The organism is Sphingobium phenoxybenzoativorans (genome assembly GCF_018286635.1).
In the GTDB taxonomy this organism is placed as follows: domain Bacteria; phylum Pseudomonadota; class Alphaproteobacteria; order Sphingomonadales; family Sphingomonadaceae; genus Sphingobium; species Sphingobium phenoxybenzoativorans.
In genome coordinates this window covers 4266792-4494636 of the sequence record NZ_CP073910.1, presented here as the reverse complement: position 1 = coordinate 4494636, position 227845 = coordinate 4266792, and the positions used below count along the sequence as shown (strand labels likewise).

At 60.2% G+C, this 227845-nt stretch carries 226 protein-coding genes, 2 tRNA genes and 6 pseudogenes (2 of these 234 only partly in view); 116 read left to right on the top strand and 118 right to left on the bottom strand.

Annotation, left to right across the window (positions count from 1 at the left end; translation table 11 throughout):
• From KFK14_RS22345 to KFK14_RS22325, 5 genes are all read left to right on the top strand, one after another.
• Window positions 1–713: the 3' portion of a lipopolysaccharide biosynthesis protein gene (locus KFK14_RS22345; RefSeq protein WP_212609182.1), read on the top strand. The gene continues 664 nt to the left of window position 1, outside the view; only the last 713 of its 1377 coding nucleotides appear in the window; its start codon lies beyond the left edge, outside the window; its stop codon occupies window positions 711–713.
• Window positions 714–989: 276 nt separating this feature from the next.
• Window positions 990–2372, top strand: coding sequence for a GNVR domain-containing protein (locus KFK14_RS22340; RefSeq protein ID WP_212609181.1), 1383 nt, complete (start codon window positions 990–992; stop codon window positions 2370–2372).
• Between the two features lie 9 nt (window positions 2373–2381).
• Entirely contained in the window at window positions 2382–3218 is an 837-nt protein-coding gene (locus KFK14_RS22335) for a P-loop NTPase (protein WP_212609180.1), read from the top strand.
• Window positions 3215–4102 (top strand): exosortase/archaeosortase family protein, encoded by an 888-nt coding sequence (locus tag KFK14_RS22330; RefSeq protein ID WP_212609179.1) that lies wholly within the window; start codon window positions 3215–3217, stop codon window positions 4100–4102. The genes KFK14_RS22335 and KFK14_RS22330 overlap by 4 nt, the downstream gene beginning before the upstream one ends.
• Complete coding sequence (locus KFK14_RS22325; RefSeq protein WP_212609178.1) at window positions 4099–4800, top strand: exosortase C-terminal domain/associated protein EpsI; 702 nt, start codon at window positions 4099–4101, stop codon at window positions 4798–4800. The genes KFK14_RS22330 and KFK14_RS22325 overlap by 4 nt, the downstream gene beginning before the upstream one ends.
• 29 nt (window positions 4801–4829) lie before the next feature.
• On the opposite strand, the gene KFK14_RS22320 is transcribed toward KFK14_RS22325, so the two are convergent.
• From KFK14_RS22320 to xrt, 5 genes are all read right to left on the bottom strand, one after another.
• Complete coding sequence (locus tag KFK14_RS22320) at window positions 4830–5672, bottom strand: peptidyl-prolyl cis-trans isomerase (RefSeq protein WP_212609177.1); 843 nt, start codon at window positions 5670–5672, stop codon at window positions 4830–4832.
• 97 nt (window positions 5673–5769) lie between these two features.
• On the bottom strand, window positions 5770–6285 hold the full coding sequence (locus KFK14_RS22315; RefSeq protein ID WP_212609176.1) for a hypothetical protein: 516 nt from the start codon (window positions 6283–6285) through the stop codon (window positions 5770–5772).
• A gap of 442 nt (window positions 6286–6727) precedes the next feature.
• Entirely contained in the window at window positions 6728–7447 is a 720-nt protein-coding gene (locus KFK14_RS22310; protein ID WP_212609175.1) for a peptidylprolyl isomerase, read from the bottom strand.
• Between the two features lie 83 nt (window positions 7448–7530).
• Window positions 7531–8202 carry an exosortase C-terminal domain/associated protein EpsI gene (locus tag KFK14_RS22305; protein ID WP_212609174.1) on the bottom strand — a complete coding sequence of 224 codons (672 nt, stop codon included), beginning with the start codon at window positions 8200–8202 and terminating at the stop codon, window positions 7531–7533.
• A gap of 32 nt (window positions 8203–8234) precedes the next feature.
• Window positions 8235–9107, bottom strand: coding sequence for an exosortase (xrt, locus tag KFK14_RS22300; protein ID WP_212609173.1), 873 nt, complete (start codon window positions 9105–9107; stop codon window positions 8235–8237).
• Window positions 9108–9270: 163 nt separating this feature from the next.
• Between xrt and KFK14_RS22295 the strand changes: the two genes are divergently transcribed.
• The gene (locus tag KFK14_RS22295; RefSeq protein ID WP_212609172.1) at window positions 9271–10200 is read left to right on the top strand and encodes a hypothetical protein; all 930 of its coding nucleotides are present in this window, start codon (window positions 9271–9273) and stop codon (window positions 10198–10200) included.
• Between the two features lie 70 nt (window positions 10201–10270).
• Window positions 10271–10807, top strand: coding sequence for a retropepsin-like aspartic protease family protein (locus KFK14_RS22290; RefSeq protein ID WP_212609171.1), 537 nt, complete (start codon window positions 10271–10273; stop codon window positions 10805–10807).
• Between the two features lie 7 nt (window positions 10808–10814).
• Here KFK14_RS22290 and KFK14_RS22285 read toward each other — a convergent pair whose 3' ends face one another.
• Window positions 10815–11474 carry a PEPxxWA-CTERM sorting domain-containing protein gene (locus KFK14_RS22285; RefSeq protein ID WP_212609170.1) on the bottom strand — a complete coding sequence of 220 codons (660 nt, stop codon included), beginning with the start codon at window positions 11472–11474 and terminating at the stop codon, window positions 10815–10817.
• Between the two features lie 229 nt (window positions 11475–11703).
• Here KFK14_RS22285 and KFK14_RS22280 point away from each other — a divergent pair, with 229 nt between their 5' ends.
• Entirely contained in the window at window positions 11704–12279 is a 576-nt protein-coding gene (locus KFK14_RS22280) for a hypothetical protein (protein ID WP_212609169.1), read from the top strand.
• A gap of 95 nt (window positions 12280–12374) precedes the next feature.
• On the opposite strand, the gene KFK14_RS22275 is transcribed toward KFK14_RS22280, so the two are convergent.
• Window positions 12375–13232 (bottom strand): glycoside hydrolase family 16 protein, encoded by an 858-nt coding sequence (locus KFK14_RS22275; RefSeq protein ID WP_212609168.1) that lies wholly within the window; start codon window positions 13230–13232, stop codon window positions 12375–12377.
• A gap of 442 nt (window positions 13233–13674) precedes the next feature.
• On the opposite strand from KFK14_RS22275, the gene KFK14_RS22270 reads away from it, so the two are divergent.
• Window positions 13675–14880 carry a glycoside hydrolase family 16 protein gene (locus tag KFK14_RS22270; RefSeq protein WP_212609167.1) on the top strand — a complete coding sequence of 402 codons (1206 nt, stop codon included), beginning with the start codon at window positions 13675–13677 and terminating at the stop codon, window positions 14878–14880.
• 178 nt (window positions 14881–15058) lie between these two features.
• Here the strand turns inward: KFK14_RS22270 and KFK14_RS22265 are convergent, their stop codons facing one another.
• A complete protein-coding gene (locus KFK14_RS22265; protein ID WP_212609166.1) occupies window positions 15059–15232 on the bottom strand; it encodes a hypothetical protein in 174 nt (57 codons plus the stop codon).
• Window positions 15233–15919: 687 nt separating this feature from the next.
• On the opposite strand from KFK14_RS22265, the gene KFK14_RS22260 reads away from it, so the two are divergent.
• The 6 genes from KFK14_RS22260 (at window position 15920) to KFK14_RS22235 (ending at window position 22163) form a co-directional block, all read left to right on the top strand.
• Window positions 15920–16612 carry an ArdC family protein gene (locus tag KFK14_RS22260; RefSeq protein WP_212609165.1) on the top strand — a complete coding sequence of 231 codons (693 nt, stop codon included), beginning with the start codon at window positions 15920–15922 and terminating at the stop codon, window positions 16610–16612.
• Between the two features lie 59 nt (window positions 16613–16671).
• The gene (locus KFK14_RS22255) at window positions 16672–17883 is read left to right on the top strand and encodes a tyrosine-type recombinase/integrase (RefSeq protein ID WP_212608829.1); all 1212 of its coding nucleotides are present in this window, start codon (window positions 16672–16674) and stop codon (window positions 17881–17883) included.
• A complete protein-coding gene (locus KFK14_RS22250) occupies window positions 17880–18782 on the top strand; it encodes a tyrosine-type recombinase/integrase (RefSeq protein ID WP_212609164.1) in 903 nt (300 codons plus the stop codon). The genes KFK14_RS22255 and KFK14_RS22250 overlap by 4 nt, the downstream gene beginning before the upstream one ends.
• Window positions 18783–18881: 99 nt before the next feature.
• A complete protein-coding gene (gene istA, locus KFK14_RS22245; protein WP_127692189.1) occupies window positions 18882–20144 on the top strand; it encodes an IS21 family transposase in 1263 nt (420 codons plus the stop codon).
• Entirely contained in the window at window positions 20141–21001 is an 861-nt protein-coding gene (gene istB, locus KFK14_RS22240) for an IS21-like element helper ATPase IstB (protein WP_212608798.1), read from the top strand. The genes istA (KFK14_RS22245) and istB (KFK14_RS22240) overlap by 4 nt, the downstream gene beginning before the upstream one ends.
• 169 nt (window positions 21002–21170) lie before the next feature.
• The gene (locus KFK14_RS22235) at window positions 21171–22163 is read left to right on the top strand and encodes a tyrosine-type recombinase/integrase (protein ID WP_212608827.1); all 993 of its coding nucleotides are present in this window, start codon (window positions 21171–21173) and stop codon (window positions 22161–22163) included.
• An 82-nt stretch (window positions 22164–22245) separates the two neighbouring features.
• On the opposite strand, the pseudogene KFK14_RS22230 reads toward KFK14_RS22235, so the two are convergent.
• Window positions 22246–22920, bottom strand: a pseudogene (locus tag KFK14_RS22230) (ArdC family protein); the annotation flags it as partial.
• 568 nt (window positions 22921–23488) lie between these two features.
• On the opposite strand from KFK14_RS22230, the gene KFK14_RS22225 reads away from it, so the two are divergent.
• Window positions 23489–23725, top strand: a complete 237-nt coding sequence (locus tag KFK14_RS22225) for a helix-turn-helix transcriptional regulator (RefSeq protein ID WP_212609163.1) — start codon at window positions 23489–23491, stop codon at window positions 23723–23725.
• A 20-nt stretch (window positions 23726–23745) separates the two neighbouring features.
• Here the strand turns inward: KFK14_RS22225 and KFK14_RS22220 are convergent, their stop codons facing one another.
• The 7 genes from KFK14_RS22220 to KFK14_RS22190 form a co-directional block, all read right to left on the bottom strand.
• Window positions 23746–24507: a DNA -binding domain-containing protein gene (locus KFK14_RS22220; protein ID WP_212609162.1), complete on the bottom strand. Its 762-nt coding sequence runs from the start codon at window positions 24505–24507 to the stop codon at window positions 23746–23748.
• A gap of 15 nt (window positions 24508–24522) precedes the next feature.
• Window positions 24523–25404: a phytanoyl-CoA dioxygenase family protein gene (locus KFK14_RS22215; RefSeq protein ID WP_212609161.1), complete on the bottom strand. Its 882-nt coding sequence runs from the start codon at window positions 25402–25404 to the stop codon at window positions 24523–24525.
• An 8-nt stretch (window positions 25405–25412) separates the two neighbouring features.
• The gene (locus KFK14_RS22210; RefSeq protein ID WP_246524739.1) at window positions 25413–26027 is read right to left on the bottom strand and encodes an acyl-homoserine-lactone synthase; all 615 of its coding nucleotides are present in this window, start codon (window positions 26025–26027) and stop codon (window positions 25413–25415) included.
• Between the two features lie 65 nt (window positions 26028–26092).
• Window positions 26093–26833, bottom strand: a complete 741-nt coding sequence (locus tag KFK14_RS22205) for a helix-turn-helix transcriptional regulator (protein WP_212609160.1) — start codon at window positions 26831–26833, stop codon at window positions 26093–26095.
• 221 nt (window positions 26834–27054) lie between these two features.
• The gene (locus tag KFK14_RS24155) at window positions 27055–27318 is read right to left on the bottom strand and encodes an Lrp/AsnC ligand binding domain-containing protein (RefSeq protein ID WP_246524738.1); all 264 of its coding nucleotides are present in this window, start codon (window positions 27316–27318) and stop codon (window positions 27055–27057) included.
• On the bottom strand, window positions 27315–28988 hold the full coding sequence (locus KFK14_RS22195; protein WP_281417167.1) for an AMP-binding protein: 1674 nt from the start codon (window positions 28986–28988) through the stop codon (window positions 27315–27317). Before KFK14_RS22195 ends, KFK14_RS24155 begins: the two co-directional genes overlap by 4 nt.
• A complete protein-coding gene (locus KFK14_RS22190) occupies window positions 28988–30166 on the bottom strand; it encodes a thiolase family protein (RefSeq protein WP_212609158.1) in 1179 nt (392 codons plus the stop codon). Before KFK14_RS22190 ends, KFK14_RS22195 begins: the two co-directional genes overlap by 1 nt.
• 306 nt (window positions 30167–30472) lie before the next feature.
• Here KFK14_RS22190 and KFK14_RS22185 point away from each other — a divergent pair, with 306 nt between their 5' ends.
• Genes KFK14_RS22185 through meaB form a run of 4 tightly spaced genes read left to right on the top strand, consistent with a single transcriptional unit; the run spans window position 30473 to window position 34190 of the window.
• On the top strand, window positions 30473–31057 hold the full coding sequence (locus KFK14_RS22185; RefSeq protein WP_212609157.1) for a TetR/AcrR family transcriptional regulator: 585 nt from the start codon (window positions 30473–30475) through the stop codon (window positions 31055–31057).
• A 20-nt stretch (window positions 31058–31077) separates the two neighbouring features.
• Entirely contained in the window at window positions 31078–31521 is a 444-nt protein-coding gene (locus KFK14_RS22180) for a cobalamin B12-binding domain-containing protein (RefSeq protein WP_212609156.1), read from the top strand.
• Window positions 31521–33194, top strand: a complete 1674-nt coding sequence (locus KFK14_RS22175; protein WP_212609155.1) for an acyl-CoA mutase large subunit family protein — start codon at window positions 31521–31523, stop codon at window positions 33192–33194. Before KFK14_RS22180 ends, KFK14_RS22175 begins: the two co-directional genes overlap by 1 nt.
• Window positions 33195–33212: 18 nt before the next feature.
• Entirely contained in the window at window positions 33213–34190 is a 978-nt protein-coding gene (gene meaB, locus KFK14_RS22170; protein WP_212609154.1) for a methylmalonyl Co-A mutase-associated GTPase MeaB, read from the top strand.
• A 30-nt stretch (window positions 34191–34220) separates the two neighbouring features.
• On the opposite strand, the gene KFK14_RS22165 is transcribed toward meaB, so the two are convergent.
• The 5 genes from KFK14_RS22165 to KFK14_RS22145 all read right to left on the bottom strand — a co-directional run bounded on the left by KFK14_RS22165 (window position 34221) and on the right by KFK14_RS22145 (window position 39481).
• Window positions 34221–34937 carry a GntR family transcriptional regulator gene (locus tag KFK14_RS22165; RefSeq protein ID WP_212609153.1) on the bottom strand — a complete coding sequence of 239 codons (717 nt, stop codon included), beginning with the start codon at window positions 34935–34937 and terminating at the stop codon, window positions 34221–34223.
• Window positions 34938–35033: 96 nt separating this feature from the next.
• A complete protein-coding gene (locus KFK14_RS22160) occupies window positions 35034–36338 on the bottom strand; it encodes an MFS transporter (RefSeq protein WP_212609152.1) in 1305 nt (434 codons plus the stop codon).
• On the bottom strand, window positions 36335–37921 hold the full coding sequence (locus KFK14_RS22155) for an FAD-dependent monooxygenase (protein WP_212609151.1): 1587 nt from the start codon (window positions 37919–37921) through the stop codon (window positions 36335–36337). Before KFK14_RS22155 ends, KFK14_RS22160 begins: the two co-directional genes overlap by 4 nt.
• A 17-nt stretch (window positions 37922–37938) precedes the next feature.
• Window positions 37939–38871, bottom strand: a complete 933-nt coding sequence (locus tag KFK14_RS22150; RefSeq protein WP_212609150.1) for a VOC family protein — start codon at window positions 38869–38871, stop codon at window positions 37939–37941.
• Window positions 38872–38890: 19 nt separating this feature from the next.
• On the bottom strand, window positions 38891–39481 hold the full coding sequence (locus KFK14_RS22145) for a fumarylacetoacetate hydrolase family protein (protein ID WP_246524737.1): 591 nt from the start codon (window positions 39479–39481) through the stop codon (window positions 38891–38893).
• Between the two features lie 85 nt (window positions 39482–39566).
• Here KFK14_RS22145 and istA (KFK14_RS22140) point away from each other — a divergent pair, with 85 nt between their 5' ends.
• Window positions 39567–41078, top strand: a complete 1512-nt coding sequence (gene istA, locus KFK14_RS22140; RefSeq protein ID WP_212608569.1) for an IS21 family transposase — start codon at window positions 39567–39569, stop codon at window positions 41076–41078.
• Entirely contained in the window at window positions 41078–41809 is a 732-nt protein-coding gene (gene istB, locus KFK14_RS22135) for an IS21-like element helper ATPase IstB (RefSeq protein ID WP_281417191.1), read from the top strand. Before istA (KFK14_RS22140) ends, istB (KFK14_RS22135) begins: the two co-directional genes overlap by 1 nt.
• Before the next feature lie 54 nt (window positions 41810–41863).
• On the opposite strand, the gene KFK14_RS22130 is transcribed toward istB (KFK14_RS22135), so the two are convergent.
• Window positions 41864–42268 carry a DUF2437 domain-containing protein gene (locus KFK14_RS22130; RefSeq protein WP_212609148.1) on the bottom strand — a complete coding sequence of 135 codons (405 nt, stop codon included), beginning with the start codon at window positions 42266–42268 and terminating at the stop codon, window positions 41864–41866.
• Window positions 42269–42700: 432 nt separating this feature from the next.
• Between KFK14_RS22130 and KFK14_RS22125 the strand changes: the two genes are divergently transcribed.
• The 3 genes and pseudogenes from KFK14_RS22125 (at window position 42701) to KFK14_RS22115 (ending at window position 44968) form a co-directional block, all read left to right on the top strand.
• The gene (locus tag KFK14_RS22125) at window positions 42701–43066 is read left to right on the top strand and encodes a TonB-dependent receptor (protein WP_212609147.1); all 366 of its coding nucleotides are present in this window, start codon (window positions 42701–42703) and stop codon (window positions 43064–43066) included.
• Window positions 43067–43072: 6 nt separating this feature from the next.
• Window positions 43073–43192 (top strand): annotated as a pseudogene (locus tag KFK14_RS24405) (TonB-dependent receptor plug domain-containing protein); the annotation flags it as partial.
• A gap of 60 nt (window positions 43193–43252) precedes the next feature.
• Window positions 43253–44968, top strand: a complete 1716-nt coding sequence (locus KFK14_RS22115) for a TonB-dependent receptor (protein WP_212609146.1) — start codon at window positions 43253–43255, stop codon at window positions 44966–44968.
• 156 nt (window positions 44969–45124) lie between these two features.
• Here KFK14_RS22115 and KFK14_RS22110 read toward each other — a convergent pair whose 3' ends face one another.
• The 7 genes and pseudogenes from KFK14_RS22110 to KFK14_RS22080 form a co-directional block, all read right to left on the bottom strand.
• Window positions 45125–45358, bottom strand: coding sequence for a hypothetical protein (locus tag KFK14_RS22110; protein ID WP_212609145.1), 234 nt, complete (start codon window positions 45356–45358; stop codon window positions 45125–45127).
• Between the two features lie 19 nt (window positions 45359–45377).
• Complete coding sequence (locus tag KFK14_RS22105; RefSeq protein WP_212609144.1) at window positions 45378–45971, bottom strand: tyrosine-type recombinase/integrase; 594 nt, start codon at window positions 45969–45971, stop codon at window positions 45378–45380.
• A gap of 40 nt (window positions 45972–46011) precedes the next feature.
• Window positions 46012–46872 carry an IS21-like element helper ATPase IstB gene (istB, locus tag KFK14_RS22100; RefSeq protein WP_212608798.1) on the bottom strand — a complete coding sequence of 287 codons (861 nt, stop codon included), beginning with the start codon at window positions 46870–46872 and terminating at the stop codon, window positions 46012–46014.
• Window positions 46869–48130: pseudogene (istA, locus tag KFK14_RS22095) on the bottom strand (IS21 family transposase). Before istA (KFK14_RS22095) ends, istB (KFK14_RS22100) begins: the two are co-directional and overlap by 4 nt.
• 150 nt (window positions 48131–48280) lie before the next feature.
• Window positions 48281–48547: pseudogene (locus tag KFK14_RS22090) on the bottom strand (helix-turn-helix domain-containing protein); the annotation flags it as partial.
• A gap of 115 nt (window positions 48548–48662) precedes the next feature.
• Entirely contained in the window at window positions 48663–48902 is a 240-nt protein-coding gene (locus KFK14_RS22085) for a hypothetical protein (protein ID WP_212609143.1), read from the bottom strand.
• A gap of 227 nt (window positions 48903–49129) precedes the next feature.
• Window positions 49130–49942 carry a metallophosphoesterase family protein gene (locus KFK14_RS22080; protein WP_212609142.1) on the bottom strand — a complete coding sequence of 271 codons (813 nt, stop codon included), beginning with the start codon at window positions 49940–49942 and terminating at the stop codon, window positions 49130–49132.
• Between the two features lie 204 nt (window positions 49943–50146).
• On the opposite strand from KFK14_RS22080, the gene queC reads away from it, so the two are divergent.
• The 4 genes from queC to KFK14_RS22065 all read left to right on the top strand — a co-directional run bounded on the left by queC (window position 50147) and on the right by KFK14_RS22065 (window position 53198).
• Window positions 50147–50836, top strand: coding sequence for a 7-cyano-7-deazaguanine synthase QueC (gene queC, locus KFK14_RS22075; protein WP_425516640.1), 690 nt, complete (start codon window positions 50147–50149; stop codon window positions 50834–50836).
• A 10-nt stretch (window positions 50837–50846) separates the two neighbouring features.
• The gene (queE, locus tag KFK14_RS22070; RefSeq protein ID WP_212609141.1) at window positions 50847–51479 is read left to right on the top strand and encodes a 7-carboxy-7-deazaguanine synthase; all 633 of its coding nucleotides are present in this window, start codon (window positions 50847–50849) and stop codon (window positions 51477–51479) included.
• 289 nt (window positions 51480–51768) lie between these two features.
• Entirely contained in the window at window positions 51769–52041 is a 273-nt protein-coding gene (locus tag KFK14_RS24150) for a protease-associated domain-containing protein (RefSeq protein WP_246524736.1), read from the top strand.
• Complete coding sequence (locus KFK14_RS22065; protein WP_246524735.1) at window positions 52029–53198, top strand: M28 family peptidase; 1170 nt, start codon at window positions 52029–52031, stop codon at window positions 53196–53198. Before KFK14_RS24150 ends, KFK14_RS22065 begins: the two co-directional genes overlap by 13 nt.
• A 248-nt stretch (window positions 53199–53446) precedes the next feature.
• Here KFK14_RS22065 and KFK14_RS22060 read toward each other — a convergent pair whose 3' ends face one another.
• Window positions 53447–54232 carry a Ros/MucR family transcriptional regulator gene (locus KFK14_RS22060; RefSeq protein ID WP_212609140.1) on the bottom strand — a complete coding sequence of 262 codons (786 nt, stop codon included), beginning with the start codon at window positions 54230–54232 and terminating at the stop codon, window positions 53447–53449.
• A 365-nt stretch (window positions 54233–54597) separates the two neighbouring features.
• Here KFK14_RS22060 and KFK14_RS22055 point away from each other — a divergent pair, with 365 nt between their 5' ends.
• From KFK14_RS22055 to KFK14_RS22030, 6 genes are all read left to right on the top strand, one after another.
• The gene (locus tag KFK14_RS22055; RefSeq protein ID WP_212609139.1) at window positions 54598–54741 is read left to right on the top strand and encodes a hypothetical protein; all 144 of its coding nucleotides are present in this window, start codon (window positions 54598–54600) and stop codon (window positions 54739–54741) included.
• A 56-nt stretch (window positions 54742–54797) separates the two neighbouring features.
• Complete coding sequence (locus KFK14_RS22050; RefSeq protein ID WP_212609138.1) at window positions 54798–55460, top strand: lasso peptide biosynthesis B2 protein; 663 nt, start codon at window positions 54798–54800, stop codon at window positions 55458–55460.
• Window positions 55460–55669 carry a hypothetical protein gene (locus KFK14_RS22045; protein ID WP_212609137.1) on the top strand — a complete coding sequence of 70 codons (210 nt, stop codon included), beginning with the start codon at window positions 55460–55462 and terminating at the stop codon, window positions 55667–55669. Before KFK14_RS22050 ends, KFK14_RS22045 begins: the two co-directional genes overlap by 1 nt.
• A gap of 120 nt (window positions 55670–55789) precedes the next feature.
• Window positions 55790–57280, top strand: a complete 1491-nt coding sequence (istA, locus tag KFK14_RS22040; RefSeq protein ID WP_081261070.1) for an IS21 family transposase — start codon at window positions 55790–55792, stop codon at window positions 57278–57280.
• Entirely contained in the window at window positions 57277–58044 is a 768-nt protein-coding gene (gene istB, locus KFK14_RS22035) for an IS21-like element helper ATPase IstB (protein WP_212609136.1), read from the top strand. The genes istA (KFK14_RS22040) and istB (KFK14_RS22035) overlap by 4 nt, the downstream gene beginning before the upstream one ends.
• 98 nt (window positions 58045–58142) lie before the next feature.
• The gene (locus KFK14_RS22030) at window positions 58143–59783 is read left to right on the top strand and encodes an asparagine synthase-related protein (RefSeq protein ID WP_212609135.1); all 1641 of its coding nucleotides are present in this window, start codon (window positions 58143–58145) and stop codon (window positions 59781–59783) included.
• Here the strand turns inward: KFK14_RS22030 and KFK14_RS22025 are convergent.
• The 5 genes from KFK14_RS22025 to rpoZ form a co-directional block, all read right to left on the bottom strand.
• Window positions 59720–61849 (bottom strand): Atxe2 family lasso peptide isopeptidase, encoded by a 2130-nt coding sequence (locus KFK14_RS22025; RefSeq protein WP_212609134.1) that lies wholly within the window; start codon window positions 61847–61849, stop codon window positions 59720–59722. The genes KFK14_RS22030 and KFK14_RS22025 overlap by 64 nt on opposite strands.
• A gap of 35 nt (window positions 61850–61884) precedes the next feature.
• Window positions 61885–64473: a TonB-dependent receptor domain-containing protein gene (locus KFK14_RS22020; protein WP_212609133.1), complete on the bottom strand. Its 2589-nt coding sequence runs from the start codon at window positions 64471–64473 to the stop codon at window positions 61885–61887.
• Between the two features lie 260 nt (window positions 64474–64733).
• A complete protein-coding gene (locus tag KFK14_RS22015) occupies window positions 64734–65780 on the bottom strand; it encodes a FecR family protein (protein WP_212609132.1) in 1047 nt (348 codons plus the stop codon).
• Window positions 65777–66325, bottom strand: coding sequence for an RNA polymerase sigma factor (locus tag KFK14_RS22010; protein WP_212609131.1), 549 nt, complete (start codon window positions 66323–66325; stop codon window positions 65777–65779). The genes KFK14_RS22015 and KFK14_RS22010 overlap by 4 nt, the downstream gene beginning before the upstream one ends.
• 512 nt (window positions 66326–66837) lie before the next feature.
• Window positions 66838–67182 carry a DNA-directed RNA polymerase subunit omega gene (gene rpoZ, locus KFK14_RS22005; RefSeq protein WP_070156559.1) on the bottom strand — a complete coding sequence of 115 codons (345 nt, stop codon included), beginning with the start codon at window positions 67180–67182 and terminating at the stop codon, window positions 66838–66840.
• A 136-nt stretch (window positions 67183–67318) separates the two neighbouring features.
• Between rpoZ and KFK14_RS22000 the strand changes: the two genes are divergently transcribed.
• The gene (locus KFK14_RS22000; RefSeq protein ID WP_212609130.1) at window positions 67319–68524 is read left to right on the top strand and encodes a phospholipase D-like domain-containing protein; all 1206 of its coding nucleotides are present in this window, start codon (window positions 67319–67321) and stop codon (window positions 68522–68524) included.
• A 17-nt stretch (window positions 68525–68541) separates the two neighbouring features.
• Here KFK14_RS22000 and KFK14_RS21995 read toward each other — a convergent pair whose 3' ends face one another.
• Together KFK14_RS21995 and KFK14_RS21990 are read right to left on the bottom strand one after the other, a co-directional pair.
• Entirely contained in the window at window positions 68542–69189 is a 648-nt protein-coding gene (locus KFK14_RS21995) for a class I SAM-dependent methyltransferase (protein ID WP_212609129.1), read from the bottom strand.
• A 128-nt stretch (window positions 69190–69317) separates the two neighbouring features.
• Window positions 69318–71615, bottom strand: a complete 2298-nt coding sequence (locus KFK14_RS21990) for a CDC48 family AAA ATPase (protein ID WP_212609128.1) — start codon at window positions 71613–71615, stop codon at window positions 69318–69320.
• A gap of 365 nt (window positions 71616–71980) precedes the next feature.
• On the opposite strand from KFK14_RS21990, the gene KFK14_RS21985 reads away from it, so the two are divergent.
• On the top strand, window positions 71981–72859 hold the full coding sequence (locus KFK14_RS21985; RefSeq protein WP_070156556.1) for a LysR substrate-binding domain-containing protein: 879 nt from the start codon (window positions 71981–71983) through the stop codon (window positions 72857–72859).
• Between the two features lie 54 nt (window positions 72860–72913).
• Window positions 72914–74074, top strand: coding sequence for a GGDEF domain-containing protein (locus tag KFK14_RS21980; RefSeq protein ID WP_425516639.1), 1161 nt, complete (start codon window positions 72914–72916; stop codon window positions 74072–74074).
• Between the two features lie 6 nt (window positions 74075–74080).
• On the opposite strand, the gene KFK14_RS21975 is transcribed toward KFK14_RS21980, so the two are convergent.
• The 4 genes from KFK14_RS21975 to KFK14_RS21960 form a co-directional block, all read right to left on the bottom strand.
• Window positions 74081–74752 (bottom strand): glutathione S-transferase family protein, encoded by a 672-nt coding sequence (locus KFK14_RS21975; protein ID WP_212609127.1) that lies wholly within the window; start codon window positions 74750–74752, stop codon window positions 74081–74083.
• Window positions 74753–74850: 98 nt separating this feature from the next.
• Window positions 74851–77958 (bottom strand): efflux RND transporter permease subunit, encoded by a 3108-nt coding sequence (locus KFK14_RS21970; protein WP_212609126.1) that lies wholly within the window; start codon window positions 77956–77958, stop codon window positions 74851–74853.
• Window positions 77955–79043 (bottom strand): efflux RND transporter periplasmic adaptor subunit, encoded by a 1089-nt coding sequence (locus KFK14_RS21965; protein WP_212609125.1) that lies wholly within the window; start codon window positions 79041–79043, stop codon window positions 77955–77957. Before KFK14_RS21965 ends, KFK14_RS21970 begins: the two co-directional genes overlap by 4 nt.
• Before the next feature lie 78 nt (window positions 79044–79121).
• Window positions 79122–79739 (bottom strand): TetR/AcrR family transcriptional regulator, encoded by a 618-nt coding sequence (locus tag KFK14_RS21960; RefSeq protein ID WP_212609124.1) that lies wholly within the window; start codon window positions 79737–79739, stop codon window positions 79122–79124.
• An 83-nt stretch (window positions 79740–79822) separates the two neighbouring features.
• Here KFK14_RS21960 and KFK14_RS21955 point away from each other — a divergent pair, with 83 nt between their 5' ends.
• The 3 genes from KFK14_RS21955 (at window position 79823) to KFK14_RS21945 (ending at window position 83374) form a co-directional block, all read left to right on the top strand.
• A complete protein-coding gene (locus KFK14_RS21955; protein WP_212609123.1) occupies window positions 79823–81262 on the top strand; it encodes an efflux transporter outer membrane subunit in 1440 nt (479 codons plus the stop codon).
• A 744-nt stretch (window positions 81263–82006) separates the two neighbouring features.
• A complete protein-coding gene (locus KFK14_RS21950; protein WP_212609122.1) occupies window positions 82007–82690 on the top strand; it encodes a GntR family transcriptional regulator in 684 nt (227 codons plus the stop codon).
• Between the two features lie 249 nt (window positions 82691–82939).
• Entirely contained in the window at window positions 82940–83374 is a 435-nt protein-coding gene (locus KFK14_RS21945; protein ID WP_212609121.1) for a TonB-dependent receptor plug domain-containing protein, read from the top strand.
• 36 nt (window positions 83375–83410) lie between these two features.
• Here KFK14_RS21945 and istB (KFK14_RS21940) read toward each other — a convergent pair whose 3' ends face one another.
• Window positions 83411–84271 carry an IS21-like element helper ATPase IstB gene (gene istB, locus KFK14_RS21940; RefSeq protein ID WP_212608198.1) on the bottom strand — a complete coding sequence of 287 codons (861 nt, stop codon included), beginning with the start codon at window positions 84269–84271 and terminating at the stop codon, window positions 83411–83413.
• Window positions 84268–85530, bottom strand: coding sequence for an IS21 family transposase (istA, locus tag KFK14_RS21935; RefSeq protein WP_212608199.1), 1263 nt, complete (start codon window positions 85528–85530; stop codon window positions 84268–84270). The genes istB (KFK14_RS21940) and istA (KFK14_RS21935) overlap by 4 nt, the downstream gene beginning before the upstream one ends.
• 157 nt (window positions 85531–85687) lie before the next feature.
• Between istA (KFK14_RS21935) and KFK14_RS21930 the strand changes: the two genes are divergently transcribed.
• Window positions 85688–86575 (top strand): TonB-dependent receptor, encoded by an 888-nt coding sequence (locus KFK14_RS21930; protein WP_212609120.1) that lies wholly within the window; start codon window positions 85688–85690, stop codon window positions 86573–86575.
• A gap of 52 nt (window positions 86576–86627) precedes the next feature.
• Window positions 86628–87979 (top strand): IS3 family transposase gene (locus KFK14_RS21925; RefSeq protein ID WP_212609119.1). Its coding sequence is split into 2 segments (ribosomal slippage): window positions 86628–86963 and window positions 86966–87979, totalling 1350 coding nucleotides; the frame shifts between segments, so codons are not numbered across the junction.
• Window positions 87980–88014: 35 nt separating this feature from the next.
• Here KFK14_RS21925 and KFK14_RS21920 read toward each other — a convergent pair.
• The 4 genes from KFK14_RS21920 to KFK14_RS21905 all read right to left on the bottom strand — a co-directional run bounded on the left by KFK14_RS21920 (window position 88015) and on the right by KFK14_RS21905 (window position 92016).
• A complete protein-coding gene (locus tag KFK14_RS21920) occupies window positions 88015–89208 on the bottom strand; it encodes a TonB-dependent receptor (RefSeq protein ID WP_212609118.1) in 1194 nt (397 codons plus the stop codon).
• A gap of 68 nt (window positions 89209–89276) precedes the next feature.
• The gene (locus KFK14_RS21915) at window positions 89277–89855 is read right to left on the bottom strand and encodes an aromatic-ring-hydroxylating dioxygenase subunit beta (RefSeq protein WP_246524734.1); all 579 of its coding nucleotides are present in this window, start codon (window positions 89853–89855) and stop codon (window positions 89277–89279) included.
• Window positions 89848–91212: an aromatic ring-hydroxylating oxygenase subunit alpha gene (locus tag KFK14_RS21910; RefSeq protein ID WP_212609117.1), complete on the bottom strand. Its 1365-nt coding sequence runs from the start codon at window positions 91210–91212 to the stop codon at window positions 89848–89850. The genes KFK14_RS21915 and KFK14_RS21910 overlap by 8 nt, the downstream gene beginning before the upstream one ends.
• 9 nt (window positions 91213–91221) lie before the next feature.
• Window positions 91222–92016 carry an NAD(P)-dependent oxidoreductase gene (locus KFK14_RS21905; RefSeq protein WP_212609116.1) on the bottom strand — a complete coding sequence of 265 codons (795 nt, stop codon included), beginning with the start codon at window positions 92014–92016 and terminating at the stop codon, window positions 91222–91224.
• 269 nt (window positions 92017–92285) lie between these two features.
• Between KFK14_RS21905 and KFK14_RS21900 the strand changes: the two genes are divergently transcribed.
• Both KFK14_RS21900 and KFK14_RS21895 read left to right on the top strand, forming a co-directional pair.
• Window positions 92286–93326, top strand: coding sequence for an aromatic ring-hydroxylating oxygenase subunit alpha (locus KFK14_RS21900; protein WP_212609115.1), 1041 nt, complete (start codon window positions 92286–92288; stop codon window positions 93324–93326).
• A gap of 157 nt (window positions 93327–93483) precedes the next feature.
• Complete coding sequence (locus KFK14_RS21895) at window positions 93484–94071, top strand: TetR/AcrR family transcriptional regulator (protein WP_212609114.1); 588 nt, start codon at window positions 93484–93486, stop codon at window positions 94069–94071.
• Between the two features lie 79 nt (window positions 94072–94150).
• Here the strand turns inward: KFK14_RS21895 and KFK14_RS21890 are convergent, their stop codons facing one another.
• A complete protein-coding gene (locus KFK14_RS21890) occupies window positions 94151–95374 on the bottom strand; it encodes an IS256 family transposase (RefSeq protein ID WP_066768497.1) in 1224 nt (407 codons plus the stop codon).
• 21 nt (window positions 95375–95395) lie between these two features.
• Window positions 95396–96163, bottom strand: coding sequence for a TetR/AcrR family transcriptional regulator (locus tag KFK14_RS21885; protein WP_212609113.1), 768 nt, complete (start codon window positions 96161–96163; stop codon window positions 95396–95398).
• A 172-nt stretch (window positions 96164–96335) separates the two neighbouring features.
• On the opposite strand from KFK14_RS21885, the gene KFK14_RS21880 reads away from it, so the two are divergent.
• The 4 genes from KFK14_RS21880 (at window position 96336) to KFK14_RS21865 (ending at window position 99673) form a co-directional block, all read left to right on the top strand.
• A complete protein-coding gene (locus KFK14_RS21880; RefSeq protein ID WP_212609112.1) occupies window positions 96336–97187 on the top strand; it encodes a fumarylacetoacetate hydrolase family protein in 852 nt (283 codons plus the stop codon).
• Window positions 97188–97266: 79 nt separating this feature from the next.
• Window positions 97267–98493, top strand: a complete 1227-nt coding sequence (locus tag KFK14_RS21875; protein ID WP_212609111.1) for an NAD(P)/FAD-dependent oxidoreductase — start codon at window positions 97267–97269, stop codon at window positions 98491–98493.
• Window positions 98494–98686: 193 nt separating this feature from the next.
• Window positions 98687–99301: a VOC family protein gene (locus KFK14_RS21870; protein WP_212609110.1), complete on the top strand. Its 615-nt coding sequence runs from the start codon at window positions 98687–98689 to the stop codon at window positions 99299–99301.
• 111 nt (window positions 99302–99412) lie between these two features.
• On the top strand, window positions 99413–99673 hold the full coding sequence (locus KFK14_RS21865; RefSeq protein WP_212609109.1) for a hypothetical protein: 261 nt from the start codon (window positions 99413–99415) through the stop codon (window positions 99671–99673).
• A 337-nt stretch (window positions 99674–100010) separates the two neighbouring features.
• On the opposite strand, the gene KFK14_RS21860 is transcribed toward KFK14_RS21865, so the two are convergent.
• Window positions 100011–100463 (bottom strand): Lrp/AsnC family transcriptional regulator, encoded by a 453-nt coding sequence (locus KFK14_RS21860; protein WP_246524733.1) that lies wholly within the window; start codon window positions 100461–100463, stop codon window positions 100011–100013.
• A 142-nt stretch (window positions 100464–100605) separates the two neighbouring features.
• On the opposite strand from KFK14_RS21860, the gene KFK14_RS21855 reads away from it, so the two are divergent.
• The 16 genes and pseudogenes from KFK14_RS21855 to KFK14_RS21780 all read left to right on the top strand — a co-directional run bounded on the left by KFK14_RS21855 (window position 100606) and on the right by KFK14_RS21780 (window position 117410).
• Window positions 100606–102948 carry a transketolase gene (locus KFK14_RS21855; RefSeq protein ID WP_212609107.1) on the top strand — a complete coding sequence of 781 codons (2343 nt, stop codon included), beginning with the start codon at window positions 100606–100608 and terminating at the stop codon, window positions 102946–102948.
• Between the two features lies 1 nt (window position 102949).
• Window positions 102950–104254, top strand: a complete 1305-nt coding sequence (locus tag KFK14_RS21850; protein ID WP_212609106.1) for a pyruvate dehydrogenase complex dihydrolipoamide acetyltransferase — start codon at window positions 102950–102952, stop codon at window positions 104252–104254.
• 198 nt (window positions 104255–104452) lie between these two features.
• Window positions 104453–104713, top strand: a pseudogene (locus KFK14_RS24145) (transposase); the annotation flags it as partial.
• Window positions 104714–105327: 614 nt separating this feature from the next.
• Window positions 105328–107370: a conjugal transfer protein TraG gene (locus KFK14_RS21840; protein ID WP_212609104.1), complete on the top strand. Its 2043-nt coding sequence runs from the start codon at window positions 105328–105330 to the stop codon at window positions 107368–107370.
• A gap of 3 nt (window positions 107371–107373) precedes the next feature.
• Window positions 107374–107790 (top strand): CopG family transcriptional regulator, encoded by a 417-nt coding sequence (locus KFK14_RS21835; protein ID WP_212609103.1) that lies wholly within the window; start codon window positions 107374–107376, stop codon window positions 107788–107790.
• Window positions 107787–108773, top strand: coding sequence for a P-type conjugative transfer ATPase TrbB (gene trbB / locus KFK14_RS21830; RefSeq protein WP_212609102.1), 987 nt, complete (start codon window positions 107787–107789; stop codon window positions 108771–108773). The genes KFK14_RS21835 and trbB (KFK14_RS21830) overlap by 4 nt, the downstream gene beginning before the upstream one ends.
• A 3-nt stretch (window positions 108774–108776) precedes the next feature.
• Window positions 108777–109115, top strand: a complete 339-nt coding sequence (locus KFK14_RS21825) for a TrbC/VirB2 family type IV secretion system protein (protein ID WP_212609101.1) — start codon at window positions 108777–108779, stop codon at window positions 109113–109115.
• On the top strand, window positions 109112–109384 hold the full coding sequence (locus KFK14_RS21820) for a VirB3 family type IV secretion system protein (RefSeq protein WP_212609100.1): 273 nt from the start codon (window positions 109112–109114) through the stop codon (window positions 109382–109384). The genes KFK14_RS21825 and KFK14_RS21820 overlap by 4 nt, the downstream gene beginning before the upstream one ends.
• Window positions 109378–111837, top strand: coding sequence for a conjugal transfer protein TrbE (trbE, locus tag KFK14_RS21815; protein ID WP_212609099.1), 2460 nt, complete (start codon window positions 109378–109380; stop codon window positions 111835–111837). The genes KFK14_RS21820 and trbE (KFK14_RS21815) overlap by 7 nt, the downstream gene beginning before the upstream one ends.
• A complete protein-coding gene (trbJ, locus tag KFK14_RS21810) occupies window positions 111837–112592 on the top strand; it encodes a P-type conjugative transfer protein TrbJ (protein ID WP_212611260.1) in 756 nt (251 codons plus the stop codon). Before trbE (KFK14_RS21815) ends, trbJ (KFK14_RS21810) begins: the two co-directional genes overlap by 1 nt.
• A gap of 137 nt (window positions 112593–112729) precedes the next feature.
• Window positions 112730–114040: a P-type conjugative transfer protein TrbL gene (trbL, locus tag KFK14_RS21805; RefSeq protein WP_212609098.1), complete on the top strand. Its 1311-nt coding sequence runs from the start codon at window positions 112730–112732 to the stop codon at window positions 114038–114040.
• A 3-nt stretch (window positions 114041–114043) separates the two neighbouring features.
• Window positions 114044–114865, top strand: a complete 822-nt coding sequence (gene trbF / locus KFK14_RS21800; protein ID WP_212609097.1) for a conjugal transfer protein TrbF — start codon at window positions 114044–114046, stop codon at window positions 114863–114865.
• Complete coding sequence (gene trbG, locus KFK14_RS21795) at window positions 114862–115698, top strand: P-type conjugative transfer protein TrbG (protein ID WP_212609096.1); 837 nt, start codon at window positions 114862–114864, stop codon at window positions 115696–115698. Before trbF (KFK14_RS21800) ends, trbG (KFK14_RS21795) begins: the two co-directional genes overlap by 4 nt.
• A complete protein-coding gene (locus KFK14_RS21790) occupies window positions 115695–116894 on the top strand; it encodes a TraB/TrbI/VirB10 family type IV secretion system protein (protein ID WP_212609095.1) in 1200 nt (399 codons plus the stop codon). Before trbG (KFK14_RS21795) ends, KFK14_RS21790 begins: the two co-directional genes overlap by 4 nt.
• Before the next feature lies 1 nt (window position 116895).
• Window positions 116896–117114: a DUF2274 domain-containing protein gene (locus KFK14_RS21785; protein ID WP_212609094.1), complete on the top strand. Its 219-nt coding sequence runs from the start codon at window positions 116896–116898 to the stop codon at window positions 117112–117114.
• Window positions 117111–117410 (top strand): helix-turn-helix domain-containing protein, encoded by a 300-nt coding sequence (locus KFK14_RS21780; RefSeq protein WP_212609093.1) that lies wholly within the window; start codon window positions 117111–117113, stop codon window positions 117408–117410. Before KFK14_RS21785 ends, KFK14_RS21780 begins: the two co-directional genes overlap by 4 nt.
• A gap of 6 nt (window positions 117411–117416) precedes the next feature.
• Here KFK14_RS21780 and KFK14_RS21775 read toward each other — a convergent pair whose 3' ends face one another.
• The 8 genes from KFK14_RS21775 to KFK14_RS21740 all read right to left on the bottom strand — a co-directional run bounded on the left by KFK14_RS21775 (window position 117417) and on the right by KFK14_RS21740 (window position 128877).
• The gene (locus tag KFK14_RS21775) at window positions 117417–120500 is read right to left on the bottom strand and encodes a sacsin N-terminal ATP-binding-like domain-containing protein (RefSeq protein WP_212609092.1); all 3084 of its coding nucleotides are present in this window, start codon (window positions 120498–120500) and stop codon (window positions 117417–117419) included.
• Window positions 120501–120502: 2 nt separating this feature from the next.
• Entirely contained in the window at window positions 120503–123715 is a 3213-nt protein-coding gene (locus KFK14_RS21770) for a DEAD/DEAH box helicase (RefSeq protein ID WP_212609091.1), read from the bottom strand.
• Entirely contained in the window at window positions 123712–124242 is a 531-nt protein-coding gene (locus KFK14_RS21765) for a DUF3435 domain-containing protein (RefSeq protein ID WP_212609090.1), read from the bottom strand. Before KFK14_RS21765 ends, KFK14_RS21770 begins: the two co-directional genes overlap by 4 nt.
• A gap of 121 nt (window positions 124243–124363) precedes the next feature.
• Window positions 124364–126157, bottom strand: a complete 1794-nt coding sequence (locus KFK14_RS21760; RefSeq protein WP_212609089.1) for a DUF2326 domain-containing protein — start codon at window positions 126155–126157, stop codon at window positions 124364–124366.
• Window positions 126144–126392, bottom strand: a complete 249-nt coding sequence (locus KFK14_RS21755; RefSeq protein WP_212609088.1) for an ABC-three component system middle component 8 — start codon at window positions 126390–126392, stop codon at window positions 126144–126146. Before KFK14_RS21755 ends, KFK14_RS21760 begins: the two co-directional genes overlap by 14 nt.
• A complete protein-coding gene (locus tag KFK14_RS21750; RefSeq protein WP_212609087.1) occupies window positions 126379–127341 on the bottom strand; it encodes an ABC-three component system protein in 963 nt (320 codons plus the stop codon). The genes KFK14_RS21755 and KFK14_RS21750 overlap by 14 nt, the downstream gene beginning before the upstream one ends.
• The gene (locus KFK14_RS21745) at window positions 127338–128600 is read right to left on the bottom strand and encodes a tyrosine-type recombinase/integrase (RefSeq protein ID WP_212609086.1); all 1263 of its coding nucleotides are present in this window, start codon (window positions 128598–128600) and stop codon (window positions 127338–127340) included. The genes KFK14_RS21750 and KFK14_RS21745 overlap by 4 nt, the downstream gene beginning before the upstream one ends.
• Before the next feature lie 186 nt (window positions 128601–128786).
• A tRNA-Ser gene (locus KFK14_RS21740) sits at window positions 128787–128877 on the bottom strand.
• A gap of 93 nt (window positions 128878–128970) precedes the next feature.
• Between KFK14_RS21740 and KFK14_RS21735 the strand changes: the two genes are divergently transcribed.
• From KFK14_RS21735 to KFK14_RS21720, 4 genes are all read left to right on the top strand, one after another.
• Entirely contained in the window at window positions 128971–129849 is an 879-nt protein-coding gene (locus KFK14_RS21735; protein ID WP_212609085.1) for a peptidylprolyl isomerase, read from the top strand.
• A gap of 118 nt (window positions 129850–129967) precedes the next feature.
• The gene (locus KFK14_RS21730) at window positions 129968–130111 is read left to right on the top strand and encodes a DUF1328 domain-containing protein (protein ID WP_139139273.1); all 144 of its coding nucleotides are present in this window, start codon (window positions 129968–129970) and stop codon (window positions 130109–130111) included.
• A 14-nt stretch (window positions 130112–130125) separates the two neighbouring features.
• The gene (locus tag KFK14_RS21725; RefSeq protein ID WP_212609084.1) at window positions 130126–130329 is read left to right on the top strand and encodes a DUF5818 domain-containing protein; all 204 of its coding nucleotides are present in this window, start codon (window positions 130126–130128) and stop codon (window positions 130327–130329) included.
• A 52-nt stretch (window positions 130330–130381) separates the two neighbouring features.
• Window positions 130382–131590: an FAD-dependent monooxygenase gene (locus KFK14_RS21720; protein WP_212609083.1), complete on the top strand. Its 1209-nt coding sequence runs from the start codon at window positions 130382–130384 to the stop codon at window positions 131588–131590.
• On the opposite strand, the gene KFK14_RS21715 is transcribed toward KFK14_RS21720, so the two are convergent.
• From KFK14_RS21715 to KFK14_RS21705, 3 genes are read right to left on the bottom strand one after another with little or no spacing between them, the layout of a single operon-like run.
• Window positions 131587–131748, bottom strand: coding sequence for a Trm112 family protein (locus KFK14_RS21715; RefSeq protein ID WP_425516637.1), 162 nt, complete (start codon window positions 131746–131748; stop codon window positions 131587–131589). The genes KFK14_RS21720 and KFK14_RS21715 overlap by 4 nt on opposite strands.
• Before the next feature lie 29 nt (window positions 131749–131777).
• On the bottom strand, window positions 131778–132392 hold the full coding sequence (locus KFK14_RS21710; RefSeq protein ID WP_212609081.1) for an LON peptidase substrate-binding domain-containing protein: 615 nt from the start codon (window positions 132390–132392) through the stop codon (window positions 131778–131780).
• Window positions 132393–132403: 11 nt separating this feature from the next.
• Window positions 132404–133315 carry a tetratricopeptide repeat protein gene (locus KFK14_RS21705; RefSeq protein WP_212609080.1) on the bottom strand — a complete coding sequence of 304 codons (912 nt, stop codon included), beginning with the start codon at window positions 133313–133315 and terminating at the stop codon, window positions 132404–132406.
• Between the two features lie 177 nt (window positions 133316–133492).
• Between KFK14_RS21705 and KFK14_RS21700 the strand changes: the two genes are divergently transcribed.
• Window positions 133493–133567: transfer RNA gene (locus KFK14_RS21700), tRNA-Gly, on the top strand.
• A gap of 125 nt (window positions 133568–133692) precedes the next feature.
• Here KFK14_RS21700 and KFK14_RS21695 read toward each other — a convergent pair.
• Window positions 133693–134067, bottom strand: coding sequence for a winged helix-turn-helix transcriptional regulator (locus KFK14_RS21695; RefSeq protein WP_212609079.1), 375 nt, complete (start codon window positions 134065–134067; stop codon window positions 133693–133695).
• Window positions 134068–134323: 256 nt separating this feature from the next.
• Here KFK14_RS21695 and KFK14_RS21690 point away from each other — a divergent pair, with 256 nt between their 5' ends.
• Entirely contained in the window at window positions 134324–135070 is a 747-nt protein-coding gene (locus KFK14_RS21690; RefSeq protein ID WP_212609078.1) for a pirin family protein, read from the top strand.
• Between the two features lie 374 nt (window positions 135071–135444).
• Window positions 135445–137811: a TonB-dependent receptor gene (locus tag KFK14_RS21685; RefSeq protein WP_212609077.1), complete on the top strand. Its 2367-nt coding sequence runs from the start codon at window positions 135445–135447 to the stop codon at window positions 137809–137811.
• A 6-nt stretch (window positions 137812–137817) separates the two neighbouring features.
• Here the strand turns inward: KFK14_RS21685 and KFK14_RS21680 are convergent, their stop codons facing one another.
• The 4 genes from KFK14_RS21680 to KFK14_RS21665 form a co-directional block, all read right to left on the bottom strand.
• Window positions 137818–139428: an amidohydrolase gene (locus KFK14_RS21680; protein WP_212609076.1), complete on the bottom strand. Its 1611-nt coding sequence runs from the start codon at window positions 139426–139428 to the stop codon at window positions 137818–137820.
• 32 nt (window positions 139429–139460) lie between these two features.
• Window positions 139461–141023 (bottom strand): amidohydrolase, encoded by a 1563-nt coding sequence (locus tag KFK14_RS21675; RefSeq protein WP_425516693.1) that lies wholly within the window; start codon window positions 141021–141023, stop codon window positions 139461–139463.
• A gap of 44 nt (window positions 141024–141067) precedes the next feature.
• On the bottom strand, window positions 141068–143878 hold the full coding sequence (locus KFK14_RS21670) for a TonB-dependent receptor domain-containing protein (protein WP_425516692.1): 2811 nt from the start codon (window positions 143876–143878) through the stop codon (window positions 141068–141070).
• Between the two features lie 466 nt (window positions 143879–144344).
• Window positions 144345–144836 carry an Lrp/AsnC family transcriptional regulator gene (locus KFK14_RS21665; protein ID WP_070155816.1) on the bottom strand — a complete coding sequence of 164 codons (492 nt, stop codon included), beginning with the start codon at window positions 144834–144836 and terminating at the stop codon, window positions 144345–144347.
• A gap of 136 nt (window positions 144837–144972) precedes the next feature.
• Here KFK14_RS21665 and KFK14_RS21660 point away from each other — a divergent pair, with 136 nt between their 5' ends.
• The 9 genes from KFK14_RS21660 (at window position 144973) to KFK14_RS21620 (ending at window position 155358) form a co-directional block, all read left to right on the top strand.
• Complete coding sequence (locus tag KFK14_RS21660; protein WP_212609073.1) at window positions 144973–147429, top strand: zinc-dependent metalloprotease; 2457 nt, start codon at window positions 144973–144975, stop codon at window positions 147427–147429.
• Window positions 147430–147628: 199 nt separating this feature from the next.
• Window positions 147629–147889 (top strand): hypothetical protein, encoded by a 261-nt coding sequence (locus tag KFK14_RS21655; RefSeq protein WP_212609072.1) that lies wholly within the window; start codon window positions 147629–147631, stop codon window positions 147887–147889.
• Between the two features lie 74 nt (window positions 147890–147963).
• A complete protein-coding gene (locus tag KFK14_RS21650; protein ID WP_212609071.1) occupies window positions 147964–148212 on the top strand; it encodes a hypothetical protein in 249 nt (82 codons plus the stop codon).
• 114 nt (window positions 148213–148326) lie between these two features.
• Window positions 148327–149430 carry a calcium:cation antiporter gene (locus tag KFK14_RS21645; RefSeq protein WP_212609070.1) on the top strand — a complete coding sequence of 368 codons (1104 nt, stop codon included), beginning with the start codon at window positions 148327–148329 and terminating at the stop codon, window positions 149428–149430.
• Between the two features lie 162 nt (window positions 149431–149592).
• A complete protein-coding gene (locus tag KFK14_RS21640) occupies window positions 149593–150309 on the top strand; it encodes a TetR/AcrR family transcriptional regulator (RefSeq protein WP_171905829.1) in 717 nt (238 codons plus the stop codon).
• Between the two features lie 145 nt (window positions 150310–150454).
• Complete coding sequence (locus KFK14_RS21635; protein WP_212609069.1) at window positions 150455–152686, top strand: TonB-dependent receptor; 2232 nt, start codon at window positions 150455–150457, stop codon at window positions 152684–152686.
• A gap of 79 nt (window positions 152687–152765) precedes the next feature.
• Window positions 152766–153206, top strand: a complete 441-nt coding sequence (locus tag KFK14_RS21630; protein ID WP_070155801.1) for a nuclear transport factor 2 family protein — start codon at window positions 152766–152768, stop codon at window positions 153204–153206.
• Between the two features lie 27 nt (window positions 153207–153233).
• Complete coding sequence (locus KFK14_RS21625) at window positions 153234–154571, top strand: aromatic ring-hydroxylating oxygenase subunit alpha (protein WP_212609068.1); 1338 nt, start codon at window positions 153234–153236, stop codon at window positions 154569–154571.
• A 40-nt stretch (window positions 154572–154611) separates the two neighbouring features.
• Window positions 154612–155358 (top strand): SDR family oxidoreductase, encoded by a 747-nt coding sequence (locus KFK14_RS21620; protein ID WP_212609067.1) that lies wholly within the window; start codon window positions 154612–154614, stop codon window positions 155356–155358.
• Window positions 155359–155449: 91 nt separating this feature from the next.
• Here KFK14_RS21620 and KFK14_RS21615 read toward each other — a convergent pair whose 3' ends face one another.
• The 5 genes from KFK14_RS21615 to KFK14_RS21595 form a co-directional block, all read right to left on the bottom strand.
• Window positions 155450–156220 (bottom strand): HvfC/BufC N-terminal domain-containing protein, encoded by a 771-nt coding sequence (locus KFK14_RS21615; RefSeq protein WP_212609066.1) that lies wholly within the window; start codon window positions 156218–156220, stop codon window positions 155450–155452.
• The gene (bufB, locus tag KFK14_RS21610) at window positions 156217–157044 is read right to left on the bottom strand and encodes an MNIO family bufferin maturase (RefSeq protein ID WP_212609065.1); all 828 of its coding nucleotides are present in this window, start codon (window positions 157042–157044) and stop codon (window positions 156217–156219) included. Before bufB ends, KFK14_RS21615 begins: the two co-directional genes overlap by 4 nt.
• A gap of 54 nt (window positions 157045–157098) precedes the next feature.
• On the bottom strand, window positions 157099–157365 hold the full coding sequence (gene bufA2, locus KFK14_RS21605; protein ID WP_212609064.1) for a BufA2 family periplasmic bufferin-type metallophore: 267 nt from the start codon (window positions 157363–157365) through the stop codon (window positions 157099–157101).
• Window positions 157366–157449: 84 nt separating this feature from the next.
• Window positions 157450–158091, bottom strand: coding sequence for a DUF1109 domain-containing protein (locus KFK14_RS21600; protein WP_212609063.1), 642 nt, complete (start codon window positions 158089–158091; stop codon window positions 157450–157452).
• A complete protein-coding gene (locus tag KFK14_RS21595) occupies window positions 158091–158627 on the bottom strand; it encodes a sigma-70 family RNA polymerase sigma factor (protein WP_212609062.1) in 537 nt (178 codons plus the stop codon). The genes KFK14_RS21600 and KFK14_RS21595 overlap by 1 nt, the downstream gene beginning before the upstream one ends.
• A gap of 202 nt (window positions 158628–158829) precedes the next feature.
• On the opposite strand from KFK14_RS21595, the gene KFK14_RS21590 reads away from it, so the two are divergent.
• Together KFK14_RS21590 and KFK14_RS21585 are read left to right on the top strand one after the other, a co-directional pair.
• Window positions 158830–159102: a BufA1 family periplasmic bufferin-type metallophore gene (locus tag KFK14_RS21590; RefSeq protein WP_070155783.1), complete on the top strand. Its 273-nt coding sequence runs from the start codon at window positions 158830–158832 to the stop codon at window positions 159100–159102.
• 68 nt (window positions 159103–159170) lie between these two features.
• Complete coding sequence (locus KFK14_RS21585; RefSeq protein ID WP_070155781.1) at window positions 159171–159650, top strand: DoxX family protein; 480 nt, start codon at window positions 159171–159173, stop codon at window positions 159648–159650.
• Window positions 159651–159714: 64 nt separating this feature from the next.
• Here KFK14_RS21585 and KFK14_RS21580 read toward each other — a convergent pair whose 3' ends face one another.
• Entirely contained in the window at window positions 159715–160635 is a 921-nt protein-coding gene (locus KFK14_RS21580) for an MBL fold metallo-hydrolase (RefSeq protein WP_425516636.1), read from the bottom strand.
• Between the two features lie 431 nt (window positions 160636–161066).
• Window positions 161067–161858 (bottom strand): DNA polymerase, encoded by a 792-nt coding sequence (locus tag KFK14_RS21575; RefSeq protein ID WP_212609061.1) that lies wholly within the window; start codon window positions 161856–161858, stop codon window positions 161067–161069.
• Between the two features lie 177 nt (window positions 161859–162035).
• On the opposite strand from KFK14_RS21575, the gene KFK14_RS21570 reads away from it, so the two are divergent.
• Together KFK14_RS21570 and KFK14_RS21565 are read left to right on the top strand one after the other, a co-directional pair.
• Window positions 162036–162689 (top strand): TetR/AcrR family transcriptional regulator, encoded by a 654-nt coding sequence (locus tag KFK14_RS21570; RefSeq protein WP_081659724.1) that lies wholly within the window; start codon window positions 162036–162038, stop codon window positions 162687–162689.
• Window positions 162690–162809: 120 nt separating this feature from the next.
• Window positions 162810–163564, top strand: a protein-coding gene (locus tag KFK14_RS21565) for an IS5 family transposase (RefSeq protein WP_425516635.1) whose coding sequence is annotated in 2 segments (ribosomal slippage) — window positions 162810–163151 and window positions 163154–163564 — 753 coding nt in all. Because the reading frame shifts where the segments join, the coding sequence is not laid out codon by codon here.
• Window positions 163565–163856: 292 nt separating this feature from the next.
• On the opposite strand, the gene KFK14_RS21560 is transcribed toward KFK14_RS21565, so the two are convergent.
• The 5 genes and pseudogenes from KFK14_RS21560 to KFK14_RS21540 all read right to left on the bottom strand — a co-directional run bounded on the left by KFK14_RS21560 (window position 163857) and on the right by KFK14_RS21540 (window position 166069).
• Window positions 163857–163997 carry a transposase domain-containing protein gene (locus KFK14_RS21560; RefSeq protein ID WP_212611288.1) on the bottom strand — a complete coding sequence of 47 codons (141 nt, stop codon included), beginning with the start codon at window positions 163995–163997 and terminating at the stop codon, window positions 163857–163859.
• Window positions 163998–164092: 95 nt separating this feature from the next.
• Window positions 164093–164740, bottom strand: a pseudogene (locus KFK14_RS21555) (transposase domain-containing protein); the annotation flags it as partial.
• A 31-nt stretch (window positions 164741–164771) separates the two neighbouring features.
• A complete protein-coding gene (gene tnpB, locus KFK14_RS21550) occupies window positions 164772–165128 on the bottom strand; it encodes an IS66 family insertion sequence element accessory protein TnpB (protein ID WP_212609059.1) in 357 nt (118 codons plus the stop codon).
• On the bottom strand, window positions 165125–165574 hold the full coding sequence (gene tnpA / locus KFK14_RS21545; RefSeq protein ID WP_246525074.1) for an IS66-like element accessory protein TnpA: 450 nt from the start codon (window positions 165572–165574) through the stop codon (window positions 165125–165127). The genes tnpB and tnpA overlap by 4 nt, the downstream gene beginning before the upstream one ends.
• Window positions 165575–165631: 57 nt before the next feature.
• Window positions 165632–166069 carry a nuclear transport factor 2 family protein gene (locus KFK14_RS21540; RefSeq protein ID WP_212609057.1) on the bottom strand — a complete coding sequence of 146 codons (438 nt, stop codon included), beginning with the start codon at window positions 166067–166069 and terminating at the stop codon, window positions 165632–165634.
• A gap of 513 nt (window positions 166070–166582) precedes the next feature.
• Between KFK14_RS21540 and KFK14_RS21535 the strand changes: the two genes are divergently transcribed.
• The 8 genes from KFK14_RS21535 (at window position 166583) to KFK14_RS21500 (ending at window position 174824) form a co-directional block, all read left to right on the top strand.
• The gene (locus KFK14_RS21535) at window positions 166583–168898 is read left to right on the top strand and encodes a TonB-dependent receptor (RefSeq protein ID WP_212609056.1); all 2316 of its coding nucleotides are present in this window, start codon (window positions 166583–166585) and stop codon (window positions 168896–168898) included.
• A 112-nt stretch (window positions 168899–169010) separates the two neighbouring features.
• On the top strand, window positions 169011–170189 hold the full coding sequence (locus KFK14_RS21530) for an acyl-CoA dehydrogenase family protein (protein WP_246524731.1): 1179 nt from the start codon (window positions 169011–169013) through the stop codon (window positions 170187–170189).
• A gap of 25 nt (window positions 170190–170214) precedes the next feature.
• Window positions 170215–170997: an SDR family NAD(P)-dependent oxidoreductase gene (locus tag KFK14_RS21525; protein WP_212609055.1), complete on the top strand. Its 783-nt coding sequence runs from the start codon at window positions 170215–170217 to the stop codon at window positions 170995–170997.
• A 25-nt stretch (window positions 170998–171022) separates the two neighbouring features.
• Window positions 171023–172228 (top strand): acetyl-CoA C-acetyltransferase, encoded by a 1206-nt coding sequence (locus KFK14_RS21520; protein WP_212609054.1) that lies wholly within the window; start codon window positions 171023–171025, stop codon window positions 172226–172228.
• Window positions 172229–172236: 8 nt separating this feature from the next.
• Window positions 172237–173196 (top strand): enoyl-CoA hydratase-related protein, encoded by a 960-nt coding sequence (locus KFK14_RS21515; RefSeq protein WP_212609053.1) that lies wholly within the window; start codon window positions 172237–172239, stop codon window positions 173194–173196.
• Window positions 173193–173510 (top strand): 2Fe-2S iron-sulfur cluster-binding protein, encoded by a 318-nt coding sequence (locus tag KFK14_RS21510; RefSeq protein WP_212609052.1) that lies wholly within the window; start codon window positions 173193–173195, stop codon window positions 173508–173510. The genes KFK14_RS21515 and KFK14_RS21510 overlap by 4 nt, the downstream gene beginning before the upstream one ends.
• Window positions 173511–173567: 57 nt before the next feature.
• Entirely contained in the window at window positions 173568–174248 is a 681-nt protein-coding gene (locus KFK14_RS21505) for a PaaI family thioesterase (protein WP_212609051.1), read from the top strand.
• 102 nt (window positions 174249–174350) lie between these two features.
• On the top strand, window positions 174351–174824 hold the full coding sequence (locus tag KFK14_RS21500) for a flavin reductase family protein (protein ID WP_246524730.1): 474 nt from the start codon (window positions 174351–174353) through the stop codon (window positions 174822–174824).
• A 171-nt stretch (window positions 174825–174995) separates the two neighbouring features.
• Here the strand turns inward: KFK14_RS21500 and KFK14_RS21495 are convergent, their stop codons facing one another.
• The 4 genes from KFK14_RS21495 to KFK14_RS21480 form a co-directional block, all read right to left on the bottom strand.
• Complete coding sequence (locus KFK14_RS21495) at window positions 174996–175736, bottom strand: dienelactone hydrolase family protein (protein WP_246524729.1); 741 nt, start codon at window positions 175734–175736, stop codon at window positions 174996–174998.
• A 71-nt stretch (window positions 175737–175807) separates the two neighbouring features.
• Window positions 175808–176545, bottom strand: a complete 738-nt coding sequence (locus tag KFK14_RS21490; protein WP_212609049.1) for an SDR family NAD(P)-dependent oxidoreductase — start codon at window positions 176543–176545, stop codon at window positions 175808–175810.
• A 12-nt stretch (window positions 176546–176557) separates the two neighbouring features.
• Window positions 176558–178183 (bottom strand): thiolase C-terminal domain-containing protein, encoded by a 1626-nt coding sequence (locus KFK14_RS21485; protein WP_212609048.1) that lies wholly within the window; start codon window positions 178181–178183, stop codon window positions 176558–176560.
• Between the two features lie 20 nt (window positions 178184–178203).
• On the bottom strand, window positions 178204–179442 hold the full coding sequence (locus tag KFK14_RS21480; protein WP_212609047.1) for a cytochrome P450: 1239 nt from the start codon (window positions 179440–179442) through the stop codon (window positions 178204–178206).
• Window positions 179443–179635: 193 nt separating this feature from the next.
• On the opposite strand from KFK14_RS21480, the gene KFK14_RS21475 reads away from it, so the two are divergent.
• The 9 genes from KFK14_RS21475 (at window position 179636) to KFK14_RS21435 (ending at window position 188823) form a co-directional block, all read left to right on the top strand.
• A complete protein-coding gene (locus KFK14_RS21475; protein ID WP_343227774.1) occupies window positions 179636–181174 on the top strand; it encodes a class I adenylate-forming enzyme family protein in 1539 nt (512 codons plus the stop codon).
• Between the two features lie 30 nt (window positions 181175–181204).
• Entirely contained in the window at window positions 181205–182269 is a 1065-nt protein-coding gene (locus tag KFK14_RS21470) for an LLM class flavin-dependent oxidoreductase (protein WP_212609046.1), read from the top strand.
• Window positions 182167–183465 carry an Rv3169 family protein gene (locus tag KFK14_RS21465; protein WP_485115525.1) on the top strand — a complete coding sequence of 433 codons (1299 nt, stop codon included), beginning with the start codon at window positions 182167–182169 and terminating at the stop codon, window positions 183463–183465. Before KFK14_RS21470 ends, KFK14_RS21465 begins: the two co-directional genes overlap by 103 nt.
• Window positions 183466–183563: 98 nt before the next feature.
• Window positions 183564–184496: a phosphotransferase family protein gene (locus KFK14_RS21460; protein ID WP_212609044.1), complete on the top strand. Its 933-nt coding sequence runs from the start codon at window positions 183564–183566 to the stop codon at window positions 184494–184496.
• Window positions 184493–185035, top strand: coding sequence for a hypothetical protein (locus KFK14_RS21455; RefSeq protein WP_212609043.1), 543 nt, complete (start codon window positions 184493–184495; stop codon window positions 185033–185035). Before KFK14_RS21460 ends, KFK14_RS21455 begins: the two co-directional genes overlap by 4 nt.
• Complete coding sequence (locus tag KFK14_RS21450) at window positions 185032–186477, top strand: aldehyde dehydrogenase family protein (protein WP_212609042.1); 1446 nt, start codon at window positions 185032–185034, stop codon at window positions 186475–186477. Before KFK14_RS21455 ends, KFK14_RS21450 begins: the two co-directional genes overlap by 4 nt.
• Before the next feature lie 42 nt (window positions 186478–186519).
• Window positions 186520–187386, top strand: a complete 867-nt coding sequence (locus KFK14_RS21445; protein WP_212609041.1) for an SMP-30/gluconolactonase/LRE family protein — start codon at window positions 186520–186522, stop codon at window positions 187384–187386.
• A 127-nt stretch (window positions 187387–187513) separates the two neighbouring features.
• The gene (locus tag KFK14_RS21440; protein ID WP_212609040.1) at window positions 187514–188425 is read left to right on the top strand and encodes a LysR family transcriptional regulator; all 912 of its coding nucleotides are present in this window, start codon (window positions 187514–187516) and stop codon (window positions 188423–188425) included.
• 89 nt (window positions 188426–188514) lie between these two features.
• On the top strand, window positions 188515–188823 hold the full coding sequence (locus KFK14_RS21435; protein ID WP_212609039.1) for a hypothetical protein: 309 nt from the start codon (window positions 188515–188517) through the stop codon (window positions 188821–188823).
• 19 nt (window positions 188824–188842) lie between these two features.
• Here KFK14_RS21435 and KFK14_RS21430 read toward each other — a convergent pair whose 3' ends face one another.
• The 31 genes from KFK14_RS21430 to KFK14_RS21280 all read right to left on the bottom strand — a co-directional run bounded on the left by KFK14_RS21430 (window position 188843) and on the right by KFK14_RS21280 (window position 215064).
• Window positions 188843–189064 (bottom strand): DUF2274 domain-containing protein, encoded by a 222-nt coding sequence (locus KFK14_RS21430; protein ID WP_212609038.1) that lies wholly within the window; start codon window positions 189062–189064, stop codon window positions 188843–188845.
• The gene (locus KFK14_RS21425; protein ID WP_212609037.1) at window positions 189061–190305 is read right to left on the bottom strand and encodes a TraB/TrbI/VirB10 family type IV secretion system protein; all 1245 of its coding nucleotides are present in this window, start codon (window positions 190303–190305) and stop codon (window positions 189061–189063) included. The genes KFK14_RS21430 and KFK14_RS21425 overlap by 4 nt, the downstream gene beginning before the upstream one ends.
• Window positions 190302–191294 carry a P-type conjugative transfer protein TrbG gene (gene trbG / locus KFK14_RS21420; RefSeq protein WP_212609036.1) on the bottom strand — a complete coding sequence of 331 codons (993 nt, stop codon included), beginning with the start codon at window positions 191292–191294 and terminating at the stop codon, window positions 190302–190304. Before trbG (KFK14_RS21420) ends, KFK14_RS21425 begins: the two co-directional genes overlap by 4 nt.
• Entirely contained in the window at window positions 191291–191974 is a 684-nt protein-coding gene (gene trbF, locus KFK14_RS21415; RefSeq protein ID WP_212609035.1) for a conjugal transfer protein TrbF, read from the bottom strand. The genes trbG (KFK14_RS21420) and trbF (KFK14_RS21415) overlap by 4 nt, the downstream gene beginning before the upstream one ends.
• A 7-nt stretch (window positions 191975–191981) precedes the next feature.
• Window positions 191982–193328: a P-type conjugative transfer protein TrbL gene (trbL, locus tag KFK14_RS21410; RefSeq protein WP_212609034.1), complete on the bottom strand. Its 1347-nt coding sequence runs from the start codon at window positions 193326–193328 to the stop codon at window positions 191982–191984.
• Complete coding sequence (gene trbK-alt, locus KFK14_RS21405) at window positions 193325–193720, bottom strand: putative entry exclusion protein TrbK-alt (protein ID WP_212609033.1); 396 nt, start codon at window positions 193718–193720, stop codon at window positions 193325–193327. The genes trbL (KFK14_RS21410) and trbK-alt overlap by 4 nt, the downstream gene beginning before the upstream one ends.
• 14 nt (window positions 193721–193734) lie before the next feature.
• Window positions 193735–194454 (bottom strand): P-type conjugative transfer protein TrbJ, encoded by a 720-nt coding sequence (gene trbJ / locus KFK14_RS21400; protein WP_212609032.1) that lies wholly within the window; start codon window positions 194452–194454, stop codon window positions 193735–193737.
• Window positions 194451–196919 (bottom strand): conjugal transfer protein TrbE, encoded by a 2469-nt coding sequence (gene trbE / locus KFK14_RS21395; RefSeq protein WP_212609031.1) that lies wholly within the window; start codon window positions 196917–196919, stop codon window positions 194451–194453. The genes trbJ (KFK14_RS21400) and trbE (KFK14_RS21395) overlap by 4 nt, the downstream gene beginning before the upstream one ends.
• On the bottom strand, window positions 196916–197182 hold the full coding sequence (locus KFK14_RS21390; protein WP_212609030.1) for a VirB3 family type IV secretion system protein: 267 nt from the start codon (window positions 197180–197182) through the stop codon (window positions 196916–196918). The genes trbE (KFK14_RS21395) and KFK14_RS21390 overlap by 4 nt, the downstream gene beginning before the upstream one ends.
• A complete protein-coding gene (locus tag KFK14_RS21385) occupies window positions 197182–197526 on the bottom strand; it encodes a TrbC/VirB2 family type IV secretion system protein (protein WP_212609029.1) in 345 nt (114 codons plus the stop codon). The genes KFK14_RS21390 and KFK14_RS21385 overlap by 1 nt, the downstream gene beginning before the upstream one ends.
• Window positions 197523–198521 carry a P-type conjugative transfer ATPase TrbB gene (gene trbB, locus KFK14_RS21380; protein WP_212609028.1) on the bottom strand — a complete coding sequence of 333 codons (999 nt, stop codon included), beginning with the start codon at window positions 198519–198521 and terminating at the stop codon, window positions 197523–197525. The genes KFK14_RS21385 and trbB (KFK14_RS21380) overlap by 4 nt, the downstream gene beginning before the upstream one ends.
• A 229-nt stretch (window positions 198522–198750) precedes the next feature.
• Entirely contained in the window at window positions 198751–199179 is a 429-nt protein-coding gene (locus KFK14_RS21375; protein WP_212609027.1) for a ribbon-helix-helix domain-containing protein, read from the bottom strand.
• Window positions 199180–199188: 9 nt separating this feature from the next.
• Window positions 199189–201174, bottom strand: a complete 1986-nt coding sequence (locus KFK14_RS21370; protein ID WP_212609026.1) for a conjugal transfer protein TraG — start codon at window positions 201172–201174, stop codon at window positions 199189–199191.
• A gap of 15 nt (window positions 201175–201189) precedes the next feature.
• Window positions 201190–202953 (bottom strand): relaxase/mobilization nuclease domain-containing protein, encoded by a 1764-nt coding sequence (locus tag KFK14_RS21365; RefSeq protein WP_212609025.1) that lies wholly within the window; start codon window positions 202951–202953, stop codon window positions 201190–201192.
• Window positions 202950–203771 carry a hypothetical protein gene (locus KFK14_RS21360; RefSeq protein ID WP_212609024.1) on the bottom strand — a complete coding sequence of 274 codons (822 nt, stop codon included), beginning with the start codon at window positions 203769–203771 and terminating at the stop codon, window positions 202950–202952. Before KFK14_RS21360 ends, KFK14_RS21365 begins: the two co-directional genes overlap by 4 nt.
• Window positions 203768–204445 carry a lytic transglycosylase domain-containing protein gene (locus KFK14_RS21355; RefSeq protein WP_212611256.1) on the bottom strand — a complete coding sequence of 226 codons (678 nt, stop codon included), beginning with the start codon at window positions 204443–204445 and terminating at the stop codon, window positions 203768–203770. The genes KFK14_RS21360 and KFK14_RS21355 overlap by 4 nt, the downstream gene beginning before the upstream one ends.
• A gap of 192 nt (window positions 204446–204637) precedes the next feature.
• Complete coding sequence (locus KFK14_RS21350; protein WP_212609023.1) at window positions 204638–204970, bottom strand: DUF736 domain-containing protein; 333 nt, start codon at window positions 204968–204970, stop codon at window positions 204638–204640.
• Window positions 204951–205529, bottom strand: a complete 579-nt coding sequence (locus tag KFK14_RS21345) for a S26 family signal peptidase (protein ID WP_212609022.1) — start codon at window positions 205527–205529, stop codon at window positions 204951–204953. Before KFK14_RS21345 ends, KFK14_RS21350 begins: the two co-directional genes overlap by 20 nt.
• Window positions 205526–206113, bottom strand: a complete 588-nt coding sequence (locus KFK14_RS21340) for a DUF2840 domain-containing protein (protein ID WP_212609021.1) — start codon at window positions 206111–206113, stop codon at window positions 205526–205528. Before KFK14_RS21340 ends, KFK14_RS21345 begins: the two co-directional genes overlap by 4 nt.
• Window positions 206110–207558: a DNA cytosine methyltransferase gene (locus KFK14_RS21335; RefSeq protein WP_212609020.1), complete on the bottom strand. Its 1449-nt coding sequence runs from the start codon at window positions 207556–207558 to the stop codon at window positions 206110–206112. Before KFK14_RS21335 ends, KFK14_RS21340 begins: the two co-directional genes overlap by 4 nt.
• On the bottom strand, window positions 207555–208703 hold the full coding sequence (locus tag KFK14_RS21330) for a phosphoadenosine phosphosulfate reductase domain-containing protein (protein ID WP_212609019.1): 1149 nt from the start codon (window positions 208701–208703) through the stop codon (window positions 207555–207557). Before KFK14_RS21330 ends, KFK14_RS21335 begins: the two co-directional genes overlap by 4 nt.
• Window positions 208700–209341: a hypothetical protein gene (locus tag KFK14_RS21325; RefSeq protein WP_212609018.1), complete on the bottom strand. Its 642-nt coding sequence runs from the start codon at window positions 209339–209341 to the stop codon at window positions 208700–208702. The genes KFK14_RS21330 and KFK14_RS21325 overlap by 4 nt, the downstream gene beginning before the upstream one ends.
• Before the next feature lie 325 nt (window positions 209342–209666).
• On the bottom strand, window positions 209667–210548 hold the full coding sequence (locus tag KFK14_RS21320; RefSeq protein WP_212609017.1) for a replication initiator protein A: 882 nt from the start codon (window positions 210546–210548) through the stop codon (window positions 209667–209669).
• Window positions 210545–210811 (bottom strand): helix-turn-helix transcriptional regulator, encoded by a 267-nt coding sequence (locus KFK14_RS21315; RefSeq protein WP_212609016.1) that lies wholly within the window; start codon window positions 210809–210811, stop codon window positions 210545–210547. The genes KFK14_RS21320 and KFK14_RS21315 overlap by 4 nt, the downstream gene beginning before the upstream one ends.
• Window positions 210812–210940: 129 nt before the next feature.
• The gene (locus KFK14_RS21310) at window positions 210941–211561 is read right to left on the bottom strand and encodes a DUF2285 domain-containing protein (RefSeq protein ID WP_212609015.1); all 621 of its coding nucleotides are present in this window, start codon (window positions 211559–211561) and stop codon (window positions 210941–210943) included.
• Window positions 211503–211706, bottom strand: coding sequence for a transcriptional regulator domain-containing protein (locus tag KFK14_RS21305; RefSeq protein ID WP_212609014.1), 204 nt, complete (start codon window positions 211704–211706; stop codon window positions 211503–211505). The genes KFK14_RS21310 and KFK14_RS21305 overlap by 59 nt, the downstream gene beginning before the upstream one ends.
• A gap of 156 nt (window positions 211707–211862) precedes the next feature.
• A complete protein-coding gene (locus KFK14_RS21300) occupies window positions 211863–212129 on the bottom strand; it encodes a DNA -binding domain-containing protein (RefSeq protein WP_212609013.1) in 267 nt (88 codons plus the stop codon).
• Between the two features lie 475 nt (window positions 212130–212604).
• Window positions 212605–212910, bottom strand: coding sequence for a hypothetical protein (locus tag KFK14_RS21295; protein ID WP_212609012.1), 306 nt, complete (start codon window positions 212908–212910; stop codon window positions 212605–212607).
• 68 nt (window positions 212911–212978) lie between these two features.
• Window positions 212979–213650, bottom strand: a complete 672-nt coding sequence (locus KFK14_RS21290) for a DNA methyltransferase (RefSeq protein WP_212609011.1) — start codon at window positions 213648–213650, stop codon at window positions 212979–212981.
• 477 nt (window positions 213651–214127) lie between these two features.
• Window positions 214128–214655 carry a DUF736 domain-containing protein gene (locus KFK14_RS24135; protein ID WP_246524728.1) on the bottom strand — a complete coding sequence of 176 codons (528 nt, stop codon included), beginning with the start codon at window positions 214653–214655 and terminating at the stop codon, window positions 214128–214130.
• 133 nt (window positions 214656–214788) lie between these two features.
• Window positions 214789–215064, bottom strand: coding sequence for a DUF6429 family protein (locus tag KFK14_RS21280; RefSeq protein ID WP_246524727.1), 276 nt, complete (start codon window positions 215062–215064; stop codon window positions 214789–214791).
• A gap of 162 nt (window positions 215065–215226) precedes the next feature.
• Between KFK14_RS21280 and KFK14_RS21275 the strand changes: the two genes are divergently transcribed.
• From KFK14_RS21275 to arsH, 9 genes are all read left to right on the top strand, one after another.
• A complete protein-coding gene (locus tag KFK14_RS21275; RefSeq protein WP_212609010.1) occupies window positions 215227–215469 on the top strand; it encodes a hypothetical protein in 243 nt (80 codons plus the stop codon).
• A gap of 24 nt (window positions 215470–215493) precedes the next feature.
• Window positions 215494–215856: a type II toxin-antitoxin system TacA family antitoxin gene (locus KFK14_RS21270; RefSeq protein ID WP_246524726.1), complete on the top strand. Its 363-nt coding sequence runs from the start codon at window positions 215494–215496 to the stop codon at window positions 215854–215856.
• Between the two features lie 17 nt (window positions 215857–215873).
• Window positions 215874–216374 carry a GNAT family N-acetyltransferase gene (locus KFK14_RS21265; RefSeq protein ID WP_246524725.1) on the top strand — a complete coding sequence of 167 codons (501 nt, stop codon included), beginning with the start codon at window positions 215874–215876 and terminating at the stop codon, window positions 216372–216374.
• Complete coding sequence (locus tag KFK14_RS21260; RefSeq protein WP_212609009.1) at window positions 216371–218215, top strand: recombinase family protein; 1845 nt, start codon at window positions 216371–216373, stop codon at window positions 218213–218215. The genes KFK14_RS21265 and KFK14_RS21260 overlap by 4 nt, the downstream gene beginning before the upstream one ends.
• Window positions 218216–218383: 168 nt before the next feature.
• Window positions 218384–218734, top strand: a complete 351-nt coding sequence (locus KFK14_RS21255) for an ArsR/SmtB family transcription factor (RefSeq protein ID WP_212609008.1) — start codon at window positions 218384–218386, stop codon at window positions 218732–218734.
• 10 nt (window positions 218735–218744) lie between these two features.
• Window positions 218745–219266, top strand: a complete 522-nt coding sequence (locus tag KFK14_RS21250) for an arsenate reductase ArsC (protein WP_212609007.1) — start codon at window positions 218745–218747, stop codon at window positions 219264–219266.
• Window positions 219263–219694: an arsenate reductase (glutaredoxin) gene (gene arsC, locus KFK14_RS21245; RefSeq protein WP_212609006.1), complete on the top strand. Its 432-nt coding sequence runs from the start codon at window positions 219263–219265 to the stop codon at window positions 219692–219694. Before KFK14_RS21250 ends, arsC begins: the two co-directional genes overlap by 4 nt.
• A 15-nt stretch (window positions 219695–219709) precedes the next feature.
• Window positions 219710–220777 carry an ACR3 family arsenite efflux transporter gene (gene arsB / locus KFK14_RS21240; protein ID WP_212609005.1) on the top strand — a complete coding sequence of 356 codons (1068 nt, stop codon included), beginning with the start codon at window positions 219710–219712 and terminating at the stop codon, window positions 220775–220777.
• A gap of 2 nt (window positions 220778–220779) precedes the next feature.
• Window positions 220780–221538: an arsenical resistance protein ArsH gene (arsH, locus tag KFK14_RS21235; protein WP_212609004.1), complete on the top strand. Its 759-nt coding sequence runs from the start codon at window positions 220780–220782 to the stop codon at window positions 221536–221538.
• A 144-nt stretch (window positions 221539–221682) separates the two neighbouring features.
• On the opposite strand, the gene KFK14_RS21230 is transcribed toward arsH, so the two are convergent.
• A complete protein-coding gene (locus KFK14_RS21230) occupies window positions 221683–222732 on the bottom strand; it encodes an IS110 family RNA-guided transposase (RefSeq protein ID WP_212609002.1) in 1050 nt (349 codons plus the stop codon).
• Between the two features lie 172 nt (window positions 222733–222904).
• On the opposite strand from KFK14_RS21230, the gene KFK14_RS21225 reads away from it, so the two are divergent.
• Window positions 222905–223528, top strand: coding sequence for a S24 family peptidase (locus KFK14_RS21225; RefSeq protein WP_212609001.1), 624 nt, complete (start codon window positions 222905–222907; stop codon window positions 223526–223528).
• 51 nt (window positions 223529–223579) lie between these two features.
• On the opposite strand, the gene KFK14_RS21220 is transcribed toward KFK14_RS21225, so the two are convergent.
• From KFK14_RS21220 to KFK14_RS21205, 4 genes are all read right to left on the bottom strand, one after another.
• Window positions 223580–224677, bottom strand: a complete 1098-nt coding sequence (locus KFK14_RS21220) for a HigA family addiction module antitoxin (RefSeq protein ID WP_212609000.1) — start codon at window positions 224675–224677, stop codon at window positions 223580–223582.
• A 14-nt stretch (window positions 224678–224691) separates the two neighbouring features.
• Entirely contained in the window at window positions 224692–225027 is a 336-nt protein-coding gene (locus KFK14_RS21215) for a type II toxin-antitoxin system RelE/ParE family toxin (RefSeq protein WP_212608999.1), read from the bottom strand.
• Between the two features lie 129 nt (window positions 225028–225156).
• Window positions 225157–225372: a helix-turn-helix transcriptional regulator gene (locus KFK14_RS21210; protein ID WP_212608998.1), complete on the bottom strand. Its 216-nt coding sequence runs from the start codon at window positions 225370–225372 to the stop codon at window positions 225157–225159.
• Entirely contained in the window at window positions 225365–226048 is a 684-nt protein-coding gene (locus tag KFK14_RS21205) for a hypothetical protein (RefSeq protein WP_246524724.1), read from the bottom strand. Before KFK14_RS21205 ends, KFK14_RS21210 begins: the two co-directional genes overlap by 8 nt.
• A 177-nt stretch (window positions 226049–226225) precedes the next feature.
• Between KFK14_RS21205 and KFK14_RS21200 the strand changes: the two genes are divergently transcribed.
• The 4 genes in view from KFK14_RS21200 to KFK14_RS21185 are tightly spaced (at most 34 nt apart) and all read left to right on the top strand, a layout consistent with a single transcriptional unit that may run on beyond the window.
• Complete coding sequence (locus tag KFK14_RS21200; RefSeq protein ID WP_070157785.1) at window positions 226226–226540, top strand: hypothetical protein; 315 nt, start codon at window positions 226226–226228, stop codon at window positions 226538–226540.
• A 34-nt stretch (window positions 226541–226574) separates the two neighbouring features.
• On the top strand, window positions 226575–226862 hold the full coding sequence (gene traL / locus KFK14_RS21195; RefSeq protein ID WP_070157786.1) for a type IV conjugative transfer system protein TraL: 288 nt from the start codon (window positions 226575–226577) through the stop codon (window positions 226860–226862).
• A 12-nt stretch (window positions 226863–226874) separates the two neighbouring features.
• Complete coding sequence (locus tag KFK14_RS21190) at window positions 226875–227438, top strand: type IV conjugative transfer system protein TraE (RefSeq protein WP_030538243.1); 564 nt, start codon at window positions 226875–226877, stop codon at window positions 227436–227438.
• An 8-nt stretch (window positions 227439–227446) separates the two neighbouring features.
• Window positions 227447–227845: the beginning of a type-F conjugative transfer system secretin TraK gene (locus KFK14_RS21185; protein WP_212608997.1), read on the top strand. 408 nt of this gene lie beyond the right edge of the window; only the first 399 of its 807 coding nucleotides appear in the window; it begins with the start codon at window positions 227447–227449; the stop codon falls past the right edge of the window.

Genomic DNA, 227845 nt, shown 5'->3' with positions numbered 1-227845 from the left:
CCAACGGATTGAGCGTTCAATATCTCGGGCCGCTGACCAAATATTCATTGCCGCTGGTCGTTCATCGATCAATGGGTGAGCTTAACGGGATGTCGGGGCGCTGGATTGTGGCATTCATGTTCGGCATGGGGGCCGCAGGCATATACACTTTTCTCAGTCGCATCGGAGATATTCTGAAAATAGCCTTGATGCCGGTTCAGAAAGCTTGGCTCCCCGCTCTTTTCAAGTCCGCACGACAGGGGAAAGATCGCTCTACCGGGCAAATGGCAATTATATATATGCTGCTGTCGACTGGTGCCTATTTCGCGATGCTATTAATTTACAGCTATATAGCAAACATTATCGATAAGAATAATACATATTCGGCAAGCTATCATCTTATTCCTATCATGCTTATGACTGGTTGGTTAACGTCTTTCTATTCCATATTCGGAGTGGGTTTTTTCGTTGCTAAAAAGTCATCTATGATAATACCGATAACGACCATAACAACTTTAATAACAATAGTGATCAGTGTGGTGTTGGGTAAGATAGGTGGACTTTCCGCTATGCCTTATGGCGCTGCGCTGGGAAGCATATTCTTTGTAGTTTCGACTCAATATTTCGCGCGGAGATATTACACCATAAGATATCGGCCTACATGGCTCGTTGCAGGTCTCTGCCTCCTGACAGGAGTGACTGCGTCGGTATTAATCACGGAAGTCTTTAATTAAGACATTTCGTATCGCTGTCCTTCATCCTGCCCATTGACAATGGTCGTTCCGCATGCGTTCATCCGAGCGGAATATTCATATTCAACTGTCTGATGGCTCGGCATTTTTCGCCTTGTTATGACGCGACGAATCGATGGCCAGAATCGGTTGGATGACGGAGAATGATGGTGCGCCGCAGCAAGAATTGTTTTATGCTTCCTTCGGGGTTCAGGACGAGAATCATGGTTGGCTTGTGCGCTGAATCATATTGCGTGCGCAGTGGCAGCGGGGAATAGAGTGACGATTTCCAATATATTACGATTGCTCCTCGCACGAAGACTCCTGATTACGGGGTTGGCAATTTTCGGCGTTTTGCTTGCGGCACTGTATCTTTATCTGACGGTTCCGATTTTCCAGTCCACAGCTACTGTGGTTCTGGATGTTCGCGCTCCTGAGACGGTAGGCCAGCAGTCGGTAGTGGACCAGCTGTCATCGGACTATTTGCTTACGCAGGAAGATATTCTCAAAAGCAAGCGCGTCGCCCGTCAGGTGGTCGATGAGAAGGGGCTAGCGCAATCGCCGGGCCTCGCGCAGGCCTATGGCTGGACACCCAAAGATGGCTCGGTGGCGGAGTATCTGGCGGATAATCTGCAATACCAGCTGGAGGTAGGCTCTGGCGTAGTGAACTCACGGGTTATTTCGATATCCTTTTCGAGCAGTGACTCGGAGTTCGCCGCGAGCATGGCCAACGCGTTCGCTGATGCTTATGCGGATGTAACGCTACAGCTTCAGGATCAACCGGCGAGAAAAACTGTCGATTCTTACACGAAGCAGATGCAGGCATTGTCGGCGCAACTCGAGGCCTCCCAGGCTAAGCTCGCAGCCAAGGAAAAATCCTTGGCCATCGTAGCGTCGAAGGGCGAGAGCGATGCAGATACCGTTAGGCTGGATGCGTTGTCGTCTCAACTGGCAGTTGTACAGGCGCAAAATGCAATGGCACAATCTCGGACAGGGGGGCAGTCTCTGCCTGATACACTGGCCAATCCCGTGGTCGCCGGGTTGCAGTCGCAGATCGCGCAACTTGAGGGTCAGCGGTTGCAAATGGCGCAGGCGAATGGTCCCAATCATCCGGCATATCTCCAGCTGACCAATCAGATTAATGGTCTGCGCACAGAGCTCGCTAAGCAGGAAGGCATTATTCGCCGCAGTACTGCCGCGTCTTCGGCACAGGCTGGTGCGACGGTTGCGCAGCTTCGCAGCGCCGTCGCCGCGCAGAGAGGTGTCGTTATCGAGTCACGCGCCGCGAAGAATGAGGTCGCTGTGCTGGAACAAGACGTCAACAATCTGAAAATGCTTTATGACCAAATGGCAGCACGAAAGGCACAGCTCAAGGTGTTGGGGGATACGGCTCAGACGAATGTCTCCATTCTGTCCCGCGCAGTTCCATCGGCCAAACCGGTTTCGCCCCGTCGTACATTGTCGATTGTCCTCGGCCTTATCGGCGGCCTGACACTTGGCATCATCATTGCGGTGTTACTCGAGCTGATGGACAGGCGTCTGCGTCAAAGCGAGGATCTTGAACGCTGGCTTGGTATCCGCGACCTCGGCAGCATTAGTCACGGCGGAGGCAAAAGGATGCAGCTTCCACGCCCAATCGCGGGCCTGCTTCCTGGCTCCTAGGATTGATATATGATTGAAGAAAAAGCTGGATCGTTCAACAATAACAAAATGCGCATTGGCGAAGTGCTGGTCGCGGATGGTAAGTTGACGCGTGAAGAGGCCGCGCAGGCTGCGCAGCTCAGCACCGAAAGGAAGATGCTTTTCGGGCAGGCTGCGGTATTGCTTGGTTTTGTAACTCGTGAAGATGTGAGTAGCGCTTTTGCACGTCATAAGGAATTCCGGCATCGCACCGCAGCTGCGCAGGTTAGTGATGACGTGTTTTTTTTAAAGGATCCGCATTCAGATCAGTCCAAGGATATCCTTCTTCTTGCTAAAACGCTTGCCCTGAGATGGTTCAAGGGTAAACCGAATAACAAGGTGCTCTCGATCATTAGCGCTGAGAGGCATGAAGGGCGTTCGACCATCGCCGCCAATCTTGCATGTGTGTTTGCTAATGCCGGTGCAAGAACATTGCTGATCGACGCGGACCTTCACAACCCGAATATTCACAATATGTTCGGACTTGGAAAAACCTCCGAAATGCTGGCGGCGCAGTATAAGATTGAGGGGGTCGACAATTTGTCGATCATGCCAGCTGGAGAGCTGTTTGAGATCGTCTACGACGGCTTCATGCGTTCAACTTTCACTGCGTTGATGGAAGAGAAACGCCGTGAATATGATGCTATCTTCATCGATACTCCCGCAGCATCGGTTTCCAATGACTTTCAGATTGTTGGATCGGTAGCAGGCGGGGCATTGGCAGTTACGCGCCAAGGCCAGACAAGAACGCGCCCAACGATCAAAATGCTGAATACCTGCGATGACGAGGGTATTGAGGTTGTAGGCGGAACCATGCTCCGATCGTGACCTCAATTGTGAAAGAGTATCGAGAGATTTTAGGCGGCATGAAGCTGTCGCCGGCAAGTTGGGCGGTGATAGCGCCTCGGCTGTTGGTAGTGGGCGGTCTTCTGGCGCTTTATGTCCCGATGGCCGTCGACTTTGGTCAGCGTTTTTGGTGGAATGAGGCTGACAGTCATTCGGGAATGTTGCTCATCTGCGTCATTTGGGCGTACTGGCATGAGCGAACGAACCTTACCGGGACTGCCAGCCGCACCGAGCTAATTGCGGGAGCGATAGCGACAGGCATTGCTCTGACTATCTATTTCCTGGGCCGCACCACATTCTTTTTTCAGTTACAGGGCATTTCGCTCCCGCTCATGGTCTTTGGCCTTACGCTCGCTTCCCATGGTTCAAAGGTGGCGAGGAAGTTTGCTCTTCTAAACCTCCTTCTTGTCTTCACCATACCAGTCCTTGGTCCATTGGCGGACTCATTCCTGGTGCCTCTCCGGCTCGCAGTGACGTCAGCAGCCGCGCATTTTATCAGCCTGTTCGGTTTCCCGGCCACATCGACTGGTGTCATAATCACGATCGGTTTTGTGGAGGTGAACATTGCGGGAGCGTGTGTCGGCTTGCAATCTATGGTGTCGCTGACTGCGATAGGATTGTTGTTTTTACATTTCTATCCTCCACGATCGCTGGCGGTGGGCATTGCGTTCGTTCTGCTGTTGCCGATTGTCGCATTGGGCGTGAACTTTCTCAGAATATGCCTGCTCATTCTTGTGGCCGGGATGTATGGCGCTTCTGCCGAAGCTCAAATTCATGACTTGGTTGCTTATGCTGAAGTCGTGGCTGCGATCGGCATTTTCCTGGTCGTGTCCAGGATATTTGAGCGGGCAGGATTGGTTCGGTGATCAAAAGACGCGAGATACTTGCGGCAGGCCTATTTGCTACCACCGCCGCTGCCGTGTCTGGGGCAGCCGCTTTTATTGGTGCGAACAAGCGTGAGATGCCGGCAAAAAGGGGCCAACTGCTCGAGAGAATTCCGCTCGCCATCAATCACTGGCAATTCGAGCCGTCGCGGGAAGACATGATCGATCCGGTGGTGGTGGATGGCGCATTTGCAGAGGCGCTTCGTCGTTATGACTTGATCGTAGCGCGAGACTATGTGGATGCCGTGCGGCAGCGCATAATGCTCAATGCCTGCTACATGCACGCGATCCAGCAGGAAACGCGATTTCATCAGCCCGAATCCTGTTACTCGACGCAAGGATTTCAGGTTCAATCTCTGGAACCTCAGGTCGTAGATCTGGGCTTCAAGCAGCTTACGCTGACCCGCTTCTTGGCCACCAGGCAGGAACGGAGGGAAGTCGCCTGTTACTGGATGCGGATTGGCAAATCGACGCCTGAAACGGCGCGAGATGTCAGAATGGCAATATTCAGGAACAGTCTGGGGATGGCTCTCCCCGATGGGGTGATGGTACGGACTTCGATAATCTGTCCACCAGAGATGGAGATTGGGCAAGCGAGCGCCATCATCGCGGATTTCGTAGTCAACCTGAGCGCAGCCAGCGCGCTGGAGCTAAGACCATTTCTGTGGGGCGACACATAAGGGCAGTCTTTTGGAGACCGCCCTCAAAACTAGCGCGCCTGGACTTTCAAATCCTTGTTCACAATCTCGATGTGCCGACTTTTGCGTAGTTCCTGAACCGCGGCTGCGACTGTTTGCTCTCGTCTTTCGCTCTTGATTGCCTCGGATATCTCAAATTTGGCTTCTTCGAACGATTGTGGATCAATTTCGATAGTTTGCACGCGGCCGAGATGCACCTGTCCAGGTGTAGCATAGGATATGTCTGAACCTGGCTTGAGGGAGGATAGGATCTTTGCCGCTGTTGGGGGTAATTCACTGCTCAGCCGCGACGATGCAAGTTGCTTGGTATCAGGAGAATCCGCGGCCATTTTTGTGGACAAGGCGTCAAAGCCTTCTTTATCCAGAAGGGCAGCATATTCGTTGATATTAGGGAAACCCTGCGGAACAGAATATTCTACTATATTCAGCTTCAGACGACGCGAGAATTTTTCGGGATGGTCGTCATAATATTTGCGAATTGCGGCCTCTGACGGAGCATCATCCTCTCCGACCAGTTTACGAGCATAGGCCTGCGCGAGAATTGACCGCTTGGCCGCTTCGATGGCCTGAACAACCTGGACCTGTTTATCCAGTCCAGCTTCTTCGCCAGCCTCTGCGAGTAGTTTTTGGCTAATCAGTGTATCCAGGATCGCGCGCCGGGCGGGAGCAACCTGCTCTTTTTGCACTGGGGGAGCGGCTCGGAGAATTTGATCGAGTTCAGTTAGCGTGATCTCGAAGTTGTCACCGGTCACGATAGTCTGATCAGGCACTTTTTTTGAGCCACAGCTCGCAAGGAAGCAGGCGGCTATGATGCAGCCCGACTGCATAGCGCGCGACCTGATCAACTTACCCATATCCCATCCTCTCCCAATCAACAAAAAACCGTCCACCGCCAGCAAAGCTGTAACGGTGGACGGCCTTTTAAACTCTAAATCAGTATAAGTAGGGCTATTAGGCCGCTTCTACCGCCTTCTTGCGACGGCGGCGACCAAGAAGTGCCGCAAGGCCAGCACCGACCACAAGGACGCCAGCAGGCCCAGGAACGGGCGCAGCACTACCCGAGCCGAGAAGGGTCAGCGTGTAGGAACCGCCGCCGGTACCGACTGCGTTGCCGGTAACCGTGGCATAATAATTGCCGGCAGCCAGATTAGCGAATGTCGCGCTAACAGTGTCGCCAACGGCGCCAATAAGGGTGCCACCACCAGAGTAGAATGTCGCGGAGAGGCCAGTAATGTTATACGACTTGCCGAAGAGCGAGCCATTGAACTGATTCAAATAAGTACCAAGATCAGTGGTTCCGCCGAGCTCAAACTTGATGATGTCATTAACAGCGCCTGGTGCGGTGGCAGCAGCTTTTGCTGTAGGTGTGCCGTTAGTCAACAGTCCCAAATCATAGGTAGCTGCAAACGCGGGCGCGGAAACCGAAAGCGCCAGAACGGATATGCCAAGTGCGAGCGTCTTAATCATAAATCCCCTGTCTCGTTCTGACCTCAAAAACATCCGTCTGAAGCCTGGGTTCCTTATATTTCGAACAAATCCTTACCGCAGGTGCGAGGATATCGCAATGCTTCGGGACCTATTTGCGAGGCGATCTTTCGGCCGAACTGGACCTATTGTCTGGATATTGAATGTGCGACGTGGAAAAGATGTTGATAAAACAATATGTTATCGAAATATTCGATATGGAAGGCAGCGTTTTATGAATATCCCGAATTGCGACAGAACGTTGCTGGCAGTGGCTATTTCGTCCCCTATCGAAACAAAAATTCAGCTTAAATATTAAGAAATATGGTTAATTTTGAAAAATTACGGCTGAGTCAACGTCGGTGCAGCAAGATTTGTTTCGTCATGACAACGATGTCGTTGTGGTAAGGTTAACGTGCGGCCGGTCTGCGTCTTTGCGCGCTGCTCACAGCTGTGGGCTGTAGGAGGGTTGATATTCAATCTTTGCGGAGGATCGCAAGGAATTGACCTTTGATCGTACACTTGTCGCAAGTTGTTCTGTCTGGATCGCGATTTGCGCCTCAGCAGCAGCCGCGTTTCCGGTGATCGGCGCTTCCTCGAATGAGCGGACATGCACCAATCGCAGTCGATCTCCGCTGGTGACTACGCCAGCCGCGCTGGCAGGGAGGCTTGCCAACATGGCTGCTTCGGCGGGAGTCATGTTTTTAGTGTCCGCCGCAATATCTGATCTGATTACCTGGTCCGGGCCAAGAGAAGCCGTCAACTTCTCAAGTTCCGAAAGCGGTACCTTGATACCGGTCGATGCTGACGGATATGCATCTGCTGGCATCTCGATCTGCTGGAGCACATAAAGGCGCCGGGAGGCAAATCTGTGCGGATTGGCCTGAATGTAGGCTTTCAGTTGCCTTCGCGTGGTTTGAGGAGATGGCGTGACATTTCTGGAATATCGATCAGCAAGCAGCTGCTCCCGCATGAGCCGGAGTGTGGCGAGATAATCCGGATCTTTCCTAAGCCCTTCAGCGGTTGCCCGCTGCGCCAGCAGTTTCCGATTTATAATCTGATCGAGGAGCGCTTGCTGGTGCAGTTCGAGATCCTGCGGCCGAAGACCAGGCGTCGACCGCAATTCCAATACAAGGTCCCGTTTGGTTATTTCCTCGCCATTCACCCTCGCGACAACCTGTCCCGATGGGGCGGGGGGTGTGCAGGCGTTTGCGAATAGGAGAAGCGAAATGAAAAATGACCTGGCTCTCATGCCGCATTCATGCCGAGCAAAAGAGCTTTCCCTGTAGTAGGCAAATTTGAGAGCAGTGCGCGATTGAACAGGATGAGCTGGCGTTGGGCTTCCAGAGACTCCGTTGAAAGAACGGACATACGGACAAGTATACCAGCGGGCTTCTCTCCTTTCATATTGGCCCTCAAAATATCCAGTTTCTCGTCACGCATATTCGTAGGAAACGCATCTCCTATTCTGGACCAATAGTAGATTTTTTCAGTTTTTCCCCATCTTGTCGCCGAAAGGAAGCAGGCCGCTTCAGGTCGCTCCAATCCAGAAAGCGGCAGTATTTGCGTCGGGCTCAATGCATATCCGGCAGATGCATAGCATATTTCCGGGCGATGAATGGAGAGATCTCCATCCTGCGCACCGCTATATGCTATCACCAACATAATCGGGAAAAGGCCATCGGCCATGTAAAGCCTGGTCAGCACCTGGTCATACAGTTTCCTGCTCAATTCATTTTCCGGAACGGAAATCAGAGAGCGCGCATCGGTTTGGCGATAAAACCCAATCTTCCTCGGGACCGAACCATCTATGGCCGATCTCGATAGAGCCGTTTGGTCTTTACGCGGTTGAAAGATGAATGCTGCCCCTGACGCAGCTATCAAGGCGCTGCCTGTCAGGAATTGCCGGCGATCAGGCATATAAGGCAGTACTGATTGAGGGAGCGATCTCATCACGAGCGTAGCGCTCGTCTGAAGGGTGTCAGAAGCGCATCCACGCCAATCATTGCAATAAATGCTGCCACAAACATTGTCAGACCTGCTATTTCATGAGCAGGCCCCTGTGCCACGCCGTCGCCAAAATAATGCGTCAGCAACAAAAGTATGGCCACACGCACCATGTTCGCGCCGATTGCGATTGGAATGATGAGTAATGCCAGAAGGGCGCAATAGCGCCAGTCTGCCCTGTGTGCCGCGTAGATATAGAAAGATCCGATAGCGAGAAGGCTAAAGAGGGAATTCAGGCCAGCGCACGCGTCGGCCAATTGCACCTCATATTGATCGATATAGAGCATGGTGCCGCTTCCAGCCACCTCAAACCCAGATAACGATAAGGAGGTCAGGGTGGCGCTTGCTATCCACAGCTTGAGCGACTGCGTAAGGGGGGATGTCACGACGTCGGGTGGCGGGATTACAAAGATCAAATAGGAAAGCGGAAACCAGAGTCGCTGCAGAGGTGAAGCGCCCACATACCCATAAACTACGGCAATGAGCGCGGTGTAGGTCGCCAACCATGTAAGCCAGATGAGGCCTGTGACCATGGAAAAAACATACGCCACAAGGGACGGCGTAAGGATCATCAGAAAGGTTGTCACCCGCGGGTTGCTGCGCGTCAGGCCTTTTGCATCGCGCGCTATAAGCCAGAAAGCGCTGGCGAGAATAAAAGGTGTTTGGATGCTCTGATCACGTAACCATGTGCCATAGGCCATCGAATATATGGCCGGCAGAGTGAACAGGCAGACAGCAGCAATGAGAAACCAGTAATTTCGTACAACTGATATTATTCCGCCTTCGTACTGTTTTCCGAACAGGTTGCGGCTGCCCATTCTATATGAATGATTGTCTGTCACAACGTCACCGGGACTGGCTGACATTCTATACAAAATGAAGGCCTTCCTGACGCTACCAAAATTTTCGATGAAAAATTAGTGACGTTAACCATATACTGGGGCAAAAGGCTGGGGCAACGAGAAAAGGGGTGCGCTATCTATGAAACCGTCACCGGCCGGGTTGAGGTTGGAGCTGCCGAGTGACCAAAGGCGTAGACAGCGTCAGACATCCATCATTCGAATGATTTGCGGCCTGTGGATATGCATTGTCGCATGTTATTTCGCCTGGGAAGTTATTTCATATCGCAATCTTTATGCATTGCTGGCGGAGTGGCAATTTGATCAGCTTGGGCATTATTGGCCGATACTGACTCTTAGTCTTCTTCTCGCGCTCTTTGCCGGCCCTGCCTTATTTCTGCTCAGCAGAGTAGGGTTGCGTGATCGACATCCGTCCGGTGTCAGGCCTATAATGGCCGGCAACAGGCTATTTCAAAAAATACTTTTCACATTGTCGGCGCTTTTTGCCGCCGCTGCGATGGTGACCTGGATGTTCAGCTGGACATTGCCCCGTTTCGCTGATCCTTCCCAACATATCGTCGCAGGTGCGACAAGCGAGCAGGTGATCAAATCCGGGGCTGCGACGGTCAGCGGCTATGTAGTATATTCCCGGACCTCAGCTTTTGCCCAGAATCTGTTGTTCAAGCGTCATGGCGCGCGCTTTGCTCCGGCAATTTCCCCCATTGCCAAGGATGGCACGATAAAACTGTTCGTGGAACTTGAGCCATCAGAGGTTTTCCCATCTGATATCGCGCGGCCGGTGACGACGCGTAATGGGGTGCTCCTTGCCAACGGTCTGCCCGGCTCAATTGTCAGGCTTTACCGTTATGCGGGCTACACGGTCGAGAATCCCTATTATGTCTTGTTCAGTTCCGAGCTGACGATGAAGCTGCCCTATTATATCGCCGCGGTTCAGTTGCTGGTCATTGCACTTATGCTGTTGATGGCGGCGTTGCTCCAGCGCCATCATGTTCACCGCACTTGGGCCAAACTGGCTCAACAAAAGCGGCGCCCAGTTAGACTTGGGTCGTAAAATTCTAGTAAATCCCGCGTTAAGCGAATAGTCGAAGAAAAAATTGAAACGCGGCTGCGATATAGCCGCAATGATCACAACGCAAAAATCAGTAATCGGGTTGGTCGCTTTCGGGTTATTGTCCGCAAGCGCGCTGCTTGCGGCAAGGGTGAACAGGGATTTTCTGACGCCAGAGGCAATAGCTGTTCCCACAGCCAATGCTGCACTTGTAAAAACTGTGAATCCTCAAATTCCAGCTGTTCCTTCTGAACTAAAAGCTCTGCGTGAATCTGACGGGCTGTTTTACGTTACTGCGCATGTTAACGGACAGCCGCTGCGATTTCTTGTCGACACAGGGGCCAGCGTTGTCGTGCTTACCGGAGCCGATGCGAGAGCAATCGGCCTCAACCTTAACGACAAGCACTATAATTCAAGCGTACAGACTGTCGGCGGCAACACTGACATGGCCTGGACGACGCTTGATCACGTCAAGATTGCGGGCAGAGATGTCCAGAATCTCAAGGCGGCGGTGGTAAAAACCGGCCTTGGAGTTTCGCTGCTCGGTCAGAATGCGCTGGTACAGCTTGGATCAGTCACCATTGAAGGTGATCATATCAGAATGCGCTGATCACCGATCAGTTCGGCATCAATGCTTCCTGCCTGCGTTTCCTCCATAGCGCTATTCCGACGCATCCCAAACCCAGGATAATCATTGCCCAGGTTTCCGGCTCAGGGACCGGACTGGCAGGATCCGGAAAAACATTCCCGATACCCGGGCTCGGGCCGCCAATTCCTGGGTTGAATGGCGGATTCTGAGATCCGTTCGGCGGAAAAGGTGAAAGCCCTCCGGGATCGAAGGGGCCAAGTCCTGTCGGCTCCAATGGGCTGAATCCTGTCGGAGTTACTGGATCCAGCCCTCCCATCGGATAAGTCGGCGGCGCAGGGAAACCTGGTGGGTTTGGAACACGAACACCAAAAGCAACAGGCGGCTGATCCGGTGTGCCCGGGGGCGGCACCCGAACGCCAAAAGCAACAGGCGGTTGCGAAGGCACTTTCGGTTTGCCGTAGGTTTTATAGGTAAATGCCGCAAACGCTGTTGCCGTCTGACCCTTGTCTACAGGCAGGAATAAAGCACGCTCGTTGTTGATCAGCGCAGTCGACAGGATTGTTAAAACAGCCAAGGTCGAGGCGATGACAAACCGCCGCCGCTGTTCGCTTTCGAATGTCAGCTCATTTCTAAACCCGTCATTTTGCAGATTATGCTGCTTGAAGAGTCTTTTGAGGGCAGAGAGCATTCGGTTTTCCGGCGCTGTTGCGGCTTAATTGCTTGAATCATAAAGATTTGCGAAGAAGGATGCAATATCTTAAAAGAAGTGGTTAATGGACGATAGTGGTAGAGCGGGGCACGGCATGATTTACCAATATGGGCCGAGTCGAACCGGGGGCAGTCGTTCATTCAGATATTGGGTTTTGACTGCTGCAGCGCTCACTGCACTGGTAAACTGCGGCCCCTCCACGCGTGAGATGACGACTGATGAAAAAATAGTGGGAGCTGTGCTCACCTTATTGACTTCGGACAAGCGCAATATCTGTGTTGATGATGCCACGTCCCAGCATTCCTTGGCCATATTCAGGGAGATGGCCCGTGCTCCACGCGCTTCGCGTCAGCAATTATACTGGTATCTGCCTCAAGGACTCTGGCCGCAGCCAGCCAAGGTAATCAACTCTTTTTCTCAGATGAAGGCTGAAGGCAGGGACGTTCGTCTGGCCGAGCCCAGGACAAAAGAGAATGCTTTACCTGGCCTCGATCAGATGATGCTCAATGGCGCCGCTCTCCGGCTTTCCCAGTCCCTTTCGCCTGCCGAAAGATCAGTGGACATCCGATCTGCCTGGCTGCCGGCAGGGTCTTCAGCGCGCTGGTGGCCACTGAACCGTGTTAATGCGTCATGCGTACCAAGATTTCGGATCAGCAATCCCGTGCGCAATTCCGAGATCGCATTTGTCGCCGTACAGGCCGAGCATTGGGGAACGCTATACGCTTTGGAGCCAGTCAATGGAAACTGGCGGCCCTTTGCGGAGTGGAGCCGCTGGCTCTATTAGCTAGTCAGCCTGTGGGGCTGAGATAGTCGGTAATCATATTTGGCCGTTGGTAGCCGGTTACTCACAATGTCGTCTGAACCGGCTATTAGCAGTGTTTATTTGTAAACCCGGACCCAGTCGATCAACATCGCCTGCGGCAAGGTCCATTTTTTGTCATTGGGATTAACCGCCAGAGTAAAATTATAATAAAATGGCGTTGTGAAAAAATCCTGATCGACCGGATATCGCGATATCTCTTTGCCATCGAAAAACAATACGATTGCTGGTTTGCCGTCGACAGTGGCTTTCCCGCGCAGGTCGGCACCATAGGTATGCCAGTTGCGATCGCCCAAGGCATCTATTCCGATGTAGTTGCTGTTCGCCTTATGCCCGCCATTTGCGGCGGTCTCCCAGCGATGCCAGGCATGGTGATGGCCGCGGCGATCTCCAAAACCATAATATTCGATGACATCCACTTCGAGATGGCCCCGTTTTGCCGGGTTGTCCGGGGATAGCAGCCAGAATCCTCCCCATGTTCCATATGCGTCGTTTGGAAATCTTACCCGCGCTTCCCAGTAGCATCCGGTACATGTGTAACCATTGATTCCAGGATTTATGGGATAGCCGGATCCTGATTGATTAATCGTGACAGACTGAACATGGCCGCTACGAATGACACCAAGATTATCCTTATAAGCCCGAAGCTTGAGATATCCGCCCTCCTGCACATAGGCGGCTGTATCCGAGGATTTCGAGAATTTGCTCAGACCGTAATCAGCGCGTTGCTTGGCCCATAGGGTCATGCCCTCAAGTGAAAGAGGCGAGTTGGTATTAAATTCCTGCTGATGTACAGGCACACCCCAGACATCCAGCGCCCGACCTTTTAATGTTTCAACCCAAGACCCGGCTGTTGTTGTCAGCGGGAATATAGCTGCTCCAAGCGCAGCTGCGTACGCAAATAATCGAGATACCACCTAAACCCCCCGGTTTATGACAGGCCAAATCTCAGTCGCTGTCGCCACAAAGACGAATGCGTCCCCGAGATTTGAAAAGGAATAGGCTGCGTTCATTGAATTTATGGAAAGTATCTCAGTTAATTACACCTTGCGCGATCACTTCTATTCCGAAGTGATTCTTCAGGATGAGTTGCACCAGTGCTGCGGCTATTGCAGGGGTAAAACAGTCCCATCGGTCATGTTCGCTTGTGACAGATGAGAACGGTCCGTTCCGGAGCATGGTAAACTGGAAAATAACGATAAAAATGAGGGTAGCGGTTCTGTTCAGATGACAGGACCTACGCTCCCCATATTCTCTCAGTTGCCTGGGCGGCGTCTGGTTTTGTGCCGATGATGTCGGAAACGTATTGATTAGACGGTGGCGTCGGACGCTGCCTTTTGACACTGTCAGATGTGGTGAATGTCAGACCTTTGTGGGCTTCGCCTCAATAACGGTCTTTTAAGCTCGCTGCCTCATAAAGCGGGCATGCAAAAATCAAAAATTCTAGTCGCAATCAGTGGATTGGCCATGTTGTGTGCCTGTGGTGGCGGGGATGCTGCCGGTGGAGCCACGCAGATCCCAACGCAGACTTCAGCCGCCACCGTCACAATTCCGGAAAACGCGGAAGCAGGCGATGCGGCCGGCGCGACTCCCGTGAACAGGGGGCAGGGTGACGTGCAACTGCCATCGGCTAGTGTGGGAACGCCGGTCAACATTCCAGCAGGCTCGAACGGGCAAGGCGGCAACAGCGCGGTTCCTGCGGCCGGACAAGATCCATGCACCTATCAACCAGGTGCAGTGTGGCCCGGGCAAGTCTCTGATAGCCTTGCTCCGCGTCCGGGAAGCAAGGGGTGGGATGAGCGTTATCGAGGAAAGTCGCAGAATCTGGACGGCGCCGAGCTGATCCACTGCGAAACATTTGCAACGCAACTCAGTCTGCAAGGACCTACCTTATGGGCCAAAAACCGGGCGGATTTTGGAGCGTCGAAATTTGACGCTGCCGGAGGCAGGGCTTATTCAATAAATGATGGCGTGCTGTCGATAACCGCCTATCAGGACGGTGCTGTCATGCGCAGCGGCCTTGTACAATCCTTGAGTTCTGCACAGGCGTATAACGGCGCGACCATTCTGTCAGGCACGCAAGGATTTATCTGCACCGGATGTTTCTGGGAAGCGCGTATCCGATTTCCTAAATCCTGGGGGACATGGGGAGCATTCTGGCTGCTGTCGCCGGATGCTCCGGGTAACCGCGGCCACCTGGAAGTCGATGGTATAGAATATTATGGGGAAGGCGATGCGCGCGGTCATCACCATGGTGTCCATCGCTGGAAAAACGGTACCGCGAGCGGAAGCTATGGCGACTACACCGGGATGGATGAGATTGCCGATGGGGGCTGGCATACGTATGGCATAGACCTCCGGGGCCTCTCAACATTGGACGGCAAGCCTGCGCTTGTGATGTATTTTGACGGCCGCGAGGTAGGACGTCTTGCCGCTGATGCCGACTATTTCTCGACGCCTTTCTACTATCTCCTGAATCTCGCCATCAACGGCAAGAGCCCGCAGAAGACGTTCCCGCAGACGATGGACGTCGATTATGTGCGGGTGTTTCAACGCAAAAGCTGATTGGGGCGACTGCCCTGCCGGAGCTTCTGCCGCATCACGCCTGAAGATCGATGGCTCTTCGGGCGTGATGCGTCGCTTCCGGATGCTGGCGGGAGCAGATCCCGCTCAGGAGCGCGCCGCGGTGTGACGCTGATGTTCGCGCGTGCCTGAAATCCGGCAAGTCCGGCATGTCTGTTCGTCAGCCTTGGCCGCGCAGGGCGAGGGAGATGGCATCAAGTAGCCGCCCAATGGGTGCTCTCAGAAAAATTCCGATGACCAGGACCACGAGCGGCCAACGCGAAAGATCGAAGATATGGGTGGCAAACTGTCTCCAGCCAATGTCGGTCTCGGTGGCAGTCTTTACTTTCTCCATGTCAGACCCTTCCATGCGCTGATGATATCATATTAACCATGTTCGACACCCAATAGGGTGGGAAGGGCGGTGGTTGCAAATCCTTATATTGCAGGATGTGTTCGATAACCGGCTTGCCGCTAATAGATTTTCGGTCCGGATTTCCGGCCCCGCCAGCGGATTGCCGCCATAGGTAGAACCACGCGTGCCAAATCTCATCGCAAGCGCCCAAAACGGACAGAAATACGGCAGTTTCGTCTGTCAAATGCGCCAATTGCCCGATTACAGGCAAATCCACGATTTCTGGGCAAAGATATTCCTCTCAGATGGGTCGCCGTCCCGTCCCCTGCGGGGCCGGCCGCGCTCTACCTCCCTTTGGTCGGCCGAGCCCCGCCTGGCGGGTCTCGTCGCTGCCCGTGACGATCACTGACGGTGGCGCAGGCCTGACGGCCTGGCGCTGGCGGTCGCGCTTTGCGCGGCGTTTGGGGATCGCGGCCACCTGAGGGCCGGGAGGTGGGCGTCGCTCGCCTCTGGACCCATCGCGACGGGGCGCAACCCCTCGCTGCGCTCAGGGTCCTCCACATGCGTTCCGGCCACAGGTGCCCCCCGCCTCATGCGCTGTGTCCGCTCATCGCTCTCCTTGCCGCCCACCCCCGCCCCTCCGGCGGGCCGGTGCTGTGAAAGGCAGGAAGGTTAGACCGTAAGGACATGGACAAGCAGCCACGTGGCTCCAGAGCGAGCCTCCACGACGAAGTGACCGCCACCATCATTGCCCAGCTGGAAGAAGGATGCCTCCCCTGGGTACAGCCCTGGCAGACCGACGATGCCGCTTTTGGACTGCCCAGGAACGCAGTGACCGGACGGCCCTATAGCGGGATCAATATCCTCATCCTGTGGAACGCGCTGTTCGGATCAGGCTATGCGACACAGAAGTGGCTGACCTATCGTCAGGCCATGGCGCTGGGCGGCAGCGTCCGGAAGGGCGAGAGCGGTGTTGGCATCTGCTATGCCGACACCTTCGTGCCCAAAGGCGCGGACGGCCAGGCGGAGGTCGGGGCCGATGGCGGTCCCAGGCACATCCCCTTCCTCAAGCGCTTCACCGTCTTCAACATCGACCAGTGCGTCGATCTGCCCGAAGATCTCTATGGCGAAGATACAGGCGCTGACCCTGCCATCATCGTCCCCCATGCCGAGACGCTGATCAAGGCAAGCGGGGCGGATATCCGCATTGGCGGGAGCCTTGCCTATTATGCCCCCGGCGAGGACCGGATTCATGTGCCGCGGCGGCAACTGTTCGGCGCCCCTATCGATTATTACCGCACGGTCCTTCATGAGCTGGGCCATAATGCCGCGATCCGGATTATGCCGCATGTCGCTGAATTAGCGCGGCTGGCGGCATGATTACGTGCGGGCCATTCGGCATAATCTTCGTCGCTCCGACAACATGGAGCACGAAGATCATGTCCGAAAATCTGAAAACCTGCGTTGAGCCGTATCTGGCGGCGTTCGAGCAGACCTATGCCGCAGAGAACTACAAAGCTCGGACGATCATCGCTTATCGGTGTCTGGCGAGGAAGTTCGGCGCGGTTCTGGACGAAGCGGGTATCGCACCCCCGTCCGTAACGCTCGACTGCGTCGAGCCGCTGACGCGCGACCTTCCAAGGGAGCGGAAGAATACAATACGCCTCGACACCATCGCGCGCCGGTTCGTCCAGCACTTGGTCGATATCGGCGTGGCGCAGCCGGTGCCGCTGACAGACAATGAGATCGCGCGTGCGACTTTGCTGGCGGACTTCGAGACCTATCTCATCAAACAGCGCGGCCTCAGTCCGCGCAGTATCCCGCACTCGGTGGGTTTTGCGCGCCGCTTTCTCGACTATCGGTTTGGCAAGGCATTGCCCGATCCGGGGCGCCTGTGCCCCGCCGATGTAATCGGCTTCATGGAGCATGTGCTGGCCAGCGCGCGTCGCGACAAGACGGTGGCGACCCACGTCCGTATCTTCCTTCAATACCTGTTCGCGTGCGGCGCGACCGCGACCAATCTGGCGCTGAGCGTTCCAAAAACGGCGAAACGCTGGGCTGCACGACTGCCGCGCCACTTGTCGCCCGATGGTGTCGAGGCCGTGCTTGCGTCCGTTCGCGACAATCACCGGCATGGTGCGCGGGATTATGCGATGCTGTTGGTTATGGCCCGGCTCGGGCTGCGTGCGGCCGAGGTCGTCGCGATCCAACTCGACGATATCGACTGGCGCGCGGGCGAACTGATGGTGCGCGGCAAGGGCAAGCTGCACGACCGTCTGCCGCTCACCGCGGAGGTCGGCGACGCGCTGAGCCGGTATCTTCGTGAGGAGCGAGGACCGGCGACCTGTCGCACGCTGTTCGTCGCGCATCGCGCGCCACATCGGCCGTTCAAGGATGGGACGATCGTCAACGCCATCCTCAAAGATGCCTTGAAAGCGACCGGCCAAAAGCCGGTGACGCCTTATGTGGGATCGCACCTGCTGCGTCATAGCCTTGCCACCCAACTGGTGAACACGGGTGCATCGCTCGACGAGGTGGGCGACATGTTGCGACACCGATCGCGGTCATCGACGATGATATATGCGCGGCTCGACATCGACGGGCTGCGGTCGATCGCGCAGCCCTGGCCGGTTGCGGGAGGCACGCTATGAGCCTCACCGACCAGCTCGACCGCTATCTGAGCGTCCGGCGCGGCCTCGGCTACGATCTTGGCACCAGCGAGCGCATCCTCCGCCGCTTTACCCGGTTCGCTGACGGCGAGGGTGCCGCTTATATCGACACGCCGCTGTTCCTGCGCTGGCATGCCACGCTGGCGGAGGCCCAGACCTCGACTCGAGGGGCGAGGCTCAGCGCTGTCCGTCTGTTCGCGCAGTGGTTGAGCAGCTTCGATCCGGCACATGAAGTACTGCCGCGAGGTCTGCTGCCGAGCGCCATCGCACGGTCTCGACCGCACATCTACAGCGATGCCGAGATCGGAGCGATCATCATGGCGGCCAAGATGCTGCCGTCCATTTATGGTCTGCGCGGACTGACCTGCTCGACGTTGTTCGGACTCATCGCCGTCACGGGCCTGAGAATCAGCGAGGCGCTGGCACTCGATGGTGAAGACCTCGAGATCAATCATGGCGTGCTGCGCGTTCGACAGGGTAAGCTCGGCAAAGAGCGGCTGCTGCCACTCGACCCGAGCGTCGTCACCCGGATGATCGACTATCGTGTCGAGCGTGACCGGCTGATCGGCCATCCGGTTACGCCGATGTTCGTCACCGACAAAGCCACCCGCCTCACCGACTGTGCCGCCCGATACAACTTCGCGCACGCGTGCCAGCAGATCGGGCTCCGGACTCCTCAGCCATACTGCAAGCATGGCAGAGGACCGCGCATCCATGATCTTCGCCACAGCTTCGCGGTGAGGACGATGATCGACTGGTATCGCACCGGCAAAGACCCGGCGCGCGAAATGATCCGGCTCACGACCTATCTGGGCCATAGCGATCCCTCCTGTCATCGGTCGTGCAATTCTCCGCAAAAGTGGGCTTTGAAAATTCCCTAGTTGGTGGCCCCTTCATCTCATTCTGCCGGGGCTAGCCCCGGCAGAATGAGATGAGCCGACATTGTCCTCATCTCCTTTGCAGACGCGGAGACGGGGCCGATGATCCGACTTGGAGAATTGATGATGATCCTCGAACTACATCGGCAGGGTGTATCGATATCCGCCATTGCCCGACGCACTGGTCGCGATCCCAAGACCATCCGAAAATATATCGAACGGGGCATCGAGGCCCCGGTTTACGGCCCTCGCATGCTGGGTCGACCGAACAAACTGGCACCCTATCTGGAATTTTTGCGTGAGCGAGTGACGGCCTTTCCCGATCTGACTGCGGCGCGCCTGACGCGGGAAATCCGTGAGCTGGGATATATGGGCGCCTATACCGCGGTAAAGCGGTTCCTGGCAGCGATCCGGCCGGAAAACGGGCCTAAGCCCTTTGAGGTTCGGTTCGAGACGCCGCCTGGCGTGCAGGCACAGGTCGACTTTGCCCGGTTCGTCGTCGAATTTACCGATGAGCCCGGCGTCAGCCGGATCGTCTGGCTGTTCAGCCTGGTGCTGGGACATTCGCGCTTCCTGTTTGCGCGCTACGTCATGCATCAGGATCTCCAAAGCCTGTTGCGCTGTCATATGCAGGCCTTTGAAGCGCTCGGCGGCGTCCCGATCGAGATCCTCTACGATCGCATGAAAACCGCTGTGACCGGGGAAGATGATCAGGGCCACATCATCTACAATCGATCATTGCTGGCTCTGGCCGGGCATTATCGCTTCGTGCCGCGCGCCTGCCGTCCCTATCGGGCCAAGACCAAGGGAAAGGTCGAGCGGCCATTCAGCTATATCCGCAAGGACTTCTTCCTGGGCCGGAGCTTCCGCAATCTGGACGATCTCAATGTCCAGCTGATCGACTGGCTCGATACCGTCGCCAACGTCCGTGTCCACGGCACGACGCAGCGGATTATTGCTGAAGCCTTCGCCGCCGAGCAGCCTGAGTTGCAGCTGCTCCCGGCGGGCCGCTTTGACGCTGTTCTGAAGCTGGAGCGCCGCGTCAGCCACGATGGGATGGTCTCGGTCGGCGGCAATTACTACAGCGTTCCCGATCGCACCCGGCGCGTCGTCGAAATCCAGCAGTTGCCCGACAAGATCCGGATCGTAGACCTGGGCCAGGTCATTGCCGAGCACCCGGTTCTTGAGGGGCGCCGGCAGTACAGGATCGATCCTGCGCACCGGACAGGCAGCAGCGGCGCCAAGCGCCGTATCCATGGCAAAGAGGTAATCGCCATCGGTCGTGTAGGCGAGCATGTCACCGTGCGCTCCCTGGCCATCTATCAAGCGATCGGCAGCCAACTGGCGCGGGGAGAACGGCCATGAACCATGGGGGTGCCGCATCCCGCGTCGATAATATCCGCCGCAGCCTGGTCCATCTCAAAATGCCACGCGCCCTGGAGATGCTCGACGCCACCCTGCGCGGCATAGAGCAGGGCAAAATCGATGGCATCGAGGCCATCGACATATTGCTGAACGAAGAACTGTCGCTCCGGGAGAACCGCAGGATCAAGGCAGCCCTGCGCATGGCAAGGCTGCCGATCATCAAGACGCTGGACGGATATGACTTCTCCTTCCAGCCATCGCTCGACCGGAACCGCATCCTGGCGCTCGCTGGCCTGGACTTCATCAACCGGGCCGAGGTGGTGCATCTGCTGGGCCCGCCCGGTACCGGGAAAAGCCATATCGCCACGGCCCTTGCCGTCGAGGCCGTGAAGGCGGGCAAGAGCGTCTACTTCATCCCGCTCGCCGATCTGATCGCTTCACTGACCAAGGCTGAACGCGAGGGCACGTTGCGCGAGAAGATCCGCTTCCTATGCCGATCCTCCCTGCTCGTCGTCGACGAGATCGGGTATCTTCCCGTCACGCCCGGCGGCGGCAATCTCTTCTTCCAGCTCGTCAACGCCCGATACGAAAAGGGTGCCATGATCCTGACATCCAACCGCGGCTTCGCCGAATGGGGTGATGTCTTTGGCGATCCGGTGGTGGCCACCGCGCTGCTCGACCGCCTTCTTCACCACGCTGTGGTCGTCCAGATCGAGGGCTCCAGCTATCGCATGCGACAGCACGCCGACCTGCTGCCCGAGCATGCGCGCATGGCACCGTCCATCAACCCACCGCCCTTGCCGAAACGGCGCGGCCGCCCGCCAGCAAAGGAAAAGCCCGATCTCCATCACGGCTGATCACCGACACCAACCCTCCCGCCAAACTAGGGAATTTTAGATGCCCACTTTTGCGGAATCTTCGGTGCCCGTTGACACCCTCCAACACGTACTGGTATCTGGAAGCGGTTCCGGAACTGCTCGATCTGGCGATGGCGCGGGCCACCGCCGATGGCCGGGAGGCTGTGCAATGAGCGCCGCCGCCTTGCCCGCGCTGATCCAGCGCTTCTTCACCGATCGGTTGTGCGTCCAAATGGAAGCGAGCCCACACACCGTCGCGGGCTATCGCGACACGTTCCGCCTGCTGTTGCGGTACGCAGGCGCTCGATGCGGGAAGCCGCCGGTCAAGCTCACCGTCGAGGATATCGACGCCGATCTGGTCGCCGACTTCCTCGCCCATACCGAGACAGCGAGAGGTAACAGCGCGCGCAGCCGCAACACACGGCTTGCCGCGATCCGATCGTTCTTCCGCTACGTCGCGATGAGCGATCCGACCTGGCTGCTGCAATGCCAGCGCATCCTCGCCATGCCCAACAAGCGCTATGTGAAGCGCACGGTGACGTTCCTCGACGCCGACGAGATGGCGGCGTTGCTCGCAGCGCCGGACCGCACAACATGGGCGGGGCGGCGCGATCATGCGCTGCTCCTGCTCGCGATCCAGACCGGCCTGCGGGCATCCGAACTGGTCGGCCTCACGCTCGGTGATGTTGTGCTCGGGAACGGCGCGCACATCCGCTGCATGGGCAAGGGCCGGAAGGAGCGTGCGACCCCGCTTCGCCGCGAGACGGCCAGGCTGCTGGGGGCGTGGATAGGCAACGACAAGGATGAGAACAGACCGCTGTTCCCGTCGATCCGGGGAGAACGACTGAGCCGCGACGCTCTCGAGCATCTGGTCCGCAAGCACTGCCTCACGGCATCGCGCACGTGCCCGAGCATCGGCACCAAGCGGGTCACACCGCATACGCTTCGCCACAGCACGGCAATGGACCTGCTCCACCACGGCGTCGATCCAGCGGTGATCGCGCTCTGGCTTGGTCACGAGAATGTCGAGACCACCCAGATCTACATCCACGCCGACATGCGGATGAAGGAAAAGGCGCTCGCTCGCGTCGCCCCTCCAGCCACCCCGTCAGGCCGGTTCCGCCCCGACGACAAGCTCCTCGCGTTCTTGGAAGGCCTCTGATTATGCCGAACCGCCGCATGGCCGATGCCCGGAAAACCAGCCTCCAACAGACGCCATGCGGCATAATCCGGATCGCGGCATTATGGGTGAGTTCGTGCAGACAGGTCCGATAATAATTGATCTGTTCGAAGAAGGCGGGCTGCGGCGGCACCTGCACGAAATCGAGGCTCGGCACATAAAACGCCTTGTCGCCGCCGATGCGGAAATCGACGCCGCTCGCCGCGATCAGGCTTTCCGCGACGGGGAGGATCTCGCGCTCGGGAAGCGGTGCGGGATCGGACGCCAGCCCCTCGCGCAGACCTTCGCACTGCGCGACGTTGAACACGGTGAAGCGCTTGAGGAACGGGACCGCCTTGGCTTCATCCCCGGTCTGGCGGGCGCGTTCCTTTTCGGCCTCGGGGGTGAACCGATCGGCATAGACCACGGTCGTGCCGCGCTCGCCCTTGATCACGCATCCGCCGGCGTCGCGCGCCTGCTTGAAGGTCAGCCAGCTTTGCGAGGGATAGCCATGCTCGATCACCGCTCCCCACAGGATCAGGACATTGACGCCGCTGTAGTTCCGCGCGGTCAGCGCGTTGCGCGGCAGGCCGGGGCCAGTCCCGCTGCTGCGGCCCCAAGGCTGGACCCAAGGCACGCGGCCCGCCTCCAGTTCGGCGACGATCCGGCTGGTCACCTCGTCATAAAGATTGGCGCGGTCGGCGCGGGGTTGATCGTCACCGCGTTCGCGGCGGGCACTGCGGCGGGAAGATGGGCGCATCGGAAAGCCTCCTGCTGCCACCCAAAAACCACATGGCCTCCCCCGGACGTGGGGGTGGGCGGCACCGAGCGACCAGAAAGGCCCGTTGGAGCGGGCGGCGGCACCTCCCGGGGTCCCCGTCGCGCCCGCGCGACGGGGTGGATCAGAGGGCGCAATGCAATGGAGCACCCCGACAGAGGGAGGGGTTGCCGCCGGTCGCGGCGGGCCTAGCCGGGAGCGCCGCCCACTCCCGCGTCCACCGGGAGAGGCCTCGAACGACGCCGCCGCGCGGTCCCGCGCGGCGTCCATAGCCGGAGCCGATCGGCTCCGGACCGCGCCATGCGATCGTCACCGAAGGCCGGTTCCGCCAAGGACCGGCGGAGCTGGGCGAGCGTGAGCGAAGCCCAGCGGAGTAGAGCGCGGTCGCGCCGTAGGCGCGAGGCGCCGAGAAGCTGTCGAGGATGCAAGCGGGGCGGCATCGCCGTTCGCCGCCGCTCGACACAAATTCATTACTGTTGAATATACTCAATTCAGGCTTGTTGAATATATTCTATGGAGTCGACCCACTCGACGCAGTCCGTAGGCGCGCATGAAGAGCGACGCGCGCCGTCTGATAGCAAGAAATGTCCGCGCGCTGCGCGTCGCCAAGGGCATGACCCAGGAGGATCTTGCCGGCGCGGCCGAGATCGATCGTTCTTACGTCAGCCTGATCGAAAATGCGCATTTCTCGATATCGGTCGATCAGGTCGAGAAGCTTGCGACGGTGTTCGGAGTCGCGATCTTCGAGATGTTTCATCCCGACACCGCCGCCAAACTCGAACAATAAGGTCGGCCTCGACCGGTATCTCACGGAAAGCTGCCGTCGAGCCAATGACGCGGGTCGGTCCGCGCGGCGGTCCGCGCCGCCGTCACCAGCCGCCTGACCCGGTCCCGATCGGCCGAAGCGGCGACCCGCCAATGATCGACGTCGTGCAGGCCGAACAATGCCTCGGCGACATGGCGCTGGGTGGCACCGGCGGCCAGGGCGTCGTGGGTGCGCAGCACCAGTGCCCAGCGGGCGGCGCGAGGCTCGGGCGCAAACAGCGAGCGCACGAGCCGCCCGGTACGATGCAGCGCGAGGAGTCGCGCGAGGGTCGCGGCCAGCGGCTCTGCAGACCGCACGCCGGCGATGCGATAATCGAGCCGCACGGGGCCATTCACAAGCGACTGTCCCACGATGTCCAGGCGGATCTGACGGATGCCGTCGGACCACAGCCAATGTTCGGAGCCATCGCCGGTGACGACGCACGAGTCCAGCGATCTGAACGCTGAAACATCGAAGGCGTCACGCGGATCGCGCGCCGGGGCGGCGATCGCGGTCAGGACATGCGGATCGGCCTCGCCACGCCAGACTGGTCGCGCGTCGAGCGCGCTCTGGCCGACGGGTTCGAGACGATGCAGTCCAAAGAACGATGCCCGCTCCGGACACAGACTCCCGCGTGTCACCGCCGCGCGATAGGCCGGCGACCGCCGCAGCCATTCCCAGGCGAAGCCATGTCGGCCGCACGCGGCGAGACCGGCATAGGGCGCGGTGGTGCGCCAGTCGACCAACGGCCGACCGGCGTCCACCGCTACGCTCCCGCCTCAGCCGCCGATCAGTCCGGCGCGCGCGGCTTCCTGGGTCGCGACATAGTCGCGCAGCGCCGCGGCCTGGTCGGGCCTGAGCGCATCGATCGCGGCGAGATTGTCGAGACTGGGGTCGCGCAGCAGGATTGACGGACATTGCCCTTCGACATTGCCGAGATTGGGGAGATGCTGCGCATAGCCGACGAGCGCGGCAAGATCGGGATCGAAGGTGCGCGCGATGTCGGGCGGATAGACGAGATATTGATTCTCGAAGGAGCGCAGCCAGCCAAGCGTGTAGCCGACGATCACCGCGCGCCTGACGGTGTCGGTCAGGTTGGCGCCGCCGCCGTGCAAGGTCGAGCCGAGCCAGACGAGCGCCGATCCCGGTGGCATTATAACAGCAATTCCGGGGTCTCCGCCGGGATCGGCCGGCGCGCCGATCCGGTGGCTGCCGGGCCAGACCCGGGTCGCGCCATTTGCGGCGGTGAACGGCGTCAGCGGCCAGAGGACATTGACCTGATATTCGATCTCGCCCTTGGGTCCGCCGTAAAGATCCTCGTCTCGGTGGGGGATCTGGGCGAGTGCGCCCGGATGCAGTTCGACCGCCTGGGTCAGGTTGAGGGCGACCCGCTGGCAATAGGGCGAGAGCGCCGCCTCGACGATGTCGAGGATCAGGCGGTGCCGGACCAAGGCGGCGACATGCGACGAGCGTCGCAGCAGCGCGCCGAAGCGTTTGGTGCGCGCGCCATAGAAATCGCCTTCGCAGAAAGGGGTTGCGGCGAAGCGCGAGGAAACATCGCGATCGAGCGCGGCGATGGCCTCCTGCGTCACCGCAATGGGGACGATGCAATAGCCGTCGGCGAACAGCCGGGCGGTGAGGAGCGCGGCATCCTGGGCCATGACCGACCTCAGGCCGCCGCGCGCGCGGACGGCGGGGGCGTAGTGTCGGGGACATAGATGCCGGTCGCGGCGAGCCGGAGGGCCGTGTCAGCATCGAGATCGATGCGAAAGGCACCCAGCCGCGCCCCGCCGATGATCGTCGGCTCGCCAAGCGCGGTGCAGCGCCAGCCCATGCGCCGGACCTGCTCGAGGAAATCCCACGCGACGACGGCGGTCAGCGCGGAGATGCCGGCGCTGAGCGCATGATCGACCATCGCCGAGATCAACCGGTTGCGGACCGCGAGGCGGCCGGCCGCGCCGAGCCGGGTCGGCAGGCACAGACGGGTTATTTCCCAGGTGTCGTCGCCGATCGGCACGCCGTCGCGACACAGCGCCGGGAAAAGCGAACCGAGGATGTGTGGCCTCGAGCTTGGCAGTAGCCGCAGCGATCCGAGATGATCGCCCCGCTCGTCATGGTCGACGAGATAGGTGGCGGCGGGACCGTCGAACGCGTCGATTTCATAGCAATCGTCGCTGACGGGCAGATCCCAGCACAGCGTGTCGACGAACAGGCGTTTACGGTCCTCGAACATCCCGGCCGCCAACGTGTCGGCCAGTGAGAAATCCTGGGTGATCCTGATCATGATGCGCTCCCGGTTGGTGATCGCACCAAGGGAGCAGCGCCGCGCCGGGCGCGGTATCCTCAGGATTATGGTATTGCGTCGCCGTAGCTAACGAGACCGAATCGCAATGCCTCGGCGGTGAGCTGGGTCCGGCTGTAGACGTCGAAATCCAGCCGCAACTGGGCCATGTAGCTGCGCACCGTCGAGTCCTGGAGCCCGAGGATGATCGCGATTTCGGGATCGGTCTTGCCGATCGCGAGTAGCTCAAGGCAATCGAACTTGCGGTCGCTCAACTGGGGAAGCTGTTTGGCGCGGGCCGGATAACCGTGCAGTCGCCGCGCCTCGCGAAAGGCGTCGGCGCCGATCAGCGCGGCGGCGCGACAATACCAGCGCGATGGCAGCTCGGTGCCGTCGCGGGCGAACGAGCAGCAGCCGTGCGGCTCGCCCATCACGCCGATCGGCAGGGTGAACCCGGTCGAGAGGCCGTGGCGCTGGGCTTCGCCGAGGATCAGATGTTGACGGTGTGTGAGGTGCAACAATCGCGGCATTTCGGTCCAGGCGAACGCCGTGTTGGTCCGCTGGCAGGCGAGCAGCGCGGGATCGTCGCGATAATATTTGCGCTCGACGAAGATGTCGGCCCACTCGCCGAAATTGTCGAGGCGGATGAGACGGCGATCGGGGCGGCGAAACGAGAGCCCATGGACCATGGCGAGGCGCGGAAACTTGATTTCGCGGGCGGCCGCTTCGGTCAGCGCGAAAAGCTCGGCCGGGGTCGCGCAGTCCCGGCAGCGCCTGCTATAGTCCTCGACGAGGCGGTGGAGGCTCATCGCTGCCTCCAGCGTCGTCGGACAAAGATCTGATCGACCGAAGCCATCGAAGCTGCGGGCGGGTCTCGCGTGTCCGACGAAGATCGAAAAGTCGTTTCAGCAGTGTAGTTTAATATATTCCACAGGTGGATGTGCCATTGATCGCTGTGTGACGAAGATGCTTCGAATTGCCTTAGACAGCACACGCCCGGTGGGACTGCTGCGCATGCAGCATTACGACCCTACGCATACAGCGCGCCGTCGTGGCCGAGGTCGCTGGCCGGCCACCCGCCAAGCGCATAGGCAGCCGCCCAGATCGATAAGAGGATAGCTCTGCATAATCGATCAAATCGGCAAGTCGGTGGCACTTTGACGCTTTTCAGCGCGAAGCTCGAATTGACCGAGGCGAGACCGAGCAGATGAACGACCACCTTCTTCAGAAAATGCTCATAGTCGTCGATGGTTGGCACGACGACGCGCAGGACATAATCGCTGTCGCCGCTCATCGGAGCACCGCCCTAATAGCGTTGCTTTTACGCTTACTCTTCAAGTGGCGCTTGTCGTGCACGTTTACTGCTTCGGGATTGAAGTTCACCAAAAGCTCATCTTTGCGCACCTTTTGTGTAGCCGTTAGCGGAATCTGGCTGATGAACTGGATCCAGCCTGGCAGCTTGTGGGAAGCGAGGCGCCCACGACATATCTCAATGATGATGTCGGCTGTGTTTTCGTCCGCAGGCACGCCGGGTGCAGCGATAACGCACGCCAACACTTCCTCCCCCCGAAGATCGTCCGCAACGGCCAGCACTACGACTCCCGCGACGCTTGGGTGATCGATTATTGCTTCCTCGACTTCCGCGGCGGCTATGTTTTCGCCACTCCGACGAATGATGTTTTTTCTTCGCTCGACAAAGTAAAGCATACCGTCCGGCCCCCGCCGTACGATGTCTCCAGTGTGAAACCACCCTCCTGCCCAAGCCAACTCTGTTGCCTCGTCGTCATTGACGTAGCCGGAAAAGAAGCCGTCGCGCGGGTCTGACCCTGCGCAACGGACCAGCATTTCACCTGCCTCGTCCACATTCGCCGGGTTTCCATACTCGTCGGCGACAAGCACCTCCCAAGGCGCTACGGGCCGTCCGAAGGCTCGAGTATCGAGATAGCGCGGTTCATGAGCATTCGCGATTATGCGCGACGTTTCGGTCATTCCCCACACTTCCACGAGTGGAAAACCGAAGCGCTTTTCAAATGCTTCGTGCAGACTCGGGTCGACACCCGCGCCAAGCCCAAACTTAACTGTGGGCGCACCCTCGCTGGCGCTCGGCGGTGCTTTTAAAAGAACTGGTGGAATGAGTCCCAGATAGTGAACGCCGGTTGCCTGACTATCTCTGACTTCCTGCCACCATGTACTTGCGCGAAATCGGTCCGTGCTGATCAGGCAACCACGTTGCAAAAGCATTGCGTTGAAAGCCAGGACGGTAGCGTTCATGTGAAAGGTAGGGAGAGGAACGTAAAGCCGTTCTCGTTCCGGTGCCAGAGTTAGCAGTCCGCCAATGCCGACGTAGCTCCGCCCGGCCTCCAGGCACGACCAGTTACTTATCAAGCATCCTTTCGGACGGCTGGTCGTGCCCGAAGTGTAAATGATCAGCGCTATCCTGTCCGAAACGAAAGCCTCGTCAGGTCCACAGGGCGGTGCGGGCGGGAACTGCCCCCCTTCCTCGTCCAGATCGATTAATGGAATTGGCGATGAACATCCGGTGTTGGCAGCGCGAACGGTGCACGTAGACTCTCCAGCGACTATGACAAGACACACATCCGCTTGGCGCAGCGCGTACGAAAATTCGTGAGCCAAGTAATCGGGATTAAGCGGCACTGCGCAGGCACCCAGGGAATTGAGCGCAAGGAAATGCCAAAAATATTCCGGACGATTACCGAGAACGAGCGCGACGCGATGCCCTGGACCGTATCCTGCTTCTCGCAGGGACGTGGCGATCTTTGTGACCTCGGTCATGGCGAATGAATAGGAGTATTCCGCGCCATCCGGCAGATAGCTCCTCTCGGAGCATTTAGGGACACAGAGGAAGGAGCAACCGCCAGATATTCTCGCCGCAGTTACGAACAAATCATATACGCTGCGGGGTTCTGCGCGCGTATTGGCGCCGCGATCTTGGGCGATACTCATCAGATGCGCTCGATCAGGGACGCCATTCCCTGACCGCCTCCCACACACATGCTGACGATGGCGAAGCGTCCGCCAGTCTCAGCGAGATGATCGATTGCTGTGAGGGTCATCCGAATCCCGGTTGCGCCTGGGGGATGACCAATTGACATGCCGCCCCCATACAAATTGGTCTTCTCAGGCGACACTCCAAGCTGTCGCTCAACGTGAATATTGACGGCAGCAAACGCCTCGTTGATTTCCCAATAATCGATGTCGTCGACTTGCAGCCCCTGCCGTTCCAGAAGCTTCGTGATTGCAGGAACCGGGCCAGCACCCATGATCTCCGGAGGTACTCCAGCCGTTGCCACGGCAACCAATCGCGCCGCTGGCTCAATGCCTGATTTCTCTGCCGCCCGGCGATCCGCGACCACTATGGCAGCAGCGCCGTCCGTTACGCCGCTCGCGTTTCCCGCCGTGACTTTTCCATCTTTCCGGAACGCTGACCGCAATTTAGCGAGACGCTCACGAGACGTATCAAGGCGAACATATTCGTCTACCGCAAACAAGCGATCCTCGCCCTTCTCCTTGACGGTGATGGGCACAATCTGCTTCGCGAGAAAGCCGTTCTCGATTGCGTGACGGGCGCGGATCTGGCTGCGAAGAGCCCACTCATCCATCTCACTGCGTTGATACCCAAAACGCTCGGCAAGAAGTTCCGCGGTCTCGCCCATATATGCGCCGCTAAAGGCGCAGCGATAGACACTGTCTAAGCCATCCTCGAGCAAAAGGGGGCCTCGCTTCGTCGCCCAGCGGGATGAACGAAGCACGTAGGGAGCCCGGCTGAAATTCTCTCCGCCTGCGGCGAGGCCGATCGCGGAATCGCCTGCCAATATCAATCGCGCAGCAGCCGCAATGGCTTCTGATCCAGACGCACAGGCGCGATTAACACCAAGAGCACTCGATTCAACAGCAAGCCCCGCACCAAGAGCAACCCGACGCGATATAAAATGGCCATCGCCGTCGACGGGCAGCACATTACCGAACACGAGATGATCGATCTTTCCCGGGTTCAGTCCTGCCCGGTCTATTGCCGCCCTCGCTGCATGCACACCGAGTTCCGTTAAAGAGGTGTCACGCAGCGACTTGCCGAAGTCTCCAAACGGAGTGCGCACGCCCCGAGCCAGTATAATTTCGGTCATTGAGCGCTCCTTGTTGGCAGGCCTGCCTCATTTGGCAGCCATCCGATTCCGCATGCGACTAAGTTTGCCCCTCGATTCGGCTTGCGCGCTCGCCAGCACACCACCAAGCTAACTTAACGATCACTTAGCTCTGCGAAAAGTCGGCGTCAAGGTAGGGCTTTCGCCGGCGCAGGATATAGCATAAATCAGCACTATACCTTCATCATACGGTCCGGTTTTGACGAACGCGGTAGGGCGCGACGAACTACCACTTGCACATTCTGCGGAGTTAGCTAAATGAGCGTTTAGATAGCTATGAGGTTCGATATGGCGGCGACTGCTGCAAAGCTCCAGGCCAATCGGTGGCCCACCTTGTTGGATTCGGCCGCTGTACGCTTCGCTGACCGCGGCTATCACGACACAAGTCTTCGGGACGTGGCCGAGGCGGCCGGCGTCACGCCGGCCGCCGTATACTTCCATGTGCCCAACAAACAGGCGCTGCTCGTCGCCGTGTACGCTGAGGGCGTTGATCGCATCATCGGCAATCTCGAAGCCGCGCTCAGTTACGAAACGGATCCGGCCGCACGCTTTCGGCGTGCTATTCGGGCGCATCTCACCTCGATACTGGATGCGAGCGCTTTTGCACGTGTCATTGTGCGCGTCCTTCCGGACGACGTGCCTGAAGCCGCCGCCGAATTACGGGCACATCGCGATCGTTACGAGAAACGCTTCCATGCTGTCGTCGAACGGCTCGATCTTCCCAAAGATCGCTCCCCCACCCTGCACCGCATCCTACTCCTAGGCGCGCTGAACGCGACACCGATATGGTACCGCCCTTCGCGACAGGGACTGGACAAGATTGTCGATGAGTTCGTCGCAATTTTCGGCGCTGAGAAACCCTCAAACAATTAACTGCTCGCGGATAATCACTTATGGCTAATATTGATACGCGGCCGCTCCGCGTTCTTGTGTCAAAAATTGGCCTTGATGGTCATGACCGAGGCAGCCGCATTGTTGCGGCCTATCTTCGCGATGCCGGAATGGAGGTGATCTACACCCCGCCGTGGCAAGCCATCTCCGGCGTCGTCAAACTAGCCACCGAGGAAGATGTGGACGTCATAGGGATAAGCTCCCTGGCAACGGACCACCTCATTGTTCCGAAATTGATGGGCGCTCTGCGCGAGGCCGGGCTCGTCTATGTTCGCGTTGTCTTAGGCGGGATTGTGCCGGACGAAGAGAAGGAAGCGCTGCTCACCGCAGGCGTTAGCCGCATTTTCGGGCCGGGCTCCGCGCGCGACGAAATTGTCGAATATGTCACAATGGCGGGCGAGCAATCGCGCCTTGATCGATCCCACATATATTCGGAGACAAGGTGATGACGCTCACCGAGCTGCAATCTGAGCCAAAAAAGCAGCCGCAGGAGCAGTGGCATACGGACTATTCGCGCCAGATTGGCGACGAGGCGCCTATTCGCAACCGATCGGGGATCGAGATAAAGCCACTCTACACTCCAAGTGACTGGTCGGGCGATCGCTATCTTGCAGATCTTGGCTACCCAGGGCAGTTCCCTCTTACGCGAGGGATTTATCCCACGATGCATCGCGGAAGGACTTGGACGCAGCGACAACTCATCGGTCTGGGAACACCTGAAGATTACAACAAGCGCGTTCGCAGCATCTTGGATGCCGGATCTTCGGCGATAAGCCTCCTGCCCTGCTGCTCTGGCTTTCGCGGCATCGACTGTGACGAGGTAGAACCGGTTCTGCTCGGCACCTGTGGAACGGTGATCAATACCACCGATCATATGGATCGAGCGCTCGACGGCGTCCCCATCGACCAGATTTCAACCGCGATGAATGACCCATCACCGTTCACCCTGCTTGCCTTCACGCTCGGCGTCGCCCGTCGGCGCGGTATCGCATGGAGCAAGGTGACAGGGACGTCCAACCAGAGCGACTACCTTTCTCATTTTATCGCCAACCACCAGTTCTATCGGCTGTCCCTTCCAGGATCGCGGCGCGTGCTGCTCGACCATATCGAATTCTGTCGTCGTCATGTACCCAACTGGAACCCGATGTCAGTGGTGGGTCAGCACATGCAACAAGCTGGGGCGACTCCAGCAGAAACTATGGGTTTCACGTTGTCGACAGCAATTCAGTACGCGGAGGACTGTGTTCATCGCGGGATGGATATCGATGACGTATTACGCCGCTTCACTTTCTTTTTTGATATATCTATTTCGTTCTTCGAAGAGGTCGCAAAGTTTCGGGCTGCCCGAAGGATTTGGGCGAGAGTTGCACGCGATCGACTGGGAGCCAGGGATCCTGCTAGCTGGCGGTTCAAGTTTCATGGTCAGACTTCGGGTGTCGATCTCACGCAGCAGCAGCCTCTCAACAATATTGCGCGAGTCTCGGTTCAGGCGATCGCGGGAATTTTGAGCGGCCTGCAATCGCTGCATACCGATGCGTACGACGAGGCCATCGCGTGCCCGAGCGAGGAAACCGCACGGGTTGCAGTCGCTACGCAGAATATCCTCCGCGAAGAAGCGCGGCTTTGTGACGTTATCGATCCCTTGGGAGGCTCTTATTATGTGGAGCGTCTGACGGACGACATGGAAGAGCAGATCGAAAAGGTCATCTCAAGGATAGACGCGGTAGGAGGGATGTATAACGCCGCAGAATCTGGCCTGGTGCAGACAATGATCGGTGAATCGGCCTTGGCATTCCAGGAGCAGATTGATTCCGGTCAACGCAAAATCGTCGGCGTAAATTGTTATCAGGCTGATGAATATCTAGCAGCACCTCCGACTGAGCGTCCTGACCCAGATGCCATGAATCGCCACATCGAACAGTTCAAGGCGTTCAAGCAAGAGCGCAGTCAACATCAAGTTTCACAAGCGCTAGATGCTCTGGCTCGCGCTGCCAATAGCACCGATCAAAACACCTTTGAAAAAGTCGTCGAGGCGGTCGACGTCGGGGTGACGCATGGCGAAGTGATTGCATGTCTCCGACGAGAGCTTGGCTTCGGTCACCCGCTGGTCATTGCTTGAAGACGTGAGGGTTGCGACATGCAGGGGATGCTCGAGAAAATCAGAGCCGGCGATACAAGGGCTATCGCCCGCGCGATTACGATCATGGAAATGGGTGGAACAGCGGCAGCGGACCTGCACCGGGTTCTGCTGCCTCTGACCGGCACTGCGCTCACCATTGGATTTACTGGTCCGCCCGGTGCTGGCAAATCGACCCTGATTGACGCCTTCATCACCGAGCTGCGGCAGAGTGGCCGAACCGTGGCGGTGGCGGCTGTCGATCCTTCCAGTCCTTTTTCTGGCGGCGCGGTTCTAGGAGATCGCATAAGGATGGGGCGGCATACAGAGGACCCGGGAGTCTTCATCCGCTCCATCGCCTCTCGTGGTCACAGTGGCGGCCTCAACAAGAGTATTCAGGCCATAGTCGACGTTCTCGACGTTTCCGGTCGCGATGTTGTTGTAATCGAGACCGTTGGAGCGGGGCAATCGGAAGTCGAGGTCGCCGAGGTCGCCGATATCAAAATTGTGGTTAACGCTCCTGGTCTTGGCGACGACATCCAGGCGATCAAAGCCGGGATTCTAGAAATTGCCAGCATTCTCGTTGTGAACAAAGCAGATCTGCCTTTAGCTGCACGGACGGTTCGGCAGCTAAGAAGCATGCTCGCTCTGCGCCGTGAGAACCGGCAGAACGTACCGGTACTTCAGACTGTCGCCAGCTCGGGCAAAGGCGTCGCTGAGCTATTGGAAACTGTTTTGGAGTTGTCGCCGCCGACATCGACCGAGCACCGTGCGCGACGAAGCGAGCGAGTTCGTCGACTTGTTGCCGAAGCGGCAGCAGCAAACACCAAACGACATGTCCTCGCGCTACGCGATAAGCCCTCGAGGGCGATGCTTGCGCAAGTCGAGAGGGGCGAAGTGTCGATCGAGGGAGCAGCACAGTCGCTGGCCGCCCATAAACCGGGGGCCGCAAAAACGTCCTCGTACAGGTGGAGACAAAGGTCGACGACGTATAAGTAGCGTGCCGCGCAGCGCTGCCGAAGCTTGGCGTCAGGCCGGACCTACAGTTGAATCCTTTGCCTTCACTGCCTGAACGATCGACCGAGTTGTCGCGCGCATGTGCGAAAGCGTTGCATCCACCAGCCCCTCAGAATCGCGTGCCAGTGCCATATCCACGATTCTTTGGTGTTCGTGATCAATGTCGCGTCCGGTTTCGTAATGAGCGGCAAGACCGCGATAACGCTCCGATTGTTCATAAAGCTGAGCGTGTAAAGCGATAAGCCGGCGACTTCCGCATCCCGCAACAAGCGCGGTGTGAAACGTCGCATGAGCCTTTACCCAGCTGGGATTGACGAGAAGTTCCCCTTCACCTTTCATTAGTTGGGTGACGCGCAGGCGATGCGCAGAAGCCAGGATCCCGACTTCCCAGTTTACATCGCCATATGCGACCGATCGCCGGAGACATATCGTCTCGATCTCACAGCGCAGGTCTGTCAAATCCTCGAGATCACCGATCGAAAGTGGGGCGACCGAAAAACCTCGTTGATCACGAGATACGACCAGTTGCTCTGGAACAAGCCGAGATAAGGCTTCACGGACTGCGCCAGGGCTCACGGCGAGTTCATTCGCTAGATCCTGAATCTTCAATTTTTTATCTGGGGCATGACGTCCTGAAACGATGCCGCCGCGAATTGCCTCGTAAGCGTCACTCGCCTGGCTCCGCGAAATCTGCGGTCCACTGTCCTCGACGCGGATAGCACGCTCCATAATATACTTTTTCACCTCGAATCTATAATTGCGCCCTCGCATAACCGGCGGGATTTTTCCATCTATTGTCGCGAGTGAACTCTCAAGCGCAGATGCCTATCGCGAGGCGACGCCGCTGAACCGCTGCCAGCCGAACAGACAGACGATGCCCCCAACGACCGACAGAGCGCCGTAAAACAGACAGACCTGCATCCGACTAAAGCCGCCGGCGAATAGAAGGCCGGCTAGGGACGGAGCGATTGCACTGACGACCCGCCCCACCCCGATCACAAAACCGCTTCCGGCTGCCCGTGCCTCGTCGGTGAAACTACTGGCGAGCGTGATGTAGACGCCCGAGGCGCAAGCGAAGATGCAAAAGCCGCAGATGCCCGCCGCTATAACGAGTAACACGACCGAGGGCGGGGTTGCGCCGAAGTTTATAGTCGCAAGGCCGAGGGCGATCAGGCCGCCGGCGGTAAGCCTCCGCAGCCCACCACGCTGTGCAAGCCATCCGAACAAGAGCCCACCGACTACGCCCATAAAGCTCGAAACTGACGCTACAAGGCTTGCTGTCGAGGGAGGAAAGCCGGCATCAGCTATCATTTGCGGCATCCAGCTCATGATGTAGTAGACCGTCGCGACCATGAGTCCGTTGACGGCCGTTATCCACAGCGTCCTTGAAAGCTGCCCAGATGAAAATACAGCCGCGTAACTGCGGTGAGTCAGGGCTCGCTCGGGAAGCCGTTCAATCAAAGGCTGCTCGCACCTCCGGAGCACTGCATTAATCCGCTCGAGGCGGTTCTTGCCGCGACATGCAAATAGATAGCTGACCGACTCGGGCATCTGCCATGCGACGAGAGGGAGAAGTGCGACAGCTGCAAGGAAGCCGGAGAAAAAGACGGACGGCCAACCATGCTGCCGAAGAAGATAGGTAGCGAGCAGCGCTCCCACCAATCCGCCCAACGGATAGCCGACCGCAGTTAGCGCGATGGCCAGGGGCCGTCTCCGCCTGTTGGAGAATTCAGCTGCAATTGGATTAATCACGGCGACGCAAGTGCCGATGCCTAGCCCGGTAATAACGCGCCACGCGACTAACGCCTCAACAGACGTTGCGTATGTGCACAGAAGCATGCCGGTGGCCATCAGGCACAAAGCGATGAGCACCATAAGCTTGCGGCCGAACACGTCGGCCAGAGGCGCGATTATAAAAGATCCGGCCGCCATCCCTGCCAATCCGGCAGATAGAACGATGCCTAATGCCGTCCTACCGACCCCCCAATCCTGAGCGATGGCGGGCGCTGCGAACGTCACCGAGAGCACATCGTATCCGTCGAGCCCAGAAAGCGTGATTGTCAAAGCAATGATGATCAATTGCGCCCGGCTCATCGGTGCATTTTCGAACGGGGCTTTTATGTTCGTCATGCGAGTGCCAGTTCGTGACCAGCCGCCGGCGCCAGTGCATCCTCCCAATGATTACCTCTCCAGGCGACATGCTGATCGGGGCGGATCAAGACAAGCGACGCACCATAGAGTTCGGCGATGCTTATGGACGGAACATCCAAAATTTTTAGAGGAATGCCGAGCGCCTTTGCGTTTTCAAAAGCCTTGCCGACTTCACACCGATTAGCACCGGCAGCGACCAAAAGCGTGAAGTCTGGCCCGAACAAATCGTATAGGGAGCTTCCGTCATCTAGCCACGCATGTGGTGCGAGACAGCCTGAGTGGCCGGAGGGTTTGTATACTTCGCTAATGTGCTCTGGGCAGGGTTCGCTCTCTTTGGCAATCAAGGGCGACTGGTAGCAAAGACCCAGAACAGTTCCCAGTGTTGCGAATTCACGCCCCTTTGAGGCCTGGATGGCGGCACCCAATTTTGTGCGAGCTGCCTCGCCTGCAGCCGTGTCATCCTCGATCTCCACAGGTGGCGGCTCAACAAAGATTGCGTAGTTGGCCATCGCTTCGTCAATGACGACCTGGTGGACCTGCCGTCGCTCAATCTCATAACTGTTCAGCAACGCGGGGCCACCCCAACCGTTGAGTGTCGCTGCGAGCTTCCACCCAAGGTCTACACTATCGCCGACCCCCATATTCATGCCGTAACCACCCGCAGGGGGGTGGAGGTGACATGCATCGCCCGCTAGAAAAATACGGCCAGCGCGATAGCGGTCTGCGAGCAATTCGTTCGCAGTCCAATTATCAGCACTCAGAACTTCAACAGGCAGATCTATGCCGCAGCGCTGCCGGATCAAGGCGGCCGCTTCCTCCTTCGAAAGGCTGTCGCCAGGCTTTGCGCCCCCCGGCATGAAATACCAAAGGTCTCCCTGGTCCATTGGGCCGATCACACTGAGGCCATCTGTGCCGATCTGCCAATATATTGCGGCAGGGCCGTGTCGATGCGCTCCCGCCCAACCGGGCGCGCGAAATATAATATTGTAGTGGTGAGAGAGGCCAGCTCGGCCAACCATCCTGGCGCCAATTAGCTCGCGGACCCGACTACGCGCGCCATCGGCTCCCACCAGATATTCGGAAACAATCTCGCGCTCGCGACCATCGATATCCACAACACGTGAAAGCACGCGATTGTTGTCCTGTTCCGACTCCGTCAGCGTCACCCCAAACAGAATATCTACGCCCGGCAGCGTCCGCGCATGTTCGAGCATCACTCGTTCTAGCGTGTATTGCGGGACCCATTGGGCGTGTTCCGGGTAGCGATTATCTCGAGCTGGCGCGGCATTGAACGCGTCGGTAAAGCGGGCAAGCTCGGGACCGGCCAGCCTAGTGACAAACACCATGTTGTTAGGATAGTCTACACCGAAGGGCGACGCTGCTGCGAGCTTGTCAGCTATCCCCCAGCGACGTAAATGTGTCCGCGTCCTCACGTTGGTCGTCTTGGCGCGGGGCGCACTCCCGCCACGATCGTTGCGCTCAATCAGGGTGACGCGGACGCCGCGGCTACCCAATTCGATGGCAAGAGCGAGGCCAACCGGTCCTGCGCCAACTACCAACACATCGGTCCGAGCATCCCTCACGCGGACTCACTTTCGACTTCGTAGTTGCGGATGAAGTCGTCGGGCACTTGTGGCGCCCAGTTGGCCATGCCGTCGGATGGTCCATAATTTGTTGGCGTCCATTGCGCATGATCGTCGATATAATCCATGTCGGAATAGTATTCGATCCAGCTGCCCCAAGGATCCTGCACGTAATAAAAGTAGTTCGATCCCACCGTGTGACGGCCAAAGCCCCAGCCTCCGCGCCCGGCTTTTGAGAGGAGTTCGTTACCGCCGCGGCCAACTTCGTCGGGATCGTGCAACTGAAAGCTTGCGTGATGAAATCCGATGCCAGGAGACTTAGCGAACGCCACTACATGGTGATCGCTATTTTTAACTGCGCAGGTAAAAGCGACAAAATCCTGAGCATGGTCGGCAAGTCCCATGCCGAGGGCCTCGACCACGAAGCGAACGCTTGTCATCACGTCAGGCGTGAACAGGACAACGTGACCAAGCTTCTCTGGTCGAACTGGCGCATATGTGTGGGCCGGCAGAACCGCCGGACGACGCGTGCGAACTATTCGGCCCGGAGCGTTGATCGCAAAAGGCGAGCGAGCTTCTGCTTCGTTGTCCGCCGGCAAGTCGACAAGGTTATAAACAATGCCAAATGGGTCTTCGACCCAAAGCCCCCGCTCTTCAAATCCAGCGGGCGACGGGATGACCTTACCGCCTGCGGCTGGTACATGGGCAGCTATCACGTCCAGTTCAGACGCGCGGAGCGCAAGGTGGTGAAATGTTTTTCGCCTGCCGCTTTCGATCAGGACAATTGAATCTCGCTGCTGGGAGCCACAGCGAAATTTCGCAATTTTTGTTTCCCTAACGACCTGGAGACCGGCGTCTGTGTAAAACCGGACCCCCTCATCAAGGGAAGGCACTTCAAGGGTGAATGATAGCGGACCGAGAACCGGCATGACCCTGCCTCCCCAATTTTTAGATTGTTGGCTCGGCGACTATGTTTTCGATGAAGCCGATCTGCTCTACTTCGCAACGAACGACGTCGCCGGGTTTGAGAAACACGGGGGGAGTACGTGCGATACCGACGCCCTCAGGAGTGCCGGTGGCGATAAGGTCACCCGGCTCCAACGTGAAAGCGGTCGAGAGGTACGCGATTTGCTGCCAGATATTATAAATTAGCTGACTCGTATCGCTATTTTGCCGCAGTTCACCGTTTACGAGGCAACGCAAAAATAGCTTGTGCGGTTCGGCGATCTCATCGGCCGTAACAATCCACGGACCGATAGGACCGTGAGTATCGAACGATTTCCCTATGGTAAAACTTGGAGAGTGGAACTGCCAATCCCTGGCGGTCACATCATTCACGACGGTATAGCCGAATACGTGATTCCGGGCGTCGGCCTCGCTCACGCGCTTAGCCGTCCGGCCAATGACGACACCTAATTCCACCTCGTAATCAAGCTGTTCGGTTACGCCGGGATCTATGTCGTCATATGGCCCCGATAAGCAGGTGGTCTGCTTGTTGAACCAGAACTGCTTGTGTTTCGGCGTGCAAGTGGTGCCCACCTGACTCGGTGATCGGCGCCTAATCGGGGACCACCCCCGGGTCATCTATTGTCGCTCGCGATTGAGGCAGGCGACGAGGCGGAGGATGACGACGGTGGAGACGATTGGACGGATCAGGCGTGCGTATTTCGTACAGCGGCAGTCGGTGCGAGAGATTGCGCGGCGGCTGCATGTTTCGAGGAAGACGGTCAGGAAGGCGATCGAGGCCGAGGACTGCAAGTTCAGCTACGATCGGGCGGTTCAGCCGATGCCCAAGCTCGGTGCCCACATTGCCGAGCTCGAGCGGTTACTGGCGGAGAACGAGCGCAAGCCGCGGCGCGAACGGCTGACGCTGATCCGGTTGTTCGAGGCGCTGCGGGCGCAAGGATATGAGGGCGGCTACGATACGGTTCGCCGCCATGCCCGCCGCTGGCAGCGCGAGGAAGTGGGCCGGACGGCGACCGCGTTCGTGCCGCTGAGCTTCGAGCCCGGCGAGGCTTGCCAGTTCGACTGGAGCCACGAGGTCGTGGTGCTGGCGGGTGTGACGACGACGGTGAAGGTCGCCCATATGCGGCTGTGCCATAGCCGGATGTTCTTCGTGCGAGCCTATCCCCGCGAGACGCAGGAGATGGTGTTCGACGCCCATGCCCGAGCGTTCGCTTTCTTCGGCGGTGTCTGCACGCGCGGGATTTACGACAACATGACCACCGCGGTGGATGCGGTCTTCCTGGGTAAGGAGCGCAAGTTCAACCGCCGCTTCCTGCAGATGTGCAACCATTACCTGGTCGAGCCGACCGCATGCACGCCGGCGGCGGGGTGGGAGAAGGGGCAGGTTGAGAACCAGGTTGGCGTTGTGCGCGAACGATTCTTCACGCCCCGGCTGCGCTTCGCCAGCTACGCGGAGCTGAACGCCTGGCTGCTCGATCGTTGCCTGGAACACGCCAACGCCCATCGGCATCCTGAGCTTCGGGACCGCACCATCGCTGATGTGTTCGAGGACGAGAAGCTCGCGCTGATGCGCATGCCGAACGCCCCGTTCGACGGCTTCCACGCTGTCGCGGCGTCGGTATCCAAGACGTTGCTCGTGCGGTTCGACTACAACAAGTACTCGGTGGCAGCCCGCGCCCTCGGGCGTCCCGTTGAGGTCCACGGCTATGCCGACCGCATCGTCATCCGTCAGGGCGACGATATCGTTGCCGAGCACGATCGCCGCTTCGGTCGCGAGCAGACCGTCTATGATCCCTGGCATTACGTGCCGGTTCTGGCGAAGAAGCCGGGGGCGCTGAGGAACGGGGCGCCGTTCAAGCAACTGGCCTTGCCACCAGCGCTGGAACGTCTTCGCGGCAAGCTGAAGGGCAGCGATGATGGCGACCGGCAGATGGTCAAGATTCTGACTGCAGCTACGGTCGATGGCCTCGATGCGCTGGAAGCGGCTGCCTCCGAAGCGTTGGCCCAGGGAGTCACGAGCGCCGATGTCGTGCTCAATATCCTGGCCCGGTCCCGATCGGCGCCGATGGAGCCCAGCATCGCCACACCCGAGCATCTACAACTCAAGATCGAGCCCGTCGCCGATGCGGGCCGATATGATCGGCTACTGCCCGTGCGGAGGGCCGCATGATGATGGAGCGCCATGAGATTATCGGCCTGATGGCCGAGTTGAAGCTTGCCGGCATGCGTCATGCCTATGACGAGGTCATCGCCGATGCCCTCAAGCGCCAGCATCCCGTCCAGCACGTCGTCGGCGACCTGCTGAAGGCCGAAGTTGCGGAGAAGCACGCCCGTTCCATCAAGTACCAGATGACGGCCTCCAAGCTGCCGCTCGCCCGAGAGTTGGACGGCTTCGAGTTTACCGGCACGCCGATCAACGAAGGGCTGGTTCGCGACCTTGCCGCCGGCGACTTCCTCGCCAGCCAGCGCAACGTCGTGCTGGTCGGCGGTACGGGATCGGGAAAGACCCATCTCAGCATCGCCATCGCCCGCAACTGCATCCGTAGCGGCGCCCGCGTCCGGTTCTACAACACCACCGACTTGGTGAACCTGCTCGAACTGGAGACCCACCAGGGCCGGACCGGCAAACTAGCCGAACATCTCTCCCGGCTCGACCTGTTGATCCTCGATGAGCTGGGCTATCTTCCCTTCGCCCGAACCGGTGGCCAGTTGCTGTTCCACCTCGTCAGCCGCCTTTATGAGCGCACCTCGATCATCGTCACCACCAACCTTGCCTTCGGCGAATGGCCCACCGTGTTCGGCGACGCCAAGATGACCACGGCACTGCTCGACCGCCTTACGCACCACTGCGACATCATCGAGACCGGCAACGACAGCTGGCGCTTCAAAAACCGCAGCTGAACCCCGCCTGCTTGGGAAAGAAGACGATTTACGCCGTGCCGGAACGCCTCCGGGCTACGCCCTCCGCCATTCCGGCACGGCGTAAGCGCGCATCAAACCCCGGTCCCCTATTGAACGCCGATCCCGGTCCCCGTTTGCGCGCCGATTGACAAACTGCTGCTTTGGCTTTTCAAAACCTAAAGCCGCACCTTCTTCAGCATGTTTGCGGAAATTCATCCCGATGGCGAGAAACTTTCCTGGCCTCTCGACCGGAGCAAGCAATCTGGCAGAGTTGAGCGGTACGCGGTCGTCCGTTTCCTGTGCGCATACACGTGCCTTCGCCAGTGCGGCATCGCCCTCCGCAATCAGAGACAACATGGTAGGAAATTCATCTTTAAGTTTCTCGAGTGGCACCACGTCGCTGCCATCGACGACACCGAGCTGCGCCGCTCCCCCACGCTCAAATCGTACCAATTTCATATGTACCCCTCCATGCGGAAAGATTTCCACTTCTCCGCCTAACATCACTGCGTTGGCACATTATATTTTTTTTCTCAATATATATAATTTGTAGGGCGTGAACTCGCTTATGCCACTCCGCATACTAGTGAACCAAACTCTCTTTGAGCCAGTGTGGTCTCAGATTGTACAGAGCCCTTTTTGGAGCTTTTTAGGTAGGTTTCACGAAATGGATAGGGGCGTGTACCTCCCACTTGTCGGACCACAGCGGCGCATATCACCATTGTTGGAACGGCCAATTTAAAAATGTATTGACTCGATAAATATATTTTTTATGAGTGGTGGGGTCCGTTACGGACGCACAGCTTGAACATGAAACGGCGGAACTGAGTGCGAGGCGCTCCGCGAGCAGTCGGGCATAATTCCGTACTCGCGCACCGACCGAAAAGGGGGATGGATATGGTAACCAAAGCTGCATTGAGGGGCTCGGCCGGCCTCTTGCTTTCAACGGTTTTGATGTGCAATAGTGCACACGCAGAGGCCCAGGAGACGCCGCGCTCAGTTGAAGCGCCGCCCATTTTATCGACACCAGACGGCGTCGATGAAATCGTCGTTACTGCAAACCGGCGCGCTGAAAATCAGCAAGAGGTTCCAATCAGCATTGCCGCCTTCAGCGGCGAGACACTGAAAAGCCAAGGCGTGGTGAACGTCGTTGACCTGCCTCAGCTTACACCTGGGCTTGGCTTCACGCGCACTTTGGTCGGCACCAATGCCTTCCTGCGTGGTGTAGGTACAACGAGCGCCGGCTACAGTACTTAGGCTCCCATCGCCACCTATATCGACGGCCTCTACCTGCCGAATTCAGCAGCATCGTCATTTTCGTTCAACAACGTCGAACGGATCGAGGTTCTCAAAGGGCCACAAGGGACATTGTATGGCCGCAACACGACCGGCGGCCTCATACACGTTATTACCAAAGAGCCTGGCGACGTCGCGGCAATCGACATGTCGGCGAGTTATGCAAATTATGACACGGTGCAGGCGAATTTCTACGGCTCAACTCCGTTGACTGACACAGTCGCGGTCAATTTCGCGGCCCTTTACATCAACCAGGGAGACGGCTGGGGACGCAATCTTTTTACCGGGCAAGAGGCGTTCCGGTTCAAGGACATTGGCTTTCAGGGGAAGCTGCAGTGGAAGCCCGGCCCCGAAACCAAGATCACGCTACGCGGCTTTTACGACAGGGTGAAAACGGACCAAAGCAACGCGGTCGCAATGTACCCGGGATCTGTAGGCACCGATGGCTCCGTTTATAGGGGCGAGTATCTGATCAACACCCGCCTGACGCCATTTACGCGGCAGCGGCAGTATAATTTGTCCCTTAAGGGCGAGCACCGGTTTGACCTTGCTACTTTGACGACCGTTACGGGGTACATCAACAACCGGTCCCCCAGCCTCCAGACTCAAAGCCCTGTTCTGGGCCAACCTGCCGCGGGGCAGGGGGCCATCAATCTCGGCTTGTTTCAGACTGCCAAAACCTTTAGTCAGGAACTTCAGCTGACGTCGAATGCCGAGGGTCCTTTCCGCTGGATCACTGGCCTCTTCTATTACAGCGACAAGACCATGATCCAGACGCAGGTTTATGGAACTTGTGTTGGTACCGCCTGCACAACGCCAGTTCCTACTCAAACAAATGGTTTTCAAGACACAAAGTCCTACTCTGCCTATGCAGAAGGCACCTACGATCTCACGGAATCAACGCACCTCACCTTGGGCATTCGATATACGAGCGATCACAAGACGCTTGATGGGACGTCCAGGCCGCTGCCGGGGTTCCCGAACTCGCCGTCTGTACCGCCGGGTACGGTACTGTCGACGCCGAATACGATCGATACTAGCGTCACCTTCAACAAGCTGACCTACAAAGCTGTGCTGGCGCAGGACATCACCGACGACATTCACGCGTATGCCTCGCTCAACCGAGGCTTCAAATCGGGCGGTTATAACCCAACAGGTTTTACTAACCCTGCATCGCGCCCAGAAGTCTTGGACGCGTATGAACTGGGACTGAAATCCGAGCTTTTCGGGCGCGCGCTGCGTTTGAACGCTTCAGCATTTTATTATGATTACAAAGATATCCAGCTACGCACGACGGCGCCGCCAGCGCCTCCGGGCGGCACGATCCTCTTCAACGCTGCAGCGGCTCACATCAAGGGCATCGACGTTGACTTTGTAATTGTGCCGACGCGCGGACTGACCTTCACTGGAGGGTTCGAGATCCTTGATGCGCAGTACACGCGGTTCCCCGCGGGTATATGTACGACCCCTCGCCCGATCGGTGGGGCGGTGCTGGGTGGTACTGCAAGTGCAACTTGTAATTTGTCTGGGTACCGACTGCCGCAGGCGCCGAAGTTCTCGTTTTCGCTTGGTTTGACCTACCATGTCGAGACGCCGCTGGGCGGATTCGAATTCAGCGCGAGCGACGGGTATAAATCCAAATTTGCGTGGGAATCAGACAACAGGTTACAGCAAAAATCATATCACCTTATCAATGCGTCGTTGACCTGGCTGCCGACGGACTCTCAGTTCAGTTTGCAGGTTTTCGGGCGCAATCTGGGGAGCAAATACTATTTTGTCAGCGCTTCAAACGCGGGCGGAAACGACGGTCACATTCCAGGGGCGCCGCGAACTTATGGCGTGAGGGCGCGGTACAACTTCTAACCGCTTACAATCGGTCTGGTCGTTGCTGGCAGTGTCATTCGGGAGGCGATCCCATCGCTTAACTACGATGCGCACTGCCAGCTGCCTCTGAAATCGGCGGTATGAAAAGCGAGCTCGCCCGGATGGAGCTTAAGATCGGCAAGCTAGTCGATGCGATCAGCGAAGGCGGATCGGCCCGCGCGCTTGCGGGCAGAACTTCAGCGCCTCGAAGCGCGGCAGACCGAACTCGAGAGCGTTATCAGCCAAGCCGCCCCGCCGCCGCCGGTACTGATCCATCAGGCCCTTCTGCAACTCTACCGACAAAAGGTCTTGACCTGCGTGAGGGCTTACCGATCCGTCGCGCAATGCAGAAAGCGCTGCGCTCGTCCGTTCGCTGATCGAGGCGATCATCCTGATGCCTAGGGCTCTGTTACATATCATTGGCAGCTATCATCTCAGGCGCGCTAACCGGAACAAATTGTCCGCTGATGGCCGCAGCCACGCGCTTGGCTACCCGTTCGGAGGCTCGTCGCATTGGCTCCAGCTGAACATGCGCATAGATCGCTGTTGAGCGAGCATTAGCATGGCCGAGCAGTGACCCGGTCATCACCAAATTCTCGCCATGTGATACGGCCAGAGAACCGATTGTGTGTCGCAATGTGTGTGGCGTGATGTCATCCAGTCCCGACAGCTTCTTGACGTCCGGCCATATTTTGGTGGTGCCCTGGAAGAAGCCCTCGCCGTCTTCAGCGGGAAAGACATAATCGCTTTCGGGGCTCTGCTGGACCTTGTTCAGCAACAGGCGCGCACTCCACGGAAGTGGACGTATCGACTTCCCCGTCTTAGTGTCCTCGAACCGGAAAACGCCGTTTTCGAAGTCGACTTCCGACCATTTCAAGCCGGCAATTTCATTGCGGCGACACCCGGTTAGAGCCCAAAGCTTACAAATGACGATTGCCTTGGGATTGGCGCCGTTCTTTGCGATCCTGTCAACGGGCACCGAAGATTCCGCAAAAGTGGGCATCTAAAATTCCCTAGTTTGGCGGGAGGGTTGGTGTCGGTGATCAGCCGTGATGGAGATCGGGCTTTTCCTTTGCTGGCGGGCGGCCGCGCCGTTTCGGCAAGGGCGGTGGGTTGATGGACGGTGCCATGCGCGCATGCTCGGGCAGCAGGTCGGCGTGCTGTCGCATGCGATAGCTGGAGCCCTCGATCTGGACGACCACAGCGTGGTGAAGAAGGCGGTCGAGCAGCGCGGTGGCCACCACCGGATCGCCAAAGACATCACCCCATTCGGCGAAGCCGCGGTTGGATGTCAGGATCATGGCACCCTTTTCGTATCGGGCGTTGACGAGCTGGAAGAAGAGATTGCCGCCGCCGGGCGTGACGGGAAGATACCCGATCTCGTCGACGACGAGCAGGGAGGATCGGCATAGGAAGCGGATCTTCTCGCGCAACGTGCCCTCGCGTTCAGCCTTGGTCAGTGAAGCGATCAGATCGGCGAGCGGGATGAAGTAGACGCTCTTGCCCGCCTTCACGGCCTCGACGGCAAGGGCCGTGGCGATATGGCTTTTCCCGGTACCGGGCGGGCCCAGCAGATGCACCACCTCGGCCCGGTTGATGAAGTCCAGGCCAGCGAGCGCCAGGATGCGGTTCCGGTCGAGCGATGGCTGGAAGGAGAAGTCATATCCGTCCAGCGTCTTGATGATCGGCAGCCTTGCCATGCGCAGGGCTGCCTTGATCCTGCGGTTCTCCCGGAGCGACAGTTCTTCGTTCAGCAATATGTCGATGGCCTCGATGCCATCGATTTTGCCCTGCTCTATGCCGCGCAGGGTGGCGTCGAGCATCTCCAGGGCGCGTGGCATTTTGAGATGGACCAGGCTGCGGCGGATATTATCGACGCGGGATGCGGCACCCCCATGGTTCATGGCCGTTCTCCCCGCGCCAGTTGGCTGCCGATCGCTTGATAGATGGCCAGGGAGCGCACGGTGACATGCTCGCCTACACGACCGATGGCGATTACCTCTTTGCCATGGATACGGCGCTTGGCGCCGCTGCTGCCTGTCCGGTGCGCAGGATCGATCCTGTACTGCCGGCGCCCCCAAGAACCGGGTGCTCGGCAATGACCTGGCCCAGGTCTACGATCCGGATCTTGTCGGGCAACTGCTGGATTTCGACGACGCGCCGGGTGCGATCGGGAACGCTGTAGTAATTGCCGCCGACCGAGACCATCCCATCGTGGCTGACGCGGCGCTCCAGCTTCAGAACAGCGTCAAAGCGGCCCGCCGGGAGCAGCTGCAACTCAGGCTGCTCGGCGGCGAAGGCTTCAGCAATAATCCGCTGCGTCGTGCCGTGGACACGGACGTTGGCGACGGTATCGAGCCAGTCGATCAGCTGGACATTGAGATCGTCCAGATTGCGGAAGCTCCGGCCCAGGAAGAAGTCCTTGCGGATATAGCTGAATGGCCGCTCGACCTTTCCCTTGGTCTTGGCCCGATAGGGACGGCAGGCGCGCGGCACGAAGCGATAATGCCCGGCCAGAGCCAGCAATGATCGATTGTAGATGATGTGGCCCTGATCATCTTCCCCGGTCACAGCGGTTTTCATGCGATCGTAGAGGATCTCGATCGGGACGCCGCCGAGCGCTTCAAAGGCCTGCATATGACAGCGCAACAGGCTTTGGAGATCCTGATGCATGACGTAGCGCGCAAACAGGAAGCGCGAATGTCCCAGCACCAGGCTGAACAGCCAGACGATCCGGCTGACGCCGGGCTCATCGGTAAATTCGACGACGAACCGGGCAAAGTCGACCTGTGCCTGCACGCCAGGCGGCGTCTCGAACCGAACCTCAAAGGGCTTAGGCCCGTTTTCCGGCCGGATCGCTGCCAGGAACCGCTTTACCGCGGTATAGGCGCCCATATATCCCAGCTCACGGATTTCCCGCGTCAGGCGCGCCGCAGTCAGATCGGGAAAGGCCGTCACTCGCTCACGCAAAAATTCCAGATAGGGTGCCAGTTTGTTCGGTCGACCCAGCATGCGAGGGCCGTAAACCGGGGCCTCGATGCCCCGTTCGATATATTTTCGGATGGTCTTGGGATCGCGACCAGTGCGTCGGGCAATGGCGGATATCGATACACCCTGCCGATGTAGTTCGAGGATCATCATCAATTCTCCAAGTCGGATCATCGGCCCCGTCTCCGCGTCTGCAAAGGAGATGAGGACAATGTCGGCTCATCTCATTCTGCCGGGGCTAGCCCCGGCAGAATGAGATGAAGGGGCCACCAACTAGGGAATTTTCAAAGCCCACTTTTGCGGAGAATTGCACGACCGATGACATGGCCTGCCGGGTCGGGCCTCGTCCAGCAGCCCTTCAATACGGTCCTTGAGGAAGCGCCGACGCCATTTTCCAACCGTGTGTTCGTGCACGCCAAGCTCGGCAGCAACGACCTTGCTTCGGATCCCGTCGGCGCAGCGCAGGATGATGCGACATCGCTCTGACATCGAGCGCGCTATCCGCCGCCGACGGACCTGACGCTCCAGATATTCTCGTTCCTCGGCCTCCAAAACCAGAGGCGCCGTCGGTCGACCACCCGCGTTTGCCATGCTGCGCTCCCCATCCGAGAGCACAGCATACAATGAGGCTTACTTCAGTTCCAGATGACTAGACTGAGATCGCATTCGTGGAGGCTGCAGAATCTGGCTGGCGATGAAAAACGTGCTAGAGACTGTGTACCAGTTTCAGATCATCGTCGCGGCCTTCGATGCGGATCATGTCGGACGAGAGATGGGCAGCTTTTCGCTTGCTGCCGCGGGGAGCAGCGATGACTTTCGGCTTCGCTGCGAGTATGTCGGCGCCTATGATCCTAAGCACGGTGGCCCGGGCGCTGTCGATGGAGTTGAGCTCAATATCTGCGGGCGTGGCCCGGGATTTGAACGATGGATCGAATGCTGCGTACATATGATCCAGCTAAATAATTTTGGTTATTTTTTGATTAATGGGCATCGACATATTGCCGCAAAATCCGGACAATAGGCCAAGATTAACTTGGCTATCAGCCGGATCGAAGTGCGCAGCGCCAAAACGGAAACCCACAGCAGGTCGGTTTTTATCCGCATCTGTTTATAATCTGACGCACTATATCCGGATTGTCTCTAAAATGAGCGCACAAAGCTCACGGCCAGCGTTCAAGCTACCGCATGCTTGGCAGGTGATCCAATCGGTAACGCATCAATGGCAAGAGGCAACTCGCTCGTTTCAATTTTCCATTGTTGATCGCTCTCGAGACCCAATGCTGTGAGGCACCCGGTCCGATAAGCAGCCGTATCAATACCGATGCGGTTTGCAGAAAAAGTAGCCAGCGTCGTTTCACTGTGTCCGTGGACGATTACGGCTTCATGACGGCGCAGGCTGCTCAGGAAAGGCTCCCGAATCCACAAAAGATCCTCCGCTTTCTGCGCGTTCAGTGAGACCCCAGGCCGGATACCGGCATGAACAAAGAAATAGTCTCCATCACGATGGGTCAAAGGAAGTTTCGACAGCCATTCGATCATTCCGGCAGGAATCACATCGTGCATGGCGGCAATGAGTTCATGCTGATTTTCGCCCAGGCTTGCCGATCTAATTAGAATAGGATCTAATCCCCAACTCTCCAGCGTCGCACAGCCACCGAATTCCAGCCAGAAACGGAGTGCCCGGAGATCGCCGCTAAGCGATTCGAGCATGGCTTCCTCATGATTGCCTTTGAGGCAAATGATGCCCTCATAGTCCCGAAGGCTGTACAATAGATCGCACACCTCCGCAGACTTGGGCCCACGGTCGATGAAATCGCCCAATATGATAATCTTGGTTTTGGCGGTATTTCGCTTTTTCGAATCTTCCTCGATCCGCTTAAAAAGCTCAGCTAAGAGGTCGAAGCAGCCATGAACATCGCCAATCGCGTAAATGCGATGACCGTCGCTAATTTGCGTCGTTTTCTTGGTGATTCGAAAATAACCCATAATCTTCCAATTAACACGAGATTGTTATGGTACAAAGCAGCCGCAGCATAAGTTCGTTCCCAATCCGACACAATTCCGATGGTTGCACCCTGGTGTCGGTTGAAATGCGCATATCCAGCTTCGCATTCACGGAAGCGAGCGTTTTTGGGATTGGTTTCGCTAGGTGCCCTTGCACTTGGATGGTCCGGGCGTTAGCCCGAAATTATGAAATCAGACCCTAAATTTGCTGTTGTGCTCCTTTCGGGCGGGCTTGATTCGATGGTGGCAGCTGCGATTGCGCGCGAGGCAGGATATCGGCTTTTTGCATTAACAATCGACTACAATCAGCGCCATCGCGTGGAAATCCGAGCTGCAACCGCGATCGCGAAGGCGGTCAACGCAATTTCTCATATTGTTTTACCCCTCGATCTTACCGCTTTTGGCGGTTCGGCGCTCACGGCTGATATTGCCGTCCCGAAAGCAGGCGTGGGCTCGGATATTCCAATTACATATGTTCCAGCACGCAACACCATTTTCCTCGCTTTAACCCTCGGTCTGGCCGAGACATCGGGTGCTTCGGACATCTTCATTGGGGTGAATGCCCTTGACTATTCGGGGTACCCCGATTGCCGGCCTGAATTTATTGCTGCGTTTCAGAATTTGGCTTCACTCGCTACCAAAGCGGGGATTGAGGGAAGATCACCGCATATCAACGCACCGCTGCAGCATATGTCGAAAGCAGATATTGTCCGCGAAGCTTATCGACTTGGAATCGATCCTGGTCTTAGCTGGTCATGCTATGATCCCACACCCGCTGGTGAGCATTGCGGACTGTGCGATAGCTGTCGTCTGCGGTCGAAAGGATTTGCTGAGGCGGGATTGCCTGATCCCACTCGCTACGCGACGAATCCATGAGCGCGGACCAATGACATATGCAGTCAAAGAGATGTTTCTGACCCTACAGGGCGAAGGCGTTAGGGCAGGCCGACGCGCTGTGTTCATCCGTTTTGCCGGCTGCAATCTCTGGAGCGGCCGTGAAAAGGATCGCATGACGGCCGTCTGTCAGTTTTGCGATACCGATTTTGTGGGCACCGATGGCGACGGGGGAGGCAAGTTTATCGACGCGGCAGCGCTAGCATGTGCCGTTGCGGAAAAATGGGGCGAGGGCGCGCGCGATCGCTACACCGTTCTCACCGGCGGAGAACCGATGCTCCAGATTGATGACGCCTTGATCGACGCACTGCATATGCTGGGCTTTGAGATCGCAATCGAAAGCAACGGAACCCTGCCAGTACATCCAGGAGTTGATTGGATCTGCATCAGCCCGAAAGCGGGGAGCGCCGTTGTGCAACGATCCGGCGATGAACTCAAACTCGTTTGGCCCCAGCCAGGGAGCGATGTAGCCGACATGGAAACATGGCAGTTCGACAATTGGCTTGTGCAGCCACTCGACGACTCCAATAGGGTTGCCAATACGCAGGCGGCAGTGGATTTCGTTATGGAACGGCCACGCTGGCGATTGACACTTCAGGGACATAAATATCTGGGGTTACGTTAAGGCTAGGCCACCAATTGTCTTAGAAGCGTTCTCAGCCCGATCTGCTTGTGATATTCATCGGGAAGGCTACCCATGTTCAAATCTCCCATTGCCGCTTTTGCGGCTATTCTATTGGCGCCTGGTGTAGGCATTGCGCAGACCGTGCCGGCTTTTGATGTCGCTAGAGTCAGCAAGGATGTCAAAATCTTGTCGAGCGATGCCTATGAAGGCCGGAGCCCTGCCACCGCTGCTGAAACAAAGACGGTCGCCTACATCATATCTAGGATGAAGGCCGCTGGGCTACGGACCGTTGGAAGGGAATAGCCGCAGTTGGACTCAGGATGTACCACTGCTGAAATCTGAAATTATCGGAGCGCCGAAGCTATCACTCAACATCGGCGGCGTGCCGCGCACACTGACTCAAGGCGAGGATATTGCCGTTCGTGCCGCAATGACCGGCCAGCCAACTGTAGAGATTGCTGCCGCTCCCTTGATTTTTGTCGGCTATGGCGTTCATGCGCCGGAGCGCGAATGGGATGATTTCAAAGGCGTCGACCTCAAGGGCAAATCATGGTCGTATTAGTCAACGATCCTGATTTCGAGGGAGGCGACGGAGATTTCGGCGGTAAGATCATGACCTATTATGGTCGCTGGATTTACAAATATGAAGAAGCTGCGCGGCGGGGCGCAGCCGGAGTACTGGTTATTCACGAATATGCGCCCGCATCCTACGGTTGGACTACGGTCAAGAACAGTAACATCAACACCATGTTTGATATTGTTCGTGTCGATCCAAGCGCAGTGCACACGCCGATGGAGGCATGGATCCAGCGCAGCCTGGCCTTAGATCTGTTCAAGGCGGCGGGCATGGACTTTGATACGATGAAGGCTGCTGCGCGCAATAAGGCATTTAGGCCCATCCCTCTTAATTCAACGCTGACCGCCAATTACGAGGTAAAAGCAGAATCGATTATATCCAAGAATGTGGTTGGCCGCCTCGAGGGTAAAATACATCCTGAGGAAACGATCATCTATTCCGCCCACTGGGACCATCTCGGCGTCGGCCAGCCCGATGAAAAGGGTGATCGAATCTATAACGGCGCGCGGGACAATGCTTCTGGCGTTGCCACCCTGCTAGAATTGGCTCGCGCATTTGCAAAAGCCCCACCTACTGAATGTTCTCTTGTATTTCTTGCTGTGACCGCCGAAGAAAAGGGCCTGCTTGGATCCGAATATTATGCTGCTAATCCAATCTATCCGCTGGGTACGACCGCAGGAGTCATCAACATGGATGGCACGATCGGCCAAAGTGAGGCGAAAGACTTCACCATTTCGGGCGTCGCCAAACTGGGCCTGCTTGATTTGCTTGTGGAGCAGGGTGCGAAACTCAATCGTGCTTACACTCCAGATCCTAGGACAGAAGCAGGTAGCTTTTATCGTTCGGATCATTTCCCGATGGCGAAACAGGGGGTGCCTGCTATCTCCTTTGGACCAGGCCGCGATTTGCGGATTGGCGGAAAGGATCGAGGCAAAGCATTGTCCGATGCTTATACAAAAGACCGCTATCACCAGCCTGCGGATGAATGGAGCGCGGATTGGGATATGAGTGCGGTTAAGCCCGACCTGATCCTACTCTACAATACTGGGCGCGCCCTTGCAGAGAGCCGGATTTGGCCAGACTGGAGCCCGGATTCCGAATTTCACGCAACGCATGAGAAGAGTGTGAGCGAACGACCATAGAAAGATTGATCAACCCCTCCCTTTTCCAGAGGCGTCGGTAATTGTGCGATCCGCCAGGGGCGTAATCAGGTAATGTCTCCAATGGCGCAATTGCCCCGACGACATGGTGTAGTACCGTAGATCGCCTATATTTGCGTGGGGTATTCGAGGAAAAGGCTTTTCAGACAGAGGAACTGTTGGCCGAAGACATGCTAGCGGCCAACATGTATCGAATGACTTAGCGGCTTTTTTAGTCGCGGGACGAGCGGCTAATGCTTCTTGACAATTGGATTCACGGATGGGGCAGTAGGGTGGACAATCTTTTGTTTTCTCGCTCTCTTTGTCTTGACCTCTGTGGCGGTATTGGAAGCGCTGGTTTCCCTCTTTCTGCGTCCAGCCTTGGCTGACGTTGTGATAGCTTCCTTTGCCGGTTTTGCTGGATCGGCCTTGTCCAGGTTTAGCTTTAGCTTTGGCTTTCTCGCAGTTGGTGAGGCGCTGGCAGCTGCCGATGTGGCGGGTTCTGATGTGTTTGTCTCGCGGGATTTGACCGGTGCTTTGGCGACCTTCGCAGTGGTTGTCTTTCTTCGTGCGGTAGAAGCGGGCTTCGCCACTGGTGCCGTCGGCGCCTCCACCGGTTCCAATTGAATCTTGGCTCGGTTCCGACCCAGGCCCATGCGTGCGGCGACAGCGCGGCGCTTTTTAGAATAGTTGGACGCCACGAGTGGATAATCGGCAGGAAGATTGTAGCGTTCCCGATAGTCCTGAGGCGTTAGTCCATGTGTTCCCAGATGCCGCTTCAAGGTCTTGTATGATTTTCCATCGATCATGCTGATGATGCAATCTTGGGACGCGAGGCTCTCCTGCACGGTCACTGCCGGTGTGTAACCTGCCGCAGCTGATGTGCCTGGCTCAATCGAGGTGTCTTGCGCTAACGCTCTCCGGGTGGACAGGATAAGTCCTGCCAAGTCCTCACTAGCGACACTATTGTTCGATACATAGGCGCTCAACAATTGGACGACCAGATTGGTAAACGTGGGTTGATCGGTATCGGCCATTGCACCTCTCCTATTTGAGTTACCAAGCTGTTCACCCATACGGATGTACATGTCAAACTATTGCATACCGAATTGGCGGATATGACCGGTCTACGCTATCGTAATGATATGTCCTGATCGGATACCGGCTTCAGTTGTCCTTGGCATCAGTATCATTCTTATCGCCGAAACCCGAAAAAACATCAATATTATGGCGTATTGGCACATCTGGGAGAAAGCAGAAATCGCACTGCTTGAAAATCAGGGGATGATTGGTGATGATTATAATATAATTTAGAAATATAATTCATTATAAGCTCCAATATATAAGATTGTCATTTTATCTTTTTTTGGCCGCCATTTCTGCGGTCGAAAGGAGAAATATCATGACACGTACCAAGAAAATCGCGAGTGATGTGCTCATTCCGCTAGGCTCGGTTACGAGCCTGACAAAGGGCAATGGCTCAAGTCTAACTGCAGACGATAATAATCAGGGTCGCAAACAGGCGATGGGGCTTTCCCGCGATTAAAACATTGTGAAGCGCGCCGTCATCGCGGTGCGCTTCACCCTTGCGGAGGCTTCCAGATGTACAGACTTGGTGAAGGATTTGCCTATTGCTGCGCAGGCAGCCACGCGATTTTTCTCGATTTGACCCGCAACCATTATCTATGCCTAAAACCGCCGCTACAGGCCGCTTTTTCAAAGCTCGTTGAGCGGAAAGAATTGAACCAAGAAGATCACAATCAGCTGAATAATTTGCTGAATGTGGGGATCCTGACGCAGGACATAGTTGCCTCCCCTCTCACGCCGCCTTTCGTGATACCAGCGATGTCAACGGTTCGTGCCAGTAAGGTCTCCAGTTTTTCTCGGCCAGTTTTGAAAGCGCTTCTACAACGTATGAGTGCGAGCGCATCATTGCGGCTGCATGGGTTGGATCAGACTGTTAAAGCCCTGAAAAGACTTAAGGAAGAAATCCGGTTTCAAGGAGAAATCTACGCGCCAGAAGCGGAAGCGCAAGCTGCCTCCGCTTTCGAGGCGACGCATCTCCTTTTTTCCGCGAATGATCGGTGCCTTCCCCAAGCTATCGCACTGTTCCGTTCTCTCTTAGCAGCGCGACACTTGCCGCTGCTGATTTTTGGTGTGCGCATGAATCCTTTCAGTGCGCATTGTTGGGTGCAAAGCGGAGAGCGAGTATTTTGCGATTCAGCCGCTTATACACGGCAGTTCACGCCGATCCTGATAATCTAATGGCCGCGCGTTTCATCGCATACGCTTTTCGCGATCGTCAGGATGCCGCGATGATCGAGGCCTATAGACAAGCTCCTGAGACGCTACATCTCCTCTTTTGCTCTTCAAGACTTATGGTCTTTGGCAACATTGAATGCGCACCGGCGATCCTCACAAACAACGGCATTGTCATTGGTGATATTTTCGCCAAGCCGCATTTCGCCAAGTGAGAACGGCGGTGCAAAATTAGACCACGGTAGCGGCGGCGAAGTGCTGCTGCGGGCGGCGTAAAAGTCGTCCACTTTTTCCCTTTTCGCGATGCTGGCGAGGAGGGATGAGGGATTTACACCGTGGAACTTTACCTGAAGGTTCGTCTTGCCTGCGCGGGCGGCATGAGCGCCCGGGCGGCAGCGAAGCATTTCAACATATCGCGCGACACGGTCCGCAAGATGCTGTCGTATTCCGAGCCGCCCGGTTACCGTCGCAGCGCCCCGGTGCGGCGACCGAAGCTGGAAGCGTTCATACCGATCATCGACGGCTGGCTGGATGGGGACCGGTCGGTCCCGCGCAAGCAGCGCCATACGGCGAAGCGTGTGTTCGATCGCCTTCGCGAAGAGCATGGCTTCACCGGAGGCTACACGATCATCAAGGATTACATCCGGGATCGGGATCAGCGCAGCCGGGAGATGTTCGTGCCGCTGGCACACGCACCCGGCCATGGGCAGGCAGATTTTGGAGAAGCTCTGGTCGAGATCGGCGGGGTGGAGCAGAAGGCGCACTTCTTCGTGCTCGATCTGCCGCACAGCGACGCCTGCTACGTACGCGCCTATCCGGCTGCCGTTGCCGAGGCCTGGATGGACGGCCATGTCCACGCCTTTGCGTTCTTCGGCGCGGTGCCGCTGTCGATCGTCTACGACAACGACCGCTGCCTGGTCTCGAAGATCCTGCCTGACGGGACGCGGCTGCGCGCGAGGCTGTTCAGCGCCTTCCTGTCGCACTACCTGATCCGTGATCGTTACGGCCGCCCCGGCAAGGGTAACGATAAGGGCGGCGTTGAAGGTCTTGTCGGCTATTGCCGGCGCAACTTCATGGTGCCGATCCCCCGGTTCCCGACATGGGAGGCGTTCAACCTGTGGCTCGAGGAGCAATGCCGCAAACGGCAGAACGACCGGCTGCGGGGCGAGAGTGAGACGATTGGCGAGAGGCTGCGGCGCGATCTGGCGGCGATGCAGGAACTGCCGGCTTCCCCCTTCGAGGCCTGTGACCAGACCAGCGGCCAGGTCTCATCGCAGGCGCTGGTGCGTTACCGGACCAACGATTACTCGGTGCCGGTGCGCTTCGGCCACCAGGAGGTGTGGATCAGGGGCTATGTCGACGAGGTGGTGATCGGTTGCCGGGGCGAGATCATTGCCCGCCATGTGCGCAGCTACGAGCGCGAGGATGTGATCTTCGATCCGATCCATTACCTTCCCCTGATCGAACAGAAGATCAATGCCCTCGATCAGGCCGCACCATTGCAGGGCTGGGACCTGCCCGAGGTATTTACAACGCTGCGCCGGCTGATGGAGACGCGCATGGGCAAGCATGGCCGGCGCGAATATGTGCAGGTACTGCGCCTGCTGGAGAGCTTCGCTCTGGCCGATCTGCATGGCGCGGTGAAGCAGGCCCTTGATATGGGCGCGATCGGCTTCGATGCGGTGAAGCATCTCCTGTTATGCCGGGTGGAGCGCCGCCCGCCCCGACTGGACATGGCGATCTATCCCTACCTGCCCAGGGCCAGAGTGGAGACAACATCGGCGCGCTCGTACATGCGGCTGTTGACCGGCGGAGCAGCGGCATGAGCAGCCAAGCTCCCGAACTGCTGCTCGCCAGCCACCTCAAGGCGCTCAAGCTGCCAACCTTCCTGCGCGAGCATGACAAGCTGGCCCGGCAATGCGCAGCAGAGGGCGTAGATCATGTCCGCTACCTTGCTCGGCTTGTCGAACTGGAACTGATCGACCGGGAACGCCGGATGGTCGAGCGCCGGATCAAGGCCGCGCGGTTCCCGGCCGCCAAGAGCCTCGACAGCTTCGACTTTGCCGCCATTCCGAAGCTCAACAAGATGCAGGTGCTCGAACTGGCGCGTTGTGACTGGATTACCCGTCGCGAGAACGTCATCGCCCTTGGCCCGTCGGGGACCGGCAAGACCCATGTCGCGATCGGTCTTGGCCTGGCGGCCTGCCAGAAGGGCCTGACGGTCGGGTTCATCACTGCTTCCGCGCTGGTCAGCGAGATGATGGAGGCACGCGACGAACGCCGCCTACTGCGCTTACACAAGCAGATGACCGGCTATAAGCTTCTCATCATCGATGAGCTGGGGTTCGTGCCCCTCTCCAAAACCGGCGCGGAACTGCTGTTCGAGCTGATCTCACAGCGCTACGAACGCGGCTCGACGCTGATCACCAGCAACCTGCCGTTCGACGAATGGACCGAGACGTTCGGTTCCGAGCGCCTGACAGGCGCGCTCCTCGACCGGCTCACCCACCACGTCAGCATCCTCGAGATGAACGGCGAGAGCTATCGCCTGGCCCAGAGCCAGGCACGCAAAGCACGTCCCAACCCCTGACAGAAACGGCAATCCGGGTGTTGGCGACCCCCGCTCGGGCTACGCCCTCCCGGCGCTCGCCAACACCCGGATCAAGTGGCCTGGTTTTGCTCCGCCCAATGGACGACTTTTACGCCGCCGTTGACATTTTCGCCAAGCCGCATTTCGCCAAGCCTGCGCGAGAAGAAGCGCAGTGGTTTACGAAAGTCTATACGCAAAAGGGCTTTCCTGGCCTGCTCCGATCATGCTGGGGCGCCTATGTCGCGTTCTTGGATGATTCATGTGGAGGACGATTAGAGGTTCTTTGCAGCCCGCTGGGTAATCTGCCATGTTATAAATTGCTGACACCCTGGGGCGCTATCTTCGGATCAGACCCGGATATTTTGGTGTCTATGGGACATCTGGTACCCGCCGTCGATTTTCAAATGGTTGATGCCCAACTGCGCTTCCGGACGTTGCGGTCGCCGAGAACAGCACTGCGTTATCTGGAAGAACTTCCGGGTGGGTGCGCTTGGCAGCTGGGAGATCCTGAAACAGTCACGGATATCTGGTCTCCTTGGACCTTTACAGCGACCCCGAGGCAGCTCAGCCAGCCCCCTGTACAAGCGCTTGCAGAGGTAGTTCGCTATTGCGTTGAAACATGGGCCAATCAGCTTGGCAAGCTACTGCTCAGTCTTTCAGGTGGTCTTGATTCTTCGGTCGTTGCGGCATGCCTTAAAGGAACGCGAAGCGATGTGAACACAGTCAACCTCCACGACGGGACGCCGGCTAGCGACGAGCGCGTTTACGCGCATGCTGTGATGAATAAATGCTTGGGAAGTGTGCTAACTGATTTGCAGTATGACATGGAGGCCGTAGATATCAACATATCGAGCGCTCGTATGCTGCCACGGCCGTGCGGAAGCGCCTTGGCGCAAGGCGTGAATGGCGCACGCCATCGTCTTGCAACCGAACTAAATTGCCCTGCGATATTCACAGGCTTCGGTGGAGACGGTGTATTTTGTTATTTAACTTCGGCGTCCCCGATCGTGGACCGCATCCGATCCGATGGCCTTACTGCTGGCCTAAGCGAAACCCTTACGGATATTTGCACGATGACGGGCTGCACCGTCATTGAGGGCCTCATACATGCAGGACTAAAGGTCCTGAGTCCCAATCGGCGTCGATATTATTCTCCAGATCTGTCCTTCTTGACGACAGATCGCCGAACGCAATTGGCAGTGGTTCCGCACCACCCATGGATAGAGGCACCAAGAGGGCAGTTGCCCGGAAAGATCGCCCATGTCGGCATGATCGCCGAAATGCTCAACGGCCTTGATAGTTTTGCGCGTGACGAAGCGCTTGTCGATATCGCGCCGCTTATGTCGCAGCCGGTTGTCGAACTATGTTTGGCCATTCCGACGTGGATGTGGTGCCGAGGGGGCGTTGACCGGATAATGATACGTGAGTCCTTCCAAGAGGCGCTCCCGGCCGAAATCATTTCGCGGACCTGGAAAGGGGGACCGGACGGCTTGGCTGGCGCGCTTTTTGAAAGGAATAGGGAAGGGCTAAGCCTTCTGTTCCGAAACAGCCTCCTGGTATCCCACGGCATTATTGATGAAAAATCGGTTCTCGCGCGGCTTGAAGATAGCATGCCGGTGCGAGCGGGCGAGAATTTACGCCTGCTCGAGCTGGCTGACGCTGAATGCTGGGCGCGTCACTGGTCTGACCGGGGAACGCTCTCGCCCTCAGCAGCGGGTAAAGCCGCTGCTGGCATTTGACGGCGCAAGTCACGCCATCTCGCATATTCTGCAGCCCGAATAGGATTATTGTGTTCTTTACCCAGGAGCCAGAAATCGAACCAGTCAAGGCTGCGTTCGTAAATAGCGAGCCGGTGTGCGGGTTGCCATTTGACATGATATTCGTCCGGGAAAACATACATTTCGGTTGGACGTCTTTGTTCGCGTAACGCTGTGTAGCTCTCAATCGCACAGATATATTCGTGATCCGCGAGTTGCATGAGAATGGGTGCAGTAATTTTCTTGGCGTTCATGATGAGGGACATGGGTTTTGTCCGATCCCAGTCAGGCTCAGATAGTGGCGGATACTGGTATCTACCTGAATGATCAGCCGATTTTGGCCCTACTAACGTTAGCGCCGAAACATAGTCACCGCAGTTGGTCCCGAGAGCAGCAGCTGAGAACCGGTTGCTGTTGATCAGCGCAAAGCGCGTTCCTGACGATCCATCGCTAAACCCTGTTATGCCAATATGTCGTTCATCCACGAGATTTCGTCGAGCAATGAGATCTATGCCAGAAAGGAGAGATGAGAGAACATTCCGTTTATCCGCCCAATTCGCGACGTTATACCGTTCGAAATCGGCATAGGTGGTAAATGATCGGTCATAAGCGATCTCTCTGGGCCGATTGAAACTTAGAACGGCGTATCCGCGGTCAGCAAACATCTGGATTGGGAATTCGTCGCCGGTCCCGCCCCGAAGGAAGCCGCGCGATTCATATTGCACTATGATCAGTGGGTGCTGTTGTCCTGGCTTATGATCGGCGGGGAGAACTAGATCACCGAATATCTCGGCACCTGCCGCGTTCTTCCAAACCAATCGTTCGACCTTACCAAGTTGGATCAATGAAAATTGTGGGTTTGGGTCAAAGATCGAGAGCATCCTGCCCGTACTGATTTCGATGGAGATCAGTCGCCGAGGCTGGGTTGAAGCTTCATGTGCGCATAACAGTGTCGCACGCCAACTCTGACATCCAATAAGCAAATCTTCGGTGCGGAAGAGCGACTTTGGCGCTCCATCGCCAGGGCGCCACTGATATAGGCCGGTGCGGCTTTCTGCAGGACCTTCGCGACGGAGGAAGAGCACATCCTTACCGTCCTGCGTCCACCATATATTGAGGAGCCGAGATCGGCATTCCGGATAATCGCACGCCAGCTCCCGCCCGTCTGCGAGTTTCACATGGAGGGCCATAGGAGAAAGGATAAAATCTGAATTAACCGGAGCTAGCCAGGCAACATCACGGTCTTGGTTTGTAATTGAAATATAAGCCGTATTAGGTGCTCCAGCCTCTACCGATTGGGCGCTGCTGAGCAGCTGACGATCCCCGTCTGTTGCATCGATGATTGTCATGCCATCCGAGCTGACACGATAATATCCCCGAGCTATTGGAGCCGCGATAAAGGGTTTGCTATCGTCAGTAGGAAGAAAACGGTCTCCATAGACATACCCCCTTTTTCCTTCTTCTTCCCGCGCGGCAAGCACCGGTGCGAGCCCGTCATTTCGGCTAAAGATGAGGCTCCTGCCATCGGCGGCCCAGCGAAAGCTTAGGACGTCGATTTTTCCAAAAGTAATTTGGTGGGCGCGGTCCCCACCGATGCCTGCCCGCCAAATTTGGGTTACGCCATGATCACGGCGTAGATAGGCGATGGATTTGCTGTCAGGCGACCATTGGGGTACGACAGGCTGTGGCAGCCCCACCTGCGCAAGTGCCAAACCCTCATAATCATAGACCTCAGGGATCCAGTCGCCACCAATGTCCAAATATTCAGCTGGTCGCGATCCGCTGAGAGTTATCACCACCAAGGCAATGCAATAGTCATTGCTAGCGGTCCTCGCTCGCCTAATTTGCAGTGCTGCAAAACGTCCATCGGGTGAAACGGAAAATGGGCTATCGGTGCCTGAGCCGTTATCCGGACTTCCAAAGTCGCGTAGCTCGATGAGGTCTTGCGCTTGTATCGTCTTTTTTACCATTGCGGCCGGATTTTGATCGGACTGTATATCAGAACAATCCCTGGCGGCGGCACTGATGGAGAGTGAAGCGACGGTCATCGCAAAAAGCGCCGCTGCGCGACAAAGAAAAGGCATCACCAATGCTTCGCAATTGTGAGGCTGATTGTTCGGCCAAGCGGAGATTGATTTACTGAGTCATAGGGAGCTACTCCGAAAGAATACGGCCGGAGACGGGCTGGGGCATCATTAAGGAAATTTGAGATCGCGAGGGAGGCCTCTATATTTCCCAACGCCGTTCCGTCTTTAGGAATAGCATAAGTGGCACTGAAATCGACGGTGGCTTGATCGTCAACTTTGAGAATTGGCGTCGATATATTGTCTTTGACGCTTCCTATATAATTGACGAATGTACCGAGAGCGAGGTCGCCATTGCGCCATACAGCGCCCATATTGGCGCGCCAGTGAGGTGGCCGATAGATTGTGCCGGCGAGCGGAACAGCATCCTGTCCGGGAGCGAGTTTCTGGCGTGATCTGAGATATGTCACCGAGCCTGTAAGATCGATAGAGCCATAGTCGGTTCGTGCGAAGTGTAGCTGGAAAGACCCATCAATGCCCTGGATGGTTTGTGATGTCGCATTGACATATCGATCATCGATAAGAGCCACGACTTGAGCAGGGTCAAAGGCAGCATCGGAATAATTGATCAGACCCGCTGCAGACCGAGCGATTGCGGCATCCATTTCCGCGTTGGTGGGAGCATAAGTAATATATTCGGCATATTCGGGCAGAAAGGCTTGGGATAAACGGAACGGCTCTGCAACTCTATCGCGGTAGGCAATATGAAAGTAGCTGATCTCCAGATAGCTGCCTTCGAGGAATTTGGGAGACCATTTTGCCGTTGTCGTCCAAGTAGTTGCCTTCTCAGGCCTCAGTGACCGGTTCCCGCCATAAAGGTATAGAAAATTGGCGGAGGCGGGATAGCCTGTGGTAAGCAAGCTCATGGGAGCTAGCACGGCTGGCTGGTCGCGAAACAGTTGAAATAGGGCTGGTGTCTTGAACGACTTGCCCCAACTTGCCTTGAGTTCGATACCGTCGATGGGCGCATATACGATACCGGCTTTTGGCGTCGTGACGGTTTTTAGGCCGTTATATTTTTCATGCCGCACGGCGCCGCTGAAAGAGAGGCTATTAAAGCCCTCTATATCCATTGACTGCGACACCAGCGGTACGAATAGTTCGCCATAGACTGCGTAGCTGTCTTGGCTGGCGAGAGAGATTGTGGGCGCAAATCCCACTGTCTGGGTAAGTTGATCAAGATCTAGTCGTCGATAGCCGCCCCCTGCAGCAAGGCCGATAGCACCGCCGGGCAAAGTCATCAGCGGCCCCTCGGCTCCCACCTCGACAACCTTCGTGGAATTTTTGAACCGCGAGATTGAAGCGTAGTTTTGCTCGCCATCCAAATAAAATTCGCTGTAGCCGCTGGAAAGCTCATTCCCATAGACACCATTCACAGTAGCCTTCCAGTCAGAGCCGATGGTCAAGGCTAGTCCTGGCGATAATGTGTAGGATCTCGTCCGCTGATCGTTGATGTAGCCGTAAAATGTAGCGCTGGTTTCTGGATTCAATGGATATTGCATGTCGTTTGATCGGCGGACGCTATATAGAGCATCGAAATTGGCCGTAATATTTGAGCTTATCTGCTGATGTCCGCTCAAAACAGCGCCGCGATACTGCATGTCAGGGTATAGAGTGTAGGAGCCGTCAAAGCCTTGTGTATAGGCTCTCTGCCGCGCCAGAATGGCGCCGCTATTTGCCAAGTCGCCTGTGATAATGAAACCACCGTTGGCCCAAGTTTGGCCAGCCACGGCAGTTAGTTGCTTCTGAACATAACCACCTTCAGTCGCGGCGCCAAAGCGCGCGGTGGTGGTGAGGCCGTCATAATCCTTTCTCAGAATGACATTCGCTACGCCGCCGACAGCATCAGAACCATACAGGGCAGAAGCGCCATCAGCGACAATCTCTAGACGTTCCACTGCCGCTATGGGAATTTCAGTGATATCTACGGCTTGCCGGATGGAATTATAAGCGAGGCGCTTGCCGTTGACGAGGGTTAGGGTGGCATCTTGTCCGAGTCCGCGGAGATTTAACGCAGTACCGGAGTTGACATTTGAGCTCCCGAAATTCTCGGCCCCGGACGCAATAGTTGGACCTTGGCCACCGTTAAAATTTTGTGGGATAGAGCGTATGACGTCGCCGAAACTATATTGCCCGGCCTCTTGCATGTCTCGTCTCGTTCGCACTGTAACTGGCGAGGCAATCGAAGCGCCGCGGATACGCGATCCGGTGACGATTATTGCGGTGTCATTTCCCGTCTGGCGTGACGCTACTTCGCCCGACGGTGTCTCTCGCCCCCGTATAAGCACTATATCGTCGCGAAATTCGGCTACCAGGCCACTTCCTCGGAGCAGAAATTTGATCGCTTCGTCAGCGCTGAATGTGCCCTGTAAAGTCGGGGCAATCTTGCCGTCGAGCGCCTCCGAAGGAGCGATGATTTCTCGCCCTGACTGTTTTCCAACTTGCCTAAGAGCTGAGCTTAAGTCCTGATTGGCTATATCGTATATATTTTTTCTATCTGCAGGTTTTTCAGCATAGGCTATGGAGGAAAACGCCGTCAGCGCTAGCGTCGAGATATGGATACATTGTTTGAATCGCTGCAAGTTCATAGTCGTTCCCCTTTGCTCGCGTGAAGCGCTGATGGGGAGAAAGGCGTCTGGAAACGCAGAATACGGGGTCGTGTCGAAAATTTTTTATTAGACATCCCAATTGAGCACGGGGCCAAGAGATGTAAAATCCAATCCACATCTTTAACGCTCTTAATCAAATCCTTCCCTAGATGTCGCATCGGCGCCTTGCGCGCATGATATTCTCTGGTTAACCACCCGTAATGGCGCCAGCTATTAAGATGACGGATAATATGAGAATGCTAAAGATCCAAAAGAAGAATTTCTCCTGGGATGCTTCGATCCAACTTCAGGTCAAATATTTCTGCCAGTCTCTGAGCTGCTAATAGCGGATCGTTGATACGGAATGTACCCGAAACCTTGAGATTCGCTATGTGAGGTGCGCCAATCACCAATTTTATCGACCCATGGTGGTTCACCATTTCAACAACGTCCAGAAGCTTTGTATCATTGAAATCTACAAGCCCTGTTGGCCAATCACTGATAGTATGGGCGGTCTGCATCATTGCCAGCATATGCGGGCCGCCTGATCTGACGGTCGCACTTTGTCCTGGTCTGAGTTGCAATATGTGAGGAAAACCCTTGGTCTGAATAGTATTTGCTGAGACATCTACTTTGCCCCGCAACAGATGAACCATAACATTGTCAGTCTTATTTAGCCAAACATCGAAGATTGTTCCCCGCGCAGTCACCGCTGCAGCACCGGCAAGGACAACGAATGATCGATGTTCATGGAAGACTTCGAATCGGGCCCGTCCGCGCTCAAGCCGCAAACGCCGCGCGTGGCTATCATATGCAGTGGTGACAAGGCTGTCGGTGTCCAGCGTTAGTTTTGAGCCATCGGAAAGCGTGAAGGTGCGGATTTCGCCGAGATGAGTTGCGAATTGTTTATCCAGCGTTGCCCCCGCAACTGCCCCATTACTGGCTAGCTTGGCCGAATTCTTAGGCAAGCTCTTTGGATCAGTTGGCATAATTGCAATCCAGCCCCACCAGACGAGCACCGCAGCGACGATTGCGACGAGCAGTGATGCCGGAGCTAAGAAATTAGAGGCGCGCTTATCATCAGCCAAATTGGATGACGGTTCGTCCGCTAACCTTTTCCCCAGGTTAAAAACTTCCGCAATGCGGTTGTAGGCCGCCATATGAACTGCGCCTCGCTTGCGCCACGCATCAAATTCGGTCTGATATAGATCCGCATCCGGCCCACGCATACGAGCAAACCAGATAGACGCCTCTTCCAGCAACTGACCCTGGCTTGTTCTTTCTGGTGGCGTTCTCTTCTCACTCATTCCTGATCCAATGCTCGGGTGATATGGAGCAGTGCTTTCCCGATATGCCATTCAACGGTGCGTACGCTGATGTCCAACTCTGAAGCTATTTCTTTGTAACTTTTTTCTTGAACACGGTGGAGGAGAAAGATTTCGCGAGTTCTAGGCGCTAGCGCATCGAGCGCGCCAAGATACTGTCGCATCATATCTTCTGCTTCGATCGCGTGGGTTTGTGTTGCTGGCAAGCCAATGTCGGGTTGATCTTCAAATGAGATGGAAAAAAGATCGGAACGTCTCTTTCGCTTCCGCGATAGGTCGCTGAATTTATTCCTGATAAGGCGACTAAGGAGTGCGCGAGGTTCCGAGATGTGATGGTTTCTGCCATAGGCGATAAGCAGAACGAATAGATCCTGCACAAAATCTCGGGCTTCATCTGGTCCCCCGAGGCGTTGCCGAAATAGGCGGGTGAGCCGGGGTGTTTCCAATTTATATATGTGCTCGAGCGTATCGTTGCAGCAATCGGGTGGGAGAGGCTGCAATGCCAAGGGCAGATCGCTTTCATCCACGGAAGCGGTCCTGAGCGCTAATTGGTACAGGGATTGCCTCTGATGTGAGGCGCTGCATGGTGTTGGTAGGGAGCGACATGCCGTTTTCCAGACAAGCCAGCATGCATTACATCTCAAAAAATGAGAGAAAGCTTGCGAGGGATGCCGCCGTTCGAGTGTCCGCCAAGTCGGCGGCTCTCTTTAAAACCGGTTCGGCCACCCGTCCTTCTAGGAACGGATGCATATGATGCCTGGCAGGAAAATCCTGCAGGACGACTGCCGACAAATCTCGTCCTGCCGGAGAAATTTGCCCTATCTAGAAACTCAGTTCAAGAGGCCGCTGCCAAAATTATCTTAATATGTTTGCATCGCCGAGACTTTGGCCTGGCCGAATGAGGCAGCGCGCTGGCGCCGCAACACCAATGCCGCCGCATGGTCTAAAAAGTTCTGATGAGGCATTGGAAAAGACCCGGCTGCCTCGCGGCCGCCGGGTCCTCCGTCCTCTCCTGAAAGACTGTGTCTATGCGGCTGTTTCAGCCGTCATAGTCCCCGCCGATATTCTGGTTCCGCGGGGGTGCTGCTGCGGTCAGGCGCAGTGCTTCTGCCGACTGGCTGATCGAACCGATCTCGTCGGGCGTATCGTCGTCGTCGATCTGGACCTTCTGCAGAGTGCCAACCAGCGCATCGTGCAGGTCGTCCGGCAATATGGTCTCATCCGCGATCTCGCGCAGGGCGACAACCGGGTTTTTGTCACGATCACGATCAATGGTGAGTTCGGCGCCGCCCGAAATCTCCCGCGCACGCTGGGCGGCAAGCAGGACGAGATCAAAACGGTTGGTGACCTTGTCGACACAATCTTCGACGGTAACGCGGGCCATCGGGCCTCCTGAATTGGACTATGCGATGAAAGGGCTTGCGCCTAGCAGGGGGCCTCGCTCATGTCAATGCAAAGGCTCCCTGCAGGGCTTGCGAAAGCTCTGGCCAGTCTGGCACAAACCCGCCACCATGGCAGCTATGGCGAGCAGGACCGCAGAAGAACCGCGCAGGCAGGATGGAGACCATATCGCCTGCACCATCAACGGCAATCATCTAACAATCCTGGAAAGCGGCCCCACGTTGCGCGAGACGCTGATCGCGCTGATCGACGGAGCCGAGCATAGCCTGAAAATCTGCTATTACATCTTCGACAGTGACGCGAGTGGACGGCTTGTCCTGGCCCGGCTTATCCGCGCCGTGCGGCGGGGCGTGCAGGTTTCGCTCATGGTCGACGCCTTTGGCGGCAGCGGCGCGAAAGGCGGATTTTTCGACAGCTTTGTTGAAGCGGGCGGCCGCTTCGCCTGGTTTGGCGCGCGCCGCTCCACCCGCTATCTTATCCGCAATCATCAGAAGCTGGTGATTGCGGATGATGCGCGTCTGCTCATGGGTGGCTTCAACGTCGCGGATTCCTATTTCGGTATTCCGCCGGACGATTGCTGGCATGATCTCGGCCTGTGGCTTGAGGGGCCGGAAGTTGAGGCCATGGTCCGCTGGTATGGGCAGCTCTGGCGCTGGGTGGCGGGACGGAAGCAGAAATTCGGCACGTTGCGGGCGATGGTGCGGCGGTGGCATCCGGTCACCGATCATGATCCCGCCAATCCTTTCCGCTGGCTTATCGGAGGACCGACCCAGCGGCTCAGCCCATGGGCGAAGGTGGTCAAGCATGATCTGGAGCATGGCCGCCGGCTCGACATGATAGAGGCCTATTTCTCGCCGGGGCAGGGCATGCTGCGCCGTCTCTGGCGGCTTGCGAAGCGCGGGGACGCCCGCCTTGTGATGGCGGCTAAGTCGGACAATGGCGCAACCGTCGCCGCCGCCCGCCTGCTATACGGCCCTTTGCTGAAACGGGGCGCGCAAATCTACGAATATCAGCCGTGCAAGCTGCATATGAAGCTGATCGTGATCGATGATGCCCTCTTCATCGGATCGGCCAATTTCGACATGCGCAGCCTTTTCGTGAATCTGGAGCTGATGCTGCGGATCGAGGATGCCGCCCTTGCGGAGCGGATGCGCGGCTTTGTCGGGCGGCAGATTGCGGACAGCCGGCATATCACGCCGGAGGTTCAGGCGGCGCGGAGTGGATTTCTGACCCTTGCCAAGGGGTGGATCAGCTATTTCCTGGTCGGTTTCCTGGACTATACGGTAACGCGCCGGTTGAATTTCCGCCGCCGCCCCGATGATTAATGGCTCGAGCGCAGGTCTCAGGCGGCTTTAGCCAAAGCTTCTTCCTTATAGGACCAGAAGATGCGGCAAGGCGGGATATTGAGCCACTCAAAGCCCTGCTCGACGCGCGCGAAACAGGGATAGAGGATTTTGCGCATATAGTTGGAATATTGATAAACCAGGAATGCGCCGCCAGGCCGCAGAGCGGCCTCGGTCTCGGCAGCGATGAGTTCCCCGACGCCGCTGGGCAGCGTGGAGAAAGGCAATCCCGACAGAATATAGTCCGCCTCGGTAAAGCCATGCTCCGCGATGATTTTTCGCACATCAGCCGCCGAACCATGCACCGCGCGGAAGCGGACATCGGCAATGTCTGCATTCAAGTAGCGCACGAAATCCCGATTCGTATCGATCGAGAGCAGCATCGCGTCCGGCCGCAGCATTTCTAGAACTGGCCGGGTGAAGGTGCCTACGCCGGGACCATATTCCACGAACAGACGGGCGCTGCTCCAGTCCACTGGGGCGAGTGTTGCTCGAACCAGCGCCGGGGATGACGGTATCACCGATCCGATCATCGCGGGATGCTTTACAAACTCCCGGAAGAAAGTCGACATGGGTGTCAGACTGCGGATAGCGCGGGCCAGCGGATGGTTGGCTTTCCTCAGTTTTTTCAGTTCAACGGTCGCCATTCGGTTCCTGCCCGGAGTCACGTGAGGCTGGGCGTCGCAAAAATGTCGTCAAGTTGCAAGACGGCTTTTCCGCAACGCACCAATGGAGCGACGGGCTGGGCAGTTCATAGGTTATCATCCAGCGGGTTTCAGGGCACTTTGGGACCACGCGATGTCAGCATCCCTGGCGACACAAACCCGATGGAAGCCGCCTCGAAAACCGATTGCTTCAATTTGGCCTGAATAGCCTCATATTCGGCTTCTGTTTCCGGCGTCACTGAAGCACGCGTCTCCAGCAGGGCCTTCTCGAAATGCCCTTGATCGATCTTTTCGACCTTCAAGGATTCGCGCAGGGCAAAAAGACCCGCCCGGCGGACAAGATCCTCTAAATCGGCTCCTGTAAAGCGCTCGGTCCTTTCCGCCAGGCTGTCGAGGTCAACATCGTCGGCTAGAGGCATTTTTCCTGTGTGGATCTTCAGGATGCGTCGCCGGCCCTCCTTGTCGGGCACCGGGACATAGATAAGTTCGTCGAAACGTCCGGGGCGGAGCAGCGCCGGATCGACCAATGTCGGCCGGTTCGTCGCACCGATGACCACCACTGACTGTAGTTCCTCCAGCCCGTCCATCTCTGCCAGGATGGTGTTCACGACCCGTTCCGTCACCTGCGGTTCGCCCATGCCGTTCCCACGCGCAGGAACCAGGCTGTCGAGCTCATCGATGAAGATCACCGTTGGGGCGACCTGTCGCGCACGGGCGAACAGCCGTGCGATCTGCTGCTCGCTCTCGCCATACCATTTGGACAAAAGGTCGCTTGACTTGGTGGCGATGAAATTCGCCTGCGCCTCTCGCGCCACCGCTTTGGCGAGCAATGTCTTGCCAGTGCCAGGCGGTCCGTACAGCAGAAAGCCCTTCGCCGGACGGATGCCAATACGCCGGAAAGCGTCCGGGTCTTTCAGCGGTAGTTCCACGCCTTCCTTGAGGCGCATCTGCGCATCGTCGAGGCCGCCAATATCATCCCAACCAATGTTGGGTGCCTGCACCATGACCTCGCGCATCGCGGACGGCTGCACGCGCTTGATGGCGGCAAGGAAATCCTCGCGCGTGACCATGAGCTCTTCCAGCACGTCCGCCGGGATCGTGCCGTCTTCCAGATTGAGACGAGGCATGAAGCGTCGCACTGCTTCAATCGCCGCCTCACGTGTCAAGGCGGCAAGATCAGCGCCGACAAAGCCGTATGTCGTGCGTGCCAGTTCCGACAAGTCGACCTTGTCCCCCAACGGCATGCCCCTCGTGTGAATACCCAATATCTCACGACGCCCGCGTTCATCAGGTACGCCGACGATGATTTCGCGGTCGAATCGGCCAGGACGGCGTAATGCTTCGTCAATGGCTTCCGGTCGATTGGTGGCCGCGATGACGACAAGGTTCGTTCTTGCCTCCAACCCGTCCATCAGCGTCAGCAGTTGCGCGACAAGGCGCTTCTCGGTTTCGCCCTGCACCTGTCCGCGCTTGGGTGCGATTGAATCGATTTCGTCTATGAACAGGATCGACGGAGAAGCCTTCGTGGCCTCTTCGAAAATCTCGCGCAGCTTCTTTTCCGATTCGCCATAGGCAGACCCCATGATCTCCGGACCGTTGATCAGGAAAAATTCCGCATCGCTTTCGTTGGCGACCGCGCGGGCGAGGCGGGTCTTGCCGGTGCCCGGCGGGCCATGCAGCAGGACGCCACGGGGCGGATCGACACCAAGGCGCTGGAACAGTTCAGGATAGCGCAGCGGCAGCTCGACCATCTCCCGCAACTGGTCGATGGTCTCCGCCATGCCGCCGACATCATCATAAGTGACGTCCGCGCGGCGGGATTCCTTGGGTTCTTCATATTCGGCGCGCAGTTCGACCTCTGTATCGGCATCGATCGTTACAATGCCTTTAGGAGAGGTCGAAACAACGGCGAGCCGGATTTCCTGCAGCGCGTAGGCAGGGGCGGCGAGCATCTGCCGCAGGTTGGCCGGCATATCACCCCGGTCTACCTGCTGCTGTCCCGCGGTGGCGACGACATCGCCCGCAGTCAGGGGGCGTTCGAAGAACACCCGCTTCAATGCTTCGGGATTACCCTGCAGGCGCAGATTCTGCTGAGCAGGGGCAAAGACGACCCGTTGTGCCGCGCGGGGCTCAATCCGGCTGATCTGTACGAAATCGCCAGAGCCGACTCCGGCATTGGCGCGCTGGAGACCATCTAGCCGCAGCACATCCAGCCCCTCATCCTCCTTATAGGGGCGAACGACTCGCGCAGGCGTTGAGCGCTTGCCGACGATTTCGATGGCATCGCCCTCTGAAACCCCAAGCTCTGCCATGACAGTCTGCGGCAAACGCGCCAATCCGCGCCCGGCATCCTCTGGCCTGGCGTTGGCAACTTGTATCCTGCGTCCGGCTGTTTCCTGGTCGGCCATTGCATCCTCTATCATATCCAGGCCGTTTCGCCTGTATGGAGAAGATAGGTTGCGCAATCGGTTGGTGGAACCCCCGTACGTTATGTCCCGAAAATTCCGGACATATGCTTTGGCACAAAAAAAGGGCCGACCCGAAGGTCAGCCCGTGAAAGTTTATAGGAGAGGATGCCTGAAAGGCCTCCTCTATGTGCGCTGCAACCGTATTTATTGCAAGTGCGAAGTGATTTGCGCCGGTTGCAAAAATTGCATCTTGAAATATCCGCTCTTTTCTGGCTTCTTTGACGGAGGATGTCTGGATATGCTGGCTGCATGGTCAGCATGTCAAAATGTTGCGTTGCAACAGGTGTTGGCCCGGATAAGAGCATATGCGACGGTTGCCGCCCCTTACGGCCCTTGAGGCCTTCGTGCAGGTCGCACGTCTCGGCTCGGTGAAAGCTGCTGCTGAGGAGCTTGCTCTATCGACTCCAGCGCTGAGTCGGCGTGTACAGGCGCTCGAGCGTTTTCTTGGTAAAGCCTTGTTCGATCGCAAGCATCAGGCGATGGAAATCAATGCAGACGGGCAACGGCTGCTGGACGATATCGCACCTGCGTTGGACGCGATGTCAGTGGCACTGGAAGATATTCAGAGCGGCGGCAACCAGATGCGGCTGCGTTTGGCAGTGCAACCTCTGTTTGCTAGCCAGAGATTGTTCCCACTGTTACCGGAACTGCGCAAATTGCATCCCAGCCTTCATCTGGACATTGAAACCACGCCACATGCCATTGCACGCCTCGGCGAAGGGTTGGACGCTGCCATTGTGCTGGGTAAGGAAGCTGATCCATCGCTCTATTCCCATGAACTAGATCATGATGAGGTCTATTTGATTGGTGCGCGTTCGCTGGCGGAGGGGGCGGATGCGATAACGCGGCCAGAACAGCTTGCCGGACATACCATCCTCTTGCATCGCGAAATGTCTGGAAGCTTCGACGCGTGGAAGGAAGCGATCGGGATGCCTGATCTGCAGCCCGCAGCGATCGACAATTATGATTCAGGGCCATTGATGCTTGAAGCCGCAGCCCAAGGACTGGGTGTGGCGGTGATGCATGCCAGCCATTTTACGCAGGCTAAGGACCCTCGTTTAACCCAATTGCTGACGATTCCAGTGAAAAGTCCATATCACTATTTCTTCGTGTGTCGGCCGCGCGCTCTGCAGAACCGTGCAGTCCGCATATTCCATGATTGGCTGCTCGCATCGGACATCTGATCGCATTTATGATTTTTTCCGCCTTAACCTAAATCGTGACGAAATCGATCCGTTTTGATGGGTATGGAAAACGGGACCACATTATCTGTAGCGCAGCACGGCTTGACCGATCGGCTCACACGCTGGGCGCGGCGCTTGTCGACGCACGAAGATCCGGTGGCCGAAACATCGGAGCGGGAGGCGACCAAGCGGCCGTTCAGCCGCGAAATCGAGCGCCGGAAGCAGCTCTATAATGACATAGGATCTTTCCTTTTTTCCCATGATCTCGATCTGACACCGCTTAATTTTGGGCTGGTGCACGATTATCTGACCGGGGCAGACCACGGGATCGAGAAAGCCGTCGGCGCCATACTGCAGACGCGCGGAAAGATTACTAATGGCTGGATCGAGGGTCTCATCGCCGAACGGCAAAAGGATGAGGTAACTCCTGAGTCTCTCGCTGACATGCTGGACAAGGTTGAGGACAACCTGTCGCAATTTACTGACCTGATGGATCAGTCGCGCAGCTCAGCAAAGGATTATGGCGCAGCCCTGCAGGAACAGGTTAAGGACATGTCCGAAGCCGAAAAGGACCAGCCGGTCCTTGCCAAGCTGATCGGGCTGACTCGCGCAATGGTGGAAAAGAGCCGTCAGGTTGAAACCCAGATGCGCGACAGCCAGAAGCAGACACAGATGCTCCAGCAAAGCCTGGAGACAGCGCGCCGTGCGGCAGAGCATGACCATTTGACCGGTTTACCCAATCGTCGGGCCTTCGAAGCGCGGATGAAAGAAGAAACGCTGCAGGCACAGGCGGCGCAAGAGGCGCTCAGCGTTGTTTTTTGCGACATCGATCATTTCAAACTGGTCAATGACACCCACGGCCATGATACGGGCGACCGTGTTTTGAAATTCGTTGCCAACCTGCTGTCAGGCATATCGTGCGAAAGATGCCATGTGGCACGGCATGGCGGCGAGGAATTCGTCATGCTCTTTCGCGGCAAGACGGCGGCGGAGGTTTGCACGATCGTAGATGGCGCGCGCGAAGACTTGTCCCAACGCAGTTTGGTCAATCGCTCGACCGGTCAGCGGATGGAGAAGGTCACTTTCTCCGCCGGTGTCGCCAATGTGTTCGCCTATGACGATCCTCGTGACGCCCTGAAGGCGGCTGACCGGGCGCTGTACCTTGCCAAGGAGCATGGCCGCAATCGCGTCTACATGGCGGCCGACGCCGAATAGCCGCCTTTAAAAGTCGGGCTTCTCATAATGTGCGGGTGGAGCGATGACTTCCATCCGCTCTGACAGGAGCGGACGGAAGGACGGGCGGGATTTGAAGCCCGCATACCAGCGCTTCACCGGTTCATGGCTCGACCAGTCTATGCCGCCGAGATAATCTGCGACGGATACATGCGCCGCCGCCGCGATATCAGCCAGACTCATTGTCCCCCCAGCCATCCAACTGCGATGGTCGAGCAGATAGTCCATATAGTCCATGTGCGTATTGGCGCGTTTCATGGCCTCGCGTAGAATACGGGCATCGGGGGGAGCGCGTTCGACCAACCGCTTCTTCATCCGCTCGTGCAGCAACGGCGCGACGATATCGCCGTAAAAACTTTGATCGAAGAATGCGACGAGCCTGCGGATCTCCGCCCGGCCAGCGGCCGTGCCGGATATCAGCGGAAACCGTTCTACCGTCTCCTCAAAATATTCGCATATCGCCTGGCTGTCGATGAGGGTCGCGTTGGTATCCTCATCGACCATGACGGGCGTCGTGCCGGCCGGGTTGAGGTCCAGAAACTCATCCCGCATCTGCCACGGCGATTCCCGGATAAGGTCATAGGCCACCCCCTTCTCGCCCAGCAGCAGCCGGACCTTGCGAGAAAAGGGACAAAGCGGGAATTGGTACAGTTGCCACATGCACGCATCTGTTAGGCGCGGATGCGCCGGTGGGGAAGTGGGCCAGATGAATTTCTCGATGAGACGGGTAAATCACTCCTAAACCCCGCGTTCCCGATTCAGTCCAGCGCTGGCTTCCAAGTCGCCGGGCGCGGGGCATTGTCCATCTGGCCGTCTTCCACCGGTTTGATCCGGAACCAGATCGCGTAGAGCGCCGGCAGGAATACGAGGGTTAGCGCAGTCCCGCCGATCGTCCCGCCAATCAGGGTGAAGGCCAGCGAACCCCAGAAGACGGAGAAGGTCAGCGGTATGAAGGCCAGCACCGCCGCCAGCGCCGTCAGGATCACCGGCCTTGACCGCTGTACCGTGGCCTCGACCACCGCATGATAGGGGTCCAGCCCGTCCATCTGGTTCTGGTGGATTTGCCCGACCAGGATCAGCGTATTGCGCATGATGATCCCCGCCAGCGCAATGAGCGCCAGGATCGCGTTGAACCCGAACGGCTGGTTGAAGATCAGCAGTGTCGGCACCACGCCCACCAGCGCCAGCGGCGCAGTCAGGAGCACCATGGCCATGGCCGAGAGCGAGCGGACCTGGAAGATGATCACCACCATCATCAGCACGATCATCATCGGGAACACCGCCGCCAGCGCGACATTCGCCTTGCCCGCTTCTTCCAAAGCGGCGGCGGTCTCGATCTTGTAGCCTGCAGGCAGCGCGTCGACGATCGGCTTGATATCCCTGATGACCTGCACGGCGATGTCCGGCGGCTGGAATCCTTCGCCTATGTCGCCGCGCACGGTGATCGTCGTGTAGCGGTCGCGGCGGCGCAGGATCGGGTCCTCCATCCGGATTTCGGCTTTGCCGATCTGATCGATCGGCACATGCTGTCCCTGCGCACCGGTTAGCGTGAAGCCATGCAGTCTGGCGGGATCGAGGCGGTCGCTTCCGGCGCTGCGGGCCACGACTTCGACCGTGCGTATATCTTCCCGCACCTGAGTCACCGGGGCGCCCGTCAGCAGAAACTGGAGCTGTTCGGCGGCGTCGTGCGAGCTTAGGCCGATCGCGCGCAAACGGTCTTGATTGAGCACGAAATGGACAGTCGGCACGCGCTCGCCCCAATCCGTGTTGACCTGCCGCATTGACGTATTCCTGAGCATCACACCGCGCACCTCCTCGGCAATGGCGCGCACTTTCGCTTGATCCGGCCCCATCACGCGGAATGCCACGGGGAAGGGGGAATAGGGACCGAACACGATCTGCGTGGCCCGAATGCGGGCTTCGGGCACGAGTCCCTGCGCCGCGGCTTCACGCACGCGGCGCTTGAGCGCCTCCCGCTCTTTTTCCCCCGGCGTCAGAATGACGATCTTGGCGAAGGAGGGGTCGGGCAATTCCGGAGAGATGGCGAGATAGAAGCGCGGCGCGCCCTGACCGACATAAGTGGTGACGATCTTCGCCTCGGGCTGTTTCTTCAGCCACGCCTCGACCTTGGCCGCCGCCGCGCTGGTTGCCTCGATGCTGCTGCCTTCGGGCATCTGCACTTCCACAAACACTTCGGGCCGGTCGGAGATCGGAAAGAACTGCTGCTTGACGAAACCCATGAAGAACAGCGCAACCAGCAGCGCGGCAAGCACGGACAGGGCAACTTTCTTCCGGTTATCGACGGTCCAGCCGATCACCGAACGAAGCTGGCGATAGCGCGGCGTGTCGTAGATTGCGCCGTGCCCGCTGGACACCGGCTTGATGTCGGGTAGCAGCTTGACGCCCAGATAGGGCGTGAAGATCACGGCCACGACCCATGATGTGATCAGCGCGAAGCCGACCACCCAGAAGATATTGCCCGCATATTCGCCCGCGCTCGACTTGGCGAAGCCGACCGGCATCAGGCCGATGGTCGTTACCAGTGTGCCGGCGAGCATCGGCGCAGCCGTATGACCCCAAGCATAGGTGGCGGCCGCGATCCGGTCCAGGCCTTCCTCCATCTTCACCACCATGGTCTCGATGATGATGATGGCGTCGTCGACCAGAAGGCCGAGGGACAATATGAGGGCGCCCAGCGTGATGCGGTCGAAATCCCGTCCGGAGGCGAGCATGATGACGAACACGCCCGCCAGGGTCAGCGGCACGGCCATGGCGACCACGATACCGGTGCGCCAGCCCAGGCTGATCAGGCTCACGGCAATGACGACCGCCAAAGCCACGAAGAACTTCAGCATGAATTCGTCATAGGCTTCCTCGATATTTACCGCCTGATCAGTGATCTTGGTAAAGCTGAGGCCGAGCGGCATTTCCGCCGTGATCGCCGAAGCCTCCTTCTCCAGCGCCTCGCCAAGCTGAAGCCCGTTATATCGCTCCTTCATCACGACGCCCAGGATCAGCGAGGGCTCGCCGTGATTGCGGATCAGGAATGTCGCGGGGTCTTCGTAACCACGACGGACCTCCGCGATGTCGGATAGCTTGAGCGTGCGGCCGCCGGCGACGATCGGCGTATCCCTGATCTTTTCCAGATCGTTGATCGCGCCATCGAAGCGCACTTGCACGACCGGCCCATTCGTGTCGATCGAGCCGGATGGGGTGACCGCGTTCTGGTTGTCGAGCGCGGCGAAGACCTCGCGCGCTGATACGCCCAGGGTGGCGAGGCGGGCATAGGAGAATTCGACGAAAATGCGTTCCGGCCGTTCGCCAATGATGTTCACTTTCTTGACGCCGGGAACGTGAAGAAGGCGCTGACGGATCTGTTCGGCTTCGCGCACGAGCGCTCGCTGCGGTTCGCCCTTTGCCTTCAGCGCATAGAGGGCGAAGGTCACATCGCCATATTCGTCGTTGACGAACGGTCCCTGCACGCCGCGTGGCAGCCGCGTGGCTTCGTCGCCGAGCTTCTTCCGGGCCTGGTAGAACTCCTCCGGCACCTCCGCTGGCGGCGTCGAATCCTTCAGCGTGACCGTGGTGAAGGCCAGCCCCGGTCGCGTGAAGGTTTCGGACCGTTCATACCATTTGAGTTCCTGCATCCGCTTTTCGAGCGGTTCGGCGACCTGATCCTGCATCTCCTGGGCCGTCGCGCCCGGCCAGGTCGATACGAAGGTCATGGCCTTGATCGTGAAATTGGGGTCCTCGGCGCGGCCGAGATTGAGAAAGGCGTAAAGCCCCGCAAGCGATACCGCGACGATCAGGAACAGGGTGACGGCGCGCTCGCGGACGGCGAGCGCGGAGAGGTTGAACCCGCTCACTTGCTGCGGCCCGGCTGGGAAGCGAGCCGGACGGTCTGCCCCTCATGGAGCATATGCGCGCCAAGCGCGACGAAACGGTCGCCGGCATTGAGCCCGCCGCTGATCGTCGCGGCTTCGTCGCCAAGCGCGGCCAGCTTCACCGCTTGCCAGCGCACCCGCGGCTCCTTGCCGCTGACCACCCAGACCCCGGGGCCACCGCCATTATCATAGATTGCGGCGAGCGGGATCTGGCGCATGGCCTGGCCAGACTTTTCGGCCAGCTCCACGGTCACTGTGGACCCTAATGGCGTTTGCGCAGCCGGACCTTCCAATGTGTAGCGCGCTTCATAGGTGCGCGTCTGCGGATCGGCGGCGTTGGAAAGCTGGCGTAGCCGGGCATTGCCGGACATGTCGCTGCCGAAGGGCACGGCGCGCGCAACGGAGCCGATGGCGGGGCGGATCGTCTCTGGCAGATCGATCACCGCCTCGCGCGCGCCGGAGCGCGCCAGACGGACAACTGTTTGACCGGCGGCGACGACCTGTCCCGGCTCGGCCAACGTCTCCACGACGATGCCATCGGCGTCAGCGACCAGCACCGCATAGCCTGCCTCGTTGCGAGCGACTCCGGCCTGCGCGTTCGCGGCGTTGAGCTGCGCGCGCGCCGCGTCGGCCGCCGCCTTGGCCTGATCATAGGCGGACGCGGAGACCGCTCCGGCGGAAACAAGGTCACGGTAGCGCTTTTCGTCGGCCGCGGTCTGGAGCGCGCGGGCCTTGGCCGCCTCGACCGCGCCCATCTGCGCGGCTGTGGCGAGCGCGAGGTCGGTCCGATCGATCCGCATCAGGGGCTGGCCCCGGCGGACCATCTGGCCGGTATCGACCAGCCGGGCGACGATTTTGCCAGGGACACGGAAACCGAGGTCGCTCTGCACCCGCGCGGAGACGATGCCGGTGAACGCCCGGTCCACATCGCCGGCTGCGGCCGCGGTCGCGACGCGGACCAGGGGCGGCTGTGTGCGCGGATCGGCTTCCGCGCTGCTGCACGCCGACAAGGCGAGGGCAAGGCCGCTGGCAGCAAGCAGGGGCATGAGTATGGCGGGCGTTGACATGGACGTTCTCCGACAAGGATGAGCGGCATGTCGCATCGAGTGACTAATTTGTCAACTGGTCACAAAAGGAAATTTGGCCTAGGGCGCAAGGCTCCGCAGCACGAGGTTCGTGACTTCGTTCGGAGCTTCGGGAAGCAGGTCAAGATTATGCTGCAGCATCATCGGGTTCATGAAGGGCTGCATCACCAGCAAGATGCCGCGGCAGACCTCGTCAATCGGCGTCTTGCGCTCGAACTCGCCTGACTCGCGGCCCTCCAGGATAATCGATTGAAGGATGACCTCAACGCGCTCGCAATAGGCGCGCGACGATGCCCAGTTCTCCATAGTGGATGCGGCAGCGATGTCATAAAGCTTGCGGTCGTCGAAGAAAAGCTCGGCGCTTTGCTCAATAATTGTCTTGAAAAGGCGTCGGAATTTTTCAGTTGGGGTGGAGGATTCAGTCAGAGCTACTCCCACGGCGTCGATGATTACGCCCAGGCATCCGGTGCAGATCGCTTCCCCAATCGCCTGCTTCGACTCGAAGAATTTGTAGATATAGCCCTTGGAGAATCCGATCGCCTTCGCAAGATCGGACACGGTTGTCTTGCCATAGCCATAGCGGCTGAAATGTTCCTTTGCGGCGTCGATGATCGCGTCGCGCTTTTCAGTTTCCGCGGGGCCTCGCTGGCCGGCCGCGACGGTGAGAGTGTCTGTCATTTCCCTCATATAACATTCGAGACTGGCGTTGACAACAAGTGACTAAAACGTATATTGGTCACAAACACGTCACTGAGGCTCATATGCGCGTCCTGCAAAGATCCCTTGTCCTCCTCATGTCCGCCTCCAGTCTTGCGGGTTGCGCCGTTGGGCCGAACTATCATCGTCCGGCCATTGCATCCGCGTCGGCTTATATGGGAAGTCCAGCCGTCGCCGCCCGTTCGCAGGCCGCGCCCATAACAACCGATAGCTGGTGGGCCGGATTTGGCGATCCGGTGCTGAGCGATCTTGTAATGAAGGCTCTCGACCAGAATCTGGATATCGCGCAGGCCGTTGCCCGCGTCAGCCAGGCCAAGGCCTCGCTGCGCGCCGCCGACGCCGCTTTACTTCCATCGGCCAGCGTTTCGGCTTCGGCCGCGACCGCGCATCAGTCGCTCGAAACGCCAACCGGCCGGATGCCGGGCGCAACTCCCGGCTTCGACCGCGACGGACAGCTTTACGACGCCAGTCTGGGCGCTTCATGGGAAATCGACCTGTTCGGCGGCTTGCGGCGCGGCGGCGAAGCTGCGCGCGCGGATTATCAGGCATCACAGGCCGGAGTCGCTGCCGCCCGGCTTTCCGTCGCGGCGCAGGTTGCCGATACCTATATAGTCATTCGCGGTCTCCAGGCCCGGCTTTCCGTTGCAGAGCAGCAGGTGTCGACTCAGCGGCGTCTAGTGGACACCGTCCGCCTGCAATATGACAAGGGCGTCGCCGCCGAGCTGCAACTGCGTCAGGCCGAGGGTGCGCTCACCCAAGTCGAAGCGAGCGTGCCGGTGCTGCGAATCGGTCTGGAGGCGGCGATGAATGCGCTCGACATATTGCTGGGCGCGCAGCCAGGAACCTATCGCCAGACGCTTGCCGCCGTCACGCCCATACCGGACGCGCCGGCGATCGGCGAGACCGGCGCGCCTGCTGATCTGTTGCGTCGCCGGCCGGACCTGATCATCGCCGAACGTAAACTGGCGGCGAGCAACGCCCGGATCGGCGTCGCCGTTTCCGAATATTTCCCCAAATTCTCGATTGGCGGCCTCATCGGTAGCGCCACGACGGTCGCTGGCAACATGTTCACGGGCGTCGCCAACCAGGCGCAGGGCGTGCTTGGACTGCGCTGGCGTTTATTCGATTTCGGCCGCGTCGATGCCGAGATAGCGGCGGCGAAAGGCGCCAATGCTGAGGCGCTGGCGGCTTACCGGCTGGCGGTGCTGCGGGCTTCGGAAGATGTCGAGAACGCCTTCTCTGCTCTGGTGCAGCGCGAGGCGCAGGAAGCGACGCTCGCTCGCGGCGAAATCGCCCTGACGCGCGCGCAGAGCGCATCGCTCGCGGCTTACAAGGGCGGTGTCGTCAGCTTGATCGAGGTGCTCGACGCCGACCGGCGCTTGCTCGACACCCGCGACGCCCGCGTGCAGGCGCAAGCGGAAGCGGCGCGCGCCGCCGTCGCCTCTTTCCGCGCGCTTGGCGGCGGCTGGCAGGGTGCGGCTTGAACCAAGGCATGGTTCCCTTCCTAGGGGGCAGCGCCGCCCTCCGTGGTCAGTCCGGGCCATGTGAAGATTTGACCAGCTTTGCGAGATAAGAATTTCTGAGGCGCTCATAGAGCGACCGAGGCCCTGTAATTCTTTATGGGCAGGAAAATCCTGCTGGCGGAGCGGGAGGGAGCCTTCAATCTCAGCAACAGTTTGAATTAAAGCACAAAAATTTTGTAGTGCTTTTTCAGTCCCACAGTTAGTCCCACAACGTGGCAGAGGGGATGCATTTACCTGACGGGTGAGAGATAAATCATCCTTTAGATCGCGTCATAGCGACATATCATTCCGCTTCTCCTCCGACGAGGTCGTTGAGCGTCTCATGCTCACCATCAAGCGAAATTACCGTCCTAAAGATGGACGGTTTGGAGACAGGTGACAGCGATATGATTGTGCCGTCTTGCTGACGGAATCGGTGGTTCGCCCCGGGACTTGGTCGGGATCGATCGGTACTGAGCGCATTCGCGTTACTGAAGGCCACCTTCGCTTTGGCCTAAGTCGACCATGCCGGCCCGTTTCAATCTAGCGAACTGGCACGCCCTTGGTACGGGCAGCACGATGATGCATATCGTGACGAGGCCGGTATCGATACGCCCCTGGCCGAACATGCGATCGTGCATGACCGAGCGGCGTTCTTGAGCTACAGTTCTCCATATGAATGGCAGGCGCCCACACTTCGCAAACGACGTACCTCTGCACTATCAGGTGTACGAAATCGTCCGTGCCGAGATAACGGATGGCTTATTCATAGGTAACGAGGATTTTCCTGGCGAGGCGGAGCTTGCCAAGATGTTTGGCGTCAGCTTGGCGACGTCGCGCTTGGTGCTGCAGAGGCTTGCGGCCGATGGCCTGATAGATCGCGGTAGAGGTCGTCGGTCGCTGGCGACGTTCAAGGTCGGAGCGCAGCGCGTCACTCCGCTTGCCGGCAATCGAGGCGTATTCGACTATAAGATACTCCAGCTTGATGAAGGCATAGCGCCGTGGGCAGCCTGTCAGGCTCTCGGCCTCAGGGAAGGGTCGTCAACTTGGCGGTGTTTGCGCCTCAGATTGCTGACAGGGCGTCCGCATAGTGTGACGGTTCATTACCAGCGCGAAGAGGTCGGCCGTCTCCATGACGCCGCAGCTTTGACGAAGGTGTCGATGCCACTGCTACTGGAGGCGGCGGGCCTGCAGACAGAGAGGGACGAGCGCATCGTCGGCGTCATGCGGCCCCCGCCCATTGTGAGCGAGGCTCTGAACATCGATGTATGGAACAAGGTCCTCGTGACGACGCTAGTGAGTTTCGCGGGAAATGGTCCCGCGACGGAATACGCCCGTATCTTCTTCCATCCCGACGAGCAGAACTCGCTGACGGCCATGGCGGCCTACGGCGACGGCGGAGAGCGATGACCGGAACCGCGCGTCCCCGTCACCCCTGACGCAAATTCCCGAATTGGGCGTACGACCGGGATTGGTCGTTTCCGCTTGACTTCCAAATCACCGTGTCACATGTGTTTATGTGATTAAGGCGTTGCGGCATCTTGCCGACAAGTCGCCATAAATGGGAGAGATGAAGTGAGGGGACGGTATCTCGGTGGGGCGGCTGCAGCGTTCGTATTCGCATGTCCAGCGGTCGCACAGGACAATGGCGCGATCGGCATGACGCCCCCAGACGCTGCTGCATCGGACAAGGCGCCCGGCCTTGAGGAGATCGTTGTCACCGCACAGCGTCGCGCCGAGAATCTCCAACGAGTACCGATCGCCGTGACGACCGCCTCGGGCGTGCAGCTCGCGGCGCGTGGGATCACCGACACGATGCAGCTGAACACCTTGTCTCCGGGTCTCAACATCCGGTCCTCGGCCGGCGCGTTCCAGCCATACATTCGCGGCATTGGCACCTCCAGCAACGTCGTGGAGAACCCGGTTGCGCTCTACATTGACGGGGTCTACTTCCCAAACCAGCGGGAAGGGACCCGCCAGTTAGACGACATCGCGCAGATCGCCGTGCTGAAGGGGCCGCAAGGCACGTTGTTCGGACGGAACGCCACCGCGGTGTCAACGGGCGCCGAAGATTCCGCAAAAGTGGGCATCTAAAATTCCCTAGTTTGGCGGGAGGGTTTGTTTCGGTGATCAGCCGTGATGGAGATCGGGCTTTTCCTTTGCTGGCGGGCGGCCGCGCCGTTTCGGCAAGGGCGGTGGGTTGATGGACGTTGCCATGCGCGCATGCTCGGGCAGGAGGTCGGCGTGCTGTCGCATGCGATAGCTGGAGCCCTCGATCTGGATGACGACAGCGTGGTGAAGAAGGCGGTCGAGCAGCGCGGTGGCCACCACCGGATCGCCAAAGACATCACCCCATTCGGCGAAGCCGCGGTTGGACGTCAGGATCATGGCACCCTTTTCATATCGGGCGTTGACGAGCTGGAAGAAGAGATTGCCGCCCCCGGGCGTGACGGGAAGATACCCGATCTCATCTACGACGAGCAGGGAGGATCGGCATAGGAAGCGGATCCTCTCGCGCAGCGTGCCCTCCCGTTCCGCCTTGGTCAGTGAAGCGATCAGATCGGCGAGCGGGATGAAGTAGACGCTCTTGCCCGCCTTCACGGCCTCGACAGCAAGGGCAGTGGCGATATGGCTTTTCCCGGTACCGGGAGGACCCAACAGATGCACCACCTCGGCCCGGTTGATGAAGTCCAGGCCAGCGAGCGCCAGGATGCGGTTCCGGTCGAGCGATGGCTGGAAGGAGAAGTCATATCCGTCCAGAGTCTTGATGATCGGCAGCCTTGCCATGCGCAGGGCCGCCTTGATCCTGCGGTTCTCCCGGAGCGACAGTTCTTCGTTCAGCAATATGTCGATGGCCTCGATGCCATCGATTTTGCCCTGCTCTATGCCGCGCAGGGTGGCGTCGAGCATCTCCAGGGCGCGTGGCATTTTAAGATGGACCAGGCTGCGGCGGATATTATCGACGCGGGATGCGGCACCCCCATGGTTCATGGCCGTTCTCCCCGCGCCAGTTGGCTGCCGATCGCCTGATAGATGGCCAGGGAGCGCACAGCGACATGCTGGCCTATACGACCGATGGCGATTACCTCTTTGCCATGGATACGGCGCTTGGCGCCGCTGCCGCCTGTCCGATGCGTAGGATCGATCCTGTACTGTCGGCGCCCCTCAAGAACCGGGTGCTCGGCAATGACCTGGCCCAGGTCTACGATCCGGATCTTGTCGGGCAACTGCTGGATTTCGACGACGCGCCGGGTGCGATCGGGAACGCTGTAGTAATTGCCGCCGACCGAGACCATCCCATCGTGGCTGACGCGGCGCTCCAGCTTCAGAACAGCGTCAAAGCGGCCCGCCGGAAGCAGCTGCAACTCAGGCTGCTCGGCGGCGAAGGCTTCAGCAATAATCCGCTGCGTCGTGCCGTGGACACGGACGTTGGCGACGGTATCGAGCCAGTCGATCAGCTGGACATTGAGATCGTCCAGATTGCGGAAGCTCCGGCCCAGGAAGAAGTCTTTGCGGATATAGCTGAATGGCCGCTCGACCTTTCCCTTGGTCTTGGCCCGATAGGGACGGCAGGCGCGCGGCACGAAGCGATAATGCCCGGCCAGAGCCAGCAATGATCGATTGTAGATGATGTGGCCCTGATCGTCTTCCCCGGTCACAGCGGTTTTCATGCGATCGTAGAGGATCTCGATCGGGACGCCGCCGAGCGCTTCAAAGGCCTGCATATGACAGCGCAACAGGCTTTGGAGATCCTGATGCATGACGTAGCGCGCAAACAGGAAGCGCGAATGTCCCAGCACCAGGCTGAACAGCCAGACGATCCGGCTGACGCCGGGCTCATCGGTAAATTCGACGACGAACCGGGCAAAGTCGACCTGTGCCTGCACGCCAGGCGGCGTCTCGAACCGAACCTCAAAGGGCTTAGGGCCGTTTTCCGGCCGGATCGCTGCCAGGAACCGCTTTACCGCGGTATAGGCGCCCATATACCCCAGCTCACGGATTTCCCGCGTCAGACGCGCCGCCGTCAGATCGGGAAAGGCCGTCACTCGCTCACGCAAAAATTCCAGATAGGGTGCCAGTTTGTTCGGTCGCCCCAGCATGCGAGGGCCGTAAACCGGGGCCTCGATGCCCCGTTCGATATATTTTCGGATGGTTTTGGGGTCGCGACCAGTGCGTCGGGCAATGGCGGATATCGATACGCCCTGCCGATGTAGTTCGAGGATCATCATCAATTCTCCAAGTCGGATCATCGGCCCCGTCTCCGTGTCTGCAAAGGAGATGAGGACAATGTCGGCTCATCTCATTCTGCCGGGGCTAGCCCCGGCAGAATGAGATGAAGGGGCCACCAACTAGGGAATTTTCAAAGCCCACTTTTGCGGAGAATTGCACGACCGATGACACGCGGGCGTGATCCAGGTCACGACGTTGCCGCCGAGCCACGAGTTCCAGGGGACTGCGAAGGCCGAGATCGACAATTACGCGACGATGCGGGCGAGCGTTTACGTCACCGGCGGCTTGGGCAAGGACCTCGCTGCGAGCCTATCCGTCGCTTACGGGCACCAAGGCGACGGATGGGGCCGGAACACGGTGACGGGCAACGACACCTTCCGGACCAAGTACGATTTCTCCGCGCGCGGCAAGTTGCAGTTCGAACCCGGTGACACGACGAAGCTCACGCTCATCGCGGACTACATGAACCGCCTCGCTCTCACGAACAGCTTTGTGCCCTATCAGAACCGGCCCCTTCTCCAGCCGGGCGCTCAGGTCACCAGCGTCTTCGACACCAATTCCGCGCTGGACAACACTTCCGGTTTCAAAGGAGGCGGAATCAGCCTGACGGTCGATCAGGACGTCACATTCGCAAAGCTGCTTTCGATCACGTCCTACCGTCGCGGCCAAACGACCTACGACTTCCAGACGCTGCCCACTCCGATCGTCGCCCTGCGCACCGCGTCTCCGGACGCGCCATCGGAGAGCATCACCCAAGAGCTGCAGTTGCTGTCTCCGACCAATGGCCGCTTCAAATGGGTACTCGGCGGCTACCTTTACCATAACGACCTTGGGACTGACCCCGTGTTCCGCCAGTTCGGGGGCGTGACGGCGCCGGCCGCAACGTCGACGGCGAGTTCGATCACGCGGGCGACGGAACGCACGGACTCGGTCGCCCCTTTCGCCCAGGCGAGTTGGGAGTTCGTCCCCGACACAACGCTGACCGCCGGGGTTCGATATACGTATGAGCGCCGCAGGCGCTTCGATGCGAGCTGTCCCCCGTCAGCACCTATGGCACAGATTTGAGGTTGTGATTTAAGGAGGATTTGGGCTTCGTCGTAGTGACGAAGGAACGAAGATGAAGCCCAAATCCTCAAGCACCAAAAAGCCTGCCGAGCAGGTCGTAAAGGACATCCGCCGCAAGACCCGTCGGCACTTCTCTGCTGAAGACAAGATCAGGATCGTGCTCGATGGCCTGCGCGGCGATGACTCCATTGCCGAGCTGTGCCGCCGTGAAGGGATCGCACAGAGCCTGTATTACACCTGGTCCAAGGAGTTCATGGAGGCCGGCAAGCGTCGTCTGGCTGGTGACACTGCGCGTGCTGCGACCACGGACGAGGTGAAGGACCTGCGCCGTGAGGCCCGTGATCTGAAGGAATGTGTGGCCGATCTCACCCTGGAGAACCGTCTGCTCAAAAAAAGCATGATCGCGGATGGGGGAGACGACGAATGAGATACCCTGCATCCGAGAAGCTGGAGATAATCCGGATCGTCGAGCAGTCGCACCTGCCCGCCAAACGCACGCTGGACCAGCTCGGCGTGGCACGGCGCACCTTCTACCGCTGGTATGATCGTTACCTTGAAGGTGGCCCCGAGGCGCTGGCAGACCGACCATCCGGGCCGAGCCGGGTGTGGAACCGCATCGGCGAGGATGTCCGGCAGCAGATCGTCGAGATGGCGCTGGAACAGACCGAGCTGTCCCCGCGAGAACTGGCGGTGCGCTTCACCGACGAGAAGCGCTACTTCGTGTCCGAAGCTACGGTCTACCGCCTCCTGAAGGCCCACGATCTGATCACCAGCCCGGCCTACACCGTGATCAAGGCGGCAGATGCGTTCCACACGCAAACCTCCCGCCCCAACGAGATGTGGCAGACCGACTTTACCTACTTCAAGATCATAGGATGGGGTTGGGTCTATCTCTCGACCGTGCTCGACGATTACTCGCGCTACATCATTGCATGGAAGCTCTGCACCACCATGCGAGCCGAGGACGTCACTGACACGCTCGATATGGCACTGGCAGCCTCAGGCTGCGACCACGCCAATGTGCTGCACAGGCCCCGCCTGCTCAGCGACAATGGCCCCAGCTACATCGCGAGCGAGTTGGCCGAATACATCGACGCCAACAAGATGAGCCACGTGCGCGGCGCACCCTTCCACCCACAGACCCAAGGCAAGATCGAGCGCTGGCATCAGACGCTCAAAAACCGTGTGCTGTTGGAGAATTACTTCCTGCCGGGCGATCTCGAACAGCAGATCAAGGCCTTCGTCGAGCATTACAACCACCAGCGCTACCACGAGAGCCTCGACAACGTCACACCCGCCGATGCCTACTTCGGCAGGGCTGCTGCCATCATCAAACGAAGAGAAAGGATCAAGCGAAAGACACTCGAACATCGGCGCTTGCAACACCGCAAGCTCGCCGCCTAAACATCAATCCAAGACGAGGCCCACACTCCGCTGATCTACGCCGCGAGTTGTGCCAAATGTTCTGACGACAGACATGCTCCCAGAACCCACGTCAGTGGTCCGCTCTTTGTCGAAATAAGCTGAACTTCCTGCGTGAAACTCTTTGCTCGGGTCTTTGGTGATGTCACCACGAAAAATGCACCCGGGACGGCGGAATTATCGAACTGATAGCTGTACTTGTTTTGGCGATAGCTCGTAATCGACAGTAGTTGGGCGAAGGAGAAATTATGCTCGGCCGTGAGGCTGACGCCCCCTCCTTTGAAGTTATTATAAGAGTCGACACCATAGCCGTCATGCACGCTTGTGGGCCTGGGAAGGCTAACAGCGACACCGCCCGGAAATGCCAAGGTTGATCCGTTGTACGGCTGAAACGCATTGGTCAGCTCACTGCGGTCCATGTAGTCACCGATCAGAGTTGCTTCGGTGTCGGCACCCAACTCGAATTTGATCTTACCTCGAGCAGAGAAGTCATGACGCAGCTTAAACGTATCGTTACCAGTTGTGAGGTTTTTACCCCATCCCTCATCCTGTGTCGCATAAGCAATGCCTAGACTTGCTGAAACTCCGGGCGTCAGGCCTCCCGTAGCATAAGCGCTGGTCCGAACTGTGCCGTAGTTGTCAATTTCGGCCTTTGCCTTCGCAGAGAAGGTTTCACTTGGCGCAGCTGTCGTGATTTGAATGACGCCACCCGTCGCGTTCCGTCCAAACAACGTCCCTTGAGGACCTTTTAGAACCGCGATCTGAGAGACATCGTTAAGTTCCCGCATGCCCTCCCGCTGGTTAGGGAGGTAGACTCCATCGATGTACAAGGCGACCGGATTTTCAACGAAGTTGCTCGATGTGCCGACGCCGCGAATTGACGGCTGGAAGGCGCCAGCGGTCGTGCGGATATTTAAACCCGGGGCCACCGTGTTTAGCTGCATCGAGCTTGTGATGCCGCGTGCAGTCAGCTCCGGTCCCGAAGCTGCAGTAACGGCTATCGGCACGCGTTGCAGATTTTCGGCACGCTTCTGCGCTGTGACAACGATGTCTTGAAGCCCAGTGTCCGATCCAGAGCCGATATTGTCTGTGGATGGCGCCGCAACGCTTTGAGCCCCATCCGCGGGTTGGGTCACTTGCGCCTCAACCGGCACGGCTGGAAGGAGGGTTAGAGCGGTACATGCATATAAAAAATGCTTCGAAATAGCCATTTCAAGATCTCCCCTTACATTTTCTGTAACTGTTAATCTTAAGTTTAGTGAAATATATGTCTATCTACCTAGAACAACGGGAACGCTAGGTTCTTAGCCGTCAAAGTATGCTGGTCTAGAAGAACTCGCCTTGATGTAATTTTTAATTCTCCGGAAACGCGTTTTATTTTATCTTCGCGTCGGCCAAACAAAATATCTGTTTCCGTCTCTAAACGGTTCCGATAGACGATAAAGTGTGATCTCACGTCCACGACATCGCCTTCACGGATTTCTTGGACAGGGCTGTCCAACCGGATATTGGTGACGACATGCGAAACCCGCGACACCGGTTCTTCAGCCCAATGTATTCCGGTCAGCAATTGACGAACGCGGCGCTCAAGGAGATCCTTGTCGTTGTCGAACCAAGATATCTCGCGATCATCCGTCGCATCTCGCTCCCGATTGGCGAAAGCGAGATTCTTGCGGATGGGCATCCAATAACGAAGATTGTCGTCGAAGAAAGTAAGCCAGCGTTCCCAGTCACGGGCATCCAGAACGTCCGCTTCGAGATAGAGAAAGTCCTCAATCTCCCGCATAAGATATAGGTAATCGAGGTTTTTCACTGAGCTCACTCTTTCGATGTCGTTTTGTGTCATGGTGTCACTCACCGGCCTTCCTCCTGTCGAGAAGTTCGTCCCAGTCCGAGGAGTCCATGAGCTCTGCCCATTTGCTGTACAGGGAGCGTGGGTTCTGCTCACTGCCGATCGGATGTTCCGTCACCGTGCCGGCGATCTGATCATCCCTGCCTTCTTGACCCATTCCTGCCTTGTAATGAAAAGGATAGCGGCGCGCGATGGTACCCAATGAACCATTGGTAGCATATTGCCAGTTTTCCATATCATCTTGCTCGGTCATGCCGGCTGGGCCGGAATAGCTCAAATAATAGCGCTTCAGGAACTGTTTAACTTCTTCTGGTGCATCTTTTTCGACAAAGTAAACACGCCACATTTCGGTCTGCTCCGGACCGATAGGATGTGACACGAGGATGGATCTTGGCTGCTGGCAGTGAAAGCTCATGTTCGGAAATATCGTACCGAGTAGTGGCCACACGCCGGCATTCGAGCCCAGACGTTCGTTGCGCAATCTCCACTTCTCCGTGAACCACGCCGATACGACCGGATCACGGCGAAATTCGACACGCTCCTTGCCGACGGGCCATTTGGTGTAAATGAAGCCGTGCCCCTCAGGATGCGTGCTCAGGACGAACTGCCCCGCATCATCGCGACGGCCTTCACCTTCAGACGGATTAATTCCGGCCATATCAACGCTTGCATGGCTGATCGCGTGAAGGACATCGCCGGATCCGTTTTCAGCAATGATCTTCCAGTTACAGTTTACGCGCCAACGCTGGACGCCACCCAGAACTTCGATTTCTCCATCGCCTCCGTCGACTGGTCGGAAGGCCGATTCCATTACATCTTTGGCCTCTCCAAGGTAGACATCGAAATCCGGTGCGCCATCGTCCCAAGTCGCCCAGATCGCGCCGCGGATCGAAGCCGTGCGGGCCCTTACGAGACCCCATTCCCCGCGGTCAAAAGGAGGGACATATGTTTCCCGATAGTCTTGGACGCCAATCAGGCGACCGTCCAGACCGTAGGTCCAGGCATGGTAAGGACAATAAAAGCGCTTTGTGTTACCCTCGTCATAACGACAGACTTTCATCCCGCGGTGCCGGCAGCTGTTTAGCATCACTGACACTTTGTGGTCATTGCCACGCGCTACGATCACCGACTCTTCGCCCATCTTAGACAAGATGAAATCGCCGGGGTTGGGAACTTGACTCTCATGGCCGACATAAAGCCAGGCACGCGAGAAAATCCGCTGCTGCTCGATTTTGTAGACTTCCGGGGAGGAGTAAATCCGTCGATTAATCTCACCCTGCTTCACATCCACGAGCGATCGAAAAATACCTGGCCTCCCGAAGTCTGCTGTGTCGAAGTCAGAGTCCACTTTTTCGTCTATCATGTTCGCCTCCTAAGGAACGATTTCTTCAATGAGTTGCTGCGCCAAGGCTGCGCCAGGAACCGGAATTCCAAGCTCGTGCGCAAAGTCGAGACAAAGTTCGAGATCCTTGTAGAAAACAGGGATCGAATGGGGTCGCAGCGAAAGATCAAACCAGTTATCGGCGATTTTGCTTTGCGCCACGCCTTCGCTCAGAACTTTGATAATCGTTTCTTTTGACAGGCCGGCCGCCAGTCCGACACGGACACCTTCGTAAGCGGCCAACATATTGCCGCTGATTACGATTTGATGGACCAGCTTGGCCTGGGTCGCTGTGCCGAGCGGTCCCGTATGGGTGATCTTCGTGCCCGAGGCCTCAAAGATCGGCCGGCATCGCTCAAGGGTTTCGGAGCTGCCGCCGACCATATACGACATGGTCCTGCCTATTGCTCCCTTTTCGCCACCACTGACCGGCGCGTCGATTAACTGGCAACCTTTTTGATGAATGCGCTCCGCCTGAGCGGCAATCGTGGATGGCGACACCGTGCTGTGTATTACAACGGTGCTGCCGCGCCTAAGCGACCCAACGACTCCATCACTGTCATTTAGCACGCTATGTAGCTGACCATCGTCGCGCACGCATATGAGGATCGCGTCCGACAGGGCGGCGAGATCGCCGGGCGATCTGGCCGCCTTGGCACCAAGGCTCACGAGCTCTCCGACAGCCTTCGCATTTAGATCAAAGACAGTCAGCTCGAAGCCACTTCTGGCGATGTTGGCGGCAAGGTACTTACCTTGCTTGCCCAACCCAATGAATCCGACCTTCATCAGCTCCTCCGCCGCTTCCTCGCGCTGCCGAGCTCGCCTCGATTGGCGCGATTACCCGGAGCAGGTGTGGGAGTAAGCTCAAACTGACTACGAGTCAATATAAACCGTAACCCGACCCAGACCTCCACTCTGCTTCGTTGGTTCTGAGTTGAAAATGAGCTAATTTTGCGGCATATTCCCGGCTAGCATTGATTAGCGGTCAGTTTGCACAATGAAGGCCGTGTCCCAATCGGAGCCTTTGGGTTCACAATATAAGGAAGGAGAGTCTCATGATGTTTGTGCGAAACGCCTGGTATATGGCCGCTTGGTCCGACGCTCTTCTCGAAAAGCCGGTTTCGATCACAATCCTCAGCCAACCGGTTGTGGTGTTCAGGGGCAGTGATGGGGTCTTGGGCGCCTTAGAGGACGTTTGCCCTCACCGCGCCGTTCCTCTTAGCCTTGGCACGATCAATGGGGCGAATATTGTTTGCCCTTATCACGGGATCGAAATTGACAGGCTCGGCGTTTGCCGGAAAAATCCGCATGTAAAAGGGTCGCCGGATCGGCTGAGGGCGAGGTCGTATCCCGTGGCAGACAAGTACGGTATCGTTTGGGTATGGATGGGAAGCGCAGAGGCAGCCGACCAATCATTGATCCCGGATTACACCTGGTTCAATTTGCCCGAGCAATTTGCCGTTGGGCGTGGTTACTTGCATATCGAAGCGGATTATCGGTTGGTAATCGACAACCTAATGGATCTTGCCCACGCTGCCTACATCCATGCCGACACCGTTGGTCAACCCGGCGCCGCCGAGGTCCAGCAGGTAACCGTCAAGAGAGACGACACTTCGATATCCGTCAACACCGTTTGGCCCGATCTCCCTCCAAGTGCGTTGCATCGCCAAGCATGGACCCGCACTGAACGTGTGGACAAATATCTCGACATGAAGTGGGAACCGGCAACCAACCTTTTGCTGGACCTTGGCATCATGGCGCCGGGCGATCCCAGGGAAGCGGGCCTACACATGCCCTCGGCTCATATCCTTGTTCCTGAGACGGAACGCTCCACGCATTATTTTTGGCTCTTCGGCCGCGATTTTGATCGGCAAAACAAGGATTTGACAGCGCGCATTGTCGAAACCGTGGGCCGCGCGTTCGAAACCGAGGATAAGCCTATGATAGAAGCGGCGCAGCGGAATATTGAGCGCCTTGGCGCCCCTTTGCGAAATTTTACCAAGGGAGATCAGGGGTCGGCATTAGTTCGTCGCGAACTGGAGAAACGCGCTAAGGTTGAAAGCGTTTCGCTTGCCGCAGAGGGTGCCATCGACTGACCTTCGCTTGGGCAAACGAGTCACGCTCTGACGATCTTGATCGCCTTGTCTCTTTTAACATTCTAATTTGGCAGAGCGCGGGAATGGCCAACCTTGGCAAGCCGTTCCATTTCGCGCAATAGCGCGGATCGTTGAGATCCCACACTAGGAATTCGTAGTGGCAACCAGAAAGCGATCAAAAGTAGAGGGAAGCGCTCGTGACCGACTGGTTAGCGCTGGGGAAACGCTATTTTCGGACCGAACGATAGACGACGTCAGTGCTAGTGAAATCGCTTCGGCCGCGGGCGTCGCACATGGCCTACTTTTTCACCACTTCGGGACAAAACTGAACTTCTATGTCGAGGTGTTCAAGGCATCCTTCGCCAAGGTTCATGCCGACCGGGAGGCCGCCACGGCAGAGGGCTCACCGGAACAGCGGCTGCGCGCTTTTGTGACGACTCACCTGCATTCCATGGAGGCGCGCAAAGGCGCGTATATATTCTACCATCGGGGCGGAACACCGGAGAAGATCCTGACATTGCTGGAAGAGTCCAGGATGAACGGGGTCAAATTGGTATTGAGCTTTTTCTCGGATCTTCCGCCGTCCGACGTGGACCTCTGCCTCGGCCGCGCCTGGCTCGCGATGGTGAGTGAACTGATTTTGTTTTGGATCCGAAATGGTCATTTGAGCGAGAACGGCATTATCGAAGCTAGTGTAGGCCTTTTTCATCAGATTATGTCGCGAGCCAAACTTATTGCTCCTTAGTTAAGAGCGACGAGGCAGTTTGGATGTCGGCCCTCCGCGGGACTGTCAGGATTTCCGTGTGTGGGCGGGCGGTTAAACATTACGCCGCCATGGCCTTGATGAAGCGTTCGCCGAACAGGACGGCGAACTGGGCCTTGGCCATGGACCACTCACGCGGCGGCATTTTCCACTCTTTCTCGGATCTGTTCAAGATCAGATAGAGCAACTTGGTCGCGGCCTCGTCGTTGGGAAAGTGTCCTCTGGCTCTGACCGCCCGCCGGAGCTGGGCATTCAGGGCCTCAATGGCATTCGTGGTGTAGACGATCCTGCGGACCTCGTCGGGGAAGGCGAAGAAGGGAATAACTTCACTCCACGCCCGCCGCCAGCTCTGGCCGATTGCAGGGTAGCGCCGCCCCCATTCGCTGTCCTCGAAGGCCGTGAGTGCTTCCTCGGCGGCCTTGGCGTCGACGGCGCGGTAAATGCCCTTCAGTGCCGTGGCCAGCGGCTTGCGGTCCTTCCAGGAGACGAAGTCCATTGAGTTGCGCAGCAGATGGACGATGCACGTTTGGACCACGGCTTCTGGGAACACGGCGGTGATTGCGTCAGGGAAGCCCTTGAGGCCATCGACAACGGCCAGCATGATGTCCTCGACGCCACGGTTCTTCAGCTCGTTCATGACGCGCAGCCAGAATTTGGCGCCTTCGTTCTGCTCGATCCACAGGCCCAGAACGACCTTGGTGCCATCGGCCAGCACACCCAGCGCGATGTGGATCGCCTTGTTGCGGACCATGCCCTCATCGCGGATCTTGACCCGAATGGCGTCGAAGAAAACCAGCGGATAGGCCGGATCGAGCGGGCGGGCCTGCCAGGCGGCGACCTCCTCGAGCACGGCGTCGGTGACGGTCGATATGAGGTCCGGCGAAACGTCGATGCCGTATAGCTCGCGCAGATGCCCGGTGATCTCCCGCGTGCTCATGCCGCGCGCGTACATCGACACGATCTTGTCGTCGAAGCCGGGGAACCGGCGCTGGTACTTGGCGATCAGTTGCGGATCAAAGCTGCCCTGCCGATCGCGGGGTACCTCGATCTCGATCTTGCCGGTGTCCGTGACCACCGTCTTGCGGCCATAGCCATTACGGTTGTTGCCGGCCTGGTCGCCGTGCCCAAGATGATGATCCATCTCAGCATTGAGGGCGCGTTCGGCCAGCGCCTTCTTCAGCGAATCCAGAAGGCCACCCTGCTGAAGGGCTGCCGTGGCATCGCCGCCAGCCAGAAGTTGATCCAGTAAATCAGCCGGAATTACCGGCTCCTTGCGTCGGGACATAGTGGGACTCCTTCTTGCCCATTATGCCCGCCCACACACGGAAATCCTGACAGTCCCCCCTCCGCCAGTGGCGCGTGCTACGCCAGATAGCCGTTCGGCTCGCTCGGCAAGGGGAACGTCCCACCAACGTTCATTGTTCGGCAATCCCGCAAAATAGCTTTTGCTCCAAAGAAGCACCTCGTCGATTGCAATTTGCTCCACGCCTAAAGAGCGGAGGAGAAAAGTCACGCCAAAGTCAATATAGTCATCCTGATCTCTGGACGCACGCGTGGAAATACCCCGCATTAGCACTTGATTGATCCCCATCACGAGTTCGCTCGCGAGGTCGGCATTATCAAAGCGAAACTGGCCCGATCTGATACCGGCGGATAAATCCCGATGCATGAAGTTTAAGAAGCTTGAGTTGTCTCTCGGCAAGTCAGCGCGCAGCATGTATTCGGCCCAAATTGGGTCGCCTGCGGCCCGCTTGAGAACCAAAACGGTTCCCACACAAGCTCGCTGCAACGGATCCGTGAGAACATCGTACGCCGGCTCGATCAACGAAGCCAGCTCCTCGGCGAGTTCATGACCGATCATCGCCAATGCCTCGCTAGTTGACGAGAAATAGCGGTAAAACCCGCCCTTGGAAATTCCTGCGACGCGGATCACATCGTCCACTGATGGCGCTGAAATGGGCTGCGCGGCACTAATCTCCATGATTGCACGCAGGATACGCGATCGCATGGCCGCGCGACGGCGGCTTGCGACCAAAATGCGGTGATCTAGCTTCTCTTCATGGCGCTCGGACATGAGGCCATTATCGCGCCTGTCCCCACCTCTGGCAACCTAAGCGAAACGCCGAAGGAAACGGCGCAATTTCATAGTGGACTCAATAGAGCATTATGAACTAAGGTGTAAGGGAATGGTGCGCGGGATGGACACACCACGCGAACGTTGATGCCGCGCGCCCGCAGGTGGGAGGATGATCTTGAAGTTATGTCGCTTTGAAACGCAGGGGTCAGTGGGGATCGGCGCTGTCAAAGATCATCGTATCGCGCCATTGCAAGTCGACGATGTTCGGACGTTAGATGATCTGATCGCTCTTGATAATGATCACCGCAATTTGATTCTCGCTAATCTGGACCAGCGCGAAGCATCGATCCAGCTGCACGATGTTCGATTGCTGTCTCCGATAGTGCGTCCAGGCAAGTATCTCGGGATTGGACTTAATTATGCCGACCATGCTGCGGAAGCCGCTAATCTGGGCTTAAATAAGCCAAATAAGCAAACTTGGTTTAATAAGCAGACGAGTTGCATATCAGGCCCATTCGATCCGGTTCTTCGTGGCAATACGGTACAGCTTGACTATGAGGTTGAACTAGGGGTCGTCATCGGGGCAGTGGCGAAAAACGTTAGCGTGGAAAGAGCGCGCGATTACGTTTTTGGCTATTTTGTTGCTAACGACGTATCGGCTCGGGACTTTCAGTTTCATTCTCCGACGATTACAATCGGCAAGTCCTTCGACACTCATGGCCCGATAGGCCCATGGATCGTGACTGCAGACGAAATCGCTGATCCCCACGCGCTGCAACTGCGATGTTTGGTGAATGGCGCGACACGCCAAGAAGCAAATACGCGGGACATGATTGCCAACATATGGGAACAAATCGCATATCTTTCTTCTGCTTTCACTTTGTATCCAGGCGACCTTCTCGCGACCGGTACACCGTCCGGCGTCGGGGTGGCCATGTCCCCCCAACAATTTCTCCAGCCGGGTGATGTGGTTCGATGCGAGATTGAAGGGGTCGGCACGATTGAGAACAGAGTTGAGTGAGCTGCGACGGTCTAAAGCGACGTCTACAGCCACGTTCAGGCTGCATAGGCTCGCCATATGATAACGCTCGAGAAAAACTATGAGGCGATTTGACGTTCTTATTGTTGGGGCCGGGCACGCCGGAGCGCAGGCGGCGATCTGGCTTCGGCAGCAGGGCTTCGAAGGTTCCGTTGGCATGGTCGGGGACGAGAAGTACCCGCCTTACGAGCGTCCGCCGCTTTCCAAGGAATATTTTGCAGGCGAGAAGAGCTTCGATCGCATCCTGATACGCCCTGTCGCTTTCTGGGGCGACCGCAATATCGAGATGCTAATCGGCTGCCTCGTGACTGCCGTTGATCCTGCCAAAAGACGCGTCACGATCGAGCGCGATGAGATCGGCTATGGTAAGCTGATCTGGTGCGCCGGCGGCAGCCCGCGGATGCTGACATGCAATGGCGCGGACGCGCCCAATGTGCATGCCGTGCGCCGCCGCGACGATGTCGACGCCATGATGGCGAAGATCGATACTATCAAACACGTGACGGTAATCGGTGGCGGCTATATCGGGCTTGAGGCCGCAGCGGTGCTCAGGAAGTTCGGCAAGAAGGTCGTTCTGCTGGAAGCGCTTGACCGCGTGCTCGCGCGTGTCGCGGGCGAGGATCTGTCACGCTTTTACGAAGCCGAACATCGAGCCCATGGAGTCGATCTGCGCACCGGAACCGCGATGGACTGCATCGAAGTGACTGATGGCAAGGCCACGGCTGTGCTGATGAAGGATGGCGAACGCATTGCCACCGACATGGTGGTCGTCGGCATCGGCATCGTCCCGGCGACGGGACCACTGATCGCCGCGGGGGCCGCGGGTGTCAACGGCGTTAATGTCGATCGTTATTGCCGTACCAGTCTGCCCGACGTCTACGCTGTGGGTGATTGCGCGGCACATGAAAACGAATTTGCGCGAGGTGCGCGAATCCGGTTGGAGTCGGTCCAAAACGCGCACGATCAGGCCAAGGTTGCGGTCGACCATATCTTGGGTAAAGACGTGGCCTATCACGCCGTACCGTGGTTCTGGTCCAATCAATATGATTTAAAGCTTCAGACCGTTGGTCTTTCGACCGGCCACGACCAGGCCATTTTGCGCGGCGATCCCGCCTCTCGAAGCTTCTCGGTCATATATCTGCGCGAAAAAGCGGTGATCGCACTTGATTGCGTCAACATGGTCAAGGATTATGTTCAGGGCAAAGCGCATGTCGTGTCCGGCGCGGTGCTAAATCCTGCACATCTTTCGGATACTGCCGTGCCGCTGAGAGACCTGCGCGATTTCTAGTCTGATTGAGGCCAGTTTCTCACATTCAACGAGAAATTTGGGGCATTCTGCTGGAAACTTCGTGGACTGCGTAATCGCGATAACGCCGCAGCTTTCAATATTTTCATACTGGACTTAAAGGTGCATTATGATATTTTAGAAAGCCTGCAGTGGCGCGAAAACCGCCGACATTGGTAAATCGGGAGAGAGGCTCATGTTGACCGACCAAGTGACTAAAACAAGATCACCTGCCAACCTCCAATTCAGCCATATGGGCCTGAGCGTCCGGGATATTGGGGCCATGGAGAACTTCTATACCAACGTTCTCGGCTTCACTGTTACCGACCGCGGACTGATCGAAAGCGGCATGAAGTCGCCAATGTCGCTAATATTCCTCTCCCGCGATCCGAATGATCATCATCAAATTGTCTTGACCACCGGAAGGCCCGCTCAGTTACCCAAAAATGAATGCAACGAGCAATTCGGGCCTAGCATCAATCAAATCTCATTCAAGATGGCGTCGATCTCCGATCTCCGCGATATGTATGAACGACTTATGGAGGCGGGACACGGCAATGTCATGCCGGCGAATCATGGCGTCGCGTGGAGTATTTACGCGCATGATCCTGAGGGAAACAACCTTGAATTCTTTGTAGACACGGAGTGGTATTTTCCACAGCCGTTTCTTGTTCCGTTAGATTTGTCGCTCAGCGACGACGAAATTTACTCGGAGACCGAGGCCTTTTGTAAAAGCCAGAAGGATTTTGAGCCTTACAAAGAGTGGCGTAAGCGAATTGGTCCGAAAATGGCGGGCTATCGATCTATATGAATCAGTCAACTGCAACGGCATTATACGCAAATCATCGATACGGGGAGTAGCATCATGCATATTCGATCAGCATATTGGCTTGGCAGACCGAAACCGGGGGAGGAGGCCAAGTTGGCTGGAGCGATCGAAAATGAAATCGTGCCAGCTATGCGCTTGTTCCCGGGCGTTGCTTCGGTTCGCGCTATGTGGCCCGAAAGTTTTGAAGCAGATACGCCAAATCTATACTGTCAGGTTCTCGTCGAGTGTAAATCGAAAGAAGACTTGGAGACGATGATGGACTCTGAGGCGCGAACAAATTTGCGGCCAAGCGTACTGGCAGCCTTCGATATTTTTGATGGAACGGTCGGTCATATTGACTTTAGCGTCCGCTAGCGATCAAAACTATTTCTGGGACAATCAACTTAGCCGGCTGGGAGATTTCTAATTGCTCAGCTGCTTGCTGCGGGTGAATTTCGAAGCGGCTTCATCATGTTGATTTGTTGTGTTGTTATACTCTGACTGGGGCGGGCGCACCTCAGTCAGGTTGCTAAAAATATTTTGAGGATCATTTCACTCAAGTCTCAGGCGTGTCCGGATTTGGTTAAAGTCGCGCCGCTTGATTCTAGTCACAGAGCGGCCTCAGAAAGCGACATGAAACCACTCGTAGCGGCACATCGGACTTTGCCGATCAATCATTTTTATTGTCAGCCTGAAGGCTGCGGTCAGAAGATCATATAGGTAGTGCCGTCTTATATACTACTGGGCGAAGCGCAAAGCTGGTCGTCAACTGCGAGACACCCTCTATTCGGGTGAGCTTGTGGCGTAGAAAATTCTCGAACGCCTTTAGGTTCTCCACTATTAGTCGCAATTGATAATCGGCATCTCCACTCATCAGATAACATTCCATGACCTCCGGGAACTGAGCAACCGCTTCCTCGAAGATGGTGAGATGACGGTCATCCTGCTGGTCCAGCCGGACACGGACGAAGGCGGTGACACCCAACCCCAGTTGATCCGGGTCGACCAGCGCCACGTAGCGCGTGATCACTCCGTCCGCCTCGAGCTGCTTCAACCGCCGAAGGCAGGGACTCGGGGACAGACCGATCTTATCCGACAATTGCGAATTGGTCATTCGACCGTCCAATTGCAATTCAACCAGCATTTTCCGGTCGACGGCATCCAACGGTATTTCCGGCACTTTCCACCCCAATTCCGAATTACAAAGACATAATATGCCATTAGCATACGTATCGGCGCGTATATTAGCAAGGACTCTCCCTACCCTTCTGTTCTAAGCTCAGCGAACTGGCCCAGTAGGAAACCCAATGGCAGACACAATCGTCCAAGACCGCCCATCGCTCATCACCGCGCTAGAGCAGCTCGACACGCGCCTGCGCTGGCTCTCGTCCTGGATGGTCCACAACGCCAACCATCTCCGTCCCAAGACCGAAAATATGAAGGTGGGCGGCCATCAGGCGAGTTGCGCATCGATGACGGCGATCATGGCCGCGCTCTATTTCCATGCGCTGCGGCCGCAGGACAAGGTTGCGGTCAAACCCCATGCCGGACCGGTCCTCCACGCCATCCACTATCTGTTGGGGCAGCAGTCGCTCGACCGAATGCAGCGTTTCCGGGGGCTGGGCGGCGTGCAGAGCTATCCCAGCCGCACCAAGGACGCGATCCCGGTCGACTTCTCCACCGGCTCGGTTGGCCTCGGCGTTGCCGTCACTGCCTTTTCCAGCCTGGTGCAGGACTATCTGATCGCCCATGGCCAGGTGAAGGAGGAAAATGCCGGCCGCATGATCGCTTTGATGGGCGACGCGGAACTGGACGAGGGCAATATCTACGAATGCCTGATTGAAGGCTATAAGCACGACCTGCGCAACTGCTGGTGGATCGTCGATTACAACCGCCAGTCGCTCGACGCGACGACGGCCGATCGCATGTTCCGGCGCTTCGACGACATTTTCGAAACCTGCGGCTGGCGCGTCGTCACGCTTAAGTTCGGCAAGCTGCAGCAGGCGGCGTTCAAGCGTCCGGGTGGCAAGGCGATCGAACAATGGATCGATAGCTGCCCGAACGCGGACTATGCCGCGCTGACCTATCAGGGCGGCGGGGCCTGGCGCGAACGGCTGATGGCCGATCTGGGCGACAAGCCCAACGTCGCGAAGCTGATCGACAGCTATGACGACGACGCGCTGGCCGCGCTGATGACCAATCTGGGCGGCCATTGCATCGAGTCCCTGGTCGAGGCGTTCGACGGCGCGGATGACGACCGGCCGACCTTGTTCATCGCCTATACGGTCAAGGGGTTCGGCCTGCCGCTGGCCGGCCACAAGGACAATCATTCGGGCATGATGAACCCGGCCCAGATGGAGCAGTTCCGCGCCAGCCTTGGCGTGCCGGAGGGACAGGAGTGGGAGCGCTGGGGCGGCCTGGGCGACAATGCCGCGACCCAGTTGCAGGCGTTCGTCGATGCCAGCCCGATCGCGCGCAAGCTGGCAGAGCCGGAGGCGGAACTGGTTCCGGTGCCCGCTAATCTGTGCGCGCCCGATGGCGCCGAACAGTCGACCCAGGCCGCCTTCGGCCGCATCCTGCTGGACCTTGCCAAGTCGGGCGAGCCGCTGGCCGACCGGATCGTCACCACCGCGCCGGACGTCACCCAGACGACGAACCTGGGCGCCTTCGTCAACCAGCGCGGCCTGTTCCGGCGGCAGGAACTGGCGGACGTGTTCCACAAGGCGAAGATCCCTTCGGCGCAGAAATGGTCGCAGCATGCGGCCGGCCAGCACATCGAACTGGGCATCGCGGAGAATAATTTCTTCATCATGCTGGCATCGCTAGGGCTGGCGGCGCCGCATTTCGGGACGCGGCTGCTGCCCGTGGGCACGGTCTACGATCCGTTCATCTCGCGCGGGCTCGATGCGCTCAACTATGGATGTTATCAGAATGCCCGCTTCCTGCTGGTCGGCACGCCGTCCGGCCTGACGCTGGCGGCGGAGGGCGGCGCGCACCAGTCGATCAACACGCCGCTGATCGGCATGGGCCAGCCGGGCCTCACCTATTTCGAACCGGCCTATGCCGATGAGGCGACGGCGATGATGGCCTTCGCCTTCGACCATATGCAGCAGCCCGACGGCGGATCGGTCTATCTGCGGCTGTCGACCCGCGCCATTGCGCAGGTCAGGCGCGAGAATGACGACTGGAAGGCCGAAGCGCTCAAGGGCGGCTACTGGCTGCGCGCGCCGGCGCGGGGCGCCGAACTGGCGATCGTCTTCACCGGCGTGGTCGCGCCCGAGGCGCTGGCGGCATGGGAACAACTGGCGGAGGATGTTCCGGGGTTGGGCCTGCTCAACGTCACTTCGCCCGACCTGCTGCATCGCGACTGGTCGGCGCGCCGCGCTGCGCGCTGGACCGACGGATCGCCCCAGCCCTGCCATGCCGATACGCTGCTGTCCGCGCTGGCCCCCGGCGCCGGGCTGGTAACCGTGCTCGACGGATCACCTGGCGCCCTGTCCTGGCTGGGCGGGGTTAGAGGCATGCGCGTCAGCCCGCTGGGCACCGACCGTTTCGGCCAGACCGGCAGCCTGCCCGACCTCTATTGCACCTATCGTCTGGACAGCGACGCCATCGTCGAAGCCGCGGCCGAACTTTTCATGGGACACTGACATGGCAATCGAACTGAAGATGCCGGCGCTTTCGCCGACGATGGAAAAGGGCACGCTGGCCAAGTGGCTGGTGGCCGAGGGCGATCTGGTGAAGCCCGGCGACATGATTGCCGAGATCGAGACCGACAAGGCGACTATGGAATTCGAAGCGATCGACGAAGGCCGGATCGCCAGCTTGGTAATGGCCGAGGGCACGGCGGACGTCCCGGTCGGCACGGTGATCGCGACGCTGGCCGAAGAGGGCGAGGCGGCGGCCGCGATCGTCCCGGCCGCCGCCGAACCCGAAGTCGCGAAGGTGGCGGAACCCGTCGCCGACGCCCCGCCGGCCCGGGCGCCAGCCCCCGCCCCGCTCATCACGCCGCAACACGCGCCCGATGTTTCGGCACCGCGCGCGCGCCTGTCGCCGGCCGACAAGGTCCGCGTCAGCCCGCTGGCCCAGCGTATCGCGGAAGCGAAGGGCATTAGCCTGGCCGGCATCACCGGCACCGGCCCCAATGGCCGGATCGTCCGGGCGGATCTGGGCGTCGGCCCGCTGGTGGCGCCGGCCGCGCCCGCGCCTGTCGTCACGGTTGCGGCATCCGCTCCCGCCGCCGTGATCGCGCCACCGCCCGCCGGCGTTCCGGTCGTGACCGAAAAGCTCAGTTCCATGCGCCGCACGATCGCGCGGCGCCTGACGGAATCGAAGCAGACGGTGCCGCATTTCTACCTGACCGCGCGCTGCAACCTCGATCCGCTGCTCAAGCTGCGCGGCGAGCTGAACGCGGGCCTCGCGGCGCGCGGCGTCAAGCTCAGCGTCAACGACCTGCTGATCAAGGCAATGGCGCTGGCGCTGATCGAGGTGCCCGACGCAAACGTCCAGTTCGGCGGCGAAGAGCTGTACCGCTTCTCCCGCGTGGACATCTCGATGGCGGTCGCCATCGACGGCGGCCTGATCACGCCGATCATCAAGGATGCCGGCGCCCTTTCGGTCTCGGCGATCGCCACCGCCAGCAAGGCGCTGGCGGCCAAGGCCCGCGACGGCAAGCTGGCGCCCGAGGAGTATCAGGGCGGCACCGCCTCCATCTCCAATCTCGGCATGTTCGGCATCGACGAGATGTTCCCGGTCATCAACCCGCCGCAGGCGCTGATTCTGGGTATCGGCGCGGGCGTGGAACAGCCGTGGAAGGTCGATGGCCAGTTGGGCTTGGCCACCATCATGGCAGCCACCACCAGCTTCGATCACCGCGCGATCGACGGCGCGGTCGCGGCGCAGTTCATGGCTGCGTTCCGAGCTATTGTCGAACAGCCGATGTTGATCATCTGCTAAGCGCTATAAAAAGTGAAGTTTCGAGTTACCTAGCTAACGGGCACCCAGATCATTTCTGCGTAATTTGGTGGATTTCGGCGTCGAGTCATCTTTGGCTTTCTCAGCGCGTGGTACTGCCGATCTATGACAAACTGCTGCTAGGTGTTTGATCCCACGGTTTGATGATGTGATCCTTTCATTGGAATGGAAGGAAGCACTATGGGACAGGTACGTCACGGGAGCGCCACGACCACGCACGCCGTCCGAGCAGCAATACAGCGATCGCAGACTTCGCTCGCGACGCTGAGCCGGGAGCTGGGCATCAATCCCAAGACGGTGGTGAAGTGGCGCAAGCGGGCGACGGTCGAGGATCTGAAGACCGGGCCGGAGGCCTCTCATTCGACAACTATGACCGAAGTCGAGGAGGCGATGGTTGTCGCGTTCAGGCGGCACACTCTGCTGCCGCTCGACGATTGCCTGCTCACCAGCTTGCTGCTTGCGAACACGGAGTTTCGAGTGCTGGCCGCCTCGCCAATGGATTGTGAGCACGACGTCACGCACCTCATCGTCGACGTCCACGATGATGTCGGCGATTAACGCGCGCAGCATTTGTTGGCGGGCATGCATCGTCACGTCAGAAGCGTTCCAGGCCGCTGACAGGTTCTCCGCCATGTTGGCGAACGCGCCCGGATGGACCTCGATGGTCGCTAGATTTTCCGTGGGCCGGCGCGCCTGCAACTTGCGGAAGCGTTGCAGCGCGATTTTCCAGTTTTTCTCCAGCTGCGCGGCGATCAGTCGAATGTCAGAATCACAGGCAGCGTAGCGACGCTCGGCTAAATTGTCCTCGTAGCGCGCTTGCTGGAGTTCCAGGTCGAGGATCTGGCGCTGATCTTCTTGTCGTTCCCGGTGCATCCGCTCCGCCTCGGTCGCCAAAGGTTCTACCGCGCGCAGGCATCTGTAAACTGCGTGCCTATGTTCGAGTGGCACTAAGTGGGCCCATACTGGCACCAGCTAGCATCTAAAAAAGACATGGCTCTTCGCAAATAATGACGCCAGCCGACGCACCATGAAGTCGAGCGGAGGCGGAGACTAGAATGACACCAACAAAACTTCTTATCGGACAGATCCTCGTGGTACTCGCGATCATCGTTGCGAGCATCTGGATCGCGACGCAGTGGGCGGCGGCGCAACTGGCCTATCAGCCCGAACTCGGCCCCCCGTGGTTCGTGGCGTTCGGTCGGCCGATCTATCGCCCGTGGTCGATCTTCCCGTGGTGGTTCTCGTTCGACGCCTATGCGCCGATCATCTTTGACGAAGCCGGCGCGATCGCCGCGGCGGGCGGGTTCGTCGGCTGTGGCGCCGCGATCTTCGGATCGCTGTGGCGGGCGCGCCAGTCGAACAATCTCACCACCTATGGCTCGGCACGCTGGGCTAAACATCGTGATATCAGGGCCGCCAAGCTGCTCGACAGCCAAGGCGTCGCGCTCGGCCGGATCGGCGGCGACGATCTCCGCCACGACGGTCCCGAACATGTCATGGCCTTCGCGCCGACGCGGTCTGGCAAGGGCGTCGGCCTTGTTGTGCCGACCCTGCTCAGCTGGACCGGCTCGACCGTCGTTCACGACATCAAGGGCGAGAACTGGCAGCTGACCGCCGGCTGGCGCGCGCGCTTCTCGCACTGCCTGCTGTTCAACCCGACCGATGCCCGTTCGGCACGCTACAACCCACTGCTCGAAGTGCGGCGCGGCGTGAACGAAGTCCGCGACGTCCAAAACATCGCCGACATACTCGTCGACCCGGAAGGCGCTTTGGAACGCCGTAACCACTGGGAGAAGACGAGCCATTCGCTGCTGGTCGGTGCGATCCTCCATGTCCTCTACGCCGAGGAAGAGAAGACGCTCGCCCGCGTCGCGACCTTCCTGAGCGATCCGCAGAGGAGTTTCGTCGCGACGCTGCGCCGAATGATGGCGACCAATCATCTCGGCACCGACGACGCCCCGCTGGTCCACCCGGTCGTCGCTTCTGCCGCCCGCGAACTTCTCAACAAGAGTGAGAATGAACGCTCGGGCGTGCTGTCGACGGCGATGTCGTTCCTGGGCCTCTACCGCGATCCCACCGTCGCGGCCGTAACCGCCGCGTCCGACTGGCGCATCGTCGATCTCGTCGAAGCGGCGCATCCGGTCTCGCTCTATCTCGTTGTGCCGCCGTCCGACATCAGCCGCACCAAGCCGCTGGTTCGCCTGATCCTCAACCAGATCGGCCGCCGGTTGACCGAAGAACTGCACGGCACCGGCAAGGACGGCGAAGCCGCTGAGGGCCGGCACCGCCTCCTGATGATGCTAGACGAGTTCCCGGCGCTCGGCCGCCTCGACTTCTTCGAGACGAGCCTCGCCTTTCTCGCCGGTTATGGCGTGCGCGCTTTCCTGATCGCGCAGAGCCTCAACCAGATCGAGAAGGCGTATGGCGAGCACAACGCCATCCTCGACAATTGCCATGTCCGCATTGCGTTCGCGACGAACGACGAGCGAACCGCCAAGCGGATCTCGGATGCACTCGGCACCGCGACCGAGCAGCGCGCGATGCGCAATTATGCCGGGCATCGGCTCGCGCCTTGGCTCGCGCATGTCATGGTGAGCCGCCAAGAGACCGCCCGCGCTCTGCTGACGCCAGGCGAGGTGATGCAGCTCGCGCCCACGGACGAACTGGTGCTGATCTCGGGTCACCCGCCGATCCGCGCGAAGAAGCTGCGCTACTATGAGGACCGGCGCTACGCTGCGCGCGTCCTGCCCGCGCCCGAGCTGGATTCCGCAGGCTATCGGGACTTACCGGCTGCGCGCTCCGACGACTGGGCCGGTCAGGTGCGCGGCGCCGATATGCGCCTCGTCGGTCGCGCCGATAACGGAGAGGGTGCCGACGCTGGCGGCCTCGAACAGGCCCGTCATCCCGCTCATGAGATCGAGCCGACAATCGTGCTCGAACCGGACATCGCCGACCCGCTCGGGCTCGGCGAGGATGACGGCGACCAGGCGGCCGAGCGCCGGGCAATGGACCGCGTCCAGCAACTCGCAACTGCCCGCACGGTCTATGGCCTCGATGCCGCCTCGGGTCGTCCCGACGATCTGCAGCTGGGGTTCTGACCGATGGAAAAGGTCCGCCACCAGCTGTTCCTGTCCAAGCCGCTGTCCGAGCGGCTCGAAGCGCTCGCCGCGAAGCCCGGCGCCAGCAAATCGGCGATCCTCGTCGATGCCGTCACTGCCTGGCTCAACCGTCGGGGCGCATCGGAACTGGAGGATCGGTTCGCGATCCGGCTCGACCGGCTGACCCAGGCGATCGGCCGGGTCGATCGCGATACCTATGTCGTTCTCGAGACACTGGCGCTGTTCATCCGGTTCGAACTCGCGATCCAGACACCGCTTGCCGAAAACGACCAGGCCGGCCGGGCGCTCGGCGCCAAGCGCTTCGAAGCCTTCGTGACGCAGGTCGGTCGGCAGGTATCGACGGGGCGGCGCACGCTCGGCGCGCCCACACCCTCCTCGAAGCCGGAGGATGGCGAATGACCGCCAGCTTGTCCGCCGAACGCCGTCGTCGCATGCTGATCACGGCGCTCGGGACCGACATCGCCGCAGCTATGCGCGATCCGCTGGTCATCGAGATCATGGTCAATCCCGACGGCGCGCTGCGGCTCGACCGCCTCGGCGAAGGCCGCACCGATACCGAGATCCATATCGAGCCCGAACAGGTCGAGCGGATCATCCGGCTGGTGGCGAGCCACGCGCGTGCCGAAGTCCACGCCGAACATCCGATCATCTCCGCGGAGCTGCCGCCGCATATCGAAGGTCGTGCCGGTGAGCGGTTCGAAGGCGTGCTGCCGCCGGTCTCGGCTGCGCCGTGCTTTTCGATCCGCAAGCCGGCCACGAGGCTCCATACACTGGATGACTATATCGCCGATGGGTTGATGTCGGAGACGCAGGCCGACGCTCTGCGCGCGGCGGTCACCCAACGCTATAATATCCTCGTCGCCGGCGGAACCAGCTCGGGCAAGACCACGCTCGCCAACGCGCTGCTGGCCGAGATGGCCTGGGTCGACAGCCGCGTCATCCTGATCGAGGACACACGCGAGCTGCAATGTCCCCTGCCTGACACGGTGGCGCTGCGCACCCGCCCGCCACATGTGTCGATGACCGAGCTGGTACGCTCCACCATGCGCCTTCGCCCCGATCGCATCGTGGTCGGCGAGGTCCGCGGTCCCGAAGCGCTCGACATGCTGAAGGCGTGGAACACCGGCCATCCTGGCGGGATCGCCACGGTTCATGCCAACAGCGCGATCGCGGCGCTCTACCGCATCGAACAGCTCGTGCAGGAGGCGGTGGTCACCGTGCCGCGCCAGCTGATCGCCGAGGCCATCGACATCGTCGTCTTCATTTCCGGGCGCGGCGTCGACCGCCGTGTCTCGACCATCGCGCGCGTCGCCGGGCTCGACCCGGACACCGGCGCCTACGCGCTCGCCGACCTCATCAAGCCCAACCTCAAGGAGATCTGACCCATGATGCGCACCCTCAATCGCCTGCCGATCAACCGACACCTGCTTGCAGGTGCCACCATCGGCCTCGCGCTCACCTTCGCTACGCAAGTCCAAGCGGCCGGCTCTGGCATGCCGTGGGAGCAGCCGCTCCAGCAGGTACTGGAGTCCGTGCAAGGTCCGGTGGCCAAGATCGTGGCCGTGATCATCATCATCGTGACCGGCCTGACCCTCGCATTCGGCGAGACCGCCGGCGGGTTTCGGCGCCTGATCCAGATCGTGTTCGGCCTGTCGATAGCGTTCGCCGCGTCGAGCTTCTTCCTGTCCTTCTTCAGCTTCGGCGGCGGGGCGCTGATCTCGTGATCAGTGGCGGCCAGCATATCGACGGCTTCGAAGTGCCGATCCACGGGTCGCTCGGTTCGCCGCTGCTGCTCGGCGGTGCGCCGCGTGGATTGGCGATCGTCAATGGAACGCTGGCCGCCGCTGTCGGGCTCGGCCTTCAGCAATGGGTGGCCGGGGTGCTGCTCTGGGCGGTCGGCCACAGCATCGCCGTGATGGCCGCTCGCCGTGATCCCAGCTTCGCGCCGGTCCTCCTCCGTCACATTTGCCAAAAGGGATATTTCGCATGCTGAGCCTGCGCGAATATCGGCCGTCCGCCGAACGCCTCGCCGATCATTTGCCCTGGGCGGCGCTGGTCGCGCCCGGCGTGGTGCTCAACAAGGACGGCAGCTTCCTGCGGGTGCTGGCGTTCCGCGGTCCCGATCTCGAATCAGCGACCGAAGCCGAGCTGGTCGGCGCCTGCGCGCGGGCGAACAATGCGCTCAAGCGGTTCGGCAGCGGCTGGGCGCTGTTCTTCGACGCCGAAAGGCGCGAGGCAATGGCCTATCCCGACAGCGACTTTCCCGACGCTGCAAGCTGGCTGGTCGATAGCGAGCGGCAGGCCGCGTTCGAGGCCGAAGGCGCGCATTTCGAGAGCCGCTATCACCTGACCCTGACCTGGCTGCCGCCGGCCGACACGACCGATCGCGCGGGCCGCAGCCTCGTCGACCGTCCGGACGGTGACCGGGAACGCGACTGGCGCGGTGCGCTGGAGAGCTTCGTCGCCGAGACCGACCGCGTGCTCGACCTGCTGTCCGGCTTCATGGCCGATGTCCGCCCGCTGGGCGACAGCGAGACGCTGACCTTCCTCCACGGCACGATCTCCGATCGCCGCCATCCCGTCACCGCGCCCGAGACGCCGATGTATCTCGACGGCATCTTGGCCGATACGCCGCTGGTCGGCGGGCTGGAGCCGAAGCTCGGCGAGCTGCATGTCCGCACGCTAACCGTGCTCGGCTTCCCGAGCCTCAGCCGGCCGGGCATCCTCGACGCGCTCAATCACCAGGATTTCGGCTACCGCTGGGTCACGCGCTTCATCGCGCTCGACAAGACGCTGGCGACCAAGACACTGACCTCGCTTCGGCGCCAGTGGTTCAACAAGCGCAAGTCGGTGACCGCGCTGCTGCGTGAGGTGCTCTACAATTCGCCGGCGCAACTGCTCGACAGCGATGCCGACAACAAGGTGGTCGATGCCGACCAAGCGCTGCAGGTACTCGGCGGCGATCATGTCGCATTCGGCTATCTGACCGCGACAATCACGGTGACGGATCGCAGTCGGGCGGCGGTCGAAGACAAGGTCCGCGCGGTCGAACGCATCGTCAACGGCCTCGGCTTCACAGCCAAGCGCGAGACGGTCAACGCGGTCGAGGCCTGGCTCTCGTCGCTGCCGGGCCATGTCTATGCCAATGTCCGGCAACCGCTGGTGCATACGCTCAACCTCGCGCATTTGATGCCGCTGTCGTCGGTATGGGCGGGGCCAGCGCGCAACGGCCATCTCGACGGCTCGCCGCTGCTGGTCGCGAAGACCGCCGGCTCGACGCCGTTCCGGCTCTCCACCCATGTCGGCGATGTCGGGCACATGATGGTCGTGGGACCAACCGGCGCCGGCAAGTCGGTGCTGCTGAGTCTGATCGCGCTCCAGTTCCGCCGCTACCCGGGCGCGCAGGTCTATATCTTCGACAAGGGCAACTCGGCCCGCGCCGCGGTCCTGGCGATGGGCGGCGCACACCATGCGCTCGGCGACGCTGACACCGATGGCGCTAGCCTCGCGTTCCAGCCGCTAGCGAACATCGACCAGGCCGCCGAGCGGAGCTGGGCATCGGACTGGGTCGCCGCGCTGCTTGCGCACGAAGGCGTGACCGTCACCCCCGAGGTCAAGGATGCGGTGTGGACCGCGCTCGGCAGCCTCGCATCGGCACCGCGCGAGGAAAGGACCATGACCGGGCTCGCGCTGCTGCTCCAATCGAACGCTCTGCGCGTGGCGCTACAGCCCTACACGCTCGAAGGACCGCACGGCCGGCTGCTCGATGCCGCCGAACAGCAACTCGCGCTCGCCGATGTCCAGTGCTTCGAGACCGAAGCGTTGATGGGCCAGACCGGCGCGGTAGCGCCTGTGCTGACTTATCTCTTCCACCGGCTGGAAGAGCGGTTCGACGGGCGGCCGACCCTGCTCATCCTCGACGAAGCCTGGATTTTTCTCGACCACCCGCTGTTCGCCGCGCGCATCCGCGAATGGCTGAAGGTGCTACGCAAGAAGAATGTCGCGGTGCTGTTCGCAACGCAAAGCCTAGCCGACATCGCCGGCTCGGCGATCGCACCGGCCATCATCGAGAGCTGTCCGCAGCGCATCCTGCTGCCCAACGATCGCGCGATCGAGCCGCAGGGGCACGATATCTATGCGCGTTTCGGTCTGAACGACCGGCAGATCGAGCTGATCGCGCGGGCTACGCCAAAGCGCCATTATTACCTCCAGTCCGCGCGCGGCAATCGGCTGTTCGAGCTGGGCCTTGGCCCCATCGCTCTGGCGCTGTGCGGTTCGTCGGACCCGGCCGCGCAGGCCCGCATCGATGCGGCGATCGCCGAGCACGGCCGCGACCGCTTCGCCGAGGCCTTCCTGCGTGATGCCGGCCTCGACTGGGCGGCCGATCTCGCCGCCGATTTTCCCGGTCCTCCAGACCCCCAAGCCCCCCAAGAAGGAGAAGAATGATGCGCATCCCCACCAGACAGCAATTGATCGCGGCCGCGCTCGGCCTCGGCGCGTGCGGTTCGCTCGGCATGGGCGTGATGACGATGACGGCGACGCCGGCCCACGCGCAGTTCGGCGGGATCGTGTTCGATCCCAGCAACTATGCGCAGAATATCCTGACGGCCGCGCGCACCTTGCAAAGCGTCAACCAGCAGATCCAGCAGCTGCAGAACGAGGCGCAGATGCTGGTCAACATGGGCAAGAACCTGACCCGCATCGACTTCCCGCAGCTCGATGCCTTGAAGCAGAAGCTTGCCGAGATCGATCGGTTGATGGGTCGGGCACAGGCGATCGACTTCAAGGTCTCCCAGCTCGACGACAAATTCGCCAACCTGTTTCCGCAGGACTTCTCGTCGGTCCTGCGCACCGATGCTCGCGTTCGTGATGCCCGCGCGCGCCTCGACGCCAGCATGGGCGCGTTCCGCCAGACCATGACCGTGCAAGCGCAGGTCGTCGAGAACATCCAGTCCGACACCCAGGCGCTCGCCGATATCGTCGCGCGCAGTCAGGGCGCGGAAGGCTCGCTCCAAGTCAGCCAAGCGACCAACCAGCTTCTCGCGCTCACCGCCAAGCAACAGTTCCAGCTCCAGCATATGATGGCGGCGCAGTTCCGTAGCGAGGCGGTCGAACAGGCGCGCCGCGCGACGCAGGCGGCGGAAGCCCGCGCGGCGACCAAGAAGTTCCTCGGCTCCGGATCGGCCTACACGCCGCGATAGCCCCTCGCGGTCCCGAGCCGATCCGGAAAAGCGGTCGGCGGTGCGCCCCTCAATGCCGCCGATCGCCGTCGCGGGGCGCAGCCCGCTCCCCCGCTGCGCCCCGCGACATCTTCACGTTCCAGCAGGAAGATCCGCCCTTGAACGACCTCAATGTCATCGACCGCTTCCTGCAGGCGTTCATCACCTACATCGACAGCGGATTCGGGCTGCTCGGGCCGGACGTCGGCTTCCTGACCTCGACGCTGATCGGCATCGACATCACGCTCGCCGGTCTGTTCTGGGCGATGGGCGGCGAGGACAATGTCATCGGACGTTTCCTCCGCAAGATCCTCTATATCGGCGCGTTCGCGTTCATCCTGAACAGCTTCTCGACGCTCGCCGACATCATATTTCGCTCGTTCGCGCAGGCCGGCCTGACGGCAGGCGGCGGAGCCATGACGGCCGCCGATCTCCTCAAGCCCGGTCGTTTGGCCGGCACAGGCTTCTCGGCGGCGTGGCCGCTGCTCGAACAGGCCAGCGATATGGTCGGGTTCACGACCTTCTTCGACAATTTCCTGACGATCATGGTGCTACTGTTCGCGTGGGCGCTGGTGATCGTCGCCTTCTTCGTCCTCGCGGTGCAGATGTTCGTCTGCATCCTCGAGTTCAAACTCACCAGCCTCGCCGGCTTCATCCTCGTGCCGTTCGCCCTGTGGAACCGCACCAGCTTCCTTGCTGAGCGCGTGCTCGGCAACGTGGTCAGCTCCGGCATCAAGGTGATGGTGCTCGCCGTGATCGTCGGGATCGGCTCCAACTTCTTCACCGAGTTCACCGACGCGCTCCAGGGGCAGGAACCCGATATCGGTCAGGCCATGAGCCTTGTGCTCGCCAGCCTGTCGCTGTTCGGGCTCGGCATCTTCGGTCCGTCGATCGCATCCGGGCTCGTCTCCGGCGCACCGCAACTCGGCGCCGGAGCGGCACTCGGCACAACGCTTGGCGCGGCCGGTGTGACGATGCTCGCAGGCGGCGCTGCCGTCGGCGGAGCGCGCGCGCTCGGCGGCGCAGCGCTGGGTGCGGTTCGCTCCGGCACTGCGATGGGTTCGGCGGCATCGACGGCCTACAGCCTCGGTAAGGAAACCGCGGCCACGCCCTCGGTGGGCGCCGGTTTCGGTGGCGTGGCGCGCGCTGCGGGAAATGCCGCGCGGTCGCGCGTGAGTAGCGCGCTTGGTTTGAGCGAAGCCGCAGCCGGCGGGCGGCAAGCGGCGTGGAATGCACTCAACCAGAACTCTCCGTCGTCGTCGGGTGGACCGGGCGGCGGCGGGGAGACGAGCGGCACGCCCGCCTGGGCGCGCGCGATGCGCGAGCAGCAGACCAGCCGGCACCACCGCCAGGTCGCGATCCAAGCTCTCCAGCAAGGCGACCGTGGCGGTGCCTCCGCCACTCCCGATATCAAGGAAAGGAACGATTGAGCCATGTTCTTCAAGCGAAGTGCGCAGCGCTACGGGCGCACGCCACCCCCGGAAATCCCATACCAGCGCGCGGGGCAACTCTGGGATGAGCGGATCGGCTCGGCCCGGGTGCAGGCGCGCAACTGGCGGCTGATGGCGTTCGGATGCCTGGTCCTGACAGCGGGGACGTCCGCTGGTCTCGCATGGCAATCGCTGCAAAGTCGGGTGACACCCTACGTCGTGGAGGTTGACCGGCTCGGCGAGGCGCGCGCGGTGCAGGCGGCCGATGTCGCCTATCAGCCAACCGATCCGCAGGTCGCGTGGCACCTGTCGCACTTCATCACCAATATCCGATCGGTGTCGCTCGATCCGGTGCTGATGCGGCGAGATTGGCTGGAAGCTTACGACTTCGCCACCAAGCGCGGCGCGCAGTTCCTCGGCGAATATGCCCGATCGGCATCGCCCTTCGCCAATGTCGGCGAGCGCACGGTGTCGGTGCAGGTCACTAGCGTCGTGCGAGCGTCGGACAAGTCGTTCCAGGTTAAGTGGACGGAGACGGCTTTCGAACGCGGATCGCAGGCTGGGACCAGCCGCTGGACCGCCATCCTCACGACCGTCACGCGCCCGCCGGCTTCAGCCGATGTGCTGCGCAAGAACCCGCTCGGCATCTACGTCGATGCGATCGACTGGAGCCGCGAACTCGACACCGTTTCGCCTCCGCCGGCGGCAACCAAGCCGGCACCGCAACCAGAGCCGAACCTTCCGCTCGGGTCGCCGCTCGATCCCACGCTGAGCAGCCAGTCGGACGCACCAAGCCCGTCCAATTCGCAGGAGAAGAACCCATGAAGGCCATCATTCTGCCGGCGGTCGCCGGAATGCTCCTCGCGTGCCCTGCGCTCGCGCAGGAGCGCCCTGTGTCATCGCTCAAGGCCGTCCGCTCGGCGACACGCAACGCCACGATCGAGCCGGCGCCGACCGGGTTCGTCAGCGGGGCGCAGGTCTATCCGTTCAGCGAGGGCACGATCTTCCAGGTCTATGCCGCGCCCGGGTTGGTCACCGACATCATGCTCCAGCCCGGCGAGAACCTCGTCGCGGTTGCAAGCGGCGATACCGCTCGCTGGGTGATCGGCGATACGACCAGCGGTGCCGGTGAAGGCAAGCAGACGCATGTGCTGGTGAAGCCGTTCTCGGCAGGCCTGCTCACCAACATCGTCATCACGACCGACAGGCGCGCCTACCATATTCGGTTGGTCAGTACCTCGGCGACGGCCCTGTCTTCGATGCGGTGGACCTATCCGCAAGACGAGTTGCTGGCACTACGGCGGAAGACGGAAGCCGCCCAGGCCGTCGCGCCGGTGGCGACAGGTCTTGCGATCGAGCAGATGCATTTCAACTACGCAATCAGCGGCGACCGCCCCGCGTGGCGTCCGCTGCGCGTGTTTGACGATGGAGCGAAGACCTATGTCGAGTTTCCCGCGTCGCTCGCCAACGGTGAGGCACCACCGCTGTTCCTCGTCGGTGCGGACGGCAAGGCGGAGTTGGTCAACTATCGGCTGCGTGATCGTTTCTACATCGTCGACCGCATCTTCGACGCCGCCGAATTGCGGCTCGGTTTGAAGAAACAACAGATCGTTCGCATCGACCGTGTTTCGCGCCCGGCGAAGCGGAGGGGCGCATGACCGACAGGCTCGCCACCGACCCGCCGATCGCGGCGCCCCAGACCCGTCCGGCAAAGCTCGATCCCGAAACGCTGAGCATCCGCTCGCGACCTGCACGAGCGATCCGCTTCCGTCGCGGCGTCATCATCGGCGTGGCGGCGCTTGGCTCGGCCAGCTTGATGGGCATCGCCTGGATGGCGTTGAAGCCACAGGTGTTCCGCCAGGTCGCCCAGGAAAGCGAGCTGTCTCAGCCAATGGCGAAGCCGGTTTCGGATGCGCTGTCGGGATTGCCGACCAGCTATGGTGATGCGCCCCGGCTCGGCCCGCCATTGCCGGGCGATCTCGGTCGCCCGATCCTGCGCGCCCAGCAACAGGCAGAAGCGACGGACGCGCCCGCGCGGGTGAATACCACTGAAGCCGCACGGCAGCAGCGGCTTGCAGACCTCAAGGCCGCGAGAGAGTCCGGGCTGATGGCGCAGACTACGACCAGCCGGGGTGCGGTGGCGCCGACAGCAGCCGATGGCGCCATTGCTTCGCCCGAGGCGCCAGCCGCAGGTTTGCCCCCGACCGGCACCCGCAAAGAACAGTTCGCCTCGACCCGCGACTCAGGCGGCGATCTCAACTCGGGTGGGCTGGTCGCGCCCGTATCGCCCAACAGCCTGCTCGCCGGAAGCGTCATCGCGGCGAGCCTCATCACCGGGCTCAATTCCGACCTGCCGGGCATGGTCACCGCACAGGTGACGCAGAACGTGTTCGATACGGTCACAGGGAATATCTTGCTCGTGCCGCAGGGTGCCCGCCTGATCGGCAAATATGATAGCGTCGTCGCGTTCGGGCAGCGTCGGGCACTGGTCATCTGGCAGCGATTGATCCTGCCCGATGGCAGCGCGGTGCGGCTCGATAACATGCCGGCGACCGACGCCGGCGGCTATGCCGGTCTCTCCGACAAGGTGGATTTCCATACTTGGACGCTGCTCAAGGGTGTCGCGATCGCAACGTTACTGGGAGTCGGTTCCGAGGTGACGATCAGTGGCGAGAATGACCTCGTGCAGGCCATCCGCCAGTCCGCGCAGACAAATACGGCGCGTGCTGGCGACCAGATTACGCAGCGGAATCTCGACATCCAACCGACGATCACGATCCGCCCCGGCGCGCCTGTGCGCGTACTGGTGACCCGCGATCTCATACTTGCGCCGTGGCGCGGGAAGGCAGGCTGAGATGCCCGACCTCAAGCTTGGCAAATTGCCCGACCGGACACCGGTCAAGCTCACGATCACGATCACGCCTGATTTGCAGGCAGCATTGCAGGCATATGCTGCGGAATACGCGAAGGCCTATGGCGTAGAAGAGCCTGTCGCCGAACTGATTCCGGCGATGCTCGCAACGTTCTTGGAAAGCGACCGTGCTTTTGCGCGGAGGCGGTCGGCACCGAAATGACCCGGCCACCCATCAAGGCGACTCGGACGTCTGAATCTTCCGTCAGCGTGCGGTCGATCGAACGAATCACCGTCCGTGTGCCTCGCGCTGCCGAACTGCTCGGCATCGGTCGCACCAAACTCTACGAACTGATCACCGACGGGGAGATCGATGTGGTGAAGCTTGGGCGCGCGACCTTGATCACCATGCGCAGCATCGAGGCGCTGATCGATCGACATAAGGTTAGCGCAGCCAATGCTTCTACCGCGCGGCGGCGTGGGCGGCCGCGCACATCCTTTGTTGGCCTACGCAGCTGACCTGCCTCAATCGGGTGGGCCAATCCCGCTGACGGTGCGAATGTCGTCGAGGTGGAGCTGGGTGAAACGAAGCCGGACTGGTTCACCAGCCAGGATAATGTCGATTTCGGGCGACGTTGCAGCCGCGATCAGGCTGCGGAGTTCGGGATCGCTCATGGGGTTGGCGTGGCGCCATTTTGCTGCGCAGACCGGACACATCGCGAGATGAGTTTCGGCGTGCTCTGTCGTCATGCCGTTGAGCAGTTCCGAGGCTTCGAAATAGGGTGATCCGTCGGGGAGTGCGAACGGCATCTTCTTCTGGCACCCTTGGCAGATCATATCGCCGAGCGGCGTCGTATAATGATCTTCGAGATAACTGCGCGCAGTCGCTCGGCTCTCGTTGTTGCTCGTGCGGACGCTGCGTTCCCTTACCTCATAGGTCTTCGCCGGCGCATGCTGGGCCCGCGCGGCCAGGCGTGCGGCGCGTCGGTCGGGGTCGCGCGCTTCGCGCTCGGGAAACTCTACCTGTTCATAGGCGCGGGCGTCGAGCTTGCGCGCGATGTCCTCGTTAAGCGCCGCCAGCACATCGGCCGGCAAACCGTCAAGTTTTTCCACGAGGTCGGCATTGAGGCCGATCAGCTCGCCGGCCTTGATGCGCGCCTTATGCTGGTCGCTGCGTTTGCGCTGTTCCTCGCCGAAACCGATCGCCTGTAGCCAGGCGTCATTTCCGCCGACGCTGTACCCTGCTCCAAGCTCGGCGGACGTGATAGTGCGGGGTTGGCGCAAGGTGCCGTCCTTGGCGGGAATCCAGGCGGTGTCGCGTAGCGCGATCGCGAGGGTCGATGGCCGTTGGACCGCGGAGCGGGACTGGCTCGGGGAGTAGCTGGCGAACATGATCGAGGGCTGGTGCGCTCTCACGGCATCCCAAATCAGACGGGAGATCGCGGGGTCGCTGCGTTCGAGCAGGGCGTCGATCGCGTTGATCTTATAGTCGACATCGGTGCCGGTGCCCATGTGCCGTGCCGACCCGAAGCCATGTTTCAGCTCGCTGTGATACGGATGGGTATAGGGGATCTTCGTATAGACCACCGAGAGCCCGTCCTCCACGCCGCATTCGGTCAGGAAGTCGACCAGATCCTTCCGCTTGAGCTTATCATAGCCGTCCCAGAGCGCGACGCGATCACGGCCCTCGACGGTACCATCATAGACCTTATCCAGGGCGGACTGGAGGTAGGGCGCGCTGAAATAGACCGCGTCGGCGTCGTGATAGTCAGCATTTGGCCCAGCTCGTACGATCGCCTTGCCCGCAAACAGGCTGGCATCGTTGTGGTCCTTCCACCAGCGGATGAATCTGCGCATATGCTGTAGGTGCCGTTCGCGGTTGGGCCGAGGGCCGTCGCCGGAATATTGGGTGCGGACGATCGCCTGCAGATAGGCTTTTTCGTCGACGTCCTTGACCCCGACCCGGCGCAGGAACTGCTCGACGTCTTTGCCTCGTCCTCGACCCGAGCGAATCAGACTACTTTTGACGAGATAGAGATCGCACTGGCCAGCCTCGGGGTCGAGCGCGCTATCGGCGGGTGCGAGCACGGCAGCACCTGGGGTGGCTCGTCTTCCATCTTCGAGGCGAACAAAGAAGAGATTGCCGACCGAGGCGGAACGCTTTTGCGTTTTGAAAGCCGTGTCCAGCGCCAAGTACAAGCGCTGCGTGCCATCATCCGGGAGACCGTCGAACCAGCCGAGCGCTGCCTTGCGCGCGTCAACCTCTGACTGATACCAGAGCTTGGTGTTGGCGAACGCTCGCTGAGCCGCGCTGAAAAACTCCGAATAGCTCCATTCCTCGATCTTGAGCATGGTGAGGAAAGACTCGGTCCGGCTGTTGCGCAGGCCGGTGACGATCCAGCTTCGGCTCGCTTTACCGCCGAAGCGATCCAATCCCTCGTCGCCGAGAAGTTCGCGCAATTCGGCCGGCCCGCGGACCGCGTTGCCAGCGGTCACGTATGAGCCAGCATGCGACGGGATCAGCGGTTCGGCGGTGAAACGCTTCGCGATGATCGAACGGATCGGCGCGAAGATCGCCGGCAGCTCATCGCCGGTATTGGGGAGAAGCTCCATCACCCCGCGTTTCAGCATCCCCCGATCGCGCAGATCGGGAAGCGTATCGGCGACTAGGTTGCCGAGCGTTTCGATCAGCTCGGCATTCCACGCATCGTCGAGCTTGATGTTCGCGCGATTGTCGGTGAGCTGGAAAGGCCCGTGGATCAGGAAATGCAGGCCGGTGATCTCCTGGGTCTCGAAGAAGACCATCAGCCTGGTCGGCGCTTCCTCAGCGACGAGCTCGCCGCCATCGTTCATGCGGAGCGCGGCTTTCACCTCATATTGCTTGCGCTGCTCGTGTTGCTCGACGGATCGCGACAGGATGAGGAAGCGCTCACGATGCGACGTGCCATCGGGAAGCACTGATCGGATCGAGCGGATGCCGTCGGAATTGTCGGTCACGTCGGCGCGACCTGTACGATCGCCATCGACCCATTCCAGCCGCTTGATATTCTGAAGGAACAGCAAGGACCGCGGCCCGGACGCGGCGAGTCCGTCGCGCGCACGTTCGAGCGTGATCTCGGCCTTGTCCGGCCTGAGCGGCAGGACGATCCGCGTCGTCGGGTCGCGATGCTCGGAGGCGACAAGGCGCGGCACCACGAGGTTCTCGATAGCGAACGCGAGCGGTGTGCCCTCGGTATGCGAGTGCACCTCAGGCCTTTCGGTGATCACATAGACGGATTTGAAGCCGATGCCGAAGCACCCGATTTTGTGGCTATCGTCGAGCTTCGTCGTGTTACCGATTCCGGTGATGCCTTCGATATCATCACGATCGAACGGACGGCCGTCATGCTCGAACTGGATGCGATCGGGATCGAGCGAGAAGCGCACCCAGGTCGCGCCTGCATCTTCGGCATTCTGCAGAAGTTCGAAGATGAAGTGGCTTGGATCGGCATATTTCTCGACGGTCGCGTTCCAGATGCCGCGGTCGAAATTATTCTCGTGACTGGCGTCGACCCAGCGTTGTCGCTTGGCGCGAAGAGCGTCGAGCCAGACGTCGAAGGGCACTTCCATGATCAATGCTCCACGCGAAGGATGCCGGCCGCCACGCGGCGGGGGAGGATGTCGGCGCGGCGTTCGGCCGCTGCGAGATTGTCGAGCGCTTCGCGGTGATCGGCGCTAGCGCGCGCAAGCTGGCCGAGGCGCATACGGCGGATGCGATCCTCGGAGACCAGCCGCAATTGCTCTTCTAGAATGGCGATCCGGGCGTTGTGGCTGGCTTCAAGGCTGTCGCGGCGGAAACGCGCGATCTCGCCGGCCTCGGCGATATGGGCGGCGCGACGGCTGGTCCAAAGTTCATGGTGCCAGCCTTCCAATCCTTCGATCACGGCAGCACCCGGCAAGCCGACATCGCTGGTATCCCTGGCCGTGGCGAAGACGTCTGTGAACGCCGCGCTGACGATCGGGTCTTCGACGACCGACACCAGCATGGCATCCTCGCGCAGGCCCCGCATCTGCCACTGGTAGATGGCAAACGGGTGATCACCGGGCGGAAGCGTCGGGTCGGTGACCTTCAAGGTAACCTGAATCTCTTCGTCGCGGGCAAACGACCGGGCGGCAGCTTGGGTCAGGGGATGAACCGGCGTGATGAAGGCCAGGCTGCGATCGGCGTTGGCGGTGTCCCGATCGAACGTCAGCGCCAGGGTCTGCTGGTCTCCGCGCAGCCAGCTTTCCCATTCCCGTTCGGCCAGATTGAGGCGCGTCCCGCGCCCACGGGCCGGAACCAGCCGTCGCCGTGCGTCGGCGGAGAGCCGCAGGCTCTTGACCGGCCCTTGGCCGCTGATCGGGTTGCGGCCGACTTCGAGTTCGCGCTCGAGATGCAGTCCGACCAGCCGCTCGAGCGCGCCCGGCTCCAGCCATTGGCTTGACGCCTGCGCGATCTCGTCGTCGATCCGGTTGCGCTCGATGCGCACGCCGAACAGCTCGGCCTCGCGCTCCTCGAGCGCATCGGCTTCGATGACCTGGCGGATTTCGTTGTCGGCCAGCTGCTGGAGCCGGGCGCCGCGTTCCTCGTCGGTCAGCGTGAAATCATCCGCCACCGCCTGGAGCGCGCCGGCGATCTCGCCCAGGATCGCCTCACCGCCGCCGATCGCGCGTTCGAACACACCGATCCGCAGAAGGCAGCGGTTGAAGATGTCGAAGTCGACCGTGCCCGGCGTCACGAAATTGTAGATCGCAACCGTCTGGCTAGCCTGCCCATAGCGGTCGATGCGACCGATCCGCTGCTCGATGCGCATCGGGTTCCAGGGGATGTCATAGTTGACCAGCGCATCGCAGAACTGGAAATCAAGACCTTCCGAGCCGACTTCCGAGGACAGCAGCACGTCGATCGCGTGAGGATCCTCGGGCGGCAGCGCGAACGCCTTGCGCAAGGAACGACGATCCTCATCTGCGACGCCGCCATGGATGAGTCCGACACGAACGCCATTCGCGCGCAGCGCTGTTTCGAGATAGGCCAGCGTGTGCCGGAACGAACTGAACAGCAGAAGCCGGCGATTTGGCATCTCGGCCTTCTGGCTGATGATCTCGATGAGGCGGGTGAGTTTGGGATCGTCCGCCGGCAGCGCCCCCGCGCGCTCGACGATCGCGGCGATTTCGCCCCGGATCGCGTCGACTGCCGTCTCGGTCTCAAGCGGATCGCCGCCGATCTCGACCATCTCGAGGTCGGTCAGCCGCCGCGACAGGATCGAATCCAGGAATGGCAGGAGGCCATGAAGCGAACTCGAAGCCTGGCGTCGGATCGTGGTCATCAGGAAGCCCAGCGGCCCGGCACCGTGGGTCCGCAGGTAGATTGCTCGCTGAAGGGACAAGAGGTCATCGTGGATGGCGCGTTGCTCGGGCGTGAAGGGCACCTCGATCGTCCGTGCCTTGCGGCTCGTGAAGTTGCCGATGTCGCGGCGCCGCGTGCGGCTGATCATCGACGCAAAGCTGTGCAGGCCTTCTGCCGGGCGGATCAGCCGGACGCGATCATCGTCGGTCTCCGCCGCTGCGGTCGCGGCCAGCAGATTGCGAAACTCCGGCGAAGGCGCGAGCATGGCGCGACCCCAGTCGGTGGCGGCGGCTTCCAGAAAGTGGCCTCGTGCAGCGGCCTGCCAGCCATCTGAAGCGCCGCGGATGGCCGCGATCGCTGCGTTGATCGCCTCGTTCGGTTCGGCCATGCGCTCGAATGTCGGCCGGTCGATAACGAGATCGGGGCGGAGGAGATTGAGCAGGGAGAAGAGATCTCCTGTGCCCAGTTGCACCGGCGTGGCGGTAATCAGCACCACCGCTTCGGCATTGTCGGCGAGCAGCCGCAACCCTTGATGCAGGCTGGTGTCGCTGTTGCGAGCATTATGGGCTTCGTCGACGATCAACAGATCGAATCGCGGCGGCGTATCGAGCGTGCTGAGACCCGGACCGCGCCCGCCGCCGCGCTGGCCGAAGCCCTGCAGCAGATTATCGTTGACCAGCGAGAAGGGCAGGATGGCGCGCGAGAAGCGGTCGGGCCATTCGCCTTCGATATCGGTCTGGTCGAGACAGTAGCGCAGGTCGTCGCTGGCCAGCGTCACAAATTCCTCGTCGAAGCGGCGCATTTCGCGGTGCCACTTCTCTTCCACGACGAGTGCCTTCGAGCAGACGATAAGGACTGATCGCAGCGGGCGGCGCGCCTGCAATTCGCGTAGCAGCAGACCGGCTTCAATCGTCTTGCCGACGCCGACCTCATCGGCGACCAGCATGCGCGGGCGATCAGCTCGCACGAACTTCAGCACCGGCCGAAACTGGTAGGGGATGAAGTCAATGCGCCCAGCCTGCAGCGAATAAAGGTTGGCGATGCTGGGTTCGGACAATTGCAGCGCAGTGAGCCGCGCGCTGAACTCGTCGAGCGTTGCATGCACCGCCCCCGGCGCGAGATCCGCTGCGACGACCTGGCTGAGATACCAAGTTTCGAGCCGACCATCGATGAAGACGCTGAGTCGGGTTTCGCGATTGCTGGGCGTGATGCCGGTGATTACGCCGATCCGTGAAGGATCGGACCGGAGCGCGACGGTAGCGCCGATCGCGAAATTCGGTTGCGGGGCCGCCTGAACCGAAGCCACGCGGGTCGAGATGATCTCACGGACCTTGCGCTCAAGCGCCGTCACGTCGACGCCGTGCGCTTGGGCGGCGGTGACGATCTCGTCATCGCTCGCCTCGAGGATGCCTTCGGCGATCAGGGCGAGAAGCTGGTCGGGGTCGCGGGGCGTCGTCATAGTGTCCATCCAGGGTTGAATTGGTCGTGCAAGGTACGGATCATTCGGCGTCGGGCCGTGTCATATTGCGTCTCGTCGATGCCGAGTTCGGCGCGCACGTCTTTGCGACTGGTTTGCGCGAGGATGTGTTCGAAGATGCCGAGGCCATCCGGATCGTCGTCGAGCGCCTTGCGCATGCGGTCGCGCAGGTCGGCAAAATCGTGATTCAAGGTGATTACGTTCTCGTCGCGAACGATATCGGCATCCTCGAGAAGCGGTTCGCGTTGGTCCTCATGGCGCCACTGGCTGGCGATGCTGCGCATCACCTGTGACAGAAACGCGGACAGCGCGACGTCGGCGGGCCATGGGCGGGCGCCCGATAGGACGCGCGCAAGCGCTTCGTTGAGAAGCTCGGCCGCCTCGCGGCGCGGACAACCGCTGATCCAGGCTTGCGCGAGCGCGGCGAGACGCAGATGATCGGCTTGGCGCAACCGGCTCAACAGCCGGGCTACCTCCTCGATCGATAGCGTTTCAAACCCGTCCGACATGTCGCAGATCGTCTCCTCTCCCCACATTGCGGAGATGGAGAGAAAAACGGGAAGCGGGGAAGAAAAAAATGGGTCAGTGCACGATTGCGGCCTGTCGCGCTGTCACCAGTTTAAGCGAAGGTCACCACGACTTCATCTTAAACAGTCGGCCATTGTCGCCTTCGTCGTGCAGCCGAACAACGGTTTCTGCGGGCATGAATACGGGATCATCGTCGTCGCGCGGCGGAAGATCGGAATCGATCAGAGAGATGATCGACTGCAAGCCGAGCTCGGTATAGCGCCGAATCACCGCCAGCAGATTTTCCTTCTTCCGGTCGTCGAGCGATTCGAAGACGCCGTCATGGAAGGCAAAACGCGGGAAGGCGTCGTCGAGGTGAGCCCGCAGCAATGCCAGATCGAACGCGATGCACAGCAGCTTCTTGTAGCTGAACCCGCGGTCGGCGCTGGTCGCGATGCCGGCGTCGTCGAGCAGCTCCGCCCGGAAATCGAGATGGCCAAGTTGGTTGACGACGACGCTGAGCAGCGCCTTCTGATCGATCACGTCCTCGACGATCTCGTTAAAGAAGAGCCGAATCCGCGAGAACAAGCTTTGGTCGTCGGCGTTCTTCGCCTCGACATCCAACTCTATCGCCGACTGGAGACGGGTCTTTTCCTCGCCCAGGGTACGGATATCGGTCCTGAGCTGCTGAAGCCGGTGGACGAACTCCCGCTGGCGCTCGAGGCCTTCGATGTCGGCTCGAAGTGTGATCAGCTCGGTTGATAGCCGCTTATACTTCGAGAAAGAGTCTGTGCTGCTGAGAAAGGCGAGCATCTCCGACCGCTTCTTGCCCAGAGTATTGAGATCGGCATTGACCGTCTTGAGCTCTGCCTCGATCTCGGCGCGCTCCTCGGCAAGATAGCCGCGCCTTTCGTCGGTGATCGCCTTGTTGAAGGCGATAAGCTGCTGGAAATCGCGCTTGATCTGACCGTCGAACAGTACCCCGGCTTCGCGGAATAGCGCGCTCGCATCCTCGGGGTTGAAGAGAATTTGATCCTCTTCCAGGGACGTGATGACCTTCTTGCGGTTTTGCGTCAGCGAATAGCGACGTTGGTTAAGGGCTGCGATCCGCTCGTCCACCTGGTCGACGAGTTGTTTGGTCTCAACCTTGTCCTCGTTTCGGAAATCGAAGGCATCGAGCAGTGCCTGCTTCTTGTCGACCTCCTGCCGCTTCAACAGGAGAAGTCCGTCGACCTTGCCAGCGTCCTCGATCTCGCCACCCAATTCCTGCCGAATCGTGCCGACTTTGAGCTCCTTTTCCTTGAGCTCGTCCTCCTTGGCATAATGCTGCGTGATCAATTCAGCATCGAACCCGAGGATGTGCGCGAGGAACGGCTTCCAGTCGGCGTGCGAGTTGGCGAACTTCCGCAACTGGAAGACGTCGCCGAAATCGGCCTGCGAGCGGAGAAAATAACCGAGGCCCTTGCGGTAGTGCCAAGGGTTCAGCGCGCGCCAGTCCAGCAGGCTGTCGAGCAAATCCTTCGCCCGCTCGAACGGCACATCGACGTGGTCCCATTCGATGTCGGGCAGCGTGGAGAAGTCTTGGTGACGGGCAACATGCTTCTTGAACGCGATCTTTGTCGCCTCGGCAACGCTACGCCGAACCGTTACATACCCGCCGTCAAGCAGCTCGATCTCGAGGAAGAAGACGAAATCCTCGAAACGGTCGAGATGTTTGAACAGGAAGAATTTCGGATCGCGCCCCGCGAGAAATCCGAAATCGATCAACCGACCAAGCGTCGTCTTGCCCAGATTATGGGTGTCGCGGTCACGGTTCTCGGGCAGCCGGATTTCCGCCAGCACGACGTTGAGCTCGGGCTCGAACTCCACCGCGGTGAACGCCGCGGGCCGGTTGGAATAAAGCTTAGACGGCTTCATTCTGGCCTACATATTCAACGGAATCCGTCTTGGGATGATATTCGATCAATCCTAGCAGGAAGAGGAAATTGAGCGATGGCAGGAACAGCACGTCGCCGCCGGTGACGGCCTTCCGTGCATAGGCGAGCAATGCGCTATAGTCGCACAGGCGCTGCGAGCGCAGGCGTGCGAGCAGCACCAACGCGACGTTGACCACCGTTCGATCGGGATGAGCATGTTTGCTAGGCCGCAGCATCGGCGACCTCCCCGATGTCGCAATTCCAGTACATGTAGAACAGCACGGCGCGTGTCAGCCGCTTGTGCTTCCGCTGATTCAGGATTGGATCGCGCTTGAAAAGCAAGTCCAGCAGATATTCCATGACCTCGTCGAAATTTTGGAAATCCTTCCGCTTGGAGATGATCTTGAGCTGGAATTCCTCGGCTGTCGCCTCATACGCTTTCAGGATCTCAAGGTTTTCCGGTGCCGCGAGGAACGCTCGGATCTGGGCGGTATCCTTCAGATACCGCTTGCGCAATTCCTTCGCATAATCAGCGGTCATGCTGTTGAGCTTGTTCTTCTCCTCGTAGGAGGTTCGGTCGCTGGGCGGCGTGTCGAGCACAGCCGATAGATCAGCCTCATGGCTTGCGATCGCTTCGACGACCACCGCCAGCTCATCGGGTGAGACGATTAGCGGCGAGTCGATTGGATCGAGATCCGCGATCGCCGGGACATCCGAGAACTGCTTGAGATAGAGCTCAAGCTGCTCAAGGCCACACAGATAGACTGATCCTGCCGGCAGGTCGCACGTCTTTGCGATGTGCTGGACGATTGTCTCGTTGGCGTTCCCAGCAAGGCGCCGGTTGGCGAACAGCATGTAGTGGTCGAGTTGCTTGGCCTTCCGCAGCTTGGTGATCCGCGGAACCTCCTTCCCGATAACAGTGTCCTTGGCGGTCGCGCTGTAAAAGTCGGCTTCGCCAAAATGACGATTATGCCCGTTGGTGTGCTTGGCCTGAACGATCACGGTTCCGACCCAAGGTGCGGCTTTGCTGGGGTGCAACTCGGCGGTGCCGTTGAACTTGGCGTCGCGGCCGCCATCCGGACCTTTCGCAAATCCCTGAACCGCTATGCCAAGCAGGCGCTGACAAAGCAGCACGATCAGCTTCTCGAACTGGTCCTCACTCAGATCTTCGTAGGCGTATTTCACCGGGCAGCCGCTCCCCGGCCGATGGAGACCGCGGGGGCCGCAGGCAACACTCTGGGTTTGCGTGACCGCTTCGGAGCCGCCGTAGCGGAGCGTCCGCTCACCGATCGCACAGGTGGTATGCAATAGTTCGCCCAAGCTTGCATGAGGTCACGGCGCTTCTTGAAAAAGTCGGTGCGAAGGTAGGCAGCTTTGGTTTTCCCTTCCACGGCGTGCGCGAGCGACGCTTCCGCCACGGCGTCGGCGGTATCCGTTTCCTCTGCGACCCAGTCGCGGAAGGTCGATCGAAAACCGTGGACCGTGATGCCAGGCGCCATTCCGCGGACGAGTTCGAGCAGCGCCATGTCCGAAAGCTGCGCCCCTTCGACGGCGCCCGGAAAGACCAGATCACAGCCCTCAACTCGAATGGCAAGCGCACGCTGGAACAGGTCGGCCGCCTGCCGCGAAAGCGGCACGACATGCTCAACGCCCATCTTCATGCGGTCCTCAGGAATGGTCCATAGGGTGAGGTCGTCGTTCAGCTCGGACCAGGCAGCACCGCGGATCTCGCCGGATCGCACTGCCGTTAAAATCGCGCCTTCAAGCGCAAGCGCGCTCGCGGAGGCAGGCTTTCCGCGCAAGCGATGGAGAAAGTCCACCACCTGCGTATGAGGCAGAGCGGCGAAATGGCCCTTCTTTTTTGGCTGTCGCGGAAGGCCCTTAGAGATCGAGCGCATCGGCGCTTCGCTATCGCGCAGGCCGTTCGCGTAGCACCAGTCGAGCACCGTTCCGATGCGCTGGCGAACGCGGCGTGCGGTCTCAGGAATCTCGAGCCAGATTTCGGCGAGCACGTCGCGGATCAAAGGGCCGTCGATCTTGTCGACCTTCAGTTTGCCAAGCTTCGGATAAGCGTAGAGTTCGAGCGTCCTGATCCACTGCTTAGTGTGCTTGCCGTTCTTCCAGCTCTTCACCATCTCGGCGTGAGCCTTCTTGGCCGCCTGCTCGAAGGTAAGCACGACCCGCTGCACCTTGCGACGCTCCTCAAGCGGATCGATCCCGGATGCGGCCAGCTTCTTGGCGGCTGCGGCTTCCAGCCGAGCCGTTTTGACCGGCACATAGCGCGCGTCGCCAAGCCCGATATCGCGGCGTGTGCCATTCACCTGAATGCGCAAGACCCAGCTTTTCCCGCCCGAAGGCGAGACTTTCAGATACAGACCGTCGCCGTCAGGATAGCGCCCCGGCTCGGTCAGGTCTCCGATGATGGTCGCATTGAGCTTTCCCATGGACGGGAATCTAGCAGCAACGGTTGCTGATTTGAAGCCTCTCCGAGCGTCCCAGTCCCACAGTCAGTCCCACAAGCGTTTTCGAACACTGGCGGTTAGGCGCGCTCAGGGGCGGAGATAAATCATTGTTCTACAATGTTTTATCTCGATTTTTCGGACGCCCGCGAACGGTGGCGAAAGTCGAAATGGCGGAGCGGGAGGGATTCGAACCCTCGATACGCTTTTGGCGTATACTCACTTTCCAGGCGAGCGCCTTCGACCACTCGGCCACCGCTCCGCATGTGCACTGGAAGGCAGGCTCCCTATCGCGGCGCACCGCGCTAGGCAAGGGGCGCTTTACATTGTGCGCAAGTTCCCGCTTGATGGGCTTATGCGATACACCGCCCTACTTTTGATACTGTCTTTCGCAGCGTCCGCAACCGCGCAGGCAGCGACGCCTTCCGAGATTGTAGCGACAGCGCCCGCGTCATCGTGGATATCCATCCCCGGCGATGATCTGTTGGTCATGGAGATTGAAGGCGGGCGGCGCGTCATCTTTCAGTTGGCTGATCGCTTTGCGCCGGCGCATGTCGCGAATATCCGCAAGCTTGCTGCTGCCCATTGGTGGGATGGAACCGGTATATATCGCGTGCAGGATAATTATGTCGTGCAATGGGGCGACAGGAGCGAGAAGAAAGCTTTGCCCGCCGATGCGCGCAAAAATCTGCCGCAGGACTATGTTATTGATCGGAAAACAGTGACCGGCGGCTTAACGCTTATGCCGTCCAGGGACAGCTATGCTGCCGCCACCGGCTTTTTGAACGGCTGGCCCGTGGCGACGGATGGCAAGGCTTTATGGCCAGTGCACTGTTACGGCACTGTAGGGGCTGGGCGGAATCTCGCTCCTGATGCGGGCAATGGCGGGGAGCTTTACGCCGTGATCGGTCATGCTCCGCGCCACCTCGACCGCAACATCGCTATTGTCGGGCGCTTGGTAGAGGGGACTGAACATCTTTCCAGCCTTCCGAGAGGCACGGATTCACTGGGAATGTATGGAGAATCGCAAAAGGCGATTCCGATCCTGTCGGTTCGCCTAGCAAGCGAGTTGCCGGAAAAGGAACGTCCACATTTCCAGATGCTCGACACCATGTCTGATACATTTGCCGCCTACGCCAAGGCGCGAGCCAATCGGCAAGACGAATTCTTCAATGTGCCGGCTGGCGGCGCCGACATATGTAATATTCCGGTCCCCATCCGGCGCTATCTGTGATATTTTTGCGTTAACGGAACATTTACCTTCGTTACGCATTTTGGTGCCGAATATCCCTAATGAAAAGGTAACTAGGGTGTATCGGTTCGCAATCCTCTCGCTCCTGACGGCCGTTGCCATGGCCATACTCGGCTTTACCACTTTGGCTGGTGATTTTGCCTGGATTGCTCTCGCGCTCTTTACCATCGCTCTCTCATCCTCGGTTTTCTTTGCCGGAATGGGCGCATTGGACGAACGAGACGCAAAGCGCTGCTATAACTGAAGGAATATTGTCGCATGGGAGCGGCAAACGCGCATATGGAGCTGTATGGCTGGCTGCACCGCGATGAGAGCGGTTTCATTCTGAAGGCGGACGGTGGCGCGGTTTGGCGCCTTGTTCTCCATCGCGTCCCTGTCGATCATATAGAGAAGCGCGTGCGCATTACCGGCTTTGATGCGGGTGATGGTGTTATCGATGCAGAAGGGGTCAGTCCGGCCTAAGCAGGCGGAGATGGCCATTTGCAATTCCGCCTGTAGCGCTTAGACACGGCGCATGGCGCGATATGATGTCATCATTCTCGGCGGTGGCCTCGTCGGCCTGACCCTTGCTTTGTCGCTGACTGCCCATGGCGTGCGCTGCGCAGTCGTCGATCCGGCAGAACCGGAAGCGGGCCTTGCCCCAGGGTTCGACGGCCGTGTTTCTGCGATCGCTAGCGCCAGTTGGCATATGTTGAGCGCCATTGGCGTGGGTAAGCATCTGGAGGGCAAAGGCTGTCCCATAGAACGCATCTGGGTCAGCGATGGACTGGAGCCCGGCGCGCTCGATTTTGTGCCGCCCGAAGGTGACGGCCCCATGGGCATCATGTTCGAAAATCGGGAAACCCGAATCGCGCTTGCGGCCGCGGCGCGTGAAGCGGCATCGCTAACCCGCTATCAGCCGGACCGCGCGGTTGAGATCAACCGGGACCTGAACAAAGTCGATATCACACTTGCAAGCGGGCAACGCATTACCAGTTCCTTGCTGGTTGCGGCGGAAGGCCGGAACAGCCCTATGCGGGAAAGCGCTGGCATCCGCATTGCACGCTGGAATTATGATCATGTCGCGATGGTGTCGGCCATTGATCACGACATCCCTCACGCCAATACGGCATATGAAATATTTTACCCCGGCGGACCTTTTGCGCTTTTGCCGATGCTGCCCGGAACGCGGTCGGCGGTCGTATGGACAGTGCCGGTAAAACATGCCGCCGCGATGCTGGCGCTGGGCGAACGCGCTTGGCTGGTGGAGGCGCAAAAGCGAATAGGGGGTTTCCTTGGCGATATCCGGCTTGCCGCGCCGCGGGCGAGTTTCCCGCTGGGTTTCCATCACGCCGCAAGGATAACGGACACGCGACTCGCTCTGGCCGGCGATGCGGCGCACGGCATTCATCCGATCGCGGGGCAGGGCCTAAATCTGGGCTTTCGCGACGTGGCGGCGTTGACAGAGGTCATTGTGGACGGAATGCGGTTGGGGCTCGACCCTGGCGACGCGCAACTTCTGGAAAGGTATCAACGCTGGCGAGGGCTCGATGCGCTTAGTGTGTCCGTTGCCATGGACGGTCTAGTTCGCTTGTTCGACATTCCGGGCAAAACGGCCTCGGCAATCAGGCGCTTTGGCCTTGGCGCGGTGCAGAAGCTTCCACCGCTTAAAAACCGATTTATGGCGGAAGCGCGGGGGGAATCGGGTGCGCTTACCCGCCTGCTCACTGGAGAGCTGGTCTAGTCCGTTTGTAGCGTTCTGGCTTCCCGGACAAGTAATATAGGCACTCCATCCCGGATCGGAAAAGCAAGGTCCGCGGCATCGGAAATCAACTCATTTCCCGTATCGCTTAATCGCAGGGGTGTACGCGTTACCGGACATACCAATGTTCCGGCCAACATGCCCTGAAGGTCGAGAAGGCAAGGCATATTCACTGAAGGGTCGATGGTCCGTCATCATCGGCGCGTCCGAAAAACTGCATTAACTGGATCGCTCGTTCAGCCCGTTCCCGCAAATTGGGTGCTTCCAACAGTGCCTGTTTCGCTGCGACATCAAATGGAGCCACCTGCGCGATCCCGTTTACCAGCGACGCATCGTCCAACCGCACCACGGCCGCCCAATCGACAGAATAGCCATTAGCATCTGCGAACCGGCGGGACTCCTGTTCCAAAGCGGCGCGCTCGATCGGAGCGAGCGCCTCATCATCGTTCTCCTGCTCAATCAGCCCTTCCACCTGCCGGAACGGCGTTGAGACCACCAATTCACGAATAACCCGGAATCTCGCAATGCCAGTGAGCACTATGTTGAAGCGCCCATCCTCCATGGCTTCGATCTCGCCAATCCGTCCAACGCATCCCACATCATAGAGGGAAGGAACGGGAAGTTGGTCCCTAGGCTGGATCATGCCGATGCGCCGGTCTCTCGCTACGGCATCACGCACCAATGCACGATAGCGTGGCTCGAATATATGCAATGGCAGTTGCATGCCCGGAAACAACAGCGCTCCCGCCAAGGGAAAAATCGATATGCGCTGCGCGTTGGGCATGTGCCGGCAGATCAGGAAAAGAGGATCGCGGAGAGGCGTCGGCGTTGTGCGCCGGCCCACGGGTCTTCCAGGCCAACAGCTTCCAGCAGGGTCAATAGCTGCGCTTTCGCTGCGCCGTCGTTCCAGCTACGGTCGCGGCGGATGCTCTCCAGCAGAGCATCGGCGGCCGCATCCCGGTTTCCATTCGCCATATAGCCCCCCGCAAGCTCCATTCGGGCGGCATGATCATCCGGGTCAGCCTCCACCTTCGCCTCCAATCCCGAAAGATCGGAGACCGGCTTCGCGGCATGAGCAACCGACAAGGCGGCCCTTGCGCGTTCGATGGCGCTTTCCCCGGCAATATCGACTGGCAGCGCGGCCAGAAGGGCCTGCGCCTCATCAATCTGGCCCAAGGCGATCAATGACCGCGCCTGACCCGATATGATCTGCGGATCGTCAGCCACGATCGATGCAACCTGATCAAATAACGCCAGCGCCTGATTCGCATCGCCTGCGGCCAATGCTTCCTCTGCCGCTGCAATAACGGGGGCGATTTCCTGGGCCTGAACCTTTTCCTGCGATTCGATCGGAAGCTGACCCAGAATCTGGTCGAGCATCTGCTTGAGCTGTCCCTCTGTACGCGCTTGGCTCAGGTCAGCGACCGGCTGGCCCTGGAACACCGCATATACGGTCGGGATCGATTGCACGCGGAACTGGCTAGCGATGAAGCCATTCTCATCGACATTGACCTTCACCAGCAAAACGCCCTTCGACGCATAATCGGCGCAGACCTTTTCGATAACTGGCGCCAATTGCTTGCAGGGACCGCACCATTCCGCCCAGAAATCGACGATGACCAGGCTGGTGCGCGAAGGTTCGATCACATCGCGGCGAAAGGCATCGAGTGACTGTTTGTCCGTCTCGCTAAGCCCAAGGGTCGCCAATGGTCTTCTCCTCAAAAATGAATCGCGGATATTGGCCCTATGTGGGAGTTGGGACCAGTCACGCAAGCTGTTCTAGCATAGTTTCCGCGCGCGCTAAAAAGAGCACTTGCCGCCTGCGACCTCCGATGCTAGGTGCGCGCCTCACCCGTCGTCAGGACACACCCGGCGACCGCCAGAGCGGGCGTAGCTCAGGGGTAGAGCACAACCTTGCCAAGGTTGGGGTCGAGGGTTCGAATCCCTTCGCCCGCTCCAGATTTCCAAACAATCGATATGTTTGCGCACCTCGAAATAGAGGAGGCGTTTTCGTTCGCCTATCTACTGTAATTCACACAATCTTTTAGGCCGACTTCCACTGGATCGCCCTCAGGCAGGCGCAGTTAAGATGAGACCTGTTCATATTGTAGCTGTGCAGAATTGATCTGCGTCAAATGCTGCGTGGCCCAGTCACTCAGGGCCTGAACCGGTCCTGCGAGCGACCGCCCCATCTCCGTTAGTTCATAGTCAACGCGTGGAGGAATGGACGGCGTGACAATGCGTTTGATGAAGCCGTCCCGTTCCAGATCTCTCAATGTCAATGTCAGCATTCTTTGCGAAACGCCGTCCATCGCCCGCTTCAATTCGCTAAATCGTCTGGGGCCGCCAGCCAGCTCCATGATGATGAGCAGGCTCCATTTGTGCGAGATACGCGACAGGATTTCGATTTTCTTCAGGCACGTCGGGGGCCTGCTTGATGACGCCGTGATCACATCCATGTGCCCTTGGTGCTAAAATTGTGCCGTCTTGTTCCCAATGCGAGCACCGATAAATTAGCAGGTGCCAGATGGAACTGCAGTATGAAGATAGTCCATATCGATACAAGCGCTGCGGCGGGTCATGCAGCTTTGCATAAACTGGCAATATCAGTTGCCTGTGGAGCGAATATCTCTGCCCGCCAGACGTTCCGCACTATTGCGATAGCGGCGTCTTTGGTGGCCTGATCGCCGCAAAATCCAATTCAGAAAGAGTGTTATGATTGAGCATCGCCCCTTTGCACATCTATTCGGCGGAGATCGCGGTTGGCTGAAGGCCAAGGTGCATTTCCTTCCTTCCGATGTCACGCCTTTCGCAAAAGACGACAGAAATCGGCTTTTCGGCACATTGCTGGCGTGGAGCGATGATGAGATCGCGCCCAGATCGGGCTTTCCGATGCATCCGCATTCTGACCTGGAGATCGTTACCTATGTGCGTGATGGAACGATTACTCATCAGGACACTTTGGGTAACACCGGGCGCATAGCTGCCGGAGAGGTTCAGGTGACCAGCGCTGGCGCAGGCATCCGGCACTCGGAGGTCAATGCGGACGATGAGTTGGCTCGCCTGTTCCAGATATGGTTCCAGCCGCGCACATCAGGCGGATCTCCACGATATAGCGGCAGGACTTTCCCCACGGGCAAAGAGACAGGAAAATTCGTCATATTGGCCAGCGGCGATCCCGCCGATACGGACGCCCTGAAAATCAATGCCGATGCGCGTGTCCTGAATGCCGCCTTGAAGGGGGGGGAGGCCCTTGTCCGGCCTATGGCGCGTGGGACGCGAGGCTATCTTGTGCCGACGACCGGGCGGGTCGCCGTGAATGGACGAGAAATAGGGCCACGGGACGGCGCTGCTATCCATGATGAAGCCACTATTTCGGTCAAGGCGATCGAAGACACGGAAATCATATTGGTTGAACTGATTACAGTCGTTGAGAGTTCTTCAAAGGCGGATGCTGCGTAATCTTTCGCTTTCGCTCGTGTTTGATGGTTTGGGAGGACTGTGCATCCCATAGCGGATGAATTTCGCCGCCTATGGCCTATTTCTCCAACGCAGGCGCATCAGAAATATCGATGCCAAGGTAGATAAGTTTATCGGAAATATTGTAAAATATATTATCAAGATATTTCATATATCGAAAAGTATCAAATATGTAACCACATCATAAAAATGTGCCTTCTTGTCGAAAAATCTCCGAAGATTATTACAAAATTTCGGGAATTATAATCGTCCATATCAAATTTCTTGCATGTTTTCGATTGCAGGGCTGTGACCATCAGTAGGTGGCATTGCGTATATGAAACGATTTTCCCGAAAAAATAAGTTGGGAGATGGACATGAGGCATAAGAATATTTGGTGTTTGGCCAGCTCATCGCTGCTGTGCATCGCGGCGTTAACGGGCGCGGCGCAAGCCCAAGCGACGCCGCCGGAAAAAAGCGATGATGCTCAACGGATAGAAGACATCATCATCACGGCCGAGCGCCGGATCGCGTCCGTACAGACAACGCCGATAGCCATCAGCGCGGTTACGGGCGATACTTTACAGAGTCAGCAACTCGGCAATATCGAAGCATTGACCACTAGGCTGCCCAACGTGAATTTCTCACGCAATGGCGGCGATGTGCGCATATTCATTCGTGGTATTGGCGTCGATTCCATAGCGCCGGGTTCCGACCCGCGCGTCGCCTTCTACACGGATGGAGTCTATAATCCGCGCGTCCAAGCGGCGTTGGGCTCCTTTTTCGATATTGAGCGCGTCGAGGTGTTGAGCGGCCCGCAAGGCACTCTCTACGGCCGCAACGCTACGGCTGGAGCGGTCAATCTCATTTCGCGCGATCCGGGCGATGAACTGAACGGCTATGGCCGCTTGACGGTGGGCAATTATTCGGCGGTCCGCATGGAGGGCGCCATCGGCGCGCCTCTATCGGACACGGTTGGTGTCCGCCTGGCGTTCCAGACCAATGATCGTTCGGGCTATGGCAGGAACATCAATACGGGCGGCGATGTGGATGACGAAAAGACCCGTGCCCTGCGCGCTAAGCTGAAATATGATGACGGTACCCTCACTGCGACGCTCCAGGGCGATTATTTCCTGGAGGACGACCATAGTGGCGGCTTTCATTATCTGCGGCCATCACCAGGGCATGCGCAATTTGGAACGTCAATCGGCGGCGTGCTGCCAACCAACCCTCGTGATTATGCTGGTCCTGGTCCCGATACGCGGGTGGAGGCCTATGGTATCGCCGGAACGCTGGAATATGATCTGGGCGATGTGACGCTCACTTCGATTTCTGCATACAAACATCTCGATTCCCACTCCTATGCCAGTCCGGATGGAACGACGTTGGGGGAGCGCCTCCAACCCGCAGACTTCATAGACAGGTCGAATAGCTACACGCAGGAGGTTCGTCTGGGCGGTAAGCTCGGTATTCTCGACATGGTCGTCGGCGGCTATTATTTCCACGAGAAGAATTTCGCCGGCATCCGCGGTGGCGTCAATGTGATCTATTTCGGGTTCCCGGATTTTCTGGGGGAAGGTGCGGTTTTCCGGGGCACGCAGAAAACCGACGCTTATGCGCTGTTTACGCAGAATACGATCAATGTGACGGACAAGTTCGGCATCGATGTCGGTGCGCGATACAGCTATGAAAAGCGTAGCGCGACGACGCTCAATCGCTTTAATTTGGGCAGCCCGTATGTGCGCTTCCCACTGTTTCCGCAAAGTCCCGCCGACATAACCATTGCTGGCGCGGATTCCTGGTCTTCCTTCGATCCGAAGGTTGGAATCCATTATCAGGCATCGCCCGATCTGTTCCTCTATGCTTCCTATTCCACCGGTTTTAAAAGCGGCGGTTTCAACGTCTCTGGCCTGCAGCCACCCTTCGACCCCGAAGACATCAAGGATTTCGAAGCTGGCATCAAGGCTGACCTGTTCGACCGCAGGCTTCGCCTGAATCTGGCAGGTTTCTACTACAAATATTCAAATCTGCAGGTGAACATCGTCGTCAACAACCCCGACGATCCGCAGAATAACCAAATCAGCACCCAGAATGCTGCGCGGGCGAAGCTTTATGGTCTTGAGGCAAATGTGACCGCCCGTCCGGTCGACGATTTGCAGATTAATGTCGATGCCGCTTATCTGCATACCGAATTTACAGACTATAAGACGGCCGATTTCACGGCTCTATATCTCGGAGCACCCTTGCCGGATGGCACAATGGCCGACGCGAATGGTGAATATGATCTTTCCGGCAATCCTTTGACTTATGCGCCGAAATGGAAATTGCATGGTGCGCTAGCCTACACCTTCCACTCCGGCGCGCTGAATGTCACGCCGCGTATCGATGCCACCTATACTAGTGCAGTAGAGCAATCCGTGCTCAAACTGCCTTTCTCCCGGCAGTCCGGCTATACGCTTGTCGACCTGTTTCTGGATTTCAACCTTGCTGATCAGGGGCTGAGCGCCAGTATATTCATGAGAAACGCGACCAAGAAATTCTACACCCTGTCCAGCACAGTGGGGGGCAAGCTTCTTCGGCTTTCCGGTCACCGGATTGGTCGGAGCACCGCGCACATTCGGTGTTTCGATCACCAAGACTTTCTGATCAGAGCTTCCTGGAAAAAGATGATCCCGTCATTTCCGGCGGGATCATTCTTCTTGCTGCTCAGGCCAACACGGGATTCTAGTTATACCGCAAAATAAGAGAAATCATTTCCCGTCAGAGCCGCCCCCAGCCGCAGTGTAAGATATGCCCAATTGCTCCAAATAGCTGCCATATCGCGACGGATCATAATAGAATTTCTCCATCGCCGGGCGCAGTTCCTTCATCACCTTTTCGTTTCTGTCTATGGCGGGTTGATCGGTCGGCGTCAGGACAGGATCGTAGGTTTGCGTCTTCAATTGAACATCGCGAAAATAGCTTTTTGCCTCAGCGAGAAGCTTCGGACTGGTCATCAGGTCCAGTACCGTCATCGCCACAGCCTTTGCTCCGGCGACAGTGCCCTTATGGGCGATTGGTGTCGCCATCGCCATCGCGGCGGTGGCGTGATGGAAGATTACATTGGGAATATTCGCGGGATAACCAATAGTAATCGTCGGCACCGTCCACATCACATCGCCAATATCATCGGACGCGCCAAACCCGCCAGCCATGCGATTTTCCGGAGTCGACAAGGGCGTCACGCTGGACGCCAGAGGCCCAGCTTTCAAATGATTGGCTTTTTGTACCGCGCTGACGAAGGCTTGGTCCGCCGTTGACCATGCCGGCATACCGACAGCCCGGATGTTGGCGTCCGCCGCCTCGGCCATCGGCTTATTCCCGAAATTGGGGGCGGCATAGCCAAGCACGCGCCGTTTGACACTTGTCCCGGTTGCTTGTGCGGCTGCGTCGGCAATTTCATTGCCCGTCTCATACAGGGAGCGGACCGACGAGAACTCCCTGTCGCGGAAATAATACCAGACTGACGCCTTGCCCGGCACGACATTAGGCTGGCCACCGCCATTGGTGATCACATCATGCGACCGCTGACTGAGCGGAAGATGTTCGCGCCGGAAATTCCAGGCGGTATCCATGAACTCGACCGCGTCAAGTGCGCTCCGGCCTTCCCATGGCATGGCTGCGGAGTGGGCGGTCTTGCCGCTGAACTCATATTCAACCGATACCATGCCGTTCATGCCCATTTCGCCATAGCCGGTGCCGAAGCCCGTATTCACATGGCCGAAAATGCAGGCATCAACGTCCTTGAACATGCCGGAGCGAACATAATAAGCCTTGGTGGCCAATAATTCCTCGGCGACACCCGGCCACAGCATCAGGCGTCCGGGAATTTTGTTCTTCTCCATCACTTGCTTCACCGCGATGGCGGCGGCGATCATCATCGGCATACCGGAGTTATGCCCTTCGCCATGACCGGGAGCGCCAGCAATCAATGGCTTCACATCGGGCGATCCCGGCGTTTGTGAGACGCCAAGCAATCCGTCGATATCGCTGCCCAATGCGATCAGAGGTCCGCCGCTACCCCAGGTGGCGGTAAAGGCCGTCGGGATACCCGCAACCCCTCGCGTCACGGTAAAGCCGTTCTCCTCCAATATTCTGGACAGATATTCCGAGGTTCTGATCTCCTGAAAGCCAGGCTCCGCATAGCTGAACACCTGATCGACCATTACCTGGACCTGCTTGGCCTGCGCCGCCACCTGCGCAACCGCTTCGGCCTTCATGGCCTTGGTCGATGCTGCGGTGGCGACGGCAGGGAGCGCAGCCGTCGAAATCAACGCCGCGATAAGAGCGATGGTGCGACCCAAAGGCTCTCTTTTTTTCATGGATGCGATCCTTATGGCTTTCCGGGACATGATCATTGCGGCGTCAAAGTCGGGTATTTCACGCCCAACTGCTCGAGGTAGCTGCTGTATTTCGACGGATCGTAATAATATTTCTCCATCTCCGGACGCAGCAGGCGCATCGTTTTTTCGTTAAGCCAGATCGCTGGCTTGTCCTCCGGGGTCAGCACTGGATCATAGCTGTCCGTCTTCAGTTGAACGTCGCGGAAATAGGTTTTTGCGTCGGCCACCAGCTTGGGGGTCGTCATCAGGTCCAGAACCGTCATGGCCAGCGCTTTCGCACCCGCTACCGCTCCCTTGTGCGCGATCGGCGTCGCCATCGCGATGGCAGCCGTGACATTATGGCCGATCATGTTGGGAATGTTTGAAGGAAAACGGATGGTTATGGTGGGCACTGTCCAGGTGATGTCGCCGACATCGTCCGATCCGCCGCCCATTGAGGGCTTGCGATTTTCCGGAGTGGAAAGGTCAGACACCTTGTCATGCAAAGGTTCGACCTTGCGTTTGTTGGTTTCCTGCACGGCCTTCGTGAAGGCCTGGTCGTCCGCTGTCCATTTGGGCATCCCGACCGCCTGTATATTGGCCTGGGCTGCTTCGGCCAGCGGCTTGTTGCCGAAATTCGGTGCGGCGTAGCCCAGCGTTTGGCGCGTCACCGTGGTTCCGCTTGCCTTCGCAGCCGCCTCTGCGATCTCGTTGCCTGTATTGTAGAGATCCCGGATGGATTTGAAGGTGCGATCCCGGAAATAATACCAGACCGATGCCTTGTCGGGCACCACATTGGGCTGGCCGCCGCCATTGGTAATGACATAATGGGACCGCTGCGTGAGGGGCAGATGTTCGCGCCGGAAATTCCATGCGACGTCCATCAATTCTACGCCATCCAGGGCGCTGCGGCCCTCCCATGGCATTCCTGCGGAATGGGCGGTTTTGCCGTGGAAAGTATATTCCACCGACACCATCCCGTTCATGCCCATTTCGCCATAGCCGGTGCCGAATTCGCTGCTGACATGCGTGAAGATACAGGCGTCGACATCTTTGAACAGACCGTCACGGACGTAATAGGCTTTGGTCGCCAGCAACTCCTCGGCTACGCCCGGCCAAAGCATCAGGCGGCCTGGTATCTTGTTTTTTTCCATCACTTTCTTAACCGCGATCGCCGCAGCGATGACCAGAGGCATGCCCGCATTATGCCCCTCGCCATGGCCGGGCGCACCTTCCACCAGAGGCTTGATATTGGGAATGCCGGGAATTTGGGAAACGCCCAGCACATCGTCAATATCGCTGCCTAAAGCGATCAACGGACCGCCGCTGCCCCAGGTGGCGGTGAAAGCCGTTGGAATACCGGCCACGCCCCGCGTCACGGTAAAGCCATTCTCCTCCAATATTTTCGTCAGATATTCCGAGGTCCTGACTTCCTGGAAACCAGGCTCCGCATAACTGAAAACCTGATCCACCATCACCTGTATCTGCTTGGCCTGAGCGTCGACTGCGGCGGATGCCGCAGTCTTCATGGCTTTGGGCGCCGCAGCCTGTGCAAGCGGGGTGAACAGTGTTGTCGTAAGGGCGACGGCAGCCATCGCCTTCCTTATGCGGGTCATGGTCAGGATCCTCCTTGCAGGTCTTAGAATTGGAAGCGGGCTGCTACTCGGAAGACGCGGCCGACCACGTCATATTGGGAGCGGCTGGTCTGGGCGTAGGCGGGGATGTTGTTGCCGTCTGGACCATAAGCAGCCAGCACAGGATCCTTGTTGAGCAAATTGTTGACGATGAACGTCAGCGTGCCCTTGCCTCCATATGCGTTGAACTTGAACCCCAACGATGCGTCGAAATAGGTCGCGCCGTTGATGTGATTATTGTTCAGCGTCCGGTATTGCGTACTCGATGTCGGGCAACCGGTCGTGCATTCGACGAAGTCGTTGCCATAAACACCGTCGCTAAACCCACGCGCCACCAGATTGAAGGTGAACGGATCGGCCTCGTAGAATGCGCTGATGCGATAGACCCAGTTTGGCGAGGAGAAGGTTCCCGCCAGCGATCCACCGTTTACGCCCGCATAGTCGATCGGAAAGCTGATGCCATTGTCGATGACATTCTTGATATAATGCGTGACGATCGAATGAATGGTGAAGGTGCCCGGCAGGCTTTCGGACAGATTGGAAAGCGGAAGGCGATAGCTTGCCTCGATGTCGAAGCCTTCCGCTGTCTGCTTGGAAAAGTTGATCGGGCGCAGGACGATGCTGGTTAGCGTATTCCCGCTGAAGATAACATTGTTGCAGTAGCTGGAAATGCCTTCGGAATAGCACAGATCAACCGTATCTTGAGCGGTCACGTTGCCGATCGCCTTGTCGATCTTGATCGAGTAATAATCGAAGGATGCAGAAAAGCCCGGCAGGAACTGGGGCTTGAACACAGCGCCCAATGTCCAGCTATCCGCCACTTCAGGCCTCAATGCAGGATTGCCGACTTGGTTCTGAACAAACTGCAGCGACCCGGTGGCTGGAGCATTGGCTCCTGTGGGAATGATCACGGTGTTGGTTCGGGCCGTACCGGCCGCGAACAGTTCCTGCAGATTGGGCGCGCGGATGTCATGACTGATGTTGCCGCGCAGGCGAATGTCCGGAATCGGCTCGAATGTCGCGCCGATTTTCCATGTCTGGACCGATCCTGATGTCGAATAATCAGTATAGCGCCCCGCGGCATTGACGTTGAGGCCCTTGATCACCGGCAGATCGACTTCAAGGAAGCCTTCCTTGACCGTATATTCGCCGCGATTGACGAGGAAATTGCCATAGAGCCAGCCAGTATTGAACTGGGGGTCTACCTTTCCGTTGATCTGCTCCTTGCGCCATTCAGCACCGAATGCCACCGCAGCAGCACCGCCTGGCAGGTCGAACACTTCACCGTTTGCGCTGACGGCGGCGACGTCCTGCTTGATCGTCTGGTCACGCTGCGGCTGTGCTGCGCCATAGATGTAAGCGAGGGCCTCAGCCGAAGGCCCCATGGTGCCCAGGCGATTGATGGGAACGCAACCATTGGTGGGATTGGTCAGCGTCGACCGGCAGACAATGCTGCCGCCCGGGCCAAACACTGCATCCTGCGCCAGAGTCATACGGGCGTTGAACCAGGTGTTGGTCAGTTCCTCATGCGCCTTGGTGACGCCATGCTGATAATAGCCATTCCACCCCCATTTGCGGTCGAATAGCTGGAACCGGCCTTCCGCGCCGCCGACAAAACGGTAGACCTCACGCTTGATGTTGCTGCCTGGCACCGGGAAACCGGCATTGCTGGTGCCCATGGTGAAAGACCCCAGCCCGCGCGTGGCCATTTCCGCTGCGATCTGCGGATAATAGGTTGCGAGATAAGCATTGTCCGCCTGGATGGTGACGCCGGTGCTGGGCGTCTGCTGATAGAAGCTGCGGCTGGTCGACCGGTTGTACGAGAATTGGCCAAAGACCGTCACATCTGGCGTGATGTCGAAAGCGGTGCGGTTGAAGAAATTCAACCGCTCATCGTGTGGGATCAAAGAGTTGGTGCCAATGTGGCCCGCCAGCGTAGTTGCTGTGTCGCCACCGACCATCCAGGGGCTGAGCACCGTACCAAAGGTCAACTGTGCCGTTTGGCCGGGACCCTGAAAATAGGTGCCGCGTAGTGGTCCTGCGCCGATCAGGCCGCCAGTTGTGTAACCGGACGGGCCAAAACCCGACCCGACCAGCCTTTGTGGCTGGCCATTAGTGGCGGTATAGGCCGGATTGTTGATCATGAAGAAGCCGATGTCATTCCAGTCGCGGTCGATCGTATCTACACCCTCCTGACGGAAATATTCTGCATTAAAGAGGACATGCAGCCGGCTATCGAGGAGCAGCAGCCCGGCGCTGCCGGTGAACTTGTAGTTATGCCCGTCGCCATAGGTGGAAATGCCTTGATCGGCGCCGATGCGAAGGCCGGTAAAGGTCTTGTCGAGCACGAAGTTGACGACACCGCCGACAGCGTCCGATCCATAGGCGGCAGATGCGCCGCCGGTCACAACCTCAACCCGTTCCACCAGGTCCTGGGGGATGGTGTTAATATCAACAATGCCGCCGACGGTTGAGGCAACCGAGCGCTGCCCGTCTACCAGCACCAGCGTGCGGCCAACGCCCAGTCCGCGCAGACTGATGGAGTTGATGCCGGCGCCTGCGTTGGAAAGGGCGCCGGAATTTGTTCCTGAGGTGCCGCTGCCTGCGATCGATGGAAGCTGATTTACGAAGTCGGAGATGTTGGCGGGCGCCTGAGCCGCGATGTCCGCCTTACTCAAAACCGCTACCGGCGTGGGTGCATTATAACCATCACGGACGATGCGCGTGCCGGTCACGACGATCTCCGCCGCTGGAGCGTCCTGCTGGGGCGCTGCGTCCTGCGGCGCGACAGGCATATCCTGTGCTGCGGCGGGCATGGTCGCCAGCGTAAAAAGCAGAGATCCCGCCGTGGCGAAAAGCTGAGCGCGTAACTTGCTGCGGCGATTATATGCTGTTCCCGGAATTTCCATTGTCGGTCCCCTTTTGTCGTGTCGGGCCGTCAGTTATCCTCCGGGCGAACGACGGGGCGCGCGCCATGCAGGCGCGCAAGCCAGGGGCTGGCTTGAGCAGTATTGTGTGCTTGTCCCCTGGGGCAACCCCGATACGGTCCCGACTTTCCGGGCACCACGATAACCCTGTTGTCCCTGCATCGCTTGCCGGCCTGCATGCCAGACAGCTCACTCAGGAACGCCCCAATGATACACAACAGAGGTCGCAGCTTCCCGTGAAATTTGGCGAACAAGCTGGTAGCTATTGATGGATTCAAGCAATCAAATTCAGAATGATGCAGAAATCCTGCATCGCTTTGGCAATGAAGCCATCTGATTCGAACCAGGGCGCGATCTATTTCAGCCCGTCGAAAAGGACGGGAGGCACCGTGCGTTGCGCGACCGGCCTCATGACAAAGCTGCTTCGTATCTTGGCGACATGGGGCAGGGTAGACAGCTCCTTGCGATAAACCCGGTCATAGTCGTCGAAAGACCGTACATGCACCGTCATCATGAAATCGGTATCGCCAGAGACAAAGCTGCAATAGCTCATCGAGGGGCAGCGGATCACCGCATCCTCAAATTCCGTCAAAACCTGCTCCGTTTGGGACACAAGCTCGATTGACACATGGACTACGATGCCGAAGCCGAGGCGGACGAGATCTGGCTTGGCCGCATATCGGGCCACCATTCCGCGATCTTCCAATATCTTGCGGCGACGTGCGGCGGCCGTGCTGGATAAATGAACTTTCTCGCCCAATGCGACATCCGAGATACGTCCGTCTTCGACAATCTCGCGCAGCAGGCGAAGGTCCGTGCGATCAAGGTCATGAGGATCAATATTCATCAAAAATCACATCCTTCACGCTGAAATTCATCAATATCGGGGCAAAAACCCCCTGATTGTGACAGGATGTCCAACGGATCATATGGTACAATCCCCCATCGGCGAGATCGCTATTTCAACGAAATTGGGGGGACGCATGGGTTTTCCACAACGCGCTTTTTGTGCGGCATCTTGGGCTGTAATCGCTTTTGCCAGCCTTGGCGCAGGCATAGCTCAGGCGGAACCGGTCGATGTGCGGACGTCGAGTGACGGCGTGTTGTTGCCGGTCAAGGCTGACATGGCCGACGGACGGGTCCTGCTTACGTTGCCCCCGGCCGACGCGCAGGGCGTGTCCGGCCGTTTTCTCTACACCGCAGCGATCAAGACTGGCCTTGGCTCTGCGCCCATCCGTATCGATCGAGGGATGCAGGGCGATACCCAGATTCTGGCCTTCCGGCGGTTGGGCAAGAAAATGGCGATCACTTACGAAAATCCGCGTTACCGGGCGATCGGCGACGCGGACATCCAGAAGGGCGCCACCGGCAGTTTTCCGTTCAGCACCATGGCGATGGTCGATATCGTTTCGACGGCTGCCGGTGGAGCGGTGACGATCGACATCGCGCCTTTCCTGACCAGTGACACGATGAAGCTTGCTGATGCATTGAACAGCAACGGCAAGGGGTTCAAGCTGGCGGAGAGCCTGAGCGCGACGGATCCTGGTTCTGTAAAGGTTTTCCCCGACAATATCGAAATGGAGGCTATCCAGACCTTTGTGTCGGACACGCCTGGCGAGGAAGTGGATACGATCGCGCCGGACGGCCGCAGGGTCAGTTTCACGGTTCACCATTCTCTCATCCGTCTCCCGGCGCCGGGCTTCCGGCCCCGGAAGTTTGACATACGTTCCGGCGCGCACGCTACGCAGGCCTATGATTTCACCAGCAAGCTTGGCGATCCCGTGATGGTTCAGTTCGCCAATCATTTCCGTCTGGATAAACTTGACCCGGCTGCTCCCCGCTCTCGTGTGCGGAAGCCGATCGTCTTCTATATCGACAATGCTGCGCCGGAACCGATCCGCACTGCATTGGCGGAGGGCGTCGGTTGGTGGAGTCAGGCTTTCGACGCAGCAGGCTATATAGACGCTTTCCAGGTCAAGATTTTGCCGCCCGGCGTCGATCCGCAGGACGTGCGTTACAATGTCGTCAATTGGACGAACCGGCAGACCCGCAGTTGGTCCTATGGCGGCGGCATAATCGATCCGCGCACTGGCGAGTTCATCAAAGGCAATGTGGTATTGGGGTCGCTGCGGCTACGGCAGGATATCCTCATATTTGAAGCGCTGGCGGGCACTGCGCAGAATGACAGCAATGGCCCCAACGATGCAGTGCGAATCGCGCTTGCGCGGATAAGGCAGCTTGGCGCGCATGAGGTGGGTCATGCGATAGGCTTTTCCCATAACTTTGCCGCAAGCCTGGACGACCGGGCATCGGTAATGGACTATCCTGCGCCCTTGGTGAAAATTGTCGATGGCAAGCTGGACCTTGGAGATGCCTATGCAGTCGGCATTGGCGCATGGGACAAATTCACGGTCGATTGGCTTTATGGTCAGCCTATGCCCGGCGTTGACCCGGACGAGGATGCAGCACGCAAGGCAGCGAAGATTGCGGCATCCGGCGCCCGTTACATGACCGATATCGATGGCCGCGCATCAGACTTGGCGGTGCCAGGGGTGAATATGTGGACGGAAGGCGCAGACCAGCCTGCCGATCTGGCTCACATTCTTCAGGTGCGAAAGATCGCGATCGCCAATTTCGGACCCAATGTTCTGAAGGCGGGCGAGCCTTTGTCGGACCTGCGCCGCAAATTCGTGCCGGTCTGGCTGTTCCATCGCTATGCTGTGGCGGCGATCGGGAAGGTCGTGGGCGGCGTCAACTATCATTATGCCGTTGTCGGAGATGGCACGCCATCGCCGACAACTGTAGCTGCGGCCGACCAGCGTGCGGCGCTCGACGCGCTGATCGGCACCCTGTCGGCAGATGTGTTGACGGTAGGGCCGGACTTGACGCTGGCGCTATCGTCCGGCGTGAATGGCCGGTCTGATCCACAATTCGATACTGAGGTATTTGCCAACGCAGGCGCGTCGGTGTTCGACCCTCTGGTTGCTGCGGATGTGGCGGCGCAGCTTACGCTGGAGAGCCTTCTCGCGCCTTCCCGTCTCAGCCGTGTATATGCTCAATATGCGCGGGACCCTGCACAGCTTGGTCTGAGTGAATTGTTCGACCGGCTGCAGAGCGGCGTAATCGACCGGCATAGTACGGCGGTCGAACGGCGGATTGCGCAGCGCACTATATTGTCGATCGCCAAGGCCAGACGGTCACCTGCAACCTCTGTCGACGTCGCTGTCATTCTCGACGAACGCCTGCGCCGCATTGCCGATCAATTTTCCCGCGCCAAGGGTAAAAGTGAAGATGTGGCATGGCAGCATGGAATTGCCGCCCTCCTCAACAATGAGTCCGCATTGGCGCAGGAAATCAGCAAGGGCAGCCGTCCGGAACCTGTCATTCCCCCTGGCATGCCGATCGGTGGGGAAACGGGCTGGTTCGACGAGAACATCTGAGCGTTTGCTAACGGACCGAACACGCGACCTCCTCTCCGATCGGTGGGGGACGTCAGAGGTTTTCGTCAGCCTGTGGAAGATATTGGGTCGCCGGGAGACCGCATGTCATGCGCTGTTCCGCCAGGTCATTGTCAGGCTGGAGGTTGCCGGCCTGATGCTTGACTTGCCTGTAATAGCGTCGGCGACCATAGTTTCATTCATGGATTTGGATGACCAGTTGCGCCGTTATTTTGGCAGCGCAGACCTTATGGCATTGCCGGTTGCCGCCCTTGAGGCTGGTCTGGACCGCGCCAGGGTGGACTTTGGGTTGGAGAAGGACCCCGCCCGCCGCTTCGCGTTGTGGACTTTCTTATATATGCTTGACGCTGCGCCAGACTTGGATGTCGCCTTCAAAAGCGACGGGGAACGCGACGCTGCTCGGACCTTCATGGATATGGTGGACAAAGCGGGCGAAGGCTGAAATTAGCCGCCTTTTATCGGGCTTGCAGCACCAATCAACGTCGTCCAGGCGCGGCATAGCGAAGGGAGCAAGAAATGAAGACTGTCATATGGGATCAGGCGGCGACCCTGATTGATCTGGATGGGAAGGCGCCGCTCATTTCCACCTTGCGGGAATGTGTGCGGCATTTCGCCGTGATGAAATCGACCGCCCGCGCCGAAGCTCGCGTCCTTCTGACGCAGCCGACATTTCGTGAGGGCCGCAAGACCCGGACCTGGATATTGGAACCGTCCGAAATCGAACAACTCACCCTGCTGCTTCGTGAGGAGGAAGCATCAGCCTAGTCTTGATTATCTAATTGATATGTCTATATATTTGCTATGATTTCTATCGGATAGCTCCGATGTAACAGGAAGCATAAGGCGACAAACGCGCTGCCTCGCGCTAATGCCGTCCTCATGAACCTGTCTCATTTTCGTCTGATTGCCGCCTGGGCGACGGTTGCGATCTTCCTGATCGCCGGTCCGGGCATGGTTGCAAATCCCCATCCGCTGGTGGCGGTATCGCTGTTCGTCTGGTTGCTTGGCGTCGTCCTTTGGGCAGCCTTTGGTGTGGTCCACGAAGCCGAAGAAGTGGCGGAACGCCTCGGCGAACCCTTCGGTACGCTGGTCCTTACGTTGTCCATCGTGATTATAGAGGTCGCTCTGATCGCCGCCGTCATGCTCGGAACCAAGGGTGTGCCGACATTGGGCCGGGACACCATGTTCGCCGTGCTTATGATTGTTCTGAATGGCGTAGTGGGCCTCGGCCTGTTGCTCGGCGGTCTGCGTTTTCACCAGCAAAGCTATAATCTGCAGGGCGCCAGCGCCTATCTGTCAGTGATCATCCCGCTGACAGTGATTGCGCTGGTCCTGCCTAATTTTACGACCTCTACCGGGACGGGAACGCTGTCCCCGGTTCAGGCGGGCTTCTTCTCGCTTTTCACGGTAGGACTTTACGGCATTTTCCTGTGGTTGCAGACTGGCAGACACCAGGGCTTCTTCACCGCCACGGATGACGGAGCCGGTGGCGAAATAGGCTTGCCCTTGCCGCACACCCATCCAGAAGGCGGGTCGACAAGAACCCATGTCATCCTGCTTTTTGCCAATATCTTGCCGATCATCATATTGTCCAAGAGCCTCGCCAAGCTTCTGGATCATGGAATCGCGGCGCTTGGCGCGCCCGCCGCGCTAGGCGGTATCATCATTGCGATGATCGTGTTCACGCCGGAGGGCATATCCGCCCTAAAAGCTGTCGCGGCCAATCAACTGACGCGCGCGATCAACCTGTGCCTGGGCGCGGCGACCTCCACGCTTGGGCTAACGGTTCCAGCCGTCTTGATCATAGGCTTGCTGACGGGGCAGCCGGTCATTCTTGGCCTGTCGGCTGCCAACATGGTGTTGCTGGTCGTGACGTTGATCCTTAACACCCTCACATTTTCAGGCACGCGGACGACCATGCTGGAGGGCGCGGTCCATCTCTCCTTGTTCTTCGTCTTTCTGGTTTTGATATTTAGCCCCTGACAGGTGGTTTAACGGTTCGCGATCAGCAACGATGTCGGCCCGACCCGTATCTGGCGACGGCCGTTAACCCCTCAGCGCATCTGCGGAGACAGCGATTTGCGTTGACGGTGCGGAGATCATAGACATCCGGTTCGGGCTGGTTGGCCGTTCATGATGAGTTTGATGAAAACGAAGCACAAAATTGCGGATGGCGTTCCGTCGTCACTCAAGCGGCTGACGTCGAAAGGTGAGCGGACCCGCACAACCATTCTCGACGCTGCCGAGCGTCAGTTCGCTGCGCGCGGTTATGATGGCGTTTCTCTGCGGCAGATTATGGATGAGGCCGGTGTGCAGATGGGCCAGCTCCAATATTATTTCCCCTCAAAGGAGGAGGTGTTCGTCGGTGTTCTCGATCGCAGGATCGAGGAAGTGATGATCGTCTATGGCCGTTCCGTCGAGGAACTCGAACGGCTTGAGGCGGCGGGGGATGTGACATTGCGTGTCATCATGCGCGCGGTGATGGCCATTTCACGCGCCTGGCTGAGCGAGGATGATATCGGTCGCCATCGTTATCTTCGCGTCCTTGGCCTTTCCACAATGAACTTCAATCAACCTGAATATGTGCGGCGGCACAGCCGGGTTTTTCACCCCCTCAACAATCGCGTTGCCGCAGCAATCGGGCGTCTTTTCCCCGATGTGCCGGAGGCAAGGGTGCTGGATGCCTATCATCTGATAGAGGCCAACCTTCTTTCACTCTACGTCAACATTGATTCCGTTCTTGCCCGTCGCGGCGAATTGCGCACCGGCGAAGCCGTCGAGCGGATGTATGATGAACTTGAGACTTTCCTGGTCGGCGGCGTCGAGCGCCTGCTGCGCGCACCTAGCACATTAGGTAGCTAGCTCTTTCCAAAAAATGGTGCGATTGCACTAAATATGGACAGGCCAAAGGCTTGTTCCAGATGGAAACGGTGCGCCGTCGCCATTGAATCGACCGGTCATCGCGCCGGCAAAATCGGCTTGCCGATATAAAATTGGGAGAAAAAGGATGTTGGGGAAATTCAGGACCCTTCGCGCCATATTGTCGTGCAGCGTGCCGCTCGCTCTGATCGGCATACCGCAGGCGGTTGCGCAAACTGCCGAAGCCGACGATGCCGCTGGCGCTGGACAGATTGAGGATATCGTCGTCACGGCGCAAAAAAGTGCGCAAAACCTGCAGACTGTGCCGATTGCGGTCACAGCCATTAGTGGCGACACGCTCGCTCGTACGCAGGTCACCAACATCCAGGCGCTGGCGAACGCCATACCGAATGTGCAGATCAACAGCTTCTCCAACTCCCCCGATTCCGCCGTTTTCACGATCCGGGGCGTGGGTGTGAACGACGCCGATCCCTATGTTGGCACGACCGTATCGGTGGTGGTTGATGGCGTGCCCGTCGGCGTCAATACCGCGGCCCTGCTATCCCTTTTCGATATCGAGCGCGTGGAAATATTGCGCGGGCCGCAGGGGACGTTGTTTGGCGCGAACACCACGGGCGGCGTCGTCAATGTGATCACCAAGCAACCGACCGGGAAATTCGGCGGAGAGGCGCAGATTGTCTACGGCAACTATAATCGCCTGGATATCAACGCCGCGATGAATTTCCCGATCACCGAAAATCTTGCGGGTAAAGTCAGCGTTCTGCACACGGGTTCGGACGGGTTCTTTCGCGATACCCAGGATAATCGCCGTTTGGGCAAGCGCGATATGACGTCGTTGCGGGGATATCTGAAATATTCCGTGGGCGATTATGACGCGACGTTGATCGCCGGATATGATCGGAGCCGCAACGACTCCCAGACCGGTGTGATGATTGCGGGGCCGGGCGAGCTGTTTTACACGCCAGGCGAAACCGATCAGGGCATCAATTTCAGGCGTGGGCAGAGCCTCGACCAGCCCAATTTCAATAACCGGGACAGCTATAACGGGACGCTCACGCAAAATCTGAAAACCGGCATCGGCGACGTGGTTTCGATCACCAGCTATCGCGAATATAAGAATGATCTCTACAGCGACGATGACGGCGTATCCGCCATATTGCTGCAAACCCATCGCACGTCGAAACAGCACCAATTTTCTCAGGAATTGCGCCTGCATGCCGACCTGACCGACCGGATCAGGATGATCCTGGGCGGCTTCTATTTCAAGCAAGCCTATGACCTGCAGCAGGAAGGCAAGCTTGACGGCTTTGCTCTTGGCCTGGGGCAGCCGCAAACCCAGCATCAGAAGAACTGGTCGATTTCGGGCTTTGCGCAATTCTATGCCGATCTGACCGATACGCTGCGCCTGCAGGCAGGTCTGCGTTACAGCCACGAAAAAACGACCGCTACGTCGACCACGGCGAACACCTTTACCACGGTGCCGGGCGGCTATTCCTCCTTTGATGACCCGTTGATCCCCGGTTCTCTGATTGTGGCCAATGGCAGCAAGGCCTGGGATAATGTGGGTTACAAGGTCGGTGTCGACTGGCAGGCCACATCGGGCACGCTGCTTTATGGCTATTATGCCCGCGGCTTCAAATCAGGCGGCTTTACCGGCCGCATCGCCGTTGCAGAGGATATCGGGCCGTTCAATCCCGAACATCTCGACACATTTGAACTGGGCATAAAGTCCGATCTTCTGGACCGGCATCTGCGCCTGAACCTGGCGGCATTCTATAATAATTACAATAATATGCAGGTCACTCAGAACCTGACTTATCCCAGCGGGGCCAACAGCGCCGCGATCCGCAATGCTGGCGGCGCAAAGACCAAGGGCGCTGAGCTGGAGATTACCGCCCTGCCGGTTGAAGGCGTCACACTGACCGGGTCGCTCGCCTATCTCGATGCCTATTACACCACCTATGATACGTTCGTTCTGGACGGCGCGGGCAACACGGTGCCGGTCAGTTTCGCTGGCAACAGGCTGATGAATGCGCCGAAGTGGAATGCCACCGTCGGCTTTTCAATCCGGCAACCAGTGGGCGGCGGATATGTCACGGCGACCGGCCAGTATAGCTACACCAGCAGCAAATATACGGCCTTCACCGGCAAGCCGGAGGAATTGGTCGCGCCGATCAACTTGGTCAACGCCACGCTCGGCTGGGCGCCCGACGGCGAAGCCTGGTCGGTGGGTCTGTGGTCCCGCAACCTGTTCAATGAAAAATATTATGGTCAGAAACTCAACCTGACCGGAATCGGCACTTTGGCGTCGCTCGGCAATCCCCGCGAGTTCGGCGTCGATTTTAAGGTGCATTGGTGACTGGTCCCGGCCGGAGGAACACCCTCCGGCCGGGCCTTTTTCCATTTGTTCTTACGCTTACCGGAGGAGAAGTTCCGCCATGATCGCTATCCCGCTCGAAGACCGGATAGGTCTGCAGGACCTGATGACCGCCTATTGTTATGCGGTCGACAAGCTGGACGATGTTGCTGGCCTGTTGTCGCTATTCACCCCGGACGCGGTGCTCGACTTTACGGCGATCGGCCTGCCGCTGATGCATGGGCATGGCGAGATCAAGGCGTTCTTTGATCGCGTGTTCGCAGATATGAGCCATCATTCCCACTATATCAGCAACTTCCGGCCTATCCGCTATGACGGCGCAAGCGGGGCGATGACGGCCTATGTGGTGGGCCTTGGCCGGGCCAAGGACGGGAACACTGTTGAGGTGAACGTGCAATATACGTTCGACGCGGTGAAGACCGGCTCTGGGTGGCTGTGCACCCGATATTCGATGTTTGCAATGATGCCGCTGCCCGGATCGCTTGCCGAAATCCACGGCTAGCTTTTCCCTTCTGCAAGGAGGCCCCTGATGGCCACGACAGCCAATACCCGCCCGACCTATCCTACGCATCCCGATGCGGCGCAGCCCGCTCCGCGCGGCGACGCGATTACCGGCGACCGTTACTGGTCGAAGGATTTCGCGGATCGCGAATGGGAGCATTTGTGGAAACGCGTCTGGCATGTCGGCGGCCGGGTTTCTCAACTGGAGGAAGCCGGCGATTTCATCGTCCACAATTTCCGCCATGAATCGGTGCTGATCGTGAAGCAGCAGGATGATAGCATCCGCGCATTCTTCAACGTCTGCATGCACCGCGGGAACCGGCTGGTGAACGTGAGCGAAGGCGCTGTCAGCGGCGCATTCAGTTGCCCCTATCATGGGTGGAAATGGAATATCGACGGCCGGCTGGACTGGGTGCAGGACCCGGAAGATTTTGCGCAGGGCGACCCGTGCGGAAAGCTGCGCCTAAAGGAACTCCGCTGCGAAACATGGGGCGGGTTTATCTTCTGGTCGTTCGATCCCGATGCAGGGCCGCTGCTCGATTTTCTCGATCCTATTCCCACGCTGTTCCAGGGCCGGGACCTGGAAAACTATACGCGGGTCGTCTGGCGCACGTTGCGGGTCAATACCAATTGGAAATTTGCTTCCGACAATTTCAATGAAGCCTATCATATCCCGGTCGTGCACCCCCAGTTCATGCCCATGATCGACGACCATTATTCGACGACGATATTCGAGATGTACCCCAACGGGCACAACCGGATGATCGAGAAGCTGCAGCCTTCGAGCCGCTATCCCGATGCGCAGCAGGTCAAGCCGCTCTGGGCGTCGCTGTTGCAGGAATGGGATATCGATCCGGCAGACTATGAAGGCCGCGCCCAGGAGGGAAGGTTGGCGCTGCAGCGTGCGCGTCGCGCTTTGGGTCCGGCGCGGGGCTTTGAATATTTCGACCAACTGACCGAGGATGAGCTGACGGACCAGATGCATCACACCTGCTTCCCCAACCTCACCCTGACTGCGACACCCGAAGGATTGCACGTATTCCGCACGGAACCCGATGCAGACGATCCGAACTGGTCGACATTCGATTATTGGTATCTGGTGCCCCATGTGAAGGGTGCGCAAGAGGTCGCCACGCTGTACGGCATGCGTCCCTATCGGGAAGCCAGTCAGGAACTGGGCAGTTTCGACGATTATCAGGCAACGATCGCGCAGGGCGACTTTCTGACGCAGGACCTGTCGCTCGCCGAAACGCAACAGCGCGGCCTTCGCTCCATGGCCTTTGGGGACTGCTATCTTGCAGGGCAGGAGGCGCGGGTGCGCCGCTTCCACGAGGTTATCAACGATTATCTGGAGGGGCGGCGCTGACCCGCCCCACTAGCGAAGATCATAAAGAGGATGATGAAGCGTGGGACGCATTGAAGGTAAGGTTGCCGTCATTACCGGCGGCGCGTCTGGACTGGGCGCGGAGGACGCCAGGGTCCTGGCGCGTGAGGGCGCAAAGGTTGTCATCACCGACGTACAGGACGAATTGGGCGCGAAGGTCGCGGCGGAAATTCCCGGCGCGATCTATCTCAACCATGACGTGCGCAGTGAAAGCCGTTGGGCCGAAGTGATAGCGGAGGCGATCAAGGCATTCGGCCGCCTGGATATATTGGTCAACAATGCCGGAATTGTGCGGTTCGGCTCCGTCGAGGATATGTCTTACGCGGACTATAAGTTGCAAGTCGATGTGATGCTGGACGGGACGTTCCTAGGCTGCAAGGCCGCAATTCCGTTCATGACCAAGGGCGGTGGCGGTTCGATCATCAACATGGCTTCGATTGGCGGGATCAAGGGGATCAGCGCCATTCCCGCCTATGCCGGAGCCAAGGGCGGCATCATCGCCATGACCCGCAGCATAGCCGTGCATTGTCAGGAGAAACGCTATCAGATCCGGTGCAATACGATCGCGCCAGGCGGAATAGAGACGCCGATGACGGCGCAGGCAGTCTCTGAACTGGATGAAAACGACCCCGGCCTTGAACAGAACCGCGCTCTCGGCATGGGGAAGCCCGAAGATGTGGCCAATCTGGTCCTGTTCCTGGCCTCGGAAGAATCGCGCCACATCACCGGCACGACGATCACGGTCGACAATGCCGAAACCATCCGGTGACGGGGCGGTAAAGGCGGGGCATGAACGATTGCGCGGGTTTGGTTCGATTGCGCTCCCGCTGGTTTGGATGAGCATGATCCCGGCGAACTAACTAGCCAGTCGTCCCGGGCTTGGTGTCTTTCACGCCAATAATCAGGCCATCTTTCACCCATCGCCCAAGCATTTCTCCTGCGCGCGGTACGCCTTGCTTCTCTCCATGTTGGGCGACCAGATCGTTACAGACGGTCGCGAAACTTTGACCCGCGGCCATGGCGTCGATCGCTGCGGCTTCGTCCGCTTCCAGAATACGGAAGCAGGATGTGAAGCCGGACCGCCAGACGAGGACATGGGACGGCGTGGGCAGGGTTATGGCGTTTGGCGGCTCCTGCGCTGTGGCCAGCGCTGACCATATGGCCGGGGCGTTCGTGCCCATGCCGCGCGATCGCATGTTCGGCATGAGTAGAAGAACCGCGTCCTCCCACATCACGTCCGCGAGCGCGCTTGGCGGCATTGGATCATGGTCCGGTCCGACAAAGGCATCCGCCAGCGCGACCTCCAGCCATGCCAATTCGGCGATTTCTGGGCTGTCGCTATGGATATCCGTCAAGGTCGAAGGGAAGCTGGACGGGTAGGCGTCAAGCGTCCATGCATGCGGCGGCCTGCGGTCGATATGCGTAGCCGCAGCGGCGAAGAACGCCTCATCGCCAATCCAGGCGCGGAGCTGTTCACAGGTGGAGGCAAGGCAGTCGATCAATTGAGCGCGATAGGTGTTCTGATATACCCTCAGACCCGGCGTCGCCGAATTACCAAAACTCTCCGTGACGACAAGGGACTCCTGTTGCAGGCGATCGCGAAAATCGCGCTGCATCGCGAGCAAACTCATGCCGCCCTCCGTGATGGCTGGACCGCGCGGGCGATGTCGAGTTCCATCAACAATGTTTCCAGCGGCGGGATGTCGTCATCACGTTCGATCATCGTCGCGACCGGACCCAGCCGATCGAGAGCGCGGGCATAGAGCGCCCACACGGATTCCGGCACGGGCCTGTCATGCGTATCGACCAGTAGTTCTTTGCCCTGACTATGTCCTGCAAGATGTATTTGGCGGACATGGGCAGCAGGAATGCCATGCAGATAGTCGATGGCGTCGAAGCCGTGATTGGCTGCGCTGACGACTATGTTGTTGACGTCCAGCAGCAATTCGCACCCTGTGCGCGCGCATAACGCATCAAGGAATTGCCATTCGGTCATCTCCGAATCTGCAAAGGCGATATAGCTTGACGGGTTTTCAATCAGCATGGTGCGGCCCAGCATATCCTGCGCCTGCGCGACATTGGCGCAAACGCAGTCGAGAGCTTCCTGCGTGTACGGCAGGGGCAACAGGTCGTGCGACTGGAAACCGTCTATTCGCGTCCAGCACAGATGATCCGAGACGAAGATCGGATCTATTTCATCGACGAGCTGTCTAAGCCGCGTCAGATAGCGGCGATCCAGACCATCGGCCGATCCCACCGACATTGATACGCCATGCAGGGCGACGGGATAACGATCGCGCACGCGCCGCAGAATGTCGAGCGGACGGCCGCCATCAATCATGAAGTTTTCAGAGATGACCTCGACAAAATCGACGGGCACCCGCCGCTCCAGAAAATCCTGATAATGCGGCTTGCGCAGGCCGAGGCCATAGCGGGAAATTTCGGGCTTGGTCATGGATCGTTCCCCGAAGGTCGGGATCCGGCCAGAGGGCGGCCGGATCCCGTCGCGTCACTTGGGTTCGGTAAGGCTGCCGCCCGCGGCTGCGCAGGCCTTCGTGGTCAGAACCTTGAAGCCCTGGCCCTTGCATTCATTCTGGCCTTTGCACTCGTTCTTGGCCGTTTTGCAGTCCGATGTGCCCTTGCAGCTATTGATGCCGTAGCAATGGACTTCCTTGGCACCATCGGCGGCGAAAGCCGGGGCGACGGTTGCGCTGGCGGCGATGGCGACAAGGGCGGCCGAGGCCGCGTAACCTGCGCCGGATGCGATGCTGTTCATAGTCATTCTCCTGTGGATGCCCGATGTATGGCACTGGGATTTCGGAGTTTGGCCGGCAGCGGTTACGCGGTCCGGCAAATTTTCTTACCAACGCAAAACGCGCGGTCCCAGAAGCGCGCCGATGCCGGCCGCCAGCACTATGCCCAACGTATACCATGTCAGGACAAATATCGCGGAGACTTCGGGGCAATGGAGGCAATAGAGCGTTGCCGCCCACGCACCCGCAGCCAGCCCGGCGGTGCCGCCTGCCGCCCGCAACCGCGTGGGCGCAAGCCTGCGGAAAGACCAGAGAAAGCCGATGAAGATCGGCGCCGACAGCAGAAGCACCATCAGCGAACATATCCTCCAGCTATGGCCCAGCCACATTGCCAGCCAATCGGCGGACGGCGTACGCGCCAACTCGACAGCGCCAAATCCCGCCAGCGCGGCCAATGGCAACACGACAAGCCACAGGGATGGGGGACGTGCGCCATCAGGCCGCGCCAGCCGTGCGGTCGCCCATATGGCGATCGTGCCGAGCGAAATGGTGTAGGTCCATTTCATCCAGAAATTGAAACCCCGCATTGCAAGATCGAGGTCGGAGCGAAGCCCCAGCATCAGGGCGATGACAATGATCGTCACCATCCCGCCCCCGATAAGGCCAACCGCCAGACGCCAGCCAACGGCGTTGCGGCGGACGGGGGGGACATTCTGCGTCAGGCTTTCGATAAGCGCTTCAGTATTCATTACGCATCTCCCCGGATGCGCGCCGCCAGCGCCTTGATCCCGCGATGAACCGATACTTTGATATCGGACTGGCCAATGCCGGCCCGGTCCGCCGCCTCAGCGACGCTAAGGCCGTCGATATGGGTTGCGCGGATCGCATGCGCTTGCTTCGCGGGTAGCGTATCGAGCAAGTGGTCCACATCCAGGCGGGCGATGCTCGATGCCTCGAAATCGTCCGCCAGGGCCACATCCTCTATATCGTCCATTGCGACTGTGCGGCCGTTTCTGCGGAAATGGTCGATCATCTTGTAACGGGCGATGGCGAACAGCCATCCTAAAAAAGGGCGGCTCACATCATAGGTGGCCCTTCGGGTATGAACGGCGATAAGCACTTCCTGCACAAGGTCCTCGACAAATTCCGCCTGGGAGCCGCAACGCCGCTGATAGAAGACGCGCAGCAGCGGAACGATTGCGCGAAGCAGCGACGCGTGGGCGGCGGCGTCGCCACTAAGGCCGCCGATCATCCATTGCTTCAACTGATCCTCACCGGCTTTCATGCGCGCTCCCGTCATCCATTCGGCCGAGGCGGCGCCCAGGTTACAGCCTGGCCGGCGAGGATGCGAAAATTCTTTTCTGTAACCGCGTCGCCTTGCGCTTCGAAAAGGCCATCGTGACCGCAATAGCCCCCATCGGTCACCGCGCGGCGGACCATTTACCGGCCGCCTCGCGAAGGGCGCGCCTTTCAATTGGAGAATAGGAATGACATCCACACATGCGGCCATCGCCGCCTCTCTGGCGCTGGCTTTCGCCGGCAACGCTACCGTTTCGCACGCGGCCGACACCGCCAAGATGGAGAAATGCTACGGTGTTTCCCTTGCCGGCAAAAACGATTGCAAGGCAGGCGCCGGAACGAGCTGCGCAGGCACCTCCAGAACCGATTATCAGGGCGATGCGTGGAAGCTCGTCAAGGCAGGAACCTGCACGCAGATCAAGACGCCCAAGGGGCCGGGATCGCTGACGCCAAAGGTTTGACCGTAGCGCGCCCGTACGGCCCGCTCGCTGTACGGGCGCGACGCTATCCGTCCGAAAAGGATGACATCATGCAATCATTTATCGATCTCTATGATCGCGGGAGCAGTGCGGCCCGCTTCATCCTGCCAACCAGCTTTCTACTGCTCGTCGACCGGCTCGGTATTGCGGCAGTGTTTTTTCTATCCGGGCGGACGAAGGTGGAAGGCGTGTTGACCATCACGCCGGGCACCTACGATCTGTTTCGTACCGAATATGCCCTTCCGCTCATCCCGCCGGAGATTGCGGCGCACGCAGCAACCTATTCCGAGCACATCTTCCCGATCCTGCTCGTGCTTGGGCTTTGTACGCGGGGCGCGGCCTCGGCGTTGTTGGCCATGACGCTGACCATCCAGCTATTCGTCTATCCCGACGCATGGCCGACGCATCTGAGCTGGGCGGGACTGATGCTGCCGCTCGTTGCCCTGGGTGGCGGCCAATGGTCGCTCGACGCGGTCCTCCGGCGGAGGATCAAGGGGAATGCGAGATGGCCTGCAGAGAGCCTTGCTTAACTCGACGATCTGGCGATTGTATCGACCGGATGGGTCGATCCGCCTGGATAGCGGCTGGTTGCCTTCAGGGGGCAGGTCTGGGAGGAACCGGATAGACGATGAAGTCGGCTGCCCGGTCGATCACCGGAGCCGGACCGGCCTTGGCGGCCATATGCTGGAGAATGGTGATTGCCTCTGGCTTGAGCGGCAGCGGATGCTCCAGCGGGTGCGTTGCCGCCTCCATTGGATAATCCTGTCCGGGCGTGGTCGTCATTTCAATATGCGCGCCAAGCAATGCGCGGACCGGATGCTTGGCGGCGAAGGCGGCAAGGCGGTCGGCGCTAGCGCGGAACTCGCCGAACTTGTCGATCGGCACGTAGAGCCTTCCCGGATACAGCATATCGCCGGAAAACAACAATCGCGTCCGGCCGTCATAGACCATGATGTGCGCAGGCTCATGGCCGGGCGTGGGGATGATGTCGAGAATGCGGCCGCCCAGGTCGAAGCGGGCAATGTCGCGCGGCCAATCGCTGATATGGAAATATGCCGCGACGTCCTTCGGCGTCAGGCCCACAATGTCCGTGTCGGGCCGGTCGCGGAATTCGTCGTCCCCGGCATGATGATCGCCATGGCCATGCGAGTGGGCAATGATGAGAAGAACCTTGGCATTATCATGCTTGGCCCGCCAGTCATCGACCAGCCGATCAATGGCTGGACGGATTTTAAGCCCGCCCGCTCCGCTGTCGATCAACAGCGCGCGATCCTTCCCGAAGATCAGATAGAGAAATGGCGCCTCGAAATTGGTTTTGACGGACTGGCGGATGACGAACGTGTCTGCGTCGATCGATTGTATCTGGGTCTCCGGTTCCGTTGCCGCCGTCCCGTCGATCCAATGCTCGAACTGAGGCGTCACCGGCGCAGGCGCTGCCGCTCCCAAGAGCAGCACCCCGCCAATCAATGCGGCATAGAGAGGCTTGGCGGCAAGACGGCGGATGGCGTGAAGCAATGCGGTTTCCCCCTATCGCCACCATATGAATTATTACTGCCTGAGCAAGCCGGCAAGGGATGGCGGGGGCCGGATCTACGTCGACATCCTGAGCGGCAGGGGCGATTCTTCCCAGGATGCGATGCGCATGCGACTCTGCGCCATGCCCGCACCGGTTACAAAGAGCGATATGGCTCCAGAAAACGCCGATTTCCGCTATTCCCGGGACATCAGCAGATATCCGGGAAGAAAATGGTGCCCCAAGGCGGACGAAAGCGATGAATATGAATCGCCGCTTCTACTACGCTAAGGCCGCATTTCTCCGTATCGCGCCGCCGACCGTCGCCATCAAATACCTCAGAATGCTATGATGTAAGGCGGGCCGAATGGCAGATTTCGGCAGAAGATCTCCTGAAGCGGGCCTTCGCTGCCAGCCCACTCATCGGTAAAGGTCAGTCGGCAAAATCGCCAGCCTTGATGCGCGCCGTCACGCCGCGGATACGGCGTTCAAACGCGTGAACCATAATCTCGCTGGCCCGCTCCACAGGGCGCGCGAAATCGGCGTCGTCCGGAAACTGGAGTAGAACCGCGTCATGGACCGGCAGCGTGACCGGCTCGACCCCGAAGTCGGCGATGATAGCGATTAGGGCTTCCTTGAATATCAGCGAGGCGGTCGATTGTACGGGCTGATTTAACGCCCAACGCTCTTCCTTCGGTGATAGCCGATCGCCTGTGGTGGTGCGCAGGCGCCGATTTCCAAAGAGGCTCGCGACATTACCATTCGTCAGAAGGGACTCCTGCTGGCGGACCCGATAACGCGCGAGATCGGGGAAGGCCTGGAAGAAATCGGATATCCTAGCGGCATACCCATCGCGCTCGGCGCCAGTTGCGTCACTCCCGGCGAGCATCGAGGCGATCCCGCGAATAATGAAACGTGACGTCTGAACCGCAAAGGGGTCCGGCGCATAAGCAAGTAACGAGACCTCAGTCATAGTCGCGCTCCGTATCGAGCACGCTGGTGATCGATACCGGAAGTGGTGGCGCAACAAAACGCCCTGACGGTTCAGCCCCTTATAAACGTTTTTCAGATCGTCGCGCAGGCACGGTCGCACATGATCGCGGATATGGGGCGTGAAATGCAGCTCCTGGATCGCGAGCATCGCGATGCGGTCCTTCTTGCTGCCGAACGCGTCAGCGTAGAGCGTCGCTCCACATCGTGTCGCGCAGTCCGGTTGGTCGCGCACGACTGTTATCGCATACGCTAGTGTCGCACTTCTCCGCCTTGCTCCGCCGATTGGCGCCGTGATGCGCCTGGTCATGATCGAAAGGCAACCGCAAACTGTTAATTCTCAGTGCAGAGCTCTTGGGAAGGTCCACTGCGTCAGTTGCCAACAGTATGATCTAATGTTAGCCGCAGCGGCATGAGTCTGCGTGAGAAACAAATGATTGAGCGGCGCCATCGCATCCTCGATGCAGCCGAGAGATTGATCCGAAAAACGGGCGGAACCGATTTTTCCGTGCGGACGCTTGCCAGTGTCGCTGAAGTGGCCCCTGCAACGCCATTCAACCTTTTTTCGTCAAAGGAAGCATTGCTTTATGCTCTGCTCTCGCGAAGTCTCGACACCATCATTTCAGAAGGCTTGAAATTCAAAAGCCCGAATCGGCTCTTTCACATAGTCGAAGCCGCCACGAACGCTGTCGACATGTTTGCGCGTGATCCAGAATTCATGCGCCCGCTCTATCGCGTTCTCCTTGGCGTCAGTGATGATGTGCACCGGCCCAGATTCATGGAACGCTCGATCGGCTATTGGAAGACAGCGGTTGCGACGATCCCCGACCAGAAGCTGCTGTCGACGGAACGGCAACGGAACTTTCTGACAGCCGCTATTCAGGCGCAATTTCTCGGTTTACTCGAATTTTGGGTACATCAGGAATTCGACGACGATACGTTCCGCCAACACTCGGTTTATGGCGTGCTCTCCAACATAATGGGATTGCTGGATTCCGAGAACAAGGAGCAAATGCTGCCTCTTTTTCAAAAGGTCATCGAAGGACTGCAGCATTTCGAATGGTGATCTAAAGCTGGCACTGAGGGAAGCGGTCGATCGCGTCGAGATCGCTAGGGTCCGGACCCAATAAATTGGTTTCCTTGGACGCAACACCGTGATTCATTGCCTCTGTGAGGAGGCGGTGAGATGTCCGATTTCTTTTGGTTTTCCGACGCGCAATGGGAGCGGATTGCGCCGCTTTTGCCGACGGATGTGCGAGGCAAGAAGCGTGTCGATGATCGCCGGGTGCTGAGCGGGATCGTCCATGCGCTGCGCTGTGGCGGTCGCTGGGCGGACTGCGCCGATGTCTACGGGCCGAAGAAAACACTCTACAACCGTTTCGTCCGCTGGTCCGAGCGCGGCATTTGGGAAGGCATCTTCAGCGCGCTCGCAGGGGCCGAAGATGCGCCGGACCGGCTGTTCATCGACAGCAGTTGCATCAAAGTCCACCGCTGCGCGGGCGGCGGAAAAGGGGGGCCTTGGCTCATGGTATCGGCTTCACCAAAGGCGGGCGCAACACCAAGCTCCATGCCGTCTGCGACGCGAAAGGCCGTCCCGTCGTCCTGATCCTGACGCCCGGGAACGTCCACGATTGCAAGGTCGCCAAGCGCTGCATCGAGGCGATGCCGCCTTCGGCCAAACTCGTCGCCGACAAGGGCTATGACAGCCAGGCCCTGCGCGAGTGGCTCGACGAGCGCGGCACCGAGGCCGTCATCCCACCCCGCAAGAACCGCAAAATCCAGTACGACTACGACAAGGCCATCTACAAGCAGCGCAATGTCATCGAGCGCATGTTCTGCCGCCTGAAGGACTGGCGGCGCATCGCCACCCGCTTCGACCGAAACGTCAAAAACTTCATGAGTGCCATCGCCCTCGCCGCCGCCGTCATCTGGTGGTTGTGAGTCCGGACCCTAGAAATGGCTCTTGCTATAGGTCCTTACCGCACCTCTGAAATCGCCTTTCTGCTCGAGAACCACACCGGGATTCCCCCTCCGGACACCTGTCGGGCGCGATGATCCACATCGCCGCGACAGAGGCCGCGTTCTTACCCGATTGGGTGAGCTCCGCGCTATGATTTGCGCGGATAGTCGGAAGTTTTTCCCTCCCCGCCCGGCCATCGTACCGGCGTCGTCGAGGCAAAGACCTCTCCAACTTCACACTAGGGAGCAAGGTGAATCACGGTAAGCGCTGTGCTCAGGCCACGGCTGTCCAGGGCATGAGCTCGGCGAGGCGGTTGGCCGGGTGACCCTTAGCCAGAGCGACGAGAGTACGGTTCAGCCAGTCGTGCGGATTGATGCCGGACAGCTTGCAGTTCTCGATGAGTGTGGCGATCACCGCCCAGTTGTCGCCGCCTTCGTCTGAGCCAGCGAAGAGGGCGTTCTTGCGATTTAGGGCAAGAGGTCTGATCGACCGCTCGACGGTGTTCGTGTCTGCGCCTGCCGGTACAGGGGAACATGGTCGGCGTACTTCGATACCAGAACCTGGGCGATCAGCGCCTCGGTCGGAATGCCGCCCTCGACGATATGGGGCGGTGCCGGGGCTTGGACGACCGCACTCTCGCAAGAACGGCAGCCGTAGCGCGGGCGACGCGTCACAAGGACGCGAAAGGTGGCTGGCACGACGTCCAGGCGTTCGGAGACGTCCTCGCCGATCGCATGCAGCGCGCCGCCGCAGCACGGGCAGGCCTTGTCTTCAACATCGACCACCTGCTCGATCCGCTGGAGGTGGGCAGGAAGCGAGCCGCGGTTGGTCTTGCGCGGCTTCTCGCTTCGAGAGAACTGCGCGACCGCATCGCGGACCGCGCGGGCCTGCCCTAGCGCCGTCTCGACATCCTCCAGGCCAAGCTGGAGCTGGTCAGGATCGAGCTGCTCGGAACGCGGGCCGAACCGGTGGCGCATGAAGGCGTCGATAATCGCCTGTAGCCGCTCGATCTCTGCATCGGCCTCCCCCTTGGCGAGGGTCAGTTCCGCGAGTTGGGCATCCTTGGCGACCTGTGCCTCGGCAAGCATCCGGGACTGTTCGAGGACCAACGCGCGTAGCGTGACAACGTCCTCAGGCAGGTCCGCTTCGGTGAGCATGGAGAGAGTGAATCAGCAGGCGAAAGCCCCGTCAACCGGCAATCTGCGGCGCTTGTGGCCGGCGCCCACCATGTACCCGGCGCCAGTCCAAACCTTCTAGCAAAGCGCCAAGTTGGGCCGCCGTCACACGCATGACGCCGTCTTGTATCCCAGGCCAACGAAAGCCGCCCTGCTCGAGCTTCTTCGCCATTAGGCACAGCCCCGTGCCGTCCCACCAGATCAGCTTTATCCGGTCGCTCCGCTTCGCCCGGAAGACATAGATGACCCCGGAAAAGGGATCTCCGCCGTACTCGGCACCGACGAGTGCAGCCAGAGCGTCCGGGCCTTTGCGAAAATCCACTGGCCGCGTTGCGATCATGACGCGCGCGCCAACACCAGGTCCGATCATCGCGTCGCCTTGAGCGCTTCGATCACCGCGGTGATCAGCCCTTTATCGGTACCACGGGCGATCCTCACCGCTACACCGTCTATCTCCAGTTCGACCGCGCTCGGAGACGATCGGCGCCGACGCCGAGGACGCTTCGCCATGGGAACCACATCGCTCGGCGGCGACGGCTCGATCACTGCGGGAACGAAGAGAGGCGCGGGCGCCGGGGCAACTGGAAGTGTGAAACCTTGGGCTTCCATCTGCTTGCGCAGTTCACGGCGCCAAGTGAAAAGCTGCGAGGGGATCATGCCATGCCGCCGAGCAACGGCGCTGACGGACTCCTGGCCGGAGTAGCTCTCCGCAACGATCGAGAGCTTGACCTCAGGTGGCCAATCCCGACGCTTCCCCGCGCCGGTGAAGACCTCGAACCGCTGAACCCCGCTAGTGCCAGCATCGTCACATGACATCGTCATAGCACTAACGACCTCCGCCTGATCAAAGGCGGCGAAACTCGGCTAGGCGGCTCATACCCGCAAGGTGGGGCTCAGGCTCCGCTTACGAATCACGCGCATGTCGCGCGATTGGAAACGCCAAACGTCACCGTCGCGAACATAGCTGTCCACATAGCGCACCACCCCAAAGACGCTAACGCTGCCGACGACCAGTTCGAGATGGGCGCCGACGATGCCGGTGGCCCGGTCGGGCGATTCGAAACGGCACTGAACGTAATTCGGCGTGTGAACCGTCATCCCCATGTGCGACCGTGCGGATTTGATAAATTCGACGATCCCGTCACGGCCCTGCGCATTAAGCTGACCCGACGAACTGAACGTGGCATCAGCGGTAAAGCTCGCGGCCACGCCTTCCGAATCATCATCGTCCGATGCCACAAAATAGGAAACGACAAGGTCCGAGATCGCAATACGATCCTCAAGCCGGCGAATGCGCTGCTCAACGTCCATGTTTGGGGAGCACGTCAGATGCCCGCGCTTTTACACCTTCATCCCTTCGGAGGCGTTCCATCCGCAATATTGCGTAATTGATTTATGCATGGCGATTCCCTTCTGCCGCTTCCTGAACACTGCGTAACTCGCCCCCAAGCTACCATGGCTGCTGGATTTGACTCGGCGTCGAAGGCCCTTGCGTAGTCCATGAAATAATGTTAGATCACGATATATCAAATGCGGGTCGGCCGCGCCTTTGGGTGCCTCGAACAACCGCACAAACGTCATGTTCCTGGACAGGGCGCAAAGGAGAGAGGATGCCGGATGCATATCTCAGGAGGCTCTATCGCGTCCTCTCTCTCTCTCGCTCGTCCGGCATTGGTTCAGGAGCGCAGCCGCATTCGGCTTCGTGCCCCAGATCAGTGAACTTCGAGAAGGGAGCAAGCCCGCTCCCCAGTTATGGGAGGATGTATGAGGGACTATATTGGGATTTCACTCTATCGGGGGCACCGCTGTCGACGGGCTTCTCTTTTGCTGGCCACAGCGCTTGCCACCCTGTCCGGCCCCGTGCTTGCTCAGTCGGGAGGCAGCGGATCACCTGGTGAGCAAGAAGCGCAGGCACCGGCGGTTGCCGATCAGGATATCATCGTGACGGCTCGCCGGACCTCCGAACGTCTGCAGGACGTGCCGGTGGCCGTGACAGCTTTCGGCAACCGCGATCTGGTTGAACGGCGCATCTCCACCGAAAGCGATCTCCAGAGCGTTACGCCTGGCCTTACCGTTCGCCAGAACACGTCGTCCAATCAGCTGGGCCTTTCCATCCGCGGCCAGGCGGTCGACGCCTTTTCCTATTCCGCCCCTGCGGTTCTTGCCTATTTCAACGAAACCCAGGCTGGCGGCGTGACTTCGACCGCGTTCTTCGATCTCGAATCGATTCAGGTTCTCAAAGGACCGCAAGGGACATTGTTCGGCCGCAACGCAACCGGCGGCGCCGTCCTCTACAAGACGCGATCGCCAAGCAAGGACTTTGAAGGTTATCTCAGGGCTGGCTACGGCAACTATGACAACCGCGAAGTGGAAGGCGCGATCAACGTCCCGCTGGGCTCCTTTGGGGCGCTCCGTGTGTCGGGAAAGATGCAGAAACGCGATGGCTTCCAGCACAATCTTTATAATGGCGATCGCCTCAACAGCATAGATTCGCGTAATATACGCGGCAGTCTGCTCATCAGTCCGGATGGATCAGGCTTCGAGAACACGACCGTCTTCCAATATGGCAAATATGGCGGAAACTCGGGCGGCGTGAAAGTCCAGAACGCCTATGCGGCCGGTCAGACCAACAACGGCTATGCGCTCAATGCCACGGCAGCAGCGCTTTATGGACCGGGTTTCATCAATCTCACGACCGACCCGCGCGTGCGCCAGCTCGGCTTCGATGGAATCGCCGATTATATAAGCAAACAGAAAAATATCGGCTTCTATGACTTCTACAATGATGCCGATGGCCGCCATCGGGCGCGGCAATATATTGTCACCAACACCACGACCTATGAAGTCAGCGATGCGGTAAATTTCAAGAATATCATTGGCTATAACAATGTTGTTTCCCGCGACAAGTCGGATGCGGACGGCTCACCCTTCCAGATGGTGACGGCAGGCGTCAACGATTCCACTCCGTGGAACTATACCTATCAGACAGAACAGTTCTCAAACGAGTTCCAGGTCAATGGCAAGCTGCTCGACAACCGCCTGACCTATATCTTCGGACTGTTTGTCTCCCGCGAGACCAATGGGCAGATTGCCCGCTACAATGTCGGCGGAGACTATCCGGGCGGCACCGCTTCACCGCCGGGGCTGTTCCTTTATAATTTCGAAACCAAAGATACCTCGAAGGCCGTATTCCTGCAGGCGACATATGCCCTGACGGACCGCCTCAACTTCACGGCAGGCGGCCGCTACACATGGGAAAAGATCAGCATCCACCAGCGTCCCGGAGATCTCTATGGTTCGCTGGGCGTCGGGCCACGCTCCTCGAAATTCTCGAAGCCGAGCTGGACCGTCGGGCTGGATTACAAGGTCACGGACGATCTCCTCCTCTATTTCAATCATCGCGGTAGTTGGCGCACGGGCGGTTTCAACGGGACCAGCACCGATCTGGTCGGTGGCGTTCTCGTCCCCAACCAGTTCAAGCCGGAGACAACTTACGATTTCGAGATCGGTGCGAAGCTGGCGGGAAATCTGGGGCCGATACCGGCGCGCCTCAATATCGCGCTCTACGATCAATATGTTAAAAACGTTCAGCGCACCGTCTATATCGATATCACGGCTGTCAGCGGCAACGTGAACAAGGCCCGGGTGACGGGCGCCGAGATCGATGGATCATTCGACCTTACGCCCTGGCTGCAGGTTGGCGGTGCATTCACTTATACCCACGCACGATATACCGATCCGCAGGCGGTTGTCGCCGGTGTCAGCCTTCCGTTCGGCCCCTACGCCGATTCGCCCAAATATTCCGGATCGGCCTTCTTCCGGGCAAAGGCCGATCTGGCTAACGATGCCGGCGAAGTCGCGCTTCGCGGTGACCTCTATGCCCAATCGTCGACTTACTACACCAATCTTGCCGACACGCTTACTCCCGACACGAAATTGCCGGGCTATGGAATCCTGAACGGACGTCTCGAATGGAACAGGATCCTGGGTTCTGATGTCTCCGCCGCCGCCTATATCCGCAATATCACGGACAAGCATTACTATGCTGGCGGATTGGGCGTGGGTGCGGTGATCGGCGTCAACGGCACGTTGACGGGCACACCACGAACCTATGGCTTCGAGCTTTCGGTCAATTTTTAATGAAAGGGCCCGCGCCAACCCAGTCGGTGCTGGTGCGGGCCGCTGATGTCCAAAGCTTTCCCACTCGGTGCCGAAACGCCGAGTGGGGAGCTGTTGATAACGGGAACAGGTCGTGCTTGAGCGCCAATTTACCGAGGAACAAGAGCAATTCCGGCTCGCTTACCGCCGTTTCCTGCACGAAGAGATCTGCCCGCATATGGAGGCGTGGCGGCATAAGGGAATCGTGGACCGCGAGGCTTTCCGCAAGGCAGGCGCCAAGGGCTTCCTGATGATCTGGCCCGACGAGGAGCTTGGCGGGCTGGGAGACAGCGACTTCCGCTTCGAGCAGATCATCATCGAGGAGCAGCATTATGCGCTCGCCGCCGACTGGTTCGCACCGCTCCACAGCCGGTTGGTTGGCCCTTATCTGACGCGATTTGGCAGCCGCGAACAACAGCTGCGGTTCATACCGAAATGCGCAGCCGGAGAGGCCATCCTCGCGATCGCGATGACAGAGCCGTCCGCCGGGAGCGACATTGCCGCCATTCGAACGACGGCCTTGGAAGATGGCGATCATTTCGTGCTCAACGGCAGCAAGACATATATCTCGAACGGTATCAACGCCGACCTCATCATTGTCGCCGCGAAGACCGATCCCAAGGAAAATCCAAGACAGATCGGGCTGTTTGTGGTCGAACGCGGAATGCCCGGCTTCGAGCGCGGCCGCATGCTCGAAAAAATGGGAAACAAGGCCCAGGACACGGCGGAACTGTTCTTCGAGAATGTCGTGATTCCGCGCGAGAACGTCCTCGGAGACCCTAAGAAGGGCTTCCATTATCTGATGCAGGGTCTTGCGGAAGAACGACTGATCGGGTCCGTGGGTTTTCTCGCGGCTGCGCAGAAGGCGTTCGACCTTACACTTGAGTTCGTGCGCGAGCGCGTGGTGTTCGGGCGAAAGCTGAGCGAGATGCAGAATACTCAGTTCAAACTGGCAGGGCTTCGCACCGCGCTCGACATCCAGCAGGTCTATGTCGATCAACAGGTGGCGGCGCTGAACGCCGGCCAGCTTGCGCCCGTCGATGCCGCGAAATCCAAACTTGCGACAAGCGAACTGCTTGGCCGCGTCGTCGATGTGGGGGTACAGCTCCATGGCGGCGCCGGCTATATGGACGAATATCCTATTTCCCGGATGTATTGCGATGCGCGCGGTGCCCGTATCTACGCGGGAACATCGGAAATCATGAAGACCATAATCAGCCGGGATTTTCTTTCGGACGACTACGTTCCTTTCAATGACCGGCAAGGTTATTGAATAAATCGATTAATAGGAGACAATAATGGAGCTGGAAAACGGATTTTCGGCTGTAGTAACCGGGGCGGCTTCGGGACTGGGTGAAGCGACGGCGCGGCGGCTCGCTCATGCGGGAGTCAAGGTCGCGATCTTCGATCTCGACAAACAACGTGGACAGGCCGTGGCGGCGGACATTGGAGGCATCTACTGCCACACCGACGTGACGTCCGAAGACTCTGTCGCCGCAGCGTTCGCGCAGGCCCGCACGGCACATGGCCAAGAACGAATCCTCGTGAACTGCGCGGGCATCGCGACCGTCAGAAAAACCGTCGGCCGCAGCAAGGAAACAAGGCGCGCGGAACTCTATCCCGTGGCCGAGCTTGAGCGCGTGATCGCAATCAACCTTGTCGGTACATTCCGGTGCATTGCCCATGCCGCTGCGGGAATGCTGGAACTGCCGCCGCTCGCTGACGGAGAACGCGGCGTCATCGTCAACACATCGAGCGTTGCGGCCCAGGACGGCCAGATGGGACAGGTTGCCTATGCGGCGTCGAAGGCGGGCGTCCTGGGCATGGCGTTGCCGGTCGCCCGCGATCTCATGGCCGATGGCATCCGTGTCAACACGATCCTTCCCGGCCTGTTCGAAACGCCGATGATGGCCTCGCTGCCCGAAAAGGCGCGGCTCTCCCTCGCCGCTTCGGTTCCTTTCCCGAAACGGCTCGGCCATCCAGACGAGTTTGCCGAACTGGTCTTCTACATGGTCACGAACGGCTATGTGAACGCGGAAGCGGTTCGACTGGACGGGGCGATCCGCATGGCGCCGCGCTAACCTCCTATTGAATGGTGATCGGAACATGGCTGAAGCTTATATCTATGACGCGGTTCGCACCCCGCGGGGGCGAGGTCGCCCTGACGGCGCGCTTCACGAAATCACGGCGCTCTCGCTCGCGGTCCAGACGCTTCAGGCATTGAGGGATCGCAATAGCCTGGACACGGCCCAGGTCGACGACGTGATACTGGGCTGCGTGATGCCCGTAGGGGAGCAGGGCAGCGACATAGCCCGCATAGCGGCGTTGGTGGCAGGATACAGCCAGGATGTGCCAGGCCTTCAAATCAATCGCTTCTGCGCATCGGGCCTTGAAGCCTGCAATATCGCCGCCGCAAAGGTGATTGCGGGCGAGGCGCGCTTTGCCATCGGCGGCGGTGTGGAATCGATGTCACGCGTCCCGCTTGCAGCCGATGGCGGAGCGATGCTGGTCGACCCGAGCTTCGCCTACGATCACTATTATGCTCCGCAGGGTATCGGCGCGGACATGATTGCGACCATGGACGGCTTCACCCGCGAAGACGTCGATGGCTATGCCGTGCAAAGCCAGAGGCGCGCGGCGAAGGCCTGGGAGGAGGGCCGCTTCTCGAAATCGGTCATCCCTGTTCTCGATCAGGCCGGGGTCGTCCGGCTGGCGCATGACGAGCATATGCGGCCGGGAACCGATGTGCAGTCGCTGGGCGCCCTCAAACCTGCCTTCGCCAAGATGGGCGAAGCGGGCTACGATGCCGCGGCGCATGCGCGATACCCCGGTCTGGGGCCGATCAACCATGTGCATCATGGCGGCAATTCATCGGGGATCGTCGATGGGGCGTCGGCCGTCCTGATCGGATCGAAGGAAGCTGGCGAGGCCGCTGGCCTCAAGCCGCGTGCGCGCTTTCGGTGTGGCGTCTCGATCGGCAGCGAACCGACGATCATGCTGACCGGGCCGGAGTTCGTCACCCGCAAAGCTCTTCAACGCGTTGGCATGGAGTTATCCGACATCGATCTTTTTGAATTGAACGAAGCGTTCGCTGCCGTGGTGCTCCGATACCAGCGTGTCTTGGGCATCGATACGGAGAAGCTGAACGTTAACGGGGGAGCGATCGCCATGGGCCACCCGCTTGGCGCAACGGGCGCAATGATTCTCGGGACCGCTCTTGATGAGTTGGAACGCACCGGCAAGGGGACAGCTCTTGTCAACCTGTGCGTCGGCGCCGGCATGGGAACAGCGGCAATAATCGAACGGGTGTGAGGAGCGTCATGGACAATTTCACGATAGAGATAGATGGCGACGGCATTGCCCTGGTGACATTCGACGTTCCGGGCCGGTCGATGAATACAATCACCGCTTCGGTGCAGCGTGATATCGACGAACTCGTCATTCGCCTTACCGACGATCCGGCAATCCGGGGCGCCGTGTTGCGTTCAGGAAAGGCGAGCGGGTTCTGCGCGGGCGCGGACCTCAACGAGATGCTGGACGACATCAAGCGCTGGCGTGCGGCAAGGACACAGGAGGAACTGCGCGATGGTGTAGCCGATGCAGCCGGCCTCAGTCGCCGCATCAGGGCGCTGGAAACCTGCGGGAAGCCCGTGGTAGCGGTGGTCGAGGGCCTCGCATTGGGTGGCGGACTCGAACTGGTGCTCGGGTGCCACTATCGGATCGCTGCCGACAAGACCGATCTTCATATCGCCTTTCCAGAGGCAGGTATCGGCCTTCTTCCAGGAGCAGGCGGCACGCAGCGCCTTCCCCGGCTCGCGGGCCTCGGCGCTTCGCTTCCCTATCTGCTGGACTGCAAGCCCATCGCGCTCGCGGATGCGGTGGCGGCGGGCGTGTTTCATGCCGCCTTGCCAGCCGAGCAACTGCTTGAAGCGGCACGCGGATGGATATTGGGGGGCGGAAACGCGGTCGCGCCCTGGGATGACAAGGGCTTCAAGGTGCCCGGCAACGGACCGCACTCGCCGGCCGGCTATAACCAGTTCGGTCCCGCAATGGCCGCACGCCTGGCAGACGGGCAAACGCCGTGGACGGGCAATATTCTCAAATGCCTCTACGAGGGTCTCCAAGTGCCGATCGATGCCGGTTTGCGGATCGAGAGCCGCTATTTTTTCAACACCGCGCGCTCGCCCGAAGCCGCTGAGCACATCGCGGCCTTCCTGGCGAGTCGGGCATCGCGGGCGAAACCCGCTGCGGCCGTTTCGGTGGACAAGGCCACATCATGATCCGGCTATTCGTAACGGATCGCGGCGGGACGGAACACGCCATTGAGGCTCTCGAAGGCATAAGCCTGATGGAGGCCATACGCGACGCCGGGATGGATGAGCTTCTGGCGCTTTGCGGTGGGTGCTGTTCATGTGCGACGTGCCATGTCTATATCGACGCCGCCTTTGCCGATCGATTGTCTCCGCTTACTGATGACGAGAATGATCTGCTCGACAGTTCCGATCATCGGACGGCGCTTTCACGCTTGTCCTGTCAGATCCAGCTGGGCGAAACGATCGATGGCCTGCGCGCGACAATCACGCCTGACGACTGAGCCAAAGATGACTCTTGAACATATTGTACCACGGGCCAAGGAATCCGGACGTTTCCATTGGACAGCGATCTGGTGAGCGAGGAACCGAGACGTCCATGGATCTATGATCCAGAGGATGAGGATCTGCTCAGCCATGACGGACGATGGCGGCAAAGACGGCGCATAGCCGAGCTTCTGCGCGCCCTCAAAAGACTGGCCTTGCGTGCCAATCTTGATGAGGGCGCCTTATCGCAGTTCGAGCGCAAGCTTGCGCGACAGGTTCGGACATTCAAGGGCACGGCAGAGATCGGCGATCGCACAGAATATATGGCGTCCCAAGGTTTGGTCGGTCCGCGCAACCGACTGGCCCTGGAGATGAGCGGGGTCATCGGACGATCGAACGCGGCAAGCCTTCCAATGCGTTTCTTCAGAAGCCAAGATGGAAAAGTTTGTGCGGAAGTGCACCCCGACAATAGTCATGAGGGACCGCCTGGATACCTTCACGGCGGCCTCATCGCCGCGTTGTTCGACGAATTTCTCGGCCTGGCGCAAGATGATCTGCCCGGGCCTCCAGGGCTGACGGGCACTCTATCAGTTCGGTATCTCAGCCCGACCCCGATAGATGAGCGCCTGACACTGATGCTACGTTCGGCTGAAGAGGACGGGCGCAAACGCCTTCTAAAGGGCGAGCTATGGGCGCGCGACCAGCCCACGGCATCCTGCGATGCGCTCTTTATTCAGCCACGCGAAGAGGGCTGACCAATCGCGATTTTTGATTATCAACTATCACATCAGGATTTACGAAGGCGATACACCATGGGGAGGCCAGCACATCACCTATCGGACGATTTCCGGAACGCTATGCGAAGATTGGCAACGACGGTCTCGTTGATCACGGCCGGAGAAGCAGAGAACTGGACAGGAATGGCGGCGACGGCGGTGATGTCAGTGTGTGCCGATCCCCCAACGCTGCTTATCGCCGTCAATCGCAGCGCCTCTATCCATTCCATACTTCGAGTCGGTGGGAATTTCTGCGTCAATCTTCTGAGCGAACGGCATCAGGACCTCATAGCCATATTCAGCGGAGGCCGAAAAGGAGCCGATCGTTTCAAGGATGGCGCGTGGACAACTGGCGCGCGCGGATTGCCGCTATTGTCGGACGCGCTGGCAAGTTTCCAGTGCCGGGTCGAAACTATCGTCGAAGCGGGCACGCACACCCTTTTCCTCGGCATCGTTGAGCAGGTGAACCAACACTCGGTCTTCGATCCTCTGCTGTGGGCCGATGGCGCTCCCGCCGCGCTACGGCCGCTCCAAGCGACGGAAATCAAAGAATAGCGGGAATCCGGCGCATCGCTTCAGCCAGCAGTACACGGTAGGAAACGGCGGAGGACATTGGCCGGTCACGGAAACGGCTCGCGCCGGTGCGGACGCTCAGACTGCCAGGTGTGAGGATCAAACGCTTCTCATGACGACCGGACGATCAACGTTTGTCGATGGACCTGTTGTTCAGTGTAGGGCCTCTGCAAAAAGGGCGAGCAACTCGCGCCAATGCCTTTCGGCCGCCTCCTCATTATAGACGGGAGTGTCAATCATCGTCCAGCCGTGCAATGCACCTGGATAGATTTCGCACATATGGTCGACCTTGGCGTCGGTCAGCGCGTTTTTCAGACGCTGGTGCATGTCCAGGGGATAATAGCTATCCGCATCGGCACCTGCGATATGGATGCGCCCTTTCATCTTCGGCGCCAGCAGGTGCGGGCTGAGTTCGGAATCGGTCGCCAGATTGCCGCCGTGGAAACTGGCCGCAGCAGCGATCCGCTCCGGATAGGTGCCGGCCACGGTCAGGGAAATGCCGCCACCCATGCAATATCCGGTAGTGCCAACCTTCGTTCCGGCCACGTCCGCGCGAGTATCGAGATAGGCAAGATAGGCGGCGGTGTCTTCGGTTGCCCGGCGGTTATCGGTGGAGGCCATCATAGGTCCGAGCTTCGCGAGCGCCTCCGGAGAGGAGAATATGGTCGTGGCGTCGAGCGGCTCATAATGACCCAGGCGATAGTAGAGGTCCGGCAGCAGCACGACATAGCCCTCCGCCGCCAGCCGTGCGCTCATCGCGAACAGGGTGGGACGGATCGCGATGCCGTCCATGAAGAAGATGACGGCAGGCCACGGCCCCATGCCTTCAGGCGTGAACACGAAGGCGGGGCAGTCCCCATCCTTCGTGCGTATGGATGTCGTTTCCTGGCCCAAAATCGTCCTCCTTCCCGATTCATGCGATCCCGCGTCCCGCCCGATTCAAGATCGTCGGCGGGACTTGGAATCTAGAGCAAAGTATATCCGCCATCTATGTTGATCGAACAACCCGTGAGGAAGGGGGCCTCTCCGCTTGACAGGAACAGGGCGAGGTTCGCGATCTCCTGCGGTTGTGCGATCCTGCCGGCAGGGGTCGCCTTTTCAAGATCCGCTATGAATGCGCGTGGCAGTTCCGCCACCATGGGCGTCTGGATGACACCCGGGCAGATAGTGTTGACCTGAATACCGAACGGCGCACATTCCACAGCGGCGACCTTCGTGATCTGCATGACGCCGGCCTTCGCCGCGCAATAGGCGGGCATCTGCGGCATGACGACCGAACCGGCGATCGAGGCGGTATTGACGATGGCCCCGCCGTTGGCGCGCATAAGCGGAATGGCATGACGCATACCAAGAAAGACGCCGCGCAGATTGACTGCGATGACACGGTCGAATTCCTCTTCGTCATAGTCGGCCAAAGGCGCCTGCGCGCCGTCAAGCCCGGCGTTGTTGCACAGGATGTCGAGCTTTCCGAAACTAGCCACCGCATAGTCCAGCATCGCTTTGACATCGTCCGAGCGCGACACGTCTGCGGAAAAGCTCCGGGCGCTTGATCCCAACTGGGCTGCGGCTTCTTCCTCGCGACCGCTGATGTCCGCGATAATGACTCTTGCTCCTTCTTCGATAAAGGATTGAGCCATGATTTTACCGATACCGGATGCGCCGCCGGTTATAACCGCGACCTTTGTTTCCAGCCTTCCTGCCATTCATTCCTCCCGTCATTGCCGCCGCAGCAGCATGCAACTGGCGGGTATTCCCCCACCGTTAGACACCAGAGCGATATTGCTGTTGATGATCTGGCGCTCCCCGGCGTGCCCTCTCAACTGGATGATCGCTTCCCGGAGATGGCCATAGCCATTGGTCCGGCCGGCGCAGAGATGGCCGCCGTGCGGGTTGAGAGGCAGCGCGCCATCGCGCGCGATCGTCCGGCCGCCGTCAAGAAAGGCCGTAGCTTCCCCGAAACCGCAAAATCCCAGAGCCTCGAGCCAGGAGACGACATTGAAGGTGAAGCCGTCATAAAGGAGCGCCACGTCGACCTCGCCAGGCGTGAGCTCCGTGCGCGTCCAAAGGTGCGCCGCAGGACCAAAGATGTTCGCCTGATGGGTCAGCGTTCCCTGATCCCAGGATTGCGGCTCGGCGATCTGCGTTCCCACGGCTTCGACCAGGATGGGGCGGTGAGGCCGGTCCTGTGCCGCATCGATGGCGGAAACCACGAATGCAATCGCCCCATCGCAGGGGACGTCGCAGTCGAATAACCCGAAAGGCGACGAGATCAGCCGCACACTGAAATAATCGTCGAGGTCAATAGGCCGGGTGTAGAGCGCCTCCGGATTGAGGGCGGCATTACGCCGGGCGTTGATCGCTATCCAACCCAGCATTTCCCGGTCAGCGCCGAAACGCGCGAAATACTGGGAAGCATAGAGCGCGATCCAGTTTGCGGGAGAAGCCGCGCCGAATGGCACGCGCCATGCCAGTTCCCCTCCGATACGACCATGCGCTTCGCGTATTGCGGGGCGCACCGCCTCGGCAAAGCTCGTAAAACAAAGCACATGGCGGCACAGGCCGGAGGCGACGGCCAGCATCGCATCGATCACCGTGCCCGCCTGACCCGGCGTTTCATGCGCACCGCAATGCCATACCGGATTGATCCGCAATATCTGTTCGACCGCGCGTATCCCGCCAGAAGAAACTCCTGGCAGACCCGCGCTGCCCGGATAGGCGCAAATCCCGTCGATGTCCCGCCGATCGAGACCGGCATCGGCAATCGCCGCCATGCAAGCGTCAATGGTCAGCGACAAATTCGAGACGGCAAGCTTTCTACCGATAGTGGACGTTCCAATGCCGGTGAAGGCGACCTTCTCCTCGAACCGTCCCACCCGATTGCCCGGCCGAACGACGGGCGCCGGAAGATCGAGGCGTATCGGCTGGTCTTCCGGCCCTTCATCGGGATCGAGTTCGAACAAGGGCAACCAGATGTTCTGCTGTTGAAGGAATGTCACGCGAACGGACATGCCAACCCGGACCGCCTCGGGCGCCATATTGGTGATATTGGTCGTGAGCCTGATCGAAGAATCTTCCTTCAGGCCGACGATGGCGATCGCATAGGGCAGCTCGAAACCATCGACCCACCGCTGATGGTTGACCGTGATGGCGAGGACCGTCGCTTTGCCGGACGCAATGCGATGTTCGCTTATTGCCGTCAGGCAGTCCGGGCAAATCTCGAGCGATGGATGACGCCATGCCGCGCAGGGCACGCACCAGCCTATCCTCAATTCACCAATCGCGCCGCCAAGCCAGAATGGGGCTTCGTGGGACGCCGGGGCGGGCAATGGTCTATCAGCCACTCAAGCCACCTGTCGCGCGTTCAGGCGCTTACTTTGACCGGCAGCGCTTTCAGGCCCCGCGACAGCAGTTGCGGATGCCATTCCAGTTCCCCGTCCAGTTCGATATGGCTCCATTTCCCGAGTATCCCCGGAATCGCGATCGCCGCTTCCAGCCGGGCGAGTTGAAGTCCCATGCAGCTATGCAGGCCGTAGCCGAAAGCAATATGCTTTCGCTCCCACGACCGGTTGAGCACGAGCTTATCGGGATCCTCGAAGACGGACGGATCGTGATTAGCGGCCGCCAGAATCAGGAAAACCCGCTGTCCGGCCTTCATGGATACGCCCAGCGCGTCCGTATCTTCGCGCACCACGCGCGTCACGGCCTTGCCCGAGCCATCGAAGCGGAGAAACTCCTCCACCGCATCGGTGATCTTCACACCACCCGAACGGATCAGCGACATTTGTTCAGGGTTTCGCAACAGCGCCAGAATGGCATTTGCGATCAGGTTCGCGGTGGTTTCGGAACCGGCGAACAGAACCAGCGTGCAGGTCGCGATGATTTCGTCTTCAGACAGCGCGTCCTTATCGTCCTGCGCCTTGATGAGTTCGCTGAGCAGATTGTCTTCAGGATCTTTACGATAGCGCTCGATCAGGGTGCGCACATAATTCGACAACTCACTCACGCCTTCGGCGAGGCTGTCATATTTATTCGCATCGTCCAGGCTCGCGCCGACCACGGGGCCAAAAAGGCGATGCCATTTGGCGAACAATCCCCGATCCTCTCTAGGTACGCCGAGCATTTCGGAAATGACCGACGCCGAAAACGGCACCGATACGTCTGCCACGATGTCGATCCGGCCTGCTGCGGGCGCCGCCGTTATAACATCGTTGAAGAGTGCTTCGAACTTCTCGGTCAACCTTGTCATAGCCTTGCTCATGAAAGCCTGATTGATCAGCATACGCAGCCGCAAATGCTTGGGTTTGTCATTGAAGACGAGCCAGTTGGCGAGCACCTCAAACGCTTGTCTGACCTTGGGATCGGTATCCGGGCCGCTCAGCTTCTTCGCGATAAACGGCCGAATTCGATCCGATGAAAAATGCTTGTCATCGCGCAGCGCCGCGGTGACCTCCTGATAGCCGGTGACGATCCAGGATCGCGAGCGCGTATCCCAGAGCACCGGCGCGATTTCCCGCATCCTTCCGAAATAGCCATGGGGGTCTCGAATCGCTTCGGTCCCGACAATGTCGAACTCGGGACCAGTTGGCGCCTGCACAGTCATGGATTCCATCTCCTTGTCGAAACCTTGTGGAAACGCAGCAGGACCGCTTCGTCTCGCATGGCATTTTGGCTGTTGATTTTCATTGTATCGTGATCTAATGATAGATCGAGATCAAGCCTCAGTCAAACAGATTCAGTTCGCTGCGGACGCAGAGTCGCGGCGACCGGCAAAGGCAAAGAATGGAGGATGCTGAATGGATGTGAGAGCCCTCATGGCTCAAGCGGTGCGTTGCCATCGCGATCGGGTGGCCATCATCCATGGCCCGCGCCGGCTGACTTTCGGCGAGGCCTGGGAACGCGGAGTTCGTCTCGCCAATGCCCTGCTTGGACTCGGTCTTGGGCCCGGCGACCGCGTGGCATCCCTTGAAGACAATTGCATCGAGGCGGCCGATCTTATCCAGGCCTGCGCCATCGCCAATCTCGTCCGTGTGCCTTTATATGCGCGCAATGCGCAAGAAGCGCATCAACATATGATCGCCAACACCGGATGCCGGGCGGTCGTTGTCAGCAGCCATTACGCCCATGAGATCGCCGCGATCCGGGGTGCCCTTCCGGACGTCGAGCATGTCATCGTCCGCGACGATTCCTATGAAGGCTGGCTCGCATCGCAGAGCGTTATCGAGCCCGCTGTCGACATAAAGCCGGATGACTATGTCGTCATTCGTCATACCGGCGGCACCACCGGGCAGCCGAAGGCCGTGGCCTATTCCCATCGGAGTTGGCTGGCAGCCTGTCGCGACTGGTTCTACATCTTCCCGCAGGTCCTGGCGGACGACCGTTGTCTCCACGTCGGGCCGATCTCCCATGGCTCGGGATACCAATATCTGCCGGTATGGCTGGCGGGCGGCTGCAATGTCCTCATGGACCATTTCGATGTCGCCCGAGCGCTCGATCTGATCGAACGCGAGCGCATCGCCTTCTGTCAGGTGGCCGCGACGATGTTGCGTGCGATCCTCGATTTCCCCGGCTCTGCCGATCGCGACTATTCGAGCTTGAAATGTGTCCTGGTCGGAACCGCGCCGATTCACGAGACGACTGCCCTGGCGGCGCGCACGCTTCTCGGCAATGTTCTCTATCAGGGCTATGGCCAGACCGAAGTGCTGCCCATCGCCTTTATGGGTCCCGATCAGTGGTTCGCCGACGTGCCGGGATCGGAACCGCTGCGGGCCTGTGGCACCGTCATGCCTTTTTCGCTGGTCGATATCTGGGACGAGAATAACAAACCCGTGCCGGCAGGCGAGATCGGCGAGATCGTCGCCAAATCGGATGGCCAGATGACGGCTTTCTGGAACAATCCGGAAGCGACCGCCGAACGGATCGTCGATGGCTGGATCAAAACGGGCGACATCGGCCGGATCGATCGCAATGGTTATGTCTATCTCATCGATCGCGCCACCGACATGATCATTTCAGGCGGCTACAATATCTGGCCGCTCGATCTTGAGCGGGTCATCGCAAGCCATCCCGAAATCGTCGAGGTCGCGGTCTTTGGTGTGCCCCATCCCAAATGGGGAGAGACGCCACTTGCGCTTTGCGTGGTGCAAAATGGGCATCAGGTCACCGAAGCAGAATTGATCCGGCAAGTCGCAAGCGAACTGGGCAGTTACATGAAGCCCTCAAAGGTCGTCTTTCAGACCGAACCGTTGCTCCGCAACGCGGTCGGCAAGGTGAACCGGAAGAAACTGCGCGATCCCTATTGGCAAGGCGCCGACCGGCGCGTCGCTGGAAGTTGAAACCCGTATAATTTGCACAAGGAGAGTTCCATGGAAGTTGGTTATATGATGTTCCTGTCGAACCTGCATGACAACATGCCGGACGATGTGATGATCCGCAATGAACTGCGCATTGCCGAACTGGCTGAAGGCCTCGGCTACGACACTATCTACTGCCCGGAGCACCATTTCGAAGATTATTCCATGGCGGTCGATAGCCACCAGATATTGAGCTATCTCGCGGCACGAACCGAGAAGATCAAGCTGGGCAGCGCCTGCATAGTGCTTCCCTGGTGGACGCAGCCCGCGCGTGTGCTCGGTCGGATCACCACGATGGATGCCATGACCAACGGCCGCTACGTGATCGGGTTCGCACGCGGCCTGGCACGCAAGGAATTCGAGGTCTTCGGCATTCCGATGGATGAATCACGCGGCCGGTTCGACGAGATGGCGGCGATGCTCGTTAAAGGGCTTGAGACCGGGATCATCGAAGGTGATGGTCCTTTCTTCCCGACGCCGGCCACGGAAATCAGGCCCCGTCCGTCCGTCGCTCTCAAGAACCGGCTCTATTCCGTGGCGATGTCCCCGGATTCGGCAAAGCAGATTGCCATTAACGACACCCGGATGATGACCTTCGTCCAGTTCGCGATGGAAAAGCATCTCGGCAACATCGAGATATTCCGCACCGAATATCGCAAGAATCACGGCAAGGAACCCGGTCCGACGTTGCTGGTCGACTTTTCCTATTGCCACGAGGACGCCGGCCACGCCGAAAAGATGATGCAGAAGCACATGGCGGCCAACTACGTGTCTCTGCTCAAGCATTACGAGTTCATGGCGGACTATCACAAGGAACTGAAGGGCTACGAAGCCTATGGCGAGTCCGCCAGGTTCCTGAACGATCTCGGACTCGAGGATGCGGTGCAGGATTATATCAAACACCAGGCTTGGGGCACGCCTCAGCAGATTCTCGACAAGCTGGAAGCGCGCAAGGCGATCATCGGCGATTTCGAATGGAACTCGATTACGAGCTTTGCCGGCCTTCCCTACGACGAAGTCGAGAACAGTATGCGCCTGATCGGATCGAAAGTCATTCCCGAACTTCGCGGCTGGTAACATTTAAAGTAACCCGGAGCCGGTTATTCATGGCCGCCTCCGGCTTTATTCTTTTTCCTAAGGAGAGAGCCGTGATTGGTCCGGCGGACGATTTTCTGATTCATCAAACACACGAGCCGGTGAGATTCGCCGCTACCAGCGACAGGCGCTTCTATGACCGCTATTTCTTTACCGGCCATCAATGCTCGCCCGACCTGTTCTTCATGATCGGCGTCGGGGCCTATCCCAATCTGGGCGTGATCGACGCCTTCGGGTCCGTCGCGCTGGGATCGAAGCAGTACACCACCCGGGGCTCACGCGAACTGGGCACTGACAGGATGGATATGTCAGCCATCGGACCCTTCCACGTCGAAGTGATAGAGGGTCTCAAACGCCTGCGGATCTGGTGCGAGGAGCAGCCCGGCCAGGCCGTGCATTTCGACCTTGAATGGAATGCGTCGGTCCCCGCCTTCGAAGAGCCTCCGATCCTTCAGCGCGTGATGGGCCGGGTGATGGAACAGGCCACGCGCCTGATCCAGACCGGCACCTGGTCCGGCTATATCGTATGCGAGGGGCAGCGCGTCGACCTCGATCCGGATACGAGCTGGGGCGCGCGCGACCGCAGTTGGGGTGTGCGGTCCATCGGACTGGAGCGGGAACCCAAGGGTATCCAGCAGGCCAAGGGTGCCGGCAAAGCACGAACCTCGCTGTGGATATGGTCGCCGATGCAGTTTGCGGACCAGACCATCCATTTCAGCATTGCCGAATATGCCAATGGCAAGCGCGAGATCGAGACGGTGCGCCGCATGGCTGCTTTCCCCGCCGACGGCTCGTCCGCGAGTGAAGAGGAATATCTCGACGGCGCGGAACATGATCTGCGGTTCGATCCCGCCACGCGCGAATTGCTCGAAGATTCGTCCATCAGCTTCCTCGAGCCGGATGGCACGCGGCGCCATGTTCGCCTGACCCCCCTTCGCCGCGCTTATCTGCGTGCGGGCACTGGCTATGGCGGTCCCGATACGTGGCGCCATGGCAAATATATGGGGGAGAATTGGGTCGATTCGGTAAGCTACGATCTTACCGACGAACAACTTACAGCCCAGATCGGTCCCACGCACGTCCTATGCCGCATGGACATGGACGATGGCCGGGTCGGCTATGGCACCTTCGAAACCCAGGTCTACGGCGCCTATCCGCGCTACGGATTCGACGCCTGATGTCTGTCGCTCGTCCGGATGCGTCTAGTGAGAGTGCGGGGGACGGCCTTGCCGCCCGCCTGCAGACGGCGGTGCCGGAGCTAGAGGACGTCCGTATATTGCGGCGCCTGACCGGCGGTTCATCTCATGAGACCTGGGCGTTCGACGCCCGGGTCCATGACCTCGACCATCACGATCCTGTGCCCCTCATTCTCCGTCGCGAATTCGATCACGCGCTGTTCGACATGAGCCTAGGAACAGAGTTTGAGTTACTCAGCCGACTTCACAAAAGTGGCCTTCCTGTCCCCAGACCTCTGTTCCAAGCGGGCCGCGACACGGCGCTCGGTTCGCCTTTCATGATCATCGAACGCATTGCCGGGCTTGACACACGCAAGGTGATGGCGGCCGGCGGCGAGGCCGATCGCCGCAAGATCGGAAAATCTCTCGTCGCCGCGCTCACCCGGCTTCATGCACAGCAAGCTACTCTCATAGCTGACCTCATTCCGGGTGATGGGCGCGACGCGCCGGCGCGCGAGCTCGCGAAATGGAGGATGGCCATTACCGACTCTGGCTATCGGAGCGCCACACTACGGATAGCGATCCAATGGCTTAAAACCAATTCGTTCACGGTCGAGCGTCCGGTGATCGTTCATGGCGATTACAAGGCCAATAATATCCTCCTGAAAGCCGACACGGAGCCGGTCATCATTGACTGGGAGTTGGCCCATATCGGCGATCCTGTAGAGGATCTCGCATGGACAATGCTCTGGACAAGCCCGGATGATCTCGTCGAAGGTATGATGGAGCCAGATGAATTCCTGGCCGAATATGAACAGCAGACCGGCACGTCGGTTAACCGGCGCCGGCTGCTCTTCTGGAAGATATTCTCTCTCGTCAAACTGGCGGCGATTTTCCTCAAAGGGCTCGAAAAGCAACCCAGCGGCGTTGCGCCCCGTCCAACGTTACTGATGCTGGGACAGGCTGTCCCTTGCATCGAACAGGCCATCGCCGAGCTCCTGCTACGGGAACTCGAAGGGAGTGTTGCGATATGACCGCGAGTGTCTTTGAGAGACTGGCCGGCATCCGGCAATTCCTCGGCAATGAGATTCTGCCAAGCGTCGCCGACGACAAGCGAAGCGACCTTCGCGCCACCCTCAAAATGCTCGAGGATATGGCGAACGAAATAGATCGCCTTCCCGAATTACTGGAACTTGAAATCCCGGAGATGCTCCACCTGTGCAACGCCGCGATGGCCGCACTGGGTTGGAACGGCGTCGATCAGGAGGACTTGCAATCGCTTAAGGAATTCTCTCTTGAATTCGACAGGCCGGGCAAACTGCTTTCCGAGATGCAGACACTTCACTCCGGTATCTGCGTGCTGATCAGCAATCTCGCAATCCAGCTGACCGCAAAGATTGCGACAGAACCTGAAGGGCAGAAATGTCTCTCCGGATCGAGAGTCGTGCTGGCAAAATGCTACCGATTGCTGCGTCGGCAAGCGGAAGCAAGGACGCCTTGGCAGTCCGTCTTCCCCAGAGGAAGGCTTTACCCTGCAAGTGACACCCCGACTAGAACAATTGGAGATGGATGATGAACGCTTCCGACAAGCAGATCGATGGCTTGCGATTCCTGCTCGCGGGCAAACTGACGGAGGGGGCGGACACCGTCGACGTTGAAAATCCCTCGACAAATGCGCTCATCGCCAGGGCGCCGCAGGCTTCGCACGCCCAACTTGATAACGCGATCGCGGCGGCAATGCAGGCATCCGGCTGGGCGGCGGATGAGGTGCTTCGACGCGCCGCGCTGCGTACAATGTCGGAAATGGTGAACGCCAACCGGGACACTCTCGCGCGCACGCTCAGTCTTGAAATCGGCCTTCCCTTCAAAGCCGCTCAGGATGAAATCTCCGCTTCGGCTGCATTCCTTCTCTATCGTGCCGACGCGGAAACGCCGCTTGACGTTCTGCATGACGATGCCAGGCAGCGGGTCGAAGTGGTGCGGAAGCCCATCGGCGTTGTAGGCGCGATCATACCCTGGAACGCGCCAATGTTGATCGCCTGCGAGAAGATCGCGACCGCGTTCGCCGTCGGCAATACGGTGGTCATGAAGCCGTCCCCTCTGGCGCCGCTCACGCTACTCCAGTTAGGAGAGCTGATCAGCGATGTCGTTCCGCCCGGGGTTCTAAGCATCTTGCCGGGCGGAGCGGAACTGGGAACCGCTCTCGTAGCACATCCTCAGGTCGGCATGATATCCTTTACAGGCAGCATCCGCGCGGGTCAGGCGATCATGGCCAACGCCGCGCCGGGACTGAAACGGTTGTCCCTCGAACTGGGCGGCAACGATGCCGCGATCGTCCTGCCCGATGCCGATGTCGCAAGTGTCGCCCCCAGATTGTTCACGGGCGCGTTTTATCGCTCGGGACAGGTCTGCGCCGCGATCAAGCGGCTCTATGTTCATCGGGATATCGCCGCCCCCTTGACCGAAGCGCTCAGAAATGTCGCGGAAGCGGCGGTGCTTGGCGACCCATTCGATCCGGCCGTGACGCTTGGACCGCTATCCAATCGGCAACAGTTCGAGATCGTCAAAGGGCTTGTCGATGCGGCGGTCAGGCAGGGAGGATCAGTGGTGACGGGCGGTTCGCCGCTGAACAGGCCCGGCAATTTCTTCCGGCCGACCCTGATCACCGACGTCGATGAAACCAATCCGCTGGTCCAGGAGGAGCAGTTCGGCCCCGCCCTTCCGATCATTTCCTATGACAGCGTCGATGAGGCCGTAGCGCGGGCGAATGACACGCGATTCGGGCTCGGCGGGTCTGTATGGACGTCTGACGTCGACACCGGAAGCGCCGTCGCCCGCCGAATCCAGAGCGGATCGGTCTGGGTCAACCGACACGGCCTGGTCCTGCCCGATGTCCCATTCGGCGGCATGAAGCTGAGCGGTTTGGGGCGCGCCAACGGGAATGTCGGATTTGACAGCTATGCCGAGTTGCAGACGGTCAGCGTCGCGAAGCCGCGTGAAGCCAAATCTCGGTAACAGATACACGACCTATCGATCTATCGAACAGGAGCGACGAATATGGATCTGCTTTTGAGCGGCGGCCATTTTTACGAAGGTGCGCGATGGCATGATGGCCATTTCTGGGTTTCTGACCTCTATGCCGGTCAGGTTCTGAAAATAACACCCGACGGCCATGCACAGGTAGTCGTCGAACTTGATGATCAGCCTTCCGGGTTGGGATGGTTGCCTGACGGCACGCTGCTGGTCGTGGGGATGAAGAGCCGCAGCGTCTGGAAATGTCCCGCCGGGGAACCGCCAAGGCTTCATGCCGATATCACGGCGCTTACCGGCGGCTTCACCAACGATATGATCGTCGACAGTCATGGACGGGCCTTTGTGAGCAATCTCGGCTTCGATCTCTTCACCGGAGCGCCACCTGCGACGACGACGCTGGTCAGGGTCGATCCCGATGGGCACAGTGCAATCGTCGCCGATGGTTTGCAGTTTCCCAATGGTCTGGTCATTTCACCTGATGGCAAGACATTGATCGTGGCAGAGACATTTGGTGGGCGATTGACCGCCTTCACTATCGAGGATGACGGATCTCTATCCGGTCAGCGCTGTTGGGCGCAGATCGGACGCGAACCATCATGGGAAACGACCCACAGCCTGCTGGACACGGATTTCGCTCCCGATGGTTGTGCGATCGATGAAGAGGGCTGTGTTTGGGTGGCGGATGCTCTTAATGGCCGTGTCGCGCGTGTGGTTGAGGGCGGAGAGATAAGGCAGCAGATCAAGGCACCGGACGGTTTGGGCCTCTATTCCTGCGCCTTAGGAGGGCCTGACGGTAAAACGCTGATATTATGCACCGCACCCGATTTTGATGACGTTAAGCGCAAAGTAGCTCGCGCCGCGAGATTGTATCTCATAAGAATTCAGGAATGATTCAATAGGTTATTGCAAATTCTTACATGGGTATTTCCATTATCTTATTTTGGCATGGGCCGTCACCGATGCCGGTTGTGCCCGCTTTCGCTGAAAGACGGCAACAATAACGATTAGGGACATCTGCGTGCCGTTTGAGATCCGGCAACTCCGCTATGCCATAGCAGCCGCCGATCATGGAAGCTTTTATCGAGCCGCGCGGGCGCTGGATGTGGAGCAATCGACGTTGAGCCGGGCCATCCTCAAACTGGAGCGCGTGATCGGCGGGCGGATTTTCAATCGCTCACAAGGCGGCGTCAGCATGACACTTGCCGGCGCGCAGTTCATCCGCGCGGCCCGGCCGATGGTGGCGAGCGCGGACAAGATGGTGGCGACGATGCGGGCGGCGGGCCAGGGCCGCGCAGGCGGTCTCATGATCGGGCACAACAGCGCGATCTCGGCGGGCCATCTGCGCGCGACCATGCTGGGCTGGCGCGCGGCCAATCCCGATGTCGAGATCGACGGCGTGGAAGCCGACCGGGGCGCCTTGCTCGCGGGACTCGACACGGGCGAGATCGATATCGCGATCCTGGTCGGCGAAGCGGGCCATGCCGGATTCCGGCGCGAGGGGTTCTGGAACGAGCGCGTCATCGCCGCGCTGCCAGCCGACCATGCGCTTGTCACGAGCGAGGCCGTTCACTGGACCGATCTGCGGCGCGAACGCTTTCTGCTGCCCGCCGCAGATCCCGGCCCGGAAATCCGCGACCTGCTGCTCGGCCGGCTGATGATGGCGGGCGAGCCTGCCGACATCAGGATGCATCAGGCCAGCCGCGAGGCGATCCTGAGTGTGCTGGGCGGTGGCCTGGGCGTGTCGATCGTCTGCGAGGGCGCGACGGGCGCGCGCTATCCCGACGTCATCTACCGCCCCGTCCAGGGCGAGCAGGGACCGGCCTTCATCAGCTATTCCGGCTATTGGCGAGAGGACAACGGCAATCCCGCGCTACGACGGTTCCTCGCCTTCGTGCGCGACCGCTATGCGCTGTCCTTCGACATTCCGTGAACGCGGTAGGCGGGATGGACATGCGACGTTAACCGGCTCGATCGCAACCAGCGGGCCGCCTGATTTGAAGTCTTGGGAAAGGAGCCGTCATGACACAAGGCAAGACAATTATCATAGTGCTGGTCACGCTGACCATCGGATTCGGGGCGGGTTTCGTGCTGCGGCCGGTAATCGCGCCGCCTGAGCAGACGGCGATCGTCTCCAGCCCGGCGCCCGCCGCTCCGGCTACGGTCGAACCACGCGGCAAGCAATATTTCGCGGCGCATCTCGACGAGGCGCGGCAGATTCTGGCGCAGTGCATGGAAGGCTCGGTGCGCGGCGACGAATGCTTCAATGCCGAGATGGCCGTCACGGAGGCGGACGGCCGGGCGCAGCACAAGAAGTTCTTCGGCAATTGAGGCGGGATTTATACCGCCGTCAGTTTCGCTGCGCGCGGTGGCGGCGGAAGGCCCGGTCGGTTGCCATGAACCGCTCCAGCATCGGCGCGACCAGCTTCTCCGGTGCGAACGGCTGCTGCCCGGTCTCCTTCGCGAGCGCGTCTGCATAGGCGACGAGATCGCGATGCACGGCGGCGGGCAGTTCCACGGTCAGCTTGACGGGCTTGTCCTCGGGGATCGGCCCCAGCTTGAGTTTCGTCATCGTGCGTCTCCAACGGGCTCCAATACAAGATCGCGGGTCAGGACGATCCTGAGCGGATGCCCCGCCCGGATGGTGAGCGTCGGCTGGACATTCAATTGCCGCCGCACGATCTGCTGGCCGGTCTGGTTGATGGTGTCTTGCGAGCCGCGCCGCAGCGCGCGAGTGAGGTCGTCCTCGCTGTCCGCGCCCAACTCGGCCCCGACGCCGAGCAGCGTCGAGACGGCGGCGGCTTTGAGCAGATTGCCCCAATGCTGATTCACGCGGTCCTGCAATCCGGCATATCCAGCCGCATCGGCGCCGGGCTGGCGTTCCAGCACGATCGAGCGGCCGTCCGGCAATATGAGACGATCCCATGCCAGCAGAACGCGGGTCTGCCCCGCCGCGACCTCGCTGTCATATTCGCCGATCAGCCGGGCGCCCTGCGGAATGAGCAGGATGCGCCCGGTAGGGCTGTCATAGACGTTCTGAGTCACCTGGGCGGTGATTTGGCCGGGAAGATCGGAACGGACGCCGGTAATGAGCGCGGCGGGGATGATGCTCCCGGCCTGGACGATGTTGGGCGAGGCCGGCGCGGTCAGCCGTTCCACGCTCACCGTGCGCTGGTTCGACGCCTGCGCCATGAAGGCCCGCTTCCCGGCCTGATCACCCTGCGGTGTCTCGGCGGGCTGCGATGCGGCGGTGGGTTCCAGCGCGGCGCCGATCATCGGCAATGCAGCCGTGCTGCCTGTGCCGCCGCCACCAAGGAACAGACTGGCCGTGCGGGCAGCGTCACGTTCCTGTTGGGCGCGCTGGCGCGCGGCTTCTTCGGCCTGGACGCGGGGATCGGGCTGTCCGCCTCCCATCGGCGGGACAGGCACGTTCTCCCCGCGCTGCTGCGCCGAGAGGATCGGCCGCCCGAGATCGCCGGGGAGCGGCCCGCCGAGTTTCGGCACCTGACCATAGTCCTTCGGTCCCGAAGTGATGGTCTCGGCGGTCGTTCGGCTTTCGGTGCTGTAGAGTTCCTTTCCCGGCCTCTCTCCCTTGGGCGCGAGCGCGAACCAGAGCGAGCCGCCGATGCCGAGGCCCGCGATGACGCCGAGCGTGGCGAGCGCCTTCCTCGACAGGCGCATGACGCGTGGTGTCGGCCCGCGAAGCTGGAAGGCGGCAGGATTGGCGGACGCGGCTTGCGGGGTAGCCTGCGGCGCGGTTGGCGATGGCTGCTGCGGCGCCTGCGGGGCGGGCGTGTTGGCGGGATCGCTCACGGCCGCCGCTCCGCGCCGTCGCGCAGGATACGGACGCGCTTCTCGCTGCGCTTGTCGCCGAGGCGCAGTTCTGCGCTGGCGAACAGGCGGTCCACCACCATGTAGCGGCCCTGCACGCGGTAATTGACCAGTTCGGCATCGCCGCGCGCGCCGGTCACGAACAGCGGCGGCATCTCGCCCTGAGAGATCTCGGCCGCGAACTCGATGAACACCTGCCGGCCGTCGTCGAACGCGCGGGCCGGTCGCCAGGCCACGCGGTCGCCCTCGATCCGGTAATGGAAATTGAGTGCGGCGATGTCGAGGCCGGTGGCGATCGGCGCGGTGGATGCCGCCGCCGCGTTGCGACCCTGCAAGGCGATCAGCGCGTCATGCGGATAGGTCCAGCTTACCGACGCCATGTAGGTCGAAGGTGTGGCGCGCAGTTCCAGATGATAGGTGCGCCGGTTGGTGTTGATGACCAGGTTGGTGCCGATGTCCGGCCGGGTCGGCTTGACCAGAATATGGACGCGCGCGCTGGGACCGCTGCCGCTTACGGTGTCGCCGATGATCCAGCGCACGGTATCGCCCGCCGCGACCGGCCCCGCGCCGACAAGCTGCTCGCCTTCCTGAAGCGCGATGTCCGTCACCTGGCCGGGCGCGGCATAGACCTGATAGAGCGCGCCTTCGGTCCAGGGATATTGCTGGATGGCATTCACATAGCCGTCGCGCGTGGGCTGGACGCGGGCGGCGGCATTGGCCGCGCCGACGCGCTGGCGCGGATCAGTCGCCTCGGACGATCGCGCGCGCGATGCGACCGGCTTCAACTGGCCGGGAAGCGGCAGCGGCTCGGGGATCGCGACCACCTCGACCGCGCGCGGCGGTTCGGGTGCGAGTGTCGCGGCGATCTCGACGGGCGGCACCTTGGCCGATGTCGTCGTGCAACCCGCGAGCGCGGCGGCGGAAAGCAGCATGGCCGCGCTGGCGGCATGACGGGCGGACGTGCGTGTCATTGCGACAGCTCCTTGCTCCAGTTGATGGCGTTGACGAACAGGCCGAGCGGGTTCTTGCGGAGCGCGTCGGGCGTGCGCGGTGGTTGCACGACGATGGTGAGGATCGCCGACCAGCGGGTCGTCTCGGCGAGGCTGCCGTCCTGATAGCGCCGCTCGGTCCAGGCGACGCGGAAGCTGTCGCCGGACGCGCGGATCACGCTCGACACGTCCACCGCGACCTGGGCCTTGCCGACCTGTGTGAACGGATCGTTCGATCTCGCATAGTCATTGAGCGCGAGCGCGCCCTTGTCGGTGGTGAAGTCATAGGCGCGCAGCCAGTTCTGGCGGACGATGACGGGATCGGCGGGGATGCTCCTGACCTGTTCGATGAACCGGGCGAGGTGGAACGCGATCTGCGGGTCGGTCGGCCGATAGCCCGCTTCGGCCGGGGAGACCGCCTGCGCCTCGCCGAGCTTATCGACCTGAACGACCCAGGGGACGATATGGCCGCGCGCCGATTGCCACACGAGGCCGGCGGCAAGCCCGCCGGAGAGCGTCAGCGCGCCGAAGAAGGCAAGCCGCCAGTTCTTCGCCTGCACGCGGGCCGAACCGATCCGGTCGTCCCACGCCTGGGCGGCGCGTTGGTATGGGGTGACAGGCTCGGGCGTCTGCCCGTAGCGAATGGAGGGTCGTCGGAACATTGCGGGATCAATCCTTTTCCTTGATGTCGGGACCGTTGCCGCCGCCGTGGCTGTCCCCGGCCTTCACCGTGTGGGCGAGGACGGTCGCGCCGTGGGCGGCCGATTGGCGGTTCTTCATGCCGGCGGTTCCCGTGGGTTGGGCAGCGACGGGCTGCGCGGCAGCAGGCGTGGCGTTCGCGGCCTGCGGCGGAGCGCCCAGCCCGGCGCGGGCGCCGGTGCGGAAATTGTCCTTCATGGATGCGCCGGCCTTTCCGGCCATCTTCCGTAGCGGCGAAAGCGCGGCATTGGCGGCGCCGCTGGCGGCTTTCTGTCCGACAGCGGCCATGCCCCCCGCGACGGCGCCCGCGCCGCTCCTGCCGAACGAGCCAACGCTGTAGGCGCCCGCCGCGCCGCCCGCCATGCGCGCGCCGCCGCGCGCGGCTGCCGCGCCCATCCGGCCGGTCGCGCCGATCGTCGAGGCGGCGGCCCCCACGCCGAGCTTCGCGGCGGCGGCGCCGCCGACCAGCGCGCCGCCTGCCGCCAGCGCGGTTCCGGCCGCCGCGCCCGCGCCGAGCTGCGGGCCGCCCGAGACGATGCCGTTGGCGATCCCGGGACCGAAGATCGACAGGCCGAGCAGCGACAGCGCGCCGAGCGCGATGGCCAGCACTTCCCGCGCATCGGGTTCGGGACCGACCGTCGCCGTGAACGTGCTGAACAGGGTCGTGCCGATCCCCGTGATGACAGCGAGCACCAGCACCTTGATCCCGGAGGAGACGATATGGCCGAGCACCTTTTCGGCCATGAACGCGGTGCGGTTCCAGAAGGCGAAGGGCAGCAGGACGAAACCGGCCAGCGTCACCAGCTTGAACTCGATCAGCGTGATGAAGACCTGGATGGCGATGATGAAGAAGGCGAGAACGACGATCAGGTAAGCGAGCAGCAGCACCGCAATGATCGCGAGATTGGCAAACACTGACCAGAGGCTGTTATAGGCCTCCATCGCGTCGATCAGCGGCTGGGCGGCGTCGAGTCCCTTGCCGGCGATCGTGCCGGGCTTCATGAACTCCGCGAGGCTGAGCGCGTCACCACTCGCCTTGAGGCCCAGCCCCGCGAAGCTTTCGAACAGGATTGTCGCCAGCGTCTGGAAACTGCCGATGATGAAGGCGAAGGCGCCGATGTAGAGCGTCTTTTTGATCAGTCGCTGGATGACGTCCTCGTCGGCGCCCCAGGCCCAGAACAGCCCGGCGATGGTCACGTCGATCGCGATCAGGGTCGAGGACAGGAAGCCGATCTCGCCGCCGAGCAGCCCGAAGCCGGAATCGATGTAGGTGCTGAAGGTGTCGAGGAAGGTATCGACAATGCCGGTGTCGCTCATGGCGCGGTGCTCCCGGCCTGATCGGCGGGAACGAACTTGCCGGGCAACTCCGGCCGGATAGCCGCGTCCGTCCGGCCGCCGTCACTGCCCGCGCTATTATAGGGGGCGGGGAGCAAAGCATTCTCGCCCGGCGTGGGTGCATCGGCATCCTTGCCGAAGAAGCGGCGGCGGTTCGCGGCCCATGCCTGTTCGCACCCGGAGTCCGGCATGGTGAGCGTGGCGCAGCGTTCCAGTTCGCGGGTCAGCAGCGCATGAGCTTCCCCGTCGTCGAGCAACGGCAGGATGGCGTCGAGCGGCATGTCGCCCGGCGGGCGGAGGGCTTCCACCGCCACCACGGCGAGCATGATCCCGGCAAGCGCCGCGACGCCTGCGATCTTCTTGTTGCGCGACATGGGCGCTTCTCCTGTCAATCGCGGCCGAAGAAACGGCGGAAGCGTTCGCGTCCCTCCGCCTCGATCGCGGCCTGCCGCGCGGCGTCGAGCGCCTGCGCCCGGCCCTGCGCGGCGACCGCGGCGGTGAGGTCGGCAAGCTGCTGCGATTGCAGGGCGAGAAGCTGGTTGCCTGCCTGCGCGGCCTGGAGCGCGCCGGTCGCCGACTGACTGGCCGAGACCAGGCTGTTCATCGTGGCGCGGGCGCCGTCGATATTGCCGACCACACCGGCCTGAACCTTCAGCGCATCCTCGAACGCGCCGACGCTATCCTCCCAGCGCGCATTGGCGTTGGCGACCATCTGCGCGTTGGTCCCGGTGAGGTTCGCGCCCTTGTAGCGGCCATTGAACGCCTGCTGGATGTCCTGGACATTATAGGCGATGCGCTGCGCTTCCCCGAGAAGCTGCTGGGTCTGCCGGACCTGCTGCTGGAGCGTGTCGACGGTCGAGAGCGGCAGCGAGGCGAGATTGCGCGCCTCGTTGATCAGGCTCGTCGCCTGATTCTGGATTTGCGTGATCTGGTTGTTGATCTGCTGAAGCGCGCGGGCCGCCTGCAGGACGTTGGAGGCGTAGTTGGTGGGATCATAGACGATCCCGCCGAACTGCGCCTGTGCGGGCGCGGCGACGAACATCGGCGCGACGGCCGCGCTGGCGAGAACGCCGGCCAGGATGACGCGGCGAACGGGAAGCAATTTCATAAGTCGATCTCCATGTCTGTCGTGAGGGGAAGCTGGTGCTGGCGATCCGATGGCGGCTCCGGCAGCAGTTCGACGGCCCAGGCGCAGCCGCGATGCCGCAGCCATTCGGCGGCAAAGGCGGCAGCCCCATCGGTTTCGATGATGTCGGCGATGGCGAGCTGGTCGGCTTTCGACGACGCGGCGGTGAAGGCGAGCGCGACTTCGCCCAGCCCCAGCTCGAACAGGCGGTTGCCTCGCCGCGACTGGCAGTAATAATCGCGCTTCGGCGTCGCCCGGCTGAGGATTTCGATCTGCCGGGCGTTGAGTCCGAACCGCTCGTAGATCGCCGCGATCTGTGGTTCCGCCGCGCGCTCGTTCGGCAGGAATATGCGGGTCGGGCAGGACTCGATGATGGCCGGGGCGATGCTTGAGGTTTCGATGTCGGCGAGGCTCTGCGTGGCGAAGACGACGGAAGCGTTTTTCTTCCTGAGCGTCTTGAGCCACTCGCGAAGCTGGGCGGCGAAGTCGGGGCTGTCGAGCACCAGCCAGCCCTCGTCGATGATGATCAGCGTCGGGCTTCCGTCGAGCCGATCCTCGATCCGGTGAAACAGGTAAGACAGGACGGCGGCGGCCGATCCCGCGCCGACCAGCCCCTCCGTCTCGAACGCCTGGACATCGGCTTCGCCGAGCCGCTCGGCTTCGGCGTCGAGCAGCCGCCCCCACGGCCCGCCGATACAATAGGGAGCGAGCGCCTGCTTGAGCGTCTGCGATTGCAGGAGAACGGCGAGGCCAGTCAGCGTCCGTTCCGCGACCGGGGCGGAAGCAAGCGAGCCGAGCGCCGACCAGATATGCTCCTTGGCCTGCGGATCGACCGCGACGCCTTCGGATACGAAGATCGCCGCGAGCCATTCGGCCGCCCAGGCCCGTTCGGCGGGATCGTCGATGCGGGAGAGCGGCTGCAACTGCACGCCGCTCTCGTCCTCGGACAGCCCGCCACCCAAATCCTGCCAGTCGCCACCCATGCCGAGCGCGGCGGCGCGGATCGAGCCGCCGAAGTCGAAGGCGAACACCTGCGCGCCCTCGTAACGACGGAACTGCATCGCCATCAGCGCGAGCAGGACCGATTTGCCCGCGCCGGTCGGGCCGACGACCAGCGTGTGGCCGACATCGCCGACATGAAGGGAAAACCGGAACGGGGTCGAGCCTTCGGTCTTGCCGTAGAGCAAGGGCGCCGACCCGAAGTGCTCGTCCCGTTCCGGCCCCGCCCATACCGCTGACAGGGGGATCAGGTGGGCGAGATTGAGGGTGGAGACCGGCGGTTGCCGGACATTGGCATAGGTATGGCCTGGCAGACTCCCCAGCCATGCCTCGATCGCGTTCATCCCCTCGGGGATCACCGTGAAGTCGCGGCCTTGGATGATCTTCTCGGCCAGCCGCAGCTTCTCGGCCGCTATGGCCGGATCGCGGTCCCATACTGTGACGGTCGCGGTCACATAGGCCATGCCCGCATAATCCGCGCCGAGTTCCTGCAAGGCGGCGTCGGCGTCCAGCGCCTTGTTGGAGGCGTCGCTGTCGAGCAGCGTCGATGCCTCGTTGGTCATGACTTCCTTGAGGATCGCGGCGACCGACTTGCGCTTGGCGAACCATTGGCGACGGATTTTGGTCAGCAGCCTCGTGGCGTCCGTCTTGTCCAGCATGATCGCGCGGGTGGACCAGCGATAAGCGAAGGCGAGCCGGTTCAACTCGTCGAGCAGGCCGGGAAAGGTGACGCTGGGGAAGCCGATAATGGTGAGCGTGCGGAGGTGATGGTCGCTCAGCTTCGGCTCCAGCCCGCCGGTCAGCGGCTCGTCGGCCAGCAGCGCGTCGAGGTGCATCGGGGTTTCCGGCACACGCACATGCTGGCGTCGGGTCGATATGGTGCTGTGGAGGTAGGTCAGCGTCTCGCCATCATCGAGCCAGCGGACCTCGGGGACGAAGCCTTCGACCAGATTGAGAACGCGGTCGCTGCGATCACTGAAACCGGCCAGCAGTTCCCACGGATCGACGCGCGCGCCGGAACGGCCTTCATAGAGCCAGGTTTCGGCGCGGGCGGCATCCTCTGCCGGGGGCATCCACAGCAGGGTCAGATAATAGCCGCTCTCGAAATGCGCGCCTTCCTCGCGGAACTGCTCGCGGCGCTCCATGTCGACCAGCGCCGACACGGGATCGGGAAACGCCGATTCCGGGTAGTCGAGCGCGGGCGTGCGCTGCGCCTCGACGAAGATCGCCCAGCCCGACCCCAAACGGCGCAGCGCGTTGTTCAGCCGCGCCGTGGTGGCGACCAGTTCGGCGGGCGTGGCGCTGTCGAGATCGGGGCCGCGAAAGCGCGCCGTGCGCTGGAACGAACCATCCTTGTTGAGCACCACCCCTTCGCCGACCAGCGCCGCCCAGGGGAGGAAGTCGGCCAGATGCGCGGCCTTGCCGCGATATTCGCGTAAGGACATCATGGCCGCATCCACGTCGGAAAACGCATGTGCCGCCGGGCTACGTCGACGAACTGCGGATCGCGCCGCGCGGCCCATACCGACAGCGCATGACCGATCGCCCAGATGGCAAGACCGGCGAGCCACAAGCGCAGGCCGAGGCCGATGGCGCCCGCGAGCGTCCCGTTGACGATGGCGAGCGAGCGCGGGGCGCCGCCGAGCAATATCGGCTCGGTCAGCGCCCGATGAACCGGCGCATAGAAGTCGGAGATGTCCTCGCCGACCATCAGACCAGCGCCCCGCCGCCGAACGAGAAGAAGCTGAGGAAGAAAGAACTGGCGGCGAATGCGATCGACAGACCGAACACGATCTGGATCATGCGCCGCGCGCCACCCGACGTATCACCGAAGGCCAGGGTCAGGCCCGTCACGATGATGATCATCACCGCTATGATCTTGGCGACCGGCCCCTCGATGCTTTCGAGGATGGACTGAAGCGGCGCTTCCCACGGCATCGACGATCCGCCCGCATGGGCGGGCGTGGTGAAAAGCAGCCCGGCGGCGGTCACGCCGAGAATACCGATGCGGTCGAGTGCGGTGCCGGCGAGCAGCCGGGCTTTCTTTCCTTTCATGATGCGTCTCCAGATTGAGGGGCGAAATGAGGGGGCGTGAGGGAGATCAGGCGGTAGTCGCCGCTCGCGGGGGCCAGCCCCTCGACGCGGGCCAGTTCGGCGAGGCGTCGGCCGTGTCCGTCGCGGACCAGCACCGCGACGAGGTCGATGGTCTCGGCGAGCAGCGCGCGGGGGACCGTGACGACGGCTTCCTGGATAAGCTGCTCCATGCGGCGCAGCGCGCCGAGCGCGGTCCCGGCGTGGATGGTGCCGACGCCGCCCGGATGCCCGGTCCCCCAGGCTTTGAGGAGGTCGAGGGCTTCCGCGCCGCGCACCTCGCCGATGGGGATGCGGTCGGGGCGCAGGCGTAGCGAGGAGCGGACCAGATCGGACAGCGAAACGACGCCATCCTTGGTCCGCATGGCGACCAGGTTGGGCGCGGCGCACTGAAGTTCGCGCGTATCTTCGATCAGGACGATGCGGTCGGTCGTTTTGGCGACTTCCGCCAGCAGCGCATTGACCAGCGTGGTCTTGCCACTGCCGGTGCCGCCCGCGACGAGGATGTTGGCGCGGGTCGCGACGCCCTGGCGGAGCGTGTCCGCCTCGGCGGCCGACATGATCCCGGCTGCGACATAATCATCGAGCGTGAACACCGCGACGGCGGGCTTGCGGATCGCGAAGGCCGGCGCGGCGACGACGGGCGGCAGCAGTCCCTCGAACCGCTCGCCGCCTTCCGGCAACTCGGCCGAGACGCGCGGAGATCGGGCATGGACCTCGACGCCGACATGGTGCGCGACGAGGCGGACGATGCGCTCGCCGTCCGCGGCGGCCAGCGTCATGCCGGTGTCGCTGACGCCTTCGCCGAGCCGATCGACCCACAGCCGGCCGTCCGGGTTCAGCATCACCTCGATGACGGCGGCATCGTCGAGCCAGGCCGCGATCGACGGACCCAGCGCCGTGCGCAGCATCCGCGCGCCGCGCGTGAAACCTTCGGATCGGATCGGCTGGATGGACAAGAAACGGCCCCTGAATTGGGCCGGGCGATCAGCCGCCCGGCGTCAGGGGCACATCAAGAGAGACAGGAAATCGCGCGAGGCAACAACTATGTCAGGGCGTCGTAGTGACGGCGGTAGATAAGTGCGCGTTGCGGTCGGACGCTTTCAGCACTGCTCTCCGTCCGCGCCATTTTTGCGAATATAGCTGGCCGAGTCGCGCATGGCCGGCCCGGGTTGGTTCGCTGCACTGTCATGTGTCGGCGGAGCCGCCGTCACGAGTTGCAATATCTTCCGGTATTTCGTCGAGCAGGCTCTTGCCGCTGGCGTAGCGTCGGCCGAGCGTCTCGACGAAACCCTCATAACGCTTGCGCCCCTTTATCTGGGCTGCCGCATGATCCTCGTCGGGAAGCGGCGGCGTGACCGCCAGCCAGAAGCGGACGAACAGCGCCAGCGCCTCGGTGGTGAGGCCGGTGTTGCGTTCGAGCCGCTGGACCTGGCGCGAGAGCCGATCGAGCCGCCGCGCGAAGGCAGCCTCCATCCGGTCGGCGCCGTCCGGCGACATCCAGGAAGCGACGGCCGCTTCGACGATCGCCGAACGCGAGATGCGGCGGCGGATCGCCAGTTCGCTCACCTGGCGGGCCAGTTCGGGCGGAAAATAGACGTTGAGACGGACGCGCATGACATACTCCTACAATTCGATGCCGTCGTCGGGGTCGAGCGATGCCTGCCGCGCGATGCCCTGCATCCGGCGCCGCGCCGCCGCCTGGCGCGCGGCGTCCTCAGGTTCGTCCTCGGGAAACGAGAACTCCTGCGCGGGGGGCCTGGGCGTCGTCTCCTTCACGATGGCGACATGGTCGGGCAGTTCGGGTTCGCGGCGCAGCCCGCTATTGGCGGCGTCCTCCTGTGCCCGGATGATGGCCGCGATCGCATCGGGGTCGGCCGACGCGGCGAGCCCCGTCCAGTCGTCGGGGCAAATAGCCTGGTTCGTCCATGCGGCAGGATCGGGCGGCGCCATGATCCGGGCGGCCAGGCGGCGGTCGGCATAATAAGCCGCCTTCTTCGCGCGGATCGGCTGAACGCCCGACATCATCACGATTTCCTCGTCAGGCGGAAGCTGCATGACCTCGCCCTGCGTCATCAATTGGCGGGCTGTCTCCGACCGCGAGACCATCAGATGCCCGAGCCAGGGGGAGAGCCTGTGTCCGGCGTAGTTCTTCATCGCCCGCATCTCGGTCTTGGTGCCGAGCGCCTTCGACACGCGCTCGCCGGTCCGCTCGTTGTTGGTGGCGAAGCTTACCCGGACATGGCAGTTGTCGAGGATCGCGTTGTCCTGTCCATAGGCGCGTTCGATCTGATTAAGCGACTGCGCGATGAGGAAGGATTTCAAGCCATAGCCGGCCATGAACGCCAGCGCGCTCTCGAAAAAGTCCAATCGCCCGAGCGCGGGAAACTCGTCGAGCATCAGCAGCAGGCGATGGCGCCTGGCGCCGCTCGGCAATTCCTCCGTCAGCCGCCGCCCGATCTGGTTGAGCATCAGGCGGATGAGCGGCTTGGTCCGCGAGATGTCGCTGGGCGGAATGACGAGGTAGAGCGTCACCGGCTGCTCGCCCGATACGAGATCCATGACGCGCCAGTGGCAGGCGCGCGTGACCTGCGCGACGACGGGATCGCGGTAAAGCCCGAGAAACGACATGGCGGTCGAGAGCACGCCCGAGCGTTCGTTGTCGCTCTTGTTGAGCAATTCGCGCGCGGCGCTGGCGACGACGGGATGCACGCCCGCCTCGCCGAGATGCGGTGTCGCCATCATCGCCGCCAACGTCTGCTCGATCGTGCGCGCCGGATCGGACAGGAAGGCGGCAACCCCGGCCAGCGTCTTGTCGGGCTCGGCATAGAGAACATGCAGGATCGCGCCGACCAGCAGCGAGTGGGAGGTCTTTTCCCAATGGTTGCGCTTTTCGAGGCTACCTTCGGGATCGACCAGCACGTCGGCGACGTTCTGGACGTCGCGGACTTCCCACTGGCCGCGCCGCACCTCCAACAGCGGATTGTAGGCGGCGGACGCCGCATTGGTCGGATCGAACAGCAGGACGCGGCCGTGCTGCGCCCGGAAGCCTGCCGTCAACGTCCAATTCTCCCCCTTGATGTCGTGGACGATCGCCGATTCCGGCCAGGTCAGGAGAGAGGGCACGACCAAGCCGACGCCCTTGCCGCTGCGGGTCGGCGCGTAGCAGAGCACATGCTCCGGGCCGTCGTGGCGCAGATAGGCGCGGCCGAGCTTGCCGAGCACCACGCCGTTGTCGCCGAGCAGTCCAGCCGTGCGCGCCTCATCCTCGGTTGCCCACCGCGCCGAGCCGAAGGTTTCCGCGTTCTTGATCTCCCGCGCCCGCCATACCGACATACCGATGGCGACTGCGATCGACAGGAAACCGCCCGAGACAGCGATATATGCGCCGGTCTGGAAGATGTCGGGCGCATAGGCGTCGTAGCTGAACCACCACCAAAAAAAGGCATGGGGTGGATAGACGGGCCAATCACCGACCATGGACCAGGGCGGGCCAAGCTCAGGCTGATACGCCAGCGCCGATGCGGTCCATTGCGTCGCGCCCCAGATCGCGGTGAGCACGATCAGGGAAACAGCGACAATCTGCCCCCAGAGGATTTTCGTTGCGGACATGGGAAGTCTCCTTGTTCAGATGCCGAGGCCGCGCTTGCGGCCCAGCGACCAGCCGATGCCGCCGCCGTCGCGAGCGACGCCGGCGATCTTGCGGCCGAGTTGGCGGTCGAGGTCGTTCGACCAGGGAACGAGACGGAAACCCAACCCGTCGTCGATCATGGCGAAGTGACCGGAAGCGAGCGCGATGCGCTGGCGGCAGATACCGGCGACCTTGTCGCCGGGATTGGTCGGCCGGTAGGTCAGTCCCGTCCGGCTCGCGATCCCGCCGCCCGTCGCATCCAGTTCGCGGCGGCGCAGCGTGTCCAGAAGCCCGCGCTGGAAGACGACGCGCTCGCCATAGCGCCGGGCCAGCCCTTCGCTGACAAGATGGTCGGTGCGCTCATCCATCGCCCGTCGCACCTCCGCGCCGAAACCGGCATCGGCGATATTCGCGCCGCGCTCGATCAACCGATGGTCGAGCCAGGTGGCGCCCGGCGCCTTCACCTGTGCGGCAAGGTCGAGATCGGAGCGGGTGGCGAGGAATAGTGTCGGCTTCCGCTCGCCCGCCCGGCCGATGGCGCGCAACTCGACGATGCCGCCGATCTCGGGGCTACGCTCCAGCGCCTCGATGCCCGGCAGCCGGACGTGATGGGTGCGCCCGTCCGTCCCGTCGATCACCGCATAGGCCGCGCCGTGCAGTTCGTCGTGCAGGCCCTTGTCGATCAACCGCCCGACGATGGGCTTTTCGGGTGGGGCGTTCACGATCGCATAGCTGTCGAGCGGGCGATCCTGGCCGCGATCCTTCAACGCCTCGCCGATGGTGCGAATGATGTCGCCGCGTGTGCCGAGTTCGCGCAGCTTCGCTTGCGCGTCCTCGGCCATGACCCATTGGCCGGGTTCGGTCTGGGCGGCGAGGCCCATCGTTTCTAGATGCTGCAAGCGGCCGATCATCAGGCGGCGCACACGCGGATCGCCCGGGCCGGGATGCTCGGGGCGCACATCGACGATGCCGAGTTCGTCGGCCGAGCGCATGATCTCGCCGTCCAGCCTGGTCCAGCGTTCGGCCGTCACCTCACGGTCGAGCGCGCGCTGGATTTCATATTCGGGCTTCGGGCCGAGTTCGGCGTATGCCAGTTCCTGCGCGCGTGAACGCAAGCCATGGCTGATATAGTCGCGGTTGATGACGAGGTCGGCGCCCCGGTCGTCGACGCCGCGCACCAGCAGATGGACATGCGGGTTGTCCGTGTTCCAGTGATCGACCGCAACCCAATCCAGCCGCGTCCCGAGGTCCGCCTCCATCTGGCGAACGAGATCGCGGGTATAGTCGCGCAGGTCGCCAAGGTCCGCCGCGTCCTCGGGCGAGACGATGATCCTGAAATGATGCCGGTCGTCCTTGCAGCGATCGGCGAAGGCGCGGTCGTCGGCGCCATCGCCATTTGCGTCGAACATCTGCGTGGGCGATCCGTCGCGCGTGACGCCCTCGCGCTTGAGGTAGGTGATGTGCGCGGACAGCGGCGCCCTAGGCCGCCCACTCGGCATGAAACGGGTGACAGGCACCATCTTGACCACCACGCGCCGCCCCGATCCGAACAGGCGGCTGCGGGCAAAGGCAGTGCGGCCCCGGCCGAAGTTCGATTGACCGCGCGGGCGCGATCCGCCCCAGCCGCCCGTTCGCCTGCCTCCACCGCTGCGGGCGGCGACGCGTAGCACCTGGGCGATAAACCCGCGCGCCTTGCTGCGCGGGCTGCCCCTGTCCCTGACTTTGCCGGGCCGGACGAAGAAATCGCCATCCTCGCTCACGGTTGGTCCGTTTTCCGCCAAAAATGGCCCATGGTGCCATTCGGCACTTTGAATTTGCTTGTCTTTTCCTTCCGAGCGGCACGCTCGCCGACCGACGCACCCGCATGAACCCCATGAAAAGCCTTGGCTTTTCGAGGAAATGGGGTGCGGCTTCTATCTTGCCGTCCCTTCCTACGGCTTTTTCCTGCCCTTCCAGGCACTTCCACCTTCCAACCGTGCAATCTGAAAACGGGGGCAGTCATGGCGTGCCGGCCCCCTCCCGACGTGCAGCCGCCGTGCGATTCGGCCGCGGCGGTGCTGCAACGGGATCGTCCGGCAGCGCGAACTTGAGGCGCCAGGTTCGCCACGCTTCGGCGACGGCGCCGGTGCCGGGGAACAGGTCGTCGAGCGTGTCGTCGGGACGCGCTGCGACCGTCTCGAACGCCCAATGGCAGACCGCTTCGGGCTTCGCGCCGGTAAGTCCGCGGCGCAGCGTGATCGGACATTCGATCCAGTCGCGCAGGACCAGCCGCTTGCTGACCACCGGCTTGCGCGGGCTTCACGATGACCGGCTCCCACGCACAAGCGACCGGCACGTTGCGCTTGAATGCGGCGAATCCCTTGACCCACGCCATCCACCGCGCGCCGGTTTCGCACACGAGCGGGGCGAGCACGGCGACCGATTCCGGCGTCGCGGCGGCGTGCAATATCCAGCCGTCATAGTCGCGGTCGAGCCGCTCGATCAGCGCCGCGTGATCGACCTTGCCCGCATAGTCGGGATGATCGCGATAGAGATGCGCGCAGCCGATATAGGGCGGATCGGCGTAGGCGATCTTCATGGCCTGGGGCGTCCCGACAACGCGACGAACAGACTGTTCTCGGCTGGTTGGGTTGCAGGGTCGATGGTGGCTGCAAGTTCGCGGCGTGGCGTTTCCGATGCGGCGGGATCGTCGTTCGGCCGCGCCGCGAACAATGCGGCCCGGCGCCAGGCGAAGCGATCGGACGGCGGCGCGGCGGCAAGCCGACTGTCGTCCGCGCCGCTTATGATCGACGCCAGCTTCGCCAGATAGGCGCGTGTCTCGGCGGGCAGCGGACGGCCGCGCGCAAGATATTCGTCGTAGCGGCCCGGTCCCGCATTATAGGCCGCCAGCATCGCCGTCGCGTTGCCGTAGCGGTCGTGCATCGCGCGCAGATAGGCCGCGCCCGCCATGATATTGTCGCGGACATCATAGGGCTCGCGCCCCAGCCCGTGGCGTGCGCGCAGGCTCGCCCAGGTCGCGGGCATGATCTGCATCAGGCCCATCGCGCCCGCTGATGAAACGGCGCGAACATCGCCGTTGCTCTCGACGCGCATCACCGCCCATATCCATGCTTCCGGGATGCCGAAGCGCCGGGCTGCGTCGGCGACATGGACGGCATAGGGATGGCTGGCTGCCGTGCGTTCGGCCGATGCGTCCTGCGCCAACGCGGGAGCGGACATGGCGCCCGCTGCGAGCAGCAGGAGCGCGAGCATCGCGGCCGATCCGCCCCCGCTCCGCCGCCAGCCTGTCGGCGTGCTCACTCCGGTAAAGGGTGCACGCATGGCGCCGGCCGTGGGCCGCCCCTGACCTTCGCTGCGCGCCCCGGCCGGCCTGCGACCGAGCGGGACGGAGGGATGACGCAGTCTTTTCGCGAACAGAGGGATTGTGATCGAAACGGCCACCGATCAGCTCCGGTCTTCGCGCGGCCGGGGGCGCTTCCACGACAGCCGGAACGTCCGCCCATCATCATCGGCGCGGAACAGCACCGGTCGGAACGGCGCGGGGAAAAGCGGGCTGTCGATCTCCAGCGCGATATAGTCGCCCGCGCGTTCGCCGACCCGTTTCCAGCCGCCGCCGATGTCGGGACCGTCCTCGTCGTCGAGATGGATACGGTAATCGGGCGCGTTCTCGGCGTCGCCCGGATCGATAGCGACCAGCGCGATCGCCTCGCCGATGCCGAACAGGCGGATGCTTCCGGCATAGCCGTTGGCGGTGGATTCAAGGATGTTCGTTTGCATGGGGAAACTCCTTCGGGTCGGGGGGTGAAAGCGGCGGGGTCGGCGCGTGCAAATGCAGCGGCGTCGCGCGGCCGATGACGGCGGACGCCGGCAGCGGGCCGAAATAGCGGCCGTCCAGACTGTCGGGGACGGACGGGTTGAGCAGGAAGATTTCGCCGGATTCGAGCGTGCGGCGGCCCTGCCAGACCGGCAGCGGACGGCCACGGCCGTCACGCGCGCGGGCGCTGGCGACGGGATGGCCGTCGACGCTCACCACGGCGCCCTCGCGGCAGACGCGCTGCCCGGCCTTCGCAGCGATGTGCTTCAGCAGCGGCACGCCCTCTGGCAGATAGCCGCGCGCCGAAAGCCAGCGGGAAAGCCGCTCTGGCGGCGTGACGGCGACCAGCGCACCGATAGCGGGATCGCGGTCGCGATAGATGCGGTAGAGCCCGATCGGCGCGCTGGCGCTGGCGTTCCAGATGACGCGCGGGCGCGGATCGAGAATGGCGACCGCGATGAACAGGACGGCGAATGCTTGCGCGGCGACGACCGTCACCATGACATAACCGAAGCGCGTCATCCTTCGATCTCCCGGCGCTTGAGCCAGGCGCGATGGCGCTCCAGCGTGTAAGGGCGCGGCTGATGGCCGGCGGCGATGCGGTTGTGGACGTGGCGCCAGTGATCGGGCGCGGCGTCGCGGGGATCGACGCCCGCCGCCTCCACCGCGTCGATCGCGGCGAGCACCTGTTGGACCTTCGGCCAGCCTTCGATGTGCAGGAGGATGTCACCGCCCGGCCGCACGAAGGGCAGCGTCGTGTAGGGCTCGCCCGGCGCGACCGCGCGCACCACGTCGATGCGCGAAGTGATCGTGCCATAGTCGTTGGCGGTCCAGCGGACGAAGGCGAAGATCGCGCCCGGCCGGAAGCTCATGACGCGCGTCCGCCGCGTCAGGATGCGTTCCTGCGCGACGCGGCCGAAGCGTATCCAGTGCTCCAGCTTCTTCTCGATCCAGGTCAGTTCGACTTCGGTCAGCCGGGATCGGGGGGCGATGGCGGTTGGAACGGTCGGCGTGCGGGCGGCTTGCGCCTGCTCCGCCGCACGGCGGCGCAGCGCGGCTTCAAACCCGCTGAAATCTATGCGCTCTGGACGCGCGGGATCGCTCATCGTTCGTCTCCGGTGATGTCGATGGGGGTTCGCCCGAGCGCGAGGTCGAGCGCGGCTTCGGTGCGCAGGATCGCGCGGCCGATGGCTTCGGGGATTTGCGGAAGAACGGCGTCGCCGAACGCCTCGACGATCAGGCTGGCCGCAGCCGTCCCGCGTGGACCGCCGACCGCAATGCGCGTGCCAGCCACCCAGGCGGAAATCCCATCATCCACCCGTAGGTGATGGGCAAGGCCGCCGTTCCAGTCAGCCCACGGCTCCGCAGCATCGCCGCCAGCGCGCGGGCGCCCGCCCACTTGTCCGGCGCGCGATCGGTCATCGCGCCGTCCATCACCGCGTCCATCGTCGGCGATTTCCTGCGGTCGTAGGCCGGACTCCAGCCGTCCATCCGGCTGTCCCGCTTCATCGGTGTCGGCAGCGTCTCGGTGGTGGCCGTGCGGATCATGTGGCGGGTCGAGGGCGTCCGCAGCCCCGATCCGCTCCTGTTGTTGCCGTAGTCGCAGGCCACCGGCGTCGGCAGCATCGTCTCCGCGTGCCGCAGCAGGTTCGGCGTGTCGATCTGCGCCTTCGCGCCGTTCGCCCGGCGTCCCGTCTCGATCTCCTGCCGGTTCAATCGGCGCCCGCCGTTCGGCTTCACCGGCGTCGGCATCATGCCCGCATGGCGGCTGGCATGGCCCTGAAGCTGGCTGAGAACATCGCCCCGGCCGCCCTTGTCCGCGTCCGATTTGCGCGGCGTCGCCAGGATCATCCGCAGCGGATATGTCGATCCCGCCCCGCCGCCCGCGCCGTCCTTCATCCCGTCCGTCGCCATCGGGGTCGGCAGCCTGTCCAGGGCCGCGGGTTGCATCATCGTCGGCAGGTTCATGCCCGTCCGCTTCTCGCCGCGGACCTTGCACATCTCCGGGCCATGCGCCGCGTCGCTGGTGCGCGGCGTCGGCAAGCTGCTTGGGATCGTAGCCGATAAGCCAGGACCGCTTGCGGACATGGTTGGCGCCGACATTTTCAGCAGCCACCACGCACGGTTCCCAGGCGTAGCCGAGCGTTTCCAGGAGAAGGAGCAGCCGGTCAGCGCCGCGAGTTCGCAGATTAGCGCTGTTCTCAAAAGCGAACCAGCGAGGGCGGCACTCTCCGACCAGCCGGACGGCTTCGAGGTAGAGCCCCGACCGCTCGCCTTCGATGCCCCGGCCTCTGGTGTTGGCGCTGGAGATGTCCTGGCACGGCGGCGAGCCGACGATGATGTCGGGGAGCATCCCGAGGTCTGAAAGAAGTCGAGCTGCCGTGAGGTCGCGCACGTCGGCGTAGAGGCGGACATGGGGATTGTTCTCCGCATAGAGGATGCGCCGCCATTCGATGATCTCGCAGGCCGCGACGGTGACGAAACCCGCGCGATGCAGGCCGAGCGACCAGCCGCCCGCCGCCGCGCTGAACAGGTCGAGCGCGCGCATCATTCGCAAAGCCCGTATTCGCTGTCGCAGCGCAGGCCCTGCTCGTCGGCTTCGCGCCGTTCCAGATCGAGGAACAGGTCGTAATTGTGGCCGCCCCGGCCCGTGCGCGACCATGCGATCGCCCAGTCGATGGTCGCCCGGCCGTGGTCGGCGGGATCGCCGGGGACGGTCGGCGCGGGCAGCAGCGATGCCGGTGTGCCGGTTACGGCAGTGCGCCGCGAGACAAGGCCGACCAGCCGCTCCCATTCGCGCACCCGGTCCACCTCGGCGGGGAAGCGCATGGCCCAGGCGCGCAGTTCGCGCTTCCTGACCATGATGCAGGTCGAGCAGCCAACGCGGCTCATCCCCATCGTGTAGAGCGGGTTATGCTTGAGGCCGTGGCGCTCGGAGATGGCGAAGGCGTCGGCCGCCGACCAGCGGAAGATGGGCCGGTAGAGCACCCGGCGCGCTCCGGTCGGATGCCGCTTCGACTGGATCGGCGGCTTTTTCGCCCGCGCCGGACTTTCGTCGGCGCGCTCGCCGATCCAGTCGATGATCGACAGCCCCGCGTCGAGCAGCGGGCGCTTGCGGTGCATCATCGGGATCAGCTTCGTCTCGTCGGTGCAGAAGCGGGTTTTGGTCCCCGGAAACCGGCCGTGGAGCATGACCATGTCGAGGAACGGGATGCCGGTGGGATGCAACAGCCCCAGCGCCTGCTTGATCAGGGGATCGGGGACGGGCGGCGAGACCAGCACCGGGCAATTGCAGCGGGCGGTCCATTCGGCCCTGGTGATCGTGCCTGCCTGCCACGCCGCCCGGCGCTGGTTGCACGCGCCCTTGTGGCGGGTCCGGCGCTTCTCCTTCGACCATTCCTCGCGCAGCATCGCGCGCTTGCGGGCGAAGGCCGCCGCGTCGGTGAGGCCCGGCACGTCGTTTGCCGAAACGGTCTCGATGCGCAGGCCGGTGCGCTGCCGCAGCCAGTCGTCGAGATAGGCGATGTGGTCGAGCGTGATCGGATTCTCGTGGCCGTTGTCGGCCGAGAGGAAGCGCGGCGCGCGATTGCCGAACGCGGCAAGCCCCTTGCGCTCGATCCGCTCGACCATCCGGCAGAGGACGGCCTGGCTGTCCTTGCCGCCCGAGATGCTGCCGAAGTGCTGGGCGGCGATCATAGCCGCCGCCCCGCAAGCCAGCCTTCGATGTCCGGCTGGCGCCGGGCGAGATCGAGCGTCGGCAAGGCGGATGCGAAGCGCGAGACGCCCGAGCCGTCGAAGCTGTCGGCTCCGGCCGCGGCGCAAAGGCGGATGCGCCGCACGGTGTTGACGCGGCCCACATGGCAAAAGGCGCCCCGCTCATGCGCGAGCCGCGCCCAGGTCGCCATCGTCGCCAATTTCCACGGCGTATCGCCGCCGACGAAGATGCCGACCTCCGGCCCGACAAGGGACGCAACGTGTGGCGGCTCCATGCCGTTCTGGACGGCGAGCAGATATTGCGCGCCGCGCAGCTCGGGCCGGCCCCGCAGCGTGTCCAGCCAGCCGAGCGAGAAGCTGAGCGATGCGAGACCGCCCGCAACGATGTCGGGAAGGACGATCCAGTCGGCCCCCGGCCCGAGCAGAGCAACCGCCTTCTCGAACGCGGGCACGTCGAACGGCTCGCCCTGCTGGAAGGCCGTCCATGCGCCATTGTCGAGCGCGTAGCGGAAGCGTTCCGGGCGCAGCGGTCCCTTTGCGGAGACCATCAGCCGCCAGCCTGCGTGCCGCAGCGCATCGAGATTGCGGCGCGTGCCGGTGCGGGAAGCATAGCCGATCATCGGCCGCCTCCCGGCGCCTTCACCGGATGGCGGATCGCTGTCGCATCACGCCCTCCGGACGATTGATCGCCGCGCGAAAAAGGCGTAGTAGTATAGCGTAGTGGAAACGGCGGATTTACTGACCGATACTTCGCACCCTCTCGCGAATTATCCACAGCGCCAAAGCGCGTTAGAAAGAATACGAAGTATTCTTTACTGTTAGCATAGTTAGAAGGGAGCCGATTCCGCGAACAATTAGAGCGGCTTGCACGTGGTTCGGGTTTTTTATAGGCCGAGTCAGCGGTTTTTAATCGGCCGAGTCCGGCGGTTTTCAATAGGCCGAGTCTCATGGCCGGTTATCCACAGCCAGCCCCATGCGCCGCGCCGCCACCTCGAACGGATCGACGGGCACGGGCGCGAAGGTCAGCCGCTCGCGGCCGAACGCGCGCTCGATCGCCAGCGCATAGCCCGGCAGCGACTGTCGGCGGACGATGCCGCGCAGCTCGAACGCGAACTGCTTCAATGGCGAGAGCGCGCCCGATTTCAGGTGAAGGTGCGAGACGTCGAAGCTCCAGCCGCCCTCCTGCTGGCCGCCATGCTTGCGCACGATCCGGTAGAGCCAGCGTTCCAGCCCGCCCGTCAGGTCGAAATAGGCCCGGTCGATTGTGAGCACGAATGTGCGGTCGACCACGCCGGCATAGAACCAGTCGGGCAGGATCAGCTCCAGCCCGAGCGGCCGGCCTTCACCGTCGAGCCGTTCCTGCCACTCGTTGATCCACGAGAAGCGATGGCGGCGGCGCTGGTGCTGCTGGCGGATCGAGGTGGCGACTGTCGTCGATTGCAGCCGATCGAGCGCGGCCTTCAGCCGGTCATAATGATCCTTGCCGGTGCCGCGTCCGGTGAAGGTGAGGATTTCGTGCGGCGTGGTGGCCATCAGCCGCGAGGTCGGCAGCCCCGCGTCGCGCGCGGCGACGATCTGGCTCGCCGCCCATATCAGCACGTCGGCGTCCCAGATGGTCGCCATGCCGTGCTCGGGCACGGCCTCGACCGATATCCAGGTCGCGCCCATGCGGAAATCGATCGGCGTCACCCGCCTGCGCTTGGCGAGGCTGAAGAACGGCCAGGCCATGAGGTCCTGGGCATCGCGCGGCGCGATATCTCGCCCGAGCGACGGGAACAGCGCGAGCTGGGCGCGCTCGCCGGAACGGAAGGCGGCGCGCGGCTTCATCGGCGGCTCTGCACGATCGCCGCGTCCCGCTGCGGCATGAGATCGTTCTGGCCGGGGTCGGACGTGGAATATTTGGTGCCGAGGTCGGCCCAGGCGCGCAGGTCGTCCACCGAATAGACCACCCGTCCGCCGATCCGGCGATAGGCCGGGCCGCTTCCGAAATAGCGATGCTTCTCAAGCGTGCGGCCGGAAAGACCGAGGAAGCGCGCCGCCTCGGGGGTCCGCAGGTAGCGGGGCGGAAGGGTCACGGGAGGTCTGGACAAGGGGCGTCTCCTGCGAAGCGCGGTGGCAGGAGGCGATCATGGCGAAGTGCCGGCGGCAGGGTGGGGAACGAAGATTCGCAGCTGCGCCGATGTGACCACCCCCCGGCCGTGGTCACGCGGCGGGCGCTATCAGCGGAAGCGGAGCAGCTTGCTGTAGTCGCCCTTCATCATGGCGGTGGCGTCACGCACGAGCCGGTAAACGAAGGACCGGGCATCCGAGTTCTTGAAGTCGGACGCCGAAAGATGCGCGGCTTCGGCCTTGCCGAGCGCGATCGCGATTTCGCGATAGGTCGCCCCGGCGAGGCGCAGATCGAGCGCGCGAAGCATCTGCTCGAGCCGGGCCACCCGGATTGCGGTGAGCGGCCATCCGCGCGGCAACGGGCCGGTTCGCTTACCCGACATGAGCCGGTGGAAACGCAGCAGGCTGAGGATGCGCTTGATGAAGTCCTTGTCCAGCGGGACGATCGCGGCGAGCGGCCGGCCTGGCGTCGGATCGCGCAGCCATAGCCGATGCTCGCCGGCCGCGTCAGCGACGACGACATGACGGCCGTCGATCCCGGTCTGATCGGCGAGCAGCGCGCCGAGCGCCAGCGGATCGACCGCCTTTGCGCCGGTATATCCTTCCGGCGCCGCGTCGAGGATCACGGTGACGGCGGTAAGCTCCGGCCGCCAGATCACCGTGCCCGACAGCTCATCCGGCAGATAGGCGAAAGGACAACCCCCAGCGGCGGGCGAGCGCCGTTCGCTCATGCGCCGTGGCGTTGCTGTTCAGCCGCGCCCGTTCGGCGCGATACTGGCGGTTGCGTTGGAGGAACGCGGCGGCGAATTCGGCCCGCCCCGGCGTGTCCGGCGCATGGCCGGCACGCCGCGCGCGCCCTTTGGGGGTTATCGGCATGGAATCATCCTCTCCAGCCGCTCATTGTGCGGAGTCTGGATCATCGAGGATCAGTAGAAGCGCTTTGTCCCGACAGCGCGAAGGCCGCGCCGGGCGATGCCGGCCGCGCATCGGAATCCACAGCCGGAAAAAATCCATTCCGGTCTGAATGTTAACCTATTCGGTGGCGCGCGGGCCGAGCAGATATGCGTAACCCACTTCGGTCATCCAGCGCGCGCGGGCAAGATGGCTGGCGTGCATCGCCTTCGCGCGATCGGGTTCCGCGGCGGGATCGATTCCGAAAACGAGCGCGGCTGCATCGGACCAGTAGGCGCCCTCGTCGTCCGCATCGAGCAGGCGGATATAGTCGGCGAGGTGATCCTCGTCATAGGCGGTAAGCCGCGGCGCGTCGGGCGCGCGATCCTCGAAATGCTTGCCGGTCATGACGCCCCCGTTCCTCCAGCCCCGTTAACCTTCTAGACCGAAACGGAGACGGTTCCATGCGCGCGGCGGGCATGGCTCCGCGCATCCTCCGCAACGGTCGGCATCCGCGCGAGAAGCGGTTAGTCTGCGGTGCGCCCCCGCAAACTTGCTCCTGACCCTGATCGGGGAGTGGTAAACCGCGTTCAATCGGCCCTGTGACCTTTAGCCCGGAAGCCTGTTGCATACGTCACAGGCTCCCCGACCATGTGGTCAAGGATGGCGGCGCCGTCACGGCCGGCGCCAAACCGTTGAACGTGGGGCTACCAACCCCAGGCCGCCGCGTAGCGGCCCACGTCCTTCTTAGGACGACGCGATGATTTTGGCTACTGCGATCCCGCGAGCCGGGCCATGCCCGGCGAGCGCGATTTTGCGGCTCGCGCAAACGGGCCGCCAGCCCCCGCGTGGGGCTGGCGGCTGCTTATTGGCGGCTTTCAGGTCAACGGGTCGGATATGGCTCAAGCGGGCGCCACTGTGCCCGAGCGTCCGCCCGGCGATAGGTCAGCCGGCGACAGCGGGCATGGGTGTTCCAGGCGAATACGAGCGGCTCGAAACCATGCCACCAATCGGCGTCAATGTCGCCGCAACGCCCTTCAAAGCAAAGGAAGCCGGTCGCATCGTAAAGGCGAAACTCCATAGGCAGGTTGTCGCCCTCCTTCGGGTCGGCGCGGCTGGGGATGCCCTCGGCATTTTCTCCAAGGCCCAGACAGCCGCCCATATAGTCGAACGTGATAATCCAGCGCATGATATGATTCCTTGTGAGGGTGGCGCCCGCCGCAGGGACGGGCGCGAATGTTGGGAAAGAGTGGCGACCTATGCGGCCGCCCGGTGATGAAGCTGCGCTGCAAGCCGCTTGCTGGCGGTGTGGTAGTGGTCGTTATCCAGTTCGATGCCGGTCCAGTCGCGCCCGAGCTGCCGGGCTGCCGCCAGTGTCGAACCGCTGCCGCTGAACGGGTCCAGCACAAGGTCGCCGGGCTTCGTGAAAGCCTCGATCAACGGCGCCAGCGCCTCAACGGGCTTTTGCGTGGGGTGCAAACGGTTGCCCGAATAGGGGAAGTCCAGCACATCGGGGATAGGCCGCGCGGGCCGGGCCGGGTTGCCCTTTGCGAGCAAATAAGCCTGTTCATGCTCGTAGCGGAGAAAGCGGGCGGACGACGCATAGCGCTTGCGGAACACAAGATGCCCGACCACGCGGAAGCCTGCGGCCTTCCATGCGTCCATGAACAAATCCACCTTGTTCCAGCCGTAGAAGGAAACCGCAAAGCCGCCATCCTTCAGGACGCGTTGCATTTCCCGAAACGCCGGACGGAGCCACCGGCCGTTATCGTCATTGGCAACCTTGCGGCCCTGGCGGTCCCGGTAGCGCGTCACATAGGGCGGATCGGTCAGGATGAAATCCACCGTGCCGCTATCGAAAGCCTGCATCACTTCAATGCAATCGCCGTTGAAAATCACATTGCGGGGAGCCTGTGCCTTGCTGGTCATGTCAAATCCTTTGGGTCTGAAGTTCAGCGAAGCGGAATGCCGCGCCTGAACTTCTGCCCGGCGGCGAGCCAAGGGTAGCAACGGGGCAAGGGCGGCCGGGGCGGAGGGGAATCACCCGCCTGCACAAGGCTTGCCGCGGAAGGTGGGGATACCGCCCCGGACGGTTCCACTTACCTTGACCGGCGCGAGGACAACGTCCTTAGCAACGATCGCGCCGCCCTGGCGGCGCACGGGAAAACCTGCCCGCTTGGGCAGGCTCACTCCGCGGGCCTGTCCCGCCCACTTTCCCATTCGCGCAAATGATGGCCGGGATACCGGCTCGGCCATCGGGCCGATCCCTGCCCGGTCAGCCCCAGCCCAGGATTGCGATCATTGTGCGGTCGACTGCCAGGGCGATCGGCGATGGTGAATGTGGCGAAGATCCATCCGGGATCGGAAAGGGAGCGTCCCGCCATTGCTGGCGGGACGCTCTCGCGATCAGTCGACCTTCAGCTCGAACTTGCCGGTTGTCTCGGTCGAGACAAGCCGAAGATGAACGTCCGGCGCCAGGACCGGATTGAGCTTGAGGGAGGCGTAAGGCTTCTGGTCTTTGGTGGCCTTGAGCCAGCCCACACCGAATTCGATGCGCTCATCGTCGGCGGCAACAATGCGATAGTCGGGCGACTTGTCGCTTGCCTTGTCGCCCGTCCGAAGGATTTCCACCTTCTCGCTGAGGCCGAAAAACCGGATTTCGCCGTGGAAGCCGCGATCGGTCGCCTTGAAGTTTCCGCAGATCATGTCGTCAGTCCTTTCTTGACTCGGGACCGCGCCCTTCGCGGCCTCGTGGCATGTCGAAGATCGGGGACGTTCGGCTGCGCACCGCTGCCCGGGGTTCCCGTCGCGCTTGCGCGGCGGGGTGGGCTTGCGGCCCAGGGACGGCCGAAGGGCCGCTTTTTTGCTTCGCGCTGCAAAGCCGAAGGCGGCGGAAAAAAGCTGCCCGGCGCCGTTGCGCCGCCAGGTGGACACGATCAGATCAAGCCACGAGGGAGGCCGTGAGGGCCGGTCACGCAGGCAGGACGGGAGACAATGATGCGCCCGGCATTTCAGCGGAGCCAGCAGCGATCGCCGGGTTATGGCTTTCGCATCGGCGTGGCAGGATTCAGGAGCGAGCGAACAGCGCGTTGAACAGGCGCTCGGCCTCGGCCATGCCTGCGTCCGGCAGATGCACCGACTTCGCCTTGCGCGCCGGATCGGAGATCAGCCCGCGTTCGTGCAGCCGGTCCATCGCGCTCCAGTCGAAGCCTTTCCAGGCCGTGCCGGTGGTGCTGAGGTTGAGCCACAGCAGGGCAAGCACCGCCTCGTCGATTCTGTCGGTGTCGATATCCGTCCGCGAGTCCATGTGCAGGAGGATAGCAAACCGGGCTGCGCACGGCATCCGCGATCCCGCCGTGAGCACGTATCTCTGCTACGCTACGCTTCGCTATCTCCGCCTTGTGCCGCCGTGCGCCGAATCCCGCCGCCGTGGCTACGGGTCCGGCATGGCGCGTCCGATGGCGATTTTGCTGGATTCCCGGGAGATGCGCGGCAGCTTGAGCATATGGGACTCTCTCGCAAACGTCGCCGCAGCGCACCCCGCGGCTGGTCGGAAGGGCTGGCAGACCTGCACGATTACATGCAGCCGCATCCGACGCGCGCATCGTCTCGCAGGAGCGCTACCAGCGCGCCGATCGTCGTCACCGATGACTGGCCCGAGCAGGTTCCCATCGGCGATGCCGAGTTGCGCGTCATCGAAGGCGCTTTTCGCGAGGAGCTGGACGCCCTGTTCGGGCCGCTCCCCTGAAACGGCTTATGGAAAGAGGTTGAAATGTTCGTCAATATGACGCACATTGTAGCGGATATGGATCAATCAGGAGCCAGTCCCATGCCGCGTAAGCAAGCTGTAGCGGAATCAGCCAGAGCCAATCGCGTCGAGCGGCTCGGCTTTCGCATCGACGAAGAAACCAAGGATTTGATCGAGCGAGCCGCGCATCTCTCGCGGCGCAAGGTCAGCGATTTTTGCGTGACCGCGCTGGCGGACACGGCGCGGCGGACGATCGCCGAGCATGAGACGCTCGTGCTGTCGGATCGTGACCGCGAAGCGTTCTTCGATGCGCTCATCAATCCGCCCGAGCCGAGCGAGCGGCTGATCCGCGCTTTCCGGGAGCACAGGCGCCGGGTTGCGTCCTGATCATGACGGCGGGGGATTTGAAGGTCGAGCCGTTGGGGCCGCACCACGACCGCGAGGGATTTTCCTGCGGCATCGACAGCCTCGATCGGTATCTGCGCAGGCAGGCGGGCCAGGACATCCGCCGCCGGTCGGCTGGTGTGTTCGTTCTCGCCGCGCATGCAAATCCCGGCGTCATTCTCGGCTACTATACGCTCAGCCAAGCGAACATCGCGCAAGGCGACATTCCGGCATCGGCGCGCAAGCATGTCCCGCGCTATCCGCTCGTCGGCGCGACGCTCATCGGCCAACTCGCGGTTTCCGAAGCGCGGCAGGGCGAACGCCTCGGTGCGGTGCTGATCGCCGATGCCGTCGAGCGCGCATGGCTGACGGCGGCGACGGCTGGATCGTCGATGCTCATCGTCGACGCCATCAATGATCGCGCAGCCGCGTTCTACGAAGGCAATGGCTTCGTGCGATTGGCCGATTCCCAACGTCTCATACTGCCGATGCACATCATTCAAGGATTGGTCGAACGATGATGAACGCTGCTTTCGCCCCCTCGGAAACCGGAGCCGTGCAACCGGCGCAGCGGGCCGCGCTCTATCTGCGGGTATCGACCCCGAACCAGGCGACGCATGATCTGTCAATCCCCGATCAGCGCCGCCAGCTTGAGGGCTATTGCCTCTCGAACGGCTGGGACGTCGCGGCCGAGTTCGTCGAACCGGGCGTTACCGGCACGGATGATCGCCGCCCGGCTTTCCAGGAGATGATGGATGCGGCGATGGAAAAGCCCCCCGCGTTCGACGTGGTGGTCGTCCATAGCTTCTCGCGTTTCTTCCGCGATCAGTTCCAGTTCGAGTTCTACCTCCGCAAGCTGGCGAAGAACGGCGTGCGCGTCGTCTCGATCACACAGGTTCTCGGCGATGATCCGGCGAGCGAAATGATGCGCAAGATCATGACGCTGTTCGACGAATATCAGTCGAAGGAAACGGCCAAGCATACGCTGCGCGCGATGAACGAGAATGCGCGGCAAGGCTTCTGGAACGGCGCCCGCCCGCCGATCGGCTACCGTGTGATCGACGCCGAGCAGCGCGGCACGAAGATCAAGAAGAAGCTGGAAGTCGACCCGATCCATGCCGAGACGGTGCGCCGGATTTTCCGTCTGGCGCTGGAGGGCGCCGATGGTCGCGGGCCGATCGGGGTCATGGCGATCGCGTGCTGGCTGAACGAGAACAATATCCGCACCCGTTATGGCGGCCGCTGGGGCAAGGGCATGGTGCATCAGGTGCTCACGCGGACGACCTATATCGGCCAGCACCGCTTCAACACCTATGATGTGAAGAAGGGACGCCGGAAGCCCGAGGCCGAGCACGCCATCATGGAAGTGCCGCCGATCGTCACGGTGGCGGAGTTCGAGGCCGTGCAGCGATCATTGAAGGCGCGCAGCCCGAAGATGATGGCGCCGCGGGCTGTGGGCGGATCGACGCTGCTGACCGGCATCTGCTTCTGCGCCTGCTGCGGCGCCGCGATGACGCTGCGCACCGGCACCAGCCGGAGCGGGCTGGAGTATCGCTATTATACCTGCGCGACCAAGGCCACGAAGGGGAAGACGGGATGCCCCGGTGTCTCGCTCCCGATGGACCGGTTGAACGAGGCGGTGATCGAGCATCTGGAAAAGCGGCTGCTCGATCCCGCGCGGCTTGAAGTGCTGATGGACCAGCTCATCGCAAGGCGGGAAGAATGGGTGACCGAGCGCCGCCAGCACGTCGCCGAGATGGAACGGCGGGCGACGGAGGCGGACACCAAGCTCTCCCGGCTCTATGAGGCGATCGAGAATGGACTGGTCGATATGGGTGATCCCTCGCTCAAGGGACGCATCGCGGAGCTGACCGCCATCCGCGACCAGGCCCGAGGCGATGCCGAGCGGGCCGTGGCCCACATTGAGCGGATCAGCCCAGAGATCACAGTCGAGAGCCTTCACGCCTTCGCTTTGGCGGCCAGGAAGAAGCTCCGCTACGACGATGGCTCCTATGCGCGCAATCATGTGCGCGCTGTGGCGCAGCGGGTCGAGGTCCATAGCAAGACGGACGTGCGAATCTGCGGCACGCGCACCGAATTGCTGCGGACCCTCACCGCCGCCTCTGGCGTAGAGGCGGCGGTGCTAGGGACTCGGGCTTTTGGACCGAAATGGTGCCAGAAGAGGACTCGCATCTTATTATTTTTTATGTGTTATAACAGCAACATAGGCGATGTGGTTTTGGCGAAGGCCCGCAGAAAAGCCCGCATTTCAATGTGGCCTAGAGGTTCGAGTCCAATTCAGGGACTCGAAACTCACAAAAATGGCGGATTTCTGCGATTCTTTTACCGTGAACAGAAGTAGAAACTTGCATCAAGTCAGGGACCGAAAGGCCCGCAAAAATTCGTTCCTGCATCGTTCCAACTCGTCCCGCTTCATCTCAAAGGCAGTTAATTCGACACTCTTCGAATCATCGATTGACGCGAGGCTTGGGCACTCATAATTCGATGAAACTGGAAGGATCGACGAATCATGGATGAGCTGACCACGCAAGTCTGGGCGGTCGATGCGCTTGGCGCCCTTGCGCATGAAACGCGGCTCAGCGTGTTTCGCATGTTGGTGAAGGCCGGTCCCGACGGCCATGTCGCTGGCGCCATTGCCGAACGTGCGGGCGTGCCGCCTTCGACCATGTCGCACCATCTGGCGACTTTGGAACGCGCCGGCCTAGTGCAGTCTGAGCGCGAGAGCCGCCTCATCCATTACCGCGCCGACTTTGCCGGTATGCGCCGCTTGCTCACTTTCCTGATGCAGGATTGCTGTCAGGGCGCGCCGGAAATGTGCTCCGACCTCATGACGGGGCTCCACTGTGAAACCGCAAGCTGAAGGGTACGGTATGTCCGACAAGGTCTACAACGTCCTGTTCCTGTGCACCGGCAACAGCGCCCGCTCGATCCTCGGCGAGGCAGTGATGAACAAGCTCGGCAAGGGGCGTTTTCGGGCCTTTAGCGCCGGAAGCCAACCCAAGGGCGAAGTCCATCCCATGGCGATCTCGGTGCTCAATGGCATGGGTTACGACACGAGCGGCATGTACTCGAAAAGCTGGGACGAGTTCTCCAAGTCCGGCGCGCCCGAATTCGATTTCATCTTCACCGTCTGCGACAATGCCGCCGGCGAGGCTTGCCCTGTGTGGATCGGACATCCCATGACCGCGCACTGGGGCATCGAGGATCCGGCGGCGGTCGAGGGCGACAGCCAGCGCGAAGCCTTTTTGCAGGCGCTGCGCTATCTCACCAACCGCATCTCGCTGTTCCTCACGCTGCCGCTCGCCAGCATCGACCAGATGGCGATGAAGCAGAAACTCAAGGAAATCGGCCGGAGCGAAGGCGCGAGCCCGCAGGCAGGAGCGGACAAGTGACCACTGACATCATCATCTACCACAATCCCGAATGCGGCACCTCGCGCCATGCGCTCGCCATGATCCGCAACGCCGGGATCGAGCCGCACGTCGTCGAATATCTCAAGACTCCCCCGTCGCGCGCGTTGCTGGAAAGCCTGATTGAACGCGCGGGGATCGGCACGCGTGCGCTGCTGCGTGAAAAGGGCACGCCCTATGCCGAGCTTGGCCTCGACAAGCCCGAACTGACGGACGCGCAGCTGATCGATGCGATGATGGAGCATCCGATCCTCATCAACCGCCCGCTCGTTGTCTCGCCGCTGGGCGTGAAGCTATGCCGTCCCTCCGAGGAGGTGCTCGACCTGATCCCGGCAGCCCAGCGCGGTGCCTTCACCAAGGAAGACGGCGAGCAGGTGGTCGATGTCGCCGGCAACCGCGTGACCGGCTGAACGCGAGTAAAGCGAATGACCGCACCTGCAAAGCGCGAACGCTTGTCGTTCCTCGACCGCTACCTCACCCTCTGGATTTTCCTCGCCATGGCAATTGGGGTCGGGCTCGGCTCGACCTTTGCTGGATTGCCCAAGGCAATCGACAGCTTGTCGTGGGGCACGACAAACATTCCGATCGCCATCGGCCTGGTGCTGATGATGTATCCGCCGCTGGCGCGGGTGCGCTATGAGGAATTGCCGCGGGTGTTCGAGGACAAGCGGGTGCTCGCAATCTCGCTGATCCAGAACTGGATCATCGGTCCGGTGCTGATGTTTGTGCTGGCGGTCATCTTCCTCAGCGACAAGCCGGAATACATGACAGGGCTGATCCTGATCGGCCTTGCTCGCTGCATCGCCATGGTCATCGTCTGGAACCAGCTCGCCAAGGGCGACAACCAGTATGTCGCTGCGCTGGTCGCGTTCAACTCGATCTTCCAGATCCTGTTCTTCAGCATTTACGCCTGGTTCTTCCTCGCTTTCCTGCCGCCGCTGTTCGGGCTTGCGGGCAGCGTGATCCAAGTGAGCTTCTGGACCATCGCCCAAGCGGTGCTGATCTATCTTGGCATTCCCTTCCTTGCCGGCTTCCTGACGCGAAAGTGGCTGTCCGCAGCTAAGGGACGCGAATGGTATGAGGGCACCTTCCTGCCCAGGATCGGGCCGATCACGCTCGTGGCACTGCTGTTCACCATCATGGCTATGTTCAGCCTCAAGGGAGGTGAGATCCTGACGCTGCCGGGCGATACGATCCGGATTGCGATCCCTCTGACGATCTACTTCGTCGTTCAGTTCACCATCAGCTTCTTCATGGGCAAGCTGATCGAGAGTGATTATCCGCGCACGACAGCCGTGGCCTTCACCGCCGCGGGCAACAACTTCGAACTCGCGATCGCGGTCGCCATAGCTGCCTTCGGCCTTGCATCACCGGTGGCGTTTGCCGCCGTGATCGGGCCGCTGGTGGAAGTCCCGGTGCTGATCCTGCTGGTCAATGTCGCGTTCTGGTTCGGGCGGCGCTGGTTCCCTTCGACTGTGCCCGCAAGAGTGTGAGCATGAGCGAGACCAGCAACTCCCGCCTGCGCGCGCTCAGCGACCCGGACCATCTGCCCGCACTCAAGCTCGATTATGCTCATCGCCAACCGGCGCTGGGACTAGGCAAACTCGACCCGCCCCCGCGCGTATTGCTGCTTTACGGGTCCTTGCGCGAACGCTCGTACTCGCGCCTGGCGGTGGAGGAAGCGGCGCGGTTGCTGCAATTCTTCGGCTGCGAAACCCGCATCTTCGATCCCTCTGACCTGCCGCTGCCGGATCAGGTCGCGGACGACGATCATCCTGCCGTCCATGAACTGCGCGAACACTCGCTGTGGTCCGAGGCTCAGGTCTGGTGCAGCCCAGAACGCCATGGTCAGATTACCGGAATCATGAAGGCGCAGATCGATCACTTGCCACTCGCTTACAAGGGTCTTCGTCCCACGCAGGGGCGCACGCTGGCAGTGATGCAGGTTTGCGCAGGCTCGCAGTCGTTCAACAGCGTCAATACGCTGCGGATCTTGGGGCGCTGGATGCGGATGTTCACGATCCCCAACCAGTCCTCGGTGGCCAAGGCCTATGAGGAATTCGACCAGTCTGGGCGAATGAAGCCATCCAGCTACTACGACAGGATCGTCGATGTGATGGAGGAACTGGTGCGTTTCACGGTGCTAATGCGACCGCACGCAGATCAGCTTGTCGATCGTTACTCGGAACGCAAGGATCGCAATGAGCCCGTGGAAACGCCAGCCGACGCAGCCGGTTTAACCAAAGTTGTCTGACGCACAGCGATGAGTGCGAGATAGTGTGGAACCGCCTTCGCCGTGATCTGAAATTGGCAGGCCTGGCCCAATTACCTACGCCGGGGTGAGACCCCCAAAAATTGATGCGGGGTCCAGGCCTGCCCCTCCCGTAGGAGGATCTTGTTATGTGCGAGCCGGGTCAAAGGAAGATCCGGACTTCCACATGTGAAGCATGACGACCGCGAGCTTTCGGGCGACTGCGACCCTGGCCTTAGACAAGCCAACCTTATTTTTCAGTTCCAGACCCCAAGTTTGCAATGCGCTTTCTGCCTTTGTCGAGCACAGCAAGACGGTGGCAGCCGAAACCAAGTGGGTCCGCGTGAGCTTGCTACCGAACCTGCTGATCCGGCCGACCCGGGCGAGAACGCCCGATTGATGAATCGATGGGGTCAATCCGAAATAGGGGCCAACATCGCGGGTTCGCTGAAAGCGCGATGGATCGCCGATCGCGCTGTAGAAGGATAGCGCGGTGATTGCGCCGACGCCCGGTACGGTCATGAGGTTCGAACAGACCGGATGGGCTAGTGCCGCCGCGCGTAGGCGCTTGTCCATCGCCGCGATATGCGATCGTAGATTCTCAGCAATTGAAACGAGGGGACGTACATCGGCGTCGACGTCGAGGCCGTCTGCCCGCAAAACTTCCAACTGATCTTCGACGCCGCTGGCGAGCCTGCCCACACCGGTGCTAGTCTTCAGCTTGCCACCGTGCAAACGCACGATCGACTGAACGAGGGCGTCCAGCTTCATGCGCTGTTGAATGAGATTCTTGCGGACATTGAGAAGGCTGCGCAGGTTCTGACAGTCGAGAGGCTTTACGAAGACCTCTGCACCAATCGTGCGGCCTATCCGGCCGAGGTCCGCAAGCCCCCTCGCATCGTTGGTGTCAGTCTTCTGCCGCCGGATAGCGAGGAACTTGGAGGCACGACGAACCTCCGCGACATAGACAGGAAAGCCCTGAGCCTGGAGTTCACGCACCATGTGGGTGCCTACGCCCGCTTCAATGGTAATGCGCTGCACCGCTTCGACACCGAAGGGGCGCAGGATATCCTTTATCTGGCCTGCATGCGTTTCCCGTTTTCCTTCGAACAGGATTTCACCGAATTCGTCGATTAGGCACACTGCTGTTTCCGCGACTCCGGTATCCAGACCAACCCAGTACTTCCGACGTGCCAACACTATCCCCTATGAAAACATAGCGTTTTGGCGCGGCGTCATTTAATCTCGCGGCAGGAGCCCTGCAAACTTCCGACGTCCGCAAACCAATGTGAGGGTAGCAATCGGAAATAGATTCGCCGAATGGGATTGGTCCTTTGAATCACGAAACACGTTCTAGGAACTCGTAGGAATGGCCAAGCTCGATCCTCGCCGCGCGCTCGATGAGCTCATCAAGGAACGCGGCGAGTCTTATTCGTCCGTCTCGCGTCTGCTGAGCCGGAATGCGGCCTATATCCAGCAGTTCATCAAGCGAGGTAGCCCGGCGCGTCTCGACGCCAGCGACATCGCGCAGCTGTCGGTTCATTTTGGCGTCCCCGCCGCTGTCTTTGGCGGAGACGAGGTTCCGGAAAGCGCGGGGCTATCGACGATCGCGATCCCGGTTCTTGGCGCCACCGATGCTGACGATAGCCTTGGCCGTGTCCGTCTTGTCGACGAGGCATGGCTGCGCAGTCTCAGTCACAAGCCGACGGGAGTTTCGATCGTCAGGGTCGAAGGAGATGCGATGTATCCGACATTGCGGGATGGCGATGAGGTGCTGATTCAGCGCTATCTCGCCAACGAAAATCCTCGCGACGGACTCTACGTCATCCGAGCCGATACCGGATTGCTGGTACGAAGGATCGCGCTCGAACCGGCACGAAACCGCATCGCAGTACTGACTGACAATCCAAGCTATCCCAACTGGGATGGCCTCATGAGAAACGCGATACAGATCGTTGGGCGCGTCATCTGGATCGGCATGCAGCTAGCTTGAATCCGCGGCCTCGAACGTTGCTCCGTCAGAGCGCCAGATGCGCCTGACCGCTCAGTCCTCGGCGCCGGTCGACCATTTGAGGCGGGTCTTCAATCCATTCAGATGAGTCCACGGCAAGATCCCGCTATGCTGAAGCATGCCAACAATGATGCCTGGCGCGATACCCTGGCTCTCCGCGAAATCGAGCACCGCTCGTTCGCTTCGCGGCCCCGTCCCGACAAACTGCCTCCACGCGCTCGTCGAAACGAGCGTGTTGCAGGCCCACGCATCGGCCTCTTTTTCCTCATCGGTCCCGTCGCGCGACTTATCATCGACGAAAACGCTCTTCTTGCTGTGGAGGAGGATGTGGGCGGCTTCGTGGAAGAAGCTGAACCACAAATGGTCGTCTGATTTGTGGCGTGCGCTGAGCTGGATCACGGGCTTGCGAGGCGAAATCCACCATGCGGCACCACTAAGCGCGGTTTTCGCAAGCGGCGGCACCAAGGCAAGCGCCACACCAGCCTCATTGCACAGTGCGCGCGTGCGCGGAATGGCTTGCTCGACGGGTTCACGCGTCAAGGCACGGATCTGCTTCAACGCCAGCTTGAACTGCGTTTCGCTATAATCTGCACATTCCTGCTGCTCTGCATCGAGTTCGCCGAGACGGAGCCAGGTCGCGAGCGCGACCTCATTGCTTTTGAACGACGGCGAGTGCCGATAGGCAACCTTCGCCAAGCCGTACTGGCTATTCCAAGCGTCGAGCGAACCCACGCCGAAGAACGCCAGCAGCTTTGAGACCGCGTCCACGGGATTGACGGGTTTTGCGAAGCAGCGGCGCTTTACCAGGTCATTGATGGGGAATGTCTTTGACCAGGCGATGGCGTCTTTTGCCCGTGCTGCGTCAGCCTCGCGCGCTCGATGGAGCTGATAACCGGACTCGATCGAGAGCCACAGATCGGCGTCAACTCCGAGAACCTTCTCGAACTGGATTGCAGTTTCCGGCTCGAGTGGTGCCTTGCCGGCAATGATCTCGCTGATGAGCTTGGCCGAGCGACCGCATCGCCGAGCAAACTCGGCTTGCGACATGCCATGAACTTCCAGGCGTTCTTCGAGGATCCAGCCGGGTGGGACGGCATAGTCCGGTCGGAACTGATTGGCTGCGGTCGCCATCGTTGTATTCTCCATCAGTGATAATCGACCACTTCGATGATCGTTATCGCTGTCACCTTGGTTAGATCGATTCCCCCGTCTTCGCTGCGAGGGATTGGATCATGGTTCACTTCAAAGACCAGTCGCTTGGGATGAACCAAATCGACTGCATACTGCTCATCCCGGTCCTCGGTCAGCTGGTGCCTTCGTTCGGGAGGCGTAATCGGCACTTGGCTCAGGGTGCGCGCAGCCCGGAGCACCGTCATGCGCTTCATGATCGCCTTTGCCATGGGTAACCCATAGGCTTTGAGCAATTCTGCTTGCGCATTGAAGGTCTTCTCGAGCTTGCGCTTTCGAAAATCGATATCCAAGAGGTTGGCTCATTTTCGTTACCTAATAGGTAACGCCTTAACGGAGCCTTGCTGATTGCGCAAGGGAGGGGGACGTCGAGCTATCTCCGGTCAGGCGTCAACCCGGGAAACGCAACCTTGCCGCCATGATTACGCCAGTCTCGACGATATCCAGAGCTGAATGTCGTCTTCCGCCCATGCGACCGCATATCCCCCAAGCTGAACCGGTTTCGGGAACTTCCCTTCGGACATCCACCGGTAGATCGTCGACCGACCGAGGCCGACGCGGTGTTGGACCTCCTTCAGTCGGATCAGGCGGGTGATCCTGCGCTGCTCGGGTGACGGCGCCGGTTCTGTTTCAGCCATGGCGCCCTCCAAAGCTCGCGCTGCCTTCACCCAGCAACGCATCCTTGCGTTCGAGCTCGTCGATGTGATCAGCCAGAAGCCGCGCGACGCGGTGCGCCGTTCCCTTGGCCCAACGGGGCTTCACGTCATGTACCTGGTTTCCAAGAACCCGCTCAAGGGCAGAGGGAAGTTCGCCGACCAGTTCCTCGAAGAATAGGGCAATGTCGGTCTGAAGCCAGCGGGTTGCCTGATCGCCGCCGGCTCCCAAGAACAGCAGCAGGTGAGCATGCGGCGCCATGCCTGATGAAGCGAGGATGCGCAGCGCTTCGCCAAGGCTCGGGCTTCTCTCGCCGCACAGCGTCCGACGCAGTGCATCCTTATGAAGGTCTGCCTCACGCGCAATTTCGCAGCGGTTGCGCCCGCTCCGTTCAACGGCCGTTTGCAGCAGGTGCGCGAGGTCGCGCCGGGTTTGGCTTTCTCCAAGTACGCCCATGTCGATCACGGTTGTTTCTCCTCTGGCTAGCATGATCGACTCACCGGCTATCGGAAGAGGAAGGGTGTAGGAAAATGAAAAGAACATAAAAGGAACAAAGAGGAAGGAGCGAATCAGACATCTCCTGCGATTCGCGCAGAAATCGGCCAAGCTGGCGCGGTTTCCGACTTCATTGGCGCGATCTTCGGCCTGATTGGCGCTCAAAGAGATCGAGGCAGCGCGATTGCCGGCTCGCGCACCTCTTGATGTCGCTTTTTGCTTGGTCGGCAGGCCCCAACTAACGGTCGCGATTTCCTACAGGGGCATCGAGGGATCACGAAGAACAGACAGCGAACGGGCCCACCGCTTGCTGCTCCTTCAACCCTCGAAAGGCCCTGCCTCATGAATACCCCTCTCCAGTTTGCCCGGCGCACCCAGCTCAAGGACTACATCCTGCCCGCACTGGTTGCCCTCGCCGGTGCCGGCGCGGCCTATGCCGGCGCCGACACCACCTTCGATCCCGCTCTCGTGAAGTTCACCGATTTTCTCGAGGGCTCGGGCGGCAAGATCATCACCGTGCTCAGCCTCGCGGGCGGCCTCATCGGCCTCGCTTCGGGCCGCTTCACGCTCGGTCAGATCGCCGTTCCCGTGGGCGTCGGCATCGGCGTCGGCACTGGCGTGCCGATCGTCACCTCGGTCGTGACCGCGGTCATCTGAACAGCGGATCCGGTCACGGCGGGAGGGCGGCATCATGGCTGACAAGTACCTCGTACCCCAACGGCTCGACGATCCGGAGCTCATTGGCTTCTGGACAATCGACGAGTTCGCGGGGCTGCTGATCCCCTTTGCCTGGGGGATCCTGGCGCAGCACATCTTCATCGGGATCGCTCTCGCCTTTGCGGCCTGGTTCGTCTTGCGGAAGGCGAAATCCGGAAACGCGGGCTCGGCGCTGGTGCATGCTGCCTACTGGTACATGCCCGGGGGTTTCCTCGGGCTGAAAGCCACGCCGCCCTCCCATTGCCGCCTCCTGGCCGGCTGAGGGAGACGAGCGATGCGCGCAGAATTCGCATACGAAGAGGCCCAGAAATACCTGCGTCAGCGCAATTGGCTGGCGCTGGTCGCCGGCGGCCTCGCTGTCACTACGCTGTTCGGCGTGGGTGCGGCAGCAACCCGGGACCGGGAAGTCGTGCTGGTCCCGGTGACCAGCGAACGGCTCTCGCTCTCCAGTGCCGGACCTGACGCGCATTACCTCGAGCTCGTCACCCGCGACACCGCGCTGATGCTGCTCAACCGGAGCCCACAAGGCCTCGACTACTGGATGGCCGAGATCCTGAAGCTCGCCGATCCGGCCGCTCACGGCCGCCTTAAGGCCGAGCTCGTCAAGATCGTGGACGAGCAGCGCGGCTCGGACATCAGCCAGGCCTTCGTCATCCGCAAGATGGAGGTCGATCCGGCCGCCCTCACTTCGACCGTCACCGGCACGCTCAAGACCTTCGTCGGCGCGCAGGTGATCGCCAGCAACGATCGCAGCTTCCGGTTCCGCTGGAGCCGGCATGGCCTCGCCCTCGGCCTCGTCGGCTTCGAGCAGCTGCAAGACCAAAGCCAGAAGGACTGAAGACGGCCATGAGCTATCTTACCCCAACGACCGCGCTTGGCGCCGGTCTCGCCTGTTTCGGAATAGGCGTCACTCGCCGTATCGACACCGGTTTCAAGGCGCTTGGCGCCGCCCTGTGCGCCCTCGCGTTCAGCGCGTCGCCGGCCTTCGCCGATCAGTTCGTCGAAGCTGCCGACAACGCCAAGATCGACTGCGTGCTCTCGCGCAGCGAGCTGACCCGCATCGCGCTGGTAGGCGATGGCTTTGCCAACGTCTCGAAGATCGCCAGCGCCTATCCCTACAACGATTTCACCGTGACCCATGAGCCGGTCCGCGGCGACATCTACATTTCGGTGCCGCCGCAGTTTGCCGCCGACCGGGTCAGCTTCTTCGCGACGAGCAAGGCGGGCTACGTCTACAAGTTCGCG

Coding starts and splice junctions, on each gene's coding strand:
- KFK14_RS21880 (WP_212609112.1), top strand. CDS start 96,336: ATGATCTTGAAGTTATGTCGCTTTGAAACGCAGGGGTCAGTGGGGATC.
- istB (WP_212609136.1), top strand. CDS start 57,277: ATGAGCAGCCAAGCTCCCGAACTGCTGCTCGCCAGCCACCTCAAGGCG.
- KFK14_RS21710 (WP_212609081.1), bottom strand. CDS start 132,392: ATGCCCAACGCGCAGCGCATATCGATTTTTCCCTTGGCGGGAGCGCTG.
- KFK14_RS22055 (WP_212609139.1), top strand. CDS start 54,598: ATGACACGTACCAAGAAAATCGCGAGTGATGTGCTCATTCCGCTAGGC.
- KFK14_RS21690 (WP_212609078.1), top strand. CDS start 134,324: ATGATTGAGCATCGCCCCTTTGCACATCTATTCGGCGGAGATCGCGGT.
- KFK14_RS21730 (WP_139139273.1), top strand. CDS start 129,968: ATGGCCATACTCGGCTTTACCACTTTGGCTGGTGATTTTGCCTGGATT.
- KFK14_RS22315 (WP_212609176.1), bottom strand. CDS start 6,285: ATGATTAAGACGCTCGCACTTGGCATATCCGTTCTGGCGCTTTCGGTT.
- KFK14_RS22015 (WP_212609132.1), bottom strand. CDS start 65,780: ATGAGTGAGAAGAGAACGCCACCAGAAAGAACAAGCCAGGGTCAGTTG.
- KFK14_RS21835 (WP_212609103.1), top strand. CDS start 107,374: ATGGAAAAGGTCCGCCACCAGCTGTTCCTGTCCAAGCCGCTGTCCGAG.
- xrt (WP_212609173.1), bottom strand. CDS start 9,107: ATGGGCAGCCGCAACCTGTTCGGAAAACAGTACGAAGGCGGAATAATA.
- KFK14_RS21260 (WP_212609009.1), top strand. CDS start 216,371: ATGATGAACGCTGCTTTCGCCCCCTCGGAAACCGGAGCCGTGCAACCG.
- KFK14_RS21455 (WP_212609043.1), top strand. CDS start 184,493: ATGACCGCGAGTGTCTTTGAGAGACTGGCCGGCATCCGGCAATTCCTC.
- queE (WP_212609141.1), top strand. CDS start 50,847: ATGACATATGCAGTCAAAGAGATGTTTCTGACCCTACAGGGCGAAGGC.
- trbF (WP_212609035.1), bottom strand. CDS start 191,974: ATGTTCCGACGACCCTCCATTCGCTACGGGCAGACGCCCGAGCCTGTC.
- KFK14_RS21905 (WP_212609116.1), bottom strand. CDS start 92,016: ATGAAGGTCGGATTCATTGGGTTGGGCAAGCAAGGTAAGTACCTTGCC.
- KFK14_RS21255 (WP_212609008.1), top strand. CDS start 218,384: ATGGATGAGCTGACCACGCAAGTCTGGGCGGTCGATGCGCTTGGCGCC.
- KFK14_RS21640 (WP_171905829.1), top strand. CDS start 149,593: ATGAAAACGAAGCACAAAATTGCGGATGGCGTTCCGTCGTCACTCAAG.
- KFK14_RS22265 (WP_212609166.1), bottom strand. CDS start 15,232: ATGGAGAAAGTAAAGACTGCCACCGAGACCGACATTGGCTGGAGACAG.
- istA (WP_212608569.1), top strand. CDS start 39,567: ATGACGACGGTGGAGACGATTGGACGGATCAGGCGTGCGTATTTCGTA.
- KFK14_RS21435 (WP_212609039.1), top strand. CDS start 188,515: ATGACACAAGGCAAGACAATTATCATAGTGCTGGTCACGCTGACCATC.
- KFK14_RS21890 (WP_066768497.1), bottom strand. CDS start 95,374: ATGTCCCGACGCAAGGAGCCGGTAATTCCGGCTGATTTACTGGATCAA.
- KFK14_RS22250 (WP_212609164.1), top strand. CDS start 17,880: ATGAGCCTCACCGACCAGCTCGACCGCTATCTGAGCGTCCGGCGCGGC.
- KFK14_RS21670 (WP_425516692.1), bottom strand. CDS start 143,878: ATGCCCGCCGCAGCACAGGATATGCCTGTCGCGCCGCAGGACGCAGCG.
- KFK14_RS21515 (WP_212609053.1), top strand. CDS start 172,237: ATGGACAATTTCACGATAGAGATAGATGGCGACGGCATTGCCCTGGTG.
- KFK14_RS21630 (WP_070155801.1), top strand. CDS start 152,766: ATGATCGCTATCCCGCTCGAAGACCGGATAGGTCTGCAGGACCTGATG.
- KFK14_RS22270 (WP_212609167.1), top strand. CDS start 13,675: ATGTCAGACCTTTGTGGGCTTCGCCTCAATAACGGTCTTTTAAGCTCG.
- KFK14_RS22150 (WP_212609150.1), bottom strand. CDS start 38,871: ATGCCGGTTCTCGGTCCGCTATCATTCACCCTTGAAGTGCCTTCCCTT.
- KFK14_RS21360 (WP_212609024.1), bottom strand. CDS start 203,771: ATGAAGATCGCCTACGCCGATCCGCCCTATATCGGCTGCGCGCATCTC.
- KFK14_RS21600 (WP_212609063.1), bottom strand. CDS start 158,091: ATGAATACTGAAGCGCTTATCGAAAGCCTGACGCAGAATGTCCCCCCC.
- trbG (WP_212609096.1), top strand. CDS start 114,862: ATGAAGGCCATCATTCTGCCGGCGGTCGCCGGAATGCTCCTCGCGTGC.
- KFK14_RS21350 (WP_212609023.1), bottom strand. CDS start 204,970: ATGCAAACGAACATCCTTGAATCCACCGCCAACGGCTATGCCGGAAGC.
- trbE (WP_212609031.1), bottom strand. CDS start 196,919: ATGATGTCCTTACGCGAATATCGCGGCAAGGCCGCGCATCTGGCCGAC.
- KFK14_RS21295 (WP_212609012.1), bottom strand. CDS start 212,910: ATGCGCTGGATTATCACGTTCGACTATATGGGCGGCTGTCTGGGCCTT.
- KFK14_RS21775 (WP_212609092.1), bottom strand. CDS start 120,500: ATGGAAGTGCCCTTCGACGTCTGGCTCGACGCTCTTCGCGCCAAGCGA.
- KFK14_RS21765 (WP_212609090.1), bottom strand. CDS start 124,242: ATGTCGGACGGGTTTGAAACGCTATCGATCGAGGAGGTAGCCCGGCTG.
- KFK14_RS21290 (WP_212609011.1), bottom strand. CDS start 213,650: ATGACCAGCAAGGCACAGGCTCCCCGCAATGTGATTTTCAACGGCGAT.
- KFK14_RS22165 (WP_212609153.1), bottom strand. CDS start 34,937: ATGGAGCGTGCTATCCGCGTCGAGGACAGTGGACCGCAGATTTCGCGG.
- KFK14_RS22175 (WP_212609155.1), top strand. CDS start 31,521: ATGACGCTCACCGAGCTGCAATCTGAGCCAAAAAAGCAGCCGCAGGAG.
- KFK14_RS21300 (WP_212609013.1), bottom strand. CDS start 212,129: ATGACCGGCAAGCATTTCGAGGATCGCGCGCCCGACGCGCCGCGGCTT.
- KFK14_RS24155 (WP_246524738.1), bottom strand. CDS start 27,318: ATGAGCGGCGACAGCGATTATGTCCTGCGCGTCGTCGTGCCAACCATC.
- KFK14_RS21990 (WP_212609128.1), bottom strand. CDS start 71,615: ATGGCCGACCAGGAAACAGCCGGACGCAGGATACAAGTTGCCAACGCC.
- KFK14_RS21355 (WP_212611256.1), bottom strand. CDS start 204,445: ATGCTCGCGCTCCTGCTGCTCGCAGCGGGCGCCATGTCCGCTCCCGCG.
- KFK14_RS22280 (WP_212609169.1), top strand. CDS start 11,704: ATGACGACTGATGAAAAAATAGTGGGAGCTGTGCTCACCTTATTGACT.
- KFK14_RS22030 (WP_212609135.1), top strand. CDS start 58,143: ATGGACGACTTTTACGCCGCCGTTGACATTTTCGCCAAGCCGCATTTC.
- KFK14_RS22065 (WP_246524735.1), top strand. CDS start 52,029: ATGGTCGTATTAGTCAACGATCCTGATTTCGAGGGAGGCGACGGAGAT.
- istB (WP_281417191.1), top strand. CDS start 41,078: ATGATGGAGCGCCATGAGATTATCGGCCTGATGGCCGAGTTGAAGCTT.
- KFK14_RS21325 (WP_212609018.1), bottom strand. CDS start 209,341: ATGATCGGCTATGCTTCCCGCACCGGCACGCGCCGCAATCTCGATGCG.
- trbJ (WP_212609032.1), bottom strand. CDS start 194,454: ATGAAATTGCTTCCCGTTCGCCGCGTCATCCTGGCCGGCGTTCTCGCC.
- KFK14_RS21965 (WP_212609125.1), bottom strand. CDS start 79,043: ATGTCAACGCCCGCCATACTCATGCCCCTGCTTGCTGCCAGCGGCCTT.
- bufB (WP_212609065.1), bottom strand. CDS start 157,044: ATGACCAAGCCCGAAATTTCCCGCTATGGCCTCGGCCTGCGCAAGCCG.
- KFK14_RS22180 (WP_212609156.1), top strand. CDS start 31,078: ATGGCTAATATTGATACGCGGCCGCTCCGCGTTCTTGTGTCAAAAATT.
- istB (WP_212608798.1), top strand. CDS start 20,141: ATGAACCATGGGGGTGCCGCATCCCGCGTCGATAATATCCGCCGCAGC.
- KFK14_RS22195 (WP_281417167.1), bottom strand. CDS start 28,988: ATGAGTATCGCCCAAGATCGCGGCGCCAATACGCGCGCAGAACCCCGC.
- KFK14_RS22320 (WP_212609177.1), bottom strand. CDS start 5,672: ATGGGTAAGTTGATCAGGTCGCGCGCTATGCAGTCGGGCTGCATCATA.
- KFK14_RS21520 (WP_212609054.1), top strand. CDS start 171,023: ATGGCTGAAGCTTATATCTATGACGCGGTTCGCACCCCGCGGGGGCGA.
- KFK14_RS21995 (WP_212609129.1), bottom strand. CDS start 69,189: ATGGCGACCGTTGAACTGAAAAAACTGAGGAAAGCCAACCATCCGCTG.
- KFK14_RS21330 (WP_212609019.1), bottom strand. CDS start 208,703: ATGATCGCCGCCCAGCACTTCGGCAGCATCTCGGGCGGCAAGGACAGC.
- KFK14_RS21585 (WP_070155781.1), top strand. CDS start 159,171: ATGCAATCATTTATCGATCTCTATGATCGCGGGAGCAGTGCGGCCCGC.
- KFK14_RS21385 (WP_212609029.1), bottom strand. CDS start 197,526: ATGAAAGGAAAGAAAGCCCGGCTGCTCGCCGGCACCGCACTCGACCGC.
- KFK14_RS21310 (WP_212609015.1), bottom strand. CDS start 211,561: ATGAGCGAACGGCGCTCGCCCGCCGCTGGGGGTTGTCCTTTCGCCTAT.
- KFK14_RS22260 (WP_212609165.1), top strand. CDS start 15,920: ATGGACAAGCAGCCACGTGGCTCCAGAGCGAGCCTCCACGACGAAGTG.
- KFK14_RS21975 (WP_212609127.1), bottom strand. CDS start 74,752: ATGTGGCAACTGTACCAATTCCCGCTTTGTCCCTTTTCTCGCAAGGTC.
- KFK14_RS21305 (WP_212609014.1), bottom strand. CDS start 211,706: ATGCCGATAACCCCCAAAGGGCGCGCGCGGCGTGCCGGCCATGCGCCG.
- KFK14_RS22080 (WP_212609142.1), bottom strand. CDS start 49,942: ATGGGTTATTTTCGAATCACCAAGAAAACGACGCAAATTAGCGACGGT.
- KFK14_RS22115 (WP_212609146.1), top strand. CDS start 43,253: ATGTCGGCGAGTTATGCAAATTATGACACGGTGCAGGCGAATTTCTAC.
- KFK14_RS21220 (WP_212609000.1), bottom strand. CDS start 224,677: ATGGCGACCGCAGCCAATCAGTTCCGACCGGACTATGCCGTCCCACCC.
- KFK14_RS21945 (WP_212609121.1), top strand. CDS start 82,940: ATGACGCCCCCAGACGCTGCTGCATCGGACAAGGCGCCCGGCCTTGAG.
- KFK14_RS21875 (WP_212609111.1), top strand. CDS start 97,267: ATGAGGCGATTTGACGTTCTTATTGTTGGGGCCGGGCACGCCGGAGCG.
- tnpA (WP_246525074.1), bottom strand. CDS start 165,574: ATGTCATGTGACGATGCTGGCACTAGCGGGGTTCAGCGGTTCGAGGTC.
- KFK14_RS22290 (WP_212609171.1), top strand. CDS start 10,271: ATGATCACAACGCAAAAATCAGTAATCGGGTTGGTCGCTTTCGGGTTA.
- KFK14_RS21790 (WP_212609095.1), top strand. CDS start 115,695: ATGACCGACAGGCTCGCCACCGACCCGCCGATCGCGGCGCCCCAGACC.
- KFK14_RS21445 (WP_212609041.1), top strand. CDS start 186,520: ATGGATCTGCTTTTGAGCGGCGGCCATTTTTACGAAGGTGCGCGATGG.
- KFK14_RS21500 (WP_246524730.1), top strand. CDS start 174,351: ATGCGAAGATTGGCAACGACGGTCTCGTTGATCACGGCCGGAGAAGCA.
- KFK14_RS22335 (WP_212609180.1), top strand. CDS start 2,382: ATGATTGAAGAAAAAGCTGGATCGTTCAACAATAACAAAATGCGCATT.
- arsH (WP_212609004.1), top strand. CDS start 220,780: ATGAGCGAGACCAGCAACTCCCGCCTGCGCGCGCTCAGCGACCCGGAC.
- KFK14_RS21480 (WP_212609047.1), bottom strand. CDS start 179,442: ATGACTGTGCAGGCGCCAACTGGTCCCGAGTTCGACATTGTCGGGACC.
- KFK14_RS21955 (WP_212609123.1), top strand. CDS start 79,823: ATGCGCGTCCTGCAAAGATCCCTTGTCCTCCTCATGTCCGCCTCCAGT.
- istA (WP_127692189.1), top strand. CDS start 18,882: ATGATCCGACTTGGAGAATTGATGATGATCCTCGAACTACATCGGCAG.
- trbB (WP_212609102.1), top strand. CDS start 107,787: ATGACCGCCAGCTTGTCCGCCGAACGCCGTCGTCGCATGCTGATCACG.
- istB (WP_212608198.1), bottom strand. CDS start 84,271: ATGAACCATGGGGGTGCCGCATCCCGCGTCGATAATATCCGCCGCAGC.
- bufA2 (WP_212609064.1), bottom strand. CDS start 157,365: ATGAACAGCATCGCATCCGGCGCAGGTTACGCGGCCTCGGCCGCCCTT.
- KFK14_RS22225 (WP_212609163.1), top strand. CDS start 23,489: ATGAAGAGCGACGCGCGCCGTCTGATAGCAAGAAATGTCCGCGCGCTG.
- tnpB (WP_212609059.1), bottom strand. CDS start 165,128: ATGATCGGACCTGGTGTTGGCGCGCGCGTCATGATCGCAACGCGGCCA.
- KFK14_RS21540 (WP_212609057.1), bottom strand. CDS start 166,069: ATGGACGTTGAGCAGCGCATTCGCCGGCTTGAGGATCGTATTGCGATC.
- KFK14_RS21720 (WP_212609083.1), top strand. CDS start 130,382: ATGGCGCGATATGATGTCATCATTCTCGGCGGTGGCCTCGTCGGCCTG.
- KFK14_RS21960 (WP_212609124.1), bottom strand. CDS start 79,739: ATGACAGACACTCTCACCGTCGCGGCCGGCCAGCGAGGCCCCGCGGAA.
- KFK14_RS21910 (WP_212609117.1), bottom strand. CDS start 91,212: ATGATAGACGAAAAAGTGGACTCTGACTTCGACACAGCAGACTTCGGG.
- KFK14_RS21470 (WP_212609046.1), top strand. CDS start 181,205: ATGGAAGTTGGTTATATGATGTTCCTGTCGAACCTGCATGACAACATG.
- KFK14_RS21615 (WP_212609066.1), bottom strand. CDS start 156,220: ATGAGTTTGCTCGCGATGCAGCGCGATTTTCGCGATCGCCTGCAACAG.
- KFK14_RS21920 (WP_212609118.1), bottom strand. CDS start 89,208: ATGGCTATTTCGAAGCATTTTTTATATGCATGTACCGCTCTAACCCTC.
- KFK14_RS21850 (WP_212609106.1), top strand. CDS start 102,950: ATGGCAATCGAACTGAAGATGCCGGCGCTTTCGCCGACGATGGAAAAG.
- KFK14_RS21595 (WP_212609062.1), bottom strand. CDS start 158,627: ATGAAAGCCGGTGAGGATCAGTTGAAGCAATGGATGATCGGCGGCCTT.
- KFK14_RS21840 (WP_212609104.1), top strand. CDS start 105,328: ATGACACCAACAAAACTTCTTATCGGACAGATCCTCGTGGTACTCGCG.
- KFK14_RS21635 (WP_212609069.1), top strand. CDS start 150,455: ATGTTGGGGAAATTCAGGACCCTTCGCGCCATATTGTCGTGCAGCGTG.
- KFK14_RS22130 (WP_212609148.1), bottom strand. CDS start 42,268: ATGAAATTGGTACGATTTGAGCGTGGGGGAGCGGCGCAGCTCGGTGTC.
- trbF (WP_212609097.1), top strand. CDS start 114,044: ATGTTCTTCAAGCGAAGTGCGCAGCGCTACGGGCGCACGCCACCCCCG.
- KFK14_RS22185 (WP_212609157.1), top strand. CDS start 30,473: ATGGCGGCGACTGCTGCAAAGCTCCAGGCCAATCGGTGGCCCACCTTG.
- KFK14_RS21870 (WP_212609110.1), top strand. CDS start 98,687: ATGTTGACCGACCAAGTGACTAAAACAAGATCACCTGCCAACCTCCAA.
- trbK-alt (WP_212609033.1), bottom strand. CDS start 193,720: ATGTCGCGCAACAAGAAGATCGCAGGCGTCGCGGCGCTTGCCGGGATC.
- arsB (WP_212609005.1), top strand. CDS start 219,710: ATGACCGCACCTGCAAAGCGCGAACGCTTGTCGTTCCTCGACCGCTAC.
- KFK14_RS21335 (WP_212609020.1), bottom strand. CDS start 207,558: ATGATGCGCGCGCTCGACCTGTTCAGCGCGGCGGCGGGCGGCTGGTCG.
- KFK14_RS21590 (WP_070155783.1), top strand. CDS start 158,830: ATGACATCCACACATGCGGCCATCGCCGCCTCTCTGGCGCTGGCTTTC.
- KFK14_RS21450 (WP_212609042.1), top strand. CDS start 185,032: ATGATGAACGCTTCCGACAAGCAGATCGATGGCTTGCGATTCCTGCTC.
- KFK14_RS22215 (WP_212609161.1), bottom strand. CDS start 25,404: ATGGCCCAGGATGCCGCGCTCCTCACCGCCCGGCTGTTCGCCGACGGC.
- KFK14_RS21370 (WP_212609026.1), bottom strand. CDS start 201,174: ATGTCCGCAACGAAAATCCTCTGGGGGCAGATTGTCGCTGTTTCCCTG.
- KFK14_RS22105 (WP_212609144.1), bottom strand. CDS start 45,971: ATGCCCACTTTTGCGGAATCTTCGGTGCCCGTTGACAGGATCGCAAAG.
- KFK14_RS21275 (WP_212609010.1), top strand. CDS start 215,227: ATGGGACTCTCTCGCAAACGTCGCCGCAGCGCACCCCGCGGCTGGTCG.
- KFK14_RS22050 (WP_212609138.1), top strand. CDS start 54,798: ATGTACAGACTTGGTGAAGGATTTGCCTATTGCTGCGCAGGCAGCCAC.
- trbG (WP_212609036.1), bottom strand. CDS start 191,294: ATGACACGCACGTCCGCCCGTCATGCCGCCAGCGCGGCCATGCTGCTT.
- KFK14_RS21745 (WP_212609086.1), bottom strand. CDS start 128,600: ATGGGAAAGCTCAATGCGACCATCATCGGAGACCTGACCGAGCCGGGG.
- KFK14_RS21985 (WP_070156556.1), top strand. CDS start 71,981: ATGCGACGGTTGCCGCCCCTTACGGCCCTTGAGGCCTTCGTGCAGGTC.
- KFK14_RS22255 (WP_212608829.1), top strand. CDS start 16,672: ATGTCCGAAAATCTGAAAACCTGCGTTGAGCCGTATCTGGCGGCGTTC.
- KFK14_RS21680 (WP_212609076.1), bottom strand. CDS start 139,428: ATGAAAAAAAGAGAGCCTTTGGGTCGCACCATCGCTCTTATCGCGGCG.
- KFK14_RS21190 (WP_030538243.1), top strand. CDS start 226,875: ATGCGCGCAGAATTCGCATACGAAGAGGCCCAGAAATACCTGCGTCAG.
- KFK14_RS21525 (WP_212609055.1), top strand. CDS start 170,215: ATGGAGCTGGAAAACGGATTTTCGGCTGTAGTAACCGGGGCGGCTTCG.
- KFK14_RS21715 (WP_425516637.1), bottom strand. CDS start 131,748: ATGTTGGCCGGAACATTGGTATGTCCGGTAACGCGTACACCCCTGCGA.
- KFK14_RS22025 (WP_212609134.1), bottom strand. CDS start 61,849: ATGACCGTCGCTTCACTCTCCATCAGTGCCGCCGCCAGGGATTGTTCT.
- KFK14_RS22205 (WP_212609160.1), bottom strand. CDS start 26,833: ATGAGCCTCCACCGCCTCGTCGAGGACTATAGCAGGCGCTGCCGGGAC.
- KFK14_RS21645 (WP_212609070.1), top strand. CDS start 148,327: ATGAACCTGTCTCATTTTCGTCTGATTGCCGCCTGGGCGACGGTTGCG.
- KFK14_RS21725 (WP_212609084.1), top strand. CDS start 130,126: ATGGGAGCGGCAAACGCGCATATGGAGCTGTATGGCTGGCTGCACCGC.
- queC (WP_425516640.1), top strand. CDS start 50,147: ATGAAATCAGACCCTAAATTTGCTGTTGTGCTCCTTTCGGGCGGGCTT.
- trbJ (WP_212611260.1), top strand. CDS start 111,837: ATGCGCATCCCCACCAGACAGCAATTGATCGCGGCCGCGCTCGGCCTC.
- KFK14_RS22110 (WP_212609145.1), bottom strand. CDS start 45,358: ATGATCGCCTCGATCAGCGAACGGACGAGCGCAGCGCTTTCTGCATTG.
- KFK14_RS21660 (WP_212609073.1), top strand. CDS start 144,973: ATGGGTTTTCCACAACGCGCTTTTTGTGCGGCATCTTGGGCTGTAATC.
- KFK14_RS21250 (WP_212609007.1), top strand. CDS start 218,745: ATGTCCGACAAGGTCTACAACGTCCTGTTCCTGTGCACCGGCAACAGC.
- KFK14_RS22305 (WP_212609174.1), bottom strand. CDS start 8,202: ATGCCTGATCGCCGGCAATTCCTGACAGGCAGCGCCTTGATAGCTGCG.
- KFK14_RS21735 (WP_212609085.1), top strand. CDS start 128,971: ATGCGATACACCGCCCTACTTTTGATACTGTCTTTCGCAGCGTCCGCA.
- KFK14_RS22210 (WP_246524739.1), bottom strand. CDS start 26,027: ATGATCAGGATCACCCAGGATTTCTCACTGGCCGACACGTTGGCGGCC.
- KFK14_RS21320 (WP_212609017.1), bottom strand. CDS start 210,548: ATGAAGCCGCGCGCCGCCTTCCGTTCCGGCGAGCGCGCCCAGCTCGCG.
- istB (WP_212608798.1), bottom strand. CDS start 46,872: ATGAACCATGGGGGTGCCGCATCCCGCGTCGATAATATCCGCCGCAGC.
- KFK14_RS21770 (WP_212609091.1), bottom strand. CDS start 123,715: ATGACGACGCCCCGCGACCCCGACCAGCTTCTCGCCCTGATCGCCGAA.
- trbL (WP_212609034.1), bottom strand. CDS start 193,328: ATGAGCGACACCGGCATTGTCGATACCTTCCTCGACACCTTCAGCACC.
- KFK14_RS21695 (WP_212609079.1), bottom strand. CDS start 134,067: ATGGATGTGATCACGGCGTCATCAAGCAGGCCCCCGACGTGCCTGAAG.
- KFK14_RS21430 (WP_212609038.1), bottom strand. CDS start 189,064: ATGACGAAACTCAAGCTGGGGCCGATCCCCGAGGACAAGCCCGTCAAG.
- KFK14_RS21755 (WP_212609088.1), bottom strand. CDS start 126,392: ATGCTGCGGCCTAGCAAACATGCTCATCCCGATCGAACGGTGGTCAAC.
- KFK14_RS21210 (WP_212608998.1), bottom strand. CDS start 225,372: ATGGCTGAAACAGAACCGGCGCCGTCACCCGAGCAGCGCAGGATCACC.
- KFK14_RS21785 (WP_212609094.1), top strand. CDS start 116,896: ATGCCCGACCTCAAGCTTGGCAAATTGCCCGACCGGACACCGGTCAAG.
- KFK14_RS21270 (WP_246524726.1), top strand. CDS start 215,494: ATGTTCGTCAATATGACGCACATTGTAGCGGATATGGATCAATCAGGA.
- KFK14_RS22160 (WP_212609152.1), bottom strand. CDS start 36,338: ATGACGAACATAAAAGCCCCGTTCGAAAATGCACCGATGAGCCGGGCG.
- KFK14_RS22295 (WP_212609172.1), top strand. CDS start 9,271: ATGAAACCGTCACCGGCCGGGTTGAGGTTGGAGCTGCCGAGTGACCAA.
- KFK14_RS21390 (WP_212609030.1), bottom strand. CDS start 197,182: ATGGTCGGCGAGGACATCTCCGACTTCTATGCGCCGGTTCATCGGGCG.
- KFK14_RS22190 (WP_212609158.1), bottom strand. CDS start 30,166: ATGACCGAAATTATACTGGCTCGGGGCGTGCGCACTCCGTTTGGAGAC.
- KFK14_RS21490 (WP_212609049.1), bottom strand. CDS start 176,545: ATGGCAGGAAGGCTGGAAACAAAGGTCGCGGTTATAACCGGCGGCGCA.
- KFK14_RS21885 (WP_212609113.1), bottom strand. CDS start 96,163: ATGTCCGAGCGCCATGAAGAGAAGCTAGATCACCGCATTTTGGTCGCA.
- meaB (WP_212609154.1), top strand. CDS start 33,213: ATGCAGGGGATGCTCGAGAAAATCAGAGCCGGCGATACAAGGGCTATC.
- KFK14_RS21675 (WP_425516693.1), bottom strand. CDS start 141,023: ATGGCTGCCGTCGCCCTTACGACAACACTGTTCACCCCGCTTGCACAG.
- KFK14_RS21570 (WP_081659724.1), top strand. CDS start 162,036: ATGAGTCTGCGTGAGAAACAAATGATTGAGCGGCGCCATCGCATCCTC.
- KFK14_RS21825 (WP_212609101.1), top strand. CDS start 108,777: ATGATGCGCACCCTCAATCGCCTGCCGATCAACCGACACCTGCTTGCA.
- KFK14_RS21665 (WP_070155816.1), bottom strand. CDS start 144,836: ATGAATATTGATCCTCATGACCTTGATCGCACGGACCTTCGCCTGCTG.
- KFK14_RS21375 (WP_212609027.1), bottom strand. CDS start 199,179: ATGCGCGTCCGTCTCAACGTCTATTTTCCGCCCGAACTGGCCCGCCAG.
- KFK14_RS21200 (WP_070157785.1), top strand. CDS start 226,226: ATGAATACCCCTCTCCAGTTTGCCCGGCGCACCCAGCTCAAGGACTAC.
- KFK14_RS22000 (WP_212609130.1), top strand. CDS start 67,319: ATGGCGAGCAGGACCGCAGAAGAACCGCGCAGGCAGGATGGAGACCAT.
- KFK14_RS21655 (WP_212609072.1), top strand. CDS start 147,629: ATGGATTTGGATGACCAGTTGCGCCGTTATTTTGGCAGCGCAGACCTT.
- KFK14_RS22125 (WP_212609147.1), top strand. CDS start 42,701: ATGGATATGGTAACCAAAGCTGCATTGAGGGGCTCGGCCGGCCTCTTG.
- KFK14_RS21465 (WP_485115525.1), top strand. CDS start 182,167: ATGGAACTCGATTACGAGCTTTGCCGGCCTTCCCTACGACGAAGTCGA.
- KFK14_RS21625 (WP_212609068.1), top strand. CDS start 153,234: ATGGCCACGACAGCCAATACCCGCCCGACCTATCCTACGCATCCCGAT.
- rpoZ (WP_070156559.1), bottom strand. CDS start 67,182: ATGGCCCGCGTTACCGTCGAAGATTGTGTCGACAAGGTCACCAACCGT.
- KFK14_RS22235 (WP_212608827.1), top strand. CDS start 21,171: ATGAGCGCCGCCGCCTTGCCCGCGCTGATCCAGCGCTTCTTCACCGAT.
- KFK14_RS21510 (WP_212609052.1), top strand. CDS start 173,193: ATGATCCGGCTATTCGTAACGGATCGCGGCGGGACGGAACACGCCATT.
- KFK14_RS21760 (WP_212609089.1), bottom strand. CDS start 126,157: ATGAAGCCGTCTAAGCTTTATTCCAACCGGCCCGCGGCGTTCACCGCG.
- KFK14_RS22085 (WP_212609143.1), bottom strand. CDS start 48,902: ATGTACGCAGCATTCGATCCATCGTTCAAATCCCGGGCCACGCCCGCA.
- KFK14_RS21345 (WP_212609022.1), bottom strand. CDS start 205,529: ATGACGCGCTTCGGTTATGTCATGGTGACGGTCGTCGCCGCGCAAGCA.
- KFK14_RS21280 (WP_246524727.1), bottom strand. CDS start 215,064: ATGCCGTGCGCAGCCCGGTTTGCTATCCTCCTGCACATGGACTCGCGG.
- KFK14_RS22045 (WP_212609137.1), top strand. CDS start 55,460: ATGGCCGCGCGTTTCATCGCATACGCTTTTCGCGATCGTCAGGATGCC.
- KFK14_RS21685 (WP_212609077.1), top strand. CDS start 135,445: ATGAGGCATAAGAATATTTGGTGTTTGGCCAGCTCATCGCTGCTGTGC.
- KFK14_RS22285 (WP_212609170.1), bottom strand. CDS start 11,474: ATGCTCTCTGCCCTCAAAAGACTCTTCAAGCAGCATAATCTGCAAAAT.
- KFK14_RS21780 (WP_212609093.1), top strand. CDS start 117,111: ATGACCCGGCCACCCATCAAGGCGACTCGGACGTCTGAATCTTCCGTC.
- KFK14_RS21475 (WP_343227774.1), top strand. CDS start 179,636: ATGGATGTGAGAGCCCTCATGGCTCAAGCGGTGCGTTGCCATCGCGAT.
- KFK14_RS22020 (WP_212609133.1), bottom strand. CDS start 64,473: ATGAACTTGCAGCGATTCAAACAATGTATCCATATCTCGACGCTAGCG.
- KFK14_RS21900 (WP_212609115.1), top strand. CDS start 92,286: ATGATGTTTGTGCGAAACGCCTGGTATATGGCCGCTTGGTCCGACGCT.
- trbE (WP_212609099.1), top strand. CDS start 109,378: ATGCTGAGCCTGCGCGAATATCGGCCGTCCGCCGAACGCCTCGCCGAT.
- istA (WP_212608199.1), bottom strand. CDS start 85,530: ATGATCCGACTTGGAGAATTGATGATGATCCTCGAACTACATCGGCAG.
- KFK14_RS22060 (WP_212609140.1), bottom strand. CDS start 54,232: ATGGCCGATACCGATCAACCCACGTTTACCAATCTGGTCGTCCAATTG.
- KFK14_RS21340 (WP_212609021.1), bottom strand. CDS start 206,113: ATGAGCGATCCCGCGCGTCCAGAGCGCATAGATTTCAGCGGGTTTGAA.
- KFK14_RS21650 (WP_212609071.1), top strand. CDS start 147,964: ATGAAGACTGTCATATGGGATCAGGCGGCGACCCTGATTGATCTGGAT.
- traL (WP_070157786.1), top strand. CDS start 226,575: ATGGCTGACAAGTACCTCGTACCCCAACGGCTCGACGATCCGGAGCTC.
- KFK14_RS21855 (WP_212609107.1), top strand. CDS start 100,606: ATGGCAGACACAATCGTCCAAGACCGCCCATCGCTCATCACCGCGCTA.
- KFK14_RS21225 (WP_212609001.1), top strand. CDS start 222,905: ATGGCCAAGCTCGATCCTCGCCGCGCGCTCGATGAGCTCATCAAGGAA.